The following is a 230,686-nucleotide window of genomic DNA, read 5'->3' as shown; positions in this document are numbered from 1 at the left end:
GTGTCAAAACAGGTGTATATTTAACCTCTTACGATTAATTCCTAATACGCACTGGATAACCAATAATAATGTCGATGACAACTTACGAGATGGCGCGAGTTCTAGAGCAGCTAGAAGAAGCACCAGAAAAAATCATGTTTGGTAAGATTCTTAACGAGATGGGAAACCAAAGTGGTGAGCGTATTCGTAGTGCGGCTAAGCAGGTTCCTATCGATGTACTAAAAGATATCGTTTTTCAATTCCAACAGGTTATAGAATCAAGAAAAGGCGAGCAGGTAGAGACCTTGGCAAAACAGCTTGCCGAGCAAGGCATTTCTGCTGAAGAATTAAAAGCGTATTTGGCTCGTTAACCGTGTTAGTCAGTCAATGCATCCATCGAAATGGCCTCACTCCGCAGTGAGGCCATTTTTAATTCTATAGCGTATTTGGAACGCCGAATAACAAGTCATTACGGATTCACATTGCGATTAATGGGGTTTTGTAGAGAAATCAGTGTCTCTGTCGACTGAACTTCATCAATGGCTTGTAGCTTATCGATCAGAACATACTGTAGCTCTTCAATGGATTTACACATAAGTTTGACAAAAATATTGTAAGCGCCAGTCGTGTAATAAGCTTCGACAACCTCTTCAAGCGCATTGAGCTTAGCAATCGCAGAATGGTAATCTCTTGCCGCATTCAAGTTTATTCCAATAAAGCAGCAAACGTCATAGCCGAGTTTCTTGGTGTTCACGATTACTTCTGTTCCTTGAATGATATCGGCAGACTTCATCTTTTCAATTCTAACGTGAATCGTAGCAGGGCTGACATCGAAGCTTTTCGCCATTTCTGCGTAAGGTTTACGAGCGTCTTCCATCAAAGTTTTAAGTATGGCCCGGTCTAGATCATCGAGCTTGGCTTGTTGCATTTAATCACCGCGATTGTGAGGAACAAAAAGAGAAACGCACTCAGTATATTTTATCAACAGCGATGTTACTATTATCAATTGAGGGCACTCTCTAATGACATACCGATGCTCGGTTTTCATCTTTCCGCGAGTCATGACTTCGTTTCATTATTTAGCTGGGTGGTCTGATATTGCCAGGACATCAAAATGCAGCTTGGAATCGATCTAAATTATGACTAATGCAATGGTCATAGAAACCCAAGAAAGCGCCGAGAAAAACAGGTAGACTTCTGCCGTTCAATTTTATGTATTCACTGACTGACATCTGGAGCCAACTTTGCAGTTACAACTGATTTGCGAAGACGCATCACAACAAGATAATTTAGATGGCTTAGCCAAGCGCTGGGGGCTGAAACACTATAGCTCGAGTATGTTTGCTTTGGTGCTAACCGATGAGCATTTAGAATTACGTAAATTAGACGAACCCAAACTGGGGGCTATTTTTGTCGATCTCGTTGGTGGTGCAGTTGGTCATCGTCGTAAGTTTGGTGGTGGAAAAGGACAAGCAATAGCCAAAGCAGCAGGGCTTAATAAAGGAGCGACACCTACGGTTCTTGATGCAACGGCGGGGTTAGGGCGCGATGCCTTTGTGTTAGCGTCTTTAGGCTGCCAGGTTCAAATGGTCGAACGTCACCCGGTTGTTGCCGCACTGCTTGATGACGGGCTCTCGAGAGCAAAACAAGACAGAGAAATTGGACATTGGGTAACGGAAAGAATGTCACTCATACACGCCTCTAGCCATGATGCTTTAACATCACTAATTGAAGACAAAAGCTTTGTTCAACCGGATATTGTTTATCTTGATCCTATGTATCCACATCCAGAGAACAAGAAAAAATCGGCACTTGTCAAAAAAGAGATGCGTGTTTTTCAGTCGCTAGTTGGGGCTGATAATGATGCCGATGATTTATTAACTCCCGCTTTGGCCCTTGCCACTAAGCGTGTGGTGGTCAAACGCCCTGACTATGCTCCATGGCTTGGCGATAGAAAACCCGCCATGGCGATAGAAACTAAGAAGAACCGCTTTGATGTTTATGTAAAGGCATCGATGAGTTAATACAGTCACTGACTAGAGAAATCAGCGACTAAAAATAACAAGCTTAAAAGCCGTTACGACACGTTACCCAATAAAAACGCTCACTAAATTAGTGAGCGTTTTGAGTTTCTGGCTTTTAGATAAGACTCTAGATACGGTGTCTAGCGAAAGTCTTCAAGAGAGTAATGACTCAGTATTTTCCCCAAACAACCATTATGGATCTAAGCCTGTTGTTCAACCCGCTTTTTTACCCATGTTTCATTGACCCACAGTGAGAGAAGAATAATTAGGCCACCAATAGATAAACTCACAAGGTCTACATCTCGATTCCAAATGACAATGTTTACTATAAGCCCAGCTGGAACAAGGAGGTTATTCATCACGGCGAGAGCGCCGGCATTCACAAGGCACGCCCCTTTATTCCATAGAAAGTAGCCCGCACCAGAAGCGATCACACCCAGATAAATCAACACACCCCACTGCAATGACGTGGTCGGTAATTTATCGATATTGCCCATCAGAGCAAATGCGATGGTCGCAACACACAGGGCACCAAAATAAAAGTAGCCAAAAATAGAATGGTGAGGAAGTTCTGTGGTTTCTTGTTCCATCACATACTTATAGCTGACCTGTCCTATGGCAAAGCAAAGGTTAGCCCCTTGCACCACAAAGAATCCAAGTAAGAAGTGGTCATTTACGCCGGAAAATTTAATGAAAGCTGCCCCAGATACCGCTATTGCAGCGGTGACTAAGTACCAGGGCGAAAAACGTTGTTTAAGCAGGTCATAAATCAGAGTCACATAGATGGGTGTGAAAACGGTGAACAACAGGACTTCAGGAACAGAAAGCAACAAGAACGATTGGTAATAGAAGCAGTACATGAGGCCAAGTTGTATGCCACCAATACACATCAGTTTCAATTTCAATGTATTAGCAACACCACGGAACTGGGTAAAAGGAATGAACACAAGGCTTGCTAAAGCAACGCGTATCCAGACCGAGAACCAAGAATCAACCTGACCGGCTAGATAAACACCGATCAAACTAAACGAAAATGCCCAAAGTAGGGTAACGGCAGAAAGATAAAACATAAATAAGATTCATTATCAAAAAGATAGCTGCAGTTTACCCTAATTGGTATTGGTTATAAATAGAACGCTCTACCTCGCTAATATCGATTAATCAGTCAAGGGTACAACCAGCATATCGACGGGAGAGCAATTGATAAGTTGGCGAGTCGATGAGAGTAACTTGCTCCAAAAATCTTGGTGGTGCCCGCACACGACTAAATCAAAGTGGTGTTCGTTGATGGTATCGCATAACTCATTGCTGAGATCTCCGCTGCCAACGAGTGTGCTATTGATCGGGTAATGAGCGTGATCGGCTAACTCTTTGAGTTTTGCCTTGGAAGTTTCTAAGGCTTGGTATTGAGTTTCAGCCAGGTTGATGTCGATAAGCCCTGTATATAACTCAGCATAGTTGACATCGATATGAATAAAAGAAAGCTTAGCGTTCAGAGGTTTGGCGAGCGCTGCGGCCTTATCAACCAGTAGTTTACTGTCTTCAGAAAGGTCGACTGCGACTAAGATATGTTGATAGCTCATTTGGATCTCTCCTATTTTATTGGGATAGGATTACTCTAGCATCAGTGAATAAGGATTATTGCTGTTGTGATCTCATATCCACATTGAGTAATGAACATGTTATTGTTTGATTAATAGATTTAGTCAATGCAGTTAGATAGTTGAAATAGGGGAAAAAAATGTTACCAAAAGCCATGGTCGAGCAATTGAATGAGCAAATAAACCTAGAATTTTTCTCATCCAACCTATACTTACAAATGAGTGCTTGGTGTGAAGACAAAGGATTTGAAGGTGCGGCTGAGTTTTTACGAGGTCATGCCGTTGAAGAAATGCAGCATATGCAGCGTCTTTTTACCTACGTAAGTGAGACGGGTGCAATGCCGATACTTGGTGTCATTGAAGCGCCACAACATGAATTTGAAAGTTTAGGAGCAGTGTTTCGTTTGACTTATGAACATGAGCAAATGATCACTGAAAAAATTAACAAACTTGCTCATGTGGCTTTCACTAATCAAGACTACTCAACGTTTAACTTCTTGCAGTGGTACGTTGCTGAACAGCACGAGGAAGAGAAGTTGTTTAAAGGGATATTAGATAAGCTAGAGTTAGTGGGTGAAGATGGTAAAGCACTGTTCTTTATTGACAAAGATCTAGCGTTACTAGCTAAAGAAGGTTCATCTTCTATTATGGATGCTGCTGCTGAGTAACATCAGCAAGAAGACAATTCACTGAGTCGTCTTTTCTTTTCAAGCATTGATAGAAGATGTAGGGAGGAGAAGATGATCAGTGGAGACACTATTTTATTAGCATTGCTATTAGTGACCGGGCTCAATATGGTTCGATACTTAACGGCGCTGCGTTCATTAATCTATATTATGCGAGAAGCTCATCCCTTGCTTTATCAGCAAGTCGATGGTGGCGGTTTTTTTACCACCCATGGCAATATGACCAAGCAAGTTCGCCTTTATAGCTACTTAAAAACCAAAGAGTATCATCATCATCATGACCCAGTGTTTACTGGCAAGTGTGACCGAGTAAGAGAACTCTTTATTCTTTCTTGTGGTTTATTGAGTGTGACGCTGCTGATCGCTTTTATGGTTTGATTCGTTATTGAATCAATCAAGACTTCAAATTGGCATTCCGTTTATTTGGAGTTAGAATACGATACCATCGTAAGGATGTGCTTTTGCACATCCTTTTTTATTTGTAGAGCCATTACAGAAGAGCAATAACATGAGTAACCAATTTGATGTCGTTATTATTGGCGCGGGCGCAGCGGGATTAATGTGTGCTGCTGAAGCGGGCAAGAGAGGACGAACGGTTCTATTGGTTGATCATGCAAAAAAGCCAGGTCGAAAAATTCTGATTTCGGGTGGTGGTCGCTGTAACTTTACCAACTATGATGTTTCCGCTAATAACTTCTTGTGTAAAAATCCACACTTCGTTAAGTCGGCGCTTTCCCAATATACCAACTGGGATTTCATTTCCTTGGTCAGCAAACATGGGATTGAGTTTGAAGAGCGTGAGCACGGGCAGCTGTTTTGTGTCGATTCCGCGAAACAAATTGTTCGCATGTTACTCGATGAGTGCCAACTCAATAGCATCACTCAGCGTTACCAAGCCAATATCACTCGTGTTGAACAAAATGAAACGGGCTTCACTCTTGATATCGACAGTGATGTGATTGAATGTCAGTCATTAGTGGTGGCAACTGGTGGGCTCTCAATGCCCAAATTAGGCGCAACCCCATACGGTTACAAGATTGCTGAACAGTTCGGTTTGCCTGTGATGCCGACTACTGCAGGCCTTGTTCCATTTACCCTACACAATAAAGACAAAGACGATTTGGCCGGCCTATCAGGTATTGCGCTTCCTACTGAGGTGACCACGCAAGACGGCACACTCTTTAAAGAGGCGTTGCTGTTTACTCATCGTGGGTTGTCTGGCCCATCGATATTGCAAGTGTCATCATTTTGGAAAGCAGGACAAAGCGTGTCGATTAACTTAGTCCCTAATGATGATGTTGGGCTGTTACTCACGGAATCCAGGGAGAAACACCCTAATCAAAGTTTGAAGAACACCTTGGCAAAAGTCCTTCCTAAACGGTTAGTTGAAGTGCTTATTGAGCGTAAAGAATTCATTGATAAGCCTTTAAAGCAGTTTACCCCTAAAGAACAGGAAGCGATTGTTTCCTTGCTTGAAAATTGGAAAGTTGCACCCAATGGCACTGAAGGCTATAGAACGGCTGAAGTGACTTTGGGTGGTGTCGATACCGATTACATATCATCGAAAACGATGGAGTGTAAGAGCGTTTCTGGGCTCTACTTTATTGGCGAAGTGATGGATGTTTCTGGTTGGCTCGGTGGCTATAATTTCCAATGGGCTTGGTCAAGTGGCTTTGTCGCAGGGCAATGGGTTTAGTGAATTTAACCACTTAGACTCCCCTGAGTTGTGTGAGAGTCACTTAGGCCGTCACTAAGGTAGCGGCCATGACTTCATCAATCCCATTTATTCTATCCGGCATTCACAATTCAGCTCATTAGCTCATTAGCTCATTAGCTCATCAATCCATCAGCCCATCAACAGGGCAGGTAAACAGCTCAACAAGATCCCTTTGGCTATCAGGCTCATTAGGATTGAGTGGTTTTCTAAGATGGAAACCTTGGCCTATGGTGCAACCGAGGGCCAAAAGCTGATCTTGCTGCTGCTGATTTTCAATGCCTTCTGCAATCACCTTGAGAGATAAGCTCTTCGCCATGGCAATGATGGCGCTAACAATGGCAACACTGTCTTCATCGTGCGGTATGTCATTAATAAATGATCGGTCGACCTTAATTTTGTCGATTGGTAATCCCTTCAGGTAAGAGAGCGATGAGTACCCGGTACCAAAGTCATCGAGAGAAACCTCAACGCCCAATGCTTTCAGTTGATTTAAGTCGTGAGTCGCGAGGGCAAGATCACGCATTAGGAACCCTTCAGTGATTTCTACTTCAAGGTGATGAGCTGGAAATTGAGTGCTTTCCAAAATAGCCTGAAGGGTGCTTGAAAAGTGAGGCTGTTGTAGCTGATTTGCGGACACATTTACCGCAATCTTTGAAAATTGGTAGCCGTTATCTAGCCATTGCTTACCTTGCTTACACGCGGTTTCTAGTACCCATGTTCCAAGCTCATTAATCAGCCCTGTTTTTTCCGCAATAGGAATAAATTGGTCAGGGGAAATAATACCTAAGGCGGGATTGTGCCAACGCAAGAGTGCTTCTAGGCCACTGATGCGGCCTGTGGTTAAATCAAACTGAGGCTGATAAACCAAATGAAACTCTTCATTCTTAATGGCTTGATGCAGTGCAGAGTGAAAGCGAACATGAGATTTGGATTGATCGGTTAACTCAGGCGAATAAAAAGCGTAGCCATTTCGACCATTTTTCTTAGCAAGGTACATCGCGGTATCGGCATTTTTTAGCAATGTATCTGTATCCGCACCATCTTGAGGGTATAAAGAGACCCCAATGCTGGTGGATAGGTGCAACGGTTGGCTGTCGTTAGGATAAAAAGGCGCACTAAATAGCCCCAGAGCACTGCTGATCATGCTAATTAAATAACCAGGATCATCAAGGTCATCAATCACGATCACAAACTCATCCCCGCCAATTCTTGCGATATGATTGGACCGTAAGGTTGACGATTTGAGCCGATCTGCCAGTTCAATGAGAACTTGATCGCCCGTGTGGTGGCCTAGGCTGTCATTGATGTGCTTAAAATGATCGATGTCGAGAAACAGTGTTGCGAAAGGTTGATCGGTTTTGATGTGCTCTGCTAACAGTTGGATAAGGTGGGTTCTATTAGGTAAATCGGTGAGCGGATCATAAAACGCCATTTTACGAAGCTTTTGTTCATGTGCTTTTCGGGTCGTAATGTCCTCAAAGACACATAAGTAATTGAGCGCTTGATTATTTTTGTCCAGAACAGCGGTGATGGTCGACTTTTGAGGGTATATCGTTCCGTCTTTACGCATGTTCGAGAGCTCACCTTTCCATTGCCCTGTGTTTTCTAAGCTTTGCCACATTTGTTTATAGAAAGCCGCATCCTGTAATCCCGATTTCAATAATCTTGGATTTCTTCCTCGAACTTCATCGGGGTGGTAGCCAGTAATGTCTGAAAATGCTTTGTTGACTTCAATGAGGTTACCGAGGTGATCGGTGACCATCATACCTTCATAGGAGTTATTAAATATTTTCGCGGTGACTTTCAGTTGATTCTCTACGGTCTTACGTCGAGTCACATTACGAGTCATACCCAGAACCCCAAGTAATTTCCCCTTGACGATCTTTAACCGGTGACTTTATGGTTTCTAACCAAATATTCTCGTTATTTTCATCGGTGCTCGAGCACTCTTCGACAATGTATTGACTGTCATTGTCGACAACATGCTGATCAGCGCGGACAAACTTATTGGCTATTTCCTCATCAAACAAAGCGTGATCTTTTGAGCCAATAATTGTTTCTGAAGCGTAACCCCAGGCGCGTTCAACTGCGCTATTACAAACCACATACTCACCGCGGTTGTTCTTTATCCAGACATGATCATCTAAACCGTCAATAAACTCTTGTAACGATGGTAGTTGCTTTCCATGTTGATATTGCAAGCTAGCTAAATCAAAACTGATTTTACCCGATACCATTGAGAGCCAAGAGGTGAAGGCGTCTGATGGAGTGGCGCTATTGGTTTTATTAGTACTCTCGGCTTTATTAAAACTTTCGGTTTTATTAGTGCTTTCGGCTTCGGTTGTACTGCTGGTTAAAGCGGAGACGATAAAGCCAAATAAAGAGCCGTTTGGATACCAGATCGGGGAGATCCAGTAGGGTTGTTGACCACTGACGTCGATTAGACTTTCTGTATCAGGGTAATGGACACTACGGTGCATTTCATCCAGTCGTTTAAGATGAAAATTGGCGTTCTCAGCCTGAGTCTTAAGTACGACGCTTGGTGTGCCATTATCATCCAAAAGCGCTCGCCATTCATGCTTTGCCGAGTATTGATATATCTGGTGTTTACTTTGAAATGCATGACTGAGTTGCTCGATAAGAGCTTGCCACTGCTTTAAATGTAATGAGGGTAAGGCAATGCGAAACATAATAATTCTCAAGTGTTTATCATTTTTCACGACTCAAATGGAATTAATTATTGTTGATATGAGCGTGAGTGTTCGACCTATTGTACCACTATTGATGAATATATAACCTGTGCTTATTTGATGTATGAACTTGGTTTTGGTCAAGGTTAGGCGATTTTAGACGGTAAACTTATCAGGGAAAGGCACGCTGGGTATCGGATTTTGACCTATATTAAATGAAGATAAATGTCGTTTAAGGAGTGACTTCATGAGTCAACACGCATTGATTTCTCGTATTAATGAACTTCCTCGTATTGAAAGTGTGCTGCAAGAATTGCTTGATATGGTCAACCGAGAAACCATTGATTTCGGAGAGTTATCCCGAAAGATGTCGATGGATCAAGTCCTCAGTGCTCGAGTGCTAAGGATGGCCAATTCAGCGCACTTTGGCGGTGTGAAAGGGGTATCGACCATTAATGATGCCATCGTCCGCGTGGGTGCTGGTGCCATTAGAACGCTTATCTCCTCTTCTATTCTCTCGTCCACTTTTCCTAAGTTAGAAACGTTGAATCTGAAAGATTATTGGGCAAACACCTTTGAAGTGTCGATTATTGCGAGCACGATTGCAAAAACTGTCAAATTGGATGCCAATGAAACCTTTACCACCGGGGTTCTACACAATATTGGTGAGTTGATGATCCACTCTCTTGTGCCTGAACAAGCCATCGAAATTACCGCTAGGGTTGAGGCGGGGGAAAATATCGTTAAAGTGCAGCAAGAAGTACTGGGTACCGATTCCCAGCAATTAGGCGCTGAGCTTGCAAAAGCGTGGCAGTTTCCATCAGAAATGATTGATGCCATCGCCAATGTAAATCAACCAGGAAAAGCCGTGGAGTCGAAGAAACTTGCGTGTGTCCTTTATCTTGCTCGCGATATTCACTTCAAGTGGGATTCCATGCTAGGGGCGGATGAAAAACAAACGTATCTTACTCACCATCCTGTGGCGAAAGCCTTATCAATCGATATCAGTATGATTGATAAGGTCGATGCCGTGCGTGGCCAAGGCAGTGAAATGGCGTATCAGATGTTTTAGTGAGAATCGAGTCCATGTCTAAAGGCACGGCTAGATCATGTCGGATGGATCAGACCTGAGGTGCCTTTTTCCATTTTACCTGTTGAATGACCAAACCAGTGATGATCAGGACAAGCCCGATCAGCGTTGCTGGGTGAATGTTCTCACCAATGATGGTGGCAAGCAGCATCAGAGAAATGAAAGGTGAAGCAAAAATCAGATTGCTGATTCGGGCGGTATTTTGCGTCAGCTTCAATGCGCTTAGCCAAAGCACAAACGTAATGCCCATTTCAAACAGCCCCACATAGGTTACTGCGAGCCAGCCTTGAGTTGTAATCGCATCCCAGCTTTCACCCTCATAAATGCTTAAGCCCGTTGCGAAAGGGATCGCGACGAGAAAACCAAGCAGCACACCAATAACCGGATCGGCTTTATTTTTGGCGTTGAGAATCCAGTATCCTGCCCAGAGAAGAGTAGAGAGTAGAGCTAATGAAACCCCCAGTGGGCTTTCAAAATTTAAGCCTAAGAGATCGCCTTTGGTGGCGATAACGATGACGCCAAGATAACTAAACCCACAAGCGATCCAATCTTTGCCACGAATTTTTTGGCCTAAGAACACGGCGGCCATTAAAGTAAGCGTGATGGCCCAACTGTAGTTGATCGCCTGGGCTTGTGAAGCCGGGAGAAGATCGTACGCTTTAAATAAGATCAGATAGTAAGCAAGCGGGTTAATCAGCCCAAGTAGTAAGTAATACCATGGGTTTGAGATAAACGTGGTTGAAAGTTGACCGAGCTTGCCTTGATAACCACAGATACCCACGAGCGCAATGGCTGAGACAACACTGGCAACGGTTAACATTTGGATCGGGGTAAACTCGGCCAAAGTGAGCTTAAAGGCCGTAGCGACCGTTGACCAGAGTAAAACAGCGGCTAGACCAAAACCCAGTGCGCGACGTTCGTTCATAGATTACTCAATGTGATGGTGAATGATTTATAGGGGCGTTCGATATAAATACTTTCAATGGTTTAGGTGCCTAGTCTAACGGGGGATTGGAATAGCAACAAACTGGACATTTATCCAGTATGGAAATACCATAAACTTCATCGTTAGAAATGAGTTAATGCCTTTTATGCAATGGATTCTTGAACATCAAACACTAGTCACCAGCTCAATCGCGAGCGCCGTTATGGCAGGGCTGGCCGCGGGTTGGTGGGTAAAACAAAAAATGCAATTGACGGCTCAGCGCCTAGAGCAGCAGCTTGTCTCAAACGAGCAGCTTCATCTTGCCCAGAAAGAGCAATTGACCAGCGCGTTAAGACAGGCGCAAAAAGAGCTGGATGAGCTTGATGTTGCCAGAGACCAGTCGGCTCATGAACTCAAACAGTCGCATGGAAAACTGATGGCGGTATTGGAAAAGCTGCGCCATTTCGACGCAGTCAAACAAGAGCGTCAGCAATTTTCCCAGCAGTTACTGGAAGTGCGTGAGGCTAAATCGCAGCTAGAAGCCCAGTTGCGAGAGCAAGAAGCTCGCCATGAACAGCAACATATTGCCAATGCAGAAAAGCTGCAAATCCTAGAGCAAGCAGAAGAGCGATTAAAGCAGCAGTTTGAGCATTTGGCCAATCAACTGTTTGAAGCTAAAACCGCTAAAGTTGACGAGCAAAACAAACAAAGTCTCCAAGGGCTACTTTCTCCATTGAAAGAGCAGCTGGAAGGGTTTAAAAAACAGGTTAATGACAGTTTTAGCCAAGAAGCAAAAGAGCGCCACACCCTAGTGCATGAACTAAAAAGCCTGCAACGACTCAACGAACAAATGACTCGAGAAGCCGTTAATCTGACTCAAGCATTAAAAGGTGATAACAAACAGCAAGGTAACTGGGGTGAGGTGGTCCTTGCGCGAGTACTGGCAGAATCAGGTTTGCGTGAAGGGCATGAGTATGAAACTCAAGTGAATTTGCAAAACGAAGCGGGCAAGCGTTTTCAGCCCGATGTGATTGTTCACTTACCCCATGAAAAACAGGTCGTGGTCGATTCAAAAATGGCCCTGGTGGCGTTTGAGCGATATTTCAATGCAGACAACGACCAAGACAAAGCGCAAGCGTTAAGTAACCACTTACTGGCCCTTCGCGCGCATATCAAAGGGCTCAGTCAAAAAGACTATCATCAGCTTAAAGGCATACAGAGCCTAGACTACGTATTGATGTTCATCCCCGTTGAGCCTGCGTTTCAAATCGCTATTCAAGCGGATCCTAATCTGGTGAAAGAAGCGATGGAGCAGAATATTATCATCGTCAGTCCAACGACTTTGCTGGTGGCGCTGCGCACCATTGATAACTTATGGCGAAACGATCGTCAGACTCAAAATTCGCAATTGATCGCAGAAAGAGCCAGTAAGCTTTACGACAAGTTACGTCTGTTTGTTGATGACATGGAAGGGTTAGGGGGCGCATTAGACAAAGCCAATCAGAGCTATCAAGGAGCAATGAACAAACTCGCAACGGGTCGAGGTAACGTGATTAGGCAAGCAGAAAGCTTTAAGTCACTCGGTGTTGAGGTTAAAAAACCAATCTCTAGTAACTTGGTGGAAGTCGCACAAAATGATTCCTTAGTAGAAAGACATCCGCTAGAGGATAAAGTAAACTAATCGGCCGCGGTGCTCGATTTAACAGCACTGTAGAAGAGGAATGACAATGACGGACATCAGCGTGCAATCAAATACAGCTTTAGAATCAAATAACTCATCACAAGACCCAGAAACAACGCATTTTGGCTTTGAAACCGTGGCAAAAGAAGAAAAAGTGGCAAAAGTCGCTGAAGTTTTTCACTCTGTTGCTGCGAAGTACGACATTATGAACGACCTAATGTCCGGTGGCGTTCATCGTTTGTGGAAACGCTTTACGATTGATTGCAGTGGTGTACGACCTGGTCAACGTATTCTTGATTTGGGTGGGGGTACCGGTGACCTAACGGCAAAATTTTCGCGAATTGTGGGCGACAAGGGCCACGTCATCTTAGCAGACATCAATAACTCGATGCTCAATGTTGGTCGTGATAAGTTGCGTGATAGTGGTATCGTTGGCAATGTTCATTATGTGCAAGCTAACGCTGAAGAACTGCCTTTTCCAGATGATTATTTTGATTGTATTACCATCAGCTTTTGCCTTCGTAACGTGACGGACAAAGATAAAGCGCTGCGTTCCATGTTTCGAGTATTAAAACCGGGTGGCCGTTTGTTGGTGTTAGAGTTTTCTAAGCCCGTTCTTGAGCCATTATCTAAGGTTTATGATGCCTATTCATTTCATCTATTGCCGAAGATGGGTGAGCTTATTGCGAACGATGCGGATAGCTATCGTTACCTTGCAGAATCGATACGAATGCACCCGGATCAAGAGACACTGCAAGGGATGATGGAAAGCGCAGGGTTTGAGAAAACCAATTACTACAATTTAACCGGTGGTATTGTTGCATTACACCGCGGCTATAAGTTTTAACTCTGACGGTTAAAGCGGACATTTTAAAGGACAGTTATGCCATTTGATCCCTTAGTCACCGCGGTGGTGGAAACCTCTCTCAATCGACTGATTCAAGATGATCCTGAGCTTGAAAGGCGTTTACTGCGCCTAAAAGGTCAGGTCATTCAAGTGCATCTAAAAGAGCTTGGTAAAACATTAACCTTTGTTTTTAGTCAACAGATTGATGTGTTGGCGGATTATGAAGGTGAGCCAGATTGCTATTTATCGTTAAATCTTTCGGTATTGCCTGAGCTACGTGAACAGACCAATATTACGGATCTTATTAAACAAGATAAGCTCAACTTACGCGGTGATGTGCAATTGGCTCAAAAGTTTGCGCAGCTGATGAAAGATTGTAAGCCTGACATCGAAGAATGGTTGTCGCGTATTACTGGCGATGTTGTGGCGCACAGTGTGGTGCAGGGCACTAAAAACCTCTCAAGTTTTATTCAGCAGAAAGCCACCAAGCAGCAGTCTCATTTTGCTCAAGTTCTGACTGAAGAATGGCGCGTGGCTCCACCGCCATTAGAAGTGGCGTATTTTTGTGATCAAGTGGATGTGTTGGCCTCTGAGGCGGCACGGGTTGAACAGCAGCTGAACCAGTTGTTGGAGAAAGCATGAAGCCAGCAGAATTAAAGCGTTTATACCGTATTATAAAAGTGCAATTAGAATATGGTCTTGATGAGTTATTGCCAGAGCATGACCTCACCAAAACGCCCTTACTGGCGAGAAAAGCACTGTTTTGGGTTAAGAATAAACACCCAGATAAAGAGTTAGGTGAACGTTTAAGATTGGCACTGCAAGAACTTGGCCCAGTATGGATAAAGTTTGGGCAAATGATGTCAACGCGACGCGATCTGTTTCCTCCGTTTATTGCGGATCAACTTGCGTTATTGCAAGACCAAGTTGCCCCCTTTGATGGTGCGCTGGCAAAGCAGCAAATGGAAGCGTCATTGGGTGGACCTATCGAAAATTGGTTTACAGATTTTGATATTACTCCACTGGCGTCCGCTTCTATTGCTCAAGTGCATACAGCAAAGTTGAAAGAATCAGGACGCGAAATCGTTTTGAAAGTGATTCGCCCAGATATTCATGCCGTGATTGAAGCGGATATCAAGCTCATGTATCGCATGGCTCGAATTGTTGCCAAGGCGCTACCTGATGCCCGTCGCCTAAAGCCGGTTGAAGTGGTCCGCGAGTATGAAAAAACCATCATCGATGAGTTGGACTTACGTCGAGAAGCCGCGAATGCGATTCAACTGCGACGTAACTTCGAAGGCAGCGAGGAGCTCTATGTTCCTGAAGTGATTCCGGAGTTTAGTAGCGAAGGTCTCATGGTCTCTGAGCGAATTTATGGCATCCAGGTGTCTGATATCGAAACACTAAAAGCCAATGGAACCAACATGAAGTTGTTGGCCGAACGTGGTGTGAGCGTCTTCTTTACTCAGGTTTTCCGAGACAGCTTCTTTCATGCCGATATGCACCCGGGTAACGTCTTTGTCCAGCATGCTCACCCTGAAAATCCACAATGGATAGGGTTAGATTGCGGTATCGTGGGGACACTTAATAGTGAAGACAAGCGATATCTTGCAGAAAATTTACTGGCATTTTTCCATCGAGACTATCGACGTGTGGCAGAATTGCATGTGGATTCAGGCTGGGTTCCACGTGAAACCAATATTGATGAATTTGAATTTGCGATTCGTATTGTATGTGAGCCTATTTTCGCCAAGCCGCTTGGTGAGATCTCTTTTGGTCATGTACTGTTAAACTTATTCAATACGGCACGTCGCTTCGATATGGAAGTGCAGCCTCAACTGGTCTTATTGCAAAAGACTTTGCTTTATATTGAAGGGCTTGGGCGTCAGCTTTATCCTCAATTGGATTTATGGGAAACAGCAAAACCGTTTCTTGAAAAGTGGATGATGCAGCAAGTTGGCCCACAGGCCGTAATTAATGCAGTCAAAGACCGCGCACCATTCTGGGCTGAGAAACTACCAGAATTACCAGAGCTGCTTTATGACAGCTTAAAGCAGGGCAAGAACATAAATCAAAAAATGGAAACCTTCTATCAAGGCTATCGTCAGAGTAAACGACAGCAAGCCACGGGGCGGTTTTTATTTGGTGTTGGTGCGACATTAATTGTATGCTCATCGATACTATTAAGCAGTGCGTACGAACAACTCTCTTTAGCGAGTGGCCTAGGTGGTTTCACCTTTTGGTTGCTAAGTTGGCGAGCTTACCGTCAATAGGCGGTAGACTCATAATAATTTTGTAGATAATGACCCGAGGTAAATAGAATGGGTGGAATTAGTATTTGGCAGCTTCTTATTATTGCTGTGATCGTTGTATTGCTATTTGGAACCAAGAAACTGCGTGGCATTGGTGGTGATTTAGGTGGCGCGGTGAAGGGCTTCAAAAAAGCCATGAGCGAAGATGAATCAGCAAAGAAAGACGCAGATTTTGAACAAAAAAACATTGAGCAGAACAAAGCCGAATCGGTCAATGCTGACGCTCAAGCTTCGGAAACGAAGAAAGACAAAGAGCAGGTTTAATCAGTGTTTGATATCGGTTTTTGGGAGCTGGTATTAATATCGGTCGTTGGTCTTGTCGTGCTTGGCCCTGAGCGTTTACCTCATGCTATTCGCAGTGTTACCAAGTTTATTGGTGCAGCGAAAAGCATGGCAAACAATGTGAAAGATGAGCTGAATCACGAATTGAAAATTCAAGAGTTACAAGACAACTTACGAAAGGCTGAAAAGATGGGAATGGAAGACCTGTCTCCTGAGCTCAAATCTTCAGTGGAAGAATTGAAGCAAGCCGCGCAAGATGTTCAACGACCATACGCCAACCATGCTGAGCCAGAGAATCCTGATTCAGCGACCGCTGAAACCGCAACGAAAGAGACTATTGCGGCGGAATCCGTGGCGGGTGTACAAGATACCACGGCAGATAAAAAAGCCGAATAGTTTCGCATTTGAGGAGCTGCTGATAGGCGGCTCTTTTTCGATCTTTTAATAACTCCACTGTTTTAGCATAGAGGTTCGACATGGCTTCTGTTGAGCAAACTCAACCTTTGATCAGTCATTTACTGGAACTACGAAACCGATTATTGAGAGCCATGCTCGCGATACTGGTTATTTTCTTAGGGCTGATCTATTTTTCCAATCATATCTACGAGTTTGTTTCTGCTCCTTTAGTAGATCGCCTTCCCGAAGGTGCAACCATGATTGCAACGGACGTCGCATCTCCGTTTTTTACGCCTCTAAAGCTCACGCTGATTGCGTCGGTCTTTATCGCCGTTCCGTTTATTTTGTATCAAGTATGGGCATTCGTGGCTCCGGGTTTGTACAAACATGAACGCCGCTTGGTGATGCCACTGCTGTTTTCAAGCTCCCTACTGTTCTATTGTGGTGTTGCTTTCGCTTACTTTGTGGTGTTCCCCTTAGTCTTTAGTTTCTTCACTGCGATATCATTGGGTGGTGTTGAATTTGCTACAGACATATCGAGTTATCTCGATTTTGTATTGGCGCTGTTCTTTGCGTTTGGTATCGCGTTTGAGGTGCCAGTTGCCATCATATTATTGTGCTGGACAGGAGCGACAACGCCTCAGTCATTATCGGAAAAGCGCCCGTATATTGTTGTGGGAGCATTCGTTGTTGGAATGATGCTGACCCCACCAGACCTCATTTCACAGACATTACTGGCAATACCAATGTGTCTATTGTTTGAAGTAGGGCTCTTCTTTGCCCGTTTCTATACAAAGAAAGATCGCGATGAGGAACAAAGCGATCAGGCTGAGTCTTAAACTGAAGTCGCTAAACTGGCTCTTGAACATTCAGGCCAGACCCTAAAAATGAGATCTAGATACTCGACATGCGGACGAGATACTAAGCATTCAACGAAGAAGGTTGGCTAATACGCCAACCTTTTTTATCGCTATCACCCAGACACCTCAGCAGGTGCTCCAGGGTTTTAATAAGACTCAGTCTAAATTGAATAGGCGCTTTGCATTGAAAGTGGTGAGCGTGTCTACTTCGCTTATAGTGAGTTCACGGAGAGTGGCCACTCTGTCTGCGATAAGAGATACGTAAGAAGGTTCATTTCGTTTACCGCGATGTGGCACCGGTGCTAGATAAGGACAGTCCGTTTCTAGAATCACGTAATCCATATCAAGGTGAGGTATGACTTTATCCATTCCTCCATTTTTAAAGGTTGAAACCCCACCCAAACCAAGGTGGAAGCCAAGATCGTTAATTGCTTTCGCCTCTTCTACTGAACCGCCAAAGCAATGGAATACGCCACGTAATGATCCATCCTGCTCTTTGCGAAGGAGCGCGAGTGTCTCTTCAATGGAATCGCGAGTGTGGATGACGACGGGCAGATCTTTCTCTTTTGCCCAGTTAAGCTGAGTAATAAACGCCATCTCTTGCTCTGCTTTATAGGTTTTGTCCCAGTAAAGGTCGATACCGATTTCACCAACCGCAATAAAATTGTGTTTATCAAACCAAGAGTGAACAGTCGCTAGAGTCTGTTTGACGTTAGCATCGACATAACAGGGGTGTAGTCCCATCATTGAGCGACAAACGCTTGGGTAAGCGGCTTCTGTTTTTAGCATCGGTTCAATTGAATCTAGATCGATGTTAGGTAAGAGAATGTGAGTAATACCCTGATGTAAGGCTCGTTTGACGACCTCATCTCGGTCACTATCAAACTCAGTGGCGTAAATATGGGCGTGGCTATCGATCATGGTTTTCTCTTCTGATTATGTCATTCTCTATTGTCCCCAGTATACGGCAGTGTGAGCCTTTGGTCATTTTTAGGAATTTTATTCATTGATGCTAGCGCCAGTCACAAGGAGTGATATGATTTTGCTTTGCGTTTTCATCAGACAAGGAGAATCGGGTGTCTGTATCTATCCAAGGTCAATTTCCTGGCCGCCGTATGCGCCGTATGCGTAAACATGAGTTTAGCCGTCGTTTAATGGCAGAAAACCAAGTATCTGTGAGTGATTTGATTTACCCAATGTTCATCCTGATGGGAAAAGACCGACGTGAGAGTGTTGAGTCAATGCCTGGGGTTGAACGTCTTTCTATCGACTTGATGCTGGAAGAAGCGCAGTACCTTGCGAACCTTGGTGTGCCTGCGATCGCGCTTTTTCCAGTGGTGAATCAAGATGCGAAAAGCTTATGTGCGACTGAAGCGTATAGTTCCGATGGCCTTGTACAGCGAGCTGTTCGCCTATTGAAAGAGCATATTCCACAGATTGGCGTCATAACGGATGTTGCGTTGGATCCGTTCACCACCCATGGTCAGGATGGCATCATTGATGAAGATGGCTATGTCCTGAATGATGAAACCACCGAAGTATTGATTAAGCAGGCTTTATCGCATGCCGAGTCTGGTGCTGATGTTATCGCCCCGTCAGATATGATGGATGGACGTATCGGTAAAATTCGCGAAGCGTTAGAAGCAGCAGGATATATACACACTCAGATAATGGCGTATTCGGCTAAGTATGCGTCGAGCTATTACGGGCCATTTAGAGACGCTGTGGGTTCTTCATCGAACCTAAAAGGTGGCAATAAAAAGAACTACCAGATGGATCCGGCAAACAGTGACGAAGCGTTGCAAGAAGTGGCGATGGACATTAATGAAGGTGCGGACATGGTGATGGTGAAACCTGGGATGCCTTACCTTGATGTGGTGCGTCGTGTTAAATCAGAACTGCAAGTCCCGACCTTTGCTTATCAGGTGTCAGGAGAATACGCGATGCACAAAGCGGCGATTCTAAATGGCTGGCTAAACGAGCGAGAAACGGTCTTAGAGTCATTGCTGTGCTTTAAACGAGCAGGCGCTGATGGCATTCTCACTTATTTCGCTAAAGACGTAGCGGAGTGGCTGGCGGCAGATAATGCAAAAGCTGCAGAGCACCTTATTCGAGAGTAATACTCGATTGAGTAACCGATTAGGCTAGCATTTGCTGGCCTTTTTTGTGAGCCAATAAAATTAAATGAGAATTTTTATCATTTAGCTCTTGATTATTAAATGAGAATCATTATTATTAACTTTGTCTTAGGGAATGAGAGAAAGTTCATAAGGACATGACGTTACCAGAATCAAATTTGCTGAAGGTGATGGCATTGAACTCGACGAACTTACACGCGTTCTTTTTGACACGACATTGCTCACATTGCTTCCAGTGTAATTTATAGCTTTCTGGTTAAGCTGCGCAGAATACTCTGATTCAGCTTAATCTTGTTTTGCTAGGCGACATCTTTTAGATGTCGCTTTTTTTTGATCAAATTTTAGTGAATAAAATCACATCAACTATCTTTTCCACAGGTGAGGATCGTTATTTGATCGTGGTGGTATTATTGGATCTAATAATAAAAATAATAATATCAGTACCTTAAATTTAATTTTTGTGTTTTATCTCATGGGTTGTTGAAGTCGGTAAATATTATATAAACAGACTTATCCACAATTGTGATTGCTTGGTTCCAAATAATTTGTAAAATCATTGCGCTTGGTCGAGGAGTTAAAATGGATCCGTATTACTAGTCATGGCATCCTAAGCAGATCTTATTAAAAGTAATTTTTTGGATACAAAAGACTATGGCTCGCATTCCGGACAATCCACTCATTCTTATTGATGGTTCTTCTTATCTTTATCGTGCATTTCACGCTTATCCTGACTCGATGACCAATGGAGAGATTCCAACGAATGCCATCTATGGTGTCGTGAATATGTTGCGCAGTATGATGCGCCAGTTTTCTTCAGAGCGTATTGCCGTGATCTTTGATGCGAAAGGTAAGACGTTTCGAGACGATATGTATCCAGAATACAAAGCCAATCGACCATCAATGCCTGATGATCTTCGCTGCCAAATCGAGCCACTACACAATATGATCCGAGCGATGGGATTACCTTTGATCTCGATCCCTGGCGTAGAAGCGGATGATGTTATCGGTACGTTGTCCTCTCAAGCATCAAAAATGGGCATACCAGTGCTAATCAGTACTGGAGATAAAGATATGGCCCAGCTTGTTAACGAGCATGTCACCTTGATCAATACCATGACCAATGTCGTGATGGATAGAGAAGGTGTGATTGAGAAGTTTGGTATTCCACCGGAACTTATCATCGATTACTTGGCGTTAATGGGCGATAAAGTTGACAATATTCCTGGTGTACCAGGGGTTGGGGATAAAACAGCGACCGCACTCTTGCAAGGTATTGGTAGCCTTGAAAAGATTTATGAAAATCTTGATGATATTGCGGCACTTGGGTTCCGTGGTTCGAAAACCATGGCGAAAAAGCTGATTGATAATAAAGAGAATGCAGATATGTCGTATCAGCTTGCGACAATAAAGCTCGATGTGGCATTGGAAGAGACACCAGAATCGTTGTTGAAATCCACCCCTGATGTCGATGCGTTGATTAAGTTATACGGAAAGATGGTCTTTAAGTCCTGGCTAAATGAGTTACTTGAAGGCGGAACGGGAGTTGTGCAAGCGGACGAAAAATCAGGTGCTGTGCGATCTGCGCCAAGTCAGGAAGTGGAACTCGACAATCCTGCAGTGACCATTGATCGCAGTCGCTATGAAACGATTCTAGATAAAGATACTTTCGCAATATGGTTACAAAAGCTGAAAGATGCAGAGCTGTTTGCGTTTGATACCGAAACGGACAGTCTCGATTATATGGTGGCTAACTTAGTCGGTGTGTCATTCGCAACAGAAGAAGGGGTGGCCGCGTATGTGCCCGTCGCCCATGATTACTTAGATGCCCCTGAGCAGCTGGATCGTGATTGGGTGTTAGAGCAGTTAAAGCCGATTCTGGAAGATGATAACCAAGCGAAAGTGGGGCAAAACCTCAAATACGATGCCAGCGTGTTGGCGCGCTACGATATCGATATGAAAGGCATTAAACACGATACAATGCTCGCATCTTACGTACTCAATAGCGTGGGTGGCAAACACGATATGGACAGCTTGGCGCTGCGCTTCTTACAGCACAGCTGCATTTCATTTGAACAGATAGCAGGTAAGGGTAAAAAGCAACTTACCTTCAATCAGATTGAGCTTGAACAGGCGGCACCGTACGCAGCGGAAGATGCTGATGTGACTCTGCGTTTACACAATCGAATCATGTCACATTTAGACAAAGACGAAAAATTGAAAGCTATCTATGAAGAGATAGAGATGCCTCTCGTGCCTGCAATATCTCGCATTGAACGAACTGGGGTTTTCGTTGACGACATGATGCTTGGTGCACAATCCCAAGAAATTGCCGCTCGTCTGGATGAGCTTGAACAAAAAGCCTACGAAATCGCAGAGCAAGAATTCAACTTAGGCTCACCGAAACAGCTTCAAGCGATCTTATTTGAAAAAATGGGGCTTCCTGTCATTAAGAAAACGCCGTCCGGTGCCCCTTCTACGAATGAAGAAGTATTGCAAGAACTGGCTCTGGATTACCCTTTACCCAAAATCTTGATTGAATATCGCGGCTTAGCAAAACTTAAATCTACGTATACCGATAAATTACCAAAAATGATTAACGCAGAAACGGGACGCGTGCACACGTCTTACCATCAAGCGGTTACGGCGACAGGGCGTTTATCATCAACCGATCCAAACCTGCAAAATATCCCAATTCGAAATGAAGAAGGCCGCCGTATTCGTCAAGCGTTTGTTGCACCGCATGGGCATAAGATTCTTGCGGTCGATTACTCTCAAATTGAATTACGCATCATGGCGCATTTATCCGGTGATAAAGCCTTGCTAGAAGCGTTCCAGCAGGGCAAAGATATCCATGCGGCAACCGCTGCTGAGATTATTGGCGTTCCTATTGAGGAAGTGAGCAGTGAACAGCGTCGACAAGCTAAAGCCGTTAACTTTGGTCTTATTTATGGTATGAGCGCATTTGGTTTGGCCAAACAACTTGGTATTGCTCGCGGTGAAGCTCAGCGATACATGGACACATACTTTGAGCGTTACCCTGGTGTGATGCAATACATGGAAGACACACGCAGCGCTGCTTCTGAGCAAGGTTATGTTGAAACTATCTTTGGGCGACGTTTACACCTCCCTGAAATAAAGTCGCGTAATGGCATGCGTCGTAAGGCCGCAGAACGTGCTGCGATTAATGCCCCTATGCAAGGAACCGCCGCTGACATTATCAAAAAAGCGATGCTCTTGGTTGATGAATGGATCGAGTCTCATGGAGAAGGCCGGGTGAAATTGCTGATGCAAGTGCACGATGAACTTGTTCTTGAAGTAGAAGAGTTAGTATTGAGCGAAATTGAAAGTAAAGTACAGGAATTGATGGAGTCTGCAGCAACGTTAGATGTTCCATTGATCGCTGAAGCAGGCCACGGTGACAACTGGGATCAGGCGCATTAGACACTTTTGGAGTCAATAAGCATTAATAATATGAGCCAGCGCACAAACGCTGGCTTTTTTGTGCGGGTAAATAAAGACGCTACCTAAAAAGATTGTTTGTATGTAAAACAAAACTTGCTGAAAAAAAACTACAAAAAAAGTTTTCATTTATGACCAATTGTTGTACATTGTCTGGGTAGGGTACAGAGGTAAGATGTTCTATCTTTCAGACCTTTTGTTTCACGTTATTGGATTAGGCTGATTCAGCCGCCCCAGTCAGCATTTGACTGGGGCGTTTTTTCTTGTGGCAGAGAAAAACTTTTCTAGGCCAGATCTCAGCACCACTTTCTACAATCCTCCCCTTTTTAGTCCCTCAATCGTTATCTTAAACGATGGTTTTTTCTGACTCCCCTGTAATTTTATACCGCTCACATTTTTGTTATTTTACTAAATTAAATAAGCTGAATTTTCCTGTTGTGGTTTATTCTTCTTTATTTAAATCAGTCATTTATGGTTTTATCTTGCCGGTTTTTTACTTTCTTTTGGCAACGAATAAGCAGTTGTAAATTACAGGGCGATAGAGGATGCTAATAGCATAATAATAAATACTATTTCTCTCCCGTTGCCCCACCAGGATGGTGGGGATTTTTATGCCTGTCATTGAGAGGCACTCAAGCGTCTTACCTAAAGCCACTTAAATGAATGGGTCGCCAAACGATATTGTAGGTAATAAAAAAGCCTTACTCTCGTAAGGCTTAAAAAATAGGCATTAACTTATCCGGTTTCTAGCTATTATCTGACCGGTTACCTGGTTCACTATTTTCAGCATCGATAGTGTCGACGAGTTCTTTATCGGTTACTTCAAATGCAGGGGCGTACCAACTATCGAGCTTGCTGCGCAACGTATCGACACCAATGCCTTTTAATGAAGAAAATGCATCAACGGCTACGTCACCACCAAAGCCTATGGAAGATTCGCGTATTTTTAATACCTGGGCATTTCTCGCGCCGCTTTTTAGCTTATCAGCCTTGGTCAGCAGGACTTGAACAGGAATGCCACTTTCTACCGCCCAGAAGATAAGCTGTTGATCGAGGTCTTTCATCGGGTGACGAATATCCATTAATACCACGAGCCCTTTTAACGATTCGCGTTTTTGTAGGTACTCACCCAGTGATTTTTGCCACTTTTCTTTCAGTTTTAAAGGTACTTGTGCAAAACCGTACCCAGGTAGATCGACAATATGACAGCCTTCATCTACTTTAAATAAGTTAATAAGCTGAGTACGTCCTGGAGTTTTACTGGTTTTAGCTAAACCTCTTTGGTTGGTTAAGCGGTTGAGAGAACTTGATTTACCCGCATTAGAGCGACCGGCAAACGCAATTTCGATCCCTTCGTCTTCTGGTAAATGACGAATATCTGGCGCACTGGTAATAAAATGCGTGTTTTGGTAATGAATTTTTACGCTCACTGTTAACTCCATCTCGACTTTGTGTAGTCGATTGATTACTTTTTTGTGAAATTGTGTAAAATAACTGTGCTCGACATATGATCGCCTATTATACCATGAGTGGCAACACTGAGTGGTACTGGAAGCTTTATAATTATAATGGAATGTCATGAAGAAATTAGCGCTAATCTTGAGTCTTTTAGCCAGCTGCTCTGTATGGGCTCAAGGCAGCATCGAAGCTGGTAAAACCAAATCAATAACCTGCGGCGCCTGTCATGGTGCTGATGGAAACAGCCAACTTACCATGTACCCTAGTTTAGCGGGACAACACGGTAAATACCTAGAGAAGCAGTTGAAAGATCTAAGGTTGGGTATGACCAGTGGTGGTAAGCAAGGTCGTATGGACCCTGTGATGAGTGGAATGGCAATGGGCTTGAGCGATCAAGATATTGCTGATTTGTCCGCTTATTATGCCTCACTGCCTATTGCTGCTAAATCAACCCCTGAAAATGTGGTTGAACAGGGTAAGGCCTTGTACGCAGCAGGTGATGCTGAAAGAGGGATTACCGCTTGTATCGCCTGTCACGGCCCTCGTGGTAATGGTACAGAACTTTCTGGTTTCCCGAAAATATCGGGCCAGCATGCAGAATACATTAAATCGCAGTTGATGAAGTTCCGTGACGGAACCCGTAACAACGATATGAATGAGATGATGCGTGATATCGCCAAGAAACTAACGGATGATGATATTGATACATTATCCCAATATGTAGGCGGTTTGCATTAATTAAGCCTCTGTTCGAGCAACGTTTGTAAGAAAAAGCCTTAGCCTTTTGCTAGGGCTTTTTCATATCTAGCGAGTGGATAAAACGGCTTTGCATCGGATTTGGAGTTGCTCAATTAACCGATAGGCCTGTAAGAGATTCGCTATGTTCGGACAAGATATTTCTGATCAGGCTAAGCTAAGTAATTGAAGATAATAACGATTGTTTTTTATTTTTCATAGGGGCTAAAAACTTTGAAGCCACGCGGTTGTTTGAACCGATAATCAAGGTAAATTACGTTTATCAGCAAGGAGCTGAATCAGGACACTAGACCAAGGTGGTCTCCAAGGATGCAAGCTAGGAATGCTTGATGGTTGGACGAAGGACAGTAGCGAGCTTGGAGCTGGCTAGATAAGGATGATCGACTGGTTTCAGGATGAGACAAAGAAATGGATCAGGCTAATGGATAGCCCAGAGTCAGGATGTCGAACGGAATATTAAAATTCATCAGGACGATGAAAAACAAAACTCCGCAGGGAAAGCACCAATAACAAATGGATACTTGAGCACCATTTGAGTGCAGACAAATTTTGCCAAATCTTGGCACTTTGAAAGCGATAGGGAAACCTATCGCTTTTTTATCATCTTAAAAGCAATTATTTCGCTATTCTGGTGTTTAATTGCACAATTTAACTCCACTCTGATCCCACTTTCTGGTATGTTTCGCATCCCTGTTTGAGGATGAAAGAATGCACAACTGTCCTTTATGCCACAATCAAGATACTCACTATTACCATGAAGATAAGCGACGAAGCTATTTTCAATGCAGTGAATGTCATTTGGTATTTGTTGACCCAGTTCAGCGCTTAGATGCAAAAGCAGAAAAAGCTCACTATGATCTTCATGAGAATGATCCTAGTGATGAAGGGTATCGTAGATTTCTATCACGTATTGCTGATCCAATAATAGAACGAATCACATCTAACGCTCATGGGTTAGATTTTGGCTGTGGTCCTGGTCCAACATTGTCTATCATGTTGCAAGAGAAAGGCCACAGTGTTGAATTGTATGATGTTTACTATCACCCTAATAAAGAAGTGTTAGCACAGACGTATGATTTTATGACTGCGACAGAAGTGATCGAGCATGTTTATCAGCCCGATCTCGTGTGGCAGCAATGGTTAAATTTAGTTAAGCCGGGTGGCTGGATTGGTCTCATGACCAAGATGGTCATCGATCTTGAAGCGTTTCAACATTGGCACTATAAGAATGATGTTACTCATGTCATTTTCTTTAGCCGTAAAACCTTTGAGTATCTGGCAGAGCGAGATAAGCTCGAACTTGAATTTGTTGGTAATGATGTAATTTTACTGAGGAAACCCAGTAATGAGTCGTAGTAAAAAATCTAGAAAACCGGGTGCGTTAGGCGCACCAGAGCAAAATGTCACGCGTAACCGTAGCGAATCCGATGTACAAGGCCGCCTACGTAAGCGTGTTAAAAATCGCAAAGGGTTAAAAACCGGCAATCGTAACTCTGAAGTTGAAGAAATAAAGCAACGCCAAGAGAAGCAAAAACGCGATCCTCGTTTAGGCAGCAAAAAGAAGATTGCTTTGGTTGTTGAAGAGAAGAAAAAACCGAATAAGCAAGAGCGTCGAGTTTCAGCAGAGCAAGAACTTGAGATGCTAGAAACAGATACTCAATTGAACGTCTTGCTTGATCGCCTAGAAAGTGGTGAAAACTTGGGTGCAGGCTTACAAAAGTATGTCGATCAAAAGTTGAATCGTATTGAAGTACTCATGAAGCAGCTTGGCTTGTTCGATGAAGAAATCGAAGAGGAAGGCGAAGAGTTGGAAGATGAAATCAACTTTGTGCCTAAGACGATTAAGAAAAGCAGTAAGCCATCATCAGATGAAGAGCTTTTAGCTCAGTTTGAAGGGCTTGATCTGAAAGATTTTAAAGAGTAATTAAATCATGAACGTAACCTTACTAGCCTCGATAGGAGCCCTTATCATCGCTGGGCTAGCATGTTATGCAGGTTACCTTCTGCTCCAAGTAAAGAAGCAAAAGGATTTGCAGCAGCAACAGCAAAAATTGGCGATAGAGAAGCGCAATGCGAATATCTATGACAACGTGAATACACTGTGCATGGCCGGGATTCAGGGCCAGTGCGATTTGTCTGAAATTAGTATCCGTGTGTACAGCATCATGGATTACGTTCAAGGTGACGACCGCATTGATTTTGACCAGACTTATCCTGCTATCTCTGAGCTATATCATGTGGTCAAAGACATGGCGCGAGGCGAAGATCGTCAGGCGTTAGCAAAAAAAGAGAAAATGGAACAAAATTTACTGCGACACAAAGCGGAAGTGAAATTGGCCGAAGCGATTATTGAAGAGCTGAAAGATCTCAAAAAACGCAATCAGCCGCTGAATAACCAAATAAACGTTCAAATGATCTAATCAACGTCGGTCACTCATTGGGCAGAGTGAGTGATCGAGTTGGCAATTCTGAAACTTTCTTACAAAAATGTGTTTTGCTTTCCTACGTAAGGTCGAGTCGTGTGGCAAAATACCCAGTCAACATAAAATCTACGCCGCTCACAGTTAGAAATGGAAATAATTACCATGTCGCAACCCGTTGTATCCGGTCAGCAAATCGTTTGGGATCAAGCTATCCTAGACAAATACAATTATTCAGGACCACGTTACACCTCATACCCGACAGCGTTGGAGTTTCATGAGGCATTCACGGTTGCAGATTATGATATGGCGTGCACTCAATACCCAGAGCGCCCACTCTCTCTCTATATCCATATTCCGTTTTGTCACAAGCTTTGTTACTACTGTGGCTGCAATAAAGTCATTACTCGTCATTCTCACAAGGCTGATGAATACTTAGACGTCATTGAGCATGAGATTCGCCAACGAGCGTCATTACTGCATGATCGTAAAGTCACCCAGCTTCATTTTGGTGGCGGCACACCAACATTTCTAACAAAACAGCAAATAAGTCGTTTGATGGCGATTCTTCGTGGTGAATTTCAGTTTGTTGATGACGCAGAAATCAGTATCGAGGTCGACCCGCGTGAAATTGAGCTCAACATGCTGGATCATTTACGTGGAGAAGGGTTTAACCGTTTAAGTATTGGCGTACAAGATTTCAATAAAGAAGTTCAAAAACTGGTTAATCGTGAACAAGATGAAGATTTTATTATTGCAATGGTTGAGCGAGCGAAGAAACTCGGTTTCCGTTCGACCAATTTAGATCTGATTTATGGTTTGCCTAAGCAGACCAAAGCGTCTTTCGCTAAAACGTTGGCTCAAGTGCTAGAAATGCAACCAGGCCGTCTCTCTGTTTTCAACTATGCTCACATGCCGCAGCTGTTTGCCGCGCAACGCAAAATTAAAGAAGAGGACTTGCCAGAAGCCAGTGAAAGAATGGGCATTCTTCAAGAGAGCATTTCGACCTTAACGGGAGCAGGGTACCAATTTATTGGCATGGATCACTTTGCACTGCCTGATGATGAGTTAGCGGTTGCTCAGCGAGAAGGGGTCTTGCATAGAAACTTCCAGGGTTACACCACTCAAGGTGAAGCCGATTTAGTGGGCTTTGGTGTTTCAGCGATTTCGATGATCGGTGACGCGTACGCTCAGAATCAAAAAGAGCTGAAAAAATATTACGCTCAAGTTGATGAATTACGTCATGCTTTATGGAAAGGGGTTGTGCTCGATAGTGATGACTTACTTAGACGTGAAGTCATTAAGCAGCTGATTTGTAATTTCAAACTTGATAAGTCGATGATTGAATCCACTTTTTCTGTGCGTTTTGAACAATACTTCAAAGAAGACTTACAACTACTGCAAACCTTTATCAATGATGAGCTGGTGGAAGTGGATGAGAGTGAAATACGGGTGACTTTGCGTGGTCGCTTATTGATTCGTAATATCTGTATGTGCTTTGATAAATACTTACGGGATAGAGCCCGTCAGCAACAATTTTCTCGGGTAATATAGCCGCGAGATAGTTGAAAGAAAACCTTCAAAACCACGCTAGCTAGCGTGGTTTTTCTATTTGAGGAGTTTATGGAGTAATGATTTTCCGAGAGGCCACATCCCAAAGAGCTTTGACCAGAGGGTTATCAAGCTGTGAACGTTTACAGCATACCCCGAGTTTAAACGGTACTACGGGCTTTACTTTTAGGCGCTGAATCTTCTCTCTGACTGGGCTGTTGTTAATGACAATGTCAGGGGCAATGCCAACCCCACATCCCAATGCAACCATACTGACAATGGCTTCATGCCCTGAGACTTGAGCGTAAATGTTGGGTTTTATTCGCATACTTTTAAACCAGGCGTTAGCGCGGTCGCGAGCCGTTCCCGCTTCGGGCACAATAAATGGAATGTTTGACCAGTCTGGCTTCTCTTGTTGCAATAGGTCGGCAAAGCTACTGATGCCTGATGGCGCAACAACCGACAGTGGGATCTCGCTAATGGTTTCAAACTCAATGCGAGCGGGAAGCTGATCGGGTTTGGCGGAAATGGCAATGTCTACTTCACCTTTCAGGACCTTATCAATCGCTTGAGCCGGATCGCCCGTGGATAACTTGTATTCGATAAACGGATGCTGCAACCTAAATTCAGAAAGCAGCTCCGGTAGGTGACTATAGCTAGCGGTAACCGAGCAAAAAAGGCGGATTTCCCCCTTTAGTTCCATTTCATTACCTTTAATTTGAGCGTTGTACTGCTGCCATTCGGCCAAAATTCTCATGGCAACAGGCAACAGCTGTTTTCCCGCAGGCGTCAGCTCAACACTGCGGTTATCACGTAAGAATAGAGTCTGATTGGTTTGTTGCTCTAGCTTTTGAATTTGACGACTAAGAGCCGAAGGACTGATATGCATCGCGGAGGCTGTTTTACTAAAGCTGTTGCTGTCACACAAATGTATGAACATTTTCAAGTTCTTAATATCCATAAAGACTTACCTTGGTAAATTATCTAACGTTGCATTTCTTGCAATCACTAATTGTGAATATATCACTTTGAGCAATTGATTGCCTGCTTTAGTATGAGGTTATTCGGCGATAACGCGCCGACCATAACGGAAGAATCAACAAGGAGCGCCCATCATGGCTAACTATTTCAATACTTTAAATCTACGTGAGCAATTAGACCAGCTAGGTCGTTGTCGTTTTATGGACCGCAGTGAGTTTGCTACTGAAGCAGACTATCTGAAAGGTAAGAAAATTGTCATTGTAGGTTGTGGTGCTCAAGGCCTAAATCAAGGTCTAAACATGCGTGATTCAGGCCTAGATGTGTCTTACGCTCTACGCCAAGCGGCGATCGACGAGCAACGTCAATCGTTCAAAAACGCAAAAGAGAATGGCTTTGTAGTCGATAGCTACGAAAATCTAATTCCAACCGCTGATCTAGTGGTAAACCTAACACCAGACAAGCAACACACGAACGTTGTTGAAACCGTTATGCCTCTAATGAAAGAGGGTTCTGCACTCGGTTACTCACACGGTTTCAACGTTGTTGAAGAGGGCATGCCAATCCGTAAAGACCTAACGGTTGTTATGGTTGCGCCTAAATCTCCAGGTACGGAAGTACGTGAAGAGTACAAGCGTGGTTTTGGTGTTCCAACGCTTATCGCTGTTCACCCAGAAAATGACCCTAAGGGCGAAGGTTGGGATATCGCTAAAGCTTGGGCGGCAGGTACTGGTGGTCACCGCGCTGGTTGTCTAGAGTCTTCTTTCGTTGCGGAAGTTAAATCAGACCTAATGGGTGAGCAAACTATTCTATGTGGCATGCTGCAAGCGGGTTCTATCGTATCTTACGAGAAAATGATTGCTGACGGCATTGAACCAGGCTACGCAGGTAAACTTCTACAGTACGGCTGGGAAACCATCACTGAAGCGCTTAAGTTTGGTGGCATCACTCACATGATGGATCGTCTATCAAACCCAGCGAAAATTAAAGCATTCGATCTTTCTGAAGAGTTGAAAGACCTAATGCGCCCACTGTACAACAAGCACATGGATGACATCATCCAAGGTGAATTCTCTCGCACCATGATGGCTGACTGGGCGAACGACGATGTGAACCTATTCGGTTGGCGTGAAGAGACCGGCCAAACGGCTTTTGAAAACTACCCAGCGTCTAACGTTGAGATTGCTGAGCAAGAGTATTTTGATAACGGTATCCTAATGGTTGCCATGGTACGTGCAGGGGTAGAACTTGCATTTGAAGCCATGACAGCATCTGGCATCATCGATGAGTCTGCTTACTACGAGTCTCTACACGAACTACCACTGATCGCAAACACGGTGGCTCGTAAGCGTCTATACGAAATGAACGTAGTCATCTCAGATACCGCTGAATATGGTAACTACCTATTCGCTAACGTGGCAACACCGCTTCTACGTGAGAAGTTTATGCCTTCAGTAGCGACAGACGTAATCGGTCGTGGTTTAGGTGAAACATCGAACCAGGTAGATAACGGTAAGCTAATCGAAGTGAACGATGCAATTCGTAACCACCCAGTTGAGTATATTGGTGAAGAGTTACGTGGATATATGACGGATATGAAGAACATCGCAGTAGGCGGCTAAATACTTGGCCTAGAGTCTAATTTCTGTGTCGAAGGTGCTCATTTACTCTCGTAAACTCCGCGCCTTCTTCTTGAAATTAAACTCTACTCCGACGTATTTGCTTTGACTTTGTAAAGCGAATATAGAAATACAAAGGGCTTGGTCAGTGATGACCAAGCCCTTTCTTATGGCTACTATTTATCGGATAAAGTAAGTGATTACTTATCCGCTAGCTTCTCTTCAAGCTGAGCAAGCTTTTGCTCCATTTCTGTCAGCTTCTGGCGTGTACGCAACAGTACTTGAGTCTGAACATCAAACTCTTCACGGCTAACCACGTCCAGTTTGTTCAGTTGCCCTTGGATAACTTGGCGAACTTTCTGGTCAACATCCGCACCAAGCTCTTTAACAGGGGTTGGCATAGAGTCATGAATTTGCTTCGCGATTTGTTCTAATTTCTTTGGATCAAACATGTGGGCTGAAACTCCTATTCATTTATGTCTCCATTCTATTTAAAGCGAGCATAAAAGTCGCTAGTTGGTGGAAAAAATGTGCAGTGATGATAGGTGACAGTTAAGGGTGAGACAGAAAAAAGGCCACCGAAGTGGCCTCGTAATGCATATTTACGGTTAGCTTGGGTGAGATATTTCTCGTTGAGCGGCTTTTGCTTCATCAATACGCGCGAGCTTCTCTAGATCTTTATCTTCAACAAACACAGGCAGTGGCTTGTGCTTCTCTGCAAGATAGCTGTAGATAACCGGCAGTACGAACAGAGTAAAGAGAGTACCAATAGCAAGGCCAGCAACGATAACAATACCGATACTAAAGCGTTGAGCGGCACCCGCGCCAGTTGCGTACATGAGCGGGATAAGGCCAGCGATCATCGCGGCGGTTGTCATGAGAATCGGGCGAAGACGAACTTTTGCCGCTTCCATAACTGCGTCGATACGATTTTTCTTATTATGGAGTTGCTCTTCTTTCGCCACTTCACAAATCAAAATACCGTGCTTGGTAATAAGGCCAACCAGCGTGATCAAACCTACCTGAGAGTAGATGTTCATCGTTGCTGCACCCCATGCCAGAGCGATCAAGGCACCACAAATAGCCAGTGGTACGGACACCATGATGACAAGTGGATCTTTAATCGATTCAAACTGAATAGCCAAGACTAGGAAGATGATCGCCAGTGCTAAACCAAAGGTTGCATAAAGCGCACTTCCTTCGGTGACGTATTGGCGTGATTCACCCATGTAGTCGTGGTTGTAACCGCTAGGCAGCTTATCGGTTGCAATACCTTCAAACCAATTGACCGCATCACCCATTGCCGTGCCTGGAGCAGGTACTGCGCCGACTGTGGCAGAATTGAGCTGGTTGAAGTGAGGCAAAGAACGAGGCTCAGCAATCACATCAATTTGAATTAGACTGCCCAATGGAACGGCTTTTCCGTCAGCGGCTCGAACGTAGTAGTTATTCATTGATTCTGGGTTTAAACGGAATTTACGTTCAACCTGTGGAATCACTTCATACGAGCGACCATTGAGGTCAATACGGTTGACATAACCATCCGCCATCATGGTGCTCAGCGTGATGCCAATGTCTTGCATCGTCACTCCGTACGCGCCTGCTTTGTCTTTATCGATGTTAATCTTCATCGTTGCTGAGTCAAAGTTAAGGTCTAAGTCAGAATAAACGAACATAGGGTTTGCGGTCACTTCGCTCAGTATATCTGACGCTACGGTAAATAAGCTCTCAAAGCTGTTTGGCGTGGTAATAACAAACTGAATTGGCAAGCCAGATCCCGCACCAGGAAGTTCTGGCATTTGGAAAGCAGTCACCGCCATACCTGGTACGTTTGTCACTAAATTACCCACGCGTTTTGCCACTTCGGCTTGGCTTGCTTCACGCTCACTCCAAGGCACCATTGAGGCGATACCAAAGGCCTGGTTTGCATTTGGCACCCCAGTAAATACCTGAGCAAAAGAGACTTCAGGTTGATCCGATAGAATCTCATTCACATCGTTCATGGTGTTTTGCATGTAATCCAGGTTAGCGGTTGAAGGCGCTGTACCCATTAACATGATTACCCCTTTATCTTCCGAAGGGGCCAGTTCACTTGGAATGAAGGAAAACAGCACCGGTAATACAGCGAAAACAATCACCGAGAAGCCAATCACTACTGGGCGGTGGGCCATGACCGCCTTTAACATACGTGAATAGCGGTTGGTCATGCCATCGAGCACGTGATGGACTGTCTTCTCAAATTTACCAGGCTCTTCATTAGCTTTAAGCATTTTCGAGCACATCATTGGTGACAGCGTTAATGCGACAATACCTGACACAAAAACCGCACCAGCCAACGTTAATGCAAACTCTTTAAATAGTGAGCCTGTTATACCGCCCATCATTGCGATTGGGGCGTAAACTGCACCGAGTGTTAACGTCATGGCAATAACGGGAACTGCAATTTCGCGGGTACCAATAATGGCCGCTCTAAATGGAGATTCACCGAGCTTTAAGTGCCTATCGACATTTTCCAGAACAACGATGGCATCATCCACCACCAAGCCGATCGCTAATACCATCGCGAGCAGGGTCATTAAGTTCCAAGAAAAGCCCATGACCTGCATCACCATCGCCACACCAATAAGGGAGAGTGGAATAGTGACGATAGGAATGATAACCGCTCGGAAGGATCCCAAGAACAGGGTGATCACAATCAGTACAATTACGGCTGCTTCAAGGATAGTTTTGATGACTTCATTGATCGACTCATTGATTGCAATCGTTGAATCGTACATAACGTTCATCGAGATATTGCTTGGAAGGTTCTTCTCTAAACTAGGAAGAAGTTCAAGCACATCGGCAGCAATGTTGATTGGGTTAGCACTTGGCGCAGCATTGATCGCGGCAACGACCGCTTCTTGACCATTAGCACTGGCACGATAAACATCATGACTCTTTTCTAAGCTCACTTTGGCAATATCAGCCAAACGAATCACTTCGCCTTCGGTTCCCTTTACGACCAAATTTTCTAGCTCGGAAACATTGGATACTTGCGTGTCCGCACTGCCGTTAAAAATAACGAACTCACCGGTGACTTGCCCGGTTGCTGACTGATAGTTATTGGCATTCAAAATACCCATTACATCAGAAGCCGTGAGATTAAGTGCCGCCATTTTTGATGGGTCAAGCCATACACGAAGAGCGTATTTCATCCCACCATAGAGGTCGATTTTTGAAACCCCATTAACGGTAAACAGCTGAGGGTTAACGACACGTTCTAAGTAATCGGTGATTTGACTTGATGCCAGTTCATCACTGGTAAAACCAATATAGAGCACCGCAGTAGTAGAGCCCGTCGACATGGTTACTGTCGGGTCTTCAGCTTCGCCAGGAAGCTGAGAGCGGACTGAGTTGGTTTTAGCCAATATATCGGAAAGCGCCGAGTTAGGATCGGTGTTAAGCTTCATCGTCACGGTTATGGTCGACTGGCCATTTACTGACTGGGAAGTCATATAATCGATATTATCGGCTTGAGCAACGGCTTGTTCTAATGGCTGGGTAATAAAGCCTTGAATCAAGTCGGCACTGGCTCCGTAGTAGCTGGTAGTGACCGTGACTACGGTGTTCGTCATTTCTGGGTATTCGCGAACCTGCATTTTGAAAATAGCTTGCATACCAAGCAAAGCAATCAAAAAGCTGATCGATACTGCCAGAACTGGACGTTTTATGAAAACATCAGTAAAGCGCATAATTTCTCCAGTTACAGCATTGGTGTTTCAGCAGGAGTGGTGGTTGCATCACTTTCAACGATGCGTACTTTGGCGTCGTTACTTAAGCGAACCTGACCTGTTGTCACAACCATATCACCGTCTTTGATACCTTCTAGAACGTGTGCGATGTCAGCACTGCGCTCACCAATTTTTACCACGTGTTGTTTAACTCTCTGAACCCCATCTTCTTCTGAGACGATATAAACGTTATCCCCGTACAGGGTATAAGTGATCGCCGTTTGCGGAATAACGATTTGATTTTCGAGTGTGGGTAGAATGATATTCGCACGAGCAAACATACCGCTTCGAAGCTGCCCATCGTTATTTGGAATATCAGCTTGAACTTGAATCAGGCCACTTTGAACGCTGACTGCGGGTTCAATGGCACTGATCGAACCTTTGAAGGTTTTTTCAGGGTATGCATCGACAAAGATATCAACCGTTTGATTGAGGCCGATACGAGAAATATCCGCTTGAGGAACAGTAAAACGTAAGCGCATAATACTGGTGTCTTCTAAGCGAACAATGTCTGTACCTGCTTGAAGGTATTGGCCTAAGTAGACATTACGAATACCGACAACGCCGGAGAAAGGGGCTTTAATTTCACGGCGGTCAATGGACGCTTTTAAACTCTCAAGATCGGCCGATAGAGAATAGTAATTCGCTTCAGCATCATCGTACGCTTCTTTTGAAATAGAGCCTTTCTTATACAAACCTTGGTAACGCTTGTATTTAGCTTCAGCCGCTGGCAAGCGTGCTTTTGTGCTTTTAAAATTGGCGATTTCAACCTCAGAGTCGAGTAGCACCAAAGATTGGCCCTCTTCTACCTGTGTGCCTGAGTCGAAGGTGATTTTATCGATGACACCGTTGGTTTCATTAGCAATGGTCACACCTTGGTTTGGTTCAATAAAGCCGATTGCTTCAATCACAGGAACCCAGTCTACCGATTTGATTTCTACGGCAGTGACTGGAAATTCTGGTTCAGGTCGATTAGCAAGGTATTCAGCTATTTTCTGCTGTTTAAATAGATTAAAACCTATCACACTGCCAAATAGGACAATGGCGATAAGTAGCATAAAGAAAGTCCACTTTTTCATTCTGCGTATAACTCCGAAGTTAGTGGTTAATTATGGCATCCCAACTTGCATTGATCGCCGCTTCTATGGCGTCGTCGCTGAGTTGGTATTGTCCAAAAGTGTGCTTACGAGCCAGTGTCACGCTTGTTTCCAAGCTCAATGCTGAAAGCAGTTCATTATCAAGTTGTTTAAAAATGCCTTGCTCTTTACCTTGAGCAAAGAAAGCAAAGACTTCATTAAACATACCGCGCTCCTCATCTTGAGAGGTACTACAATTTGCTATAGGAGTTGAATCGTATTGGATGCGGTTTTTTAGCATCGCAATATCAGAGCCAACTAGATTCCAAATATTGAGCCACATCTGTCTATAACGGGCTTTGAGTGGCATAGATTCATTAACATCTTTTTGCACGACGTCAGCAATGCTTTGTGCTACGTGTAACCTCAGCTCTTTAATCAGGTGATCTTTATCGTCAAAATAGCGATAAATTGTACCCGCAGCGACTCCGGCTTTTTTGGCTAATTTTTGCATTGAAAGACCTTGCAAGCCTACATCAGCAACAACCGCACCTGCTGCGAGTAATATCTTTTGACGTTTATCATCTATCAGTTTGCTAGTCATAAGACACCAGTAATGAATGAACGTTCATTCATTATAGCTTAATATGTGCAATAGAATGCAAGCATGAAATGAATAATGGTTAAAAATTCTTATTAACGGGACGATAGCATTCGTGTCATTGCAGGATTATTATAGCCAACATTAAGAGTACAAAGTTGAGAACACCATGAAGCTGAACCCACAACAAGATGAAGCCGTAAAGTTTGTATCAGGACCATGCCTGGTGCTTGCTGGAGCGGGTTCAGGAAAAACTCGGGTAATTACCAATAAAATTGCTTATTTGGTTCAGCAATGTGGTTATAAGGCACGAAATATCGCGGCGGTGACGTTTACTAATAAAGCGGCGCGCGAAATGAAAGAGCGTGTTGGGCAAACTTTAGGAAAAGCGGAATCCAAAGGGTTGATGGTTTCTACTTTCCATACTTTGGGTCTGAATATTATTCGTCGTGAATATAAAGTGCTGGGTTTAAAGGCGGGTTTCTCGTTGTTCGATGACCAAGACCAAATGGCACTATTAAAAGAGCTGACAGAAAAACAGCTGGATGGTGATAAAGATCTTCTGCGCCTGTTGATGAGTAGTATTTCAAATTGGAAAAATGACATGCTCACAACCGACCAAGTGAAAGCACGGGCGCTAGGAGAGCAAGATCAGCTGTTTGCTTTTTGCTATGAAATGTATCAAAAGCAGATGAAAGCGTATAACGCACTCGACTTTGATGACCTTATTTCGTTACCAGTTCTGTTATTGCGCACCAATGAAGAGGTACGTAAGCGTTGGCAAAACCGTATTCGTTACCTGCTGGTGGATGAATACCAAGATACCAATACCAGCCAATATGAATTGGTGAAGTTAATCGTGGGTGAACGAGAGCGTCTCACTGTGGTGGGAGATGATGATCAATCGATTTATTCATGGCGTGGTGCGAAACCTCAAAACCTGGTATTGCTTGGTCAAGATTACCCAAATTTACGTTTGATTAAGTTAGAGCAAAATTATCGCTCTACGTGTCGAATCTTGCGTGCAGCGAATATTTTGATCGCTAACAATCCTCACGTGTATGAGAAAACCTTGTTTTCTGAAATCCCCGAAGGTGAAAAACTTAAGGTGTTGTTGGCAAAAAATGAAGACCACGAAGCCGAACGGGTGACGGGAGAAATCATTGCCCACCGGTTTCTAAACCGCACACACTATAAAGATTACGCGATTTTGTATCGTGGTAATCACCAGTCGCGTTTAATCGAAAAATCCTTAGTACAAAATAAAGTGCCGTACAAATTATCGGGTGGAACGTCGTTTTTCTCTCGAGCAGAAATTAAAGACATCATGGCTTATCTACGAGTGTTGGTTAACCCAGATGATGACAACGCATTCTTGAGAATCGTCAACACGCCGCGCCGTGAGATCGGTCCTGTGACGCTAGAAAAGCTGGGCAGTTACGCCAACATGCGTGGTAAAAGCTTGTTTGCTGCCAGTTTTGAAATGGGCCTAGAGCAACATTTAAAAGGTCGAGGTCTCGAGAATCTGCAGCGATTCACCCAGTGGATAGTTGCGATTGCCGATAATGCCGAGAGAGGTAATACCGTTGAGGCGGTTCGATCACTGGTTCGCGATATCAACTATGAAGATTGGTTGTATGAAACCTCTGCGAGTGCCAAAGCGGCGGAAATGAGAATGAAAAATGTCTCGGACCTGTACTCTTGGATCGTGGCGGATTTAGAAGGCGACAATTATGATCAAGAAGAGAAGACACTTAAAGAAGTGGTATTGAAGCTGACGTTGCGCGATATGATGGAGCGCGGAGAAGACGATGAAGACAGTGATGCGGTTCAGTTGATGACCTTACACGCATCAAAAGGCTTAGAATTTCCTTATGTTTATTTACTTGGCTCTGAAGAGGGCATTTTGCCACACCAAACCAGTATTGATGAAGATAACGTGGAAGAAGAACGTCGTCTTATGTATGTCGGCATCACTCGGGCTCAAAAAGAGTTAACTTTTACAATGTGCAAAGAACGTCGCCAGTACGGTGAACTGATAAAGCCATCTCAAAGTCGCTTTCTTGATGAGTTACCCTTTGATGATGTGGAATGGGAATCGACCAAAAAGCCTGTTTCCGCAGAAGAGCGAATGGAAAAAGGGCAGGCCCACATCGCCAATCTCCGCTCGATGTTTAAAAAATAGCAAATCGGTTTAAACGCAGGGAATCAGCACTTTCGCTAGAGCATATGAGAGCGGATACAAAAAAGGCTTGATGACAAAACCAAGCCTTTTTTATCTGACATTTTATATCTAACAATTGACCAAACTAACAACTGACCAAGGAAAAGAGGACGTTGTTAAATACCTTCGATCATGTGCTCAATAGCAGCAATGATTTCATCGTCTGAACAGTCCATACAAGCACCTCTTGCAGGCATAGCGTTGAAGCCATTGATAGCGTGATCGGCAAGAACGTCTTTACCTTGAGCAATTCGTGGAGCCCAGTCACCCGCATCACCAGTTTTAGGTGCGCCACTCACACCAATGCTATGACAAGCGGTACAGAACATGCCGTAAACAGCTTTGCCATCGCGAGGGCCGCTGGCTTCAGCAACCACTGGCTCACTGCCAGCTAAGTAAACGTCACCAACAGGTTTGATGCGTTCCGCGATAGCCTCATACTCTTCTGGGCTAACACTACTTGCGTACGCTGCTGTAGAACATAACAAAGCTGCGAACAATACACTTAAGATTCGTTGAGACATATCCATTAAACTCACTTTATATTCCTAAGGTAAGTACATGCTTACCAATTATATAGTTAATTGTTTTTATCCCGATCTAACCACTCGAAAGTCTGTTAAATCAATGTAAACAGTGGGTGATTATATCCTGATAACTTGTTGCATTAAACAACAAGTTATCGCCGATCGAATGATTATTCTTTATGAAATAGGTCTTTGTCACACTTTAATTGCCCAAAAAGGCGCCAAACGATAAAAAAAGTTGAAAAAGTACTAGACGACATAGTGTGAACTACGTATTATTCCACTCCGCCGATAGGGCATGCGCCCGTAGCTCAGCTGGATAGAGCGTTGGCCTCCGGAGCCAAAGGTCGAAGGTTCGAATCCTTTCGGGCGCGCCATCCGGATGCTTACACAAGTAAGTGGCATATTGGCAAAACATAGTGGTGGCTATAGCTCAGTTGGTAGAGCCCTGGATTGTGATTCCGGTGGTCGCGAGTTCGAATCTCGTTAGCCACCCCATTATTTAGGTAGTTTAGTTTACTGAGTAAATAAAAGCTTCCTGTTTTGATTCAAGTCACATCCCAAGAATCAAAACGAAATTGTCAGTGAATAGCGTTTTTTAGCGCATCACGGCTCTTGGAATAAGCGGACCAGAGAGTTTTCTCGGGAAGCAAACCAAGTAAAAAAATACATGTCGGTGAATAGCGCAGCTTGGTAGCGCATCTGGTTTGGGACCAGAGGGTCGGGGGTTCGAATCCCTCTTCACCGACCACTATTTCAATAATCGCTTTAGCGGTTATATAAAAAATTAGTGGTGGCTATAGCTCAGTTGGTAGAGCCCTGGATTGTGATTCCGGTGGTCGCGAGTTCGAATCTCGTTAGCCACCCCATTAATTTTGGTAACGTAAGTTTCCTTTTTCGTTCAATCGAAATAAAACCTTGTCGGTGAATAGCGCAGCTTGGTAGCGCATCTGGTTTGGGACCAGAGGGTCGGGGGTTCGAATCCCTCTTCACCGACCACTATAAGAAAGCCTCGTCAGAAATGACGAGGCTTTTTTCATTTTCAGTCTTGCATTATTTGAACCCAGAGAGGGGTTCGTCTGATGTTCAAAGAATGTCTCTTCACCAACGACCATCAGAAAGGGGCTGCTCAGAAATGACGAGGCTTTTTTCATTTTCAGTCTTGTATTATTTGAACCCAGAGAGGGGTTCGTCTGATGTTCAAAGAATGTCTCTTCACCGACGACCATCAGAAAGGCTGATCAGAAATGACGAGGCTTCTTCGCTTCCAATTTGGTATTTTTACGCGCCTATTTTCTTCTGAATATCTCTCTATTTTTGACGTTAATCACACCATAAATTGCTGCGTTAACTAACCTATATTGTTCCTTAAACAAGGATGGCCTACTTAATTATCACCCTCACTTTGGTTGGCTTGTTGTTTTTTAATGTGACCTAAATCTGGTTATTTCACCTACCTTAATTGCATTATCTGGTTGATGTTTCTGTTTTGTTAATTTTAAATCGTATATTGTTCTTGGTGAATTATTCAGTGTCGTGTTTTTATTATCTACGGATTTGATATGAGCTTTTAGTGTATAGTGCTGATATGTTCAACGCTGGTGCGGTATGCACTAAATTGGTATTACCAATATTAAATGCAATGTATCCGCATAACTATCTACACACATTGCTTCTTATCTGTTCAATATCGACTTTTTATCCTCTATTTGTTGCTTTTCTGTGAGTTTTTTGCCAAATTGATGCCCTTGTTAATTGTCAGAATAATATACTGACAAGAATGGATTCAATTTGTATCAGTATGTTTGCGCGTAATACTGGTATCAGACAGGGCAGAAAACTGTCAAAGCAGTAGAGGTCTGATAAATGTCGCTATTAGAAGTTAAAAACCTTCGTATTGAGTACCCGTCTCGTCATGGGGTGCACGCTGCGGTTAAATCACTTTCGTTCAGTATTGAGCGAGGTGAGATTGTGGGTGTTGTTGGTGAATCTGGAGCCGGTAAATCAACCGTAGGTAATGCCGTTATTGATCTGCTTAGCCCTCCAGGCTTGATCGCCGATGGAGAGGTGTTTTTAGATGGAGAAAAGGTTTCAGGCCTGACTCCCGAGGAGATGCGAAAAGTTCGCGGGTCGAAGATTGGTTTCATCTTCCAAGATCCTATGACCTCACTCAATCCTTTGTTTACGGTTGAGCATCAGCTAACCGAAACCATTCATGCCAATATGAAAGTAACGGATGAAGAAGCGTATCAACGTGCTTTGTCTCTTATGAATCAAGTGGGTATTCCGCAACCGGAAAACCGCTTGAAGCAATATCCTCACCAATTCTCTGGTGGTATGCGTCAGCGTGTGGTGATAGCGATCGCTCTAGCGGGTGAGCCGGATTTAATCATTGCCGATGAGCCGACAACGGCACTGGATGTTTCCATTCAAGATCAGATTCTCACTCTTATTCGCGATCTTTGTATTGAGAAAAACGTAGGTTGTATGTTGGTAACGCACGACATGGGCGTGGTTTCTAACGTGACGGATCGTGTTGCGGTTATGTACCGGGGTGACTTGGTTGAGTTTGGCCCAACGGACAAAGTGCTGGGTAATCCTGATCACTCGTATACGCGAAGCCTTATTTCTGCCGTTCCTCGTTCAGATAGAAAGCTCGATCGCTTCCCGCTGGTGAGTTACATCGAAGAAGCCCATGAAATGGCGCCGCTTGATGTGAAAAACCACTGGTTGGGTCAAAGCCAGGATCACCGTGACTACACGGGCTCATTATTGAGCGTTGAAAACGTTAACTTACGCTTTGTGACGAAAGATTCGTTATTTGAAAGTCGTCGTGAGTTTGTACAGGCATCAAACAACGTGAGCTTTGATGTTATAGAGGGTGAAACCTTTGGATTGGTGGGCGAGTCTGGTTCAGGTAAGTCGACAATTGCACGTGTTATTGCTGGTCTATACGCACCAAACTCAGGCAAGGTATCGTTTGAAGGCATAGACTTAACCGGGCTGAAATCTGAGAAAGAGCGTCGTCCTCTTCGTCGCCAAATGCAGATGGTGTTCCAAAATCCATACACCTCAATGAACCCACGTATGAGGGTGTTTGATATCATAGCAGAGCCCATCCGTTTCCATAAATTGACTCGTAACGAAGCCGAAACTCGTCAGATCGTTCATGATCTCCTTGATCATGTTGGTTTAGGCCAGATGGCGGGTGTGAAGTATCCACATGAATTTTCGGGCGGTCAGCGTCAGCGTATTTCTATCGCTCGTGCACTGGCGACACGTCCTCGCTTACTTATCTGTGATGAACCTACTTCCGCATTGGATGTGTCTGTTCAAGCTCAAATTCTAAACCTACTGAAAGACCTGCAAGATGAGTTAAATCTCACCATGCTGTTTATCAGCCATGATTTACCGGTAATTCGCCAGATGTGTGATCGCGTTGGTGTGATGCAAATGGGTAAATTATTAGAAGTGGCGCCAACAGAGCAGCTGTTTAACAGCCCTCAGCACGAATACAGTAAGCACCTTATTTCCTTAATGCCTGAATTTACAGGTTTAAGAGAAGACGCTAAAACGGCATAAGTCGTTTCGAATGCCTTTTGAGTGGATACACATCACTCATTGGCATCGAAAAACCAAGTTTGTTTGAACATACAAGCTTACTTGGACACAAATAGCAGATGCAAACACAACAACAGGGAATGTGATTCCCGCATAAGGAGTTATGCAATGAAAACCATGAAAAGCAAACTAGTCGTCGCAATGATGGCTGCTGGTCTTAGCCTTAGCGCTATGGCTGCAGATATTACAGTTGCGTATGACGCCGATCCAGTATCATTGGATCCGCAAGAGCAACTGTCTGGCGGTACAATGCAACTGTCTCACATGGTGTTTGATCCACTAGTACGCTTTAACCAAAATATGGAATTTGAGCCACGTTTGGCAGAGTCTTGGGATCGTGTTGATAACGAAACCATGCGCTTCAACCTTCGTAAAGGTGTGAAATTTCACTCGGGTAACGATCTGACGGCTGATGACGTAGTTTGGACATTCCAACGCCTTAAAGCTTCTCCAGACTTTAAAGGTATCTTTGCACCACTTCTATCGGTGACAAAAGTAGACGATTTCACTGTTGAAGTGAAAACAGATGGTACTTACCCTCTGATTGAAAACGTTGCAACTTACATCTTCCCAATGGACAGCAAGTTCTACACGGGTACCACAGCTGACGGTAAAGACAAAGCTGAGCTTGTGAAGCACGGCAGTTCATTTGCATCGACTAACCTTTCTGGTACTGGCCCATTTGTTGTAAAAACACGTGAGCAAGGCGTACAAGTTGAATTTGAACGTTTTGACGGCTACTGGGATACACAATCTCCAGGTAATGTAGATAACATTAAACTTGTTCCTATCAAAGAAGACGCGACTCGTGTTGCTGCTTTATTGTCGGGCGGTGTTGATATGATTGCTCCTGTTGCGCCAAATGATTACAAGCGAATTCAAGATGCGGATAACGTTGAACTGTTCACTATGCCTGGTACGCGTGTTATCACGTTCCAAATGAACCAGAACAGTAACCCTGCATTGAAAGACGTTCGTGTTCGTCAAGCGATTGTGTATGCGACTAACAATGAAGGTATTGCTAAGAAAGTCATGAAAGGCGCTGCGACGGCTGCAGGTCAGCAAAGCCCTGTGGGTTTCTCTGGCCACAATGAAGCACTTGTGCCTCGTTATGACCTTAAGAAAGCAAAAGCTCTGATGAAAGAAGCAGGTTACGAAAATGGTTTCTCATTATCAATGATGGCACCAAACAACCGTTACGTGAACGACGACAAGATTGCTCAAGCAACAGCGGCAATGCTGTCTAAAATCGGCATCAAAGTGGATTTGAAAACCATGCCTAAAGCGCAATACTGGCCTGAGTTTGATAAGTGTGCAGCAGACATGATGATGATCGGCTGGCACCCAGATACAGAAGATTCAGGTAACTTTACTGAATTCTTGGCAATGACGCGTAACGCTGATACAGGTAAAGGCCAGTATAACTGTGGTCATTACTCAAATGCAGAAGTTGATGCATTGGTAGAAGCTTCAAACAAAGAAACTGATTTAGCAAAACGTGGCGTTATGCTAAAGAAAGTGGAAGAAATATTGTACAACGAAGCAGCGTTCGTTCCTCTACACTGGCAAGATCCATCATGGGCTGCTCAGAAAAATGTAGAAATTGGTCCTATCATCAACGGCATGAACTTCCCTTACTTTGGCGACCTAGTTGTTAAGTAATTGAAGATGTCAGCACCCAATCTGTGTCGATAAAGACACCGATTGGGCGCTGATTATTATTTTGGGTGCTTAACTTTGTTTCAGTCGAGTTAGGTGCCGTTTTTCAGGCTGAAATCTTTCATTTTTTGAAAGTCATGGAAAGTTATTAAAGGGGCAAGGGATGTTTACGTTTCTGGTCAAGCGCCTGTTTCAGGCACTGATAGTGATGTTTGTGATCAGTTTAGTGGCGTTTGCCATCCAAGATAATTTGGGTGATCCGTTACGCGAACTTGTTGGGCAGTCGGTTTCCGAAGCTGAACGTCAAGTTATGCGAGACGAGCTAGGTCTGAATGATCCCTTCATTACAAAATATACGCGCTTTATTGGCGCCGCCTTACAAGGCGATTTAGGTACATCTTACTTCTTCAAACGACCAGCTGTTGATGTCATTTTAGATAAGCTGGTCGCCACATTAGAGCTCGTTTTTGGTGCGTCTCTAATCATTGTCTTCTGTTCGATTCCTTTGGGTGTGTATTCGGCCATTCACCCGAAAAGTGTCTTCACGAAAGCGGTCATGGCATTCAGTAGTATTGGTATATCCGTTCCTGTTTTCCTTACTGCGATCATGCTGATGTATGTCTTTTCGATTGAACTTGGTTGGTTACCTTCCTACGGTCGAGGCGAAACCGCGAATGTACTAGGTTGGGAATCGGGTTTCTTTACCGTTGATGGCCTTCGCCATCTCGTGCTGCCATGTATTTCTCTTGCATCGATCATGCTGCCATTGTTCATTCGATTAGTTCGCTCTGAAATGCTTGAAGTGCTGAGCTCTGAATACATTAAGTTTGGTAAAGCTAAAGGCTTAGCCCTGAATAAAATTTACTACCAGCACGCGTTGAAAAACACCATGTTACCAGTATTGACCGTAGGTGGTGTTCAGATCGGTACCATGGTGGCTTACACCATTTTGACTGAAACCGTATTCCAATGGCCAGGAACAGGCTTTTTGTTCTTGGAAGCCATCAACCGTGTTGATACACCACTTATTACCGCTTACGTTATTTTCGTTGGGCTAATATTTGTTGTGACTAATACAATTGTAGACTTGCTCTATGGTGTGATTAACCCAACTGTAAACTTAACGGGCAAGGGGTCTTAAAGATGAATGAAGTAACCGCAGCTCCGAGTCGTTGGGAGCGTTTTAAAAATTCAGACATTGTTTACTATTTCTTGCGTGACAAAGTTGCCATGACGAGCTTTAGTATTTTCATGGTGTTTTTGGTGCTCGCGTTGGCCGCACCAATTCTATCGCCTACCGATCCTTATGATCTCTCTTCCATCGACATTATGGATTCAGAACTTCCACCTTCTTGGATGGAAGATGGGGATGAGCGCTTTGCACTTGGCACCGATGAGCAAGGCCGTGATATTTTATCGACCATTCTATACGGTTCACGTCTATCGTTGACCATTGGCTTTTTAGCCGTGGGCTTACAACTGACGTTAGGCATCATTATTGGTTTGTCAGCGGGTTACTTTGGTGGCCGGATTGATAACTTTTTGATGCGTTTTGCTGATGTTCAGCTCTCTTTTTCAACCATGATGGTTGCCATCATTGTCTCCGCCATTTTCAAAGCAAGCTTTGGTAGTGACTTCTACAGTCAATATGCGGTAGTGATGCTGGTGGTGATTATTGGTGTGGCTGAGTGGCCACAGTATGCCCGTACCATTCGTGCATCAGTATTAGCGGAAAAGAAGAAAGAGTATGTCGAAGCCGCACGCGTAATGGGCTTTAAAGCGCCACGCATCATGTTCCGTCATATCTTGCCGAACTGTTTGTCACCGATTTTAGTTATATCAACGGTTCAAATAGCGAATGCCATTATGTCTGAGGCGGCACTGTCGTTCCTAGGGCTTGGTCTTCCTGTCGATCAGCCGTCACTTGGTGCATTAATCAGTATCGGTTTTAACTACATCTTCTCGGGTGCTTGGTGGATTACGGCTTTCCCTGGTTTAGTCCTTATTACGCTTGTGTTGGTGATTAACCTATTGGGTGACTGGTTACGTGATGTATTCAACCCTAAAATCTACAAAGGGTGATCAGAGCCGATTGATTTTTTTCTGAAAATCTAACTAAACTAGAGCCGTAAACTATTACGGCTCTTTTTTTGCATTCAATTTAAGCTATTCCAGCCCCAACGAGCCAATCAAGGCACGACGATTTAAGGTTAATAGAAGTATGGATACGACGTTAGTAATCAAACCTAGAATGTTCGGATTGAAACTCCTAAGCATGGCCGTCATGGCGTTACCACTGGCATCACAGTCCGTGTCTGCAGAAGAATTTTTATGTGATGCGACGCAAGCCTCGACTAATGAACTGCCCGTCTTGGATAAGAGTTGCCCTATTGGAAAAGGGTTATGGGGCAATCAAAAACCGAAAGGGGCACAATCGAGCTATTGGATTCAGTGTGGTGTGCTATCAAAACCTCTTTCATTAGCGAAAGCCAAAAGTATTTATCAACATATCTCAACCGATGTTTGGTCAAAGCCTGAAGATAAAGGATATCGGTGTCTTATCGGGCCTTATGATGACTTTTCAAACGCGCGTGCAGAGCTTGCGAAAGTGAAGACGGAGCCAGCGTACAAAGAAGCGTTTATTCGCGAGGTGATCAAATCTAAGCAAGCAAGTAACCCTAAGCAAGCAAGCAACACTAAGCCAAGTAAAGACACACAAAACAAACCCGCACCCAAAAAAGAACGTACCGTAGCCGCTAAGCCATCAGCGACAGTGGCCGCTCCGGTTATCGCGTCAGTCGTCGCAGAAAACTCGACACTTCAAGAGACCCGGGACACTGAAAAGGTCGTGACTCGCTTAACCGCTACTATCGATGGACTAGAGTATCGAGTCCCTTACACCAATGACCAAGACGGTCAATTTTATATGGAGCATGGTTTGCCTTGGAACCGCTTGGATTACATCGCGGCGACCGAAGTGTGTGATGCCATGAGTATGCGTTTACCGTTAGAAAAGGAATGGGAAACGTTACTGGCAGCCGAAATCATGCTTGATAACAATTGGCCGATGCACTTGCCTTATTGGGGATACGAGAAAAAAGGGCTATTCACCAGCGGAAAGGTCAGCCAGTTAAAAGGAACCTCTCTTTTGAATATTGTGTGTGTAAAATAATAAGGTAAGGAGCTACGACGGTTTATCGCTACCCACCTCTTTGGCTAATTGAAGGTATTTGCTTTCAACAAAGTCTTTCTCTTTGCTGAGGCGTTGCATCTGCTGTTGGGTTTCTTCTAGCTCTTGTTTCATCGCATCGACATTGTCATTACTGCCGCCTTGTTCAGCCTGCTGTTTGTATTCTTCAATCGTGTTAAGCAATTGCTCTTTTTCGGTTTGATACTGAATGGCGAGATCCTGGAACCCTCCTGCTTCACTAATCTGAATATATTCTTGTTCAAGTTTCTCAAAATCTTTTTCGAGAAGGGCATTTTGTTCACGCAAACCTTCGACCGTATCGGTTTGTGAAAATAACTTTTTCTTCGTGATTTGTAATCCTTTGACGCTTTTATTCAAATCTCCTTTGAGCTTTCGAATGAGCTTATGGGATTTATTCAGCTTAAGATTTAAATCATCAATGGAAGCTTGCTCCTCTGCACTCACATGCTGGGCGGTAGAGCTTCGCAGCAGTGCCATTTGGCTTTCCAATGCCTGTTGCAGTTGAATCAAGTCAGTGAGTGTGTCGTTGTTCTCTGAAGCATAATTAAGGGCGTTGTCGACGGATTGTTGGCACAGATGCAGAGTATTGTCATCGATGCCTTTGCTTGTGCTTGGTTTGTTGAACCCGTGCGCAAATTTTCGAAACTCTCGAATGATGAGGAGCAGAATAATGAACCAACCACTCAGAATCACCAAGCCAAGATCAATGGCGAGCATCCCGAGTATTTCTTCAGTCAGTAAATCCGTTATCGACATATTATTCACTTATTGCAGTGGCTTGCTTAACAGGTAAGTTTAGTCGTTATAAAAATTTGTGCCTATACTTTGAACAGGTTACATCGAGGAAGATGAAAGTTTGTGAAGGTTCTAATTGTTGATGACAGTAAAGCGACGTTGGAAATTGTCCGGCGGTCACTTGAAAAATACCCGTATATGCGCTTATCGATCAATAAAGCCGATAGTGGTGCGGACGCGTTGGTGCTGGTGGAAGAGTGGAAGCCCGATATCCTCTTGACCGATTGGTACATGCCAGGGATGACGGGGCTAGAGTTGATTGAAATCGTCACCGAACGCAATCCAGATATCAAGACCGCGATGATAACCATGGTTGATGATGAGCAGCTGATTGTTAAAGCCCAGAATGCAGGCGCGTTATTTGTACAGTCGAAACCGTTTGAGGATGAGGACTTACATCATCACCTTCGCCCTTTAACCACGACGATAGGCGACAAAGGCATGTTGGGCGAACCAACGGAGTATCAAGGCGACCTTGCCCTTCCACAGTCTCTCAGCTTGAAAAGCACATGCAGCGTATCGTCTCCGATGATATGACGCTGTATATGATCCACCCTCAAGAGTTTGATGAGACTAAACTGCCATGCTTGATGGCAATGTATGTGGATAGTGAAACTCAAAAACCCAAAACTATCGCTTTACTGGATCTGCAAGCCATCTGCTTATTTGCCAAAGGGAATAAAAAACTGACAGAAAAAGACTTTCAGCATGCCCTTGAGAGTCGGGTTGTCAGTAAAGAGATATTAGACTCGTGCCATAAAACCCTCACCGATACAGCCTTAGCCTTTTTAGATAACCGGACCAAAAAAAGCTTACGTTTAAAAAGTGTCAGTTTGTTGCCTCACACATTTGAAAAACTCGAAAAATTGTTTGCAAAGGGTCCCGAAGAGAGAGTGGATTTTTCGTGTGAAATAGGAGGCTCCGAGCAAGGAAAAGTGACATTAGTCGGGTATTAGTCGCGTTAAGTTGTTAATGTGAAATTGCTGATGATAAATAAGAAAAGGGTCAATGGATTCGTCTTTGAACCTTTCACTTATTGTCACGTCTTAGCTCAGTGAGCAGTGAGCGTTCTTCGGTATCGAGTTCCCTTTTCTATACACTATTGTAAAGGTAGATAATGCAAATTCCTGACGTCGTATATGGTTTCTATTTTGACCAAAATGGAGACACCCAAAAGATTGCACCCGACTCAATAGTGAGTATTGATAGACCACACTGGCTTCATTTTGATTACACCTCGGAAGCGACCATCGAATGGCTCAGAGAGCACAGTCAACTTAACTCGATTGTGATTGATGCGCTTCTCAACGAAGAGACGCGCCCAAGGACAACGGTGCTGGGTGAGGGGTTATTGATATCACTGAGGGGGGTAAATTTGGCGGCAGGCAGTAACCCAGAAGATATGGTCTCTATTCGTTTATGGGTAACAAAAGACAAAGTAATCAGTACCCGTCGCCGTAAGTTGCTTTCAACGCTAGATATTGCCAATGAGTTTGAACGAGGGAATGGGCCCACTTCACCACCGAAGTTCGTTATCGATTTGACCGAGAAGCTTATATCAAGAATGAGTGAAACCATTAATGAGATAGAAGAAAAAGTGGCGGATATTGAAGAAAATATCATCACATCGACCAATTATAGTTTGCGTAATGATCTCTCTGTTTTACGTCGGCAAATTATCTCTTTAAGGCGGTATTTAGCGCCACAAAAAGAAGCGATGCTGCAACTGCTCAGTGAAAAAGTCACTCTGTTTTCTGCGGAAGAAAAAATTCAACTACGGGAAACGCTCGATCATTTGGTTCGCTATATTGAAGATTTAGATTCGATAAAAGACCGAGCCGCGGTGAGTCAAGAAGAGCTGAGTAATCGCCTTGCTGAGCAGATGAACAATCGTATGTATGTGTTATCAATTGTAGCTGCGATTTTCTTACCCTTGGGCTTTCTGACTGGGCTGTTAGGGATCAATGTTGGTGGTATCCCCGGCGCAGAAAATAGTGCTTCTTTTGCTATCTTCACATTACTGTTGGTGGGTGTCGTCGCCATTCAAGTTTGGATTTTCAAAAAGAAAAATTGGTTCTAACCAAAAGCTAGATCTCGACACCTGGAAATAAATGCAGGGCCTGCTCTATCAGGTCTACTTTATGGCTTTTTGCGAGATAAATGGCATAAATTTCACGAGAATAGATAGGCGCATCTTCAACAATAAACAATCGATCGTTTGAGACATATTCAAACGCCATTTGTTTAGGCAAGTAGGCACTTCCCCCTGCATCCAAAATAAAGTTTAACGCCACCCTAGGTTGATTGATGTGGTGTTTTGCTGCCCCAACATCTTTAAAGGCCCGTGTATGCTGGCTATTCACGGATTCACCATAATCGACCACGATGTAATCATCGAGCAGTAAATCTTGGTACTGGGTATTTTGGTGTGTGGTGACTAAGTACAAAGGGACCGTTGCTACCTTTTCAGTTTTCATATCGTCAATAAACGGAGGTTCGAATAGAAACGCCACATCCATCAAGCGATTCAACACATTTTTCCGAAGCTCGGTAGGTGAATAGGTACTTGTGTACAAGCTCACGTCATCAATATTGCGATGGATTTTCTTTAGCCACCCTTGAAGTACGATATCCCAAATGGACATCACTGAGCCGATCACCAATTGATGAGCGTCATTTTCGGCTATACCCACATCTTGCTTGGTTTTATTCCACATGAAAATCATGTCGTTGGCGTGCTTAATCATGCGATGACCTTCTGCGGTCATTTTTAAGTTCTTTTGGCTGCGGTCAAAGAGCAATACCCCCAACTCTTCCTCAAGTAATTTGATTCTTGCACTCACCGCTGACTGGGTTAAATATAAGTTTTCGGATGCGACTCTAAAATGCAGCGTACGCGCTACTTCCAAAAAGGTCGTCAATAGTTCGATTTTCATACATAAATCCCTCGTCTAATCGATTTTTTTGATTAAACCGATAATTATTTATCGTTTTATTGTTCTCTGTGCCCACTATACACTCCCTGAAAATCAAATCACTAGCCAACTATACGCAGACTAAAAAGGCACATTCCATGAAAATAGCCATTCTTTCAAGAAACCCAAACCTCTACTCAACTCGCCGACTAAAAGAAGCGGGCGAAGCCATAGGACATGAAGTTGATATTATCGACACCTTGCATTGCTATATGGATATTACGAGCAGCCGCCCAACCGTACGATACCACGGTGAAGAATTGCCGATGTACGATGCGATTATTCCTCGTATCGGCGCGTCTGTGACTTTTTACGGAACCGCGGTTGCGCGACAGTTTGAAATGATGGGCACATTTAATGTTAACGAATCGGTGGCAATCAGCCGCTCTCGTGACAAGTTGCGTTCATTGCAATTGTTATCTCGTAAAGGCATTGGTTTGCCAAGAACGGGTTTTGCCAGTAAGCCCGACAACATTAAAGACTTAATCAAGAACGTGGGTGGCGCTCCGGTCGTGATTAAGCTTTTAGAGGGAACTCAAGGTATTGGGGTGGTATTGGCCGATACAGCAAAAGCGGCAGAAGCCATCATTGAAGCGTTCATGGGGCTGAAAGCGAATATCTTAGTGCAAGAGTTCGTTAAAGAGGCGGGTGGTGCTGATATTCGTTGCCTCGTTGTTGGTGGCCGAGTGGTTGCAGCAATGAAACGTCAGGGCGCAGAAGGCGAATTCCGCTCAAACTTACATCGAGGCGGCTCAGCTGAGGTGGTTAAACTCACCAAAGCGGAGCGCGAAACCGCTGTTAATGCAGCCAAAGTGATGGGGTTGAATTTCTGTGGTGTCGACTTACTTCGTTCTCAAAGTGGCCCAATGGTTATGGAAGTGAACTCTTCACCAGGGCTTGAGGGCATCGAAACCGCCACAGGAAAAGACGTGGCGGGCATGGTCTTTAGCTTTATTGAGAAAAGCGCGAAACCGCACCACAATAAAACACGCGGCAAAGGTTAAACACTCACAGAAAAAGGTTAAGAGCTTGGTCATTAAACTACCGGCTCTTTAACCCTATGCGGTCATTAAGTTTCTATCGTCATGGTTACACGGATATTGAGAACATTATGCACACACTAAGAATTGGTGAATTTGAAATACTGCCCGGTGAACAGCGTAAAATTGAGTTACCTGTTGCGAAACTCTATACCGATGCCAATGTGTCATTACCTATTTATATCATTCGCGCTAAAAAGCCTGGCCCGACTATTTTTATTAGTGCTGCGGTTCATGGTGACGAGCTCAATGGTATTGAAATAATACGGCGCCTAATCAGCCAGAGAAAGTTCAAATTGACTCGTGGCACAGTGATCGCCGTGCCAATGGTGAACGTGTACGGTGTGGTCAATCAAAGCCGGTATATGCCTGATAGACGTGACCTTAACCGATGCTTTCCTGGTTCAGCTAAAGGCTCTCTCGCTGGTCGAGTCGCGCATATTTTCCTCAATGAGATCGTTAAGCATTGTGATTATGGTATCGATTTGCATACGGGAGCGATAAACCGTTCTAATCTACCGCAAATTAGAGCGAATTTGTCTGATCCAGAAACCAAAGAGCTCGCGCTAGAGTTTGGTGTACCGGTAGTATTGAACTCGAATATTATCGACGGATCTTTGCGTGAATCTGCGGTGAAGAATCAAACCAAAGTTCTGCTTTATGAAGCAGGAGAAGCGCTGCGATTTGATGAATTTTCAATTCGAGCGGGTATGAAAGGGATCGTGAATGTACTCAAGCATCTAGGCATGCTTAGAAAATCCCCGAGTTCAAAAAAACTCAGAAAAGAGCCCTTTATTGCTAACGGCAGTCAATGGCTGAGAGCGAATGCCAGTGGTATTGTGAATCATAAGGTTGATCTTGGTGAACAAGTAGTAAAAGGCGATGTGTTGGCCGAAATTGGCAGCCCTTATGGCGATATTATCGACAAAGTGATTGCCAGTCGTTCCGGCATTATTATTGGCCAGCAAAATATCCCCTTAGTACAAGAGGGTGAAGCGATGTTCCATATCGCGTATTTTTCAGAAGACGATGAAGATATTGCAGAGCATATCGAAAACGTTTTAGATAATTTACTCCCAAGCAAAGAGGCTTAATACACCATGCCAAAAACAAAAAAAATCGTTATCGGTCGATTGGAGTCGATTGCGCTTCCTGACTTGTCGATAGAAAACATGCACGTTCGTGTTGATACTGGTGCAAAAACCTCGTCATTGCATGTTGATAATATTGTGAAGATAAAAAAGAACGGTAAACCGCACGTAAGCTTTGATATCCACCCTGACGCTCATAATGTTGATACAGTCGTGAGTTGTGTTGCAGCGATTAATGACATTAGAAATGTAAAATCGTCAAATGGTGAAGTTGAAGAGCGTTACGTCATAAAGACATCCATGGTGTTAGGCGAGCATACTTGGCCGATTGAAATTACCTTAACGGATCGTTCTGATATGAGTTATTTGATGCTCTTTGGGCGTGAAGCAATGGGCGAACGTTGTTTGGTCGATCCTTCTAAAGTGTTTATCGGTTCGTAACCTCAGTGGTGAAGGAGTCGTCGGTGTTTGAAGAGATAAAAAGCGTATTAGCACATAATGTTGTAACGGTATCAGGCGAGCCCGTGTCTCTGGGTGACATTTTGCTGATTCCGGCGGTATTGATCATCGGGTTTGTCGTGACTAAATACGCAATACGAGCCATTACAAGACGATTGACCAGCAAAAAAACAGACCCTAATGTCATACATTTATTGCAACGTGTTTTGTATGTCATTGCAATTGGCATACTCATCATTACAACGTTGGACTTTATAAATGTGCCAATCACGGCCTTTGCTTTTCTTTCCGGAGCAATAGCGATTGGTTTTGGTTTTGGCGCTCAAAACATCATTAACAACTTCATTAGCGGTTGGATACTCATGTGGGAAAGGCCGATACGTATTGGTGATTTTCTTGAAGTTGAAAATGCCAAGGGAGTTGTGGAGCAGATAAATACGCGCTCTACACGTATTCGTCGTGTGGATGGTGTCCACTTACTGATCCCCAATAGCAAACTGCTAGAGAATACCGTGGTGAACTGGACGTTAGTGGACAGGCTGGTTAGAACGTCGGTTCGTATTGGGGTTGCCTATGGTTCACCAGCGAAAAAGGTCGCGGATTTAATTTTACAAGCCACGACTGAGCAGAAAGAGGTATTAACGAACCTGCCCCATTTGTCTCTTTTGAAGACTTTGGTGATAATGCACTTATCTTTGAAGTGATTTATTGGATAGATTCACAGGTTGAAGGTGGCTTGCGCCGCAGTCGAAGTCAGATCCGATTTAGATTGGATGAGCTATTAGAGCAAGAGGGTATTGTCATCGCATTCCCTCAGCGAGATGTACACATCGACGGCTCGATAAAGTTAATCCAGTAAACGGTTCATGGTTGAATGATAAAAAAGGGCTTAAGTGAAAACTTAAGCCCTTTTGCATTGAATCGTTGAGCGTTGTTCGATCAGCGCATCGTCACAAATTCTTCGCTACCCGTTGGGTGAATCGCCACGACCGCATCAAAGTCGGCTTTGGTTGCGCCCATCTTCATAGCAACAGCAAAACCTTGGATCATTTCGTCTACCGTAAAACCAATACCGTGTAGGCCCACGACTTTTTCATCTTCCCCTGCGCAGACAAGTTTCATCTTACAAGGTTGACGATGCTTTGTTACCGCGGTGTACATCGCGGTAAAGCCAGAGGTGTAGACTTTTACGTTCTCTTTGCCGTATTGTTCTTCCGCTTCTTGAGTCGTGAGACCAATGGTGCCGATAGGTGGGTGGCTAAAGACAACCGTTGGAACAAGATCGTAATCCATTTTGGCGTTGGTTTGGCCATTAAACAGTCTTTCAGACAGGGTACGACCGGCTTTCACCGCAATAGGAGTCAGCTCGATACCGCCTTCCATGATGTCGCCAACACAGTAGATACCTTTCACATTGGTCTCTTGGTACTCATCAACTTTGATGTAACCGCGATCGTTCGTTGCAACGCCTGTCGCTTCAAGATTGATAGCATCAGTCGCTGGGTGACGGCCAATAGCCCAAATCACTTCATCGACATTTTGGCTGTTGCCGTTCTCTAGGTGAAGGGTCAGGCTGCCATCGGCTTCTTTAGTCACTTCTTTTGGAACAGAGTTGGTGTGAAGCGTTGGGCCTTCGGTATTCATCACTTCAACCAATGTTTCAATGATCATTGGGTCAAAGCTGCGAATAGGGGTTTCTTTACGGCAGAATAAGTGCGTTTCTGTTCCTAGTGCGTGCAGTACGCCTGCAATTTCAACAGCGATGTAGCCGGCACCAATCACCGCGACGCGTTTAGGCTGAGCATCAAGTTCAAAGAAGCCGTTAGAATCGATTCCGTATTCAGCACCTGGGATGTTTGGAATGGTTGGACGGCCACCGACAGCGATCAGAATATGATCGGCTGTGTAGTGTTCACCGTTCACTTCAACCGTTTTGGCGTCGACACCTTCTTCAGTAACAAAACGCGCAAAACCTTTGATCACATGAACTTTATTGTTACCCAGAACGCGATCGTAAGACTGGTGAATGCGGCCAATGTACGCTTGACGGCTCTCGACCATCTTATTCCATTTAAACTCTTTCAGTTCTACATCAAAGCCGTAATCTTCCGCATACAAGTTAATGGCTTCAGCAACTTGAGCGCCATGCCACATGACCTTTTTAGGAACACAACCAACGTTTACACAAGTTCCGCCAAGATCTTGAGCTTCGATAAGTGCGACTTTGGCACCGTGCATAGCGGCGCGATTCGCAGAGGCAATACCGCCAGAACCGCCGCCGATACAGATATAATCAAAATGAGTTGCCATTATTCTTCCTTTCTCTAATTTATTATAAGTCTTTATGTTCGAGTGAATGATTTCATACCAATTACTCTGGCACAATCCAATCGACTTTAACGTGTCCTGTTGCTGGTGCTATCGCCTCTTTTAAGAAAGGTAGAATTTCTTTCATTTGGCTTTCCAGCTTCCATGGAGGGTTGATGACAATCATACCCGATGCGGTCATTCCACGCTCATTGGTATCCGGTGAAACCCCTAATTCAATTTGTAAAATATTGCGAATGCCAAGCCCTTCCAGCCCTTCAATCATATCTTCAATATCACAGCGATTCACCACAGGATACCAGATCGCGTAAATCCCTGTCGCCCAACGCTTGTGGCTTTGAGCAATGGCCGTGACCACATCTCGATACTCTTTAGCAAGTTCGTAAGGAGGATCAATTAAGACTAAACCGCGACGCTCTTTGGGCGGTAGACTGCCTTTTAGGCGTTGAAATCCATCTTCTTTATAAATTCGCACCTGGCGATCACGATGAAACTCTTGCTCCAGCAGGGGATAGTCGCTCGGGTGCAGTTCGGTCAGTACCATGCGGTCTTGAGGGCGTAGGTGAGCACGGGCAACACAAGGCGAACCAGGGTAATAACGCAGCGTGTCACCCTCATTCAATTGTTTGATGGCGTCGAGGTAGCTTTGGATATCTTCAGGGATATTTTCTTGTGCCCAAAGACGCGCAATACCTTGTTTGTACTCGCTGGTTTTCTCTGACCATTCGTGAGTCAGGTCATAACGGCCGACACCAGAATGCGTGTCGTGATAGACAAATGGCTTCTCTTTTTGTTGTAAGGCGTTCAGTATTAAGCTCTGAACGATGTGCTTAACAACATCGGCATGGTTGCCGGCATGAAAACTGTGGCGATAACTTAGCAAATTAGACTCTCAAACACTCATCGGTAAAGTGCGCATAATTGAAATATACTGTTAAGAGGATTATACGCCACTATTGAAATTTCCATAACCTACCTATATTTAGTATTTACTATAAATAACAAATTTCGAGATCAGCACACTTGCTTTGTCTCTTACTAATTAGCTTCACCGTCAAAAGGATTGCTTATGTCGAACCCGCTATTAACTTTCACTGATTTACCTCCCTTTTCTCAGATCAAGCCTGAGCATGTAAAGCCAGCCGTTGAACAATTGATTGCTGATTGCCGTGAGAAAATTGAACAAGTCTTACAAGACAATAGCAACCCTAGTTGGCAAAATCTGATTGCACCGATTGAAGAAGCCGACGATAAGTTGGGTCGTGCATGGTCGCCAGTGAGCCATTTAAACTCGGTAATGAACAGCGAAGCGCTTCGGGAAGCGTATGAAAGTTGCTTACCGATTTTATCAGAATACGGCACATGGGTCGGTCAGCACAAAGGGCTGTTTGAAGCGTACCAGCGTATTCAGGCGAGCGATGAGTTTGACACCCTGACGCAAGCGCAGAAAAAGTGCATCACCAATTCATTGCGCGACTTTGAGCTTTCTGGCATTGGTTTGCCAGCGGATGAACAGCACCGCTACGGTGAAATTAGTAAGCGCATGTCAGAGCTGGGCTCCCAGTTCTCGAATAATGTCCTAGACGCAACAATGGGCTGGAGCAAGTTGATTGCCGATGAGAGCGAGCTTGCGGGCATGCCAGAATCTGCCATTGCAGCAGCGAAAGCCGCGGCAGAAGCGAAAGAGCTTGAAGGGTACTTGCTGACGCTAGATATACCGTCGTATCTTCCGGTCATGACGTATTGTGATAACCAGGCGTTGCGTGAAGAGCTTTACCAAGCTTACGTGACTCGCGCGTCTGACCGTGGCCCGAATGCGGGTCAATGGGATAACACTGATCTGATTGCCGAGCAGCTGAAATTGCGCCACGAAATTGCTCGTATGCTCGGGTTTAATACCTTCAGCGAAAAATCATTGGCGACTAAAATGGCAGAAACGCCAGAACAGGTGCTTGGTTTTTTGAACGACCTAGCGGTTAAAGCCAAACCACAAGCGATGCGAGAAGTGGAAGAGTTGCGTCAGTTTGCGGCAAAAGAGTTCGGCGTCACAGAGCTGAACTTGTGGGATATCGCTTACTACAGCGAAAAGCAGAAGCAGCATTTGTTTGAAATTTCAGATGAAGATCTTCGCCCATATTTCCCTGAATCGAAAGCAGTCAGTGGTTTATTTGAAGTGCTTAACCGTGTGTTTGGCATGACAGTAAAAGAGCGCCAAGGTGTCGATACATGGCACGAATCGGTTCGCTTCTTCGATATTTTTGACGCTAACGAACAGCTTCGCGGCAGTTTTTATCTTGACCTGTATGCACGTGAGCACAAGCGTGGCGGGGCATGGATGGATGATTGTCGAGGACGTCGCATGACTGAAAGTGGTGAGCTGCAAAGCCCAGTTGCCTATCTAACGTGTAACTTCAATAAACCGGTTGGTGATAAGCCTGCGCTGTTCACCCACGATGAAGTCGTTACCTTGTTTCATGAGTTCGGCCATGGCATTCATCATATGCTCACTCAGGTGGATGCGGGCGACGTGTCGGGTATTAACGGTGTGCCTTGGGATGCGGTTGAACTACCAAGTCAGTTCTTAGAAAACTGGTGCTGGGAAGAAGAGGCGTTAGCGTTTATTTCAGGTCACTATCAAACCGGTGAAGCGTTGCCAAAAGCGATGTTGGATAAAATGATGGCAGCCAAGAACTTCCAATCGGCCATGTTTATCATGCGTCAGCTTGAGTTCGGCCTATTTGACTTCACACTCCACACGGAATTTGATCCTGAGGTTGGTCCACGCGTTTTAGAAACCTTGGTCGAAGTGAAATCAAAAGTAGGTGTATTACCAAGCCTTGAGTGGAATCGTTTCTCTCATAGCTTTAGTCATATCTTTGCGGGTGGCTATAGCGCCGGTTACTACAGCTATTTATGGGCGGAAGTGTTGTCATCGGATGCATTTTCTCGTTTTGAAGAAGAAGGCATCTTTAACAAAGAAACAGGAAAAAGCTTCCTGAATAATATTTTAGAAATGGGTGGCAGTGACGAACCTATGACGCTGTTTAAGCAGTTCAGAGGACGTGAGCCTCAGATCGATGCCATGCTAAGACATGCGGGTATTGAAGCTTAATGCCGATATTTTAAAACTTAGGCTGATTGCTCACTAAATAAAGAGCGCAGTCTGAAATGAGACAATAGACCGAAAAAGCCACTCTTTGAACATCAGAAAGAGTGGCTTTTTAGTGTTAACAACAGTGGACGTCTTGGCGCTGTATCAGCGGCGTCATTAAGGCGATCAATCGGCGAGTTTTTGTTTCAACCATTTGTCGATAGAAAGTGGCCCCGCTCCCCAAACCACCACAATAAGAATCATCAGTCCCCATAACTGGTGGTCATAGAACCCACGTTCCCACAGTAAGGGGTAAGAGACAACGGCGACGATATTAAACACAAATAATACCGCGGCCATCGGTCTTGTGAATAAGCCTAGTGCGAAGAAAATAGGAAGAATGAGTTCAGCCGCAGTCCCTGTGTAGGCAGCCAGTTCCCATGGCAATAGCGGGACCACATATTCGTATTCAAACAGATACAAGGTACTTTCCCACGATGCTATTTTCACCAAACCTGAATTGAAAAAGACCCAAGCAACCCAGAGTCGGCAAAACAGCAGCAGTAATGGAATAAACACGCTTTGTAGCCTAGCGATAAGCGCATGGTACTGGTCAATAATGGTGGTTATTTGATTACTCATGGTGCTGCTCCTTAGGGCTGGCAATAGTAAAGCCCGCCACTAGATTTAGGCGTATCAGTTGTTCAAGGTGAGTCAATAGGGACGTGTCAATTTCCGCTAGCGTTGTCTTTTTTTGTAAGAGCGCCAGCAGTTGATAAGGTTCATTATTGAGTTTAGTGCTCCAAGCTGCTCCATCAGGATGACAGGCGATCACCCCAACTTCTGGTGTGTGGATATCTAGGTCTTCGAACTGTTCTGTTTGTATGGCGACATTCAATGAGAACACGGCAACGTTCGAAGTAAAATGGGTCACGCCAGGGGCAAGGTGAAACCTGAGTTGGCTGTGCTCATCACTCGATAGTTGAACAAGGTTTGCTAAAGGCTGTAGTGAACGAGAGTCTTGGTGCCGCGAAAAGCATTGCTGTGCAGTATCTAAGCTCCATTCAAAACGAGCGACCTCAGTCAGGTAGGGCGCGGCTTCGATGACTGTTGGAAACTGCTCAATGGTTTGAGCGAACCCTTCACCATAAAACGTCACATCGCCTGACATTAGCGGTTGAGTGAGTACGTGTTGTCGTGCCATTTGCGTAAAGCATTCTTCTCCCACTAACCCTAGAATGTTGGGATAGGTGGCTTTTAGTATTTCGCTAAGGCCAATAATGAAATTATTTCGATAGATTTGCATGCGTTCATCAGCGCTGAAGTGATCGCCTGCAACCAGGCATTCATCTCCGCTCGCTTGATAATGCAACGCTTTCGCAAACTGTTGTTGTACGTGAGCCAGTGACGTGTTCATGAGACCTCCTTGCAAGGAACAGCAGACAACAGGATCTGGTTCGCTTTTTCCGCTTCTTGGAGCAGTCTTTCTGGCGATGGCAAATCGAGGTCCCATTCAATCAATGTATGACGACTGCCGTTTTTTTTGACCCACTGCCGATAAAGCGCCCAAACTTCGTCGCTGACGGGTTGGCTGTGTGTGTCGATCCAAATCTCGCCTTTGTCTAACGGTTTAACCGTAAAGCCTGCCAGGTGGATTTCGTCGACCACATCCGCGTTAATGGCATTTAGGTAGGTTTGGCTGTTAAAACCATGATTAAAGGCGGAGACATGAACATTGTTTAAATCGAGCAGCAATCGGCAATCGGTACGTTTTTGTACCTCGGTGAGAAAGTCCCACTCGGTTAGAGTAGAGTGAGTAAATTTGAGATAGCTTGATGGGTTTTCGATAAGAATTGGCCGCTTGAGTGTATCTTGGACCTCTTGTACGTTTCGACAAAACACCGCCAAGGCTTCTTCGGTATAAGGCAGTGGCAATAGGTCGTTAAAATAGTGCCCCCCGTTTTCGCTCCAGCTTAAATGCTCAGAAACCATGATGGGATTGATTTCATTAACCAGTTGTTTGAGTTGTGCTAAGTGCTGAGTATTCACTCGTTCGACACTACCCAGCGACAGGCCGATGCCATGGCAACTGATCTGATAATCATTCATTAAGCGACGTAAGCTTTGACGAGAGGCTGAATGCGGTTGAAAGTAGTTTTCGCTATGGATTTCAAGCCAATTTAATTCGGGCTTTTGAGCTTGAAAGTAGGTGATGTGCGGGCTTCTTAATCCCACTCCGATGTGATCGTGATAGGTTGTCAAAACGAATCCCTTCCTACTTTTTAATATGTTGGATATAGCGGTTAAATGTTGACGTCGATTATGGCTAGGTCTATCTGTTGAGCAAATAGACCTAGCAACACGAGACTATTGAGCTTTTATGCTGACTCGGTGCTACCACCAGCAAGTTTGCCACACAAGCCTTTCGGCACAACGACGAAGGCATCTTTTTGATTGTCAGCTTTAGCCGTACCCGCACATGAGCTGGTTTTGGTCGCGCAATCATTTTTACCCATTTTAGAAACGCCGTAGCATTTCTCTTTCTCAGCAGCCATCGCAGGTGCAGCCGTAAGCATAGTGCCACCTAAAGCAATAAGACCAGTCACAGCAGCAGTAACAGCAAGATTTGATTTTTTCATTATTATTTCCTCAGACTTTATTGTTAGTTTGGGTCGCAAGCTGTGTTAGCTTGCTTAAGTGAGAAGATAGGTATTCGACACAGAAACTTTCAATTTATTTACTATTTGTTAACGTTTTTTATTTCTTCCATATTTATCCCTTTGATTTAAAGGTTAAAAAACAAACAATTAAATTGTTGGTTTTTGTCTCATCTGACGGTGTTGTTTAGGTTATAATCTCTTTTTATGTATAAATAACCAGTGGCGTAGCGTGATGGACCCTTCCTTACTACTTGATGGCCTTAATGATAAACAACGTGAAGCGGTTGCCGCTCCGCTAGAAAACCTTCTTATTCTTGCGGGGGCGGGCAGTGGTAAAACACGAGTGCTTGTTCACCGAATAGCCTGGCTGATGTCGGTAGAGCAAGCGTCTCCGTTTTCGATCATGTCGGTGACCTTTACCAATAAAGCCGCGGCAGAGATGCGTGGGCGTATCGACGAGTTGATGATGGGCAGTTCATCTGGAATGTGGAATGGAACGTTCCACGGGATCTGTCACCGAATCCTACGTGCTCACTATTTGGATGCAAAGTTGCCAGAAGATTTCCAGATTATTGATTCAGATGATCAGTTACGGTTGCTTCGCCGTTTAATTAAGGCGCAAAATCTCGATGAAAAGCAATGGCCTGCGAAACAAGCATCCTGGTGGATCAATGGCAAAAAAGATGAAGGATTACGCCCTCATCACGTTGATGCCTACCATGATCCCATTGCTAAAACTTACCTGAAAATATACGCAGCCTATCAAGAGGCGTGTGATCGCGCTGGGCTGGTGGATTTTGCTGAAATCTTACTGCGTGCTCATGAATTACTGCGCGACAATAAGTTTATCCGAGAGCACTACCAAGCCCGCTTTAAACACATTCTTGTCGATGAATTCCAAGACACCAATAACATTCAGTATGCATGGCTTCGCATGATGGCAGGGCCTGATAGCCACGTAATGATTGTGGGCGATGATGACCAGTCAATCTATGGTTGGCGTGGCGCCAAAATAGAAAACCTTGAAAAATTCACCCATGAGTTCCCTAGTGTGAACACCGTTCGCCTGGAGCAAAATTACCGCTCCACAAAAACCATTCTGGAAGCCTCAAATGCATTGATCTCCAACAATACCGAGCGAATGGGCAAAGAACTCTGGACAGATGGCGTTGAGGGCGAACTCATCTCGGTGTATTCCGCATATAACGAACTCGATGAAGCCCGCTTTACCGTGAGCAAAATAAAAGAGTGGCAAGAAAAAGGTGGCGCGTTGAATGATGCCGCAATGCTGTATCGAAACAATGCCCAGTCACGTGTACTGGAAGAAGCACTGTTACAAGCGGGTTTGCCCTACCGAATTTATGGCGGCATGCGATTCTTCGAGCGTCAAGAAATCAGAGACGCTTTAAGTTACTTACGTTTGATTTCGAATCGCAATAATGATGCGGCGTTCGAGCGAGTTGTGAATACGCCAACTCGTGGCATTGGCGATAAAACATTAGAAACCATTCGATTCGCGGCGCGTGATCGTGGTGCAACCATGTGGGAAACCTGTGTTGCCTTGCTTGATGAGAAAGTCTTAGCGGGTCGTGCTGCCAGTGCTTTGAGTCGTTTTGTTGAACTGATTGTGGCACTTGAAGATGACACGATCGAGATGCCTTTGCATGAGCAAACAGACCACGTTATTAAGTCATCCGGCTTGTTTGCGATGTATGAACAAGAGAAAGGTGAAAAATCGAAAGCTCGAATTGAGAACTTAGAAGAGCTGGTGACCGCAACACGTCAGTTTGAAAAGCCGGAAGAAGCGGAAGAAATGACCCTGCTAACGGCATTTTTGACGCACGCGGCATTGGAGTCTGGAGAAGGGCAGGCCGATGAGTTTGATGATGCGGTTCAGTTAATGACACTCCATAGTGCGAAAGGTCTCGAATTTCCGATGGTATTTATGGTGGGGGTAGAAGAAGGCATGTTCCCAAGCCAGATGTCGGCTGAAGAAGCTGGACGCTTAGAAGAAGAGCGTCGTCTATGCTACGTAGGTATGACTCGTGCTATGGAAAAACTGTACATCACTTATGCCGAAATGCGCCGCCTGTATGGGCAGGATAAATACCATAAACCATCTCGCTTTATTAAAGAGTTGCCTGAAACGTGTCTCGATGAAGTTAGAATGAAAGCGCAAGTCAGCAGACCAACCAGTGCTGGGCGCTTTAGTCAAACGGTAGTGAAAGAAAGCTTTAATGAGACTGGATTTAGTTTAGGCTCTAGGGTTAAGCACCCTAAATTTGGTGAAGGGACCATCATTAACTTTGAAGGCAGTGGCCCTCAGGGGCGGGTTCAAGTGGCCTTTAACGGTGAAGGTATCAAATGGTTGGTGACGGCTTACGCAAGATTAGAAAAGCTGTAAAACTCCCAATGCATTCTCTTCACATAGTCCCTTGCAATAGGGGGGCTGTAGACAAGCCGACAATTAAACAAGTCCTATAGCATAAACCATATGTTATGGGGCGAGTTGATGAGGTGAGTGGCAAGTAGAAGCAGCCTAGTGTTCAAACTTGCAGTCTAGAGTTGAAATGGGAAGAGAAAAAGATAAAGAAAAACCCCGAGAGCTTGCGCTCGTCGGGGTCTATAGTCTTACTCGCAGCAATCCGGCTACTATAGGTGCTCCATGCATCTAATCCTTGATAGTGTGCTGTAATCCTTCAGCGTATTCCTTTCGTCGCCATCCTAGCGGTGTCCATGACCTTATCCTGGTCTGCCAACAATCCTCGTTAGCGCGCTTCACTTATTCCTTGAGCGGTGTCCCTTACATCATCCTGATGTTCAGTCCTTGCCTCATCCAGAGGTGTCCATTGTCTTTCCATAGTAGTAACCATCCTAGTTACTATTGCGTCCATTCAATGTCCATTTCGCTATCCTTGCCGACTATTCATCCTGAATAATCGAATCTTCATCCTGAAGATAACCTAGTCCTTGGAGTATCCTGTTCCGTGTCAGAATCCTTCCGACAGGGTTAATACTACGCTTTCTCTGATTCTCATCAACGTGGCGATCAGAGATTTATCCCTAGAAGTTCTGGCTAAAAAAAGTACGTATCATTAATAATCAGTGGCTTATCTATGTTCGGGTGATTATCTCTCGCTGATAAAGCGATATTGACTTACCTTGTTGTAAGAGATCTCTTACAAGCGGGATGGGTGATGGCTGCAAAACCAAAATTGAATTTTAATTCACTTAAAAAGCATACCTAGTTGTTTTGACAGGTTGCGGCACTGACCGCTATGAAGATTACCTCATAACCCCATTCAAACTAGACGACCAAATTGAGGGGCAAAGAGGCGGTTAAACAGATGGTTAAGCTGATGGCTAGGTTGCTAGGTTGTTAGGTGCTAGGTTGCTAAGTGCTGTAACCGAGCCTACAGCGCTGAGAAAAAGAGAAGTCACACCAATACGGTCACTTCTCTTATTTCGATATGTGCTTATATTGTTGCTTGCTGCTTTCTTTTTTGGTTAAAGCGATAGGCGTCAAACGTGAATATCAACAATGCCCCCCAAATAAAGGCGAAGGTGACCACTTTATCTTGGGTGAATTCTTCCCCATAAATAAGCACGGCCAGCAACAGCATTAAGCTTGGCCCGATGTATTGGAAAAAACCTAAAGTAGACAGTTTGAGGCGAGTCGCTGCGCCTGTAAAACAAAGCAATGGTAAGGTCGTGACGATACCGGCCGACAGAAGCAATAGATTGAGGTTGATATCGTTGTTGCTGAAATTCGATGTAGGAGAGTCAGCAATAAACATCAAATAGATCAATGCTAGGGGAATGAGTAACAGTGTCTCAATAAACAAACCGGTTTGGGCATCGACGCTGACTTTTTTGCGCATTAGCCCGTAGAGGCCGAAACTGATGGCAAGGCTGATGGCAATAATGGGAACCGATCCAAAGGCGATCAGTTGAACAATAACGGCACAGGCTGCAAACGCGACCGCGAACCACTGCAATTTACGCAGTCTTTCACCAAGAAAAAGCATGCCAAAAAGAACATTAATCAATGGGTTAATGTAATAGCCTAAACTGGCATCGAGCATTTTATTGGCGTTAACCGCCCAGATAAAGATAAGCCAATTCAACCCAATAACAATCGACGTAGAGAGCAGGTACATCATCTTTTTCTTTGATCTCATGACATCGCGTACATCACGCCAGCGTCGGCCAACGTGCAGCAAACCGGCTAACAAGAAAAATGACCAAATCACACGGTGGCTCAGAATTTCCATCGCCGCGACACCGTCCAATAACTTGAAGTAAATCGGTGCGATGCCCCACATGGTGTAGGCACCAATGGCGAAGATAACGCCTTGCCGGGTTCTTTGCTGTTCTTCTATCGTCATGAACGGTCGCTTATTTATTTTGTGAGCTAGGGAAGATCAGCAGTATACGAGTTGGCTAGGTATTAGCCTAACTAATATTGCGGTTTAATTCCTCAGCGTTCCCCACTACAATGTCGGTCCAAAAGCCAAACCTCGCGGCTTGATTCGACCCATATTTGAGATATTTAATGACCTCGACCTTGCTTGCACAACAATCTGAAGCATCGCCACAAACTATCCTAGAAGATGTGTTTGGCTACCAACACTTTCGTCAAGGGCAGTTAGAAGTAATCGACGCTTCTTTGTCTGGCCAAGATAGCGTGGTCATTATGCCGACAGGTGGTGGCAAGTCGCTCTGTTATCAAATACCGGCACTGGTTCACACTGGATTGACTTTGGTGATATCGCCACTGATCTCACTAATGAAAGATCAGGTCGATCAGCTTAAGGCCGATGGTGTTGCGGCTGAATGTGTTAACTCTACTATGTCGAGAGAAGCACTCATTAGTGTTTATAATCGCATGCACAGTGGTGACCTTAAATTGGTCTATGTGTCACCTGAGCGTGTCTTGATGCATGATTTCATTGAACGCTTACAAAATATCAATCTCTCCATGATTGCCGTCGATGAAGCGCACTGTATTTCTCAATGGGGTCATGATTTCCGCCCTGAATACGCGGCGATAGGGCAGTTAAAAAACTACTTTCCTCACGTCCCTTTTATGGCGTTAACCGCAACCGCCGATGACGCCACGCGCGGTGATATTATCCATCGCCTGAATTTGGTTAACCCGCACGATTACCTCGGCAGTTTTGACAGACCGAATATCCACTACAATTTGGTGGAAAAGCACAAGCCTGTTTCTCAGGTGATCCGATACGTACAAACCAATAAAGGTCAGTGCGGCATTATCTATTGTGGTAGTCGCAAGAAAGTCGAGATGGTGACGGAAAAACTGTGCAATAACCACATCCGAGCGGCCGGCTATCATGCGGGAATGGATGTCGATGAACGTGCTTATGTGCAAGAAGCGTTTCAGCGAGACGACATTCAAATTGTGGTTGCGACGGTTGCGTTTGGTATGGGGATTAATAAACCGAACGTTCGATTTGTCGTGCATTTTGATATTCCACGTAATATTGAATCTTATTACCAGGAAACAGGCCGAGCCGGTCGAGATGGGTTACCAGCAGAAGCAATGATGTTGTATGACCCTGCGGATATCGGTTGGTTACGACGAATGCTCGATGAAAAAGACGAGGGGCCGCAAAAGCAAGTGGAAAGCCATAAGCTCAATGCCATGGTCGCGTTTGCGGAAGCACAAACTTGCCGTCGTCAGGTCTTGCTCAATTATTTTGGCGAGTATCGGGAAAAACCTTGCGGTAACTGCGATATTTGCGTTGATCCTCCCAAGCGTTTCGATGCGACCCAAGAGGCGCAAAAAGCGTTGTCATGTGTCTATCGTGTTAATCAAGGTTTTGGTATTGGCTATGTTGTGGAAGTACTGCGCGGCATGCAAAATATCCGCGTCAGGGAAAATGGGCATGACAAATTATCCACTTATGGGATTGGCCGCGATCACAGCCATGATTATTGGGTCAGTGTTTTTCGTCAGTTAATACATAAAGGGCTGCTTTCTCAAAATATCACCCGTAATTCAACCTTACAGCTGACTGAAGAAGCAAGGCCCTTGTTGCGCGGTGAAATGAAGTTAGAGCTGGCAGTTCCTCGATTAGATACCGCAGCGCGCAGTGCAAAATCGGACAAACTATCGAGCAAAAACTACGATAAAAAGTTGTTTGCCAAGTTGCGTAAGTTGAGAAAAAGCATTGCTGATGAAGATGGGTTGCCACCTTATGTGGTCTTCAGTGACGCGACACTGATTGATATGGCTGAAATTTTACCCACGTCTTATGGTGAAATGTTGGCGGTTAATGGTGTTGGTCAGCGTAAACTCGACAAGTATGCAGACGCATTTTTAGACTTGATACAGGAACACATAACCACACATGGATGATAAACAGATGTCGATTTGTAAAGTTCAGCCTTACACAGAGCAGCCCCGCAGCGATCGGTCTAGTAAGGCTCAGTTTAATTTAGATACCTATCTTAGCGATCAAGGCCGAATTTTGATCGACGCTCCAAGGTTTGATTTTGATAGTTTTCCATCCTTAGGGGAAAAACTCGTTGCGTTGTTGTCTGCCGAAGTTCTTGAGAAGCAATGTGATGCGGATATTCACTCTTGGCTAATTGATTTTGAAGGGTGTCACCTTTTTCTCAAAGCCGAGCATTATAGTGAATCATTGTGGTTAGAAGCATTGGCTCCTCAACAGTCAAAAGAAGAACTTGATTATCTTTGTCAGCTATTTCGCAAGGGTTTTTAAGGTTAATCGTTTGCGGTGATGTTGTTTTAAATCGCCCTCTTGCAGCATCAATTGGTTAATGTATAATCCCTCGCCGCTCGATTGAGCAAAATTATTTGTCACAAACTATTTATCATTGGTAAGGGCACAGAGGACTAATGTCATTCTGATGCTCGATTAGGGTTCCCTCGCCCCCTAACGAAACTAAAAAGGTCACGCATGAATCACTTTACTTCTGCGCAGCAGCGCAACGCCCTCTTTTTTCTGGTCTTGTTCCATCTGATCATTATCGCATCGAGCAACTATTTGGTGCAGCTTCCCTTTACGGTCTTTGGTTTACACACCACTTGGGGTGCGTTTACTTTCCCATTTATTTTCCTAGCAACGGATTTGACGGTTCGTGTCTTTGGTGCGCAATTGGCACGTAGAATCATTTTCTTAGTGATGCTACCGGCACTTGCGGTATCTTATCTACTGTCTGTTATCTTTTATGAAGGCCAGTTTCAAGGCTTATCCCAGTTGTCGGAATTCAACCTGTTTGTCGCCCGTATCGCCGTTGCGAGCTTTATGGCTTATTTACTGGGTCAGATATTAGATGTGCACGTTTTTAATCGCCTACGACAGCTAAAGCAGTGGTGGGTTGCGCCTACGTGTTCAACACTGTTTGGTAATGCGTTGGATACATTGGCCTTCTTTGCTATCGCTTTTTATCAAAGTCCCGATGCTTTCATGGCAGAGCATTGGGTTGAAATTGCGTTGGTGGATTATGGTTTTAAACTGATCATCAGTTTAGGGCTGTTTGTTCCCATGTATGGTGTGCTACTGAACTATTTGATTAAAAAGCTGACCACGGTAAACCCTGACTTTAAGCCGGTAGGTAGCGTTCAATAGCAACCGTTGCTTCATTAATCTAGGTAATCCTAGAGCTAGAAAAAGAGAAAGCCCAAGTTGAATTCACTTGGGCTTTTTCATTTTCATGGGTTTGTCATTTATCACAATGAGGCCGATTAGCGTTCGCTGATGGTTATGGGCCATCCTGCATCGTTTTGGCGACTCACCTCAATCTCTAATTCGGCGGCGGTCAATGGGTTTTCTGATAGCCATTGGTGACACACGGTTATGTCAAGAGCATCGCTATTCGCCTTAAGGGCTATATTTGGCTGCTTAGTATCATCACGTCGGTGAGTAAGCAGTACCGCTAAGCGCAGTAGGCGTAAGATCCGTTGCCCACTTAATGAGCTGACGGCTTGCTGTTCCGGCATGGCGGTGAGTTGTTCTCGATAGCGGCGGGTAATCTCAGCAAGGCAATGTTTTTGAGCCCGTGTATAACCCGGTAAATCAAGGTGTTGAAGCAAATAGGCGTTGTGTTTTCCCGCTTGTTTGAAGTCTATGGTTAAACCAATTTCATGCAACTGACAGGCGGCGTTGAGAAGCGCTTCACCTTGTGGTTCGGGTATCCATTTCTTATCGGGTAGTTCTGCGTTGCATTGTGTCAGGAGATCATTTGCTGTGTCCGCGACTTGTTGTGCGTAGCGACGATCCATCTGGTAGCGTTGCTGTATGCTGATGATGGTTCGAGAGCGAATATCACTTTGTCTTAGCTCTGGCACCATTTCATAGGCCATACCTTCGCGTAAAGCCCCGCCTGATAATGTCATCGATTCTATGTCTAAAAGCTCAAAAATAGCGATTAAAATAGAAAGACCACTTGGGAAAACAAGCGCTCGTTCTAACGTTAACCCCTCTATTTCTAATTCTTCAAGCTGGTCGGTGAGCATGGCTTGCTTTTGTAATCGCTGTAATTTAGCGAGTGTAATAACTTCATCCATCCCTTGTGCAAGCATAATCTCTTGCAAAGCTTGAACGGTTCCGCTTGCTCCCACGCACACATCCCAACCAAGGTGAGTGTATTGCTCAAGTATTGGAGCAATAGTTTGTTTGGCGGCTTGGATTGCGGAATCGAAGTTTTCTTTACTTAATTGACGATCTTGAAAGTACTTATCTAACCAAGTGACACAGCCCATTTTTAGACTCGTGAGCGCCTTAGCTTCAAAACCTTTACCAATAATGAGTTCAGTACTGGCTCCACCGATGTCGACCACTAAGCGTCGTCCAGAACCTCCAGATGTATGGGCAACACCTTGATAGATCATGGCCGCTTCTTGTTCGCCAGAAATGACGTTGATGTCATGCCCCAGTATTTTATTGGCTTGTTTAAGGAAAATATCCACATTGGTGGCGGTACGCAATGTTGCCGTGCCGACAATGCGAATATTTTCTACGGGTATATCTTGAAGTCGTTCTGCGAATAGACTCAAACAATCCCAACCACGCTGCATAGCTTCATGACTCAGTGCATTGTTGCTATCTAGCCCGGAAGCCAAACGAACTTTGCGCTTTATCTTGGCCATAGTTTGAACGCTGCCATTGATATGACGCACAACGAGCATATGGAAACTGTTCGACCCTAGGTCGACGACAGCGTAAAGCGCAGGTGAGACTGATGGTTTCATAGTCGACGTAATATTCCCTATTTACTGTGGACGTGACTGTCGTGGTCGACGGTTATGCGGACGACGATTTCCTGAGCGTGGTCCACCCGAATTTGAGCGACGTTGTTGTGGATTACGTGTACGCAAACGAATCGGTGCAGGTAGATCTTCAATCAATGCTGAAGCATCGTAATCTGATACCGGAATTGAGTGTTCGATGTACTCTTCGATTGGCGGAAGATTGATTGCGTAGTCTTCACAGGCAAAGCTGATCGAAAAGCCACTTTCGCCAGCACGGCCTGTACGACCAATACGGTGAACGTAATCTTCGCAGTCGTCTGGAAGGTCAAAGTTAAATACGTGAGTAACCTGAGGAATATGCAGACCACGAGCCGCAACGTCGGTTGCAACAAGAATGTCGACTTCACCTTTAGTAAATTGCTCTAGAATTTTTTCACGCTTCTTCTGTGGTACATCGCCAGTCAGAAGACCAACACGGTGTCCGTCTGCCGCTAGGTGGCCCCAAACGGAATCACATTTGTATTTGGTATTGGCAAATACGATAGCGCGATCCGGCCACTCTTCTTCAATGATCGTTTGAAGTAGTGACATTTTATGTTCGTTAGAAGGGTAGAACAGCTCTTCTTGAATACGGTGTCCTGTCTTTTGATCAGGTTCAACCACCACATGCTCAGGGTTGTGCATGTGTTCAAAAGCCAGCTCTTGAACTCGGTATGATAATGTAGCCGAGAACAGCATATTCAAACGTTCGTTTGGTGCTGGCATGCGTCTAAACAAGAAACGAATGTCTTTAATAAAGCCTAAATCGAACATACGATCCGCTTCATCAAGCACAACCGCTTGAATATGGTTAAGGTTAAATACCTTCTGTTTATAGAAGTCGATAATACGGCCTGTGGTGCCGATAAGGATATCGACGCCAGCTTCTAGCTTGGTCACTTGCTTATCGTAGCTTTCGCCACCATAAGCTAGGCCCGCTTTAAGCCCCGTGCTTGCAACCAGTAATTCAGCATCGTTATAGATTTGAATCGCGAGTTCACGCGTGGGTGCCATAATGATCGCTCTAGGCTGGTTTGCCTTGCGACCTTCATGTGCAGGTGTTGTCAGTAGGTGGTTAAAAGTAGCAGTGAGAAACGCGAGGGTTTTACCAGTGCCCGTTTGGGCCTGGCCTGCAATGTCTTGGCCGGTGAGCAGTACCGGCAACGCCAAGGCTTGAATGGGAGTACAATACTCGAACCCACTTTTATTCAATCCTTCAATGACTTGGGTGTTTAAATCCAAGTCGGCGAACTTTTGCTCTGTGATATGCGTCTTTTTCATCACTATAGAATATCAGCTTAAGCTTGCAATACGAAAGTAAATACATTCCAATAGGGCATCTATTTACTGGTTATCGTATAATCAGTTGAGAAAAATACATTGGAGTGGAAGATGAGTGACAAGATTTTGCAGCTAACAGATGATGGTTTTGATAACGATGTAATCAATGCTGCAGGCCCGGTTCTTGTGGATTTTTGGGCAGAATGGTGTGGTCCTTGTAAGATGATTGCCCCTATCCTTGATGAAATCGCAACGGAATACGAAGGCAAGCTCACTATCGGTAAATTAAATATCGACCAAAACGCGGGTATTCCGCCAAAGTTTGGTATTCGTGGAATCCCAACCTTACTTTTATTTAAGGATGGCGCAGTCGCAGCAACTAAGGTTGGCGCACTGTCGAAAACTCAGTTAAAAGAGTTTTTAGACGCCAACTTATAAAGCAACATAAAAAAGACCGTGCAGATTCAATAAATGCACGGTTTTGTTTTTGATAGACAACAAAATCTAGACTACGCTAGTATTTAGTGATAATTTATTGCACGTAATTTGTACAAGTGTTCACTTCTTGGTCGTTCCTGAGACCAAATCCATCTTAACTTAAAAAACAGATCCTATTTTGACTAAACAAGTATCAACTACAATGAATCTAACAGAACTGAAGAGCAGACCCGTGTCTGAGCTTGTAAAACTCAGCGAAAGCCTTGGCTTAGAAAACCTAGCTCGCTTGAGAAAACAAGACATCATCTTCTCCATCCTAAAAGCACACGCGAAAAGTGGTGAAGATATTTTTGGCGATGGGGTTCTGGAAATACTTCAAGACGGTTTTGGATTCTTACGCAGCGCCGATTGTTCATACCTAGCCGGGCCTGATGATATCTATGTATCTCCAAGCCAGATTAGACGTTTTAATTTACGTACAGGCGACTCTATCGCCGGGAAAATTCGCCCACCTAAAGATGGCGAGCGCTACTTTGCACTATTGAAAGTCAGCACGGTTAACCACGATCGACCAGATAACGCACGTAACAAAATCCTATTTGAAAACCTAACACCACTTCACGCGAATGAGCGTATGGTGATGGAAGCCGGTAACGGCGCTACGGAAGACATTACGGCACGAATTTTAGATCTCGCTTCACCTATCGGTAAAGGTCAGCGTGGTCTTATTGTTGCTCCGCCAAAAGCGGGTAAAACAATGCTGTTACAGAACATTGCTCAGAGTGTTGCTCGCAACCACCCTGAATGTGAGTTGATGGTATTGCTGATTGATGAACGTCCTGAAGAAGTAACCGAGATGCAACGCCTAGTGAAAGGTGAAGTTATTGCGTCCACGTTTGATGAGCCAGCCTCTCGTCACGTACAGGTTGCCGAGATGGTAATCGAAAAAGCAAAACGTCTTGTTGAGCACAAAAAAGATGTTGTCATCTTATTGGATTCGATTACGCGTTTAGCACGCGCATATAACACGGTTGTTCCTTCATCGGGTAAAGTCTTGACTGGTGGTGTTGATGCAAATGCTCTACATCGTCCTAAGCGTTTCTTTGGTGCAGCTCGTAATGTTGAAGAAGGTGGTAGTTTAACGATTATCGCGACAGCATTGGTTGATACTGGGTCGAAGATGGATGAAGTTATCTACGAAGAGTTTAAAGGTACGGGTAACATGGAACTGCACCTGAACCGTAAGATTGCAGAAAAACGAGTCTTCCCAGCTATTGACTTTAACCGTTCAGGTACTCGTCGCGAAGAGCTACTGACTAAGAAAGATGAACTACAGAAAATGTGGATTCTGCGTAAAATCGTTCACCCGATGGGCGAGATCGATGCAATGGAATTCCTCATTGATAAGCTTGCAATGACCAAGACAAATAATGAATTCTTTGACGCTATGCGCCGACAAAAATAATTCAAATGATGTTTAAAAAACGCCACCGATAGCTCGGTGGCGTTTTTGTTTGCATTCTCTTTGTAAAGTGACACAATGACTACAAATGTTACAAGGAGGTTAATATGCGACAAGGACTGTTGTTATCTGTTCTCCTGGTTTTGATGCTTGTGTTGAGTCCATTCACGGTCAGTGCTGTTCAGATGGACTCTGACACGGTTCAGAAGTGGTTGAAAGATGAGCATCTCCATCGAAAGGTGGAACAATTCATGATTTATGTGGAAGACGAAGACTTTGATTCACTCACTTTTGCATTAGAGCGATTAGCGCTGCCTCAGCAAGAAGTTGCCCGGTTCATTCTGCTTGATGCTATTGAAAATCAAGAGAAGGTGTTAAGCCCCAAGTTTGCCGTGTTTTTGCAAAGCCAACTCGACTATGCTCCTATCTACAAAGTGTTGGAACGAGGCGATGGGTACGAGTTTGTAGTGCCTGCGTTTAATTACCCAGCTACAGCAAGCCGTCTGTTAAAGCAGCGGATGAAAGAACAGGATCGCATTGAATTTACCCAAGCTGTTGAGAGCCAATCGTTAGACTTGAAGCAATGGTTATCGGGCAGTGGCTATCAAGTACAAACACGCGAAACCCTCCTTATTAATGAACTTGATAATATCTCGCCGCAAGCTATTGCCGCGTTGACGAATCAACTCACTTCTCAGCCCGTCATTAGTTGGCTTCCTGCTGCCAGAGTTATGGTGCAGCTAGCGAAAACGAGCCAAGATCCAGATGTTTATCACTTATTGTGGAAAATGAAAAAGAATATCCACAGTGAGTCTGAGCTTACTCGTCTATCGACATTGAACGATGCATTCTCACTGTCACAGGTGATGCAGGCTTCCACCAATCCGGCATTAAAGCATCAAGCAATCACCGCTTTGACTCAAATAAAGCCAATGAAGGATGAAGTAAAACAGTTTTTATTGGCAAAGATGCGTTTAGCCGAAGATGCGACTTTGGTGGCCCATGAATTGGAAAAGCAAGGGTATAGAAGTTGGCTAGAAGAACTGTTAAGTACCCCAAACAAGTTAGACACCAAGGCGATTTTGCAAGTCTTATCAAATTAATCAATAACGGTAGGTGTATTCATAGGTAAAGAGGGATCGTGAGATCCTTTTTTTGATATACTGCTTGCCGTTTAACCAAATGATAGAAGTTCTATGAGTTTTAAGGATCTACGCGAATTTATTGAGCACCTTGAGAATAAAGGGCTATTAAAACGTATTACTCACCCTGTTGACCCTCATTACGAGATGACTGAAATCAGTGATCGTACTCTACGAGCCGCTGGGCCAGCATTATTGTTTGAAAATCCAATTGGCTATGACATGCCGGTGTTGACCAATTTATTTGGAACGCCAGAACGCGTGGCTATTGGCATGGGGCGAGAGAATGTCAAAGAGTTGCGCGAAGTTGGAAGGTTACTGGCCTATTTAAAAGAACCAGAGCCACCTAAAGGCTTCAAGGACGCGATAGATAAAATTCCAGTCTTCAAGCAAGTGTTAAATATGCCAGTAAAGCGCTTGCGTAGAGCTTCTTGCCAAGATGTGGTTTGGCAAGGCGATGAAGTTGATCTTGATAAAGTACCCGTGATGAGTTGTTGGCAGGGTGATGTTGCTCCGCTATTGACTTGGGGTTTGACCGTCACTAAAGGTCCAAATAAGAAACGTCAGAACTTGGGAATATATCGTCAACAGAAGTTGAGCAAGAATAAAGTCATTATGAGGTGGTTAGCTCACCGAGGTGGCGCCTTAGACCTTAGAGATTGGATAGAAACACACCCAGGAAAACCGTTTCCTATTTCGGTCGCCTTTGGTGCCGACCCCGCTACGATACTCGGCGCAGTAACCCCCGTTCCTGATACTCTGTCAGAATATGCTTTTGCTGGATTATTGCGTGGCAGCAAAACAGAAGTAGTGAAATCGGTCAGCAATGATTTAGAAGTGCCTGCAAGTGCAGAGATTGTGCTGGAAGGGTATATAGATCCGACAGAGTACGCAGATGAAGGCCCTTACGGCGATCACACCGGTTACTATAACGAAAAAGAAAAGCATCATGTGTTTACCGTCACGCATATGACAATGCGTTCTAACCCTATTTACCACAGTACTTATACGGGTCGCCCGCCAGATGAACCTGCTGTTTTGGGGGTAGCGCTAAATGAAGTCTTTGTCCCCATATTACAAAAACAATTTCCAGAAATAGAAGACTTTTACCTGCCGCCAGAAGGGTGCTCGTATCGAATGGCCGTTGTGACAATGAAGAAACAATACCCTGGACACGCTAAGCGAGTCATGATGGGAGTGTGGTCATTTTTGCGTCAGTTTATGTACACTAAGTTTGTGATTGTTTGCGATGAAACCGTTAATGCACGAGATTGGCAGCAGGTGAGTGATGCAATGACGTTAAACATGGAGCCTTCTTTTGACACAACAATGATCGAAAGTACTCCCATCGATTCATTAGATTTTGCCTCCCCAGTTGTCGGCCTCGGATCAAAAATGGGGTTGGATGCGACGAAAAAATGGTCAGCAGAAATCGAACTGTCAGGGTGCGCTCATTCAGAAGACAAGGATTCAACTGTTTTGCTATTGCAAAGGGATGTTGACGTTCTTCTTGCACAATTAACGGCAGAGTGCCCAGAGATTCTCGAGGTTTACTTACCTCAAGGCACCCGACAAGAAGGCATGGCGATAATTTCTGTAAATAAAGAGAAAGCTGGACAAGGTCCCTTATTAATTGAACGGGCGTTAGCGGTATTGAATAAAAAGATGGCGATCAAGTTTGTCGTTGTATGTGACGGTGATGTTAACGTCACTGACTGGAACGATATTATTTGGGCGATTACCACTCGAATGGACCCATCACGCGATTCACTGACTGTCACAGCTGAAAATGCAGATGGAAGGAAAAGTTCGGCCATTGGGTTAGATGCAACGAATAAGAATCAGGAAGAGGTACGCCGAGAGTGGGGTGTTCCTATCCAAAAAGATCCACAGCTTGTTGGGAAAATCGATAAGATTTGGGATGAACTCGCTATATTATGAGTTATTTCGTTACTGTGCTGCCAAATGAAATAACATTTGAAGTACAAGAAAAACAAACTATTTTGGAAGCTGCGCTCGACAATAACATCCATCTTCCAAATAGATGTCAGGTCGGCGCGTGCGCCATGTGCATGTGTAAAAAAATAACAGGCGAAGTAAGTTATCACCTTGAGCCAATACTCACAGAGAATGAGAAGAATCAAGGCTGGATATTTCCTTGCCAAGCTTTTGCGGAAAGTAATTTAGTACTTACTATTTCAGAGTAAGTAAGAGGAAGAACATGAGCATCAAATGTACAGTAAAGTCAATTAACCCATTAGCGTGCAACACGTACCAAATCCTGTTGCACCCAGAAACGCCAGTGTCATTTAAAGCTGGTCAATATTTAATGGTGGAAATGGGTGAGGGTGATAAACGTCCTTTCTCAATCGCAAGCAGCCCTTGTCGCCATGAAGGTGAACTAGAATTGCATATCGGAGCCGCTGAACATAATGCTTACGCTATTGAAGTGGTAGAGCGTATGAAAAAAGCCCTGGATGATTGTCTAACGATTAATATAGATGCTCCCCATGGGACGGCCTGGATCAAAGAACAAAGTGAGCGCCCACTACTGCTTATTGCTGGTGGTACCGGTTTTAGTTATGTACGTTCTATTCTTGATCACTGCGTGAGTATTGGTAAGGAATCGCCAATCTACTTGTATTGGGGAGCGAAAACGAGTGATCAATTATATGCGAAAGATGAAATTGCCCAGATAGCGAATGAAAATAGCAATGTACACTTTGTACCCGTTATAGAAGAAGCGGATACAAATTGGGCTGGTAAAGTGGGTAATGTGCTTCAGGCGATCAATGCTGACTTCGATTCACTAGCGGAGTACGACATTTATATAGCGGGTCGTTTTGAGATGGCAGGTGCCGCAAGAGAACAATTCACTCAGAATAAGCATGCTAAGAGTGATCAGATGTACGCTGATGCCTACGCATTTATCTAAAAAGTTAGCGAAATGTAATGAAAAAGAGAGCAGTAAGCTCTCTTTTTTTAGGTTTTGATTAATATGTAGGCGAAAGAGCGTTTTTTTTGGTTTTTTTAATTAAATCCCTTGCGTCTTGGTTGAGTCTGTCTATAATGCGCAACCACTGAGACGGCAGACGCCACAAGGCTTCAAGAGTCATCAGTAAGACGAAAATTCAAAAAGAATTAAATTTCAAAAAGTGTTTGACACTGAAACTTAAATCGCTAGAATGGCCGTCCGCTTAGAGAGCTTCTTCTTAAAAAGAATGTCTCGACAAGCAACGCTCTTTAACAATTTAAACCTATCAATCTGTGTGGGCACTCGTTGATGATAATCCAATATGTTTTTACCTGGGTAAAAACAGTTTCTTCGGAAACAACTTTGGTTTCAATGAACTGAGTGACCAATTCAATTTGGTACAGCCTTGAGCTGTTTGATTTCACTTTTAAAGTAAAAACCAAAAAGAGCACAGTCAATTCATTATCATTCTGTTGGAATGGTAATAGCTTTAGAATTACAGGTTTATCTTCGGATAAATCCTAGTTTTGAAGTCAGTATTCGTTGAGCCGACCCCTATTTATTTAGGGAATCAAAATCTTAAATTGAAGAGTTTGATCATGGCTCAGATTGAACGCTGGCGGCAGGCCTAACACATGCAAGTCGAGCGGTAACAGAAAGAAAGCTTGCTTTCTTTGCTGACGAGCGGCGGACGGGTGAGTAATGCCTAGGAAGTTGCCCAGTAGAGGGGGATAACCATTGGAAACGATGGCTAATACCGCATAATCTCTTTGGAGCAAAGCAGGGGACCTTCGGGCCTTGTGCTATTGGATACGCCTAGGTGGGATTAGCTAGTTGGTGAGGTAATGGCTCACCAAGGCGACGATCCCTAGCTGGTCTGAGAGGATGATCAGCCACACTGGAACTGAGACACGGTCCAGACTCCTACGGGAGGCAGCAGTGGGGAATATTGCACAATGGGCGAAAGCCTGATGCAGCCATGCCGCGTGTATGAAGAAGGCCTTCGGGTTGTAAAGTACTTTCAGTCGTGAGGAAGGGGGTAAGTTTAATACGCTTATCTCTTGACGTTAGCGACAGAAGAAGCACCGGCTAACTCCGTGCCAGCAGCCGCGGTAATACGGAGGGTGCGAGCGTTAATCGGAATTACTGGGCGTAAAGCGCATGCAGGTGGTTCAATAAGTCAGATGTGAAAGCCCGGGGCTCAACCTCGGAACTGCATTTGAAACTGTTGGACTAGAGTACTGTAGAGGGGGGTAGAATTTCAGGTGTAGCGGTGAAATGCGTAGAGATCTGAAGGAATACCAGTGGCGAAGGCGGCCCCCTGGACAGATACTGACACTCAGATGCGAAAGCGTGGGGAGCAAACAGGATTAGATACCCTGGTAGTCCACGCCGTAAACGATGTCTACTTGGAGGTTGTGGCCTTGAGCCGTGGCTTTCGGAGCTAACGCGTTAAGTAGACCGCCTGGGGAGTACGGTCGCAAGATTAAAACTCAAATGAATTGACGGGGGCCCGCACAAGCGGTGGAGCATGTGGTTTAATTCGATGCAACGCGAAGAACCTTACCTACTCTTGACATCTAGAGAAGCCAGCGGAGACGCAGGTGTGCCTTCGGGAGCTCTAAGACAGGTGCTGCATGGCTGTCGTCAGCTCGTGTTGTGAAATGTTGGGTTAAGTCCCGCAACGAGCGCAACCCTTATCCTTGTTTGCCAGCACGTAATGGTGGGAACTCCAGGGAGACTGCCGGTGATAAACCGGAGGAAGGTGGGGACGACGTCAAGTCATCATGGCCCTTACGAGTAGGGCTACACACGTGCTACAATGGCGCATACAGAGGGCAGCAAGCTAGCGATAGTGAGCGAATCCCAAAAAGTGCGTCGTAGTCCGGATTGGAGTCTGCAACTCGACTCCATGAAGTCGGAATCGCTAGTAATCGTGAATCAGAATGTCACGGTGAATACGTTCCCGGGCCTTGTACACACCGCCCGTCACACCATGGGAGTGGGCTGCAAAAGAAGTGGGTAGTTTAACCTTTCGGGGAGGACGCTCACCACTTTGTGGTTCATGACTGGGGTGAAGTCGTAACAAGGTAGCCCTAGGGGAACCTGGGGCTGGATCACCTCCTTATACGATGATTTTCACGATGAGTACCCACACAGATTGATATGTTTAATACGTTAAGAGTTTAATGCTGGGTCTGTAGCTCAGCTGGTTAGAGCGCTCGCCTGATAAGCGGGAGGTCGGTGGTTCAAGTCCACTCAGACCCACCAATTCTTTTCCCAAAAAGGGTTGGCTTTAAAGCATTAAGTTTTTGGGGCTATAGCTCAGCTGGGAGAGCGCCTGCCTTGCACGCAGGAGGTCTGCGGTTCGATCCCGCATAGCTCCACCATCTTTAAGTGCATTTACTTTGAAAAAAGTTGAGTGTTTTTAAAAATGGTTTTTTTCTTTCATAAGAAATGAATCTGCTCTTTAACAATTTGGAAAGCTGACGAACAACAACTTGATTGGTTGTTGTTCAAATAAAAGTTCTCAAATCCTATTCTCTTTTAGAGACTAGGTACCAACACACATTCAAGTGTTCTTGGAAACAACATGACTCGTCATGATTGTTTATATTTGAGTCCGGCAAAATCGAAATGTTGTCTCGCTCATTCAAATAATGAGACAACGAGTTTACACCTTGGTTGTTTGCCATACATAAGACCTCTTGGGGTTGTATGGTTAAGTGACTAAGCGTACACGGTGGATGCCTTGGCAGTCAGAGGCGATGAAAGACGTAATAACTTGCGATAAGCCCAGATTAGGTAGTAATAACCGTTTGAGTCTGGGATTTCTGAATGGGGAAACCCACGTGCATAAGCACGTATCGTTGTGTGAATACATAGCACAACGAGGCAAACCCGGGGAACTGAAACATCTAAGTACCCGGAGGAGTAGAAATCAACCGAGATTCCGAAAGTAGCGGCGAGCGAAATTGGAGTAGCCCTTAAGCTTTTAATGATGCAGGTGAAGAGTCTGGAAAGTCTCGCGATACAGGGTGATAGCCCCGTAACCGACACATCATAATCAGTGAAATCGAGTAGGGCGGGACACGTGATATCCTGTCTGAATATGGGGGGACCATCCTCCAAGGCTAAATACTACTGACTGACCGATAGTGAACCAGTACCGTGAGGGAAAGGCGAAAAGAACCCCTGTGAGGGGAGTGAAATAGAACCTGAAACCGTGTACGTACAAGCAGTAGGAGCCCACTTGTTGGGTGACTGCGTACCTTTTGTATAATGGGTCAGCGACTTAATTTTAGTAGCAAGGTTAACCGTTTAGGGGAGCCGTAGGGAAACCGAGTCTTAACTGGGCGTACAGTTGCTAGGATTAGACCCGAAACCAGGTGATCTAGCCATGGGCAGGTTGAAGGTTGAGTAACATCAACTGGAGGACCGAACCGACTAATGTTGAAAAATTAGCGGATGACTTGTGGCTAGGGGTGAAAGGCCAATCAAACCTGGAGATAGCTGGTTCTCCCCGAAAGCTATTTAGGTAGCGCCTCGGACGAATACTACTGGGGGTAGAGCACTGTTAAGGCTAGGGGGTCATCCCGACTTACCAACCCTTTGCAAACTCCGAATACCAGTAAGTACTATCCGGGAGACACACGGCGGGTGCTAACGTCCGTCGTGGAGAGGGAAACAACCCAGACCGCCAGCTAAGGTCCCAAAGTATAGCTAAGTGGGAAACGATGTGGGAAGGCTTAGACAGCTAGGATGTTGGCTTAGAAGCAGCCATCATTTAAAGAAAGCGTAATAGCTCACTAGTCGAGTCGGCCTGCGCGGAAGATGTAACGGGGCTAAGCTATACACCGAAGCTGCGGCTGCATACTTTGTATGCGGGGTAGGGGAGCGTTCTGTAAGCGGTTGAAGGTGGTCTGTAAGGGCTGCTGGACGTATCAGAAGTGCGAATGCTGACATGAGTAACGATAAAGGGGGTGAAAAACCCCCTCGCCGGAAGACCAAGGGTTCCTGTCCAACGTTAATCGGGGCAGGGTAAGTCGACCCCTAAGGCGAGGCCGAAAGGCGTAGTCGATGGGAAACGGGTTAATATTCCCGTACTTCTTATAATTGCGATGGGGGGACGGAGAAGGCTAGGTGGGCCTGGCGACGGTTGTCCAGGTTCAAGTACGTAGGCGGAAAGTTTAGGTAAATCCGGACTTTCTTAACGCTGAGATACGATGTCGAGCCACTACGGTGGTGAAGTCATTGATGCCATGCTTCCAGGAAAAGCCTCTAAGCTTCAGATTATAAGAAATCGTACCCCAAACCGACACAGGTGGTCGGGTAGAGAATACCAAGGCGCTTGAGAGAACTCGGGTGAAGGAACTAGGCAAAATGGTACCGTAACTTCGGGAGAAGGTACGCTCTTGGCGGTGAAGTCCCTTGCGGATGGAGCTACTAGGAGTCGCAGATACCAGGTGGCTGCAACTGTTTATTAAAAACACAGCACTGTGCAAAATCGTAAGATGACGTATACGGTGTGACGCCTGCCCGGTGCCGGAAGGTTAATTGATGGGGTTAGACTTCGGTCGAAGCTCTTGATCGAAGCCCCGGTAAACGGCGGCCGTAACTATAACGGTCCTAAGGTAGCGAAATTCCTTGTCGGGTAAGTTCCGACCTGCACGAATGGCGTAATGATGGCCACGCTGTCTCCACCCGAGACTCAGTGAAATTGAAATCGCTGTGAAGATGCAGTGTACCCGCGGCTAGACGGAAAGACCCCGTGAACCTTTACTACAGCTTGGCACTGAACATTGAACCTACATGTGTAGGATAGGTGGGAGACTTTGAAACTTCGTCGCTAGATGGAGTGGAGTCAACCTTGAAATACCACCCTTGTACGTTTGATGTTCTAACGTTGGTCCCTTATCGGGATTGCGGACAGTGCCTGGTGGGTAGTTTGACTGGGGCGGTCTCCTCCCAAAGAGTAACGGAGGAGCACGAAGGTGGGCTAAACACGGTTGGACATCGTGTGGTTAGTGCAATGGCATAAGCCCGCTTGACTGCGAGAATGACAATTCGAGCAGGTGCGAAAGCAGGTCATAGTGATCCGGTGGTTCTGAATGGAAGGGCCATCGCTCAACGGATAAAAGGTACTCCGGGGATAACAGGCTGATACCGCCCAAGAGTTCATATCGACGGCGGTGTTTGGCACCTCGATGTCGGCTCATCACATCCTGGGGCTGAAGTCGGTCCCAAGGGTATGGCTGTTCGCCATTTAAAGTGGTACGCGAGCTGGGTTTAGAACGTCGTGAGACAGTTCGGTCCCTATCTGCCGTGGGCGTTGGAAGATTGAAGGGGGCTGCTCCTAGTACGAGAGGACCGGAGTGGACGAACCTCTGGTGTTCGGGTTGTCACGCCAGTGGCATTGCCCGGTAGCTAAGTTCGGAATCGATAAGCGCTGAAAGCATCTAAGCGCGAAGCGAGCCCTGAGATGAGTCTTCCCTGGCACTTTAAGTGCCCTAAAGGGTTGTTCAAGACTAGAACGTTGATAGGCAGGGTGTGTAAGTGCTGTGAGGCATTGAGCTAACCTGTACTAATTGCCCGTGAGGCTTAACCATACAACACCCAAGGGGTTTTGATGGACTCAAATAGAACATTGAATGTGTGATTGAACTTTTATAATCAGTTTTCCGAATTTAAGAATTTGCTTGGCGACCATAGCGTTGCGGACCCACCTGATCCCATGCCGAACTCAGAAGTGAAACGCAGTAGCGCCGATGGTAGTGTGGGGTTTCCCCATGTGAGAGTAGGACATCGCCAGGCTTTAATTCCGACTTGTCTCGATGAGACGAGTCAACATAGTTTTTTAAGTAATAACTTAGAATATTATGTTGACTTACAGAGTCAAAAGCGTATTATACGCATCCGCTTGAGAGGTTAAGGCCTTGAAAAGCAACGCTCTTTAACAATTTAAACCTATCAATCTGTGTGGGCACTCGTTGATGAAAATCCAATATGTTTTTACCTAGGTAAAAACAGTTTCTTCGGAAACAACTTTGGTTTCAATGAACTGAGTGACCAATTCAATTTGGTACAGCTTTGAGCTGTTTGATTTCACTTTTTAAAGTGAAAACCAAAAAGAGCACAGTCAATTCATTACTATTCTGTTGGAATGGTAATAGCTTTAGAATTACAGGTTTATCTTCGGATAAATCCTAGTTTTGAAGTCAGTATTCGTTGAGCCGAGCCCTATTTATTTAGGGAATCAAAACTTTAAATTGAAGAGTTTGATCATGGCTCAGATTGAACGCTGGCGGCAGGCCTAACACATGCAAGTCGAGCGGTAACAGAAAGAAAGCTTGCTTTCTTTGCTGACGAGCGGCGGACGGGTGAGTAATGCCTAGGAAGTTGCCCAGTAGAGGGGGATAACCATTGGAAACGATGGCTAATACCGCATAATCTCTTTGGAGCAAAGCAGGGGACCTTCGGGCCTTGTGCTATTGGATACGCCTAGGTGGGATTAGCTAGTTGGTGAGGTAATGGCTCACCAAGGCGACGATCCCTAGCTGGTCTGAGAGGATGATCAGCCACACTGGAACTGAGACACGGTCCAGACTCCTACGGGAGGCAGCAGTGGGGAATATTGCACAATGGGCGAAAGCCTGATGCAGCCATGCCGCGTGTATGAAGAAGGCCTTCGGGTTGTAAAGTACTTTCAGTCGTGAGGAAGGGGGTAAGTTTAATACGCTTATCTCTTGACGTTAGCGACAGAAGAAGCACCGGCTAACTCCGTGCCAGCAGCCGCGGTAATACGGAGGGTGCGAGCGTTAATCGGAATTACTGGGCGTAAAGCGCATGCAGGTGGTTCAATAAGTCAGATGTGAAAGCCCGGGGCTCAACCTCGGAACTGCATTTGAAACTGTTGGACTAGAGTACTGTAGAGGGGGGTAGAATTTCAGGTGTAGCGGTGAAATGCGTAGAGATCTGAAGGAATACCAGTGGCGAAGGCGGCCCCCTGGACAGATACTGACACTCAGATGCGAAAGCGTGGGGAGCAAACAGGATTAGATACCCTGGTAGTCCACGCCGTAAACGATGTCTACTTGGAGGTTGTGGCCTTGAGCCGTGGCTTTCGGAGCTAACGCGTTAAGTAGACCGCCTGGGGAGTACGGTCGCAAGATTAAAACTCAAATGAATTGACGGGGGCCCGCACAAGCGGTGGAGCATGTGGTTTAATTCGATGCAACGCGAAGAACCTTACCTACTCTTGACATCTAGAGAAGCCAGCGGAGACGCAGGTGTGCCTTCGGGAGCTCTAAGACAGGTGCTGCATGGCTGTCGTCAGCTCGTGTTGTGAAATGTTGGGTTAAGTCCCGCAACGAGCGCAACCCTTATCCTTGTTTGCCAGCACGTAATGGTGGGAACTCCAGGGAGACTGCCGGTGATAAACCGGAGGAAGGTGGGGACGACGTCAAGTCATCATGGCCCTTACGAGTAGGGCTACACACGTGCTACAATGGCGCATACAGAGGGCAGCAAGCTAGCGATAGTGAGCGAATCCCAAAAAGTGCGTCGTAGTCCGGATTGGAGTCTGCAACTCGACTCCATGAAGTCGGAATCGCTAGTAATCGTGAATCAGAATGTCACGGTGAATACGTTCCCGGGCCTTGTACACACCGCCCGTCACACCATGGGAGTGGGCTGCAAAAGAAGTGGGTAGTTTAACCTTTCGGGGAGGACGCTCACCACTTTGTGGTTCATGACTGGGGTGAAGTCGTAACAAGGTAGCCCTAGGGGAACCTGGGGCTGGATCACCTCCTTATACGATGATTTTCACGATGAGTACCCACACAGATTGATATGTTTAATACGTTAAGAGTTTAATGCTGGGTCTGTAGCTCAGCTGGTTAGAGCGCTCGCCTGATAAGCGGGAGGTCGGTGGTTCAAGTCCACTCAGACCCACCAATTCTTTTCCCAAAAAGGGTTGGCTTTAAAGCATTAAGTTTTTGGGGCTATAGCTCAGCTGGGAGAGCGCCTGCCTTGCACGCAGGAGGTCTGCGGTTCGATCCCGCATAGCTCCACCATCTTTAAGTGCATTTACTTTGAAAAAAGTTGAGTGTTTTTAAAAATGGTTTTTTTCTTTCATAAGAAATGAATCTGCTCTTTAACAATTTGGAAAGCTGACGAACAACAACTTGATTGGTTGTTGTTCAAATAAAAGTTCTCAAATCCTATTCTCTTTTAGAGACTAGGTACCAACACACATTCAAGTGTTCTTGGAAACAACATGACTTGTCATGTTCGTTTATATTTGAGTCCGGCAAAATCGCAGTTTGATGTCACTTTTTAAAGTGAGACAAACTGATGTCTCTCGCTCATTCAAATAATGAGAGACAAATTACACCTTGGTTGTTTACCATACATAAGACCTCTTGGGGTTGTATGGTTAAGTGACTAAGCGTACACGGTGGATGCCTTGGCAGTCAGAGGCGATGAAAGACGTAATAACTTGCGATAAGCCCAGATTAGGTAGTAATAACCGTTTGAGTCTGGGATTTCTGAATGGGGAAACCCACGTGCATAAGCACGTATCGTTGTGTGAATACATAGCACAACGAGGCAAACCCGGGGAACTGAAACATCTAAGTACCCGGAGGAGTAGAAATCAACCGAGATTCCGAAAGTAGCGGCGAGCGAAATTGGAGTAGCCCTTAAGCTTTTAATGATGCAGGTGAAGAGTCTGGAAAGTCTCGCGATACAGGGTGATAGCCCCGTAACCGACACATCATAATCAGTGAAATCGAGTAGGGCGGGACACGTGATATCCTGTCTGAATATGGGGGGACCATCCTCCAAGGCTAAATACTACTGACTGACCGATAGTGAACCAGTACCGTGAGGGAAAGGCGAAAAGAACCCCTGTGAGGGGAGTGAAATAGAACCTGAAACCGTGTACGTACAAGCAGTAGGAGCCCACTTGTTGGGTGACTGCGTACCTTTTGTATAATGGGTCAGCGACTTAATTTTAGTAGCAAGGTTAACCGTTTAGGGGAGCCGTAGGGAAACCGAGTCTTAACTGGGCGTACAGTTGCTAGGATTAGACCCGAAACCAGGTGATCTAGCCATGGGCAGGTTGAAGGTTGAGTAACATCAACTGGAGGACCGAACCGACTAATGTTGAAAAATTAGCGGATGACTTGTGGCTAGGGGTGAAAGGCCAATCAAACCTGGAGATAGCTGGTTCTCCCCGAAAGCTATTTAGGTAGCGCCTCGGACGAATACTACTGGGGGTAGAGCACTGTTAAGGCTAGGGGGTCATCCCGACTTACCAACCCTTTGCAAACTCCGAATACCAGTAAGTACTATCCGGGAGACACACGGCGGGTGCTAACGTCCGTCGTGGAGAGGGAAACAACCCAGACCGCCAGCTAAGGTCCCAAAGTATAGCTAAGTGGGAAACGATGTGGGAAGGCTTAGACAGCTAGGATGTTGGCTTAGAAGCAGCCATCATTTAAAGAAAGCGTAATAGCTCACTAGTCGAGTCGGCCTGCGCGGAAGATGTAACGGGGCTAAGCTATACACCGAAGCTGCGGCTGCATACTTTGTATGCGGGGTAGGGGAGCGTTCTGTAAGCGGTTGAAGGTGGTCTGTAAGGGCTGCTGGACGTATCAGAAGTGCGAATGCTGACATGAGTAACGATAAAGGGGGTGAAAAACCCCCTCGCCGGAAGACCAAGGGTTCCTGTCCAACGTTAATCGGGGCAGGGTAAGTCGACCCCTAAGGCGAGGCCGAAAGGCGTAGTCGATGGGAAACGGGTTAATATTCCCGTACTTCTTATAATTGCGATGGGGGGACGGAGAAGGCTAGGTGGGCCTGGCGACGGTTGTCCAGGTTCAAGTACGTAGGCGGAAAGTTTAGGTAAATCCGGACTTTCTTAACGCTGAGATACGATGTCGAGCCACTACGGTGGTGAAGTCATTGATGCCATGCTTCCAGGAAAAGCCTCTAAGCTTCAGATTATAAGAAATCGTACCCCAAACCGACACAGGTGGTCGGGTAGAGAATACCAAGGCGCTTGAGAGAACTCGGGTGAAGGAACTAGGCAAAATGGTACCGTAACTTCGGGAGAAGGTACGCTCTTGGCGGTGAAGTCCCTTGCGGATGGAGCTACTAGGAGTCGCAGATACCAGGTGGCTGCAACTGTTTATTAAAAACACAGCACTGTGCAAAATCGTAAGATGACGTATACGGTGTGACGCCTGCCCGGTGCCGGAAGGTTAATTGATGGGGTTAGACTTCGGTCGAAGCTCTTGATCGAAGCCCCGGTAAACGGCGGCCGTAACTATAACGGTCCTAAGGTAGCGAAATTCCTTGTCGGGTAAGTTCCGACCTGCACGAATGGCGTAATGATGGCCACGCTGTCTCCACCCGAGACTCAGTGAAATTGAAATCGCTGTGAAGATGCAGTGTACCCGCGGCTAGACGGAAAGACCCCGTGAACCTTTACTACAGCTTGGCACTGAACATTGAACCTACATGTGTAGGATAGGTGGGAGACTTTGAAACTTCGTCGCTAGATGGAGTGGAGTCAACCTTGAAATACCACCCTTGTACGTTTGATGTTCTAACGTTGGTCCCTTATCGGGATTGCGGACAGTGCCTGGTGGGTAGTTTGACTGGGGCGGTCTCCTCCCAAAGAGTAACGGAGGAGCACGAAGGTGGGCTAAACACGGTTGGACATCGTGTGGTTAGTGCAATGGCATAAGCCCGCTTGACTGCGAGAATGACAATTCGAGCAGGTGCGAAAGCAGGTCATAGTGATCCGGTGGTTCTGAATGGAAGGGCCATCGCTCAACGGATAAAAGGTACTCCGGGGATAACAGGCTGATACCGCCCAAGAGTTCATATCGACGGCGGTGTTTGGCACCTCGATGTCGGCTCATCACATCCTGGGGCTGAAGTCGGTCCCAAGGGTATGGCTGTTCGCCATTTAAAGTGGTACGCGAGCTGGGTTTAGAACGTCGTGAGACAGTTCGGTCCCTATCTGCCGTGGGCGTTGGAAGATTGAAGGGGGCTGCTCCTAGTACGAGAGGACCGGAGTGGACGAACCTCTGGTGTTCGGGTTGTCACGCCAGTGGCATTGCCCGGTAGCTAAGTTCGGAATCGATAAGCGCTGAAAGCATCTAAGCGCGAAGCGAGCCCTGAGATGAGTCTTCCCTGGCACTTTAAGTGCCCTAAAGGGTTGTTCAAGACTAGAACGTTGATAGGCAGGGTGTGTAAGTGCTGCGAGGCATTGAGCTAACCTGTACTAATTGCCCGTGAGGCTTAACCATACAACACCCAAGGGGTTTTGTGGGCTCAAATAGAACATTGAATGTGTGATTGAACTTTTATAATCAGTTTTCCGAATTAAGAATTTGCTTGGCGACCATAGCGTTGCGGACCCACCTGATCCCATGCCGAACTCAGAAGTGAAACGCAGTAGCGCCGATGGTAGTGTGGGGCTTCCCCATGTGAGAGTAGGACATCGCCAGGCTTTAATTTCGTTTCTAGACAGCGTTTAGAAACAGATGGACACTTGCTTAGCAAGTTGCCACTGCGGAGTGGTAGTTCAGTTGGTTAGAATACCGGCCTGTCACGCCGGGGGTCGCGGGTTCGAGTCCCGTCCACTCCGCCATTATATTGAGAAAGCCCAAGTCGAAAGACTTGGGCTTTTTTACGTTTGAATCATACTAACCAGAAAATCAACTGATCAGACATATATCAACTTTTTTGTAACCTGTTCCAGGCCCGCTCTCTGGGCTCATGAAACGCCCCTCAAGTGTGACTGACCTTGGAAACAATACCGTTATAATTATAAGGTTTTGCCTCTCTGGATAGTATTACCACAACCAACGTCAAACTTGTTCTATAGGCTCGAGTTCAAGTGAGTACTGTGGACCTTTGATGGCATGCGCTCGCATTACCGTCGCCATTTCAGCTAGAAGCATCAATTTCAACTCACGTATGATTGCCTTTCTCGCTCGCTCTAGATATCTGATCAAAGAGATTTATAGTACTGGACCAAGGGGTGTTTTACAGATGGTTTTTCAAAGCCTACAACCAGGTATTTTGGGTAAAAGAATGCCGACATATCAGTCGGCATACGGTTACAAATAAATTCTTTGTCGCTACGAATTATTCACTAGCATCAATGCTTTCTTTGATACCTCATGGGCGGCTTTAGACATATCTTGTTTCTCCAATGCATCAGCAAGATAAGCGTAGTCTGAAATATTAGATCGTAGGGATAATGCAGCTTCTAAATGCGTTTGAGCTTCTCGCCAGTTCGCTTCTCTGAGATAGAACTGAGCTAAGGCACTATGTGCGCTAGCATTGCTGGAATCTTTTTTAAGGGTTCCCAATAGTAATTGAATTGGAGGATGCGAGTCTGACAAGTTGATGTCGGGTAGCAACGCATAAAGATCGGGTGTAGGTTGTTTCTTTAACGCTTCTTTCAATATGGTATAAGCTTGATTATCGGCTTTTCGGACAATAAGTTGCTTAATAAGACAACCGATAAGATGAGTATCTGCTTTGGATTTCTTAGGTAACTTATCCCAATGATAAATTAACCCTTCACTGCCTTTTTGTGCGGCGATATCACTGAGCAATCCGCATTGTGCTTTCTGTTCAATCTGCTTTTGTTCTTCAGTATCAAGCAGTTTGTTTTTAGACAGCTTTGGGAGAAGTTCAAGCAGCGGTTGCCATAGCTTAAGTTCTAAGTAGACGGTCTTAAGCAGATTGAGGATGATGGTATTGTTTGGATAATCCGCTTTAAGGTTTGAAAGTGTATTAAAGGCCAGTTCGTATTCTGATTCTCTTACTTGCTGCTTGGCTTTCGTCAGTTCAACCGCCAAATGGGCGTTTTCTTGTTCACTGGCTAGAGCCAAGTAATGATCGCGCTTTGTTTTATCTCCTAGCCCTTGTGCGGCTTCCGACGCGACCAAATAGCAGAGTAACGGCATATCATGATGATTGGCCCATCGAGTCACCTTCTTCTCAGCACTTTTCCAATCACCTTCTAGTAATTTAATGATGCCTTCGTTGGTCAAGCGCCTTGAGCGTTTTAGCTTTCTCACACTGAACCAGTTCCAGGTTGTTGAGCTTGCTCTTAGTGCTTTTTTAATCAAAAATTCTAAAAAGAACAGCGCCGCTAGAGTTACGATGACGAAAATAACCAGTGTAGTAACGCTCATCTCAATGGTTTTATCCGCAATAGATATCAGTACGTAACCTTGTTGTCCTGAATACTGAGTTCCAATAAACAGGCCTATGCCTAAGGTTACGAATAGGAAAATCGAACGAAACATTATTTATCCTCCGTAACGAGAGGGGCGACTTCACGTCGTAAACGCTCTGTAATGACATCGGACAGAATATTTTGTGTGGCTAGCTTCCCTGGATAATCTACCTGAATGTTTTGCTTTGATAAATGCTCGAGGGCTGCGTTGAACTCTTTAACCGTGTTATCGTTGGCGTTGAAAAAAGCACTCGACCATTGATGAGCGGTGATTAATGCGGTGTTATAGACCTCTTCTTGTTCTGCGTAGGTGGCCTTAATCGCAGTTTCCAACTTAGCTTTTATATTTTCTCTTAAATAAAAATCTTGCTGTGGTGATAGCAAAGGAATGATGTTGCCATCTCTAGTTCTGAACGTTATGAAATTCTCAGAAAAATCTTTAAGTGACGTCATTAGATTGTCTTGCCACTCGTAGATATCTTTTGAGACAACGGGTGCCTTTTGAACTTCCGCTTCAGGAAGAATGGCATTGGCAAGAGGTAATGTGTCCGCTTGTTTTTGTAATGAGGTTAGGCGAAGAACAAGACCATCACGATCCACTATCGGTATCGACTTTAGGTGGGTAATGTCAGTGGCTATCGCCTTTCGTAGCGGAACTAAACTTGGATCATTCAGAGAGGCGATACTTTGATCGGCACTTTCCATTAGATGAGTTGCACTGACGGCGTCTTTCTCTAGAAACAATTTGCGCCCTGCCAGTTTGACCAAGTAATCGGCTTCCGCTAGCAACCAATCATTTGGTCGACGACCTTTCATGTCGGCAAGAGCCATTTGTAAACTCTCAATGCTTTTTTGCTGCTGATTCAATAAGACTTCAGCTTTATTCGTTATTTGAGAAGCTTGATTGATAGTTTCTTTTTGGGCTGCTGCCACTTGTTGTGAGAACTCTGATTTCGATTGTGCTAATTGGTTCTTTAATGCGTCAATTTGAGCGAGATTGGATTCGTTCTGCTGTTGAATCTTAAAGGAAAGCACTCCACCAATTAGCAGGGATAATATGATGGCAGCTATGCTTAGCTTACGGGCGTTTTTCACTGGTGGCTGATCCGTTGGTTTCGCTTTTTGACTGGTTTGAGTGCGCTTGATTGCGTCTGACTTACTATCACTCTTTTCAACGCTCTTCTCGGAACTTGATGCCCCTTGATGTGTTTGAGGCTCTGGCGGTTTTTCTGAAGCTTCAATAGCCTGTTTTGTATTCTTCAGACTGGTATCACTAGTGTCTGATTTTGTTTGTTTTTCAGGTTCAATATGCTCATTATTTTTTTTGCTTGTCATTGCTTATAGTCCTGTTTTTTAAGCTGTAGAGCAGCCACTAAATCGCGGTTTGAAGCACTACCGGTATTCGTGACTGAGTTAAACCCTAATCGTTGTGCGTCGCTTGCTATTCGTTCACTTGGTACCAGCAGCTGAAGTTGGTACAACCAACCGCGATAGGCTGGATCTATTTGAGAAGCGAAGAAATTCAATTGCCCAGAGCTTGTAATCACTAAGGTATCAATAGATTGTTTCTGCCAATTAGAAACACAAGTATCGGATTGAAAATCAATGTAATTCCGCTGATAGACCTCTCGGTATTCCACTTGGGCTAAACGTGTTTTTAATGTGTCGTAAATGAGCTCACGTCCACCGTCACCGCGCAGAATAACAATACGTTTGCTCTGAATAGATTGGAGAGGCGGTAGCGCCAATAAATGTTCACTATCACCAACCTTCGGGTAGTGTACTTTTTGTTGGGCGAGTTTGCTTAAAATCTGTGCTGTTTTTTGACCGACAGCAATATAGGTCGGATGAGTGGGCCAAGATTTTGAGTTGTTGAGTAAAGCTTGATGAGTTATGTCTACCGCGTGCTGACTGACAGCGATGACAATATCAAAGCTATCTAGGTGCTTTATTTGGTCAAAAATCTGTGGGACAGGGATGATAGTAATCAGTGGATGGTGGAGCGCTGAAATCCCCACCTCCGATAGCTGCTGGCATAGCTGAAGCCCTTGAGGTTCAGGGCGAGTGACCAATACCGCCATAAATTATTCGTGCTCAGCGTACAGTTTTGAAAGGATTTCTTTTGCGCCATTATCGAGCAATTGATGGGCTAATTGAACACCTAACTGCTCTGCTTGTGCTCTTGGGCCTCGGATCTCTCCACGTACCATTTTTGAACCATCAGGTTCGCCAACAAGGGCACGCAACCAAATATTGTCGCCTTCAAGCAGTGAATAGCTACCAATTGGGACCTGACAGCCACCTTCAAGCGTTAGATTCATTGCGCGCTCACATAGAACTCGATCTGCCGTGTCTACGTGATTAAGAGGCTCCAACAGTTTAATCAGTCGCTCATCATCCAAGCGACATTCAATTCCAACCGCACCTTGCCCTACCGCAGGTAACGATTGCTCTGGTTCAATGAAACTGCGAATACGCTCTTCAAGATTCAAGCGTTTTAATCCTGCTGCTGCAAGAACGATGGCATCGTAATCACCGGCATCTAATTTCCCCAATCGCGTTCCAACATTTCCGCGCAGTTCTTTGATCACAAGATCAGGTCGAGCTTCAAGTAGTTGGCATTGACGGCGTAGACTGCAGGTACCGACAACCGCACCTTGTGGGAGTTCTTCAATACTCGCGTAGTGATGGGAGACAAACGCATCTCTTGGATCTTCACGTTCACAAATAGTGACAAGACCCAGGCCGTCCGGAAAATCAACAGGCACATCTTTCATTGAGTGTACCGCGAGGTCAGCACGCCCTTCTAGCATCGCGACTTCAAGTTCTTTCACAAATAACCCTTTGCCCCCCACTTTGGCCAATGGTGTATCAAGGATAATATCGCCTTTGGTCACCATGGTAACGAGCTCGACTTCAAGGCCGGGATGAGCACACTGAAGAGCGTCTTTAACGAAATAGGCTTGCCAAAGTGCAAGAGGGCTTTTTCGAGTGGCGATACGAATCGGGGTGTTATGGGTCATAGGTGTCTTCGTCGATTGATATTTTTCTTAATCCTACCACTCCCATTCTGAAAGTATTACTACTAGATCACTTGGTTATAAAATTGGGGATGAGATGGTACAATTAGCTGAAAATTATGTGAGATATCTCGCATTTGTGATGTGACCTATTGTTAGGAATGCGAGTTAACTACGACACTAGGTAAAAATTAGAAATCGAAGATGCAGAAATGGCTTTTTTGTTTGAACTCGGTTCAATTCTTTACCAAATCAATAAAAAGTGTTAGATTGATCACGTTTTGTTATTGTGGTTTGCTCGAAAGATGAACGAAACACAACACTATAATTCAATCAAGGAAACACCCTTGCAGGCTTATACACAGACTTTAATCCAACGATTAGACCGCTTGAACCAGCAACGCATTGAGCGTGCGCTGGCGCTAATGGATCTGCAAGGTCAGCGTGTATTTAACCTTATCCCGCTTCTTTTTCATTTTGACCACCCTATTATTCCAGGTTATTCAGGCGGTGAAGCGCCACACGGCATTCTCTCTTTTGAAGCCTCGGATAGTCAACGTCAATACATTGAAGACACTGAAAAGACAGTTAATCACTCATTAAAAACCTCTAATGCGCCTGCTATTTTGGGTTTGTATACCATGGGCAGCACATCTTCTATTGGCCAGAGCACGTCGAGTGATTTAGATATATGGGTGTGTATTTCACCCAATATGACAGCCGAGCATAGAGCAACCCTGACGAATAAGTGTTTAAGTATTACCGATTGGGCTAAAACTCAGGGTATTGAAGCTAACTTCTTTTTGATGGATGAAACACGGTTTAAGCATAACCACTCTGAAGAGATGACCGGTGACAACTGTGGCTCCTCTCAACATTTACTTCTTCTTGATGAATTTTATCGTTCAGCTGTTCGTCTCGCGGGGCAGCGATTGTTGTGGCAAATCGTTCCTCCTGAAATGGAAGAGTGCTACGACGATTATGTAAAACAGCTTTGTGCTCGCGGTGGTATTGACTGCAGTGAGTGGATCAACTTTGGCAAACTTAATCGCATTCCGGCAGAAGAGTATTTTGGCTCAAACTTGTGGCAGTTATATAAAAGTATTGATTCTCCCTATAAGTCGGTACTTAAAGCGATATTGCTTGAAGCATATTCATGGGAATACCCAAATACGCAATTATTAAGTCTCGATACTAAGCGACGTTTCTTTGCTGATGAGCCCGATTTGTATGGGATGGATGCTTATTATTTGATGCTTGAGAAAGTGACGCGCTACCTAGAGCGAATCGGCGATGAATCGCGGTTGGATCTGGTACGACGTTGCTTTTATTTAAAAACACATGAAAAGCTCTCTAGAGAAGCTGGTGTCGGTTCTGTAGCGTGGCGTCGTGAAGCTCTCGCTGACATGACGAAGCATTGGAATTGGGGTTCGGACGTGATTACTGAACTCGATGATCGTCGCCATTGGAAAGTAGAGCAGATCAAGGTTGTGCATCATGCCTTGCTTGATGCTCTAATGCTCAGCTATCGAAACCTGATTCAGTTCGCTCGAAAAAATGACATTACCTCAGCCATTAGCCCTCAAGATATTAGTATCTTGGCTCGTAAGCTCTACGCCGCATTCGAAGTGCTTCCAGGTAAGGTGACATTACTTAATCCGCAGATTTCTCCTGATTTACATGAACCGGATTTAACCTTCATTGAAGTTCAAAACAGTCATTCCAATTTACCCGGTTGGTATTTGTATAAGCAGCCATTAATACCGCATCGTATTATAGGTCAGCCAAACCTCGAGCATCATGAATACCTCAGTAAGTTAGTGGCATGGGCATTCTTTAATGGAATGATTACCGAATCGACCCGTTTGCACTCGGTTGTTCGTAAAGCTCAGTTAGACATTGATAAGTTCTATCAGATGGTGAGTGATCTGCGCAATACCTTCTCTTTGCGTAAACGTCGCCCAACGATGCAAGCGTTGGCAAGCCCATGTGAAATTAGCCAGTTGGCTATGTTTATCAATTTTGAAAGTGATCCCACGGCGGACATCAACACCAAGACTATGCGTGTTGATATGAAAGATATTGATATTTTCAGCTTTGATAAAGAGCAGAAGAGCTTAATTGGCAGCGTGGATTTGGTTTATCGTAATTCATGGCATGAAGTACGAACTCTGCATTTTCAGGGCGAAACGGCGATTTTAGATGCACTGAAAACCGTGTTAGGAAAAATGCATCAAGATGCGATACCACCGGAATCTGTCGATGTTTTCTGTTACGCCAAAAATTTTCGTGGTGTGATTCGAAATACCGTATACCAATTGCTTGCTGAGTGTATCGATTTACGTTTGAAGCCGATTGAAAAAGAAAAACGCCGCCGATTCAAAGCGATGCGTATTGGGCAGCAGATGTATGGATTGTTTTTTGAGAGACGAGGTGTCTCCGTTCAGAAATTAGAGAATTCTATCGATTTCTATCGGAGTATTTCCACCAATAAGCTCAATGGCTCTCCACTATTGATGATCGACAAAGAGCAAGATTGTGAGCTGCCCGTTGTCATTGATGGCTTTGCGAGTGAAGGCTTAGTGCAATTTTTCTTTGAAGATACCGATCAGGGCTTCAATATTTATGTGTTAGACGAAAATAACTTGAGCGAAGTTTACCATCAGTTTAGTGGTGAAAAAGATGACATGATTACAAGCGTCAATACTTTTTATACTTCCGCTAAAGATGAAACCTTAGCGTCCTGTGACGCCATTAATTTCAATTTGCCTCAGTACTATCAAATCGTGCATCCAGAGGAAGGGGATTGTTATGTTGTCCCTTATAGAAATGATAATACGGCTTATTCCAAGCCATCGAGAGTAGCTAATGCATAAATAAAAAGAGTACATTACGTACTCTTTTTATTGCTTTAAAGCCTGAGAATTGTCTCTAAGGCCAATCGATGCTTTCATTCGCGTGCTTTTCACATTCCTGTTTTACCATAGTGAAAAGTTCCATTCCGGTCTTTGAGCAAATCCATTGTTGATCGATAAACTTGAAGTGAAACCCCCCTGATTTCGATGCTAACCATATTTCATGCATCGGTTCTTGGCGGTTTATGATGATTTGACTTCTATCATCAAACTCTAAGGTCAGCACATTTCCAGACGCTTCAAAATCAATATCTGCACCTGATTCATCAATCGCATCTTCAATGCTCTGTATTTGTAAATCGACCTGTTGATGAAATTCCATATCGTTCATCGTTGTTATCCTATTGCTTTTCTAGACTGTGGTGCGATTATAGGGGGCATTGAATCAATAATCACGAGATGCAAAATGAAAAAATCGATTGTAGCACTTTTTATGCTCTCTATTTTTACCATTGCAGGGTGTGGGCAAACTGGCGGACTGTACATGCCAGAAGAAGCGCCACAAAATGAACAAGCTCAATAAAATAAAACAAACACAATAAATAAGAAAGATCAGTCTAATTTAGAAAGGAAAACACTTTGGATTATTTCAACTACCAGGATGATGGCCAGTTATGGGCTGAAGATACAGCGCTAACGAGCTTAGTTGAGCAATATGGCTCGCCTTTATATGTTTACTCACGAGCAACGCTTGAACGCCATTGGAACGCATTTGATAAATCTGTTGGTGATCACCCGCATCTTGTCTGTTATGCCGTAAAAGCAAACTCCAACCTAGGCGTGTTGAACGCATTGGCTCGTATTGGTTCAGGGTTTGATATTGTTTCGGCGGGTGAACTTGAACGCGTTATCGCTGCTGGTGGCGATCCAAAGAAAGTAGTTTTTTCGGGTGTTGGTAAAACTGAAGCGGAAATGAAGCGTGCATTAGAGCTTGAGATCAAGTGTTTTAATGTTGAATCGGAGTCAGAGCTAGAGCGTTTAAATAAAGTGGCTCAGTCGCTTGGAGTGATTGCTCCGATTTCGTTACGTATTAATCCCGATGTGGATGCCAATACTCACCCTTATATTTCTACAGGTTTGCGCGACAACAAATTTGGCATCGCGTTTGATAGAGCGCCTGCGGTGTACAAATTTGCTCAAAGTCTTGAGAACCTCAATATCCAAGGCATTGATTGCCACATTGGGTCGCAATTGACGGATCTTGAACCTTTCATCGATGCAACGGATCGATTACTCACGTTAATTGATCAATTGAAAGCCGATGGCATCGATATTGTCCACCTTGATGTGGGTGGTGGTTTAGGTGTTGTGTACCGAGATGAACAACCGCCACAGCCGACGGATTACGCGAAAGCGCTTCTGTCTCGTTTAGGCAATCATCCTGATCTCGAGCTGATTTTTGAACCAGGCCGAGCCATCGCTGCGAACGCTGGTGTGTTATTGACCAAAGTTGAGTTTGTGAAACATACCGAGCATAAGAATTTCGCCATTATTGATGCAGCAATGAACGACTTAATGCGCCCTGCGCTTTACCAAGCATGGCAAGATATTGTGCCAGTGGTTCCAAGACAAGGTGAAGCGAAGACGTATGATATTGTCGGCCCGATTTGTGAAACGGGCGACTTTTTAGGTAAAGACCGTAGCTTGGTGCTTGCTGAAGGCGATTTACTGGCGATTCGTTCCGCGGGAGCCTATGGATTTGTTATGTCATCAAACTACAACACACGTGCTCGTGTTGCAGAAGTCATGGTTGACGGTGATAAAACGCACTTAGTTCGTCAGCGTGAAGAGCTGTCTAGTCTTTGGGCTTTAGAGAACATCTTACCGGAGTAACAGTAGTACTATGCATTTCCATTTTTCTAAAATGCACGGATTGGGTAATGACTTTATGGTTGTTGATTGCATTACCCAAAATATTTTCTTCTCGCCAGATTTGATTCGTCGCTTGGCGAATCGACATACTGGTGTTGGTTTTGACCAGTTGTTGGTGGTTGAAGCCCCTTATGATCCGGAAACTGATTTCCATTACCGTATTTTTAACGCGGATGGCAGTGAAGTTGAGCAGTGCGGAAACGGTGCTCGCTGCTTCGCTAGATTTGTGCGGATGAAAGGTCTCACTAATAAATTTACGGTGAATGTGAGTACCAAGAAAGGCAAGATGACACTGGCGATTGAAGAGGATGATCAGGTCACGGCAAATATGGGTGAACCTGTATTTGAACCGAGCAAAATTCCTTTTAAAGCCAAGCAAACCGAGAAGACATACATCTTACGTACGGATGAAGATACTCTCTTCTGTGGCGCTGTTAGCATGGGTAATCCTCATGTGGTTACTGTCGTCGATGACCTCGACACGACCGATGTCGACAGGTTAGGGCCATTGTTGGAATCCCACGAGCGCTTTCCTGAGCGAGTTAATGCAGGCTTTATGCAAGTCATTAGCCGTGATGAAGTTCGATTACGTGTCTATGAGCGCGGAGCTGGTGAAACCCAAGCATGTGGCAGTGGTGCTTGCGGAGCGGTTGCGGTAGGGATTGTTCAGGGGTTGCTCGATAGCTCAGTCACGGTCCATTTACCTGGTGGCTCTTTGTATATTGAGTGGCAAGGCCCAGGCCATCCTCTGTATATGACAGGCCCAGCGACCCATGTTTTTGATGGTCAGCTTTCTTGTTAATTCAGTTTTGTTGGCTCACTTTTGTTAACGCCTTCTTACTCATTAACTAAGCATTACTTAGCTCATAACAGCTAATTAAGGAATGATTTTGTCTCATATAGAAGCGGATACGTTAACCGCTGAAGTGGTTGCCGAGTATCTCAAAGACAACCCCGATTTCTTTTTGCAACGTAAAGCATTGGTTGATCGCCTTTCATTGCCTCATCAAGAACAAGGGGCGGTGTCTCTGGTTCATGTGCAGCTCAATAGGCAGCGCCAACGCATTGAAGAGCTTGAAGAAGAAATCACCACGCTGATGTCACTAGCGGCTAAAAATGACCATACGTTCCATGAGTTTATGGATCTTCAAGAGCAAGTGCTGAAATGCCAAGATCTGAATAGCGTTTTTGCTGCGATTGAAACGAAAGCCAAGGCACTGTCTTTAAAAGCGTATGTTCGATTGACTGATGCCCAAGCGGCCAAGTACATGACGAGCCAAGAAAAAATCCAACGTTTTTCTTTGAATCACCTCAACGGTAAGCCCGCTTATTTAGGACGTTTACGTAAGGTTGATCGGCTAGAGTTGTTAGGGGAACATTCGCGCGCTCCTGAGCTGGGTTCTTATGTCGTGCTTCCGTTAGGAAAAGACAAAACCCTTGGCGTTCTGGTTTTCTCTAGCGATGATGGTGGGCATTTTCAGCCTCATATGGATACCTTGTTTTTGCGCCACCTAGGCTTGGTAGTCTCACATTTAATCAGCACTCTTCCTTGGCAAGTGATCGATAATGAACGAGCCTACAGCAACACTTCCTCATAGTTTACAACGGCCCTTAGAACGCTTTTATGAATATCTTAGAAGCGAGAAAGGGCTAAGCCTGCATACTCAACGAAACTATAAACAGCAGTTAGAAACCATGGCGATGCAGCTGAGCGCGATGAATCTTACTGAGTGGCGCGATGTCGATGCCGCTTGGGTAAGGCAGCTTGCTAGTAAAGGCATGAGAGATGGAATGAAAGCGAGCAGTTTAGCGACTCGTCTTTCGTGCTTAAGAAGCTTTTTCGATTTTCTCATTCTTCGCGGTGAGCTCAGTGCCAATCCTGCGAAAGGGGTATCCGCACCTCGTAAGCAACGACCTTTACCCAAAAATCTTGATGTTGATGAAGTCGGGCAGTTGCTTGACGTCGACAGTGGCGATGATCCGCTTTCAGTTCGCGATCGTGCCATGATGGAGTTGATGTACGGTGCAGGGCTTCGCTTAGCGGAGTTAGTCAGCATTAACATCAAAGATATTCGTGCCAGTGCGGGTGAAATTCGAGTTATCGGTAAGGGAGACAAAGAGCGTAAAGTCCCCTTTTCTGGTGAAGCTAAGATATGGGTTGCTCAATGGCTTAAATACCGTTCAAGCATGGCAAATAACGATGAAAAAGCGCTGTTTGTTTCCAAGACTGGCGTGCGAATTTCCCATCGTAATGTGCAAAAGCGCATGGCAGAGTGGGGGCAAAAACAAGGCATAGCGAGTCATATCAGCCCGCATAAATTACGCCACTCGTTTGCGACTCATGTTCTTGAATCCAGTAATAACTTGCGTGCAGTGCAGGAATTATTGGGCCATGAAAATATTTCGACGACCCAGATCTATACGCACTTAGATTTTCAGCATCTTGCACAGGCTTACGATCAAGCCCATCCAAGAGCCAAGAAAAAGGACAAAAAATAGATGCGCTTTTATCGCCGTATATTGCCTATTCAAGCCATGACGTTTGACCTTGACGATACCTTATATGATAACCGTCCGGTGATTTTGCGTGTTGAGAGAAAAATCACGCAATGGCTGCATCAGAATCATCCTATCAGTGCTCAGCGATCATTAGCGTGGTGGCAACAGGTTAAAAAGGATGTAATGATCAACGATCCGATGCTGAAACATGACGTGACACGTTGGCGTTTTACTCAAATCAGTCAGGGGCTCAAGTTACTTGGTTATAGCGACGAACAAGCGGATCTGGCAGCGACAGAGACCATTGACAAAGTATTGGAGCTGCGCAGTCAGTTTCAAGTTCCGGATGAAACCCATCGAGTTTTGACTCTGTTAAGTCAGCGTTACCCGCTGGTGGCGATCACCAATGGGAATGTTGATGTTCACAAGATTGCACTCGATCCGTATTTTTCTTTGGTATTGAAAGCGGGTCCAGATGGAAAGGCGAAACCGGCAGACGACCTGTTTGTTAAAGCCTCAGAATTTTTGAAGGTTGCCCCAAAGCACATTTTGCATGTGGGTGATCATCTGATTACAGATGTAGTCGGTGCCAAACATAGTGGTTTTCAGGCGTGTTGGTTTAATGATCAAGATACCGACTTAATGCGCCACCAGCGAAGCCGACTCCTGCCCGATGTTGAAATAAACCGACTGGATTCCTTACTCGACTTATAACCGATGGCTAACACGGGTTAGTCTTCGCTCTTATATTGATGACCGCATTTGTCAGCGTGATAAACCTTCATATAGTGCTGAAAAAAATCAGTGAGCTGAGAAGAGGCTTGATCAGCGCCTGCCAGTCGAAGCAGCTCTGCGCCGACTTCTAACGTACATAAATGCCCTTCGGCTTGATTACGCCTTAATTGATAATTCGAACGTGTACTGGGAGACAAATGTACGGTTTGGCATTGTGCAAGCCAAGGTGACTTGTTCGCCATCTTTTTCGCTTCTTGCCAAGTGCCATCCAAAATAATAAACAGTGGTGTTTTGTTGTTATTCTCTTGATTCCAATGAGGCCTAGTCTGTGAAACGCAGCGGCTTGAGTCATTGGGAAATAAGAGCATCGGCTCGATACCCGGTTGGTTCATTAATTCAAGCAACGACTCGCTGGGCGTGTTACGCCGCCAAGTGTGCTGAGTACACTTGGTTAAGCTTGCCAATAACCACTGACCGCTGTTGGTCTCTCGCTTGAGTTCATTCTCGTGCATCAACAACGCAATATGGATGGGCGATTCAATCGTTGGAATCAAATCACAGACACAGTGCAGCGACAAGTGACAATGTGTACATGCGCATGGTTGGCATGCGGATACTTTGTTATTCATCGATATCATGGTTTGTTAGGCGACTCATCTATTGGCCCATGCTATCGACAGAAAACAGCGTTAATCCGCCATTGGCAATAGGGTAGAGGACATCGCCGACTCTCTCTTGAGTCGCAGTCAACTGATTTCCTTCTCGGGTAAATATACGCTCAGAGCGGAGAAATTGGCGTTGATGATGAGTCATGACTACCTGGACTTGATTGTCGTTAAGTTGCTGCCAATAGCCTTTCTCAACAATCGCTGGCTCACCGTTATTATAATCGTATTGGGTGATTGCCGTATGATCAGGGAATAACTCTACTTGAACATTGAAACCACTATTATCCGTCGATTTAGCGTTATAAATACCGCTCCAACCTGCTGTTGCGTCTTGGTTAGAAAGTGTGGCGCAACCCTTGTATGTCTCATTCGCTAGGGTTACCTGGGCTTGCCAACCAAATAAGCTATCACTCATACCATCGCTGCAGTTCTTGGCTTCTAACTGGAGTTCTCCGTCTTCTAATATGTAGTGACGTTGGTCACTTGAGATTTGACTGTTTGTGATCGTCAGCGCCAGAGCGTCAAAACCCATACGTTGGAAGATAAGCTCGCTGCCTTGAAATCTGGCTGACCAATTGGGTTCAGTGCCATACATACCCGTTGCTTTTGTTGGCAGGTGACATCGATTGGGATTTTCAGCGGTTAACAGATTGATTTGATCCACAATAAAGCGCGCTTCAAAATCAGAATCAAAGCCATGATGGCTTGGCGTCACAAGATGGCCTATCACTTCTCCATAGAGAGGCTGGTAGGGCGTTTTAACTAAATGTTGTGCAGGTGAGAGTGGCAAAGAATCGAGCGCCAACCAGAACTGTTTATTACTTCCACACGGGGTAATACTGCTTACCTCATGGCCGATGACGACTTCTCCACGAAGCACAAACGTTTGGGGTTGAACGGTTTCAGGTTTATCGAGGCTTGCTTTGATTGGTTTAACAGCGGTTGTTGAGGCGGTGTGGGTGGAACAAGCTTGCAGTGCAGCCAGTGTTGCCAGTAAAGCAGAACGTTTTAATACCTTCATACGAGAGTCACTTTTAACGAAGTCAATGAATGCATTATGGCATAGTGGCGACGAAAATTAGAAACAAGATAAAAGGGCAAGTGGCTGCCCTTTCTTTGGTCTAGAGTGTTGATGTCTAGGGTCATGATGTCGGGGGTCATGATGTCGGGGGTATTGCAGAGTGCCTCAATGATTAAATGAGGTGTTCCTTCAAATAGTGAGCAACGGCATCGTCGGCATTACTACCAATCACCGGGTTGTTCGGAAGCGCTGCCATGACTTTGTGGTGAGACGTGCCCATGACCAAGCCAAGTCCAGCCATACTCAACATTTCCACATCGTTCATTCCATCACCAAATGCGATGCAGTTTTCGAGTTGCTGGCCAATAGAGTGGGCAACCGCTTTAATCGCTTCGCCTTTTGATACATCGGCTGCCATGACTTCTAGACACCAAGGAGTAGAGAAGGCGATATTCGTTCGTTCACCGAACAGCTCGTTGAGTTTATCTTCATACTGGACGAGATAATCATGATCGTGATTAGGGTGAGTAAAGAATATTTTAGCGACACCATCGACAGGGGCGTTATCGATATCAAACACTTTGTACGTGAAACCGGATTCGTCATGGAAGTTTTTCAGTACACTGTCTTCTTTGTTTAGCAGCCATTCATCGTTTTGATAAATATGAATCATGATATCAGGATCTTGTTTGATGACGTCGATCACCGGTTGAATCAAATCTTCTGGTACGTTTTGGCTGTACATCAGCTGGTCGTTCTGATCGTGAACGCGTGCTCCATTGGACGTAATCATATAAGCAGGAATGCCCACCTGTTCACGAATGCCTGCCACATCAACATGATGGCGGCCAGTAGCGAAAACAAACGTCAATCCTTTCTCGTGCAGCTCTTTTAGAGTACGTTTTGTGAAGTCGCTAAGTTTATGATTTGGAGCGAGTAACGTACCGTCAAGGTCGGAGGCAACAATATGAAAGTTAGAATGTTTATCGGCAGTAGTCATAATATCCTCATGAGGATGAAAGTGGGTCAATGGATCGTTTTATGCGCCCAGTTTACGCTAATAATGAGGAAAAAAAGAGGGTAAGTTAAGCTTTCTATTTTTCCTCATTTAGTGTGAGGTTAAGGGCTAAAGTATGTCATGGTTAAGACGCTTTGGTCTGCGCTAAGTGATATTTAATGTTGAGCAAAAAACTGGAGCGTGCAATCCAGAGCATTGTTTCGATAGTCATCTTTTTCAAACAGTAACTCGTGTCTTGATCCATACACTATTTTTAAGGCGCATTGAGCGTTGGTTTTCGCCAGTTTTTTAATAAAGCGAATCTGGTCTCTGTTGTCGACGATGACATCTTCACTGGCTTGCATGAGAAGAAGCGGCACCTCAATACGTCTCGTTTGCTGAACGCATTGCTTCGCCGCCATTAGACCTTGCCACACCCAACGGTGAGTTGGCCCGCCCAATTTAAGTTGTGGTTTGTCTTCATAGAGCTGTCGAAACCAGTCATAGCGAATAGAGCTTTGGGTCAGGGGGTTTATCTCAAAGGGTTTCGCGTAATACCCTTTTTGGTCCGGTGCGTAACGAGGTGACGTCGTCATCATGCTCATTAGTTGGGTCATTGGCAGTGCGATAGACCGATTTAACCGAGACATAGCAATGCCAAACATCGGTGCGCTGAGCGAAACAGCATCGAAAGGGTGGTTTGGATTGGTCTGTAAATATCGAGTGGCTACGGCTCCACCCATAGAGTGCGCAAGTAAGTAGCGTTTCTCATAATGCTCAAGAGAAAATGAAGTCACCAACTGAACCATATCGTTGATGTAATCATCAAATTCTTCAATATAACCCATCTCGGTGTCATCGATCAGGCGATCAGACATTCCTTGCCCACGATGATCGAACGAATAGATGTCATAGCCTTGGTGAAAGAGATCATGGAAAAGTTCCTGATACTTCCAGGCCGATTCAACGCGTCCGTTAACAATAACAATCGCTTTCGTGTGTTTTGGGTCGGTGACTTTACACCAATACAGTTTCTTTCTATCTTTGGTCGTCAAATAACCTTCGGTTCTCAACTGCCAAAGTTGGGAAATATTTGAACTGATGGCTTGCTCAAAACATGACTCTTGAGTATAAGATGAGTGAATGGAGCTCGATTGATTCATAATATCCTTGGTCAATATTCGAGTGATACTTAAGAGTAAATTATGTTGGGCTAAGCCCATTTAGTCGAGGGAAATTCTATGGATATGCATGTTTGGTTAGCCTACGTTGTGACCGCGATTGTATTTAGCCTCGCCCCTGGGTCTGGTACCGTCAACTCGATCAGTAATGGCCTCAATTATGGAACTAAAAAATCCCTCTCAGCGATCGCTGGATTACAGTTGGGGTTGGCGTTTCATATTGTGTTAGTGGGCGCTGGCATTGGTGCCCTAGTCGCTCAATCGGCGTTGGCCTTTAGTGTTATCAAGTGGGTAGGCGTGGTTTACCTTGTTTGGCTGGGTGTGCAAAAGTGGCGAGATCAATCCAGCTTAGAAGCGAGTGCGGATCACTCTGCCCTGTCGAGCTGGGTGCTGATGCGCAACGCGTTACTCATCAATTTAACCAACCCCAAGTCTATTGTGTTTTTGGTGGCGTTATTTCCTCAATTTATTAATCCTCATCAAGATCACCTAACTCAGCTGCTTATCTTAGGTGTGACTACGGTGGTCATTGATAGCCTTGTGATGTTGGGTTATACCTCATTGTCCGCTAAATTAGGTCGTTTCATTCGTTCCGAAAGCGTGATGGGAAAGGTGAATAGAGTTTTTGGTTCAATGTTTATGGGATGTGGCGCGCTACTCGCGAGCTCAAAAATATGATTAAATGCATTCAAATCATATGGATAGTTGTGCCATGAAAGATATTTACGTTGCTCGTCAGCCCATTTTAAACGCTAAGCGCCAGACATTAGGCTATGAACTTCTATTTCGAGACGGAGAAAATAATGCATTTCCTGCTCATATAGAATCTAATCGAGCAACGTACCGTCTTATTGTTGAAAATTTTTTGGCGATCGGTACGAACCCTTCGATTGACTCCTCTCGTTGCTTTATTAACTTTCCTTACCAAAGCTTAATTCGTCGATTACCCCTTATGTTGCCCAAAGATAAGGTGGTTATTGAGGTCCTTGAAACCTGTAGACCAACGGAAGAGTTGCTCACTGCGATCAAAGATCTCCACCAACAAGGGTATTTGATTGCGTTGGATGACTTTGTCTATCACAACGAATGGCGTTCATTTCTACCCTACGTTCAGATCGTGAAAATTGACATCATGGCGGTCGGGATGGCGAACGCCTGCATCATGCTGAAAGACCTCAAGGCGAGAAACAGTCGTCTACGATTTTTGGCCGAGAGAGTGGAAACTCGAGAAGAGTTTATGACAACGCGGTCGGCGGGGTTTACTCTGTTCCAAGGTTATTTCTTTAGTAAACCTGAGTTGGTCAAACAGCGTTACATTAGCCCTGATCAAGTGGTTGCCATGCAACTATTTCAAGAGGTGTGCAAGCAAGACGTCGATTTCGACAAGGTGGAGCGTATCATTGCCCAAGATGCCCAATTATCGTATAAGTTACTCAAGTTTGTTAACTCAATGTCGGATCGGTTAAGCGTACCAATTTCTTCTTTTCGTCAGGCGCTTTTGTATCTTGGCCAAGATAAGTTGAAGTCGTTTGTTTCGTTAACCGTGGCCTCGTTTATTTCGCGTAATAAGCCTCAAGAATTATCAAAGCTATCTCTGCAACGGGCTCAGTTCTGCCTGCTTATGTCACCCAACCCCATTTTTTCAACCCACCGTGACCAAGCTTTTCTCATCGGGCTATTTTCATTGTTGGATGCATTGCTGGATCTATCGTTAGGTGACTTGATGGAGCAACTCCCGCTGAGTGATTCTATTAAATCGATCTTACTTGAAAGAAGTGGACCATTTGGATCTTTACTTCAGTTAGAAGAGTGCTTTGAACGGGCGGACTGGCAAGGCCTGCAAAGCTTCTGCAATGCATTGGATCTTAATCTTCAAGAGGTTGTCTCTGCACTCTCTTCTGCACAAAAATGGAGTCAGCAAGTCAATCAGATCGCTTAGTACTTAGCGTCTTTATTGTTAACGTCTGCTTTGTTTTTTTCTATTTTTAATCGCTATCTCCTATCTCCTATCTCCTATCTCCTATCTCCTATCTCCTTCTAGTCGTCATTCTCCTCTCATCACTATGAACTTTTTATTGCAATCCCGAGTAGGCTATTGACATTCGATAGCGCAAATTTAAGATATATGGATATGCGTATATGTGAGGTTTGAAATGTTACCGCACCAGTTTTTTAAAATGCTTTCTGATGAAACCCGTATGCGGTGTTTGCTTTTAATTGCCAGAGAGGGGCGATTATGTGTGTGTGAGCTCACCAGCGCTTTAGATGAAAGTCAGCCTAAAATATCACGGCATCTCGCTCAACTTCGTCAATCAGGCGTGTTGGTGGATGAACGCGAAGGACAGTGGGTTTACTACCATGTATCACACACATTACCCGGTTGGTTACGTAAGGTCATCGCGGGCTTAAAAGAGTCCAATTGTCTACAGGAACAATATCAATTGGATGTTCAGCGTTTACAAGCAATGGCTGCACGTCCTTGCACTTAATATGAAGAATAGAGATCAATACAATGACGATTAAAGTTGGAATCAATGGATTTGGCCGAATTGGCCGTTTGGCACTGCGCGCTGCTTTTGATTGGCCTGAATTGGAATTCGTGCTTATCAATGATGCAGCAGGAGACACAACGACACTGGCGCACCTGCTGGAGTTTGATTCGGTTCAAGGGCGTTGGCATCACAGCGTGACCCACGAACAGAATGACATTATTGTTAATCAGCACCGCATTCGTACTACACAAGAGCGAGAGATAGGCGCTGTTGATTGGTCTGGTTGTGATGTGGTGATTGAAGCAACAGGCGTACACCGTAAAACGTCTATTTTGAATCAATACTTAGAGCAGGGTGTGAAGCGTGTGGTTGTGAGCGCACCGGTAAAAGAGGAAGGCATTGCCAACATTGTGGTCGGCGTGAATGATGCCATTTTTGATGCCGATAAGCATCGCATTGTTACCGCCGCGTCTTGCACCACGAACTGTATTGCGCCGGTGGTGAAAGTGATTCATGAAAAACTGGGCATTGAGCAATCTTCATTTACTACGATTCATGATTTAACTAACACTCAAACGATTTTGGATGCACCGCATAAAGATCTCCGTCGCGCGCGCGCTTGTGGCATGAGTTTGATTCCGACCTCAACAGGGTCAGCGACGGCGATTGTTGAAATTTTCCCAGAGCTTAAGGGCAAGATTAACGGCCATGCCGTGCGTGTTCCATTGGCGAACGCATCACTGACGGATATTGTGTTTGATGTGAAGCGTGATACCACGGCGGAAGAAGTGAACGCGTTACTCAAAGAAGCGTCACAAGGAGAGCTTCAGGGCATTCTTGGTTTTGAAGATCGTCCATTAGTATCGATTGATTATCGAGGCGATCAACGTTCAACGATTGTTGATGCTCAATCAACCATGGTTGTGGGTACCCGTATGGTGAAAATCTACGCTTGGTATGACAATGAGATGGGTTACGCAACGCGCACCGCGGAACTGGTTCGTACTGTTGGCTTAGCATAGGGAAATGATGATGACACATCCAACTTGGGAACTTGCCGTTGAAGAGGGCGCGTTAATCTTGACGCCTTGCCCGGGTACGAAAGGCACCGATTTGTCGGCTTCTTTAGAACAGCTCAAAGCACAAGGCGTGAAAGCAATTGTGACGGCAATTAATGCTGAAGAGATGGCCTCTAAAGGGGTTGAAGCGCTAGGAGAAGTGACTAACCAGTTAGGTATGGAATGGCACCACATTGTCATTGAAGACGACTGCGCGCCAGATGAAACGTTCGCTCAGCAATGGGCAAGCGCTTCTCCTCAGCTGCACAAGATTATCTCTGACGGTCATAAAGTGGCGCTTCATTGTATGGGGGGATCTGGACGAACTGGATTATTTGCAGCGCACCTTTTACTAGAGCGAGAGTGGCCATTAGAGCGCATTGTCAAAGATGTTCAGGCGCTTCGTCCTGGGGCGTTTACCAAGCCTATTCAGATTGAATATATTAGTGGCGTAGCGACTCAGTAACCCTTAGCAATCATTAGAAATTAGCAATCATTAGAAATTAGTCACCATTAGAAAATAGTGATTACTCAGTGGCTAATATTATTAAAGAGCTTTTGGGACACCATGATCCAAAAGCTCTTTTTACTTGAACCGATGACGGTTTGACATTGTGAGAGCCCGTATGTTTTCAAATTTAAGCAAAAGTGTTCGCCAATATATGTTGGTGACCTTTAACTACTGGAACTTCACCATTACCGATGGTGCGCTCCGTATGCTAGTGGTTCTGTATTTTTATGACCTTGGGTATAGCTCGTTAGAGATCGCTTCGCTGTTTCTTTTTTATGAATTCTTTGGTGTGGTGACCAACTTAATTGGTGGCTGGCTTGGGGCTCGCCTTGGTTTGAACAAGACCATGAATATTGGGTTGGGGATGCAGGTGATAGCACTGGGGATGTTGGCGGTACCTAGTGCCATGTTAACGATTCCTTGGGTGATGGCCGCACAGGCACTGTCTGGTATAGCCAAAGATCTCAATAAGATGAGTGCAAAAAGCTCAATCAAAACGCTGGTACCAGACAAGCAGCAAGGGGCGTTGTATCAATGGATAGCGGTTCTGACGGGTTCTAAGAACGCGCTCAAGGGAGCCGGCTTCTTTATCGGCGGTCTCTTGCTTTCAACCATAGGTTTCCAATATGCGGTGCTGGTGATGGCAGCCGTGCTTACGTTAGTGTTCATTGGCAGCGTGGTGAGTTTAGACGCGGATATGGGCAAAGCGAAAACTAAGCCTAAGTTTAATCAGATTTTTTCTAAGTCTGAGTCCATTAATATTCTCTCAGCAGCGCGCATGTTCTTATTCGGGGCTCGTGATGTATGGTTTGTGATTGCTTTACCCATTTATCTTGGCAGCGTGTTTGGCTGGGATCACGCCTGGGTGGGCGGTTTTCTCGCGACTTGGACCATTGCGTATGGGGTTGTTCAAAGCATTGCACCAAGAATAACCGGTAAGGCTCAAGGTCAAGTTCCCGACGGTCACGCAGCGTTTCTCTGGGCCTTGGCATTGACTGCGGTCACCGCAGGTATTGCCTATGCTGTACAAGTGGGGTGGCAGCCAGAGCTTGTTATTATTGGTGGTTTGATGGTGTTCGGCGCTATTTTTGCTGTTAATTCATCACTTCACTCGTACCTGATTGTGAGTTATGCCAAAGGCGATGGCGTGTCACTGGACGTTGGTTTTTATTATATGGCCAATGCGATGGGGCGTTTAATCGGCACGATTCTATCCGGTTGGGTATTTCAAATGGGAGGCCTTGCGGCTTGCTTATGGGTATCCTGTTCGTTTTTGCTGTTGACGACATTCATCTCGATAAAACTGCCAAGGCTTAACCAAGCGGCAGTGTAAATTAGCCAGAATCTGGACTCAATGGAACAACATGTTTTAACCAAAATCTGACAAGGATGTTACATCATCGGATTTATTGTTGCTATATTCGATCTGTTCATGATGGGAGTTAGGAGTGTTTGGTGAGAGAGCGCGTTCAATTTTTTGATTTATTACGCTGCGTTGCTGCGGTTGCTGTTATCGCGATTCATGTGCTGGCGCCTTATCGTCATGAGTTAGGCTCCATTCCTTTTGACCAATGGCTAACGGCGGTGAGTGTCAATGGGGTATCCCGCTGGGCCGTCCCTGTTTTTATCTTGATATCAGGCGCCCTGATGCTTAGTGATCAGCGACCGTTCGATGCCAAGTACTATGTCAAACGTCGACTTGGTAAGGTGTTATTGCCTTTTATTATCTGGTCTTTGTTCTATGCGTATTTATCAGGTTGGACTCTCGCGGGGTACGATCTCGGGGTAACAAAGCAGGTACTGTCTGACAGTTTTACCCACTCCACGTACTACCATTTAGGCTTTTTCTACTACTTCATTCCGCTCTATTTAGTGATTCCGTTACTGCAAATATTTGTGCGTCGAACGACCGATGAAGCGATCTATGCGTTGGTGGCGGTTTGGCTGTTTACGACGGTACTTTACTTGTTCAAGGTAGATGGGCCATGGAGCAATCAGTTTTGGTTATACTCTGGCTACTTACCATTAGGGTATGTGTTATTTAAGAAAGTACCGCTTAATAAAACCAGTGTTGGGATCGTTACCTGTCTTGGTGTCATAGCACTCGTTGCCACAGTGGTATCGGTTGTGAATTTAAGTGTGACGGCAGACGCCTACACTGTGGGCCGTTGGCTATCCTATAAAACACTTAACGTTATATTGGCTGCGAGTATGGTATTTATGCTGTGCCGTTATTTTGGTGAGGGTTTATCAGAGAACACGCGTAAGGTTGTTGGGGTGATAAGTAAAAATAGTTTAGGGATCTATATCCTACACCCGATTTTTCTGTGGCCGATGAAAGAGTTTGGTTGGTATCAGGGACACCCTGCATGGGTTATCCCAGTATGGATTGTGGTCAGTGGTGCAGGGGCGCTGTTATTGAGTGTCTTGTTTTCTTATTCAGCAAAGACACGTTGGTTGCTGCCATAGTCCTCAAATAACCGATACCTTTTTAAGTTAGCGTTTCATCGCGAAGTGAAGAAATTTGTCCCCTTGGTAGGTGAGTGTTCCTTTATCACCAGGGTTTAGTGCGTGGTAATAATGGACACCTATTTGAAATTCTCGCTTAGGACCGACAGCTCCGCGCTGTACATAGATCCAAAACTCTTCTTCTTCACCGGGTGGGGCATCAGGAACCTGGATGGTTTGTTTATCTAAAATGGTGACGTTAACCGACTGCTCAGGCGCATTTTCTCCTTGGATGTGCTTTCGATAAAAACCAAGGAAGACCCAAGCTGCGCCTAGCGCTAACAGGGCTACCGCAATAAAAAGTGAAACAGGCATGACGCTCTCCGTAATATTGACAAGTTATTGTAGCCTCGACTGTCATTGAATTTTCTGTTTGTGATCATGAATCGTGACCGATGTATTAATCTATTCATCAATTAGTTTAGATTAGCTTACTTTCAATGGGTTACAGATCGAGGTTTATCAATTATTTTTGGAAAATACTCGAAAAAGTGATGTGCATATAGAAGAATGGAAGTATGTCTGTCTACAATAATAGCCATGGAGGATTGCAATGTCTGATATTGAAAAAGTCGTTTTACGCACCCGTAAACTCGAAGCATTACTCCGCGGGCACTATCACGCGGATGGAAAAGGCTTGCATCAGTTAATCAGTAGCTGTGAAGAGCGACTTCCTCATGATGTGATTGGAAAACTGAGATATATCGCGACAATTCGCAATAAAATCGTTCATGAAGATGACTATGAGCTAGAAGATAGGCGGTCTTTTCTTTCTACCTGTGATGAATGTGAGCATGAGCTAACACCGAGAAGCGGACGTTTTATTTGGCGAGTCGCTATTGCTCTAATGATGTTTATCACTTTAATAGCGCTAGGGTTTTACTACGTACATTGGGATGAATTATCGAGACATTTATAATTGAGATGAATCAGTAATGTCGATGGGTAAGTCTAAATGATTTCTCTATGAGCTACAAAAACAAAAGGGACGCAAATGCGTCCCTTTTGTTTTTTGTGATTTTAGTAATACATCACGGGCAGGGTCATTAAGCCAACTACCACGGCGATCATTACAAGTCCTTGTTTTTGTGAAGAAGTAATCATAACTCTGCTCCTCTGTTTAGATGTTTGATACTGTGCTAATAACAATAGCACTAATTTAGTGGTTTGATCAAGTATTTGTTTGGATAACCTGCAAAACACTAACTTTACTCTTGGTTAATTGACGTAAAACATAGCTTTAGTTGCCTGGTTTTGTTCTGTTTTTATTTTGAGCTAATTGTATTCATTTTTGTCTATCTTGTTTTAACCTATTGTTTTTAATTTAAATTTAATAGTTCACTTAGTGTTCGTTGTTTGTATTTTTGTTGTTTTGGGTGGTTGGTTGTCTGTGTGGTTTCTATCTTTGTAAAGTTGGGGTAAGTTTGATTTATCTGTAGAGGAATTGAAGATTAATGCTATAACCTCTGTTTAATTGACTATAAAGTCATTTATTTTCCTCGTATAAATGGCTTAGCGATCTCCTGAGTTTTTAAGTTGTTGTTTTTCCTTTTTTTGAATTTATGTCTTTGTATTAATTGGTTTTTGTTAATATTTTATGGATTTATTTTTTATCTTATTAGGCATATTTCTGTTTTGAAGTGGTGGTTTTAGTCTCTTGGCGCACAAAATATCGATAAGTCACTATACTGAAATAACCACTGAATCAGGTTAATGGTAGATAGTGGCCACCGTAAAAACGCGTTACAAAGGAATCACAATCGAGATCCAATTTTTGTCATACACTCCTAGACATCACCTGTTACACGCCTAAACTGGCGGCGTAATAAAAAGAGGTGGTGGTATGTGGAGTTGGATGTCTGTCGCTTTGGCGGGCTTTGTGAGTATTTCAGCAAATGAAAATAGTAAAAATACGCAAGCGATAGCTTTTCGTGCGGTGAGTTTTCTCTTTTTATTGATCATTTTGTTTCAAAAGAACGCGGAATTGACTCCAGTTCAGCTTTGGATCTCTCTTGGGCTTGGCATTTCAATGCTAGGGGATTCCTTGTATCTGCTTAAGCGTTATCACCGAGTCTGCTTTACCTGCTTTCTGGTTGCACAAATATGTTTAAGTAAGTCGTTTTGGGTTCAATTATCGGGTGGCATCGAGTGGTGGTTGCCGGCCTTTTTGTTGGCCAGTGGCTTGTTGGCTTTTTTCCTGTTACTTCCTCAGATAGATCGCTTGATTTTCCCTGTGACACTGATGGGGTTGGTACTTGTTCAATTAGCTTGGGCAGCAGGGGCTGTTTGGTTATTGCAGTCATCAATGTTGAGTTTATTCGGCTTTATTGGTTCTTTAGTTCTTATTCTATCGGCAGGTCTTTTGGCTATTCATGATTATCGACGTCCTATTTTAGGAGGGAGATATGTGGTTTCTGGTGCTTATTTACTTGCGTACTCTCTGATTACCGCTTCTGCTATTGTATAATGTGTCATTCACTTAACGGTTATGTAGGTAGCTCCAATGTCTAACGAAATCCATGCGCATGCTGTGCTTAATATGCTCCGTGAAAATGCAATGACGGAAGAGGCGTTACGAGAAGCGGTTGCTAAGGAGTACGGAATTGATGTTACGTTTCGTACTTGTAGCCAGAATGGTTTTGAACTTGATGCGCTGTTGGAATTCTTTTTGCTAAAAGAAAAAGTATGGGTAAAAGATGGCGTATGGTCGCTGAATGCCGAGCGTATTTGTAGCCACTAATTTTTCGACATAACGTCTGCCTATTATTGTTATCTAAATCCGGTTTCTTAAGGGCGTTGAAGTCGTTATACTGCGCCAACTCTTTTTAACCGGATTGCTTGTTATGGAAATCTTATCTGCCGCGACCATGTTGTTTTTGATCATGGATCCATTAGGCAATCTTCCTATCGTTCTCTCTATACTCAAACACTTAGACCCTAAACGACGTCGTAAAGTGTTATTCAGAGAGTTGATGTTTGCTCTCGTGATTTTGATGACCTTCTTATTTGCAGGTCAAAGCATTATGAACTTCTTGCAGGTTGAACCGGAAACGCTCAGCATTTCAGGCGGAATCATATTGTTTATTATCGCCATTAAGATGATATTCCCAAGTGCAGGAAGTATTACAGGCCTAGCCGCTGGTGAAGAGCCATTTATCGTTCCCATGGCTATTCCAATGATTGCGGGGCCCTCAGTCATTGCTGCGCTGCTTTTACTTTCCAGTCAGTACCCAGATAATCTATTAGAGCTTTCTGCCGCGGTTATGCTGGCGTGGGGGGCGACGTTCATTATCTTAATGTTCTATGGCTTCTTCCACCGAATCCTTGGTGAACGAGGGCTAAAAGCGATTGAGCGATTGATGGGGTTATTGCTGGTCATGATTTCAACTCAAATGTTCTTGAATGGAATCAAAGGTTACATGGCTGTCGCTGGATAACGCTTGTTTGAATCATTGTATTTATGACAATAAAAAAGCCGCTCATCAGTTGAAGCGGCTTTTTATTGGGCATGTGTTTCATCTTGAAATGTGTTGGTGTAGTAAAGGCTTATTCATTTCAAATAACACAGACTAAGTCCATCAATATTCAACTCAAAAATTTAAGTCAATCAATATCAAGGCTGTGGGTTTTGGCTGTCTGGTAACATACGTTTATTGCGGATGTCGATTAACGCGCATACCCCAAAAACCAGGATTGAACACTTATCTCCCCAGCTCAAACTGAGTTGTTTTGAAAACGCGGCAGAGAAAATCACCGTTTGTAGAATATGGGTAAAAAATAGAAAACCCATGATGATATGGAGCACCAAATTTAACGGATAATGAAAAGGCACAAAGACATTGTATGCCAATACTCCCCATACCATTGCAATAACCGCCTTGGCGATGATGATTCCACCATTCATAACGTACTCCTTTTCATTATTCTTCGACTTATTCACGATTGATTGGCATGACCACTGGTTACCGCTCTTGTCTAGTAAACAGCCTATAGCTGACTTGTCCGGTTGTCTTTTCTCTGTGGGTGTGCCAATGCTCAGGTATCCCTTCCAAAGTCAGTTCTTTTTCTGTTTCAACATAAATGAGTGCGTCATCGCTGAGCCAGTTGTTCTGTTCAAGTAACACAATCGCTTCTGCTAATAGCCCTTTTCTAAAAGGCGGATCAATGAAAACGATGTCAAACGGTGTTCCCGCTTGTTTCAAGTAGACCAAACTATCGCTGTTAATAACCTCAATGTTATCCGCTTTGAGCAGCTCTGCATTGGTTTTCAGCTGTTTGTATGCCTGATTGTTCAGTTCAATCAGCGTTACTGAGCCCGCTTGACGAGAGGCGGCTTCAAAGCCTAGCCCACCAGATCCTGCGAAGAGATCGAGACACTTAGCTTGTGGCACATCTTGGGCAAGCCAATTAAAAACCGTTTCTTTTACTCTGTCTGTTGTTGGTCTTAGCCCTTCCAGGTCATGAACAGGTAATTTTCTGCCTCTCCATAGGCCTGTGATAATACGAACAAAGCCCCCGGAAGGCTTTTTTTGTGATGTGTTTTGCTGACGACGTCTTACCATAGATTTTTTGACCGCTAATTAAGTGTTACTATACACCGCTACTCTAAATATATCGTTAGGGTGTGATCTGAATTTTATAATGACAGAGTGTATCAATCTAATGAAAGATTTTTCACTGCTTTGTCATTTTCTTTTCTGTAGCAAGGATAATTCTACAGAAAAGTGTTGTTGTTAGTTTAGTAGATCTAGGATATCCCCAGATGACGGAAAAAAAGAAACGCGGCTTACTCTCTTGGCTTGGCTTCGGTGATGAAGAGCAAACAAAAGATACACCAAAATCAGAACAGCAAGATGAGACTAGATCGGTACAAGAGTCCCCAGCTGAAACAGACATAACAGCTGAAACTGACATTGCTGTTGAATCTGAAGCTCCAGAACATACCGAACTTGTAGAACAAGAGACATCGATACAAGACACGTCATTAAATGAAGTGCAAGATATTGAATCGGCAGTAGAGGTTGATTCTCCTGTTCTAGCAGAAGCAGAAGCAGAAGCAAGAATAGAAGAACAAGAAAAGCCGACAGAAAGTTTTTTCGCTCGTTTGAAGCGCAGCTTAAGCCGAACCAAAGCCAATATTGGTGCAGGTTTTTTCGGTTTATTCAAAGGCAAACAAATTGATGATGAGTTGTTTGAAGAGTTAGAAGAACAGCTCTTGATCGCCGATGTGGGTATGACAACGACGGTTAAAATCATTGATAGCTTAACGGAAAAGGCCTCCCGTCAGGATTTAAAAGACGGTGAAGCACTTTACGGACTACTTAAAGAAGAGATGTCAGAGATTTTATCAACGGTGGATAAACCATTAGAAGTCGATACGACCAAAACGCCTTATGTCATATTAATGGTCGGCGTGAATGGGGTAGGTAAAACAACGACGATAGGTAAGCTGGCTAAACAGTTCCAAAATGAAGGCAAGAAAGTCATGCTGGCTGCTGGGGATACGTTCCGTGCCGCCGCGGTTGAACAGTTGCAAGTTTGGGGCGAGCGTAACAGCGTTCCTGTCATTGCTCAGCATACGGGCGCTGATAGTGCTTCTGTGATTTATGATGCGATTGAAGCGGCAAAAGCGCGTGGTGTTGATGTGGTTATCGCTGACACGGCTGGCCGTTTGCAAAACAAAGCGAACTTGATGGAAGAGCTGCGTAAAATTGTGCGAGTGATGAAAAAGATCGATGATTCCGCTCCTCATGAAATTATGCTGACGCTGGACGCTGGTACGGGGCAAAATGCCATTAGCCAAGCGAAACTGTTCAGTGATGTCGCACCCGTGACAGGCATTACGTTAACTAAATTAGACGGTACGGCAAAAGGCGGGGTTATCTTTGCGATAGCCGATCAGTTCCAAATTCCAATTCGTTACATTGGCGTTGGCGAAGGCATCGATGATCTTCGTCCATTTAAAACCGAAGAATTTGTTGAAGCACTGTTTAGTCGAGAAGAGTAGTCGTTGTTTATTATCGTCATGGACTTCAGAAAGTAAGAGGAAGAGTAGGTGATCAGTTTTCAGCAAGTTAGCAAAGCGTATCGAGGCGGCCGTCAAGCTCTACAGAAAGTAGACTTTCACCTAAAAAGAGGTGAAATGGCCTTTTTGGGTGGGCATTCAGGTGCGGGAAAAAGTACCTTGCTGAAACTCATTTGTGCGATTGAACGACCGACAGATGGAAAAGTCAGTTTCAATGGTCACGATATCACTCGTATCCCAAATAAGGATATTCCTTTTTTACGCCGTAATATTGGCATCGTTTTCCAAGATCACCGGCTACTCATGGACAGAAGTGTGTTTGATAACGTAGCACTTCCTATGCGCATTGAATCGATCTCAGAGCATGACATTAAACGTCGAGTAAGTGCAGCATTAGATAAAACAGACCTTCTAGATAAAGCCCGTTGCTTACCAAGTCAGCTATCTGGTGGTGAGCAGCAGCGTGTTGGCATTGCGCGTGCTGTTGTGAATCGTCCTACTTTATTATTGGCCGATGAGCCCACCGGTAACCTCGATCCTGAATTATCGAATCGTGTATTGAGATTATTGGAAGAGTTTAACCGAGCGGGTGTGACGATATTACTGGCGACTCATGATATTGGCTTAGTGAATACTCGCCCTCAATATCGGCATTTAGAGCTGAATCAAGGCTTTTTAAGTGAGGTCTCAGACTATGGGCGGTAATGTTCGCAATAAAAAATCGGCAAAAAAACGAGTCCAAAGCCCTTTTAAAACCATCGGCTTTTTCCAGTCTCATTTAAATCAAGCCAAGCGCTCATTTGCTGAGTTGTGGGTACGCCCTCTTGGGAATTTCCTCACCTTGGCGGTCATTTCAATGGCACTGGCGATGCCTTCGTGTTTGTATCTGTTAGGCAAAAACATAGCTGCTGTAGCGGATACGGCGGTAAGCCCTTCCCAGATAAGCGCATACCTTGCTGAGCAGACCCCTGAAGCTCGGATTATGGTGCTAAAAGATGAAATAGAAAGTCGTGATAATGTGGCGAAGGTCGATTACATCTCTTCTCAGCAGGGGCTTGATGATCTCAGCCAGTACGCTGGGTTTGAACAAGCGATAAGCCTATTGGATGACTATTCGCTACCAAGTGTGTTGATTATTACCCCGAGTGAGGATGATAACGATCTCATTAAAGCTCTTGTTGGTAGCCTTAAAGCCCAACAAGAAATAACGGATATTCGACTAGATGAAGACTGGTTGGTTCGTTTGGATGCGATTCAGGCGCTCATCAGTGTTATTGTGATAGCGTTGTCATTACTTATGCTTTCTTCGGTTTTTCTTATTGTTGGCAATACATTGCGTTTCAATGTGTTGGCTAATAAAGATGAAATTCAAACGATGAAGTTAATTGGTGCAACCAACCGCTTTATTTTACGTCCGTATGTGTATTCGGGGATGTGGTTTGGCTTATTAGGGGCGTTATGCGCGTGGATTCTCACAGCGCTCATTACCATTTTACTTAATGGTACCGTTGAAGATTTGGCCATGCTGTATGATAGCCACTTTAGATTAATCGGACTTAGCTGGGACGAATCTCTATTGCTCATTATACTTGGTCTCATTCTGGGTTGCGCTGCAGCAAAAGTATCGGCACAGCGTCATTTAAAAGAAATTGAACCAGTTTAGGCGGCAAGTGTCGTAACCTAGGTAGAAATGAAAGTGTGTGCTATTTTGGCTTGTAACACTTATTCGTTTGTGCATAATAATTATCCCCTGCTTGAAAGCTGTTCATCTTCGGTTCAAGTCAGTTGGGGTAAAACCATAATCCAGATCAGAGATTGATGAGGAATTGAATGACAACTAAAACGTATTCGATGGCAGTCGTATCGCAAGATAGCTTAGACAGTTATATTCGTTCAGCACACAGCTACCCAATGCTGACTGCGGAAGAAGAGCGCGAACTCGCTGAAAGATTACACTACAAAGGTGAACTTGAGGCCGCAAAAGGTCTTATATTGTCGCACCTGAGATTTGTTGTTCACGTTGCTCGTGGATACTCCGGTTATGGCTTGCCAATGGCCGATCTTGTTCAAGAAGGCAATATTGGCTTGATGAAAGCCGTAAAACGTTTTAATCCTGAAGTGGGTGTTCGTCTGGTATCTTTTGCCGTGCATTGGATTAAAGCTGAGATTCATGAGTACGTACTGCGTAACTGGCGTATTGTTAAGATTGCAACGACCAAAGCGCAACGTAAATTGTTTTTCAATTTGCGTAAATCGAAAAAGCGTTTAGGTTGGTTTAATAACGGTGAAGTCGAAACGGTTGCTCGTGAGTTAGGTGTTGAGCCTTCAGAAGTACGAGAGATGGAATCCCGCCTGGCTGCACAAGATTCAACGTTTGAAATGCCAAATGATGATGATGAAAGTGGCCACTCTTATACTGCGCCTGTTCTCTATTTAGAAGACCAGTCCTCAGACCTAGCGGATAATGTTGAAGCCGACAATTGGGAAGCTCATACTAATAATCGACTAGGTTTAGCATTAGCGACTTTAGATGAGCGTAGTCAGCATATTGTTCGTTCCCGTTGGTTAGACGACAACAAAACCACATTGCAAGAATTGGCGGAAGTGTATAGCGTTTCTGCGGAGCGAATTCGTCAGCTAGAAAAGAATGCGATGAAAAAGCTGAAAGCTGCAGTGGGTGAGTTTTAATCTCTAGATAAAACGAACAGCCAGTTAGACGATTGAATTAAAAAAAGCCGAGATCAAACGATCTCGGCTTTTTTGTGTCTATGATCCCTAAATGAGCTTCACGCAAAGCATTGCCTGTGGGTAACTCTGTGCAAAGATTATTTAACACCTGTCAGAAAGCGGGGTAAACAAAGGCTTCATGAGTAAAAATATGATGGGGATACTTTTCTATTTATTCACATATAAATAAAGATCAACACTATATATAGTGGATCGAAAGATCCAAAACCACGTTATCAACGCAATCCACAGACTTATGCACAATCTTGAACCTATTCGTACCGAGTGGATAACCATACAGCTTGTTGGTACTTATCAGGCTATGGATAGGTTACAATTACCCTTCATGAAACTAAGATAAAAAGGGTATCAAGTTGGACGTATTTCAAACGATTAATATCGAACAAGCACAAGCGTATTTAGAGCAATCAAGTGCCATTCTTGTTGATACTCGCGACAGCCAGTCATTTGCTCAAGGTCATGTAGCTGGAGCATTCTCTTTAAGTAACGATACGATTGTTGAATTTATGAATGAGGTTGAGTTTGAGCAACCGATCATGGTGATGTGTTACCACGGCATTAGCAGCCAGGGTGTTGCTCAGTACTTGATTAACCAAGGCTTTACGGATGTGTATAGCATTGATGGTGGAATAGAAGCGTGGCGTAGAGCCGGTTTACCGACAACTCAATAGAACTCGCACCAGACAACAGGGTATGAATCAACACCAATATGAATTAATGGTCATATTATTAGTGGCAACCTTGTGTGAGTGCAAAGTCATCGGTACGTGAAAGGGTTAGATTATTCATTTTTTAGCAAGTGGTAGGTAGTGCATGGTCCGATTATTGACAATAAGTAATCCAAGAGCGGCTCAAGCTTTTATTGACTATTTGGCTTCAAGGCAAATAGAAGTTCGCATGATGCCGGAAGGGGAAGGTCAATTCGCATTGTGGTTGCTTGATGAGCAGCATCAGGTGGAAGTCGAAGCTGAGCTTCAGCACTTCTTGAGTGATCCAACCGATAAAAAGTATCAGGCCGCATCTTGGACGATGGCAGAAACTCGCACCAGTGTATTCTCTTACAATACGCCCAGTTTTATTGGCATGATTAAGGCCAAAGCGGGTCCTGTGACCTTAATTGGGATGAGTGCCTGCATTGTGGTGTTTATCCTACTTCAGTTTGGATTACAAAATCGTCTTTTTTCTTTATTGCATTTCCCTGCTGAAGCGAGTCAACAGGTCCAGGTCTGGCGTTGGTTCACTCATGCCATTCTTCATTTTTCAGCCATGCACATTGTGTTTAATGTTTTGTGGTGGTGGCAACTCGGTGGGGATATTGAAAAACGGTTAGGATCTGGCAAGTTATTGCAGATCTTTGCTATTTCGGCCGCGCTTTCTGGCGCAGGGCAGTACTTTGTTGAGGGAGCGAACTTTGGCGGTCTGTCTGGTGTGGTTTATGCTCTCGTCGGGTATTTATGGGTGGTCGGGACAAAAATCCCTCAGCTTGGGTTAGGTATGCCTAAGCCGCTGATCGGCTTTATGCTGGTTTGGCTTGTGCTCGGGTTTGTTCAGCCTTATATGGCGATTGCCAACACGGCGCACTTAGTGGGTTTACTGTCCGGTGTGCTTATTGGGTTACTTGATGCCAGTAATAAGAAGTTCCGCAATATGCAGTAAAGTTTTGGTTTGGTTGGAAAAAAGGCTTTCGCTATGCGCGTAAGCCTTTTATTTTGTTGGGATGGTTTTTATTGATACGGCTTTTGTTGATACCGCCTCTATTGATACAGGTATTTGGTGAATAAGAGATCAGCAATGATGGTTCGCCCTGTCTCCGGAAGTAAAATCGCATTCAGCTTCTCTACCAGTACTTTTCTTAAATCTTCTCTTCCGGCTAACGATTTTACTGTATCTTCAGATTGCTGCCCGAGCAGCTCGATAACTGCGTCGCGGATCAAAGGTTGGTGTAGCTCTACGATCGGTAGATCTGCGGCACTGGCGACCATAATATCGATACGAACTTGGATATAGCCAAGGTTTTTACCTTTGGTATAAAAATTAGTGGTGAGATCCGGCTCGAGTGTGAAATAAGCCAGCTGCGGTGCTTTTTCTTCTTCTGCATAACTTGGTAACGAAATGAGAAGAGTAAAAATAGTAAATATTTGGGCTAGGTAACGTTTAAGCATATTAATGACTTTTCTTTCTTATAATGATGATACTCGTAACAACAGAGTCTTGTTACAATAGAGTATCTATATGTAATGAAATGCATTTTGCATTTCTCGGTTGGTTTTACCAATCTTTGCCGCTTTATTCTACGATGTTAAAGCTAATAATTGAATACTAGTATGAATCTATCAACTTCGCTCTATCTATCTGCTTTACTTGAAGTAAATTGGCAGGATCCCACAGGTTTTGACTTTCCGTCTCAACAGTCTCAAGATTGGCTGCTGGAACTCGGGTCATTGTCTCGCCTGCTTGAACGCCATTGTGACGACTTAAGTGTAGACTTATTGCACAACCGTATAGTGAAAGCAGAGCGATTAAATCAGCAAGAAATCGATCTTTTATCTCAAGATCCGTGTTTATTGCGTAAGGTGGTCCTAAAAGGGGATGGCGTACCTTGGGTTCTTGGCCGAACCTTGGTACCGAGTACTTCGATTGCTAAGCAACAATATGACTTAACCGAGCAAGGTGAAATACCGCTTGGGTTGACCGTATTCAGTACTCATGATGTAAAACGAGACGCTTTACAAGTAGGCTGGGCCGATACTGAACAGGGACGTTTTCTAGCTAGGCGCTCTCGATTATGGATGAACAATAAACCGATGTTGGTGGCGGAGTTATTTTTACCCGCTTCTCCGGTTTATTTTGAAGAGAACAACAAATGAGTTCGGTAAATATTAAAGTAAAATCGTATTGGCAGCTAATGCGAATGGACCGACCGATAGGTTCATTGCTGTTGCTTTGGCCAACGCTATGGTCTTTGATTGTTGCGGCTGAAGGCCTCCCTCGCTGGGATGTGGCTGTGGTGTTTACTTTAGGTGTGGTGCTCATGCGTTCTGCGGGATGTGTGATCAATGACTTTGCCGATCGCCATGTTGATGGCCATGTGGAGCGTACTCAATATCGTCCATTACCGGCGGGTGATGTGTCGAGCAAAGAGGCGATTGGGCTATTCGTTGTTTTGGCGGTAGTCTCTTTTCTTCTGGTGCTAACCATGAATCCTCTTACTGTGAAACTGTCCTTTGTCGGCATTCTTCTCGCTTTCATTTATCCATTTATGAAGCGTTATACTCACCTTCCTCAATTGTTTCTTGGGCTCGCCTTTAGCTGGGCCATACCTATGGCGTGGGCAGCGCAAACCAATGAATTACCGCTGATGGTTTGGTATCTATTTACGATTAACGCGGTTTGGACTATTGCCTATGACACTCAATATGCAATGGTTGACCGAGATGATGATGTAAACATTGGTATTAAGTCGACCGCTATCCTCTTTGACCGCTTTGATAAAATGATCATTGGTGCTTTGCAATTGTGTACGCTCATTATGTTGATGCTATTGGGTGATAAATATGCGCTGAGTAGTGGTTTTTACTGGAGCTTGCTCATTGTTGGTGCGTTGTTTGTCTTTCAGCAGCACTTGATTCGCCATCGCTCAAGGCCGCATTGCTTTAAAGCATTCCTGAATAATAATTACGTTGGTATGGTCATCACCATTGGGCTATTACTCGGATTTTTAATCAAGTAAGTACCTAATTAAGTAAGTGCCCAATCCCGTCATCATTCAGACCACATCGATTAATACATTGCGTTTATATAGACTGTCTTGTTCAGCAAACAGAAAAGGCATCCAATCGGATGCCTTTTTAGTCTGAGCTAAACAAACTGACCCAAGGTAGGCCTGGCCTTTAATGGTTGGCTTGGTAGACGCTCTCTTTAATGGTCAATTCAACCTCAGGATAAAGCATGGTGTAGAGCAGTTGGGCCAACTCTTTGCTTTTTTCTTGGTCACATTCGCCATTTTTATCTAGGTAAGCTTGCTGTTTAAGTGTGTTAAACATGCTTGCAAACACCCCTTTATCAAAAAACTCAGGGGCATTAATACCGTGTAATCGTCCCAGTCGTTGGGCGATGTCTTGGCTTTTCTTTTCTAGATCGGCTTTACCCAGTTCAGGATCTTCCGAGAGCAAGTTTAAGGCAATGGCATAACGTTGTAAGGTTTCGGCAATTGTTTGACCAAGCAGCACCAGTACTTGAGTGTTTGCTTGGTTGATGGCAACGTTATCTCCCTCAATGCAAATGTGACCTTGACGCGATAACTCTTCAATGTAGTTATTCACCACATCCGCCAGATTGTCATCTTCAATGCTCAAAAAGAGTTCTTGTTTTAAGAATGGGTAGATTTGCGCGACTTTGCTTTGAATGCTTGCGACAGACAGCTGCTGATTACGGACCAGTAGCTGTGCAATCAGTGACGGAATCGCAAATAGGTGAATGATATTGTTACGGTAGTAAGTCATTAACACCGACTGATGGCGATCGAGTGACACGATACTGCCCATGCTGTCGCTATCAATGACAAACTTATCCAACGATTCCGCATGGCTCACTAACTCTTCTGCGCTTTCTGAAGGCATTGTGAACGTTGAAGAATAAGGAACGTTCTTTAAAAGAGATAGGTAACTGTCTATTTGGTTGATCAAACTGTCTCGAGATAATGCTCTTTGACGCGATGCCAACAATGCAGTCGCGCAAAGCGTGAGCGCATTCGCTGCCGCAGCGTCATTGATGTTCGTCATCATCTTATTTGCAAGCTTACCCACCACTGGGTTTATCCACTGGGGCTTACTTCCACCGAGTGGATCAATATCTTGTGTCCACTCAGGGGCATGTTCGTTAAGGTATTGATTCAGAGGTATCGGCTCACCAAAGTTAACGTAGCCTTTACCAAAATTTCGCAACTTACGAATAGTGCGCAGCACTTGGCCTGCGTTTTCTTTCTCTTTGTCTTTGCCTCGAAGCTCTTTAGCGTAAGTGCTGACTTCCATAACGTGTTCATAACCGATGTAAACAGGCACTAGCGTTACTGGGCGGTTTAAGCCACGAAGCATCGCTTGAATCGTCATCGCAAGCATACCGGTTTTCGCTTGCAGCAAACGACCAGTGCGTGAACGCCCACCTTCACTGAAGTACTCAACGGAATAGCCTTTACTAAACAGCTCTGCGAGATACTCTCGGAAAACGGTAGAGTACAGTTTATTGCCTTTAAAACTACGGCGAATAAAGAAAGCACCACCGCGTCTGAAAATTGGCCCAGCAGGGAAGAAATTGAGGTTAATACCCGCAGCAATATGAGGTGGCACCATGCCTTCATTATACAGCACATAAGAAAGCAGTAAGTAATCCATATGGCTACGGTGGCACGGGACGTAAACAATCTCATGGCCGTCTTGTGCCAGTTTTCTTATCGTCGAGGCATTGGAAATATTGAGCCCCTGGTAAATACGATTCCACAGCCAGCGCAGAGTGCGTTGACCTAACTTGATCAGAGAGTAAGAAAAATTCGCCGCGACTTCTTCCATAATCGCATGCGCTTCTTTGCGTGCTTTTTCGATTGGAATATTTTTGGCTTTGGCTTCTTCTTCAATCGCTTTTTCAATCGCTTGAGAGTTGAGCAAACGTTGAAACAGTGCCTGACGGTTAGGTAGATCGGGCCCTGAGGCTGCCAGTTTTTGGCGAGAGAAGTGAATACGCGCCACTCGCGCGAGTTTATGAGCAATGGATGCGTCTGTACCGTGAGAATCGGCCATGTAACGAAGCGACACGACAGGGCTGAAACGGACCAGACAGTCCCGGCCAGAAAGAATAACAGCCGCTGCTTTTTCTGGGCCATTTAACGCTTGAAGATACGGTTTTGTGTGCTCTTCTTTCCCCGGTTTTCTGCCCCACAATACGGTTGTAGGAATAATTTGAACATCGAGATTACTGTCAAATCGGTGGAGCTCAAGCAGTGACGAAAACAATGAGATCGACGTGTTGGGTACGTCTTGATTACGTTGAACTAATGTTGGGCGTGACGAGGTAAAAACATAGCGAGGGAATGATTGACCATTAATCATAACAGGGCTTAGTGGGTCGGGTAGCCCAAGCTCTAGAGCGTGTTTTTGCAAGGTCAGGAGATCGACACTGGAGCGAAATGGCAGCGCATAAACAATAGGCTTGTCGATATCAATATTATGATCGTCAATAGGGCTTGAAGGAATTGCCGTCCCTTTTACCAAAATAGATAAAGGTAACTTAAGTAATGTTCGTGCTAGCGATTGTCCTGAAGACATAAAGGTTCATAGCCTCTTGTGTTTCAAATAAGCATAAGCGAATTTCCAGTGATTTGTTATTGTAACGCGAAGTGGAAAGTCGCCTAAGCAGGTTACTTAAAAGAGCGGCAAGGATAACAGAAACTGGTCTAACCTTTTAATTATATTGTAGGTCGCGTGGTCATATTATTGCGAAATTTTGATGGATGAATGCTTTCAAAAGTGAACAGAAGCACAAGATAAAGCCGCTATGGATTGAGACGAAAACACGAAATATTTAAAAAACAGTCAATTATCTTTTCATTTTATGACTTACTGGATATACTCACAGTTAACTGTATAAAAAGACAGGTGACTTATGAAGCCGTTGACTGCACGCCAACAAGAAGTATTTGATCTCATCAAACGTAAAATTGATGATCATGGAATGCCACCGACTCGCGCTGAAATTGCGCGTGAATTGGGGTTCCGTTCTGCTAATGCCGCAGAAGAACATTTAAAAGCGCTCGCTCGTAAGCAAGCGATAGAAATTATCCCCGGAGCGTCGCGTGGTATACGCATTTTATTAGAAGCTGCGAATGAGGAAGAAGGTTTGCCACTTATCGGACAGGTAGCGGCTGGCGAACCGATTCTGGCTCAGGAACATGTCGAAACACACTATAAAGTCGATGCCAGCATGTTTAAACCACAAGCTGATTTTCTGCTTCGAGTTAATGGCGAAAGTATGAAAGATATTGGTATCATGGATGGTGATTTATTGGCAGTGCACAAAACTCAAGATGTGCGAGATGGCCAAGTTGTCGTGGCACGAGTGGATGATGATGTCACGGTTAAACGTTTAGAGCGCAAAGGCGCAACGGTTCTGCTTCATGCTGAAAATGAAGAATTTTCTCCGATTGAAGTGGATTTGACCGTGCAGCACTTAGCCATTGAGGGTATTGCCGTCGGAATCATTCGAAATACCGACTGGATGTAACCTCTCACGGAGCGGATCCCCGTATCCGATTTGAGAAATGGCCTGGCGATACTCTCAATAGCTTGTAAGTTTAAATGATATTCATTATCATCTTCTTTCTGGGTTCATAAGGAAGATGATAATGCCTCTTACATCCCCCTCTTCAAAACGACGCCATCAAATCCCCACCGATTTGTTCCAACCATTATGGCTGCGTAGCCGTGAAAGCTTTGTTGATGATGGCCTTATTTATGACCCCATTGCGGCTAATGCTTGTCGCTACTGCCAATTATCTCCTGAGTGTTTATCTGGTGATATTGATCAAAAGCAGCTGCTTCATGCAACTCTCACTCAACTATGTGACCTACAAGTCAATGCCTTTATTAAGCGTAGCCCTGATGCTTGGATCATTAATGTTGGAGCAGGCTTAGATACTCGATTTTATCGCGTTGATGATGGGCTTTGTCATTGGGTTGAGCTCGATATTACCGAGAACTTGCTGTGGAGAGAGAAGCTTTTTCACAAGAGCGAACGCTATTTGCATCATTGTGGCAGTGTCGACGATTTGCAGTGGCTTGATCAACTGCCGATTCCTAACCACGCTAATGTGATGATTGTCTGTGAGCACGCATTACTTGATCTTAGCCATTCCCATGTTGCCAAGTTTGTTCAAGCGTTAGGGCGTCATTTTGATAGCGCAACCGCATGCTTTGTAATTGCAGGGGATAAGACGTCGACGCATTTAGGAAAAAAGCTCGGGTCTGGTACGTATGCGCATGGGTATGATCACCCAGGTAAATCGATACTGAATTATTTACCGTGGGCACAGTCGGTAAACATCTTGTCGCCATTAGACAAAAACTGCAGCCGCTGGAAGTTTTGGCAGCGCTGGATCACGAAGCTCCCATCACTCAAGCAGAGATTAACCCCAGTAGTAGTTCAGCTTCGTTGGTGATCCAGTTACACTTCACTCTCTACAAGTGAGGTGACTGTGATTTCCCAATCGATTCAAACGTTAAGTACGCTCTATAAAAGCCTAAATAACCTGTCTCTTCACAAGAGAGTGTTGTTACTCGCCATTCCTATGGTGCTTTCTAATATTACCGTTCCTCTTCTTGGGTTAGTCGATGCCGCCGTTATTGGCCACTTAGAACAGGCTTGGTATCTAGGTGGTGTGGCATTGGGCGGCACCATGATCAGTGTGACGTTTTGGCTGCTCGGTTTTTTACGAATGTCCACCACTGGGCTTACCGCGCAATCTTATGGCGCGGATGATAAGCAGCAACTGGCGTTGGTGTTTATTCAAGGCGTTATGATGGCCTTTGGGTTTTCCGCCGTCTTTTTACTCGTGCACGGCAGTTTGGCGGACTTAATTTTTTCATTAAGCAGTGCTAGTGACGAGGTGAAACATTATGGTCAGCAGTATTTTTCTATTCGCGCTTGGAGTGCTCCGGCCGCTTTAGCTAATTTTGTGATTTTAGGTTGGCTACTGGGCACTCAAAATGCCAAAGCGCCAATGTGGATGGTGATCATTGCTAACGTCACGAATATCTTACTCGATGTCTTATTTGTCATAGGCTTTGATTGGAAAGTCGAAGGCGCGGCTCTCGCTTCTGTTATTGCGGACTACATGGGGCTGGCTTTCGGTCTATGGTGTGTTTATCGCACTTGGTGTGCTCGTCATTTACCGTCTCCTCGATCGATCCTGCCCAAGAGTGGCAATAACATTGGACGCTTTGTTAAGTTAAACAGAGATATTTTTCTACGTTCGCTGTGTCTTCAAGCGACATTCAGTTTTATGACTTTTCAAGGCGCAAGTTTTGGTGATGACGTTATTGCTGCGAATGCGGTGCTCATGAGTTTCTTGATGATGATCTCTTACGGGATGGATGGCTTTGCTTACGCCATGGAAGCCATGGTGGGGAAAGCGATTGGTGCCAAAAATAAAAAAGAACTGAATCAGTCACTGATCGGGACTTTTTTTTGGAGCTTGATCATTTGCATAGCTTTGACCCTTGTTTTCTCTCTTTTTGGATCGGCTCTGATCAGTTTGATCACCGATATCCCAAGCGTCAAAGATAACGCTCATATCTACTTACCCTGGTTAATTGCGATGCCACTCACTTCTATGTGGTGCTTCTTGTTTGATGGCATCTTTATTGGTGCGACAAAAGGGAAGGAAATGCGTAACAGCATGTTCGTTGCGACGTGTTTTTTCTTTGCTGTGTTTTATTTAACCAGTGAGCTGGGTAACCATGCGTTGTGGTTAGCTATGTTGAGTTTTATGGCGATGAGGGGATTGGGTTTAGGGATGGTATTGATCGTTCAATGGCGTCATGGCGTGTTCTTAAATCAAAAAACCGCAGAGTAGGATCTGCGGTTTCGCTTTGTTTCTGTTTTTTGTTTCTGTTTTTAGTTTCTGCTATTCGCAACCGTCACTTGCTTTAGTGACGTGACATGTTTTGCGAGGTTAAGACGTAAGGCTAAAATAATCGATTCAACCCGTTAAGCGCAGCCACACGGTATGCTTCAGCCATAGTCGGATAATTGAATGTCGTATTGACGAAGTATTCAATGGTATTGGCAGGCCCTTTCTGTTCCATAATTGCTTGTCCAATGTGGATAATTTCAGCAGCACGTTCACCAAAACAATGAATACCCAGAATGGCTTTTGTCTCTCGGTGGAAGAGTATTTTTAAGCTACCGATATCTTTTCCTGCTATTTGAGCTCGAGCGAGGTGCTTGAACGAGGCTCTACCCACTTCATACGGTACTTTCGCTGCGGTGAGTTCTTGTTCGGTTTTACCTACTGAGCTGATTTCTGGAATGGTATAGATACCTGTTGGAATATCTTCAATTAAATATCCAGAGGCTTGCCCTTGAGTAATCGCTTGAGCCACAAATCGGCCCTGATCATAAGCCGCACTCGCTAGGCTTGGATAGCCAATAACATCCCCGACCGCATAGACATGGTTAATGCTGGTTTGGTAATTACTGTTCACCGAAACTTGACCACGAGAATCCGCCGCTAAGCCAACGGCGTCTAGGTTCAGTTTATCCGTGTTACCCGTTCGGCCATTGGCATACAGTAAACAATCGGCGCGCATTTTCTTTCCAGACTCAAGATGAACAATGACACCATCGTCGGTAGGCTCAATTTTTTCGAATGTCTCGTCATTTCGGATCACAACACCGCTATTCCAGAAGTGATATGAGAGGGCATCAGACGTTTCGTTGTCCAGAAAAGACAATAAGCGGTCACGAGTATTTATTAGATCGGTTTTGACGCCAAGCCCTCTAAATATCGAGGCATATTCACAACCAATAACGCCAGCACCGTAAATGATGATATGACGAGGGTCGTGCTCTAGGCTTAAAATTGAATCGCTGTCATAAATACGTTGATGGGTAAAGTCGACATCACTCGGTTGGTATGGGCGCGAGCCAGTCGCGATGACAAATTTATCGGCGGTGTATGTTTCAACGGTACCATCAGCTTGAGTCACATTGATGGAATGCTCACCTGAGAACTCTGCCGTGCCAAAAATCAAGGTACAATCATTTCTGTCGTAGAAGCCTTGCCTAAGCCGAGTTTGCTTATCGATCACGGACTTAGCATGGTTTAAAATGTTAGAGAAAGTCGAATGAATGCTGCTGTTGTTGTGGCAAAATAGTGGGTTACTATTGAACTCAATAATACGACTTACGGCATGTCGAAGGGCTTTCGATGGAATGGTTCCCCAGTGTGTACAACCGCCACCGACACTGCTCTCTTTTTCTATGATAGCGACATTGAGCCCCGCTTTAGTTAATCCCATAGCTGCACCTTCACCACCAGGGCCACTACCGATAACAATTACATCAAAGTGGTTGCTCTGCGTCATAGATCTCTTCCTTGTTATATTCTTTTACATTGCTGTAGCGAGATTTTAACGCATATTACAGATAGGTAAATATATTCGAGACGAGAGGGTCGAAGAGATCACGGACGTAGATCTAAAAACAGCATGAGAATGGCGTCGCTTATACACTTTATTTTATAAGATGCCCGACGAGGTTATTGATACTCAGAGGTTTATGAGTAAGGATACCTTTCCTGTCGACGTAAGATTTTAGTTGAATATTGGGTTTATGAGTAACGTCGCTTCGCGTTATAGTAGGGTGGATAAGATAATGACCAAAGTAGTCCAATCATGAAATCGCTAGGAATTCGCGCACAGCAAAAAGAGAAAACTCGCCGATCACTGATTGACGCGGCATTCAGTCAGTTGAGTGCTGATAGAAGTTTTTCTAATTTAAGTTTAAGAGAAGTCGCTCGAGAAGCCGGGATCGCGCCCACGTCTTTTTATCGTCATTTTAAAGATATGGATGAATTAGGCTTAACCATGGTCGATGAAGGCGGTTTATTGCTACGTCAGTTGATGCGGCAGGCTCGTCAGCGGATTGCAACCGAAGGAAGCGTGATTCGTACTTCGGTTGAAACATTTATGGAATTTATTGAAAGTAGCCCTAATGTTTTTCGTTTATTATTAAGAGAGCGTTCGGGAACGTCTTTTGATTTTCGTACTGCCGTCGCCAGAGAAATTGAACATTTTGCGGCAGAGTTAACCGAATATTTAACCAGTACCGGAATGAGCAAAGAAGAAGCACAGACTCAAGCGCAAGCATCGGTGACCTTGGTTTTTAGCTCCGGAGCTGAAGTGCTTGATTTGTCGGCTCGTGAACGAGATGAGCTTGCTGAACGTTTGATTATGCAGCTAAGAATGATTGCAAAAGGGGCATTCTGGTATCGCAAAGAGCGAGAGAGAAAGCGAACAAAAAGCAGGGAGGATTAATGTCAAATTCAGAAAATGGAATGGAGCCGGGTGTTCACTTAGACCGCGGCTCAGAACGAAAAACGTTAGTATTGGCGTTGGTTGCAGGTATGTGCGGTGATGCATTACTGTCTTGGATGACGATGAGTGAAGTGAGCTTTTCTATTTTTCCGATCATTGCGCTCGTATTATCGGTACAGGCACTATACCAAGAGTATCTGCGTCACCCGGTTTCAGAAGATATCCCATTGGTCGGTTTAGCCTGTTTCTTTGTGGGTGGGTTTGGTCACTCTGCCTTTGTGAAAGCACAGCACCCAGATGCAGGATCTAACTTGTTTGCCATTGTCGTGGTGATGTTACTCATGCTTTGGATAGGTAAAAAACTGGGCTTTATTGGTAAGCCAACATAAGTTGGTATACAGAGATGTGTAGACTGATACTTGAGAGTTATAAAAAACGAGCCAAACGGCTCGTTTTTTATATCAGGCTGAAACCCGCTGGGTCTATGGACTGAATCTATGCTTTGCGTTCCAGTAACACGCCCGCTTCCATGTGGTGGGTGTATGGAAGTTTGTGTCCAATAAGATTTATTACAGTCCATGTTTTTCACTTAAGTTACTGTTACTAAGGGGTTCTCTCTATTTGGTTGTCCAGTGGAGTTCTAGATAATACAATAGGAACTCACCTGTTCCCGTACCCTGAGCCGTACCCAGAAGCATAGGTTTAATATAATGACAAAGAGAATTAGCAGCAATGCCACATTGCAAGCGTTGAAGCCTCAAGATAAAGAGTACATGATCCCTGATAAAAAAGTTGAAGGATTAAATATCCGTGTTCGTCCCACGGGAACAATGACCTGGACCTTTCGCTTTCAAATAGGTAAAAAACACGAAAAGATTTCAATGGGTCGATACATAAAGTCGAAGCCTCAAACGGGTATGACTTTAGAGCAAGCTAGAGAAGAAGCGGGTCGTTATCGTAGTTGGTTAGAAAATAACAAAAATCCTAAACTTGAGCTAGTTAGAGAAAAGCGAGAACAAGAGGCAGCAAAAACTTTCCATGATGCATTTGTTAGTTTTGACGCTATACACTTATCGAAACAGTTACGAGGAGAGCAGGCTAGGACGATTTACTTACGAGATGTGAAACCGTTTATTGGTGACGTCAAATTAGATGATCTTAATATTATGGATCTAAATAGAGTATTTGACGCTAAAACTGATCAGTCTGGGCAGCGTATGGCCGGAGCTATAGGCGCATGTCATAAAGTGATGAACCAAATCATAAATCATGCGTTAGCTCTCAATATGCTTGAGGTGCACCCAGCCCCACAACTAAAAGCAAAAGATGTAGGAGGCGGTTCAAAAATAACTAAAAGAAATTTGAGTTTTAATGAATTAGAATTACTACAGTCGAGTTTAGAATCGTGGAAGACTAACACCTCTAATATTCGGCTAATTAGATTTTTACTTGGTTGTGGTCAGAGAATACGAGCTGTTTTAGAAATGAGATGGGAAGAAGTAGATTTGAAAAATAGAACTTGGATTCTTCCTGCAAGTTCAAAAGATAGGCATAGTAAGAGTCCAGAAAGTCGAAAAGTTCCATTGAGTGACTATTTGATTGAATTGCTTAAAGAGCAGCGAAAAGAAATTGCTAATAGTAGGAAGTTAGTTTGGCCTCAATTAAACTCAGATAAAGTACAAGAATCATCAGCTATTAGAATTATTATTAAAAGAAACCTCCCAGATGGAATAGAACCATTCTCACCTCATGACTTACGTCGAACCTTTATTAGCCGATGCAATGAAATGAAGCTTGATATAGTCGCAGTCGAAAAAGCTGTCGGGCATCAGTTACCTGGTATGTTACGAGTCTACAATCACTACGACTACTTTGATGAGCAATTGCTTGTAATGCAGGCGTGGGGAAGAAAGTTACAAGCTCTTGCCCCTAAGAAGAAAGAGACGATATCGCCGACAAAAGCAGCTTTTTTACGTCGACACTTTGGTCTTTAAACTGCTATTTTTGCTACGAATAGCAAAAATAGCAGTTTTACGGAGAAGCTATCGATGGAATTTTTTAGACTTGTAAATATAAAGAAAAACAACGATTGTAAAGAAGAGTTCATTAAGAGTTTATCAGTATGTGAAAAGCATGAGATACCACTTTATTACATATTACCAACTGGCTATCACCTATGGCAATTTATCAGCTGGAGTCAAGAGGATATTAAGGGGAAAAGTGGTGGACATAATCTAACTATTGAAAAAGGTGTTAGCGAACAAGCTAAGTATATAATAAAATTAAAAAAAGACGATATCGCTAATATATTAACCTGGGAAAGTGCTGCTTTCATTCATTGCTCTAAAGTTGCTATTTTAACAGGAAGAGATTTTGAAGTATTACCGAAAGAGTCAGCGTTTAATAAATGGATGAGGGCTGAGGATATTCGAGAGTATTTAAACACCCCTGGGTTGATAAAAAGCAAAAGACTACCTAAAGAAGAAGATTATCAAAATAAAAACCATCCGATAGAATATTTTTATTTTAAAAAGATAAGTTTAAAAAATAAATGTGAGAATTTTGAGCCTGAAATAATTGAATTTGAATTCAATAATATTCTGGTCTTAAATGAAGATATAAGTAAAGTTTCAAGCCTTCACCAAATACCACAACTTTCAGAAATTCCTGAAAACAGCCCTTACTATATACCAGATTATTATCGAAGTTATAACTCACTTTGTAAACTAGCAAGAATTGGTTTTGGTATTTTTGAGGTAAAGACGATACCAAAGCCTCCAACAGTACGTGACGGTGGATTTTTGTTAGAGGAATATGGGTTGTTCAGACGAAAAAACACCCCTCCAAAATCGCCTAAGAAGCCAAGTAAAAACGCTGAATCTGGATATGCTTTTATCAATGCAGAGTTCGGTAAAGGTCGTGGTAAAAGCAAACCCGAAAATCAAAGGGTTAACCCTCAGATACAACACCTCTTTCCTCCCTTAGAAAAAAGGGACAGTTACAGCGCTGTAAAGTCTCAAGTCCAAAGTTTGGAGCATAGTGAGGATATGGAAGCTTTTGCATTAGCTCTCATGAAAAATAAATTTTAATTTTTTAAGGTTTTTAAAGTCTTTGTTTTATAAGGTTTTAATTGAAAGTGGATTAATGGGGAGAAAGGCGGGGCATTCACTCCCCCTATTTTAATGCCGAGAATAACGATAGCTTTGTCCGTGAATTTTGAACTAAAACGGAGCTTGAAAATATGGCATTACCGCTATCTCAACAAAACCAAAATCAGATCTATCGTATTAATGACCTGACTCAGATCACGGGACTTTCTAGATCGTCTATCTATGACAAATTAAGCCAACAGTCCCCCCGCTATGATCCTATGTTCCCTAAATCGATACCGCTTGGTCCTAGAGCAGTTGGATGGTTATCATCCGAAGTTTATGCGTGGATAGACTCTAGAACTAGAGCGAGTCAGTCTGATGATGAGGGGGTCATTCAATGAGCAATGTGCTTCCTATAGGCCTTCATGGTACAGCTTGGTTTCCTTACCAATCCGTGCCGCCTTACTTCAGAAACGATTCTACTTTCTATAGAGCTTTAGACAACCTAGAACAGTTGACTCAAACCCCAAAGGCAATGAATTTGTCAGCAGCTCTATCCGCGGCCTCAACCTCCCTTCAGGGACTAGTGGATGTGGAGAATCCATTAACAGGCAAAGCAGGTCCAATTTCTTTGAACATATTGACTGTTGCGGGTTCTGGCGAGCGAAAATCGAGTCTTGAATCGAAAGTAATTAAAGGACTCAAGAGGTTCATGCTTGATGATACTAAGCGCTTAAAGCGAGCCTTAGTTAAGCATGCCCTAATCATAAGTGAATATCGAGAGGTAGAGAAGTATTTAATGCAAGAAATGCTTGATGCTTCTAATGAAGAGAAAGACGTTGCCATTGAAAGGCTTGTCGATCATCAATTGAACGAGCCGCAAGCGCCTAAGCCGAGAATTATCCGGTTTGAAGACGTCACACCACAGTCCTTACAAGCTGAACTGCAAGGTATGGGAGCTAATGCGTTACTTATTTCAAGTGAAGGAGCAAAAATCCTAAATTCTTTATTAATGAGGAACACTAGCTTCTTGAACGACATTTGGTCTGGTGAAGATACTAGAGTGAGCCGAAAATCAAGTGATGATATTACCATTGAAGATGCTCGCTTGACCGTAGCGATCATGACTCAAGTAAGTACCGTGAAAAAGTTTATCACAAAATCTACAGATGACGTTCGGGATAATGGCTTCTTCGCTCGTTTCTTACTCTGCTATCCGCCTTCAAACTGTGGCAACCGTCAATCGTACGGCATAAAGATTCCAACGGAAGCAATAGATGAATTCAATGAACGAGTCTACTCATTACTTCAGCTATTGCCACTAGAAATCGACGAGCGCGAACGAAGAGTTGTTTCCTTCTGTTATGACTCGAAAAAAGTGCTCACAGAGATATCAAATGAAATTGAAACCGGGATGAAGCCAGGTGGACGTTTTGAGTTTGCTAAAGATCACGCATCCAAATTGGTTGAAAACACAGTTCGTGTCGCTGCTATATTGCATTGTTTTGAAAACTACTCAGAGGATGAAGCTCTCTCAGAGATACCGCTCTCAACGCTCTGGAATGCCATCAACATTGTGGCCTATTATTCTTCTGAGTTTATGGGGCTGTTTTGTCCACCACCAACCCCTCCGCAGCATGTGCTTGATGCGGAGGTATTAGCCAATTGGTTAGTCCAAAGGTCAAATGCAGGAACTCGGTATATCAAAAACAACTACATACTCCAGTATGGTCCTAATTGTTTACGAAAGAGTAAAGCTCTAAAGGCAGCATTAGACTATTTGGGGCCTGATCCTCGGTTTTCACAGCTGTTAATCGGCAAAACGAAGGTCATCGATCTATATCCTACATATGCACAAGATTTAGCTAAGCAGCAGCTTGATTTATCAACGGTCGAGCTGCCACCTACACCACAATACTAAATTCTTAGGTTGGATAAAAACTCAGTATCTCAGGTTTATCCAGTAATTATTGGAAGCTGTATTATGGGGAACCCAGCAAGGCTAAAGAAGCCTACGGTTAGTAAAATAGACAAAGCAATAAAGTATAAAACTTTTAGTGTTTTCATGATTGTTCCTATTTAGGTTAAATGATTCATATTAATTAACTTCGGAGTGGTTTGTATTACTGCATTTGAAGATATTTTATAGGAATAATAAAGATTAACTTTAATTTATTGACTATATATTGGTTCGGTTATTGGTAATATATAAATAACGCTTAACAGTAATACATTACCAATACTTAGTAATAATATTATAACAATTAATAGTAGTAGTAATAACTGTAATACTTATAACCTTCAATAGAGTGTGATAATACGTAGTCGTGACTAATGAACAAGAATACATCAACAATATATTAAGGGGAATAATATTAATGGAGGGGGATATGAATAACATTGACTACCCTATATTTACTCAATACACACATAACAGGGCTTACTTATTATCAATACAAAGAGTATTTAATAAAGCAATAGCCAATAACAGTGCACGTGTTTTAGTGTTTCGAGTTGATTTACGCTTACCGTCAACCTGCTCTATTGATGGTTATGGTTTATATGATTTGAATCCGATGACGCTATTTATAGAGTCATTACGCAGTCAAATTGAAGCTGAACGTAAACGTAAGCAACGTTTCGGTCAAAAGGTACACGCATGTCCAGTGCGTTACATTTGGGCAAGAGAGCGTAAGAGTGCTGATAAAGATCATTATCACGTAATGATATTGGTCAGTAATGAGTACTACAGTGGCGTGGGCGATTATACGAGGCTTAATCCTGAGCATTTGAGCGGTAAAGTCTACACGGCTTGGGCCAGAGCCATGCAGAACATGGAGAGGCGGTTATTTCTATTGCCATTGTCAGATGACGTGGAAAATTACATGACGCTGGTGGAGTTTCCAGATAAAGCGGGATATGTGATCAGACGTAATCAGTGTGGTTGGCAAGACAAGTTATTCGATGCCTATGGGAGGGCAACCTACTTAGCCAAGCTATACACGAAGCACTATGGCGAAGGATATCGTTGTTTTGGAACAAGTAGTAATTAATAAGGGGGATTATTTTTAACAACTGCGTATCACGTACACATTTTTATTTCGGTCGAGTGTGTTTATTCAAGACTGTCAGCAATAGCGCTCAGTGAAAGAGAAATTGTATTTCCTTTAAGCACAGCCGTTCATAAACATTACGTAGACAATATAGGAGTTCTACAATGTCAACAAAATTAGACGCACTTACTAAACTTAATTTTCAACCCGATAACATTAACACGGCGCCCTTACCTACTTCGAGTAAGCTAACGGAGTACCTCGTCTCGATAGTCGCCTCTCATATAGAGGACAATGACGCCTTAGTCGATGCATTAAACCAGAATGATAATATTCTATTATTCTTTAAAGATTCCGATTACAGCCGTGAATTTGGGGGATGGAGTCCAATTGAAATTAGTATCGAAAGAGAAAGTGGTGGACCTTGGCATTATAAATATATATTTGAAGGCGGTTTTGTACCAATAATGTACGAGTTTTTAAAAGATGGATTTTGGGTGAACGGCATGGAATTCAATTGCCATGCCACGTTTGATAATTGGGAAGAATGCTTTTTTAGCAACGTTGAAATGGAAGTGTTCGATCAAGTTATAGTCGTTCATCACTGATGAGGTTTTACCAAAGCCTTTTTTGATAAAAAGGTACATTATGCTCCATAAGCAACCTATGAGCATGTGCGAAGATATCTGCCCATATGCTGGTAAAGACTATCAACCACAATCGAATGAGCAGCAAAGTGCCGTAGCTACTCTATTAGGGCAATAGTACGATAAATAAATTACTTAGATCTAGAGATAGGGTTCTGCTCATTGAACAGCAGAGCCCCATCTTTATTAAGAAGCATTACTTAACGTTAATCCACCACTTCCTTAGTAAACAAGTCGACAACGGGAGACAAGTATACTTTCTGCTCTTTGACTTTGAACTCCTTAACATCAGTTACCAATTTTTCATCGGGTTGAGTCGCACTAAAATCTCTTTCAAGCACGTTGGGAGCAGGTTTTCCTGATTCTCCTCGGTATGAACGATACTTTTTAACCCTGACCGTCGATTTAAAATTAAGCTGAGCCATAAGCTAAGCCTTTGAACCGTTTTGTGGTTAAGCATGATCCTGATTTCATCGAAAACAATGCTCTCGGGTATAGATACAGCTTACATGACGACAATGATATTTATGCGGGAAAAGTGCATTTGATACGGATAGAATCGCCTCTGGACATAAAGAATTTTGCCATTTGTCATAGTGAAAAGCCCCAAATTAACAGGTTAACTTGAGGCAATTGAACCCTAGTTCTTAATTATGATCGATTGCCCAAAATGGCAAATAATTCTTTGACCAACTTGATGTGCGAGGCTTGTGCTGCACGCAGAATGACTCTAGGGTCATAATACTTTTTGTTCGGCTTATTTTCACCTTCAGGGTTACCTATCTGACCTTGTAGGTAGTCAAAGTTCTCTGCAATGTACTGACGAGCGCCGTCCCACGTTGCCCACTGAGTATCCGTGTCAACGTTCATTTTAATCACGCCGTACTCAATCGCTTCTTTAATTTCCGCCTCAGTTGAGCCGCTACCACCGTGGAATACGAAATCCAATGTGTTCGCTTCAAGACCGAACTTCTCACAAACATACTCTTGAGAGTCACGAAGGATTGTCGGGGTTAGAACTACGTTACCTGGCTTATACACGCCATGTACGTTGCCAAATGATGCCGCAATCGTGAAACGCGGGCTAATTGCGCTCAGCGTTTCGTATGCGTAAGCCACGTCTTCAGGCGAGGTGTACAGCATGGATTGATCTAGATGAGAGTTATCAATGCCGTCCTCCTCACCGCCAGTGCAGCCAAGTTCAATTTCTAGTGACATCTCAATCTTGTTCATACGCGCTAAGTATTTCGCTGAGATTTCGATGTTTTCTTCTAGCGATTCTTCAGACAAATCAATCATGTGTGAAGAGAATAGTGGTTTGCCCGTTTGAGCAAAGAACGCTTCACCTGCATCAAGCAGACCATCAATCCACGGTAATAATACTTTTGAAGCATGGTCAGTGTGTAGGATCACTGGAATGCCGTAAGCGGCTGCCACATCGTGTACGTACTTAGCAGCAATGGTTGCGCCTAAAATTTGTGCTGTGTGCTCTGGTAGTTTCAGGCCTTTACCTGCAAAAAAACTTGCTCCGCCGTTAGACAGTTGAATAATTACAGGTGAACCAATTCCCGATGCCGCTTCTAGTACCGCGTTGATTGAGTCGGTGTTCACACAGTTGATAGCAGGAAGTGCATATTTGTGCTGCTTAGCCAGTTTGTAAATTTTTTGTACGTCTTCGCCAAAAATCACACCTGGTTTAATGCCTAGATCTTGCCATTGTTTTGCTGTTGTTTCTAACGTGGTCATGTTACTTCCTACTTATGCTTTTAGTACAGAGTGTGCAGTGGTTAATACGTTGTCTAGTGTGAAACCAAACATCCTGAATAGTTCACCTGCTGGTGCGGATTCACCGAATGTTGTCATACCGATAATTTTTCCGTTGAAGCCAACGTACTTGTACCAGAAGTCCGCAATACCGGCTTCGATAGCGATACGAGCCGTTACGTCTGACGGTAGAACCCCTTCACGGTAAGCAGCATCTTGCTTGTCGAATGCATCTGTCGATGGCATAGAAACAACGCGTACTCTCTTACCTTCTGCTGTTAGTTGTGCCGCAGCTTCTACTGCTAGCTCAACCTCAGAACCCGTTGCAATAAAGATTAGCTCTGGCTTGCCTTCACTATCTTTCAGGATGTAACCACCTTTAGCGATGTTGGCAACCTGCTCTGCGTTACGCTCTTGCTGAGCAAGGTTTTGACGAGAGAAGATTAGTGCTGTAGGCGCGTCTTTACGCTCGATAGCCAGTTTCCAAGCTACTGCTGATTCAACCTGGTCACATGGACGCCACGTGCTCATGTTCGGCGTTAGACGTAGCGAAGCCATTTGCTCAACAGGTTGGTGCGTTGGACCATCTTCCCCTAAGCCGATAGAGTCGTGCGTGTAAACTTGGATGTTCTGAACTTTCATCAGAGCCGCCATACGCATTGCGTTACGTGCGTACTCCATGAACATTAGGAATGTTGCGCCGTAAGGAACGAAACCGCCGTGCAGCGCGATACCATTCATGATCGCCGTCATACCGAACTCACGCACACCGTAGTGGATGTAGTTGCCAGAGAAGTCGCATGCTTCAAGAGACTTAGAACCAGACCACATGGTTAGGTTAGAAGGCGCAAGGTCAGCAGAGCCGCCCATGAATTCAGGTAGGATTGCACCAAACGCTTCTAGTGCATTTTGAGATGCTTTACGTGATGCGATGTTTGCTGGTTTAGCTTGCAGGTTTGCAATGATTTGAGATGCTTTCGCTTCCCACTCTGCTGGAAGATCGCCGTTGATACGACGCTTAAGCTCTGCCGCATCGGTTGGGTAAGCTGCCGCGTATGCTTCAAACTTCTCGTTCCAAGCAGCTTCTTTCGTTGCGCCTGCTTCCTTAGCATCCCACTGTGCGTAGATGTCAGCAGGAACTTCGAATGGACCGTGCGCCCAACCGAGTGCTTCTTTGGTTGCCGCGATTTCATCAAAGCCTAGTGGTGCGCCGTGACAGTCGTGAGAGCCCGATTTGTTTGGAGAACCAAAACCAATGATCGTTTTAGTGCAAATTAGTGTAGGGCGAGGATCTGCTTTCGCTGCCTCGATTGCTGCGTTGATAGCTTCTACATCGTGACCGTTTACCGTAGGAATTACATGCCAGCCGTAAGCTTCAAAGCGCTTAGGCGTATCGTCTGAGAACCAACCTTCAACTTCACCATCGATAGAGATGCCGTTGTCATCCCAGAATGCGATTAGCTTACCTAGGCCTAGTGTACCAGCAAGAGAGCATGCCTCGTGCGAAATACCTTCCATTAGACAGCCATCACCCATGAATACATAAGTGAAGTGATCAACGATGTCGTGGCCTTCTTTGTTAAACTGAGAAGCAAGTGCTTTCTCAGCCATTGCCATACCAACCGCGTTAGTAATACCTTGACCGAGAGGACCCGTCGTCGTCTCGATGCCTGGAGCGTAGCCGTACTCTGGGTGACCTGGCGTTTTAGAGTGAAGCTGACGGAAGTTTTTAAGGTCGTCAATGGATAGCTCGTAACCGCTTAGGTGAAGCAGAGAGTAAATAAGCATTGAGCCGTGGCCGTTTGATAGAATGAAACGGTCTCGGTCAGCCCACTCTGGGTTTTGTGGGTTGTGGTTTAGATGACCACGCCAAAGTACTTCGGCGATATCAGCCATACCCATAGGTGCACCTGGGTGACCAGAGTTAGCTTGTTGAACACCATCCATGCTCAGTGCACGGATGGCATTTGCTAGTTGATTCTTCGATTGGTTTTCTTGGCTTGTCATTATGTTACCTTCAATATAATTCAGAAAATTCTTCAATACGGCTTTTGCCACGAAGCAATAAAAAATTAAGGAATCGAGAAGTTGATGTGGTTATGATCTTTTCTTCGCCAACCTCGTGTTTTTCTAGAAGTGCTTTCGCTAGATCGAGGCGAGCGATCTCTTCACAGAAATGCGCATCAGAACCTGTAGAAAAGTAAACGCCAATTCGCTTACCAAGCTCGACAATTTTTGAGCATCGCACATCACTTCCTTTTCGGCTCTTACCTGTCAGTGATGTGTTGTTCACTTCAATCGCGACATTGTGATCCTTTGCACACAGCAGAACCGCTTCCATATCAAACTGATAGTTTGGGTTCCCTAAGTGCCCCAACACATCAACTTTGCCGCTCTTAATAACATTCATTAACGCCTGTGTGTGTTCTTGTTCCGTCGAGGGCTTGAATACTGGTTCATGTAAGCTTGCAATAACCCAGTCTAAATGTTGGTAAGAAGATGGAGCAAGATCCAACTCACCTGCAATGTTAAGCGTGTTAGCTTCCACACCGCGCAAAATACCAACATCATGAAGAAAGCGGGGCAAAATCCTTTGGTTGTTGAAAAACCAGTAGTGGGGGGCTCCCGGCATTTCAGGAGCATGATCCGTTGTACAAAGGAGTTTTAGCCCCTTATTTTTTGATGCTAGAGCATTCTCAATAATGGTGCTATAGGCATGGCCACTTGCCAATGTATGGGTATGGCTGTCGACAACAATCTCCATCATGACCTCCTAACTTGTTTAATTAATTTCAAACGAACCGTCTTGGTTCATATACAGAGTCAGATCAGCCTTAATCGAATGGTTTAATACTTTAGCCACGTTCTTGGAATCCGACTTTTCGTAAAAATCTTGTGCCGCTTCCGGAGTTGAGCCGCCACGAATTTTTCGGTTAACAAGGCGCTCTTCCAGAAACTTGGGATCGGTATCGATAAAGATAGTGAAATCCGCCAACTCATGTAACCCATTCCAAACAGGCTCATCTAGCAACAACCAATTGCCCTCAATCACCACGATCTCTTCATTGACGGCTATCGCATTATCTACTGGGTCATGAAGGTTGCGGTCATAATATGGCCACATTGGGTCTTTGATCTTAAGCTGTTTAAGTTTTTCAATCAGTGACGTTAAATTAAAGGTTTCGTAAGCCCCTTTAATGGTGCGAAGTTTAATTTTTTCATCTCCTCGAACGATATAGTTTGAATCCAATATTTCGTTGGGATAATGAAAGCCATCAAATGGCAAAACTTGAAGTGGCTGACAATTCGCTTCTGTCTGTGACAAATGCTCCCAAAACGCGGCTAACGTCGATTTGCCACTACCAGGAGGCGCAGCTAAGAAGATGACCGTTCGATCTTTTTTCTGTGTGTAGAGCGAGGTAAATTTTTCAACCAGCGGTTTATGAATAAGCTCAATGTCGCGATCGGGAAAAACTGCTTCTGTTTCAAAGCCACTGACGTTTAATGACACTTGCATGCTAACAACCTTAATTTAGTATTTCTTTCTCAACAGTTTCTAACAGGCTTTCACAAGATAGTTTGAGAACCGTCTTGATAAGCGACTCGTAGCGAGCTTTAGAAAATGCATCGAATGACGAAAATTTCAATTGATTAATAGAGTCTAAATAGATGTTGTTTTCAGCTTTGGAGAATATTGACTGATTACAAATAAAGTCGTAAATCATGTCATCATCAAATTGAATCGCGTGAGGTTGCTTGGTAACAAACCCATGCATTTGTTCGAACAATCCAATATCGGCATAAGTTTCCAACGATATTTTTCCCATGGCGAACATCAATTTTGACACCACATCAATCTCGACCAAAGGGCCATTTTCTTTAAGGAGAGGCGTCACCGCATACTCTATAACCAACGGATCTTGCACAAACACCCTTGGGAGCAGTTGCTTTAGCTTTGAGTTGATCAGTTTATGAGATGCTTTAATGGAACAAGTCGCATTGGCGCACTCTTCTAGAGTATCTAATAATTCTTCTTGGACTGTAATATCTAACTTCCTCATGCATTGTGGTAGCAGGCTAGCTACCACAATATCAATTGTCGATTAAGCCGTTAAATTCACGTCGTAGAACTCAAGCAGGGCTTTTTCTGCCTGTTCATTCCATACGTAATTGTTAACTTTAACAATAGCGTCAAGTTCGTTAAAAAACGGATCAACATCCGCTAAGGTATGGAACTCATCTATCGCTGTTAGTGGCATATCTATATGAGGGTAAATCAATTTCTTGCCACCTGGAAGATCCAGCTGATTCAAAATGGTATGTGGCGCGGCTTCAAGGCCACCGATGTGCGTTAACATGAACGATGGGTTGATCTTGCCTGCTTCTGACAGCTCTACTGACTCAATCAAATCACCTGTTGAACCACCAGAGGTACCGACGATATGCGTTGATTCGTAGTGAACGTTGTAGAAATTAAACGGTACTTTGAATTGTTTATCCGTAGGACCAGCAAAGAAGTTTAAACAGCCATCATTACCAAGTAGCTCATCGGCTTGCTCTAGCACCTGTGCAACTGCAGCGTATACCATGACATCGTCATAGCCTTTATCTTTATTCAAACTTTTTAGGTAGGTAACCGGGTCATCAACTTTAGCAGTATTCACATAATGTAATTCAATACTGTTTTCCGCAGCTTTTGATACTGGAATAAGGCTTTCAGCGCGCGCTAGACGTGCTTCATCAATGTCAGTCACTACAATCAAGCTTGGTTTCACAGGTCCATTAATCGCATAATCAATCGCGCCGATGCCCATAGGGCCAGCACACGCAAGTAAAGCGAGTGAACCACCTTCTTTAATACCCATTTGATGCTCATAGACATATTGCGTTGTATGGTAGCTCGCATGGAATGCACCAATAATGCAAGACATTGGCTCTGCTAACGATGCATTTGCGTAATATGGGCTTTTGTATGGGAGGACACAATCAAGGTCAATCGCCACTTTCGGGATAATCGAGTAAGTCGCATTCCCGCCAAAGGTTTCGTAGCTATAGCCTGCTGAGTAGCCAGTTGGTAGACCCATTGCAGGTTGCAGTACAAATGGTTCGCCCGGCTTGAAGCGATCTTTTAGATTAGCGCCAACTTCAACAATCACACCCGCATATTCGTGGCCTGTCATCACTGGCACTTCAGAGATGTTGTCAGGAACTCGCTTATGATTGCTACCTAGCAGTGCTGCTTTGTAAGTTGAGAGGCAAATACTATTAGAAATATTTTTTACTAGCAGTTCATCATCCGAAATCTTTGGTAGTTCAAAGGTTCTAAGTTGAACGTCTTTCTCACCACAAATAACTGCTGCAGTTGTTTGAACCATGATTTTATCTCCGAAAGGTGGGGCCATGACCTGGCCCCAAAATTTAAAATTTAAGCTTGTTGACCGATTGTATCCATTAGCGTGTCTAACGCTGGATCGTGAAGGAAGTTCTTAATTGTTACTACTGGTAGCCCTGTAGCTTTGATTGCACGACTCTCTAGACTTTCGTGAGTAACCACCACATCGGCATGACTCGGCACTTTCTCAATCGCGTAGTTTTTCACTTCAACTTCGTAGCCTGCTTTTTCGAGCTTGCGTTTGAACGTTGAAGCGCCCATGGCACTTGAACCCATCCCTGCATCGCATGCAAAAGCTACAAATTTGATATCTTTCGCTTCAGTTTTCGCTGCTGAAACAGGAGTTTTAGCCACTGAACCTTCTGCTTTCATGTCTTTCATGTCAGTCATCGATTGTTCGAACTCATCTTCAGTCTCTTCCTTCTTGCTCACTTTTAGGATTGCACTTGCCACTAGGAAAGACACTATCGTTGCTGTTGCTACACCCACGATGGTTGCGAAGAAGCTGCCTTTTGGTGTTAGAGCTAAGTAAGAGAAGATTGAGCCAGGGCTCGGGCCAGCAACCAGACCACCATCAAGCAGGTTGAATGTTGCGATGCCTGTCGCTGCACCCGCAATCATCGCGAGAATCATGATTGGCTTCATTAAAACGTATGGGAAGTACAACTCATGGATACCACCAAAGAAGTGAATGATGATTGCACTTGGTGCTGACTTCTTACTTAAACCTTGACCGAACTTAGCGTAAGCCAGAAGCATACCTAGACCAGGACCAGGGTTAGACGCCACCATAAAGAAGATAGATTTGCCCGTTTCCGCCGCAGCTTGCAGGCCTAATGGATAGTAGATACCTTGATCAATAGCGTTGTTCAGGAACAGAACTTTTGCTGGCTCGTTAATAATCGCAAGTAACGGTAGAAAACCAGTTTCCACAAGCGCTTCTATACCCGATTTAACGAATAGGTTCGCTGCAGTCACAGCAGGGCCAACAATCGCGTAAGCAAACAGACACATCAACATGCCGAAGATACCTAGCGAGAAATTATTTACCACCATCTCGAAGCCTGAAGGGATCTTGTCTTGTAGACGTTTATCGATTTGAACGATTACCCAGCCACTCAATGGGCCCATAATCATCGCACCTACAAACATTGGAATCTCGGCGCCAGCGATAACCCCCATGGTACCGATAGCACCCGCTACCGCCCCACGCTTATCACCTACAATTTGACCACCGGTGTAACCGATAAGTAGTGGCAGTAAGTAAGTTATCATTGGGCCGACTAACTCACCGAAATATTCGTTAGGCATCCAACCCGTTGGAATAAATAATGCAGTAATAAAGCCCCACGCAATGAAGGCTCCGATATTTGGCAAAACCATCGCGGTCAGATGACCACCGAAGGCTTGTATTCTAGCTCGTAAATTTGTAGACACGTTATATTCCTTATACTAGGTTATTATTAGTAACTCTTGATTATTTCAAGTACGTCTTGTTTTGATGAAGAAGCGGCCAGTTTGGCAATATTTTCCTCATCACAAAGCATTTCGCTTAATGCTTGAATCACTTCAATGTGAGTATCTGAATCTTGTGCTGCTAGGGTCAGTAATACATGAGCAGGTCCCATATCTGAACCGAAGTCGACTGGGCTAGAGAACACATGGATACCAAGACCTGTTTTTAGGACCCCAGCCTCTGGACGAGCATGAGGCATTGCAATACCTGGACAAAGCACGTAATAAGGTCCATTATCATGCGTTGACTGAATGATCGCATCCGCATAATTATCGGTTACATATCCTTTATCCTGCAAATAACGCGTCGTTTCTTTAACTGCGTCTTCCCACTGATATTCTGAGTGGTTAATAACGTCAATTAAGTCATGGTCAATAAGGTCATAAAGCATAATAAATCCCAGTTATTCGTGTTCGTGGTTATTAGGATTATTATCAATGGAAATATTTAGTTAAGAAAGTAGCCAGGAAGTGTGATGCGGATCGCTAGTTATCCCTAGTCAAGTGGTTTTAATGTGCAAAGTTCACGCATTTAACCTGAAATAAAATTACAAAATATATTTTAATGACAAGTCAATAGCCATTACTTGAAGTTGGTCTCATTATGAATAATATATTGAAATGCCATTAATGTGATGAAGGGCATGTTATTGATATTGAATTAATCACCAGTGTGATAAAAGTGTCATTGATTTCGCATTCAATCAGTGAGTTTTTCGACGAAATAAGTGATATCGATCTTGTGTGTAACTTGCACAATGCTATTTTGTAAGTGAGTTTCAGAATTCGCTGCCAATAAATCTATAAACCATCCACTTTTCATCATTTTTCAGAGAATATAAATAAAGGGCTGACGACTCACATTGGACTTTTCGCGGAAATGCCCCCCCCTAAAAGGGAATCCTCGCCTGTGCCGTTTGATTAATAGCTCGTTACATTGTGTGAGCCTACCTTGAAAAGGACAGGGAAGGCCGCCATACACACACCACCAAGACAATGTAGATGCCATTACAAATACTACCAATGCTTGACGGTGACGAATGCTTTGCTCCATTTTCGTTTCCAGACAGCGTCGACAGAGCGCTATGTGCCAGCATCAAGTTGGGGATATCATTGAAATTCAAACCATTACGAATAAAGGCATAGCGTCAGCTAAAACAGCGTCAATTGTTTATTGTTCATGGCTAAAGATAAACTTATTTACCTTGATTCATCTAAAATTTGTCAAAGCACTCTCAAGGGTATCCAATTGGTGCCTATTACAGCATTGATGTTGTAATAGGAACCTTGCTAAAAAGCATTACTTAACGTTTATCGTGCTCCCAATAAGCAATCGCTTAGGGTTCGATATCTGCGGGTTAAGTTGTGTTAAAGCATCGATTGTCATTTGGTACTCTTTCGCAATGCTATATAACGTATCGTTTTCTTTTATGACGTAACGCTTACTCTTCTGCTCTTTCTCTTTTGCTTGGTCAGTCAGGAGTTTATTGGTTTGCTGGTTCGCCATTTGAATAGCGCGCTCTTGCTTTTGCGTCTTTTGCTCAACTCTTTCGATTTGAGATTCAAGTTGAGTAATTTGTTGCTGTTGTTTTTCTTGTGCTGCGATTAGTTCATCATTAGACGCACAACCACTCATGGCAAGTGCTGATAACGTTGTCATTGATAAAGCGATAGACTTTAAGTTCATACGGTAACCTTTAGTTATTTAATTGAATGCTTATTATCTAAAAGCCATAACGCAATGCAAACAAGATCGACTACGCTTCCAAGGGCTGGGCTAAATGTATCAAATTGACTTGCCTTGACGTAATGATGATTGATTCTAATTTGTTTTTTGTGTAGAGAAAGAGAGTTACCATATTGCGATGGTTCTTCGTTGGGATATAACAACTACCATTTAATAGTTTGTGTGGAGCAATTAACTATCAAGGTAGAATTTCGAATTATCATGGCGCTAATTGAGCGCTATCGAATTAAAGCATTGAGTTATATCTCCACACTTTTCCACCCTGCGAAGGATACCCTCTTTAATAATTCAGGCCTCGTTGAATAGATAAAATGAATACAAACCTTAAACACTACCAAGCCCTTGATGAGCTTGTAACCAATGCACTCCTCGCGCTGTATTGCACCATGAGTCAACAAGGCGGATTTTGGACAGTAAAAAGAAGAAATGAACAGTTAGTGAAATTCATCAAACCCAAAGTAAAACAACCTCAGTTCTCAACCTGTAAAAATGAACTCAAAACGATGCTCAGCATTGGTCGTAGTCCAACTGGTAACCTTGAACATAAACTGTGGGATGTGAATCGACTCAATCTTGAGTATCAATCCAAATTCTCACAAGCTGATGAGCTCTATATCATGTTAACGGGATTATTTGAGCGACATCAATTCCCATCGATGTTGGAAGCACCAGAAAAAGAATTAGAACAGGACACTATTTACCTGAAAGAAAAAAACGTAGAGCAAGGCTTTGATGACGATAACAATCAAATTAAGCCATTAGCGATGACCGTAAAAACCCATCGATTGGAAGTGTTAACCGAAGCACTGCAAGCCAATGGCATTTATCGTGTTGACATTAACGGTATGGATGAAGATGGAGCCACTCACCTTTTACTGTATAGAAAAGAAATGAATGGTAGAGACTGAATTCATTAAGCGTCAGACGGTTACTCTTTTTTACCTTGGGTATATCGATGTGCCACTAAGTAGCCCTCTTCAACCTTAATCGAAAGCTTTCCTATATGGCAACGGACTCCAAAGCTTGTGTGGCCCAATAAATCATAAAGGGATTGAGCTTTCTCTATACGCAATTCAGGCTTACGCATGAATTTTTTGAAGTTGGCGTTCACGAGGCTAGGTTTTGACATGGTCTCTTTGAAAATATCGTGAAGATGAATAAAAGTTATCAGCTTAGCTTTTTAGTTATCAATGCACCAACCCTTTCATACCAGACGAATCATGCATTAACAGCACATATCGCTGGCAAGAACATCTATCAATAAGCATCGCCCACAGTCTTACGCTCACAAGTGATTTGCCATGCAGAAGTCAAACACCGTCCACATGACAAATTTGAGATTATGGATTCAGTGCATCTTTCAGGGCTTTACCCGCTTTAAAGGTGGGTGACTTACTGGCTGAAATTTGAATTGGCTCACCCGTTCTTGGATTGCGCCCAGTACGAGCTGCACGCTCTGTAATTTTAAAGGAACCAAAACCAAGAAGCGCCACCTCTTCACCTTGCGCTAGAGACTGTTCAATCCCACTGGTAATAGCATCCAGTGCATCGTGCGCTTGCTTTTTGGTGATGTCGGCTTGCTCTGAGATAACATCGATAAGTTGGGTTTTATTCATTTGAATGTCCTATGGTTGTTTTAATCGTTTAAAGCTCGAACTGTTTATCAAATTCTTGTTGCTCTTGCCACTGTTCAATTTTCTTACGTGTCTCATGGGCTGTGACATCACTCTTTACACGCTTTAGCTTTGGTACGCTCTCTACGTCTTTCTTAATCTTAGTTTTCTTTGTCATGACATTTCCCTCCGCCAACAAACGGCATTAATGTTTCCACACTCTAGGGTTCGGCCCAAAGCGGTTGTGATAAGGCTCCCCTTTCTTTAAAAGACCATAAAGCAAGAATAACGTTCCAAGTACCGGAACCAGCCCCATGAATAGCCACCTAAAAGAATACTCAGAATCATGAAGGCGTCGACAAGAAGAGGTGATGAGAGCTGGATAAGTCATTACGACATAACCTAAAAGAGCCGCTTCGCTGAACCAATAGGAAACCACGCCATAAGCCAAGAATAAAGTGATGAGCACATGAATGATGAGAAAGTACCAGAAGCTTCGACGAGTTAATCGTCCATTAAGCCGAAAACTGTGTCTTAGTACTTTTAGATACTCCACCACCTTCCCCTCTTAAAAATTCCCATAAAAATCAACTTGCTTTAGATAGAATAGCACCATGGCATCATGTTGCATTGATTAAAGTGACAGGGCGACTGGCTGTGACAGCTCTGTCACTTAGTTCATCTTAAACCGTTAGCTAATGGGAGTGAGCAATGGTAAATGTGATGTCTATTCAATCAATTTAATATATCAACCATGGATGAGCCGACAAGATATGGGATAATATTACTCTCATTACCTTATTTCTCAGCCAGGACGGACTTTGGGCTACAAAACGGTTGAACTCATTCACTTGATGACACACGAATTTCAACAAGTCGAAGGTGACTTTGAATCCTTATCTGAGCGTGAGTTAAAAGGTGTCATCCCCTCTGCGATGGGCTATCGCCCATTCATCGAGCAATTAAAACAAGGTCACCTGCTGCTTCTTAATGACTCTCCACAGGCTCCGTTGCTAATGAAGGATAATAACGCATTAGGCAGCGCGACTTGGGGGTTTAATCCCCATGTCAGTAATAACATTGAACCAGCCGCTCAAAAAGCGTTACTGGCACGTACACAAATGAGTGGTGGCACGTCAAGTGGCACTCAAAGCAAAAGCCTTCATCCTCCTTTACCGATGCCCACTTACATCCCTGAGCGGCCTCGCCCAGATTATTCAGACGAGCCGCCTTCGCTAAAATACGAATACAATATTGATATCGCTTGCTCTCACGATGCCTTTCATCGCAATGTTGGCTGCTCCTTTGCTCTGGCTAAAACAAAAAAAGAAGCCATGCTCGGTCGCTGGAATGAAAGCAAAATAGAGGAAGGGACTCGTTACACTTTGCTGACGGCATTTGATGAGCCTAAAAAGCTGGTGGGACAAGTCGCTTCAATCTCAATGGGTATTTCTCCTAACCAACCCGTAAAAATGAGAACGATAGGAAGCGGTGTCGCCTTAGAGGGCTTTATTCCTGTCACACCCGCCGTGCAATTGGGCGAGCGTTTAGGTTACCCAACAGAAGGTTTTTATTATCACATTCATGACGGCAAACTGATTCAAGAGTACCGAATCCTTGGGGATAAAAAGTGGAGTTTTTATGCCACTCGCTCTATGCACCATCGTCTTGACTCCGAGAGAGGCTATAACATTGACCAAACCGCTATCTTGGTCTTTTGGAAGCTCAAGGGGAAAGTGATTGAGAATCAACACCTGATTTATCTCGATAGGCAAATCACTCGGGATGAGCTTGATAGTTTAAATGATGAATGGCTTGATGAGCATGGTATTCTATTAGACATCCCTGAGTTACTTACTGCGACGAAAAAGCCTATCCAGACACGCAATGACTTTATGGCAACGAAAGAAGAAACCCAGCCTCTCCCTCACCACATTGTTCAAACAGACCCAGAAACAGGGCAGCGTGAAACGTGGATGAGCATTGCACAAAAGTATGCATTAATGCCTAAGACGCTACTGACACTCAATCCACAGTATGATGCTGACCCCATGTCATTGGCCGTTGGTCATTCACTCAACGTCACTCACAATACGGAAGACCCGAAAGCAAAACCCTCGTTTTTCGCTAGTCCACCAGCAAAACCAGAAAAAGTGAATCAGCCATCAAATGCGTATTATGAATTCACGGAATCTTACCTTGCTGACACGCACGTTAAAGCGATTAACCATGAACACTTGATTGAAAAAGACATCCCAATCGTCAACTTGAAAGAAGTGACACCGAGTAAGGTGTTTGCGAAATCTTGCCAACTACCGCAAGGTTGTATTGACGCAGGCGTTATAGAAGAGCCCATTCAAAACTTTGGGCCTTGGTCATTCTTTTTTGGACAAGCGCAAGCTCATCCATTGGCTATCCCTGCTATTCAGGCCACACAGGCTCAAATGGCGATGGGGGCGACCGCCTCTATGGCAGGACAACCTAAAACGAGTGCATCAGACTCTACAGCCACTGAACTCGAAAAGCTGGCGGGCACTTTGAAAGATAAGCTGGTGGAGAGCTACCGCTGGAAAGTCGATGGGATCAGTGCGTTATTTGCTATGCAGCAGTCTTTGTTAGGGGATGGTACGCAGTATAGTGATAAGGAATTAAGGCAGCTCAGCACGGTGCAAAGTCGACTTCGTGTTCACATTACAGAGCCGAATAAAGATGAATACTACCCGAATGTGAAAGCCTACCATGTTGATGATACGCGCATTCCAGTGAAGTACGTCGCGCAAGATGATAATAATCAGCTCTCCGTTCAGCTAGAAAACGAGGGACCCATTATTTATTGGACGCCAGCAGACAGTGGCGACCCAAATTGGCAGAGCACACCCAGTCAAGATGATGGTTTTGAACTGGAAGATATACGAGTCACGCCGATTCATTCTGATGAAACGCCAGTCACCGTCACTCCAATGCCAGAAGAGAAAGATTGGCGTGATGCGATTTTGGTGTTTCCTGAGAGTTCTGGGATTACACCACTTTATGTAGTTTATAAAGAGAGCCCAAGAGACAAACCGGGAACAGTCACAGGACATGGTGAAGATATTGACGGGATATGGCTGGAAAAAGCGAGCGAAGGGCTAGGCTCACCGATTCCATCTCAGGTTGCCGATAAGCTAAGAGGGCGAGAGTTCAGTAACTTTGACGCATTCAGGAAAGCTTTCTGGATAGAAGTTTCTAAGGATACTATTCTAAGTATCCAATTTAACTCACAAAACCAAGTGCGAATTGGTCTAGGGTATGCCCCCAAAACAAGAAGCAAAGATAAAGTAGGCAAGAGAAAGTCATTTGAATTGCATCATCTAGATGAAATTCAAAATGGTGGTAAAGTCTACGATTTAAACAACTTAAAAGTGACTACCCCTAAAAATCACATTGCAATCCATAAAGGTATAAAGTGAAAAAAAAGATGATAACAGACTATAGTGAGACAGAATTCCTAAATTTTGTTGAAGATATTTTCAAATCAAATGCTTCAGATTCTGATGATATTCTTGATGAACGGTTAGAGCTATTTGAAGAAATAACAGAGCACCCTGATGGAACTGACTTAATTTACTACCCCAAAAACCTTGGAGATGACACTCCAGAGAATATCGTAAAAATAGTTAAAGAGTGGCGGTTAGCACAAGGGCTTCCTTGTTTTAAGGACTCTTAATTAGCAGTAACAAACGATAGATGTATTTCATGCAAATCAAAAAAGACGGTAAAGGTCAATTGTATATAGAATGGCAACAAGCCGCTGGTGGCTATAAGCGTGCTTGGGTTCAGCACAGAGAGCCGGATAGAGATTGGGCCAACACGCCAAAAGGGCGTTACTTAAATGTGGTTCGTATTGCTGAATTAGGTGCAGGCCCAGCAGGCAATGCTACGGATTTTCCTATTTTTAGCTCTCTTTCTGATGAACAGATCCTCATTGCTTTTGTTACCTCTGTTTCTGCGATTACTGGTTGTGCTCTCAAGGATGAATGACTCTTATGCTACTGAGCATGATTTAGTAGGCATTTGGAACTACACAGTTAGAGCATTCGGAGCTGATTTGAACCATGAATTACGGTCTTGCTTCGACATATCCCGAACATCTGTTTAGCCACGCAGTCTAGATAGTGGGTCGTCTCCTCCGTTTCAGATTGATCAATTTGATAAAATCATCGACTGACAGAGACAACCTTCACAAGCATCATTGTCTACCAGACAATTTTCCCATATTCTCTCACCACTAAAACCATCAGTAGAATTGGCGAGCGAAGAAAGACTTCCTAGTTTCAAAGTCGGTGGATTTTGGTGTTTAAGAGTGAAGCTCTTGAAGCCTGATACCAGAGCAAGAAGCTCAGGTTTAACTGAGTCTCTAAACACAATATTACTTACATGTGCCGACTTTTTTCTCGATGTCGGTCAATAGTTGAAATGAATTGAGCAGAATATGAATAAGCAACAATTAGCGGCAAAAATCTGGGAATCAGCGAACCAGATGCGTTCAAAGATCAAAGCAAACGAATACAAAGACTACATCTTAGGTTTCATCTTTTATAAGTACCTCAGCGATCAACAGGTGCAGTTTGTCACCAAAGAAGGGATGACGTCTGATGAAATCAAAGTGCTAACAGAAGAAGACGCTGAAACAGTCAAATACATTCAAGATAACCTTGGCTATTTTATTGCTTACGACAATCTGTTTTCAACGTGGGTTGATCAAACGTATCCCTATGAACGGTCAGCAAGGCTATGACGTTCTGGGTTACATCTACGAGTACCTGATTGAAAAGTTTGCGGCTAATGCGGGTAAAAAAGCCGGAGAGTTTTATACGCCTCATGAGGTCTCGGTTCTCATGTCGCACATCATTGCTCATGAACTCAAAAATAAAGACACCATTGAGAAGCCTGTCATAAAAATCTTAGACAAGCTATGACGTGGAGCCACTAGTATATATGACAGAATCGCTTGGTGATCACACCTGTAAGTCACTTTTGGACATTTTTGAGTTAAGACTTTTGGGGCACTCTAACTTTTCGGATTACTTCAAGTATTGCAAGTATGCGGCCAGCCTACGTGCAACTAGCCAAGTTTCCTTATCCACTGTAGTGGTTACGCTCTTAGTTATGCCAGCGATTCACTAGCAGGAGTCCAAGCAAACCATCAAATAAATGGGCAGCTCATCATGGGTTGCCCATCTGATCTAAGCCTCTATTTTGGGCTTGGTTCATGGAGAAAGTGGTAGATATACGTTAGATTATAATGAATCGCCAAACACTAAGCGCTCCATGAAAAAGTACCAAGAACTTGTTCAAGATATAATCAGTAAGATTTGCCAAAATATTATTGATGTAAAATTACCCTCAGAAAGAGAATTAGCTGAAAAGTACGATATTTCCCGCTTCTCGGTGAGAAAGGCAATGTCTAAACTTGAAGCAATTGGTATGGTTAAATCAAAAGCAGGCTCGGGGTATTATGTAAATACGTCGAGTGTAGATTCACCATTAATATACAACTCAGTAACTGAGAATAAATTTGGTGAAATTTCTTATAAGAAAATAAAATTGAATAAGAGATTACCGACCATACATGAAATGCAAGCATTCTCGATTGAAGAAGATGAATATATTTGGAATGTGAAACGCTTAAGGTTAATTCAAGGCAAAGTCACCCAGATTGAAGAGGCGAGGCTACCCGTGAAATTATTCCCAGTGGTGAACGATACTATTATCGAAAGCTCTCTTCAGAAGCATGCACTTTCATTAGGGTTGGAAATCGATAGCTACCTCACGACCTACCAAGCGATCAGTGTTTCAAAGGACGACGCAGACTTGTTGGGATGCAAGCGTTCGAGTTCAGCAATGAACATCACCAACCGTGGTTTCCTCACTTCTGGTGAAGTGTTTGTCGTCAGTGACATTATTGATATCAACTACCAGTGTACCTACCACACCAAGTTTAATCCTGAGAGTTTGAATTACCGAGATCAAAACGACCGCGATTAGCGGTCGTTTTTCTATTTAGGTAGAGTGGGTCGATCGTTATGGCGTATGAATAGTACCATCAGGCAGTCGGCTCTGAGTCCACTCATGTGGGCGATAAGTGACAGGGAAGTCTTGTGCAGCCTCTTGGTTCATTTCAACCCCGTTCCCCGGCAGCTCTGATGCGTACAAATAACCATTAATAGGCTCGGCAGCATTAGGGAATACCGCTTGTGTATTAGCATTATATTCAACGTGCTCTTGAATCGCAGCGTTATGCAGGTGCACGTTTAAGTGAGTATTCACTGCTGCGCCAATTGGTGTCATATCTGGTGGGCAGTGCCATGCAATGCGCACTCCAAAGCTTTGGCATAGGTGACCCAGTTTCAATGCCGGAGTAATCCCCCCAATCTGAGATACATGGCATCGAATGAAGTCGATACGGCGATTAATGATCAGTTGTTTCCACTCTTCAGGGTTGTTAAATAACTCCCCTAACGCTAGCGAAACACTGGTTTGACTGCGAAGATTATCCAGCCACTCAGTTTGGTTTGGTGGCAATATATCTTCAATAAAATATGGCGTGTACTGTTCTACTCGTTTGGCAAATTGAATTGCTTGATTTGGGAACAGGCGTTCATGGACATCGTGAAGAATGTGGAATTGATTTCCATACTTTTCACGCAAGCATTTGAACATCTCAACCGTGTTTTCCATATACTGGTCTTGGTCGTAGTAAGACCCTTCGGTTGGGTTATTTGCCGTGTGGATATTTTCTAGCACACCACCATAAAAACCTAACTGGCAGCGAATATGTTTGTAGCCCTGCGCTAGGTATTTTTCAACCTGCTCATACAGCCCTTCCATTGTATCGCTTGTTGCATGGGTATAGACCTGAATAGCATCACGAGCTTTACCACCAAATAATTGATGCAGCGGCATGTTGGCTAATTTCGCTTTAATATCCCACAGCGCCATATCAACGCCTGAAATAGCATTATTGATTACTGGTCCATTACGCCAATAAGCGTTAACCATCATCATTTGCCATAGGTCTTCAATATTATTAGCGTCTTTACCAATTAATAACGGTTTGAGATATTCATCAACCATTGCTTTTACCGCCAATGGTCGTTGCTGGAAAGTCGCACAACCAAAACCTTTCATCCCTGATTCCGTTTCCACAATAACGGTAATCAGGTTGTGTCGGTCAGGTTTGGTTATCACACACTCAATATTTGAAATGATATTTTTATTCACTTTAAAACTAGCTCGGTCAACAGGATTTATTTTATATAAGCGTGAAAAAATGCAGATTTCAAGTGGTAAATTATACTAAAAATTAAGTGGTTCGATCCTGTTTCGAATTAGGATAAAAAAACGAACCAATTGCTAAAAAACGGCCAAAATTAATTTTTTAGCTGTTTTAATGTGAGTTTTATCACTGTTTTGTCGATTGGATAAAAACGCTCAATCGCTAAGATTATCGCAATAAATGAGCAGACCAACACATAGGAATGTATGATGCAATTGACAGAAACTAACATGGCTATAGGCGATAATGCGCCAGGGAAAGCAGACAGCTTTAGCATGAAATTACAAGAATTGGTTGCAGCCCTTGGCGGTAACGAAAACATCGCAAACATCATTCACTGTATGACTCGACTGCGTTTTAAATTGGTCGATGAGTCAAAAGCGAATAAAGAAAAACTCGAAGCCATTCAAGGCGTGAAAGGTGTGGTTCTCGCACAAGGTCAAACTCAGGTGATCATCGGCGTTGAAGTCGAGAAATGGTACCTAGCGCTATCCGGTGCAAGTGCAGCGCCAGAAGACGCAGAGATTGAACAAGAAAAAGGTAAACTGTTCCAAAACGCAATGCGTATCGTCGCGGGCATCTTTGGTCCGGTCGTTCCTGCCATTGCCGGTGCAGGTATGTTGATGGGCCTATTATCAGGGCTTATTGCGACCAATGTGATTTCGGAATCTTCCGATACCGTGTTCTTCTATCGCTCTATCTCTGTGGCTGTGTTCTTCTTTTTGCCTATGCTGGTTTCGTTCTCAGCAGCCAAAGTGTTCAAAGTGAATGAGTACATTGCATTGGCGGTTGCAGCGGCAATGATGTCTCCAAAGCTAGTAGAAAAGGCTGCCTTACTGTCTGATGCAGGCAGCAAACCCGAGCTTAACGTGTTTGGAGTGGTGCCGATTGAGCTAATGAACTACGGTGGAGCGATTGTGCCAGCGATCCTTGCGGTCTGGGTGCTATCTAAGATCACTCCGATGGTGGATAAGCTGGTTCCGAGCTCAGCTAAACCGGTATTTACGCCACTGCTAGCCTTTACCGTCACATCAACTGTTGTCCTTTCACTGGTTGCGCCTGCTGGCATGTGGGTAAGTAATGGTGCTGGCTGGGTGGTTAGCTCTCTACTAGAAATCTCACCAACTTTGACTGGTTTTGTGTTCGGCTTAACTCGTCCAATTACGATTGTGTTTGGTATTCACCACAGCATGACGCCAATCAGCCTAAATAACTTTGCGCTTTACGGAAAAGACCTGTTAATGCCAATCATGTGTCTGGGTAACCTAGCAATTGCAGGTGCAACGATGGCGATTTGGTACAAGCAGCGTAACAGTGTGTCTAAAGAGCAGTCTTCAATGACGGTAGGTTCTGGCGTGACAGCGATTCTAGGTATTACTGAGCCAGCACTGTTCGGTACGCTGACTAAATACACCAAAGCGCTGTTCATGGCGAGCTTGGCTACCGGTATTATGGGCGCTATCTCAGTAACTATCGATACGCACCTAACAAGTTACATTCTATCGTCAGTATTCAGTCTTCCTGCGTACTTAGCGAGCGGTACACAGAACTTTGTTCAAGCTGTGATGGGTGTGATTGGTGTGTTTACTCTGTCATTTATCCTGACCATGATGTTTGTTCGCTTAGACAACAAATAATCCTTCAATAAAACATCAGGCCTGTTCAGCTTAGGTTGGCAGGCATGACTTGCTTAAAGAAATAGTGCGATGAGGACAATTGCCATCATTGGGGAATGCATGATTGAACTGAACGGAAAACCGTTTGGGGAGATGCAGCAGACGTTCGGTGGAGACACCTTAAACGCCGCGATTTATCTATGCTGAAGTCAGCGACACTCAACCTCTGAACTGTCGGTGAAGTATGTCACGGCTATGGGAAGTGAAGCTCTTAGCCAAGAAATGGCGGCTCGCTGGAAGCAAGAGGGCGTTGATACCAGCTTAGTTCTTATCGATACCAAGCGTTCACCGGGTCTGTACATGATTCAGCTCGACGTGCATGGTGAAAGAACCTTCTTGTATTGGCGAGACTTACGCCATGATCAAAGCACTGAACAAACTTACAGGGCTTGGTATGCCTGAAACTCAGTGTGTTGTTTAAGAATTGACTAACATGGGGCTATAATGCCTTCTCACTGAATTAAGCAACAAAGCCCCAACACGCGTCTACAACCTTTTTTAGCGATATGAGGTTAGTGAATTCGTCTCACTGTATGCAAGTTAACCAATGAATTTGTATTAGCTGAGATTATCCGATTTTTTTCGTATTATGAACACTTGTAACACTGTTTTGTCCAAAACGTTACAGTTGGCATTTTCTAAATCGAAAATGCCCCAAAACGTTTTAGTTAAAAGTATCAATAACGCCTTATAATTGCCTAAAAGCTTTACAGACACACGTTTATCCCTACAAAAAATTTTTACAAATACGGAAGCTTGCATTAGGCTAAATTGTAGGGTGCTACAATCTCTCGATTACAACGACTGAGTTCATTTCTGACAAAGATTTCTATGTTACAACCTACTGTGTATAATTGCGGTAGTTACTCAATTTAAGGCAAACACTGTAGTAAAATGTTACCTAAAAAACAGGATGCTCCCCGTGATATGCAAGTGGGGATGAACTTCGATACAACTAAGCACGGACTTGTAACAGTAATTGACTATTACAATACCCATACTGTAGTTGTTGCATTTGAGAATACTGGCAATATCAGAGCAACGACCGCTGCAAAACTTCGCAGAGGTGATGTTGTTGACCGCAATGTACCTGCACAATCTTCAATGGTTGGCAGCAAAATCATGTCATCTAGCCATGGCGAATTAACCATCATCAAGGTTGAAGCAAGTAATATTGTTGTGCTTCAGAGTGAAGATGGCGAAGAAATAAGAATGCTGATGGCGAAAGTAAAGAAATTCCAAGAAACATACGCACAATTGCATAATGAAGCATCGGATGATTCTGAAAATAAGCCAAAGTCACTCGATTCCCTGGTGAAAAGAAGCAAGAAAACAAAAGATGTAAATAAAATACTCAACAATATACTTAAAAATTATGGGGAGTAAATACTCCCTTTTCTATTTAATATATTCGCCCTCCTCTTTATTTCCTAAATAACTCTCCAAATAATTAATAATTCTTGCGTGATCAGCGTCAAAGTTTTATTTTTCGCTTAAATTAATGTGATAGCGCTCACAAGGTAAAAGTGCTTTTGTGAGATTAGTCTCTATTGATTTTTGTATTCTTCGTTATTATTGCCCTCATCAACAACGGAGATAAAGCATCTCAATAAATAACCCTAGCGAGAAGTAGATTATGAAAAAAATTATGGTTGTATGTGGTAACGGTCTTGGTACTTCACTAATGATGGAGATGGCGGTTAAAGAAGTTGCCGCTAAGATTGGCCTTGAAGCAGAAGTAGATCATGAAGATCTATCGTCAGCGGCATCAAGCTCTGCGGACATCTGGGTTGCAGCAACAGACGTAGCGAACCACCTGGCTGAAGCTGGTAAAGAAAACATCGTTAGCCTTGCAAATATCTTCGATAAAAACTCAATCGAAGAGCAACTTAAAAAACTTTCTTAATAGAAAGCTCTTAATTTAATAATTATTAAAACCAATGCCATTAAAATAGTTTAATGGTACTAGATTCTTACAATCTATATTTACTGATCCATTTATAAAGTTGGAAAAAATAATGACTAACTTCTTTGAATTTATGCTTGGCTTATTAAAAGAGCCAGCGATCATGGTAGGCTTAATTGCATTTATCGGCCTTGTTGCACAAAAAGCAGATATTTCTACCATCCTTAAAGGCACCATTAAAACCGTAATGGGTTTCCTAATCCTAGGTTTTGGTGCAGGTGCACTGGTTGGCGCACTTAACCACTTCTCTGTTGTGTTTACCGAAGCGTTTGGCGTAAGCGGTGTTATTCCTAACAACGAAGCAATTGTTGCACTAGCACAAGAAGTATTCGGTTACGAAATGGCACTGATCATGTTCTTCTCATTCGTTGTGAACATCGTACTGGCTCGTATTACTCCGCTTAAGTTCATTTTCTTAACGGGCCACCACACTATGTTCATGTCTATGCTAGTGGCGGTCATCCTGTCGACAGCCAACATCACTGGTACTGCACTTGTAGCAATTGGCTCAGTGATCGTTGGTTCACTAATGGTTATCATGCCGGCTATCTCTCAGAAGTACACTGAGAAAGTAATGGGCACAGACCAACTAGCAATGGGTCACTTCTCAACATTCTCTTACCTAGTTGCAGGTTTCATCGGTGAAAAATTCGGTGACAAATCTAAATCGACAGAAGACATCAATGTTCCTAAGAGCCTAATGTTCCTGCGTGACACACCAGTAGCAGTAGCAACCACAATGGCACTGTTCTTTATGATGGCTTCTATCATCGCTGGTGGTGACTTTGTAGAAACAGTATCAGGCGGTCAAAACTGGGTAGTATTCACATTCATGCAGTCGCTAACGTTTGCAGGTGGTGTATACATCGTCCTACAAGGTGTGAAGATGCTTATCGCTGAAATCGTACCAGCATTTAAGGGGATTTCTGACAAGCTAGTACCAGGTGCACGTCCTGCTCTTGACTGTCCAATGGTATTCCCTGTGGCACCAAACGCAGTTCTAATCGGTTTCCTTTCTTCATTCGCAGCAGGTCTAGTTGCAATGGGTATTCAAGGTATGTTCGATTGGACAATCATCGTAGCTGGCGTAGTTCCTCACTTCTTCGTAGGTGGTGCGGCAGGCGTATACGGTAACGCAATGGGTGGTCTACGTGGTGCAGTACTTGGTGCTTTCGTACAAGGTCTGTGTATCTCGTTCCTACCAATGCTTCTTCTTCCTGTACTAGGTGGTCTTGGTCTTGAAGCAACAACGTTTGCTGACTTTGACTTCGGTGTTGTTGGTCTAATTCTAGGTTGGATTGTATCGTGAGTATTATGAATCTAATTGGCGATAACATCGTTATCGCAAATGACAAAAATCTTTCAGTAAACGATGCTCTAGACATCACATGCTCTAAGCTGATTGAACAAGGTAAAGTTGAAACGTCTTACTTAGACGCTATTAAAGCAAAGCATAACGAAATTGGCGCTTACTACGTGCTAGCACCAAAAATCGCAATGCCACATGCTCGCCCAGAAGATGGGGTTAACGAAGCGGCTCTGCAAATCACAGTGTTCAAGAACGGTGTTGATTTAGAGTCAGAAGACAACGGTGACGTATTCTTCTCAGTAACGCTGGCAGCAATGGACTCAGATAGCCACATTCAAACGATTGTTGCCTTGTCTGAACTGTTCCAAAACGATGACGACATTGATGCAATCATCGCAGCAGAAACTGAATCGGATATTCGAGCAATCCTCGAAAAATACTAGCCCAAGCTACTTCCCCCGTAGGTAGCAAAGCCCTCGGCTCCGAGGGCTTTTTTTAGCCCTAAATTTCAACATTTGGCTAAATATTGAACCCAAATCTAAATAATTTGAGCCTCCATGAAGCTCAAATAACAAGAATAAGTGAAGCGAACGATGACCAACAAACTAGAACAACTACGCAAATTTACGACAGTGGTAGCGGATACAGGTGAGTTTGCTCTTTCATTGTGTAACGCCCCTTCGGTTACGCCCATCCCCTCGAGATCGGTATTACCACTAAAAGCTCTAGGAGTTTAATTTTCCGAGTAAGGGTGGAGAGCCCACTTTAGACGTTTCGCTGAAATGCTCCCCTTAGACGAGAGAATGAACTTTTCGGTAAATTTGCGCAACACTCCTTCAACCCTCACATTACATTGATGTAAGCAATTCTGTCGCACTTCACACCTCGGAAACTGGTTTGTCAGCACCTGTTTTATTTGAATCATTTATCTGGTTAGCTAAGTGTGTGCCCTTTTTAACGTCACTACCAGAGGAAATAAGATTGCCACGCAAAACCCTCTTTACGTTATCGGAACGTGAAACATTAACTGCATTTCCTCAAGAGCACCATGATCTTGTCCGAGATAATCAAGTGGGCTTTATGACTGAGTTGAACGTCGCCATACAACCACTCAGCGCAATGAGCATCAGAGGCCGCGATGATACAAGATAGACATCCACACTCATATCACATAGTGAGCGACGAGCCTTGCGAGCAAGAAGTTGCCCAGCCTGAGCAAGAAGTTGCCCGAATCGAGCAAGAAGTTGCCCAGCAAACCAAGCCCTCCTGTAAGTTGTTGATTATATTGAAATCTAATTTTGGCATACGTTATGCATTAACACGTCGTCAACTCAGTAAATAAATAAAGGAAATACACTATGCCAACGCCATGTTATATCTCTATTCAAGGTGAAATTCAGGGACTCATCACATCAGGGGCGTGCACCTCTGATTCTATCGGCGACTCTTACGTTGAAGGGCACGAAGACGAAATGCTGGTTCAAAAGTTCGAGCATGTCATTTCGGTTCCAACGGACCCACAATCTGGTCAACCTTCTGGTCAGCGTGTGCATAAGCCGTTTAAATTCACCGTGTCTTTAAACAAATCGGTGCCACTGCTTTACAATGCCCTCTCTTCAGGCGAGAAAATGAAAGAGGTCGAGCTAAAATGGTATCGCACATCCATTGAAGGTAAACAAGAGAACTTCTTTACCACCAAGCTTGAAAACGCCTCTATTGTCGACATCGAATGTGAAATGCCACACTGCCAAGACCCATCCATGTCCGATTTCACTCAGAACCTGACCGTGTCAATGTCTTACCGCAAAATCACGTGGGACCACATTAACGCAGGCACATCAGGCTCTGATGATTGGCGTAAACCTATCGAAGCCTAATTTAGGCCTCTCCCTCAGGTGCCACCTCTTCGGTGAGCATCTGAGACTGTTAGCCTTACATGACTGAACGCTCAGTCATGTAAGGCTAAGGTTTTTATTTTTCAAGAAGACAAGGAGGCCATATGGCCACATTGGCGTACACGATAACCGTAGAGGGACTGAGCGATGACGCCTTTAAGGTCACTCAATTTAGCGGGCAAGAGTCTTTATCGGCCAGCCAGTTTAACGACCGGCCTTGCTATGGCTTTTGTTATGACATCAACCTCGCCAGTCGCCTCTCCACCCTCACTGCGGACGATGTCGTTGACCGACGTGTTGAATTAAAGATGTACCGCAACCAGCAATTGGTTCAACGCGTTCACGGTATTGCGCGTGCTTTTACTCAAAAAGAGACGGGGCATCACCACACCTTCTATGCGCTGACCTTGGTGCCGGCGCTTGAGCGTTTATCCCTGCGCCATAATAGTCGTATTTTTCAACACCAAACGGCTCCTGATATCATCGCTACTTTGTTACAGGAAATGGGGATTGACGACTACACGTTTTCACTCACGCAAGCCTCGCTTGAGCGTGAGTTCTGTGTTCAGTACCGAGAAAGTGATTTGGATTTTCTGCACCGCCTCGCCGCAGAAGAAGGCATCGTCTACAGCTTTGCTCACGAAGCGGGCATGCACACCTTAATCTTCAGTGACTCCAGCGCACTGCTGACCCAAATAGAGCCGCCAATACCTTACAACGCTCTCGGCGGTAGCGTGAGTGATACACCTTACATCCAAAGTTTTCACTATCAGTCTGAGTCTCACATCAGTCAGGTTGAGCTAAAAGACACCAGCTTCAAAAAGCCCGCCTACTCGTTTAGCCAAACCGCTCAAGCGGCGGACATCGAATACCAACAACCGGACTACGTGCATTTTGATGCGCCAGGCCGTTATAAAAAAGACGATAATGGCGCTAAATTCACTCAAGCTCGTCTTGAGTCTTTAAGACGCAAAGCGCAAGTCGCGACGGGTAAAAGTAACGAGCCTTTATTACGCGCTGGGTATCGATTTAATATGGATGGGCATCTCGATAACGTCTTCAATCGAGATTGGGTGCTGGTAACAATCAATCGCCAAGGCGAGCAACCTCAAGCGCTGGAAGAAGAGGCTGGGCATGGGGCCACCACCTACAATAATCAATGGGAGGCTATCCCTGCCCACCTCAACTGGCAAGCTGCTCCCCAAGTAAGACCGACCGTCGATGGCCCGATGATAGCCACGGTCGTTGGCCCTGAAGGTGAAGAGATTTTCTGCGACGAATACGGACGAGTTAAAATTCGTTTTCATTGGGATAGAGATGAGATTGACGATGAGCAGCGCTCTTGCTGGGTGAGAGTCTCACAAAGTTGGGCGGGCGGGCAATACGGCGCGATGGCTCTCCCTCGTATAGGACATGAAGTCATTGTCTCGTTTTTAAATGGCGACCCAGACCAACCCATCATCACTGGTCGCACTTACCACGCGACGAACACGCCCCCCTATGCTCTGCCAGAGAATAAAACCAAAACCGTGCTTCGCAGTCAAACTCATCAAGGGGAAGGGTTTAACGAATTAAGCTTTGAAGACCAAGCGGAGAAAGAGCAAATCTATCTCCATGCTCAAAAAGACTTTGATGCTCAAGTGTTAAACGACATGACGCAGCACATTAAGCATGACCAACACACGACGGTCGACAATGACCATTTCTCCCAAATCAAGAATAACCATCATCTGACGGTTGAAGGTGAGCGCCGCTCTCTTACCCAAAAAGACGCCACGGAGATTATAAAAGGAAGCCTGCATCAGAAAGTGGGCGATATTTACGTGATTGAATCGGCCAATGAGATTCACCTTAAAGCAGGGACAAAAGTGGTGATAGAAGCGGGCGCAGAGCTGACGTTAAAAGCGGGCGGCAGTTTTGTGAAAGTGGACGCATCTGGCGTGAGCCTTGTCGGGGCGGGGATTAACCTGAACTCGGGAGGCAGCGCGGGCAGCGGCAGTGGGTTTGCAGGGAAAATGGCAGAGCGGCCTAAAAGCATCAAGACCACAGAAACCAGCAAGGCCCCATCACCAGAAAAAGCAATAGCACAATCAGAGCCAGTGACGTTACCTGCACGCACGCCCACAACACCACCAAACGCACTCCTCAAACCTTGCGAACAAAAGGCAACATAATGATGTCAGTGAACGTTACTCAATGGCTCAATGAACAAAAAGAGTCAGATAAAAACCTGTACATTATCGTTGACCCTAAGTCAGCACATCAACCTCATGTCGTTTTTTACCAATGTGACGGGATAGATGGCGGACCATTGATGAGTCCAGAGGCTTTGACCAATCCAGAGGATGGGCCGTGGTTATTACCTGTTACTGTTAATGCGCGGTTTTTAGATTGGTGGCAACAGAGTGAACACGCTAATAGTGGCATTCTCATTGCTACCGATTCCAGCTATAAAGCGCTGCGTGAATACTTCGCTGGTTTATTTCAGGCCATCATCCAAGGTGAAAAAGTCTTCTTCCCTTTTTATAAACCGGATGACCTTGCAACTATGTTGCCGCGTTTAGATCCCGAAGAGGTCACTCTTCTTCTTAAAAACCATCGCGTATTAATTCGACACGATGAGCAATGGCTACATTGGCAATCTAAGCGCCCAAGTAATCAAAATCAATCGAAGAGCCAAATACAAAATGAACCTTGGTGGGTAATCAAAACGCATCATTTGGATGGCGCACCTAACCTTCCGCTATTGAGCCGTAACGTTGAAACCTGGCTGTGGCAACATCAATCTCACTTAATGCAATCAAGAATAGAGCAAGGTTTACCTGATTTTAATGCGCTCTTCCAAACCCATTTCACTGCATTAGAATCCATACCAAACACTCAGGCTCAAGCGCTTACTGTGCAAGAAAAAACGTTGACGGCCAGCGTGCTGACTCTCTATGGACAAGCCACACTAATACAACCTTCGATTCAAGACGACATTGCCAAACTTAAAGATGACGAGTTGTTATTTGGTCTAACAAATCTATTCAGTCAATTACAAGGAAAAGCCTAATGGCGATTGAAATGTACAACCACTGCGTCTTGTGTAATCCAGAGGTTAACTGGTTAGAAGTGGAGTTTCGCAGTGAAAACGATGAGCCAATTAACAACTTAATCGTGACTATTACTAACCCAAGCACGCTGCAAACCCACACGATGACCGCTTATCAGGGATATTGTGTGTTTGGTCATATTGCCGCTGGAGAATGGGTAATCAGTGTCGAAACCGAAAACCTCCTAACCACGGTTGAACAATACAAAAGTCGCAAGGAGGGAGAGCCATCCCCTGTAAAAGCAAGAGCAGAAAAGGAACTCGGCGCGGCTCATAAAAATGACAAAAAATACCATTTGGTTAGTGTCGGGGATTTATGGGAGACGCCCCCCGAAGACACCTTTCTGACGGAGCATCACAGCGCAATCATGAGTAATGTGCGTGCAGAGCTGAATGGGGTTCGAGGGTGGCACAACGCGACCGTTGTACTAGAGATAAAGGCACTACGCAGCTACATGCCGATGATTGTGGATACCGATGAGTTTAACCTCATCAATAGTTATACTTTTGCTTTGTTGTCAAAGCTGGCTTATGCGACAGATAAACTCAGTGTTGATGATGGAGAATCAACAAATACTAACGGCGCTATTGATACTGTGACAACACAATTAAGAGAGCGAAAAACGCCTGCCTATTGCAGCAATTTAGCAGCAAAATGGGTCGTGAAAGAAATCCCATACAGTCAAGCGCTAAAGTACAGTTATTATGCTGATGACACTGTGGGTGCCGAAGGGTATATTCTGTTCAATGATGATATTGCTATAATTGGCGTGCGAGGCTCAGAGCCTTACTTTGAAGACAGAAACAGCACAAAAGACACTCAGTTACTAAAAATTGTAAAAGCCGCTTCTGGAATACAAGCTCTAGTAGTAGATAAACTAGGAAACATAATCCAATCTCCAGGCATGCAAGACTTCGTGAAAACAAATCTAGATGCAGCTCAAATTGCACCGCCTGAGTTTGGTGGAGCTTATGTCCATCGAGGGTTCTATCAATATGCGATGGCTTTATGGGAAAAAATACAGCTAAATGTAAACGATTTTGAAAATAAAAGAATACACATATGCGGACACAGCTTAGGTGGAGCTGGTGCACTAATTTTAAGTAGCCTCATTAACGATAAAGTTAATTTTGAAAAGTTGCGTTTATATACTTACGGTATGCCACGTACAGGAACGCGCAGCTTTGTGCAACGTTACCAAGATATTTTGCACTATCGACATGTGAATAACCATGACTTGGTTCCCCAAGTCCCTATGATTTGGGTAAATACAAGCGCAACTGAAAAATTTGAACTGTCCGATATTTTTAGTAGCGGTGTGACACTGGCTAAGAAGATGATCTCCGATAACGATGGTGACAATTATTTACATCATGGACAATTATCCCAACTGATCACTTACGCCAAACCCAATCAGGTTCTACTGTCACCAAGACAAACTCAAATCACGATGCTTGATATAGCAAAAATGGCTAAAAATGATTCCGTCGCACTGGTGGACGGCTTGACTGATGCCTCAATAGCCGATCACGGTATGGAGTTTTATATCCCTAACCTATTGGCTCAATTACAAAATCTAAGTAAAGAGAGTCTATATAATCATTACCAAGGCATTATTGCTTATTTAGCTGACACCATTAACGACCAACAACGTGGTTATTTGAAGACAAAGAATAGTTTAGCCGAAGCGTTAGGCAACCCCTACTCCCCTGTCAACCAAGCCTACATCACCCGGCTCAAACAAGAGCTATCAATCAGTGAGGCGCAGTTAGACAATCAGCACCAAGTAAAACAAGAGTTGACCAGTATCATGAACAACCCGGAGCGCTTGCCACTTAGTTTACTGTTGTTGTCAAATCAATCTTTATCTGAAGAAATCAAGGAGCAGTTAAAATGACCCTATCAGCTAAAAAAAAGTGTTGGGGGGTGAGCATCGCACTGAGTCTATGTCTTGCGGTTATCGTTTGGAGTCTGCACTCAACACAGAATGCTCATCCACAAAAAAACATTCGAGTTTCCGGCTCAAAACCCATCGATGCAACAGTAAAAGTATGGGCCAACTATTGGGTTCATGGTGAGAGTTGTGAGTCCTACTCTTACGATATGTTTGGACGAAAAGCTCACCAAGGAGGGAAAATCACCACATTCTTTACTCCCAATGATATTGAAAGTAATGAGCTTTATGAATTTGAAGTACCTTACTCTACTTATACCAACAGTAAAAACTGCGTAGTTGAACTACGAGATATCAAAGTTGAAGCCTATAACGCTTTTGATACGGTGGGATTTGCGCAATTACGTATTTATCAAGCGGGCAATAACTACAACAACAAACCGATAGACTTAGGTTCAAAAATTGAAGCGAGAGATTGCAATACTTTTATTCATCAATGGAAAGATAAAACTACGTCTGGTGGTCTAGGGTGTAACTTTTACGTTGATAATAAAAAAAGCACAACGGCTACGGAATTTAATGCTTATACCGTTCACTTCGATTTCTCTCAATTCAATGAGGATACGGTGATCCATTACGACATTTTAGCTGGTGATAATTACCGCAGCACTCCATTAGATTCACAAACAGGAAAATAATCATGGCAAAAGGCGCACTTGTTGGAGATATTGGCTCTGGGCATGATGGGTTTCCACCTACGCCCATTATATCAGGCTCATCAACGGTTAAGATTGATGGCCGAGCAGTGGCAAGGCAAGGCGATCCACTAGAGCCTCACGATAAGCCCAAGCACCCTAAACACCCAAGAGCCATCAAAGAAGGTTCAAAAACAGTCATAATTGATGGTAAGCCTGCTGCACGTGTCGGTGATGCTATCTCATGTGGTGGCATCATTGTTGGTGGCTCTTCAGTGAATATAGGTTAGGAGCCCCTCTCCCCGAACTTACTAAAAATATACTCTCAAAGAAGCCTTGGTTCTGCGTAGTGAATGTGTACCATATTGCGTTTTATCGAGTCCTATATCCGTTACCCAGCGGTTAACCATTGTGGTGTAGTAATGGTAAGAAATGGGTTGACCTTCACGGCGTGGACTTGGAAATAGATAGTCTGTTGGTAACAACGAGTTTTGAATGATCCACTGTGACAGAGTTTGTTGAGTCTTGGGCGTGATCTCGAAGTGCACTTCTTGTTGAGTCTTCTGCTGTTTCACGATAGTTCGCGACATTACACAGCCGCTGCGGCTGACATCTTGAACTTTCAAATTACGTAAATCACAAGACCTCAACTTGCAGTCGAGGGCTAAATTGAACAACGCCAATTCGAGCAAGCGTTCTTTTAGTTCAAGCCGAATACGGATGCGCCATATGTCTTCCAACCGAAACGCTTTCTTTTGTCCGATGTGCTTCCCTTTATTCCAAGCTTCCATAATGTGCTCCTTACTTCTTAAAAATGCTCTTTAAGTAAGGCATAAATCAAAGACAATGCTGCATCCAGTGGTATGATTGACGGAATATTTCTCTAACAAGAAAACTTCTAATGAATCAAACAGAACAACAGTATTTGAAAGAGCTTGAAGGCAAGCTTTGGAACGCCGCAGACAAGCTACGCTCAACGCTAGACGCCGCGCAGTACAAACACGCAGTGCTAGGTTTAATCTTCGTTAAATACGTCTCTGATGCGTTTAAGCTGCGTCAGGATGAGATCAAAGCTGACATTGCCAACCCTGAGCATGAATACTATTTGGATCCTGCTGATTACTCTGAAGAAGAGCTAGCGGCAGAGATTGCTATTGAGCTTGAACAGCGTGACTTCTACACAGAGAAAAACGTGTTCTGGCTACCAACTGAGTCGCGTTGGCAGTTCCTGCAAGATAACGGCCCATTGGTTATTGGTGGTGCTGAGCTGGATATCAATGGTAAAGCTAAGAAGATCACTTCTGTTGGCCATTTAATTGATAACGCACTTGAAGGCATTGAACGTGAAAATCCTAAGAAACTTAAAGGTGCTCTCAATAAGTCATATTCTTCATTAAAGATTGACCAAGCTAAGCTCAATGAGCTTATCAACCTGATTGCGACAATCCCGTTTGTTCATGCTGATCTAAACAGTAAAGACATCCTAGGTCATGTATACGAATACATGCTTGGTCAATTTGCACTGGCTGAGGGTAAGCGAGGCGGGGCTTTTTATACGCCAGCCTCTATCGTAACGCTGATCGTTGAAATGATTGAACCGTTTGAAGGCCGTGTCTATGACCCTGCAATGGGTTCTGGTGGTTTCTTTGTTCAATCAGAGAAGTTCATTGAACGTCATGCGAATGAGAAGAAAGTCGACGCACTAACGCAGAAACAGAAGATCTCTATTTACGGTCAAGAGTACAACCATACAACGTGGCAGCTAGCGGCGATGAACATGGCGATCCGTGGTCTTGATTATGACTTCGGTAAAGAGCCTGCAAGTACCTACACCAACGTACAGCACCCTGATCTTCGTGCTGACTTCATCATGGCTAACCCTCCATTCAACATGAAAGAGTGGAACACAGGTGTTGATGATAACGATCCGCGCTTCAAATACGGCCAACCTCCATCAGGTAATGCGAACTTCGCGTGGATGCAGCACATGCTTCACCATCTAGCACCTGAAGGCTCTCAGGCGCTTCTATTGGCAAACGGTTCTATGAGTTCAACAACCAACAACGAAGGCACCATTCGTCAGGCGTTAATTGAGAATGACTTAATTGAATGTATGGTGGCACTACCGGGTCAATTGTTCACCAATACTCAAATCCCAGCGTGTATCTGGTTCTTAACTAAGAACAAGAGCCCTCGCGTTGATAAAGCGGGTCGTAAGCTACGTGGACGTAAAGGTGAAGTGTTGTTTATCGATGCGCGTAACCTTGGTTTCATGAAAGATCGTGTATTACGTGATTTCAGCTTTGATGACATTAAGAAAGTAGCCGATTTATTTCATGCTTGGAAAACAGGTGAAGAAGTTCATGGCTTAGCTTATGAAGATCAGGCAGGTTTCTGTAAATCAGCAACGCTAGAAGAAATTATTAAACATGACTTCGTATTGACTCCGGGTCGTTATGTTGGTGCTGCTGAAGAAGAAGACGATGGTATTCCATTTGGTGAAAAGATGGTGGCGCTGACTTCAAAGCTAAGTGAGCAGTTTGCAGAATCAGCAACGCTAGAAGCTGAAATCAAGAAGAACCTAGCGGGGTTAGGTTATGAGCTTTGAACTTCACATTCCTGAAGGGTGGTCTCAAGTAAAACTCAGCGATCTTGGTGAGGTTAATAGAGGGCGTTCACGTCATCGTCCACGAGATGCGGCTCATTTGTATGGTGGGCCTTACCCATTTGTTCAAACTGGTGATGTAAAAGCTTCTAAAGGTCGCGTTACTCAGCACTCTCAGACGTATAGCGAAGAGGGTTTAGCTCAGAGTCGATTGTGGCCAAAGGGGACTATGTGTATCACTATAGCCGCTAACATTGCAGAAACCGGAATACTAACTTACCCAGCATGTTTCCCCGACAGTGTTATTGGCTTTATTGCTGATGAATCAAAATGTAATGTTTACTTCATAGAGTACGTATTTCGATTATTAAGAAAGCGCATTCAGGCACAAGCTACTGGTAGTGTACAAGACAATATAAACCTTCAAACTCTTGAACGTTTGTTGTTTCCGATTCCTGCTCTAGAAGAGCAAAATCGTATTGCTGCGGTTTTAGGCGAGCTGGATGACAAGATTCACCTTAACTATGAGATTAACCAAACCCTAGAACATATGGCGCAAGCCATCTTCAAGTCATGGTTTGTCGATTTCGAACCAGTAAAAGCCAAGATGAATGGAGAGCAAACAGAGGGTATGGATGCGGCCACGGCCTCGCTCTTCCCAGAAAAGCTAGATAGTGAAACTGGTATCCCTGTCGGCTGGAGTCAGGGAATAATTGCAGATATCGCCAAACTCAATGCGAAATCATGGACAAAGAAAAACCAACCCGAACAAGTTCACTACGTTGACCTAGCAAACACAAAAAATGGTGTGATTGAAACTGTCACAACGTTTGACTTCGATGAAGCGCCCTCACGAGCTAGAAGAGTTTTGAACTCTGGGGATACCATTGTTGGCACGGTGCGTCCGGGAAATCGATCTTTTGCATTCATCGGTGAGACAGAGCAACCACTTACAGGCAGTACAGGTTTCGCCGTGTTATCGCCAAAGGAAGAGTTTTGGACGTCATTCGTTTACCTAGCTACTACCAATGATGACACTATTGATGAATATGCCCGTCTAGCAGATGGTGGTGCGTACCCTGCGATTAAGCCTGTAGTTGTTGCCGATACACCATGTGTAATCCCTACAACGGATATTGCTCAAAAATTCTGGCAGCTTACAGGTTCAATGTTGAAGAAAGCTCATCAAAATCGCCTTGAGAATGAAGAACTGGCTAAGCTACGCGACACGCTACTTCCTAAATTGCTTTCCGGCGAAATCGACTTAGACAAAGCTCAAAACGATACCTAATTAACTCAACTGCAAAGGACTGCTGCTATGAATAACAGCCTACTGGTCAACGTAAGTAAATATGCATCGAGCGATAAAACGTCTCCTACCGAAAATTTCATAACAGAAGCATTTGCTTGGTTATTGCGAAACGATGCTGAAGTTAGAAGAGCAATCGATAAGTACTTAAGAAAAGTAGGCGAAGAAAAAAGTTTAAATATTCTGCCTGTTGGCGATTCAAGGCATATTGATACCCAAGTTAATTTTAATGGTACGTTTCCAGATATGTGCTGGGACTCTTCAGATAGAACATTCAGCATTATTTTTGAACATAAAGTTTGGACTAAACTTTCTGATAAGCAGCTTGATAATTATCGTAAATACGCTGAAGAAAAATTAGGGAAAGCATTTGTAATCGTGCTGATTACAGGACATGTAGGCCAACATAAGCAGAACCCAGATTTAGCCTTATGTTGGTATCAAATTGCAGAAATAATTGAAAGCGTAGAGGGTGGTAATGACAAAGATTTATGGATACGTGAAGAGTTTATTCATTTATTAAAAGTGAATCGTTTAGTTGACATAACTCCAATTAACCCTCTTTCTATTGCATATTATAATGATGCAAAAAAAATTGACGAACAGCTCAATAATATAGCTAAAAGAGCCATACATAAAAAGTGGCCCATTCAACAATTAGAAGGCGATGTTTCATACAATAAAGAGGTTTACCAACGCAAGGTAGGTGTGAGTGAACGATGCGGAAAATATGACACTTGGGGACGCATTGGATTAGAGTTTAACAATGTAACTCAAGAGTATGATGAAGGGGGCTGGGCTCCCGGTCTATTCTGTGGTTTTTTAATAGACAGTGCAGATCATTGTGTTGAAGATATAATGCCTAATGAACCATTAGCAGCTCTCATAGTTGATATAGATGACCCACTGCATTCTAAGTTAAATTCTAGAGGGCTATATGAAAAGCTAGTTAATGAAATCTGTTTGCCAAATGGTTGGAAATTAAGTGACAGAGTCACTCAGAATAATAACGAGAACCCGTGGCACCCACTCATCATTTATCGCAGCCTTTCTGATTTTATTGGTCATGCATCAACGCCTGAACAGCAGAGCGAAACGTTTTTTACACAAATGAAAGAGCTTCAGAAAGCATTAATCAACACGAATTCTTTTGTGGCTTTTTGCAAAGAGATGCACCATATCTATGAGGAGTCTTTATGATTACTGAAGACCAGTTAGAGCAACAGTGTATTAATTGGTTTACTGATCAAGGTTACCTCTATAAAAGTGGCTACGACATCGCGCCTGATGGTGACTCTCCAGAGCGTGACGATTACCACCAAGTCGTTTTAAAGCAGCGCCTATTAAATCAGTTAGAAATTATTAACCCCGAGCTGCCTATTGAAGCTCTGAATGATGTGGTTAATACGGTATCTTCCCCCGACACGCCCATTCTTATTAAAAACAACCGAGGCTTCCACAAGTTTGTGATTGAAGGGGTGCCTGTTGAATACACGGCTGTTGAAGATGGTGAATCGAAAACGAAGCATACTCATGCTCAGCTAATGGATTTTACAACGCCTGATAACAATGAATTCCTTATCGTGAATCAGTTTACGATTACAGGTACTAAAGGCAATCGTCGACCTGATGTTGTTGTGTTCATTAACGGGCTACCAATCTCAGTCATCGAGCTAAAAAACCCAGCAGATGAACATGCCGATATTTGGAATGCGTTTAATCAGCTTCAAACCTACAAAGACGAAATCTCAGATCTGTTTGTTTTCAATGAAGCGTTAATTGTCAGCGATGGTTGGACGGCACGCGTTGGTTCATTAACGGCAAATAAGGAGCGATTCTTACCTTGGAAAACCGTCGCCACAGAAGACGATAGACCGCTGTTAGAGTTTCAATTAGAAACCATGGTTCGTGGCTTTTTCAAGCAAGATTTATTGCTCGATTACATTCGTTATTTTGTGTTGTTTGAAACCGACAACGACAAAATTATCAAGAAGATTGCGGGCTATCACCAGTTCCACGCGGTGAGAGCGGCGGTTGAGGCGACGGTTCGTGCTGCTAATACCTCAGGTAACTTCCTAGAGAGTACAATTCCAGCGCTAGAAAAGATCAAGCAAGGCAGTGGTAAGGCAGGGGTTGTTTGGCATACGCAAGGGAGTGGTAAAAGTATCTCTATGGTTTGCTACGCGAGTAAGTTGTTACAGCAAGCCTCAATGAATAATCCGACAATCGTGGTGGTCACTGACCGAAATGATCTCGACGGTCAGCTTTACAACACCTTTGGGATGGCACAAGAAACGTTAAAGCAAATACCTCAACAAGCGGATGACCGTGATGCATTACGTGAACTGCTTTTCAATCGCCAATCTGGCGGCATCATATTCACGACGATTCAAAAGTTCGCTTTATTAGATGAAGAGACAGAGCATCCTCGACTATCTGAGCGAAGTAATATCGTGGTGGTTTCTGATGAAGCCCACCGTAGCCAGTATGGCAATAAATCGAAGATGGTTGAAGTGAAGGACAAAAACGGCACTGTAACGGGTCACAAGTACGTCTATGGATATTCCAAGTATATGCGTGACGCATTGCCTAATGCTTCGTTCATTGGCTTTACAGGCACGCCTATCGCAATGGATGACAAAGACACCCGTGGTGTTTTTGGTGAGTACGTCTCTATCTACGATATTCAAGATGCCGTTGATGATGGTGCCACGGTGCCTATCTACTACGAATCTCGCCTCGCTAAGCTTGATATTAACCAAGATGAAATTGAGCAGCTTAACGATAAAGTTGAAGATGAAATCGGTGAAGATGAAGAAACGGCAGATCGTGAAAAAGTAAAATCAGAATGGGCAACATTAGAAAAGTTGGTAGGCGCTGAGCCTCGCATTGAACAAGTTGCAAAAGATCTGGTTGAGCACTTCACTACTCGAACATCGACATTTCCCGGTAAAGCCATGATTGTAGCGATGAGCCGAGAAATCTGTGTCGATCTCTACAATGCTATTGTGGCGATTAAGCCTGATTGGCATCACCCAGATACCGATAAAGGTGCAATTAAAATTGTGATGACTGGCTCTGCATCAGACAAAGAGAAGATGCAGCCTCATATTCACGATAAGAAAACCAAAAAACTATTCGAGAAGCGCTACAAAGATACTGACGATGAGCTTCAACTCGTTATCGTTCGAGATATGTGGCTAACAGGATTCGATGCACCTTGTTGCCATACCATGTACATCGATAAACCAATGAAAGGGCACAACCTGATGCAGGCGATTGCTCGTGTTAACCGTGTATTTAAAGACAAGCCCGGTGGTTTGGTTGTCGATTATATAGGTATCGCTAATGAACTTAAAAATGCACTAAAGACCTATACCAACAGTCAAGGTAAGGGGCAGCCAACAGTCGATACAGCAGAAGCATTTGCAGTATTGATGGAGAAGGTTGATATTATTCGAGGGATGTTTGCTACGCCGGTAGATGGCTATGTCTTTAACTATCGCCCTGATTTTGAAACAGACGCACTACGATTACTTCCAGGCGCCGCAGGTCACTTATCCGGGTTGTCACATACCGATAGCAATGGCAAAGAGGTTCGTGATGGTAAGCGCCGTTTTCTTGATGTTATGGCTGCATTAGGTAAAGCTTATTCGTTGTGTAATACCATGGATGAGACTCGCGGCTATAAAAATGAAATAGCATTTTACTCGGCGATTAAAGCTGCATTTCTTAAGCACACGACAGTTGACAAAAAACGCTCAGATGAAGAGCGAAACTCCGCTCTAAAACACATTCTCGATAACGCGGTCATCGCGGATGGCGTTGATGATATTTTTTCAATGGTTGGTCTAGATAAACCTAACATTGGTTTGCTTTCTGAAGAGTTCTTAGAAGATGTTAAGAGCATGAAGGAAAAGAACTTAGCTGTTGAACTTCTTGAAAAGCTGCTTCGTGATGAGGTTAAATCTCGCATGAAGAACGACGTCGTACAGGAGAAGAAATACTCTGAACGTATTATGTCGACGCTGCAAAAATACCATAACCGCAGTATTGAAACAGCTCAGGTTATTGAAGAGTTGATCCAGTGGGCAAAGGAAATGCAAGAGGATTCAGAGCTTCTGGATAAGTTAAAGCTTTCCGTTGATGAAATCGCTTTCTACCGTGCTCTGGTTGAAAACGAGTCTTCAGTTCGTGAGCTTGGTGATGATGCTTTACGTAATTTGGCAATTGAACTAACCAAACAACTTCGTAAGTCAGCCACAGTTGACTGGCAGAAGCGAGAAAGCGTACGAGCGCGTATGCGAAACCTTGTGCGTCGACTGCTGCGTCGATGGAAGTATCCACCCGATGCGGCAGAAGAGGCGATTAAGCTTGTTCTTGAACAAGCTGAGGTACTCGCAGACGGATGGTATAAATAATGAGAAAGGCAAGGCTCCCCCCCCCTTGCTTTTTGAATATATATTCAAAAATGGTTTTTATACAGAATCGAATAGTCATGCCTTCGAGGTAAAAAATCATCCAAAATGAACAAATTTGAGTTTGTACTCTTACCAATGATTGTCCAAAAATCATTGGTAACGTCTTGCTGCTAGAGGTAAGCATCAAGCGACTCTGTCGTAGATAACTGCGAGCAAAAAAATCATACTACCTAAAGAGAGGCGAATTGATCGCCTCTCTTTTTTATTCAGGTATCGCCAGCTCACCTAATGGCACGTATCGCGCCTTGTTTTCTGTTCGATAAAAGCTGATTTTCTTTATCTTCCAGCCATAGCGTAAATACTTAGTGTCGGTCAGATAGTAGCCTTCTCCCATTGAAAACCGCTCTCGATGCTCCACACTTTTCTCTTTGTCATTCAGAAAGGCCGTCTCTGGATGATTGAGGCTCGCTTTACGCATTTCCGAAAACAGATGTCTGTTGTGCTTCGACCATGCCAGTATGATGGTCTTTAACGTTTTGGTATGAAACTCACCCGCATACGGCTCACTGATTTCTGCATCATAGTCGGTGAGTGTCGCCACAATCACACCTTTAGCCCATATCGGTACTTCCAGAGCCTCTTGGAACGCCTCCTCCGCTTGTTGGTGCTCGCGCCATGCTTCTTCCCGCTCCTGTTGTTTGGCTGCTTCTTTTGCTGCCTCCTGTGCTTTGGCTTGCGCTTCAATCTGCTTAATCTGCATTCGACCCAAATCAACGTTTGTACAGTCCAATGCGTACGTCCTAATGAATCGGATGAGCTGCTGGTGGTGCTTGTCATGCAGCCACCGCTTATCGGCTTCTTCTTTGTGTATATGGTAGTAATTGAGCGTGCTTAAACAGTGCTCTGCAAATCCTTGGTCATTACCCCCACAGCCTAAATCTAAGCGGCATTCGTGTTGGTGCTCATTATCAAAGGTGACCGTCACTTTGGTTTTATCGTACCCGCCTAATGGATTGGTCTTGGCCACTTCTAACGCTTTGGCTTCAAAATCTGCAAAATCATACTCGGTGTCAGAATCAAAGGCTCTGGATTCTGACCAATGAACATAAACGGTGATGGGAAAAATAGGGGCTGAGACCTCAGCTCTTTCATCTTGAGGTTGGTGCTGTTGTGGGCTTACTGGTGTTTCAATGTTTTGACTGTTCATGGTGGATGCTCCTTTTTCGTTATAAAGCGGTAGCAGACAGCACACCGAGCATCGGTGTCTGTTTGAGTTGTTGGTTATCGAGATAGAACAAGCTCAAGCCTTGAGTACTTAGGCGTAGCTTGGTGGGGATAGCGTTAAGGCACTGGCCTACGAGGGTGAAACGCAGCGTCTGTTTCTGGATGAATGCTTGCTTGATGGTCGCAAGGTGTGGGAAGTAATTCATGTGCTCTGTAGGCAAGTCCACCTCAATGCACCTTAGCCACTGTCGATACGTACCACTCTCTTGGGTATCCATCTCACTCTGTTCAAACAGGGATTGATATTGCTGTTTGGTGCGTTCAGGCAACAGGCAAGCAAAGTAGCGAGTGGTGAGCGTTAAAATGAGGCTGTCGTATTGCGCAGTCACCCAAGGCAGGGGCGTGGTGCGTTTAAAACTGTCTTTGCCCTCCAGGCGCGTTTTTTCTGCATAACCTAAATCCGCGAGGATGTTTAACCATCGTCGAATCGTATCAGGGGACTTTCCTATTCCTAACGCCTCTGAGACATCACACACACTCTCTAAAGATTTGGGGTAACGAGTAGGAAGCTGAGCAAGCAGTAAAAAGACCGCTTCGATATTGGATGGTGGCATGGCTGTGCTCCTATAGAATGAAAAAAGCCACAACCGATTAGGCTGTGGCTTGAACTAACATTAAGAATGAATTGAGGCGCTTACTCCTCGTTGTAGCGCTCGTGAGTGATGAGCGGATGGTCATGAGTTGGACAGTCAGGTAACTCTGGTCTGTCTTCTTCCAACGCTTTATCTATCAGTGCGGCAGATGTGCCAATCGCAGTCGACACCGCAAAACCGGCTGCACTGATGGTGCCAATGGCCCCAAAAACAGGGGCGGCGGTAATGACGCCCGCGACACTGGCTGTGGCTGCGACAGCTTTACCAACGGTTACATACCAAGACATGGTGGTCTCCTTTTTTTGTTGAGTGAAAGTAAAAAGGCCATCTCAAAATGAGATGGCCTTATCGGGTGTTGCTATGATTAGAGTGGTTATTGTTAGGGTGAGTACGCTTTATCATTGAGGCCCCACCGTAATAAGGTCATAGGCGTCCATCGCCATGTACGCCAGAAAGTTATGCTCCCAAAGCTGATACAGCTCTTTTGCTGCACTGTCCTCTTTAATGGGTGCCCAGCCTTGCTGGTGGTGGGCAAACCATTCTCCTCGGCTGAAATCAAAATCGAGTCCTCGCTCTAATTCAGGGTAGTGATGACCGATATAAGCAAAGTCCGTGATGTAGCTGTAATGCCATGCGCCATCACTGTGTTTATTGAGACAAATTTCAACCGGATGAAAGCCGCCCTTTTCAGCGCTGTAACTGGCATCTCGAAAGTTGAAGATAATACCGTCAGCATCAATTAGTGAATCAGCAAGCTCATCATCTAACGTAAGCTGGTGTGCTAGCGTTGTCACAATAGAGTGTATCAGAGCATCAGAGACAGGGAGCAATGACGCTTTGATGTTGGTGGAAAGAAACCCTATTTGGCTTCGGATTAACAGTTGTTTAGACATAATGCGCCCTCCTACAGGCAGTAAGATAAGGTAATTTAAAATAGAACGGTTGAGTTCGAGCCAGAACGACTCATGATAAAGCGGTCATTGACCGAGGTGACTTAAGGGCTAGATGGCGTGCTTTTTCACTGCGCGGTAAGGCGGTGCAGAGCCATTGAGCCAGCACTTGCCTTGATAGCGAGTCACTAACTGTTGAAAGAGCCACATCTCAAACGCAGAGCTTGGCGCAATGGAGACATCAAAACCGTCTTCATCACCACGTGTTCGGTCTTGCCAAGTGGCCTTAAAATCCGACAGGTGCGTGTTCAACACACGATACGACTCTTGCTCCTTTTCATTTTGAGGGACACGTAACCAAACAGAAAGGCGCTGACAATGCGGCATCACTCGATAATCACGAGCCTGGTCTAATGTCTGACGTACAGCACGTATCCACCCTTCGGCTTTGGTATCACGTCCATTGAGTTTTAATCCACCCGATTCCGCTTGCGCGGACCAATCACAGCCGTATTTAACCAGCAGGCTATGTTGCGTATCGACGCCACAAAACTGCCAATCACGACACCGCTTATTGGTGTCTGGATCAAATAGATTACTGCAACCTATCAACATGTGAAGCATAATAAGGTCATCGCTTCTCAATAAGCATTGGTAACGCTCATACAGACGTTTCTTAAGCTGATGGTCACTCATGGCTGTCACGTCTTGATTCAAGCGCTCAGTAAAGAGCTGACGCACCTGCTGCTCGATGTCTTTCTCTGGCACGCGCAGTGCCAGTTGTTCATACACAATGTCATAAGACATGATGAATACTCTCCCTTTCAAAATAACAAAAACGGCCCATCAGAATGACAGGCCGTCTCAATAAAAACGATATCTTCCGCGTCATGTTTTCACCTTGGTAAACCTCACATCATCAAAATGTTCATCCATTAACTGACGACAAAACATCCGAGACCAACTGAGCAAGACATCCATGACTTCAGGCCTAGCGAGCTCACAGCCTTTGATGTCTGGCTGATAAAACCAGCCGCGTTTGAAGTTAAAGTACAACTCTGGTGTCACACTGCGGTGCGTGTCATCGGGATAAGCAAAGCTGGCGATAAACACCACACGCCACTGCTGGTCATGACGCTCTAAACGCACTTCAACAGGATGAGTGCCACGACGAGTTTGATAGTAAGGCGTATGACGAAAGCTCACGGAGAGCTTATCGACATTGATAGGTCTTGGGGCACTGTCCAGCGCCGCACTTAAACACTCAACCAATGAAGGTAATAAAGTCACCTCATTGTCATAGCAAGACACAACAGTATTCATCACAACCACCCTCGCTCGGCAAAAGAGACGCTTTCTTTGCCAATCACAATATGGTCCAGCACACGAACGTCAATTAACGCTAAGGCATCGACGAGACGGCGGGTAATCTTTCTATCAGCTTGAGATGGCTCAGCGACACCAGATGGGTGATTGTGTGAAAAGATAACCGCTGATGCATTATGCTTAAGCGCGGCTTTCACGACTTCACGGGGGTACACGGAGGCGGCATCCACCGTACCTTGAAACAGCTCATCAAAGGCTATCAGTTGATGTTGGTTATCCAGAAACATCACGGCAAACACTTCACGCTCATAATGCGCGAGTTTACAACCGAGAAACTGTTTAACGTTACTGGGGTTTGTGTAGGCATCACCGACTTCAAAGCTTTGAGCTAAGATATCGGCGGCTTTTTCGAGTACTTGCATGGCCGTAACAGGCGCAGGAAACTCATAGGTTGCAATGGGTAAGTGGGTAGGCATAGGTCAATCCTCTTAGGTTACAGGCACAAAAAAGCCCGCAGCGCATAAGAGCGTTACGGGCGATTAAGAATAGAGATACACCTAGGTAATATAGACCTGTTATTTTTTGATATGGTGCTTTATTTTTGAGTGATAACCGTTAGGCTGTAGTCTTGGAACCCATCCACCTGAATTCTAAAAACCCCCTCTCCCTTTGAGTCTTTAATTATCGTCTCGATTTCACCCCCATGATCTAAAAATTCTTCAAATGCCAATTCAAGTTCACGATAAGCACGGAAGTTTCTAAACTTAGGACCAAGCACGCGTTCGATAGTATCATCTAAGCTACTTTCAACTTGATCTATATCTGAAAGTAACATGCGTTTGGGTAACGGAAAGGTAAAAGCGTTTGTCAATTTTGAGCCGTTGATATCCACTGTTGCGCCCATCTGCTTGTACATTGCACCTAACTCTTGAGCAACGGAAATCGTTTGTTGTTTTTCTTCGTCAGTAACATAAAATTCATGCCATAGAGTGACAGAAGCGATAATTAAGGCCACGCATAAACTGAATGTTCTTCCGTGACTTTTCCCATAGATGACTCCAAGAACCGAAAAAAAGAGCAGCCCCACATCCAAGTATCTTGTATGAAATATCCTACCGAAAATACAACGTATATCAAAAAGTCAAAAGCTGCGGTTAGCAACATGAATATGACAAGAACAATAATAGCTAAGTAATTCATAATCGTCTGATTCCCTCTCTGTTAATTAGAAGTAGAAAAATATTCATTACCAAGATTGGTATGAACCTTTACTTCTAATACGTCCTCAATTGAGCATCGAAACCTGTAGTGGCATAGTGAATTTGGTCACTTAGTTAGAGGTGATATCATCACCTCATAAGTTAACAGGTGACACTATGACAAAACGTACAAGACGACTATTTAGCGCAGAATTTAAGTTAGAAGCAGCGCAGTTAGTCCTAGATCAAAATTACTCAGTGCATGAAGCAGCCCAAGCCATGAATGTGGGTAAATCCACGATGGATAAATGGGTTCGCCAACTTAGAGGAGAGCGCCAAGGGAAAACACCGAAAGCCTCTCCTATGACCCCTGAGCAAATAGAAATTCGGGAATTGAAAAAGAAGTTGGCTCGCCTTGAAGAGCATAATGAAATACTAAAAAAAGCCACAGCTCTGTTGATGTCGGACTCACTGAACAATTCTTGATCATCAAGAAACTCAAGCAGAGCTACAGCGTAAAAACATTATGCGAAGTCTTCAATGTTCATCGAAGCAGTTTTAACTATTGGCTTAAACGCCCAACGGTAATTAATGTTGAAATAGTAAAACTTCGCAGCTTGGTTAGTGAGGCGCACACTGCAAGCAATGGCTCTGCGGGAGCAAGAACCATTGCAGATATAGTTACAACCCAGGGCGTAAAGCTGAGTCGTTACCGAGCGACAAAACTGATGAGAACTCTTGGTTTAGTGAGTTGCCAAGAGCCAAAGCATCGTTACAGAAAGGCTTCACAAGAGCATATTGAAGTTCCAAATCACTTAGGTCGTCAGTTTGCTGTTACCGCCCCAAATGAAGTCTGGGTTGGCGATGTTACGTATATTTGGACGGGTAATCGGTGGATGTATTTAGCGGTCGTTATCGATCTTTTTGCTCGTAGAGTGATTGGTTGGTCGATGTCTTTATCACCTGATAGTCGGTTAACAGGCAAAGCTTTGTCGATGGCTTATGAGTCTCGCGGCAAGCCAAAAGGTGTCATGTTCCATAGCGATCAAGGTAGTCACTATACAAGTCGTAAATACCGCCAATTACTGTGGCGCTTTCAAATAAAACAGAGTTTATCTCGCCGAGGAAACTGCTGGGATAATGCGCCAATGGAGCGCTTCTTTAGAAGCCTGAAAACGGAATGGGTGCCAACAGTGGGTTATCGTAGCTTTTTTGAGGCTCAACAAGAGATCACTCGCTACATTATCGGATATTACTGCCAACTCAGGCCACATCAGTATAACGGTGGTCTGACTCCCAATGAATCAGAACGATTATATTGGGAAAGCTCTAAAACCGTGGCCAATTTTAGTTGACCACTACAACCCCACTGCTTTCTTTTGGCCAAATTGCAGTGAGCTAGGGAAGAAGCTAAGTGGCCTACCATCCAGTGTTTTACTCATTGTTGGACAGTGTCCTCTATTGATAGTGACTCCTTGCAAAGTAACGGAATCAGTCACAGCTTGAATAATCAGAGTCGGGATTGGAACTTGGCGAAGAGTAATATCTCTTGCATAAGTCGTTTTTAGAGAGATTGAAACTAAACCTGTATTGCGATACGTAGTATCCGCTTCAGAAGTGTGAGTTTGTTGGTTGTCCGTTGCTTTAGGCTCTTGAGGGGAACGATTTTTATTCGCTACTGAGAGAAAGTTGTCGCTGCATTGTGTAAACTCCCCTTGATATTCAAATAGAGCAATATCAAGGTCATATTTTCCTACTTGGCAATACTGCCCATTAATCTTTGAATAAATGTCATAAATACATCCTTGACTACCGCAAAAGTACGAACTGTAAGCTGCGTAATCTAAGACGCCGTCATCGTTAAAATCAGCCGCTTGTATCGTTACTTTTATGCTTTCATCATTAACGACTTCATTAGCTACTCGCCACTGCTGCTCAATATCACTCTTAATTGATGCGTTTGCGGTTGGTAGGATAAATAAAGATAAAGTTATCCATAAACCTGACCTTTTCATTGGAACCTCTTACACCTAAATTAAAAGTAAGCAGGCTACATATTGGCTTTGCACTATTTGCAAACACTGACGTTAAAGGTTTAAGTTGTGATTAACATCACGATTAATCATCTCATCCGTCGTAAAAAACCAACTTTGCATAATGTGCAAAGTCAGTCATTACTCTGGGAAGCCATCTTTGAAATAGAAAATGGCACTTCTTTGGCTGATAAACACCCAATCAAAACGATGGAGCTATTACTGACTCTTTGTGATGTCATTCCCAAGCACACATCTCAACCATTAGGCTACCAAGCTCTTGCTGATGCTGTCATCTCTCGTGGTACATCTGCGAGTTATCACTCCGTTAGGCGGATCTTAAAGAATAGGCGTTTACAAGAGTTACTGGGTATTGAGGTTCTGACGGTGGGAACCTCTCATGCTGTGCGATATCGTGCTAATTATCTAGAAGGCTTTCCCCATGCGGCTCTTATTGCACATCTATCCTCGAACATGCTTCTTCATTATTTACCAGACAAAGTAAGAAGTCGTTTCCTTGAAGCGATTTCTCCTTATCTTGATCAGTTTGAAAAGCTGCATGATGGGAATCGAGATAAGCGTTGGTTAAATAAACTACCCGTCGATCAGAAAAGTGCTCACCATTGGTCCAAGCAGGCAATGACGCCAGAGCTTGATAGTATTCTTGGTGCTTTATATACCGAGCAATGGTTAGAAATTACTTATCAGACAGAAACGAACAGCACTCCTTTGACAGAAGTCATTTGGCCTATTCACTTAAACCTTGATGAGCCAGAGGGTGTAAAGCTCTGTTATTCTCGTAATCAAGCACAGAAAGCAACGACGAGCATCCCTCTTGCTCTGATATCTCACGCTAAGCGTCAATATTACTCGTAAAGTTCTTGTTGGCTATATGTGGCAGTATGCTAGCCGTCTAGCTAAACGTTAATCGGTTCTACTCATAAACCTAGTTGCTAACTAAGTCGGAGTAATCAATGTATAATCAGGGTTCTGACTCAATAACAAATAGAAAAGCTATGTGTACTGATACTAAGTGGAGAATGACTCCCAATATACCTCTTGCAAAGCAGCTAGCAAAACGTGATGTCCCTTCTTTGGTGTATAACGCTGTTAATCTCGAAGGCGTTGCTATGACGTTACCGGAAGTGCAAACCATACTTGATGGGGTAACGGTTGGTGGACATAGGATCAGCGATCAAAACATGGCTCAAAATCAAGCCAAGACTTGGCAGTGTATTTTCGAGTTAGTTAATAATGGCAGTTTTTCGTTTACCAAAGAAACTGCTTTGTCGCTTCATTCTATTGCAGCGGAAGAGGAGGCGTTGGAATGGGGTAAATTTCGTACAGGGTATGTATCTATTACAGGCTCAGAGTATGAACCACCAGCTCCAAGTGAGTTAGATGAAAAATGGTTAGAAATAGAAGCTAATGTTTCCGAACAACTCGATGTTTACGATAGAGCTATCACGGCTTTCTTACAAATGGCTAGAAACCAATTCTTTTGGGATGTGAATAAGCGAACGGGGCGCTTTATGATGAATGGAATTTTATTAAGCAAAGGCTATCCGATCATTAACGTCCCAGCTAAAAGGCAACAAGAGTTCAACACATTGATGTTGGACTTCTACACAACGAACAATATGCAACCTATGAATCAGTTTTTACGTAGTTGCATTGATGAAAAGCTGATGAAGAATTTTCAGGTGGGTAAGCTCTAGTCTCAGCAGTGTAGTGATGAAAATTTTTGTTCCCGTACCCAGAGCCGTACCCAGTAGAGTTATTTACCTTATCTGATGGCATATAACTCATTGATCTTTAAGTTCCAATAGGGCTCCTGCTTCCATGTGGTGGGTGTAAGGAAACTGGTCGAACAGAGCAAAACGCGTCACGTTATGTGTTTGGCTAAGAATATCGAGATTTTCTTTTAAGGTGTCTGGGTTGCATGAGATATAAAGAATTCGCTCGTAGCCTTGCACCATTTTACACGTATCAACATCCATCCCTGAACGAGGCGGATCAACGAAAATCGTGTTGCAGTTATAGCTGCTGAGATCGACATTGGCTTGTTTCAAACGACGAAATTCACGTTTACCTTGCATAGCTTCTGTAAAATCTTCGGCTGACATGCGAATGATTTGCACATTATCGATGTCATTTGCAGCAATGTTGTATTGAGCAGAGACAACCGAAGGCATAGCAAGCTCGGTTGCAAGAACACGCTCAAAGTTTTTAGCAAGAGCCAGTGAGAAGTTACCGTTACCACAATAAAGCTCGAGAAGATCGCCATGACTGTCTTGGGTGCAGTCTGTCGCCCATTCCAACATTTTCTCAGCGACCTTTCCGTTAGGTTGAGTGAAGCTGTTTTCAACCTGTTGGTAGATATAACTTTGGCCGTTCACATCGAGTTTCTCGATAACATAATCGCGATCCAGTACGATTTTCATTTTCCGGGCACGACCGATTAAATTGAGATTGAACCCTTCATCATTTAAACGTTGCTTTAGTGCTTTTGCTTGCTCTGTCCAAGCATCATCGAGTTGACGGTGGTAGAGCAGTGAAACCAAAATTTCACCGCTGAGTGTTGAAAGAAAGTCCACCTGAAATAATTTATGACGAAGCGCTTCATTCCCTTTCATGGCATCAATAAGCAAAGGCATTAAATCATTGATTAAGCGACTGGCTGCGGGAAATTGATCAACGCGATATTTTTCCTTGGTTTCTTGATTGAACATCACGTAGTACATGTCTTCACCTTGGTGCCAAACACGAAACTCTGCGCGCATACGGTAGTGTTGATCCGGTGATTCAAACACTTCCAGATCAGGCACATTATACGGTGCAAACATTTGGGTAAGACGCTCTGTCTTTTCGGCCAATTGTTGTTGATAGTGCTCAGGGTTTACATCAAGACTCGCCATGGTATTGCCTTTATCGGTACGGTGCATTCTAAGAAAGAGCGCAGATTTTATTCAATCTAAACCACTTGTCCAGTGATGAATGAACCTTGTGGTGTTTATAGTCTATAAAACTATAGCTTATGGTTATCTTTATCTAGACAAAACTCAGATAGACGCATAATATCCTCACCGAACTGGTGCCATTTAGATGTATAGATGGCTGAAAAGGGAATCTGGTGTAAATCCAGAACTGACGCGCAGCGGTAAAAGAGAACGAAGACTCATAGGACACTGTACTAGAAAGTATGGGAAGTCGAGTACTAGGCGGTGAAAACCATGCTCTTAAGTCCGAATACCTGCCAGTAGCCGAGAAGTACATTCGATAATGATATCAATGCTCGGTAGGATTTTCGCGATTTAGGACAAACAACATAATGAACAAATCAATTCTAGCGATCGCTGTAGCATCGCTAACCACGCACGCCTCTTTTTCTTACGCAGAACAACAAGTCGATGAGACCATGGTTGTGACAGCAAACCGTTTTGAGCAGCCACTAAGCGATGTTATCGCATCGACAACCGTGATTTCGAAACAAGAAATTGAAGTCACTCAAGCTAAATCCTTAGTCGATGTTCTTAAAAGAGTGCCAGGGATTGAGGTTTCTCAAAATGGTGGACGTGGCCATAATGCCTCAGTCTTTATGAGAGGTTACAACAGTGACCAGGTTCTTTTTCTCATCGATGGTGTTCGAATCGATTCCGCTGCTGGTGGCATTAGTTTTAATCATATCCCTGTAGGAATTATCGAAAGGGTTGAAGTTATTCGCGGTTCTGGTGGAGCGCTTTATGGGTCAGACGCTATTGCTGGTGTGATTAACGTTATTACCGCTTCGGGTGATACTTCGGAATCGACAACAGTTTCTATTGGTGCAGGCAGTGACGCTCAAAAAGAAGCGAACTTTGCTACCACCAGAACGTTTGCTCATGGCGGTACATTAAAGTTAGCAGGTGGCTTTGAAGAAACGGATGGTTATGACATTAAGGATCCAGCAACCGATTTGAATTATGGCTATGAAAGCCAAAATTTGTTCGCTGCTTATTCTCAAGATATTAATGCACAATTAACCGGAACAGCATCGGTACGTTGGTACGACAGTCTAGCTGAGTATGACGCATTCGGTAAAAAGTATGGCTACACTGAAAATTTGAGCATGACTGGTGAGTTAGCGTATGTAGGCCACAGCTTAAATTCAACACTAAGAGCAAATCAGCAATCTATTGAAAGTCTGGATTATTCTCAAACTGAGGGGAAAGATAATGCGAGTAGTAAAAAGACAATAGATCTCACTAATCTACAATTTTTAAATCAATACGTTTTTTCTGAAAATATTTCAGTAGGCGCTGGTGCTGATTGGCGAAGAGAAAAGTTAAATGATGATGCTTTATCCTACGGTTCACCAGATAAACTAGCGGGAGAATCTAGGGATACAACGGGCGCTTATGCTTCTACTGATATCAATTTTGGTGATCTCCACCTAGCAGGTAGCGTTCGTAATGATAAACATGACACCTATGACAATCACACCACTTGGTCAATCGGAGCGCGTTACCATTTAACGTCTGCTCATTCTGTTAGGGCGACGGCTGGTACATCATTCAAAGCCCCGAGTTACTCTGATTTGACAACGAACCCTGATTTGAAACCGGAAGAAGCGAATAATCGAGAAATTGGATACACAGGCGACTTCGATATCTTCAGCCTAGACGTAACAGCATACGATAATGAAGTCGATAATCTTATTATTTGGTATCAAGGTAGTCCTTGGTACCCACAAAATGTGGATGCTGAATTACAAGGCCTAGAGATTACCGGTCGCTTTAAAACATGGTTCGTTAATCATACTGTAACCGCGGAATTTAAAGACCATAAAGATTCAAAAGGTAATAAATTGGCAAAGCGTGCTGATCAAAATTACAAGTGGTTGATGGACGCTTCTTACCAAGATTTCGATGTGAATTTAACTTATACCTATACAGGCGATAGGTTGGGTAACCCTAATGAAACGTATAGCCCAGAAAATATTTTACCGTCCGTCAGTCTATGGGATGTATCACTAGGGTATTGGATTTCATCAGAGCTAGTGATCCGTGGTCGTATTGATAACTTAACAAATGAGAAGTACCAAACTAGTTTGGGTTACAATGCCCCAGAACGCAGATACTTCGCAAACTTAACGTATCAATTCTAAATGCTTAAGCCGCCTTCGGGCGGTTTTTTACTTCTGGATAACCTCATATGAAAAAGAATGTAGTCATAAGCTGGTCGAGCGGTAAGGATTCAACACTCACCTTATTGCGCCTACTAGAAAATCCTGAGTATCAAGTTGTTGCTTTGTATACTACCCATGTAAACAATGACGTTCCGTTCCAAGCAACACCTCTAGAAGTTGTCCAAATGCAGGCGGACTTAATCGGTTTGCCATTAATTACTATCGAGCTTCCTTGTGTATTTCCTAGCAACGACATTTACCAAAGCACGGTGATTGATGGCCTAAAAGAATCCAAACTATCGTTCGAGGCCGTCGCCTTCGGTGATATGTTCTGTAATGGGATTGCGGAATACCGAAGAAGCTATATGGAACCAACTGGTTGGGAGTGTGTATTCCCATTAATGGGGGAATCATCTCAATCACTGGCTCAAGAAATTATCCAAAGAAACATAGTAACGTCGTTAATCATGATTGATGGTGAGCGTCTATCTCGAGATTTTTGTGGGCGAATTTATAACGAAACGTTTTTGGAAGATTTACCTCAAGGCATCGATCCCTGCGGTGAAAATGGTGAGTTCCATACATTAGTCACAGAGGCGCCCTGCTTTAGCGGAAGAATTGAGCTCGAATTGCAACACATTGATCACGATGAGCGATTCAGTTATCAAAGGTATAACGCAATCGCATTGCCAAATCAGAAAGAGCAGGTATGATCATCTGGTTCGAATCTAGGAATCTATCGTGTGTTGAATCAAAACCATCCTGCAGTCCTTATTTTTGATTCCGGTGTTGGCGGGCTATCTGTCTATCAAGAAATCAAAACTCTCTTGCCGCAAGTAAATTGTACGTATCTTTTTGACAATGAGGCTTATCCCTATGGGGAACTCACTCAAGAGGTACTCATTGAGAGAGTCGACACGCTGATATCGAACTTTGTAGAAAACCACCATGTCGATGCGGTTGTTATCGCTTGCAACACTGCAAGCACCATCGTCCTACCCGCATTAAGACAAAAATTAGTAATTCCCGTCGTTGGCGTAGTTCCGGCCATTAAACCAGCCTCCTTATTGGCGAAAAAAGCAGTAGGGCTTATTGCTACACCTGCAACCATTACTCGCGAATATACAAAGGATCTTGTTCGAAGCTTTTCAAGTGACACTCGTGTTGAGATGTTAGGTTCCACGTTACTGGTGGAAATGGCAGAAACAAAACTCAGAGGAAAAGAAATCAATTTAGAGGCGCTGGCGCAAATCATTGCCCCACTCATTGGGCATATCGATGTGGCTGTTCTAGGCTGCACTCACTTTCCTCTGATTAAGCAGGAAATAGCCCAAGTGCTAGGCAATAGCGTTATCTTAGTGGATTCAGGAGAAGCCATCGCTAGAAGGTTAAAGTCACTGTTGAATGTAGAAACTGGACATAGCTATGAAGGTGAGCAAGAGGTTTGGAGTAGTGCGCCGCCATTAGATGAAAGCGCACTAAATACTGCATTAAAAGAACTAGGGTTTAGTCCTGTCCAATGTCTTCGTTTTCAGGGTGTTTAGGATCGTTTGCTACTCTGACTTTCAAAGTACGTTGCATGTAGTCTTGGTCGTTGAGTGCGTCGATAGTTGAATTAACATCGCTTGATGCCACAACCACAAAACCAAACCCTCGGCGTTTACCCGTGCGCTTGTCTTTCATTAGGCGTACAGCAAAAACCTCACCATGCTTAGAAAAAAGTTCCCTAACATGTGCTTCATTTGCTTTATAAGGTAAGTTGCCTACATAAAGAGTTTGTGTTGAAGGAGAAGAAGTTTCAGAAGTTTCCGTGCCAGTGTTAGAAGGTTTAAAGATAAGAGCAGAAGCACAAACACCGATAAGGAAGGCGAATATAGATGGAATATCTACTAGATAAAGGATGACAGAGCCAATAACTGCAACGGCGACTACCATTAAGATCGATTTATTAGAGTTCATATTGAATACTACATTTCAATTAATAAGAGAGAGTTACGTCTATCGTTAACAAAATAGACACATGAATCTTACGTACATGTGCTGAGTTTTACCAATATAATGATGTGACATGACTCAAATGTTGAAATTTTATTCAATATTAGTGAGGTTGGTGGCTTTTTAGGCGAACGGAATTTATTTTATAAAAAAGCCTTGTCATAAAGTTAATCCTCTCTATAATGCCGCCTCACTGACACGGAATGAGAGAAACATCACATTGCGTGTTCGGTAGAAATAAAGAGTTCGAAATTAACTCTTGACTCCAAAAGTTTAAAGCGTATTATACGCACCCCTAGCAACGAACGGTAACGAACGAAAGCTAGGCGCTCTTTAACAATTTAAACCTATCAATCTGTGTGGGCACTCGTTGATGATAATCCAATATGTTTTTACCTAGGTAAAAACAGTTTCTTCGGAAACAACTTTGGTTTCAATGAACTGAGTGACCAATTCAATTTGGTACAGCCTTGAGCTGTTTGATTTCACTTTTTAAAGTGAAAACCAAAAAGAGCACAGTCAATTCATTATCTTTCTGTTGGAAAGATAATAGCTTTAGAATTACAGGTTTATCTTCGGATAAATCCTAGTTTTGAAGTCAGTATTCGTTGAGCCGAGCCCTATTTATTTAGGGAATCAAAATCTTAAATTGAAGAGTTTGATCATGGCTCAGATTGAACGCTGGCGGCAGGCCTAACACATGCAAGTCGAGCGGTAACAGAAAGAAAGCTTGCTTTCTTTGCTGACGAGCGGCGGACGGGTGAGTAATGCCTAGGAAGTTGCCCAGTAGAGGGGGATAACCATTGGAAACGATGGCTAATACCGCATAATCTCTTTGGAGCAAAGCAGGGGACCTTCGGGCCTTGTGCTATTGGATACGCCTAGGTGGGATTAGCTAGTTGGTGAGGTAATGGCTCACCAAGGCGACGATCCCTAGCTGGTCTGAGAGGATGATCAGCCACACTGGAACTGAGACACGGTCCAGACTCCTACGGGAGGCAGCAGTGGGGAATATTGCACAATGGGCGAAAGCCTGATGCAGCCATGCCGCGTGTATGAAGAAGGCCTTCGGGTTGTAAAGTACTTTCAGTCGTGAGGAAGGGGGTAAGTTTAATACGCTTATCTCTTGACGTTAGCGACAGAAGAAGCACCGGCTAACTCCGTGCCAGCAGCCGCGGTAATACGGAGGGTGCGAGCGTTAATCGGAATTACTGGGCGTAAAGCGCATGCAGGTGGTTCAATAAGTCAGATGTGAAAGCCCGGGGCTCAACCTCGGAACTGCATTTGAAACTGTTGGACTAGAGTACTGTAGAGGGGGGTAGAATTTCAGGTGTAGCGGTGAAATGCGTAGAGATCTGAAGGAATACCAGTGGCGAAGGCGGCCCCCTGGACAGATACTGACACTCAGATGCGAAAGCGTGGGGAGCAAACAGGATTAGATACCCTGGTAGTCCACGCCGTAAACGATGTCTACTTGGAGGTTGTGGCCTTGAGCCGTGGCTTTCGGAGCTAACGCGTTAAGTAGACCGCCTGGGGAGTACGGTCGCAAGATTAAAACTCAAATGAATTGACGGGGGCCCGCACAAGCGGTGGAGCATGTGGTTTAATTCGATGCAACGCGAAGAACCTTACCTACTCTTGACATCTAGAGAAGCCAGCGGAGACGCAGGTGTGCCTTCGGGAGCTCTAAGACAGGTGCTGCATGGCTGTCGTCAGCTCGTGTTGTGAAATGTTGGGTTAAGTCCCGCAACGAGCGCAACCCTTATCCTTGTTTGCCAGCACGTAATGGTGGGAACTCCAGGGAGACTGCCGGTGATAAACCGGAGGAAGGTGGGGACGACGTCAAGTCATCATGGCCCTTACGAGTAGGGCTACACACGTGCTACAATGGCGCATACAGAGGGCAGCAAGCTAGCGATAGTGAGCGAATCCCAAAAAGTGCGTCGTAGTCCGGATTGGAGTCTGCAACTCGACTCCATGAAGTCGGAATCGCTAGTAATCGTGAATCAGAATGTCACGGTGAATACGTTCCCGGGCCTTGTACACACCGCCCGTCACACCATGGGAGTGGGCTGCAAAAGAAGTGGGTAGTTTAACCTTTCGGGGAGGACGCTCACCACTTTGTGGTTCATGACTGGGGTGAAGTCGTAACAAGGTAGCCCTAGGGGAACCTGGGGCTGGATCACCTCCTTATACGATGATTTTCACGATGAGTACCCACACAGATTGATATGTTTAATACGTTAAGAGTTTAATGCTGGGTCTGTAGCTCAGCTGGTTAGAGCGCTCGCCTGATAAGCGGGAGGTCGGTGGTTCAAGTCCACTCAGACCCACCAATTCTTTTCCCAAAAAGGGTTGGCTTTAAAGCATTAAGTTTTTGGGGCTATAGCTCAGCTGGGAGAGCGCCTGCCTTGCACGCAGGAGGTCTGCGGTTCGATCCCGCATAGCTCCACCATCTTTAAGTGCATTTACTTTGAAAAAAGTTGAGTGTTTTTAAAAATGGTTTTTTTCTTTCATAAGAAATGAATCTGCTCTTTAACAATTTGGAAAGCTGACGAACAACAACTTGATTGGTTGTTGTTCAAATAAAAGTTCTCAAATCCTATTCTCTTTTAGAGACTAGGTACCAACACACATTCAAGTGTTCTTGGAAACAACCATGACTCGTCATGATTGTTTATATTTGAGTCCGGCAAAATCGCAGTTTGATGTCACTTTTTAAAGTGAGACAAACTGATGTCTCTCGCTCATTCAAATAATGAGAGACAAATTACACCTTGGTTGTTTGCCATACATAAGACCTCTTGGGGTTGTATGGTTAAGTGACTAAGCGTACACGGTGGATGCCTTGGCAGTCAGAGGCGATGAAAGACGTAATAACTTGCGATAAGCCCAGATTAGGTAGTAATAACCGTTTGAGTCTGGGATTTCTGAATGGGGAAACCCACGTGCATAAGCACGTATCGTTGTGTGAATACATAGCACAACGAGGCAAACCCGGGGAACTGAAACATCTAAGTACCCGGAGGAGTAGAAATCAACCGAGATTCCGAAAGTAGCGGCGAGCGAAATTGGAGTAGCCCTTAAGCTTTTAATGATGCAGGTGAAGAGTCTGGAAAGTCTCGCGATACAGGGTGATAGCCCCGTAACCGACACATCATAATCAGTGAAATCGAGTAGGGCGGGACACGTGATATCCTGTCTGAATATGGGGGGACCATCCTCCAAGGCTAAATACTACTGACTGACCGATAGTGAACCAGTACCGTGAGGGAAAGGCGAAAAGAACCCCTGTGAGGGGAGTGAAATAGAACCTGAAACCGTGTACGTACAAGCAGTAGGAGCCCACTTGTTGGGTGACTGCGTACCTTTTGTATAATGGGTCAGCGACTTAATTTTAGTAGCAAGGTTAACCGTTTAGGGGAGCCGTAGGGAAACCGAGTCTTAACTGGGCGTACAGTTGCTAGGATTAGACCCGAAACCAGGTGATCTAGCCATGGGCAGGTTGAAGGTTGAGTAACATCAACTGGAGGACCGAACCGACTAATGTTGAAAAATTAGCGGATGACTTGTGGCTAGGGGTGAAAGGCCAATCAAACCTGGAGATAGCTGGTTCTCCCCGAAAGCTATTTAGGTAGCGCCTCGGACGAATACTACTGGGGGTAGAGCACTGTTAAGGCTAGGGGGTCATCCCGACTTACCAACCCTTTGCAAACTCCGAATACCAGTAAGTACTATCCGGGAGACACACGGCGGGTGCTAACGTCCGTCGTGGAGAGGGAAACAACCCAGACCGCCAGCTAAGGTCCCAAAGTATAGCTAAGTGGGAAACGATGTGGGAAGGCTTAGACAGCTAGGATGTTGGCTTAGAAGCAGCCATCATTTAAAGAAAGCGTAATAGCTCACTAGTCGAGTCGGCCTGCGCGGAAGATGTAACGGGGCTAAGCTATACACCGAAGCTGCGGCTGCATACTTTGTATGCGGGGTAGGGGAGCGTTCTGTAAGCGGTTGAAGGTGGTCTGTAAGGGCTGCTGGACGTATCAGAAGTGCGAATGCTGACATGAGTAACGATAAAGGGGGTGAAAAACCCCCTCGCCGGAAGACCAAGGGTTCCTGTCCAACGTTAATCGGGGCAGGGTAAGTCGACCCCTAAGGCGAGGCCGAAAGGCGTAGTCGATGGGAAACGGGTTAATATTCCCGTACTTCTTATAATTGCGATGGGGGGACGGAGAAGGCTAGGTGGGCCTGGCGACGGTTGTCCAGGTTCAAGTACGTAGGCGGAAAGTTTAGGTAAATCCGGACTTTCTTAACGCTGAGATACGATGTCGAGCCACTACGGTGGTGAAGTCATTGATGCCATGCTTCCAGGAAAAGCCTCTAAGCTTCAGATTATAAGAAATCGTACCCCAAACCGACACAGGTGGTCGGGTAGAGAATACCAAGGCGCTTGAGAGAACTCGGGTGAAGGAACTAGGCAAAATGGTACCGTAACTTCGGGAGAAGGTACGCTCTTGGCGGTGAAGTCCCTTGCGGATGGAGCTACTAGGAGTCGCAGATACCAGGTGGCTGCAACTGTTTATTAAAAACACAGCACTGTGCAAAATCGTAAGATGACGTATACGGTGTGACGCCTGCCCGGTGCCGGAAGGTTAATTGATGGGGTTAGACTTCGGTCGAAGCTCTTGATCGAAGCCCCGGTAAACGGCGGCCGTAACTATAACGGTCCTAAGGTAGCGAAATTCCTTGTCGGGTAAGTTCCGACCTGCACGAATGGCGTAATGATGGCCACGCTGTCTCCACCCGAGACTCAGTGAAATTGAAATCGCTGTGAAGATGCAGTGTACCCGCGGCTAGACGGAAAGACCCCGTGAACCTTTACTACAGCTTGGCACTGAACATTGAACCTACATGTGTAGGATAGGTGGGAGACTTTGAAACTTCGTCGCTAGATGGAGTGGAGTCAACCTTGAAATACCACCCTTGTACGTTTGATGTTCTAACGTTGGTCCCTTATCGGGATTGCGGACAGTGCCTGGTGGGTAGTTTGACTGGGGCGGTCTCCTCCCAAAGAGTAACGGAGGAGCACGAAGGTGGGCTAAACACGGTTGGACATCGTGTGGTTAGTGCAATGGCATAAGCCCGCTTGACTGCGAGAATGACAATTCGAGCAGGTGCGAAAGCAGGTCATAGTGATCCGGTGGTTCTGAATGGAAGGGCCATCGCTCAACGGATAAAAGGTACTCCGGGGATAACAGGCTGATACCGCCCAAGAGTTCATATCGACGGCGGTGTTTGGCACCTCGATGTCGGCTCATCACATCCTGGGGCTGAAGTCGGTCCCAAGGGTATGGCTGTTCGCCATTTAAAGTGGTACGCGAGCTGGGTTTAGAACGTCGTGAGACAGTTCGGTCCCTATCTGCCGTGGGCGTTGGAAGATTGAAGGGGGCTGCTCCTAGTACGAGAGGACCGGAGTGGACGAACCTCTGGTGTTCGGGTTGTCACGCCAGTGGCATTGCCCGGTAGCTAAGTTCGGAATCGATAAGCGCTGAAAGCATCTAAGCGCGAAGCGAGCCCTGAGATGAGTCTTCCCTGGCACTTTAAGTGCCCTAAAGGGTTGTTCAAGACTAGAACGTTGATAGGCAGGGTGTGTAAGTGCTGTGAGGCATTGAGCTAACCTGTACTAATTGCCCGTGAGGCTTAACCATACAACACCCAAGGGGTTTTGTGGACTCAAATAGAACATTGAATGTGTGAGTGAACTTTTATAATCAGTTTTCCGAATTAAGAATTTGCTTGGCGACCATAGCGTTGCGGACCCACCTGATCCCATGCCGAACTCAGAAGTGAAACGCAGTAGCGCCGATGGTAGTGTGGGGCTTCCCCATGTGAGAGTAGGACATCGCCAGGCTTGTTTCCTTGTTTTTAGATTTTTAAAAATCTAAAGGCAAAACTAAATAAAGCGACCAACGCTAAGACTTTATTTAGTTAAAGATACCACTGCGGAGTGGTAGTTCAGTTGGTTAGAATACCGGCCTGTCACGCCGGGGGTCGCGGGTTCGAGTCCCGTCCACTCCGCCAAACCATTGAAGAAAGACGTCTTAGGACGTCTTTTTTTTTGCCTGAAATCCCGTGTTATCTAGCTCTGTGCGTCGCTTTATGACGAATGGCATTGCTGGGTCACGTGGTTTGGACGGTACACTATTGGGTACATTGTCACTGTGTTCAATTTAACGGTGTACCATCATGGCAAAACAAGTTAAACCTCTGACAGAAACTCAAATCAAAAATGTAAAACCGAAAGGCAAGGAATACATCTTGTCTGACGGTAACGGTTTACGCCTTCGTGTCAAAACGAACGGCACTAAGACCTGGCTTCTCAACTATACCCACCCTGTACTCGCTAAGCGTATCAACCTGACGCTGGGTACTTACCCAAACACATCCTTAAAAATAGCGCGAGAAAGAACGCGTGAGGCTCGCTCATTGATAGAGCAGGGCAAAGACCCTAAGTCTCATCGAGATCAACAATCTGCACAAGAGCAATTACGTTTAAACTCAACGCTTGAGAAAGTGGCTAAGGAATGGCTATTGGTGAAACAAGGGAGTATTTCTCAAAAGCATTCTCACGATATTCTGCGCTCTTTAGAGCTGCATATTTTCCCTTCTCTAGGCCAAGTGCCTGTCTCCGAGCTTTCTCCACAACTGGCTATCCAAACCTTAAGGCCTTTAGAACGCAAAGGCAACCTAGAAGCTTTGCGACGTTTATGTCAAAAATTAAATGAAATCATGAAGTTTGCTCGTAACAGTGGATGGATTGAATTCAATCGATTAACGGATATTAAGGAAGCCTTCAGAAAGCCACAATCTGAGAATATGAAGACGTTACCGCCTGAAATGTTACCCGAGTTTATGAAGAGTCTTTCTCGCGCTCGTATTCACTTTACCACGCGCTGTTTGATTGAGTGGCAGCTTCACACCATGGTTCGACCTAGTGAGGCCGCTGGGGCGCGTTGGGAGGAGATTGATTGGATAAACAAGACTTGGTCTATCCCTGCGATAAGAATGAAGAAAAAACGCGATCATATTGTGCCGTTGACGACACAAACCTTAGCATTGTTAGAAGAGATGAAAAGCATTACAGGACACGGCGTAAGCGAGTATGTCTTTGCTTCTTATAAAGATACGAGTCGTCACTGTTGCAGTGAGACAGCTAACATGGCCATTAAGCGTATGGGGTTCAAAGGACAGTTGGTGTCGCATGGGCTTAGAGCGTTAGCCAGTACAACATTGAACGAACAACCTCAATTTAATGGAGATTTGGTGGAAGCGGCATTAGCGCATGCGGACAAGGATAAAGTGAGAGCGGCGTACAACCGCAGTCAATACGTAGAGCAACGACGAGATATGATGCAGTGGTGGAGCGATCATATCGACTGTTCAGCCAATATATCTTGTATTTTGCTTACTTAACAACATCATGAGTCATCAGGTGATCTTGATGACTCTATTCATCAATATCATCAAAAAATACGTTAACACCGACGTCAAGTATTTCAGCGAGATCTCTTAGCATCTCATCGGTTATTCTAATCATTCCAGCTTCGGCCTTCGCTAGTTTACTTCTTGTCATCTCTATTCCTTTTAAACTACACATACGATCAACGTCTTGTTGAGATAAGTGTTTACTCAGTCGTACATATCGAATTTTCCGACCGGTTATGTTTTTAAATATTATTTTGCTCATAAATGATACTGCACCTGTTGCGGTGCAACTAAGATACAAGTAATATAGCGCAGCATGTGCACCCACACGGGTGCTCTTGTGCTAATTAGGAGAGTGAAGCTGTGAAAAATATTGTGTTCATATTCTGCACTACCATCTTGATAGGGTGCAGTGATGATAAAGCAAGCGAAGTTGGTCCTGTACTTCCAACTGAGAGCGTTATCGATGTATGTGAAAACCAAGGTTGTACATTAGATACGCCGATTAGCACTGTAAGCTTAACGGTCTCTAATGCGCCAATCATTCTAACCACTAATGCGTCTATTACTTTGGAGTAATCAATGAAATCAACCTTAATCCCCACCTTGTTATTAAGTTTTGTTGCTTGGTCTAGTCAAGCTAACGTTGTTTTGAAATCAAGCGAAGCTGGAAAACTATTGGTTAACGAACAAGAAGTTCAAATTAAGCAGCATGTTTACGAAGCAAACGATACATTGATCTCAAACCTTACTGTTTTAGAACAAGATGGCTCAGAAATGACGGCTTTAGTTTCTTTTGATGGGCTGGGTGGCTTATTTCAAATTCGCGCTTATGGGTATCATCAAAGTGAAGGCCCTGGCTATGGTGCGAGCTATATTGTTGATGGATCTTGTAATGTGATCGGTATTCAAGAGGGCACTTTTTTTGAACTCGGTTATATAGCGAATAAAAATTTTAATGAAGAGAATGCATTATATACCGCTTATCTCGTTGAAAAAACGCCAGTCAATGGGTATGAGGGTTCACCTTTTTCAGAAGAAACCGATTGCACTGGTAATGCTCCATTAAGTGGCTTGAAAATTGAGCATGACTCTAATTTGTCATTACAAGTTAACGATTTTTTCAATGAGTTAGTTTTCCCGATCAAGATCCGGTAATTGACTATAGGAGTTTAATATGGCTTATCGATATGATGCTGATTTGAGTTTTTTTTCAGAAGTCAGCTCTGAAGATTTTGACGATCTTGTGTTCTGTTTAACACATGACAAGGATGGGGCACCACGTTTAACCGAAGAGCTTACTCAGACAGAGTCTTATAAGAACCACTTTCCCCAGCACTCAATGTATTGGCAAGAGGTAGCAGCAGAGCTTCAATGTTTTGGTGCACATACCATAGCTACATTTTTCCGTGGTGGTAAGGGGGTTGTATATAAAGAAGTTTTAATTGATGTTTGTGGGAAATTAAAAGTTAATTTTAATCCAAACTCAAGTGCAGAAAGGATAGAGCAACAACTTTTAATGAAGATTCTCGAAGATTCTTTAGAGGCAATGTCACCGGATGAGCTAAAGGAGCTAGCTGAGTCTATTGGTATGGACCATGCTAAGGACATAACCAGTTATAGCAAAGAAATGCTTCTGGGTGGGTTTCAAGCAATTTTTAGAGCCGGTGGCTTTAAATCTTACCAACTCACTTTAATTATAGCTAATACAGTATTAAAGGCTTTAATTGGGCGTGGTCTATCTCTGGCTGCTAATGCAACTTTAGTTAGAGCGATGGCAATTTTAAGCGGTCCTATTGGGTGGGCCATTACCGGGTTATGGACAATGGTTGATGTTGGTGGAGCGGCCTATAGAGTGACTGTGCCAGCTGTTATTCAAGTTGCAGTCTTGCGACAACAGTTAATGCATAATAAACAAGTGGAAGAAAAAGGCTCCCAAGAAACGATGAGCTGATATCAAAAAATAACAGGGCTATATTACCTAGGTGTATCTCTATTCTTAATCGCCCGTAACGCTCTTATGCGCTGCGGGCTTTTTTGTGCCTGTAACCTAAGAGGATTGACCTATGCCTACCCATTTACCCATTGCAACCTATGAGTTTCCTGCGCCTGTTACGGCCATGCAAGTACTCGAAAAAGCCGCCGATATCTTAGCTCAAAGCTTTGAAGTCGGTGATGCCTACACAAACCCCAGTAACGTTAAACAGTTTCTCGGTTGTAAACTCGCGCATTATGAGCGTGAAGTGTTTGCCGTGATGTTTCTGGATAACCAACATCAACTGATAGCCTTTGATGAGCTGTTTCAAGGTACGGTGGATGCCGCCTCCGTGTACCCCCGTGAAGTCGTGAAAGCCGCGCTTAAGCATAATGCATCAGCGGTTATCTTTTCACACAATCACCCATCTGGTGTCGCTGAGCCATCTCAAGCTGATAGAAAGATTACCCGCCGTCTCGTCGATGCCTTAGCGTTAATTGACGTTCGTGTGCTGGACCATATTGTGATTGGCAAAGAAAGCGTCTCTTTTGCCGAGCGAGGGTGGTTGTGATGAATACTGTTGTGTCTTGCTATGACAATGAGGTGACTTTATTACCTTCATTGGTTGAGTGTTTAAGTGCGGCGCTGGACAGTGCCCCAAGACCTATCAATGTCGATAAGCTCTCCGTGAGCTTTCGTCATACGCCTTACTATCAAACTCGTCGTGGCACTCATCCTGTTGAAGTGCGTTTAGAGCGTCATGACCAGCAGTGGCGTGTGGTGTTTATCGCCAGCTTTGCTTATCCCGATGACACGCACCGCAGTGTGACACCAGAGTTGTACTTTAACTTCAAACGCGGCTGGTTTTATCAGCCAGACATCAAAGGCTGTGAGCTCGCTAGGCCTGAAGTCATGGATGTCTTGCTCAGTTGGTCTCGGATGTTTTGTCGTCAGTTAATGGATGAACATTTTGATGATGTGAGGTTTACCAAGGTGAAAACATGACGCGGAAGATATCGTTTTTATTGAGACGGCCTGTCATTCTGATGGGCCGTTTTTGTTATTTTGAAAGGGAGAGTATTCATCATGTCTTATGACATTGTGTATGAACAACTGGCACTGCGCGTGCCAGAGAAAGACATCGAGCAGCAGGTGCGTCAGCTCTTTACTGAGCGCTTGAATCAAGACGTGACAGCCATGAGTGACCATCAGCTTAAGAAACGTCTGTATGAGCGTTACCAATGCTTATTGAGAAGCGATGACCTTATTATGCTTCACATGTTGATAGGTTGCAGTAATCTATTTGATCCAGACACCAATAAGCGGTGTCGTGATTGGCAGTTTTGTGGCGTCGATACGCAACATAGCCTGCTGGTTAAATACGGCTGTGATTGGTCCGCGCAAGCGGAATCGGGTGGATTAAAACTCAATGGACGTGATACCAAAGCCGAAGGGTGGATACGTGCTGTACGTCAGACATTAGACCAGGCTCGTGATTATCGAGTGATGCCGCATTGTCAGCGCCTTTCTGTTTGGTTACGTGTCCCTCAAAATGAAAAGGAGCAAGAGTCGTATCGTGTGTTGAACACGCACCTGTCGGATTTTAAGGCCACTTGGCAAGACCGAACACGTGGTGATGAAGACGGTTTTGATGTCTCCATTGCGCCAAGCTCTGCGTTTGAGATGTGGCTCTTTCAACAGTTAGTGACTCGCTATCAAGGCAAGTGCTGGCTCAATGGCTCTGCACCGCCTTACCGCGCAGTGAAAAAGCACGCCATCTAGCCCTTAAGTCACCTCGGTCAATGACCGCTTTATCATGAGTCGTTCTGGCTCGAACTCAACCGTTCTATTTTAAATTACCTTATCTTACTGCCTGTAGGAGGGCGCATTATGTCTAAACAACTGTTAATCCGAAGCCAAATAGGGTTTCTTTCCACCAACATCAAAGCGTCATTGCTCCCTGTCTCTGATGCTCTGATACACTCTATTGTGACAACGCTAGCACACCAGCTTACGTTAGATGATGAGCTTGCTGATTCACTAATTGATGCTGACGGTATTATCTTCAACTTTCGAGATGCCAGTTACAGCGCTGAAAAGGGCGGCTTTCATCCGGTTGAAATTTGTCTCAATAAACACAGTGATGGCGCATGGCATTACAGCTACATCACGGACTTTGCTTATATCGGTCATCACTACCCTGAATTAGAGCGAGGACTCGATTTTGATTTCAGCCGAGGAGAATGGTTTGCCCACCACCAGCAAGGCTGGGCACCCATTAAAGAGGACAGTGCAGCAAAAGAGCTGTATCAGCTTTGGGAGCATAACTTTCTGGCGTACATGGCGATGGACGCCTATGACCTTATTACGGTGGGGCCTCAATGATAAAGCGTACTCACCCTAACAATAACCACTCTAATCATAGCAACACCCGATAAGGCCATCTCATTTTGAGATGGCCTTTTTACTTTCACTCAACAAAAAAAGGAGACCACCATGTCTTGGTATGTAACCGTTGGTAAAGCTGTCGCAGCCACAGCCAGTGTCGCGGGCGTCATTACCGCCGCCCCTGTTTTTGGGGCCATTGGCACCATCAGTGCAGCCGGTTTTGCGGTGTCGACTGCGATTGGCACATCTGCCGCACTGATAGATAAAGCGTTGGAAGAAGACAGACCAGAGTTACCTGACTGTCCAACTCATGACCATCCGCTCATCACTCACGAGCGCTACAACGAGGAGTAAGCGCCTCAATTCATTCTTAATGTTAGTTCAAGCCACAGCCTAATCGGTTGTGGCTTTTTTCATTCTATAGGAGCACAGCCATGCCACCATCCAATATCGAAGCGGTCTTTTTACTGCTTGCTCAGCTTCCTACTCGTTACCCCAAATCTTTAGAGAGTGTGTGTGATGTCTCAGAGGCGTTAGGAATAGGAAAGTCCCCTGATACGATTCGACGATGGTTAAACATCCTCGCGGATTTAGGTTATGCAGAAAAAACGCGCCTGGAGGGCAAAGACAGTTTTAAACGCACCACGCCCCTGCCTTGGGTGACTGCGCAATACGACAGCCTCATTTTAACGCTCACCACTCGCTACTTTGCTTGCCTGTTGCCTGAACGCACCAAACAGCAATATCAATCCCTGTTTGAACAGAGTGAGATGGATACCCAAGAGAGTGGTACGTATCGACAGTGGCTAAGGTGCATTGAGGTGGACTTGCCTACAGAGCACATGAATTACTTCCCACACCTTGCGACCATCAAGCAAGCATTCATCCAGAAACAGACGCTGCGTTTCACCCTCGTAGGCCAGTGCCTTAACGCTATCCCCACCAAGCTACGCCTAAGTACTCAAGGCTTGAGCTTGTTCTATCTCGATAACCAACAACTCAAACAGACACCGATGCTCGGTGTGCTGTCTGCTACCGCTTTATAACGAAAAAGGAGCATCCACCATGAACAGTCAAAACATTGAAACACCAGTAAGCCCACAACAGCACCAACCTCAAGATGAAAGAGCTGAGGTCTCAGCCCCTATTTTTCCCATCACCGTTTATGTTCATTGGTCAGAATCCAGAGCCTTTGATTCTGACACCGAGTATGATTTTGCAGATTTTGAAGCCAAAGCGTTAGAAGTGGCCAAGACCAATCCATTAGGCGGGTACGATAAAACCAAAGTGACGGTCACCTTTGATAATGAGCACCAACACGAATGCCGCTTAGATTTAGGCTGTGGGGGTAATGACCAAGGATTTGCAGAGCACTGTTTAAGCACGCTCAATTACTACCATATACACAAAGAAGAAGCCGATAAGCGGTGGCTGCATGACAAGCACCACCAGCAGCTCATCCGATTCATTAGGACGTACGCATTGGACTGTACAAACGTTGATTTGGGTCGAATGCAGATTAAGCAGATTGAAGCGCAAGCCAAAGCACAGGAGGCAGCAAAAGAAGCAGCCAAACAACAGGAGCGGGAAGAAGCATGGCGCGAGCACCAACAAGCGGAGGAGGCGTTCCAAGAGGCTCTGGAAGTACCGATATGGGCTAAAGGTGTGATTGTGGCGACACTCACCGACTATGATGCAGAAATCAGTGAGCCGTATGCGGGTGAGTTTCATACCAAAACGTTAAAGACCATCATACTGGCATGGTCGAAGCACAACAGACATCTGTTTTCGGAAATGCGTAAAGCGAGCCTCAATCATCCAGAGACGGCCTTTCTGAATGACAAAGAGAAAAGTGTGGAGCATCGAGAGCGGTTTTCAATGGGAGAAGGCTACTATCTGACCGACACTAAGTATTTACGCTATGGCTGGAAGATAAAGAAAATCAGCTTTTATCGAACAGAAAACAAGGCGCGATACGTGCCATTAGGTGAGCTGGCGATACCTGAATAAAAAAGAGAGGCGATCAATTCGCCTCTCTTTAGGTAGTATGATTTTTTTGCTCGCAGTTATCTACGACAGAGTCGCTTGATGCTTACCTCTAGCAGCAAGACGTTACCAATGATTTTTGGACAATCATTGGTAAGAGTACAAACTCAAATTTGTTCATTTTGGATGATTTTTTACCTCGAAGGCATGACTATTCGATTCTGTATAAAAACCATTTTTGAATATATATTCAAAAAGCAAGGGGGGGGGAGCCTTGCCTTTCTCATTATTTATACCATCCGTCTGCGAGTACCTCAGCTTGTTCAAGAACAAGCTTAATCGCCTCTTCTGCCGCATCGGGTGGATACTTCCATCGACGCAGCAGTCGACGCACAAGGTTTCGCATACGCGCTCGTACGCTTTCTCGCTTCTGCCAGTCAACTGTGGCTGACTTACGAAGTTGTTTGGTTAGTTCAATTGCCAAATTACGTAAAGCATCATCACCAAGCTCACGAACTGAAGACTCGTTTTCAACCAGAGCACGGTAGAAAGCGATTTCATCAACGGAAAGCTTTAACTTATCCAGAAGCTCTGAATCCTCTTGCATTTCCTTTGCCCACTGGATCAACTCTTCAATAACCTGAGCTGTTTCAATACTGCGGTTATGGTATTTTTGCAGCGTCGACATAATACGTTCAGAGTATTTCTTCTCCTGTACGACGTCGTTCTTCATGCGAGATTTAACCTCATCACGAAGCAGCTTTTCTAACAGCTCTACCGCAAGGTTCTTCTCTTTCATGCTCTTAACGTCTTCTAGGAACTCTTCCGAGAGAAGCTCGATATTCGGCTTATCAAGCCCAACCATAGTAAAAATGTCATCAACACCATCGGCTACCACAGCATTATTTAAAATTTGCTTCAATGCTGTATTGCGCTCCTCATCGGTGCGTTTCTTGTCTACCGTTGAGTACTTGATAAAAGCTGTCTTGATCGCAGAGTAAAAAGCAATTTCATTCTTATAACCATGAGTTTCATCCATGGTGCTACACAGTGAATATGCTTTAGCCAAAGCCGCCATCACATCTAAAAATCGTCTCTTTCCGTCTCTGACTTCTTTACCGTTAGCGTCGGTGTGAGACAAACCCGACAAATGGTTTACCGCTCCCGGCAATAACCGCAATGCATCTGTTTCAAAATCAGGGCGGTAATTAAATACCGTCGCATCAACGGGTGTTGCAAACATCCCTCGAATGATATCAACCTTCTCCATCAATACTGCAAATGCTTCTGCTGTATCGACTGTTGGCTGCCCCTTACCTTGACTGTTGGTATAGGTCTTTAGTGCATTTTTAAGTTCATTAGCGATACCTATATAATCGACAACCAAACCACCGGGCTTGTCTTTAAATACACGGTTAACACGAGCAATCGCCTGCATCAGGTTGTGCCCTTTCATTGGTTTATCGATGTACATGGTATGGCAACAAGGTGCATCGAATCCTGTTAGCCACATATCTCGAACGATAACGAGTTGAAGCTCATCGTCAGTATCTTTGTAGCGCTTCTCGAATAGTTTTTTGGTTTTCTTATCGTGAATATGAGGCTGCATCTTCTCTTTGTCTGATGCAGAGCCAGTCATCACAATTTTAATTGCACCTTTATCGGTATCTGGGTGATGCCAATCAGGCTTAATCGCCACAATAGCATTGTAGAGATCGACACAGATTTCTCGGCTCATCGCTACAATCATGGCTTTACCGGGAAATGTCGATGTTCGAGTAGTGAAGTGCTCAACCAGATCTTTTGCAACTTGTTCAATGCGAGGCTCAGCGCCTACCAACTTTTCTAATGTTGCCCATTCTGATTTTACTTTTTCACGATCTGCCGTTTCTTCATCTTCACCAATTTCATCTTCAACTTTATCGTTAAGCTGCTCAATTTCATCTTGGTTAATATCAAGCTTAGCGAGGCGAGATTCGTAGTAGATAGGCACAGTGGCACCATCATCAACGGCATCTTGAATATCGTAGATAGAGACGTACTCACCAAAAACACCACGGGTGTCTTTGTCATCCATTGCGATAGGCGTGCCTGTAAAACCAATAAATGAGGCGTTTGGTAATGCATCGCGCATGTATTTAGAGTAACCGTAGACGTACTTTTGAGAAGTCACGTTTCCTTCTGCATCTTTTACATCAACCAGTTTAGACTTATTACCATACTGGCTGCGGTGTGCTTCATCTGAGACTACGACAATATTGGCTCGCGTCGAGAGCACGGGATGGTCCGTCTCTTCTGCCACTAAGGCAAATTTTTGGATAGTAGTGAAGATGATACCGCCAGATTGGCGACTCAATAGCAGTTCACGCAGCTTATTTCGACCATTAGCTTGTAAGGGGAGTTGCTTGAGCGTCTCTTGCGCCATACCAAAAGTGTTAAAAAGTTGACCATCAAGATCATTTCGATCTGTAACCACCACTATTGTTGGGTTATTCATTGCTGGTTGTTGCAGTAGTTTACTGGCGTAGCAAACCATCGAAATGCTTTTACCGCTCCCTTGTGTATGCCAAACTACCCCCGCCTTACCGCTGCCTGGTTTAATCTTATCTAAACCTTTTGTTGCTTGTACTTGGTATTGCTCCATACGTTCAGCAACCATAGGTAATTCACCCTCTGCTTGTTTAGCACGAACGGTCGCCTCTACCGCGGCTCGTACAGCATGGAACTGGTGATAACCTGCAATCTTCTTGATTATGTTGTCGTTATCTGTTTCAAATAAAACAAAATAACGTATGTAATCTAACAGTAGGTCAGGTTTAAAGAAGCCCTTAACCATGGTTTCAAGTTGGTATTCCCAAAGTGGCTTGTCATCTTCACTCGATACGGTTTTCCAAGGTAAAAAGCGCTCTTTATTGGCGGTTAGTGAACCAATACGAGCCGTCCAACCATCACTAACCACTAAAGATTCATTGAAGGCAAAGAGGTCCGGAATTTCATCTTTGTAAGTTTGAAGTTGGTTGTAGGCGTGCCAAATATCGGCATGCTCATCGGCGGGATTTTTCAGTTCGATGACAGCAATAGGTAACCCATTGATAAATAACAATACATCTGGGCGCCGGTTTCCTTTCTTACCTGTAATCGTGAACTGATTTACCACCAGAAACTCGTTGTTATCTGGATTGGTAAAATCCATTAAGCGAGCATGGGTGTGCTTAGTTTTGGTTTCACCGTCTTCATACACGGTATATTCAACAGGCGCACCTTCAATCACAAACTTGTGGAAGGCACGGTTGTTTTTAATAAGAATGGGCGTATCGGGGGAAGATACCGTGTTAACCACATCATTCAGAGCCTCTATCGGAAGCTCTGGATTGATGATTGCTAATTGATTTAATAGCCGTTGTTTTAAAACAACTTGATGATAATCATCACGCTCTGGAGAATCTCCATCAGGTGCGATGTCATAGCCATTTTTATAGAGGTAACCTTGGTCGGTGAACCATCTAATACATTCTTGCTCTAACTGGTCTTCAGTGATCATTAAGCCTTACCCTTGTTATTTTTATTTATTCCATGCCCTCTGAATCAATCGTCCAGTTTGGTTATAAATTCCGACTTGCTCGATATAATGATGAAAGTCACTATTCTCAGTCACAATCCGATTTGCAGACTGCCAGTCAACGTTACTTTTTTCCTGAGCGGGAATCAGGATCTGGCTATCAAATAATGATTCAGTATCGAGGATGACAACCCCAATACCATGCAAACTTGATAACATTTGCAGCTCGCCTTCAACATCACTGTTCAAGCCCGTCACAACTAAGTAACCAAAATTAGCCCAGCTAGAGTTCGAGACGGCTTGAAAGAAAGACTTCCTAACGTTGCCTTTTGTTAGGTGTTTCTTCACTTCAAAAGACCAAAGTCTCACCGAACTGTGATTACCACTTCGAACACAGCTTCGGACAATTTCATCCCAACCTTGATCAAGAGGCTCTAAAGCGACAATATCAGGATGAAGCCAATGGTTACCGCCGTTACCATGTGAGTTTTTCGACTTTCGCTCGTCAATGCGCTGGCAGTACAGGCCAAGATCTTTACTCAAGTATTTAACGAGCATAGGGTAGAGGTCGTGCTCACTGTAACTATGCGATGCTAATGGAGTATCGACCTCTTCTTGTTCATTTTCGTTTTCGTCCGTTACTATGACTCGTGACGGCTCTTTTACTGGATTAGCTTCCCAGTAATAAACCCGTGGCCTTGGTTTATCCCTTGTGATCACGTTGGGGCAAACGTTCTTCGCTCTTTCTGTTCTCTCCCCACCGATTTCAGCCGCTAATTGCGCAATCAACTTTTCCTCAGTGTTATAACGAGGGTTGGTTTGCTTTTCTGCAATTTCTTGTGGGTATCGAAGTACGAACTCTTTGGCTAAATCCCGAGCAGTAAACTTTTTCTCTGGATGCGCTTTAAGCGTCTCGATGATCATTTCCACTCGGGTCGCCATTAGTTTACCTCTACCAATTCTTCGGTTGCCTCTAGCTCGATTTCGCCGGAAAGCAATTTAGGAAGTAGCGTGTCGCGTAGCTTAGCCAGTTCAATATTGGACTTATGATTTTCTTCAATCATCGCCTTCATTGGTTTAACTAGTTCGCTATATTTTTCTGCTAAAGTTCGAGGAGGTACAACAAACTCTGGCATTTCCATACCTGCAACGGGAAGCATGTTTACGGTGGTTCCGTTAGTGAAACCTTGAACCTGCTTTACAAAGCGACCTTTACCAAAAAGACGTTCAATGAACTCCGGTGTAACGTTTGAGTCGCTTTTAGGCCTTACTCTGTATGTATGGTGGCTGCAAAAACCAAAGGCTAAATGCTTTGGAATCATGGCTCCATAGCCAATTAAAAGATGGTTATGACCCTGCTCTGTGTTGGCTACAAGCACATCACCTTCTTGGACTAAGAATTTGTCTTTAAATTCGTCAGAGTAAAACTTAAGCCCTTTATATTTATAACCGCCGCCCTCCAAAACAGAGTTAAGGTTGTGCATGGGCACACCTTGATCCAAGGAAGTAACTAAGCCTTTACCTTTGTAGCTGAACCCACGAAGAACATCTAATTGACTCTTCGCGCTTTCAACGCTCCAGCCTTCAGGAATCAAACCCAACTCAGACTCAACTAGCTTTTCAGGGAATAGCGAGGCAGTGGCCGCATCCATACCCTCAGGTTGCTCACCATTCATCTTGGCTTTAACTGGCTCGAAATCAACAAACCATGATTTGAAGATGGCTTGCGCCATTTCTTCTAGGGTTTGGTTGGTTTTAGTATTACAAACTAATTTGTTGCTTAAAGACTTTAAAACTTGAGATATTTTGTGCTGCTCAAGCAATGGAGGTATAGGCAAGATAACCTTTCTAAGCTCACTTTGTTTAATGCCTTTAACAGTAGAGCCTGATGCGCGAGACTCTAATTGGTGTTGAACGAAATCACTCTGTAGAGCACACAGAAGGAAGTCACTATCCAATAAGCCCTTTTTACCTCTAAGGGTCACAATACGCTGAGCTAGTGCTACATTAGCACTTGTTAATTGTGCTGTTTCCCCTAAAGGAGCTTCCGTTGTCAAAACCACATCACCAACTTGTGGTAACCCTCGAACCATCCATGAGTCATAGTTGTCTTCTGCAATAAACTCAAAAGGCTCAAGGACATACCCACCCTTCACAATTTTAGCTGTGATAAGAGGTATACCTGATTCTGTTTTCTTTGGTGTTTTCCCTCGATAGTCAATAATCGCATCCATAGCATCTTCGAGAGGAATTAACTGCCAATCGCGAGGTAGGTTATCAAAGCTCATAACCTAACCCCGCTAGGTTCTTCTTGATTTCAGCTTCTAGCGTTGCTGATTCTGCAAACTGTTCACTTAACTTTGAAGTCAGTGTCGCCATCTTATCTGCAAAAGGAACACCGTCATCCTCTTCCTCAGCAGCGCCAACATAACGACCCGGAGTAAGCACGAAGTCATGCTTAGTGATTTCTTCTAGCGTTGCGGATTTACAGAAACCGGCCTGATCTTCATAAGCTAAGCCATGAACTTCTTCACCTGTTTTCCAAGCATGAAATAAATCGGCTACTTTCTTAATGTCATCAAAGCTGAAATCACGTAATACACGATCTTTCATGAAACCAAGGTTACGCGCATCGATAAACAACACTTCACCTTTACGTCCACGTAGCTTACGACCCGCTTTATCAACGCGAGGGCTCTTGTTCTTAGTTAAGAACCAGATACACGCTGGGATTTGAGTATTGGTGAACAATTGACCCGGTAGTGCCACCATACATTCAATTAAGTCATTCTCAATTAACGCCTGACGAATGGTGCCTTCGTTGTTGGTTGTTGAACTCATAGAACCGTTTGCCAATAGAAGCGCCTGAGAGCCTTCAGGTGCTAGATGGTGAAGCATGTGCTGCATCCACGCGAAGTTCGCATTACCTGATGGAGGTTGGCCGTATTTGAAGCGCGGATCGTTATCATCAACACCTGTGTTCCACTCTTTCATGTTGAATGGAGGGTTAGCCATGATGAAGTCAGCACGAAGATCAGGGTGCTGTACGTTGGTGTAGGTACTTGCAGGCTCTTTACCGAAGTCATAATCAAGACCACGGATCGCCATGTTCATCGCCGCTAGCTGCCACGTTGTATGGTTGTACTCTTGACCGTAAATAGAGATCTTCTGTTTCTGCGTTAGTGCGTCGACTTTCTTCTCATTCGCATGACGTTCAATGAACTTCTCTGATTGAACAAAGAAACCACCAGAACCCATTGCTGGGTCATATACACGCCCTTCAAAAGGTTCAATCATCTCAACGATAAGCGTTACGATTGATGCTGGCGTGTAGAACTGACCACCTTTTTTACCTTCAGCCAGTGCGAACTGACCAAGCATGTATTCGTATACATGACCTAAGATGTCTTTACTGTTTAAATCGGCATGAACAAACGGGATGGTCGCAATTAGGTTGATAAGCTCGTTCAGCTTCGCTTGATCAATCTTCAATGAAGAGTATGATTTGTTAAGCACACCTTTCAGTTTCGGGTTATCACGCTCAATACCTTCAAGTGCGTTATCAATTAAATGGCCAACAGAAGTGATTTTTTTCGTTTTGCCGTCCACCTCCAGATCTGCACCACCAATCACCACAGGGCCGTTATCTTGCAGGAATTGCCAACGAGACTCGGTTGGTAGCCAAAACACGTTTTTCTCTGTATAGAAGTCGCGTTGTTCTAGTTCAATCGAAATCTCTTCTGCTAGTTCTTCTTCCGAGAAGTCAGCAGGATCTAAGTAGTATTCGTGCTCAGGGTTAGCAATGTCGGCTTTGATCTCATCTTGACGCAGCTTAAACGCATCAGAGACGTATTTAACGAAGATTAAGCCAAGTACCGCGTGTTTGTATTGTGCGGCGTCTAGCGTTGAGCGTAGCTTGTCTGCGGCGTTCCAAAGCTTGCCTTCAAGCTCTTTCAAAAATTGTTGTTCGGTTTGTTTCATGAACGGTTTTCTTTTTTATAGAAATATGGCGTCAATCATATCATCAAAGATAGTGATGTCTTTGATTTAACGCTTAACAATGGAGCCTCCTTGATTGCGACAAAAATGCCATCAAGGCAATGACAAAATACTCCCAAGAGTACGCTTACTCAGCGCTATAAAGTTGTTCCTTAAGGGACTCGATGTCTTGTTTACTATTCATTCGTCGATTCTCACCTCAATGATACGAGTGGCAAATTCTTTCGGTGCAGGCTCTACAGTTAAGTCACCTTGGCGACTACCGTCGCCACATAGCCAAGTCGCTGCTCCTCATCTGCTCGCCAGTTAAACGGCATACTAACCAGCACCGTAATGGCGTCTCCAATGCTGCCACGCAATCTGATGAACTTGTGAGAAAACGATAGCGTTACTCCGTAGCCGTCTCTTCATCTTGCTGATAAACAGGGTGTTTATATTGGTCATTAAGTCTTTTGATTTTGATAACCTCAAGCTCATGGAAGAGTGAGTGCAAATGATTTAACAACGCTTGCTTTTCTTCAAGAGTCGAGGTGAATATCAATCCCTTGTATTGCATTTGACCTTTTTCAGGAATAGTAAAAGAAAGTACGTTATCGTTGATTAGACTGAAAAGGATACTTCGTTCATCAATTAACAGACAGCACTTATCAACGGTTGGTTGAAAATTGGTCATCCCAAATGACATCAGCGCAAATGCCCCCGCACCGACGAGTGCCAAGGGACCCAGTAAAAAGACGGCAATAATACACACTACAATCCCCACCCAAGCAAAGCCGCGAACGATTTTATAGGCCACCTCTGGGATCATATCTTGCTCTGTGTAGTGAATACCCAGTGAGGTTAGGTGATAACAACGATGTTTATCGGGTAAATACAGATACCTTGAGGCCAGCATCATCATTGTTGTGAAGGCAAAAAGTCCCCAAAAAGCAATTGATTCCACTGTTAGATCATCGAGAACAAACCAAAACAAGCCGAATAATGAATAGCAAATTAATATTGATGTTCCCCAGTTTATTAGATGACCGTGTTTGCCAATTATCGATGAACCTTTTTGCTCCCAATAATAGTTTGTCTCGGCGCTATAAAGTGGCTCTTTAAGGGGTGCTCCGCTCTCTTTACTATTCATTTATCTAATCTCACTTCAATAATACGAGTAGCAAATTCTTTCGGTGCAGGCTCTACGGTTAAATCACCCTGGCGACTACCCGACGCCACATAGCCAAGCTGTTGGTGCTCATCCGCTTGCCAGTTAAACGGCATGCTAACTAGCACCGTAATGGTATCATCCGTGGTGCCGCCCAAGTCTAATCGATAGATGACAGGGCTACCTTCTTCTTTATCTTGACGCCATGTGCCGTTCTGCTCATTCATCATCACCGCTGATTGCTCCTCAGTAGAACCATAGCTGTAGGTTTTCTCTTTAGGTTTGCGAGTGATTTGTAAACCAATGGACTGACCTTTGGTAAACGCAGGGAGCGTTATTTCTAATTGCCATTGGTTGGTGCCTGAGTCCATCCACTGGGCAGGGGTACGGTTAGGAATTGAGTTAAGTTGAACCTGAGGCTTATGAATAATCCTCTCTAAGTGAGTTAACTCCTCAATAGCATTCCACTGTTTTGACTCTTTCCCCCATGTGGAGTGAAGCAGCCATTTGTCAAGTTCGGAGCGCTTAAAGACATTAATGATGACAACGCCAATAAGATACACAATACCTGCAACCATCAGCGTAGTTAGCATCCAAGGGGCGATTGTAGCTCCGATACTGGTAGTGCCAAATCGACTCAGTATATTTGCTCTAAATTGGAGTAGAAAGGCTACAGATTGAGCTGCGGTTGCTCCCCCTTTCAAACCATAACCCAACCGTTCCATTGGAGAGTGACTAGAATCCCAAGCTTTTTCGCCACTTTCCCATGTCTCTAATCCTGTGGCAATTAAGCCAAACAAAGACACCGCCGCCGTGGTTTTCGCAAAGGTTTTGAGTGCTGCTGCTTTTGAAGTTCCTTCTTCTTTTATCGCTATGTTAAGGCTTTTTTTAAGTAATTCTGAATCCTTAGCAAGGATGTCCCACTTGGCATCTCGCCACACTGCGGCAACAGCAGAGACCGCATAACCTGTCGCATAGGTCGCTTCTCTAATCGCTGGATTGGTCCACAAATCACTTTCCGGGTGTTGTGCAGTTTTAAGGCGAATGTTTTGCAGAACAACCGACATATTCCAAAGGTTAAGGATGGCGACCACACCGCCCATTTTACCCAACTTTTCCCAGGATGCTTGGGTGAACTGCTTACCTTGTTGCCAACTCCGTTCAATTGCATCATTGAGCATTTGCTTGGCGGTATTATTGACCGCTTCATGCTTAAGCATCACCATCATCGGCAACTCACTACTCAACAACTTCTGCATTTTCTGCTGAGCACTGCGCATAGTTTGTATCTGGTGATTCTTTGGCGTTACGCTCCCTGATGGAAGCTGGTTGATACGACGGATGGTTGCCATTTCTGTGTTTAACTTTCGCTGCCATGCTGCTAACTGTGCTGGATAGTCCGGGTTATGCACTACAATAGCTTCTGGATTCACGATGGCCTCTAAGGTAACCAATCGTAAATTGCTGATTAATCCTTCTATTGTATCGGTAGTATTCATCTGACTAGGGAACAGAAAGTTAGAGATGGCACGCCAACTGTCATGGGCTTGCCCTGAAACGGCGTTTTGTAGCGCAGTGAAACTTAACTGAACTGGCTCTGTTAGCGCTTTAAACCACGCTTTTTCGTGCATGCGCACGTCACCGGTGAACCCGCCCCAGTTGGCAATTGCCCCCGATACGGTGACCATGTCACTGGAGTTATCCATTGAGAGCAGAGTGTTGCCAAGTTCATCTACGTAGGCGTTCAGTGCCTGCCAGTTTTCCAACTTAAACCCGAGTGAAGCTAGGGCGAAAAGCGTCTTGGGTGAATCCAGAGAAAGCGACTGCTTCAACTGTTCATTCGCTTGTTCGGTCGTCACCGCTTGTTTAACCACCGCTAGGTACTGGCTGGTTAAGCTAAGTAGATAAGCTAGGTGAGCCTCGTCTTGATTATCCAACCCAAGGGGGAGCGGGTCAGTACCCAGTTGCTCAAATGCAGTCATAAAGTCTTGATAAAGGACGTCGATACGCTCATCTAGACCTTTAACCTGAGTGTAATACTGAGTAAGGAAAGCATCGAGTTCATCCCAGTTCACTTCGTCACTAAAAACAGTATTACGTTGCCAATGTTCTTGTTGTTTATCAGTAGGAGTAAAGCGATAAGTCTCTTGTAGCTCAGAAAGCTTCTCAAGCGCTTCTTCTTGAAGCAGAGTCAATGGGGCGTTGCCCACATTTGGATTCGCTTCAAGGGCTGTGCGCTCTTTATCTGCTAGATATTGAGTGGCTAAATAATCGGTAAGCTGACGCTCAAACGCCATGCCCTTTGTGGGGTCACCTTTCACTTGCTCTGGTAAGTCATCATCTTCGACTCTCACGCGCCCCAATGTTCGAGTGAGTTCAGCCATTTGCAGCTTGTGAAGGTTATCTTCATCTTGATGAACTGTGTTGCGCAACGTAACCTCCTCTGCAAGAGGCAAAAACAAGTCGGTCACATCCGCTAGAGGGTCATCGAGCGCAATAAACATCCCGCAGTCTTGAGCCGGCAAGTCAGCTCGGTAATCTAAATCCCAACACCCCGCCTTGTCTGCCACATGTTTAAAGTCGTCAATGCCGCCTTCAACCGGTGTTAATGGTGTACAAGTACCATCAAAAATGTCGGTGGGGGCGCTTCCTATACCGATATCTGCAACATACTGACCCAGCTCCGTGGAAGGGCCTGCGTGAGGATGACTGAGTGTCGATTGAAACTGTTTTAAATTCACTTTCCGCATCCAGGTCGAACGATGGGATGCATGAGAGCGCATGTGCTCACACAGTCGCCATGTCCAGCGTTGATGAGCAAACGTCATAGAGAGAGTGTTTTTCGCAGGGTAGACCAAGCAGCTTTTCGTTTCACCTTCGCTGCCACGCTCATTAGCGGGTTTATCTGCTTCATCGGCTGACCAATCAAATTTGGTAAACTCGTACCCTTTCACCTGATATTCATGAAAGGTTTTATCTGTCTCGTCATACACATACAACCAACCATCACGTAACTGCCTTAACGTATACTGACGCTGCTTTGGGGCAAGTCGACCTTGCCATTGCGTATCGGTCTCAGGCAGTGGGTGAAGGGGGTGTCCTTGCTCATTCATATCATCAAAGGCATATCGGACAGGGATGATACCGATTTCATTCGATTGAAATGGACAAAAGGCTGAGCTACTTTTCGCATTGTGTGTCGATGCACACTTAGCAACTTTGTTCGGGGTGCTCACGCTCGATTCTCCTTTGTTTTATTGGCGATTTGCTCAGCTAAGTTTGCGGCCTGAGCTATCCGTTGTGATGGTGTTTGTAGTGACGGGGTATCCATTAACTGTGTCAGGTTCGGATGGGTATTCTCCAGTAGCACTTCCTCACCCAAATAACCGAGAATATTGAAGTAACACAGTAAATCTTGCTCTGTTTCAAAGCCTTTCACATAAGCGGTTTCCATATGAATGCAAACCCAACGGTTTAAGTCATCAATAGGGCGGCAGAACTCTGGAAACCATTCGAGCATATGGGCTTCGAGTGTCTTCGGTAGCGCACTTTGCCATGCGAGGTGTTGGAACCTTTGCCATTGTTCATCTGTGATTTTTATCGGGGACTTACCTACCACTGGCGGTACTTTAAAGGGGGTATCCAGTCTTTGCCACTCTCCGGACTGATGGAGCCAAACCTTACTCATTGGTTGCCACAACATGGTGCATTGGGTGTCCAATAAAATATAAGCTACGTTACTGCCAAAGAAACGCAAAAAAACCATCTCGTTTTCAGGGGTTTGCGCCATAATGAGACGTCGCAGAGACTTAGCGACGTCGCTCAATGTTAAATGAGAAGAGAAGAAATAACCGTGTTGGTATTGGTTGAGCTCAATAAACCACTGTTGAACTTCGGGGGTGGCTTTTATCAATATGGGAGATACGCTCAGTAGCGTTTGATAAGGCGGATGTAAAAAAAGAGGCTCTTGCTCAAGTAACCCTGGGAGCTGATATAATTGCTTGGTTAAATGAGGGATAGAACCTTCAACAAGAAGGTACAGTTCTTCTGATTGAGAGCGTTCAAGTGTGGGGTTCATTGTTCATTACCTTGGTTGGTCGCCTCTTCACATGCTTGGCAAATGGCGACGTCATTCTTCGCTGCGCTCAGCAGTGCTTGTTTTTGCTGTATTCCACTGAAGCTGGGAATAGCGGCCGAGGCAAAGTTTTCAGCCTTGCTAGAGTATGCTGAATCGGTCTCTAGTGTCGTTATGCTACTTGGCAATTCTGCCATTTTCCCTGCAAACCCACTGCCGCTGCCCGCGCTGCCTCCCGAGTTCAGATTAATGCCCGGCCCGACAAGGCTCACGCCAGATGCGTCCACTTTCACAAAACTGCCGCCCGCTTTTAACGTCAGCTCTGCGCCCGCTTCTATCACCACTTTTGTCCCTGCTTTAAGGTGAATCTCATTGGCCGATTCAATCACGTAAATATCGCCCACTTTCTGATGCAGGCTTCCTTTTATAATCTCCGTGGCGTCTTTTTGGGTAAGAGAGCGGCGCTCACCTTCAACCGTCAGATGATGGTTATTCTTGATTTGGGAGAAATGGTCATTGTCGACCGTCGTGTGTTGGTCATGCTTAATGTGCTGCGTCATGTCGTTTAACACTTGAGCATCAAAGTCTTTTTGAGCATGGAGATAGATTTGCTCTTTCTCCGCTTGGTCTTCAAAGCTTAATTCGTTAAACCCTTCCCCTTGATGAGTTTGACTGCGAAGCACGGTTTTGGTTTTATTCTCTGGCAGAGCATAGGGGGGCGTGTTCGTCGCGTGGTAAGTGCGACCAGTGATGATGGGTTGGTCTGGGTCGCCATTTAAAAACGAGACAATGACTTCATGTCCTATACGAGGGAGAGCCATCGCGCCGTATTGCCCGCCCGCCCAACTTTGTGAGACTCTCACCCAGCAAGAGCGCTGCTCATCGTCAATCTCATCTCTATCCCAATGAAAACGAATTTTAACTCGTCCGTATTCGTCGCAGAAAATCTCTTCACCTTCAGGGCCAACGACCGTGGCTATCATCGGGCCATCGACGGTCGGTCTTACTTGGGGAGCAGCTTGCCAGTTGAGGTGGGCAGGGATAGCCTCCCATTGATTATTGTAGGTGGTGGCCCCATGCCCAGCCTCTTCTTCCAGCGCTTGAGGTTGCTCGCCTTGGCGATTGATTGTTACCAGCACCCAATCTCGATTGAAGACGTTATCGAGATGCCCATCCATATTAAATCGATACCCAGCGCGTAATAAAGGCTCGTTACTTTTACCCGTCGCGACTTGCGCTTTGCGTCTTAAAGACTCAAGACGAGCTTGAGTGAATTTAGCGCCATTATCGTCTTTTTTATAACGGCCTGGCGCATCAAAATGCACGTAGTCCGGTTGTTGGTATTCGATGTCCGCCGCTTGAGCGGTTTGGCTAAACGAGTAGGCGGGCTTTTTGAAGCTGGTGTCTTTTAGCTCAACCTGACTGATGTGAGACTCAGACTGATAGTGAAAACTTTGGATGTAAGGTGTATCACTCACGCTACCGCCGAGAGCGTTGTAAGGTATTGGCGGCTCTATTTGGGTCAGCAGTGCGCTGGAGTCACTGAAGATTAAGGTGTGCATGCCCGCTTCGTGAGCAAAGCTGTAGACGATGCCTTCTTCTGCGGCGAGGCGGTGCAGAAAATCCAAATCACTTTCTCGGTACTGAACACAGAACTCACGCTCAAGCGAGGCTTGCGTGAGTGAAAACGTGTAGTCGTCAATCCCCATTTCCTGTAACAAAGTAGCGATGATATCAGGAGCCGTTTGGTGTTGAAAAATACGACTATTATGGCGCAGGGATAAACGCTCAAGCGCCGGCACCAAGGTCAGCGCATAGAAGGTGTGGTGATGCCCCGTCTCTTTTTGAGTAAAAGCACGCGCAATACCGTGAACGCGTTGAACCAATTGCTGGTTGCGGTACATCTTTAATTCAACACGTCGGTCAACGACATCGTCCGCAGTGAGGGTGGAGAGGCGACTGGCGAGGTTGATGTCATAACAAAAGCCATAGCAAGGCCGGTCGTTAAACTGGCTGGCCGATAAAGACTCTTGCCCGCTAAATTGAGTGACCTTAAAGGCGTCATCGCTCAGTCCCTCTACGGTTATCGTGTACGCCAATGTGGCCATATGGCCTCCTTGTCTTCTTGAAAAATAAAAACCTAAATTAGGCTTCGATAGGTTTACGCCAATCATCAGAGCCTGATGTGCCTGCGTTAATGTGGTCCCACGTGATTTTGCGGTAAGACATTGACACGGTCAGGTTCTGAGTGAAATCGGACATGGATGGGTCTTGGCAGTGTGGCATTTCACATTCGATGTCGACAATAGAGGCGTTTTCAAGCTTGGTGGTAAAGAAGTTCTCTTGTTTACCTTCAATGGATGTGCGATACCATTTTAGCTCGACCTCTTTCATTTTCTCGCCTGAAGAGAGGGCATTGTAAAGCAGTGGCACCGATTTGTTTAAAGACACGGTGAATTTAAACGGCTTATGCACACGCTGACCAGAAGGTTGACCAGATTGTGGGTCCGTTGGAACCGAAATGACATGCTCGAACTTTTGAACCAGCATTTCGTCTTCGTGCCCTTCAACGTAAGAGTCGCCGATAGAATCAGAGGTGCACGCCCCTGATGTGATGAGTCCCTGAATTTCACCTTGAATAGAGATATAACATGGCGTTGGCATAGTGTATTTCCTTTATTTATTTACTGAGTTGACGACGTGTTAATGCATAACGTATGCCAAAATTCGATTTCAATATAATCAACAACTTACAGGAGGGCTTGGTTTGCTGGGCAACTTCTTGCTCGATTCGGGCAACTTCTTGCTCAGGCTGGGCAACTTCTTGCTCGCAAGGCTCGTCGCTCACCATGTGATATGAGTGTGGATGTCTATCTTGTATCATCGCGGCCTCTGATGCTCATTGCGCTGAGTGGTTGTATGGCGACGTTCAACTCAGTCATAAAGCCCACTTGATTATCTTGCATTGGAGACTCCCTCTATCTTTGATAGATTGTGAGTCTCTGCAATTACAGCTAAGGCGCGCTCTTTAATGTATAAACGAATTTCTGATATTTTCTCTAAATGTAATCGTAAGCCTGATATCAATACTCGGTCACAGACGGAATACCAACTTCAACTCATCGCGAGGGACATCACAACGATTAAGTTTATGGTGACAGGCTTGTATCTGTGGTTACTGACTGAACATCTGCTCTTTCCTTTGATGGAAGCATTTGGTACTAACCCGTATTAATCACTCAGTGAGGGCGCAAGGCCTTCGCTATGGCCGGGTTTGACTTCAGGTTTAAATACGCCACAGCCGAGTGAGTATCCAGTGACGACAGGTTTATCTAGCATCAAATGGTTGATTATCTGTTTGTAAACATGGTTTAGCTGTTTCTGTACCAGTAGAAACCCTTGTCGTTGATTAATCGATACCGCTTCGGCTTTGAGTGTGGATACAAGGCTGGAGGCAGGGTAGCTGTCGTGAGAAGGTAACAGGCCTAATGTCGACCGCCAGCTATCTTGAATGCGTGCTCTGAAACAAGAATAGCTGTCTGGATGAGATTGCATCCAGGTCTGATTGAGAAGTAAGCATAACTTGTACCTGATAGGCCTGGTGGTGATATTGGCCTCCCACACGCCAACGATTTGTCCTTTTTCATGATACCCGTCAACAGAATCGTTAATGCGCTGTTGTAATGAAGTCATTAAGTGATGTAGGTGAGACTCTCCGGTGTCTTCATTGCAGTAGATGTTAAGCCCTGCCGGTACGATTAACGAAACGGGTAGGATAACCAGTTGCTGGTAACGTCCCATGGCATCGGTGAGTGCCGATTGAATATTCAACAAGGTGTGTTTGGTGTCCGGTGTTTGATTAAGGTTGGCTGGTGTAGGGTAAAGATATCGGCTCATGTTAGATAGGCTCCATGTTGCGTGGTAAACATAAACGTGGGCTTGTTTGTTTGATAATGGTGTCGGTTGATAGACAAGGAGGACACTCCTTGTCTCACTCCTAGCGCTCTGTGAGCGGGGTAAATATCAGCGTATTGCGGCTTGTGTCGCCAGTTTGTCGGCCTTTTCATTCCCTTCAATGCCCGCATGAGCTTTTACTTTAACGACATGCACAAACTTCACTGAGCGCAGTGAGTCCACTAGTTGCCAAAGCTCACGATTGGCAATGGGTTTATTATTGGCTTTACGCCAGCCTTTGGCTTTCCAACCGTCCAGCCATTCATTGTAACCCTTTACGCAATACTCATTGTCTGAATAGACCGTATCGCCATCATTAGCGAATTCTAACCCTTCCACCAGCGCGATAAGCTCTAATTCAGCGTTATCAGTAGGTCTATTGATGGTCGTCGAGTCGGTATGAATCAATTGCTGCTCTGAGTTGTAAATCGCTATGCCAATCCCACCTTTTAGGCAGCCGTGTTGATTATTGGGCGCAGCGCCGTCAACGTAGATGGCGCATGGAGTAATCGTGTTTGTATAAGACATGATAATGATTTCCTTTAAGTTTGGATTAAGATGAGACACACATGGAGCGCAGTGAAATTTCTCAGCATGTGTATTGAAAATGATGTCAATGGATGGTTAGGTTACAACGCTTAGTACAAAGCGCTTTTACCCCAGCAGCGTTGTCCTGGTATCTTGCCCTCTCTCTTGGCTAAGTAGCTGAGCATCCTTACCGCTTCATTCCATTGCGCTTGATAATCTTTGCCTGCATACGTGCAGATGGTTTTGATACCACAACCATAGAACTTGAGTTAGCGTTTGAATGGATGTCAAAACCAACTTAATCGTTGTATTGGGATAACCTTTCTAGCCCTAAGGTAGCTCACGTCAGGTGTGATGAGCATTACCCTACCTTCCTTGGACTTAATGTTTGTTTCTGTTTAATGAGAGAGAACAGACGTACGCTAGCGATTGCTACGACCAAATTGATGTTGATGGTGCGTAAAATGCTTTGTCTCTGCTTTGCACAAGTAGCTGACTCTATACAGCAAGGCTGCGATTTCACCATTGTCATGGAGAGCATTGAGCTTGTAAGTTCCGTTAGTACAAAAATGGATTAGAGTTCCCATATTTTGAATGTCTTTTTCAGCATCATAATTCAGTGCTCTTAACCACGCTTTTTTGATTCGAGCAGCCATGTTGCCATTCGTTGATTTTGGGTGTCCTAATGTGTCAAAGGCATCAGCGTTAAACAGCAGTACAACATGGTAGTGCGGTGTACTTCCTATACCTTGCTCTTTACACCAGATATAGCGAACACACGATTGGTGAGCGTATGGATTGCGCTTTGTGGCTTGTCTTCGGTTGTGGGCGATCTGCTCTTTAAGAGATGTTAAGAATCGATTGATAACGTGATTGTTGTACTGGATTAGTGTATCAGGTAAATGTAAATCGACTCTGATAGCAAACGTTCTTGGGTAGTGTTGTAAGGAGGAATATACCGTCTCAAATGAGCGCTCTAGGTATTGCTGGATTAATGGCCCTCTCTTTGTGTAAACGGGATAACCTTTAAATGTCGATTCAGTGTGAAGAGAGAAGTGTTTGCATTGCATGATATGGCCCTGCCGATAATGGATTTCATATAAGGCAGGGTGGTTGTATTTGATTAATGGATTTCGAATTAGGGAACGATAACAATCCAACGATTCAGATAAGCGAGCGCAGTCTCACCTCTAAAGAGAGCCTACAGTTACAAGTTAAACATTAAAGGATTAAACCCTAAGTCTCATCGTCTCCAAAATCTCATCGCAATACCAACCGGTAAGAGAACGCATCGCTTCAACAATACCACTTAAGTGCTGTGGATGCCTTTCTGTGTGATATTTAACACATCACTTAGCGATACTAGGCACCGCTGATATCTGCTTGGCATGAAGACTTCAATCCAAGTAAGAGGGCTCGCATAAGCCCATTCATCTTTTTAGGTGATTATCACATTGAGCACCATAAAATGAGCTCAAGCATGGCACTACCTGGCAGTGCTAGGTTATCAAGCAAAACAATGTACTAGGGATAGCAAGTTAACCGCTTGGTTGTATTTAAGTCGTTTACAAGGAAGGTCACTCTTTGATAATGACCATTCTGTGTATCTTAAAGTAGATGGGTTATCTACCTCTACTGACTGTGTCAGTGTGGTTATTGGATTTGATAAGGTTAGATTGATTGTTAGTTTAAGTAATATTAATAAGTCTCTTATTAATATTACCATTCCCGAAGAACATTACCCTAGACGAGTCAATACGGGTAAGGACCAGAGCCCTTCTAGTCTAAGTAAACACTAACCTTCCATCGCTCGCCAAAAAGTAGGAAGGAAGCCGGAGTTGTCTGATTGAGTTTAGCTAGATAGGTCAAGAGGATTATTCTATCCCCAAAAACAACCGTATTGGTCTTTTTTTACAGCTTCTAGCGCTTGCTCTAAATGGTAAAATGCGTCGTACTTTTTCCATTTACCATTAGCTCTCATCCAATAGAGGCGCCAGCTCTGCTGTGTGCGAACGTAGGTGACTTTCGCGACGGACCTATACTGCTTTTCTGTCGAACGGTCCCAGCTAGCGAGGCTCTCTCTGATTTCGATAGTTTGATTGGTGAGTTCGCCTTCTATATCTAATTCATGTCGAATATTGGCTTGTGGACGGAGCTCTTCAATGAAGGCATTCAATATCTTGCTGTACCGAGCGTGTTCAAATTCAGAAAAAGCCATGTAAGAACCCTATGTTATTAAAATAGGCACGCATTGTACTGTACTGCTATTCCCAAATGATACAGTGCCAGGGATAACATGGTGAGGGAGTCGCGCGAAGGAAGGCGTGTGCCAGTGGCACACACCTTAGAATTGGTTAAGCAGAAGGGGCTCTGTTGTAAGGTCATTACTTCGCCTCGCACAGACTAGGTTCTAAAGCATACGTTCTACTTGAGTATTTCAACGTAAGCTCTCGCTCTGATGTGCATTCGATATAGTTATATTTTATTAAATTCTCTCTTGTATTGTTATCTAGCCATGCTCCATATGCTGCGTAAGTTAATACCAATGTTCCAACGATGTATCGACCGAGCTTTGTTGCAAATGGAGCTTTAAATAATAATTCTATTGCTGGGTGTAGCATAGCTACAGGCAATATTGATACAAAGCCAAATATAAGAACCGCAATGAAAGGAGACACATTGTTGGCTACACCTGATAGCTTAACCTTTTGGATAATCCCTAGTGAATCATTCAGGCTTGTTAATTCTGTAATTGAATCGTAAGACAGCCAAGCCATAACAACCATAAAAGGCCAACCTGCCATAACTTTCAACCAACGCTTTATCTTTAATTTCCGGTTGAATTTTGAATTAGAAACTATCAATAGCTTTCTCTACTTTCTTTTTCATTGGCTCTGTATATTTATATTTTTCATCTAATTTGGATACTTGAGTTCCAATGATGAATGCACTAACTGTAAAAATACCAAGGGTTAAAGCTGTCGGGACTACAAATACAGCGCTTAGTGCTGTCACACCTAAAACAGCTGCTCCTTGAGCGATCACGCCAGCCACTACCCCTTTAGCCACATCCGCAGTAAATTGCCCCACCACTTCGCCTAGCGTCTTCTCATTGTGCAGCATGTAGTCAACGGAGTTCACTGCACCACTAAACACTATTTCTACAAAGACGTTCCCTCTCAAAAAACTAACATTACCTTGAACGGTATTCAGAGCGTGACCAATTTTCAGCATTTGAGGCGTGGCTTCTTGCCAACGAATATCAAGGTCTAAATATCGAGGCTTGTAGTTTTCAACCACAATATTCATTACGC

203 protein-coding genes, 13 tRNA genes, 9 rRNA genes, 5 pseudogenes and 1 riboswitch (1 of these 231 only partly in view) are annotated in these 230,686 nt (G+C 44.3%); of the genes and pseudogenes, 146 read left to right on the top strand and 84 right to left on the bottom strand.

The features are described from left to right. The first annotated feature begins 68 nt into the window (after window positions 1-68). On the top strand, window positions 69-350 hold the full coding sequence (locus tag QF117_RS21045; RefSeq protein WP_282388052.1) for a hypothetical protein: 282 nt from the start codon (window positions 69-71) through the stop codon (window positions 348-350). Window positions 351-448: 98 nt separating this feature from the next. Here the strand turns inward: QF117_RS21045 and asnC are convergent, their stop codons facing one another. Beyond that, window positions 449-907: a transcriptional regulator AsnC gene (gene asnC / locus QF117_RS21040; RefSeq protein WP_017034634.1), complete on the bottom strand. Its 459-nt coding sequence runs from the start codon at window positions 905-907 to the stop codon at window positions 449-451. A 316-nt stretch (window positions 908-1,223) separates the two neighbouring features. Here asnC and QF117_RS21035 point away from each other — a divergent pair, with 316 nt between their 5' ends. Further along, window positions 1,224-2,003 carry a class I SAM-dependent methyltransferase gene (locus tag QF117_RS21035; protein ID WP_282388051.1) on the top strand — a complete coding sequence of 260 codons (780 nt, stop codon included), beginning with the start codon at window positions 1,224-1,226 and terminating at the stop codon, window positions 2,001-2,003. Window positions 2,004-2,203: 200 nt separating this feature from the next. Here QF117_RS21035 and QF117_RS21030 read toward each other — a convergent pair whose 3' ends face one another. Next, window positions 2,204-3,073, bottom strand: coding sequence for a carboxylate/amino acid/amine transporter (locus QF117_RS21030; protein ID WP_282388050.1), 870 nt, complete (start codon window positions 3,071-3,073; stop codon window positions 2,204-2,206). 87 nt (window positions 3,074-3,160) lie between these two features. Further along, on the bottom strand, window positions 3,161-3,586 hold the full coding sequence (gene uspA / locus QF117_RS21025; RefSeq protein ID WP_282388049.1) for a universal stress protein UspA: 426 nt from the start codon (window positions 3,584-3,586) through the stop codon (window positions 3,161-3,163). Between the two features lie 158 nt (window positions 3,587-3,744). Between uspA and ftnA the strand changes: the two genes are divergently transcribed. The 3 genes from ftnA (at window position 3,745) to QF117_RS21010 (ending at window position 5,986) form a co-directional block, all read left to right on the top strand. Further along, window positions 3,745-4,272, top strand: coding sequence for a non-heme ferritin (gene ftnA, locus QF117_RS21020; RefSeq protein ID WP_282388048.1), 528 nt, complete (start codon window positions 3,745-3,747; stop codon window positions 4,270-4,272). Between the two features lie 72 nt (window positions 4,273-4,344). Beyond that, window positions 4,345-4,668, top strand: coding sequence for a universal stress protein UspB (gene uspB / locus QF117_RS21015; RefSeq protein ID WP_282388047.1), 324 nt, complete (start codon window positions 4,345-4,347; stop codon window positions 4,666-4,668). Window positions 4,669-4,798: 130 nt separating this feature from the next. Then, the gene (locus QF117_RS21010; protein WP_282388046.1) at window positions 4,799-5,986 is read left to right on the top strand and encodes an NAD(P)/FAD-dependent oxidoreductase; all 1,188 of its coding nucleotides are present in this window, start codon (window positions 4,799-4,801) and stop codon (window positions 5,984-5,986) included. A gap of 142 nt (window positions 5,987-6,128) precedes the next feature. Here the strand turns inward: QF117_RS21010 and QF117_RS21005 are convergent, their stop codons facing one another. Together QF117_RS21005 and QF117_RS21000 are read right to left on the bottom strand one after the other, a co-directional pair. Next, window positions 6,129-7,856, bottom strand: coding sequence for a bifunctional diguanylate cyclase/phosphodiesterase (locus tag QF117_RS21005; protein ID WP_282388045.1), 1,728 nt, complete (start codon window positions 7,854-7,856; stop codon window positions 6,129-6,131). Next, complete coding sequence (locus tag QF117_RS21000) at window positions 7,846-8,697, bottom strand: PAS domain-containing protein (protein ID WP_282388044.1); 852 nt, start codon at window positions 8,695-8,697, stop codon at window positions 7,846-7,848. Before QF117_RS21000 ends, QF117_RS21005 begins: the two co-directional genes overlap by 11 nt. Window positions 8,698-8,944: 247 nt before the next feature. On the opposite strand from QF117_RS21000, the gene QF117_RS20995 reads away from it, so the two are divergent. Beyond that, window positions 8,945-9,769 (top strand): HDOD domain-containing protein, encoded by an 825-nt coding sequence (locus QF117_RS20995; RefSeq protein WP_282388043.1) that lies wholly within the window; start codon window positions 8,945-8,947, stop codon window positions 9,767-9,769. A gap of 49 nt (window positions 9,770-9,818) precedes the next feature. Here the strand turns inward: QF117_RS20995 and QF117_RS20990 are convergent, their stop codons facing one another. Further along, complete coding sequence (locus QF117_RS20990) at window positions 9,819-10,712, bottom strand: DMT family transporter (protein WP_282388042.1); 894 nt, start codon at window positions 10,710-10,712, stop codon at window positions 9,819-9,821. A gap of 166 nt (window positions 10,713-10,878) precedes the next feature. Between QF117_RS20990 and rmuC the strand changes: the two genes are divergently transcribed. From rmuC to tatC, 7 genes are all read left to right on the top strand, one after another. Continuing rightward, a complete protein-coding gene (rmuC, locus tag QF117_RS20985) occupies window positions 10,879-12,393 on the top strand; it encodes a DNA recombination protein RmuC (protein WP_282389536.1) in 1,515 nt (504 codons plus the stop codon). A gap of 46 nt (window positions 12,394-12,439) precedes the next feature. Next, window positions 12,440-13,240 (top strand): bifunctional demethylmenaquinone methyltransferase/2-methoxy-6-polyprenyl-1,4-benzoquinol methylase UbiE, encoded by an 801-nt coding sequence (gene ubiE / locus QF117_RS20980; protein ID WP_282388041.1) that lies wholly within the window; start codon window positions 12,440-12,442, stop codon window positions 13,238-13,240. Between the two features lie 36 nt (window positions 13,241-13,276). Further along, window positions 13,277-13,882, top strand: a complete 606-nt coding sequence (locus tag QF117_RS20975; protein ID WP_282388040.1) for an SCP2 domain-containing protein — start codon at window positions 13,277-13,279, stop codon at window positions 13,880-13,882. Then, entirely contained in the window at window positions 13,879-15,513 is a 1,635-nt protein-coding gene (gene ubiB, locus QF117_RS20970; RefSeq protein WP_282388039.1) for a ubiquinone biosynthesis regulatory protein kinase UbiB, read from the top strand. The genes QF117_RS20975 and ubiB overlap by 4 nt, the downstream gene beginning before the upstream one ends. 48 nt (window positions 15,514-15,561) lie before the next feature. Beyond that, on the top strand, window positions 15,562-15,816 hold the full coding sequence (gene tatA / locus QF117_RS20965) for a Sec-independent protein translocase subunit TatA (protein WP_017034620.1): 255 nt from the start codon (window positions 15,562-15,564) through the stop codon (window positions 15,814-15,816). A 3-nt stretch (window positions 15,817-15,819) separates the two neighbouring features. After that, complete coding sequence (gene tatB, locus QF117_RS20960; RefSeq protein WP_282388038.1) at window positions 15,820-16,230, top strand: Sec-independent protein translocase protein TatB; 411 nt, start codon at window positions 15,820-15,822, stop codon at window positions 16,228-16,230. Between the two features lie 80 nt (window positions 16,231-16,310). Then, complete coding sequence (gene tatC / locus QF117_RS20955; protein ID WP_017034618.1) at window positions 16,311-17,069, top strand: twin-arginine translocase subunit TatC; 759 nt, start codon at window positions 16,311-16,313, stop codon at window positions 17,067-17,069. Between the two features lie 177 nt (window positions 17,070-17,246). Here tatC and QF117_RS20950 read toward each other — a convergent pair whose 3' ends face one another. Continuing rightward, a complete protein-coding gene (locus tag QF117_RS20950; protein WP_282388036.1) occupies window positions 17,247-18,011 on the bottom strand; it encodes a TatD family hydrolase in 765 nt (254 codons plus the stop codon). 155 nt (window positions 18,012-18,166) lie between these two features. Between QF117_RS20950 and hemB the strand changes: the two genes are divergently transcribed. Both hemB and polA read left to right on the top strand, forming a co-directional pair. Next, window positions 18,167-19,210, top strand: a complete 1,044-nt coding sequence (gene hemB, locus QF117_RS20945) for a porphobilinogen synthase (protein ID WP_282388035.1) — start codon at window positions 18,167-18,169, stop codon at window positions 19,208-19,210. Window positions 19,211-19,879: 669 nt separating this feature from the next. Next, window positions 19,880-22,669, top strand: a complete 2,790-nt coding sequence (polA, locus tag QF117_RS20940; protein WP_282388034.1) for a DNA polymerase I — start codon at window positions 19,880-19,882, stop codon at window positions 22,667-22,669. Between the two features lie 764 nt (window positions 22,670-23,433). Here polA and yihA read toward each other — a convergent pair. Next, the gene (gene yihA / locus QF117_RS20935) at window positions 23,434-24,117 is read right to left on the bottom strand and encodes a ribosome biogenesis GTP-binding protein YihA/YsxC (RefSeq protein ID WP_282388033.1); all 684 of its coding nucleotides are present in this window, start codon (window positions 24,115-24,117) and stop codon (window positions 23,434-23,436) included. 148 nt (window positions 24,118-24,265) lie between these two features. Here yihA and QF117_RS20930 point away from each other — a divergent pair, with 148 nt between their 5' ends. From QF117_RS20930 to hemN, 5 genes are all read left to right on the top strand, one after another. Further along, on the top strand, window positions 24,266-24,883 hold the full coding sequence (locus tag QF117_RS20930; protein WP_017034613.1) for a c-type cytochrome: 618 nt from the start codon (window positions 24,266-24,268) through the stop codon (window positions 24,881-24,883). 726 nt (window positions 24,884-25,609) lie between these two features. Further along, window positions 25,610-26,257: a class I SAM-dependent methyltransferase gene (locus QF117_RS20925; RefSeq protein WP_282388032.1), complete on the top strand. Its 648-nt coding sequence runs from the start codon at window positions 25,610-25,612 to the stop codon at window positions 26,255-26,257. Then, a complete protein-coding gene (gene yihI / locus QF117_RS20920; protein ID WP_282388031.1) occupies window positions 26,247-26,825 on the top strand; it encodes a Der GTPase-activating protein YihI in 579 nt (192 codons plus the stop codon). Before QF117_RS20925 ends, yihI begins: the two co-directional genes overlap by 11 nt. Before the next feature lie 7 nt (window positions 26,826-26,832). Further along, window positions 26,833-27,321: a DUF2489 domain-containing protein gene (locus QF117_RS20915; RefSeq protein WP_017034610.1), complete on the top strand. Its 489-nt coding sequence runs from the start codon at window positions 26,833-26,835 to the stop codon at window positions 27,319-27,321. Window positions 27,322-27,486: 165 nt separating this feature from the next. Then, the gene (hemN, locus tag QF117_RS20910) at window positions 27,487-28,875 is read left to right on the top strand and encodes an oxygen-independent coproporphyrinogen III oxidase (protein WP_017034609.1); all 1,389 of its coding nucleotides are present in this window, start codon (window positions 27,487-27,489) and stop codon (window positions 28,873-28,875) included. 67 nt (window positions 28,876-28,942) lie between these two features. On the opposite strand, the gene ilvY is transcribed toward hemN, so the two are convergent. Further along, window positions 28,943-29,833 carry an HTH-type transcriptional activator IlvY gene (ilvY, locus tag QF117_RS20905; protein ID WP_017034608.1) on the bottom strand — a complete coding sequence of 297 codons (891 nt, stop codon included), beginning with the start codon at window positions 29,831-29,833 and terminating at the stop codon, window positions 28,943-28,945. A gap of 154 nt (window positions 29,834-29,987) precedes the next feature. Between ilvY and ilvC the strand changes: the two genes are divergently transcribed. Next, entirely contained in the window at window positions 29,988-31,472 is a 1,485-nt protein-coding gene (gene ilvC / locus QF117_RS20900) for a ketol-acid reductoisomerase (RefSeq protein WP_282388029.1), read from the top strand. A 197-nt stretch (window positions 31,473-31,669) separates the two neighbouring features. On the opposite strand, the gene QF117_RS20895 is transcribed toward ilvC, so the two are convergent. From QF117_RS20895 to QF117_RS20880, 4 genes are all read right to left on the bottom strand, one after another. Further along, the gene (locus tag QF117_RS20895; RefSeq protein WP_017034606.1) at window positions 31,670-31,921 is read right to left on the bottom strand and encodes an accessory factor UbiK family protein; all 252 of its coding nucleotides are present in this window, start codon (window positions 31,919-31,921) and stop codon (window positions 31,670-31,672) included. 156 nt (window positions 31,922-32,077) lie between these two features. Next, on the bottom strand, window positions 32,078-35,200 hold the full coding sequence (locus tag QF117_RS20890; protein ID WP_282388028.1) for a multidrug efflux RND transporter permease subunit: 3,123 nt from the start codon (window positions 35,198-35,200) through the stop codon (window positions 32,078-32,080). An 11-nt stretch (window positions 35,201-35,211) separates the two neighbouring features. Further along, complete coding sequence (locus QF117_RS20885) at window positions 35,212-36,318, bottom strand: efflux RND transporter periplasmic adaptor subunit (RefSeq protein WP_282388027.1); 1,107 nt, start codon at window positions 36,316-36,318, stop codon at window positions 35,212-35,214. A 19-nt stretch (window positions 36,319-36,337) separates the two neighbouring features. Then, window positions 36,338-36,919 carry a TetR/AcrR family transcriptional regulator gene (locus QF117_RS20880; RefSeq protein ID WP_282388026.1) on the bottom strand — a complete coding sequence of 194 codons (582 nt, stop codon included), beginning with the start codon at window positions 36,917-36,919 and terminating at the stop codon, window positions 36,338-36,340. Window positions 36,920-37,085: 166 nt separating this feature from the next. On the opposite strand from QF117_RS20880, the gene rep reads away from it, so the two are divergent. Then, the gene (gene rep / locus QF117_RS20875) at window positions 37,086-39,101 is read left to right on the top strand and encodes a DNA helicase Rep (protein WP_282388025.1); all 2,016 of its coding nucleotides are present in this window, start codon (window positions 37,086-37,088) and stop codon (window positions 39,099-39,101) included. A gap of 155 nt (window positions 39,102-39,256) precedes the next feature. Here the strand turns inward: rep and QF117_RS20870 are convergent, their stop codons facing one another. Beyond that, window positions 39,257-39,670, bottom strand: a complete 414-nt coding sequence (locus QF117_RS20870; RefSeq protein WP_282388024.1) for a cytochrome c5 family protein — start codon at window positions 39,668-39,670, stop codon at window positions 39,257-39,259. A 297-nt stretch (window positions 39,671-39,967) separates the two neighbouring features. Between QF117_RS20870 and QF117_RS20865 the strand changes: the two genes are divergently transcribed. The 10 genes from QF117_RS20865 to QF117_RS20820 all read left to right on the top strand — a co-directional run bounded on the left by QF117_RS20865 (window position 39,968) and on the right by QF117_RS20820 (window position 48,119). Further along, window positions 39,968-40,044: transfer RNA gene (locus QF117_RS20865), tRNA-Arg, on the top strand. A 45-nt stretch (window positions 40,045-40,089) separates the two neighbouring features. Then, window positions 40,090-40,165, top strand: a tRNA-His gene (locus tag QF117_RS20860). 176 nt (window positions 40,166-40,341) lie between these two features. After that, window positions 40,342-40,418, top strand: a tRNA-Pro gene (locus tag QF117_RS20855). Between the two features lie 42 nt (window positions 40,419-40,460). Beyond that, a tRNA-His gene (locus tag QF117_RS20850) sits at window positions 40,461-40,536 on the top strand. Between the two features lie 53 nt (window positions 40,537-40,589). After that, a tRNA-Pro gene (locus QF117_RS20845) sits at window positions 40,590-40,666 on the top strand. Window positions 40,667-41,533: 867 nt separating this feature from the next. Next, a complete protein-coding gene (locus QF117_RS20840) occupies window positions 41,534-43,249 on the top strand; it encodes an ABC transporter ATP-binding protein (RefSeq protein WP_282388023.1) in 1,716 nt (571 codons plus the stop codon). Window positions 43,250-43,396: 147 nt separating this feature from the next. Continuing rightward, the gene (locus tag QF117_RS20835; protein WP_017033151.1) at window positions 43,397-44,950 is read left to right on the top strand and encodes an ABC transporter substrate-binding protein; all 1,554 of its coding nucleotides are present in this window, start codon (window positions 43,397-43,399) and stop codon (window positions 44,948-44,950) included. Between the two features lie 160 nt (window positions 44,951-45,110). Further along, window positions 45,111-46,088, top strand: coding sequence for an ABC transporter permease (locus tag QF117_RS20830; protein ID WP_282388022.1), 978 nt, complete (start codon window positions 45,111-45,113; stop codon window positions 46,086-46,088). A gap of 2 nt (window positions 46,089-46,090) precedes the next feature. Continuing rightward, a complete protein-coding gene (locus tag QF117_RS20825; protein ID WP_282388021.1) occupies window positions 46,091-47,029 on the top strand; it encodes an ABC transporter permease in 939 nt (312 codons plus the stop codon). Between the two features lie 139 nt (window positions 47,030-47,168). Continuing rightward, window positions 47,169-48,119 (top strand): SPOR domain-containing protein, encoded by a 951-nt coding sequence (locus QF117_RS20820; RefSeq protein ID WP_282388020.1) that lies wholly within the window; start codon window positions 47,169-47,171, stop codon window positions 48,117-48,119. Window positions 48,120-48,131: 12 nt separating this feature from the next. Here QF117_RS20820 and QF117_RS20815 read toward each other — a convergent pair whose 3' ends face one another. After that, entirely contained in the window at window positions 48,132-48,914 is a 783-nt protein-coding gene (locus QF117_RS20815; RefSeq protein WP_282388019.1) for a chromosome partitioning protein ParA, read from the bottom strand. Between the two features lie 102 nt (window positions 48,915-49,016). Here QF117_RS20815 and QF117_RS20810 point away from each other — a divergent pair. Both QF117_RS20810 and zntB read left to right on the top strand, forming a co-directional pair. Next, window positions 49,017-49,909 (top strand): annotated as a pseudogene (locus tag QF117_RS20810) (response regulator). A gap of 161 nt (window positions 49,910-50,070) precedes the next feature. Next, window positions 50,071-51,033, top strand: coding sequence for a zinc transporter ZntB (gene zntB / locus QF117_RS20805; RefSeq protein ID WP_282388018.1), 963 nt, complete (start codon window positions 50,071-50,073; stop codon window positions 51,031-51,033). A 7-nt stretch (window positions 51,034-51,040) separates the two neighbouring features. Here zntB and QF117_RS20800 read toward each other — a convergent pair whose 3' ends face one another. After that, window positions 51,041-51,889: a LysR family transcriptional regulator gene (locus QF117_RS20800; RefSeq protein ID WP_282388017.1), complete on the bottom strand. Its 849-nt coding sequence runs from the start codon at window positions 51,887-51,889 to the stop codon at window positions 51,041-51,043. Between the two features lie 137 nt (window positions 51,890-52,026). Between QF117_RS20800 and rimK the strand changes: the two genes are divergently transcribed. From rimK to QF117_RS20775, 5 genes are all read left to right on the top strand, one after another. After that, window positions 52,027-52,932 carry a 30S ribosomal protein S6--L-glutamate ligase gene (rimK, locus tag QF117_RS20795; protein ID WP_282388016.1) on the top strand — a complete coding sequence of 302 codons (906 nt, stop codon included), beginning with the start codon at window positions 52,027-52,029 and terminating at the stop codon, window positions 52,930-52,932. Window positions 52,933-53,039: 107 nt separating this feature from the next. Continuing rightward, window positions 53,040-54,062, top strand: a complete 1,023-nt coding sequence (locus QF117_RS20790) for a succinylglutamate desuccinylase/aspartoacylase family protein (RefSeq protein ID WP_282388015.1) — start codon at window positions 53,040-53,042, stop codon at window positions 54,060-54,062. Between the two features lie 6 nt (window positions 54,063-54,068). After that, a complete protein-coding gene (locus QF117_RS20785; RefSeq protein ID WP_282388012.1) occupies window positions 54,069-54,500 on the top strand; it encodes a RimK/LysX family protein in 432 nt (143 codons plus the stop codon). Window positions 54,501-54,523: 23 nt separating this feature from the next. Further along, entirely contained in the window at window positions 54,524-55,222 is a 699-nt protein-coding gene (locus QF117_RS20780) for a mechanosensitive ion channel domain-containing protein (RefSeq protein WP_282388009.1), read from the top strand. After that, a complete protein-coding gene (locus tag QF117_RS20775) occupies window positions 55,219-55,377 on the top strand; it encodes a hypothetical protein (protein ID WP_282388007.1) in 159 nt (52 codons plus the stop codon). Before QF117_RS20780 ends, QF117_RS20775 begins: the two co-directional genes overlap by 4 nt. Window positions 55,378-55,457: 80 nt before the next feature. Here QF117_RS20775 and gorA read toward each other — a convergent pair whose 3' ends face one another. Beyond that, a complete protein-coding gene (gene gorA / locus QF117_RS20770) occupies window positions 55,458-56,828 on the bottom strand; it encodes a glutathione-disulfide reductase (protein ID WP_282388004.1) in 1,371 nt (456 codons plus the stop codon). Window positions 56,829-56,889: 61 nt separating this feature from the next. Beyond that, window positions 56,890-57,729, bottom strand: a complete 840-nt coding sequence (locus tag QF117_RS20765; protein WP_282388002.1) for a 23S rRNA (adenine(2030)-N(6))-methyltransferase RlmJ — start codon at window positions 57,727-57,729, stop codon at window positions 56,890-56,892. Window positions 57,730-57,915: 186 nt separating this feature from the next. Here QF117_RS20765 and prlC point away from each other — a divergent pair, with 186 nt between their 5' ends. After that, entirely contained in the window at window positions 57,916-59,958 is a 2,043-nt protein-coding gene (prlC, locus tag QF117_RS20760) for an oligopeptidase A (RefSeq protein ID WP_282388000.1), read from the top strand. Window positions 59,959-60,123: 165 nt separating this feature from the next. Here prlC and QF117_RS20755 read toward each other — a convergent pair whose 3' ends face one another. From QF117_RS20755 to QF117_RS20740, 4 genes are all read right to left on the bottom strand, one after another. Next, a complete protein-coding gene (locus tag QF117_RS20755; protein WP_282387998.1) occupies window positions 60,124-60,579 on the bottom strand; it encodes a DoxX family protein in 456 nt (151 codons plus the stop codon). Continuing rightward, window positions 60,572-61,354, bottom strand: a complete 783-nt coding sequence (locus QF117_RS20750) for a DNA-binding domain-containing protein (RefSeq protein ID WP_282387996.1) — start codon at window positions 61,352-61,354, stop codon at window positions 60,572-60,574. The genes QF117_RS20755 and QF117_RS20750 overlap by 8 nt, the downstream gene beginning before the upstream one ends. Further along, a complete protein-coding gene (locus QF117_RS20745) occupies window positions 61,351-62,199 on the bottom strand; it encodes a DUF692 domain-containing protein (RefSeq protein ID WP_282387994.1) in 849 nt (282 codons plus the stop codon). Before QF117_RS20745 ends, QF117_RS20750 begins: the two co-directional genes overlap by 4 nt. A 116-nt stretch (window positions 62,200-62,315) precedes the next feature. Further along, window positions 62,316-62,576: a DUF2282 domain-containing protein gene (locus QF117_RS20740; protein ID WP_282387993.1), complete on the bottom strand. Its 261-nt coding sequence runs from the start codon at window positions 62,574-62,576 to the stop codon at window positions 62,316-62,318. A 250-nt stretch (window positions 62,577-62,826) separates the two neighbouring features. On the opposite strand from QF117_RS20740, the gene uvrD reads away from it, so the two are divergent. Continuing rightward, entirely contained in the window at window positions 62,827-65,001 is a 2,175-nt protein-coding gene (gene uvrD, locus QF117_RS20735) for a DNA helicase II (protein ID WP_282387992.1), read from the top strand. Window positions 65,002-66,073: 1,072 nt separating this feature from the next. Here the strand turns inward: uvrD and rarD are convergent. Beyond that, window positions 66,074-66,985: an EamA family transporter RarD gene (gene rarD / locus QF117_RS20730; RefSeq protein WP_282387991.1), complete on the bottom strand. Its 912-nt coding sequence runs from the start codon at window positions 66,983-66,985 to the stop codon at window positions 66,074-66,076. A 167-nt stretch (window positions 66,986-67,152) separates the two neighbouring features. Between rarD and recQ the strand changes: the two genes are divergently transcribed. The 3 genes from recQ (at window position 67,153) to QF117_RS20715 (ending at window position 70,219) form a co-directional block, all read left to right on the top strand. Continuing rightward, window positions 67,153-68,982, top strand: a complete 1,830-nt coding sequence (gene recQ, locus QF117_RS20725) for an ATP-dependent DNA helicase RecQ (protein ID WP_282387990.1) — start codon at window positions 67,153-67,155, stop codon at window positions 68,980-68,982. 7 nt (window positions 68,983-68,989) lie between these two features. Then, window positions 68,990-69,349: a DUF3630 family protein gene (locus QF117_RS20720; RefSeq protein ID WP_282387989.1), complete on the top strand. Its 360-nt coding sequence runs from the start codon at window positions 68,990-68,992 to the stop codon at window positions 69,347-69,349. 198 nt (window positions 69,350-69,547) lie between these two features. Beyond that, window positions 69,548-70,219 carry a 7-cyano-7-deazaguanine/7-aminomethyl-7-deazaguanine transporter gene (locus tag QF117_RS20715; protein ID WP_282387988.1) on the top strand — a complete coding sequence of 224 codons (672 nt, stop codon included), beginning with the start codon at window positions 69,548-69,550 and terminating at the stop codon, window positions 70,217-70,219. Between the two features lie 116 nt (window positions 70,220-70,335). Here QF117_RS20715 and gppA read toward each other — a convergent pair whose 3' ends face one another. Together gppA and rhlB are read right to left on the bottom strand one after the other, a co-directional pair. Beyond that, window positions 70,336-71,841 carry a guanosine-5'-triphosphate,3'-diphosphate diphosphatase gene (gene gppA / locus QF117_RS20710; RefSeq protein ID WP_282387987.1) on the bottom strand — a complete coding sequence of 502 codons (1,506 nt, stop codon included), beginning with the start codon at window positions 71,839-71,841 and terminating at the stop codon, window positions 70,336-70,338. A 21-nt stretch (window positions 71,842-71,862) separates the two neighbouring features. Next, window positions 71,863-73,161 carry an ATP-dependent RNA helicase RhlB gene (gene rhlB, locus QF117_RS20705; protein WP_017036004.1) on the bottom strand — a complete coding sequence of 433 codons (1,299 nt, stop codon included), beginning with the start codon at window positions 73,159-73,161 and terminating at the stop codon, window positions 71,863-71,865. A 111-nt stretch (window positions 73,162-73,272) separates the two neighbouring features. On the opposite strand from rhlB, the gene trxA reads away from it, so the two are divergent. From trxA to QF117_RS20620, 17 genes are all read left to right on the top strand, one after another. Then, window positions 73,273-73,599 (top strand): thioredoxin TrxA, encoded by a 327-nt coding sequence (gene trxA, locus QF117_RS20700; protein ID WP_017036005.1) that lies wholly within the window; start codon window positions 73,273-73,275, stop codon window positions 73,597-73,599. 202 nt (window positions 73,600-73,801) lie between these two features. Then, window positions 73,802-75,064, top strand: a complete 1,263-nt coding sequence (gene rho, locus QF117_RS20695; protein ID WP_026026508.1) for a transcription termination factor Rho — start codon at window positions 73,802-73,804, stop codon at window positions 75,062-75,064. Window positions 75,065-75,168: 104 nt separating this feature from the next. Continuing rightward, window positions 75,169-76,164, top strand: a complete 996-nt coding sequence (locus QF117_RS20690; RefSeq protein ID WP_282387983.1) for a hypothetical protein — start codon at window positions 75,169-75,171, stop codon at window positions 76,162-76,164. A 93-nt stretch (window positions 76,165-76,257) separates the two neighbouring features. After that, entirely contained in the window at window positions 76,258-78,144 is a 1,887-nt protein-coding gene (gene ubiD / locus QF117_RS20685; protein WP_282387982.1) for a 4-hydroxy-3-polyprenylbenzoate decarboxylase, read from the top strand. After that, entirely contained in the window at window positions 78,141-78,410 is a 270-nt protein-coding gene (locus QF117_RS20680; RefSeq protein WP_282387980.1) for a 2Fe-2S iron-sulfur cluster-binding protein, read from the top strand. Before ubiD ends, QF117_RS20680 begins: the two co-directional genes overlap by 4 nt. 14 nt (window positions 78,411-78,424) lie before the next feature. Beyond that, entirely contained in the window at window positions 78,425-79,138 is a 714-nt protein-coding gene (fre, locus tag QF117_RS20675) for an NAD(P)H-flavin reductase (protein WP_282387978.1), read from the top strand. A 620-nt stretch (window positions 79,139-79,758) separates the two neighbouring features. Beyond that, window positions 79,759-81,305: ribosomal RNA gene (locus QF117_RS20670) — 16S ribosomal RNA — on the top strand. Window positions 81,306-81,371: 66 nt separating this feature from the next. Continuing rightward, a tRNA-Ile gene (locus QF117_RS20665) sits at window positions 81,372-81,448 on the top strand. Window positions 81,449-81,491: 43 nt separating this feature from the next. Beyond that, window positions 81,492-81,567 (top strand) — tRNA-Ala (locus tag QF117_RS20660). 330 nt (window positions 81,568-81,897) lie between these two features. After that, window positions 81,898-84,786: ribosomal RNA gene (locus tag QF117_RS20655) — 23S ribosomal RNA — on the top strand. A gap of 89 nt (window positions 84,787-84,875) precedes the next feature. After that, window positions 84,876-84,991: ribosomal RNA gene (gene rrf, locus QF117_RS20650) — 5S ribosomal RNA — on the top strand. A gap of 452 nt (window positions 84,992-85,443) precedes the next feature. Then, window positions 85,444-86,990: ribosomal RNA gene (locus tag QF117_RS20645) — 16S ribosomal RNA — on the top strand. Window positions 86,991-87,056: 66 nt separating this feature from the next. Further along, window positions 87,057-87,133: transfer RNA gene (locus QF117_RS20640), tRNA-Ile, on the top strand. A gap of 43 nt (window positions 87,134-87,176) precedes the next feature. Then, a tRNA-Ala gene (locus tag QF117_RS20635) sits at window positions 87,177-87,252 on the top strand. Between the two features lie 360 nt (window positions 87,253-87,612). Then, a 23S ribosomal RNA gene (locus QF117_RS20630) occupies window positions 87,613-90,501 on the top strand. A gap of 87 nt (window positions 90,502-90,588) precedes the next feature. Continuing rightward, window positions 90,589-90,704: ribosomal RNA gene (gene rrf / locus QF117_RS20625) — 5S ribosomal RNA — on the top strand. Together the 16S, 23S and 5S rRNA genes with 5 tRNA genes alongside form the textbook arrangement of a ribosomal RNA operon. A 64-nt stretch (window positions 90,705-90,768) precedes the next feature. Further along, window positions 90,769-90,845 (top strand) — tRNA-Asp (locus tag QF117_RS20620). Between the two features lie 493 nt (window positions 90,846-91,338). On the opposite strand, the gene QF117_RS20615 is transcribed toward QF117_RS20620, so the two are convergent. Genes QF117_RS20615 through hemC form a run of 4 tightly spaced genes read right to left on the bottom strand, consistent with a single transcriptional unit; the run spans window position 91,339 to window position 95,473 of the window. Further along, window positions 91,339-92,520, bottom strand: coding sequence for a heme biosynthesis HemY N-terminal domain-containing protein (locus QF117_RS20615; RefSeq protein ID WP_282387977.1), 1,182 nt, complete (start codon window positions 92,518-92,520; stop codon window positions 91,339-91,341). After that, window positions 92,520-93,785: a uroporphyrinogen-III C-methyltransferase gene (locus QF117_RS20610; protein ID WP_282387975.1), complete on the bottom strand. Its 1,266-nt coding sequence runs from the start codon at window positions 93,783-93,785 to the stop codon at window positions 92,520-92,522. The genes QF117_RS20615 and QF117_RS20610 overlap by 1 nt, the downstream gene beginning before the upstream one ends. Then, window positions 93,782-94,531, bottom strand: coding sequence for a uroporphyrinogen-III synthase (locus QF117_RS20605; protein ID WP_282387973.1), 750 nt, complete (start codon window positions 94,529-94,531; stop codon window positions 93,782-93,784). Before QF117_RS20605 ends, QF117_RS20610 begins: the two co-directional genes overlap by 4 nt. A 3-nt stretch (window positions 94,532-94,534) precedes the next feature. Further along, the gene (gene hemC / locus QF117_RS20600; protein WP_282387972.1) at window positions 94,535-95,473 is read right to left on the bottom strand and encodes a hydroxymethylbilane synthase; all 939 of its coding nucleotides are present in this window, start codon (window positions 95,471-95,473) and stop codon (window positions 94,535-94,537) included. A 344-nt stretch (window positions 95,474-95,817) separates the two neighbouring features. Between hemC and QF117_RS20595 the strand changes: the two genes are divergently transcribed. Then, complete coding sequence (locus tag QF117_RS20595) at window positions 95,818-98,346, top strand: class I adenylate cyclase (protein WP_282387971.1); 2,529 nt, start codon at window positions 95,818-95,820, stop codon at window positions 98,344-98,346. A gap of 55 nt (window positions 98,347-98,401) precedes the next feature. Here QF117_RS20595 and cyaY read toward each other — a convergent pair whose 3' ends face one another. Then, window positions 98,402-98,716, bottom strand: coding sequence for an iron donor protein CyaY (gene cyaY / locus QF117_RS20590; protein WP_282387969.1), 315 nt, complete (start codon window positions 98,714-98,716; stop codon window positions 98,402-98,404). Between cyaY and QF117_RS20585 the strand changes: the two genes are divergently transcribed. The 6 genes from QF117_RS20585 (at window position 98,696) to yigB (ending at window position 103,470) form a co-directional block, all read left to right on the top strand. Further along, a complete protein-coding gene (locus tag QF117_RS20585) occupies window positions 98,696-98,908 on the top strand; it encodes a lipoprotein (RefSeq protein ID WP_170746614.1) in 213 nt (70 codons plus the stop codon). The two genes, cyaY and QF117_RS20585, sit on opposite strands and share 21 nt — an antisense overlap. A 56-nt stretch (window positions 98,909-98,964) precedes the next feature. Next, window positions 98,965-100,218, top strand: a complete 1,254-nt coding sequence (gene lysA, locus QF117_RS20580) for a diaminopimelate decarboxylase (RefSeq protein WP_282387963.1) — start codon at window positions 98,965-98,967, stop codon at window positions 100,216-100,218. A gap of 10 nt (window positions 100,219-100,228) precedes the next feature. After that, window positions 100,229-101,059 carry a diaminopimelate epimerase gene (dapF, locus tag QF117_RS20575; protein ID WP_282387962.1) on the top strand — a complete coding sequence of 277 codons (831 nt, stop codon included), beginning with the start codon at window positions 100,229-100,231 and terminating at the stop codon, window positions 101,057-101,059. An 88-nt stretch (window positions 101,060-101,147) separates the two neighbouring features. Further along, window positions 101,148-101,855: a DUF484 family protein gene (locus QF117_RS20570; RefSeq protein WP_282387960.1), complete on the top strand. Its 708-nt coding sequence runs from the start codon at window positions 101,148-101,150 to the stop codon at window positions 101,853-101,855. After that, window positions 101,824-102,756, top strand: a complete 933-nt coding sequence (gene xerC / locus QF117_RS20565) for a tyrosine recombinase XerC (RefSeq protein ID WP_282387959.1) — start codon at window positions 101,824-101,826, stop codon at window positions 102,754-102,756. Before QF117_RS20570 ends, xerC begins: the two co-directional genes overlap by 32 nt. After that, complete coding sequence (gene yigB, locus QF117_RS20560; protein ID WP_282387958.1) at window positions 102,757-103,470, top strand: 5-amino-6-(5-phospho-D-ribitylamino)uracil phosphatase YigB; 714 nt, start codon at window positions 102,757-102,759, stop codon at window positions 103,468-103,470. Window positions 103,471-103,487: 17 nt separating this feature from the next. Here yigB and QF117_RS20555 read toward each other — a convergent pair whose 3' ends face one another. The 4 genes from QF117_RS20555 to QF117_RS20540 all read right to left on the bottom strand — a co-directional run bounded on the left by QF117_RS20555 (window position 103,488) and on the right by QF117_RS20540 (window position 107,340). Then, a complete protein-coding gene (locus QF117_RS20555; protein WP_282387957.1) occupies window positions 103,488-104,120 on the bottom strand; it encodes a DTW domain-containing protein in 633 nt (210 codons plus the stop codon). Window positions 104,121-104,148: 28 nt separating this feature from the next. Next, on the bottom strand, window positions 104,149-105,180 hold the full coding sequence (locus QF117_RS20550; RefSeq protein WP_282387956.1) for a hypothetical protein: 1,032 nt from the start codon (window positions 105,178-105,180) through the stop codon (window positions 104,149-104,151). 172 nt (window positions 105,181-105,352) lie between these two features. Further along, entirely contained in the window at window positions 105,353-106,180 is an 828-nt protein-coding gene (locus QF117_RS20545; RefSeq protein WP_282387955.1) for a Cof-type HAD-IIB family hydrolase, read from the bottom strand. Window positions 106,181-106,353: 173 nt separating this feature from the next. Beyond that, the gene (locus QF117_RS20540; protein ID WP_282387954.1) at window positions 106,354-107,340 is read right to left on the bottom strand and encodes an alpha/beta fold hydrolase; all 987 of its coding nucleotides are present in this window, start codon (window positions 107,338-107,340) and stop codon (window positions 106,354-106,356) included. A gap of 78 nt (window positions 107,341-107,418) precedes the next feature. On the opposite strand from QF117_RS20540, the gene rhtB reads away from it, so the two are divergent. The 7 genes from rhtB (at window position 107,419) to QF117_RS20505 (ending at window position 113,888) form a co-directional block, all read left to right on the top strand. Continuing rightward, entirely contained in the window at window positions 107,419-108,036 is a 618-nt protein-coding gene (rhtB, locus tag QF117_RS20535; RefSeq protein WP_282387953.1) for a homoserine/homoserine lactone efflux protein, read from the top strand. Between the two features lie 34 nt (window positions 108,037-108,070). Continuing rightward, the gene (locus QF117_RS20530; RefSeq protein WP_282387952.1) at window positions 108,071-109,297 is read left to right on the top strand and encodes an EAL domain-containing protein; all 1,227 of its coding nucleotides are present in this window, start codon (window positions 108,071-108,073) and stop codon (window positions 109,295-109,297) included. Window positions 109,298-109,511: 214 nt separating this feature from the next. Continuing rightward, window positions 109,512-109,847, top strand: coding sequence for a metalloregulator ArsR/SmtB family transcription factor (locus QF117_RS20525; protein WP_017036850.1), 336 nt, complete (start codon window positions 109,512-109,514; stop codon window positions 109,845-109,847). A gap of 23 nt (window positions 109,848-109,870) precedes the next feature. Then, a complete protein-coding gene (locus QF117_RS20520; RefSeq protein WP_282387951.1) occupies window positions 109,871-110,872 on the top strand; it encodes an ArsJ-associated glyceraldehyde-3-phosphate dehydrogenase in 1,002 nt (333 codons plus the stop codon). Window positions 110,873-110,882: 10 nt separating this feature from the next. Beyond that, entirely contained in the window at window positions 110,883-111,374 is a 492-nt protein-coding gene (locus QF117_RS20515; protein ID WP_282389535.1) for a cyclin-dependent kinase inhibitor 3 family protein, read from the top strand. Between the two features lie 160 nt (window positions 111,375-111,534). Next, window positions 111,535-112,752 carry an organoarsenical effux MFS transporter ArsJ gene (arsJ, locus tag QF117_RS20510; protein WP_282387950.1) on the top strand — a complete coding sequence of 406 codons (1,218 nt, stop codon included), beginning with the start codon at window positions 111,535-111,537 and terminating at the stop codon, window positions 112,750-112,752. Window positions 112,753-112,874: 122 nt separating this feature from the next. Beyond that, a complete protein-coding gene (locus QF117_RS20505; protein ID WP_282387948.1) occupies window positions 112,875-113,888 on the top strand; it encodes an acyltransferase in 1,014 nt (337 codons plus the stop codon). A 27-nt stretch (window positions 113,889-113,915) separates the two neighbouring features. Here the strand turns inward: QF117_RS20505 and QF117_RS20500 are convergent, their stop codons facing one another. Then, window positions 113,916-114,242, bottom strand: coding sequence for a DUF2500 domain-containing protein (locus tag QF117_RS20500; RefSeq protein ID WP_282387946.1), 327 nt, complete (start codon window positions 114,240-114,242; stop codon window positions 113,916-113,918). A gap of 238 nt (window positions 114,243-114,480) precedes the next feature. Here QF117_RS20500 and QF117_RS20495 point away from each other — a divergent pair, with 238 nt between their 5' ends. The 4 genes from QF117_RS20495 to QF117_RS20480 all read left to right on the top strand — a co-directional run bounded on the left by QF117_RS20495 (window position 114,481) and on the right by QF117_RS20480 (window position 117,364). Continuing rightward, on the top strand, window positions 114,481-114,846 hold the full coding sequence (locus tag QF117_RS20495; RefSeq protein ID WP_282387944.1) for a DUF4145 domain-containing protein: 366 nt from the start codon (window positions 114,481-114,483) through the stop codon (window positions 114,844-114,846). Between the two features lie 924 nt (window positions 114,847-115,770). Continuing rightward, window positions 115,771-116,394, top strand: coding sequence for a lysoplasmalogenase (locus tag QF117_RS20490; protein ID WP_017036857.1), 624 nt, complete (start codon window positions 115,771-115,773; stop codon window positions 116,392-116,394). A 36-nt stretch (window positions 116,395-116,430) separates the two neighbouring features. Further along, window positions 116,431-116,667 carry a YecH family metal-binding protein gene (locus QF117_RS20485; protein WP_282387942.1) on the top strand — a complete coding sequence of 79 codons (237 nt, stop codon included), beginning with the start codon at window positions 116,431-116,433 and terminating at the stop codon, window positions 116,665-116,667. A gap of 103 nt (window positions 116,668-116,770) precedes the next feature. Then, on the top strand, window positions 116,771-117,364 hold the full coding sequence (locus tag QF117_RS20480) for a YhgN family NAAT transporter (RefSeq protein ID WP_017036859.1): 594 nt from the start codon (window positions 116,771-116,773) through the stop codon (window positions 117,362-117,364). A 176-nt stretch (window positions 117,365-117,540) separates the two neighbouring features. Here the strand turns inward: QF117_RS20480 and QF117_RS20475 are convergent, their stop codons facing one another. Both QF117_RS20475 and rsmD read right to left on the bottom strand, forming a co-directional pair. Further along, window positions 117,541-117,831, bottom strand: coding sequence for a DUF1145 domain-containing protein (locus QF117_RS20475; protein WP_282387940.1), 291 nt, complete (start codon window positions 117,829-117,831; stop codon window positions 117,541-117,543). Between the two features lie 58 nt (window positions 117,832-117,889). Continuing rightward, entirely contained in the window at window positions 117,890-118,489 is a 600-nt protein-coding gene (rsmD, locus tag QF117_RS20470; RefSeq protein ID WP_282387938.1) for a 16S rRNA (guanine(966)-N(2))-methyltransferase RsmD, read from the bottom strand. 200 nt (window positions 118,490-118,689) lie between these two features. Here rsmD and ftsY point away from each other — a divergent pair, with 200 nt between their 5' ends. The 6 genes from ftsY to glpG all read left to right on the top strand — a co-directional run bounded on the left by ftsY (window position 118,690) and on the right by glpG (window position 124,356). Beyond that, a complete protein-coding gene (ftsY, locus tag QF117_RS20465; protein WP_282387936.1) occupies window positions 118,690-119,934 on the top strand; it encodes a signal recognition particle-docking protein FtsY in 1,245 nt (414 codons plus the stop codon). A 48-nt stretch (window positions 119,935-119,982) separates the two neighbouring features. Then, window positions 119,983-120,657 carry a cell division ATP-binding protein FtsE gene (ftsE, locus tag QF117_RS20460; protein WP_017036863.1) on the top strand — a complete coding sequence of 225 codons (675 nt, stop codon included), beginning with the start codon at window positions 119,983-119,985 and terminating at the stop codon, window positions 120,655-120,657. Next, the gene (ftsX, locus tag QF117_RS20455) at window positions 120,647-121,615 is read left to right on the top strand and encodes a permease-like cell division protein FtsX (protein WP_282387934.1); all 969 of its coding nucleotides are present in this window, start codon (window positions 120,647-120,649) and stop codon (window positions 121,613-121,615) included. The genes ftsE and ftsX overlap by 11 nt, the downstream gene beginning before the upstream one ends. 167 nt (window positions 121,616-121,782) lie before the next feature. Further along, the gene (gene rpoH, locus QF117_RS20450; RefSeq protein WP_017036865.1) at window positions 121,783-122,640 is read left to right on the top strand and encodes an RNA polymerase sigma factor RpoH; all 858 of its coding nucleotides are present in this window, start codon (window positions 121,783-121,785) and stop codon (window positions 122,638-122,640) included. 413 nt (window positions 122,641-123,053) lie between these two features. Then, window positions 123,054-123,371 (top strand): thiosulfate sulfurtransferase GlpE, encoded by a 318-nt coding sequence (gene glpE, locus QF117_RS20445; protein WP_282387930.1) that lies wholly within the window; start codon window positions 123,054-123,056, stop codon window positions 123,369-123,371. 142 nt (window positions 123,372-123,513) lie between these two features. Beyond that, a complete protein-coding gene (glpG, locus tag QF117_RS20440; RefSeq protein WP_282387928.1) occupies window positions 123,514-124,356 on the top strand; it encodes a rhomboid family intramembrane serine protease GlpG in 843 nt (280 codons plus the stop codon). A 98-nt stretch (window positions 124,357-124,454) separates the two neighbouring features. Here the strand turns inward: glpG and QF117_RS20435 are convergent, their stop codons facing one another. Further along, a complete protein-coding gene (locus tag QF117_RS20435; protein ID WP_017036868.1) occupies window positions 124,455-124,862 on the bottom strand; it encodes a flagellar basal body-associated protein FliL in 408 nt (135 codons plus the stop codon). A 162-nt stretch (window positions 124,863-125,024) separates the two neighbouring features. On the opposite strand from QF117_RS20435, the gene QF117_RS20430 reads away from it, so the two are divergent. Both QF117_RS20430 and ubiA read left to right on the top strand, forming a co-directional pair. Next, window positions 125,025-125,567 (top strand): chorismate lyase, encoded by a 543-nt coding sequence (locus QF117_RS20430; protein WP_282387926.1) that lies wholly within the window; start codon window positions 125,025-125,027, stop codon window positions 125,565-125,567. Beyond that, window positions 125,564-126,430: a 4-hydroxybenzoate octaprenyltransferase gene (gene ubiA / locus QF117_RS20425; protein WP_282387925.1), complete on the top strand. Its 867-nt coding sequence runs from the start codon at window positions 125,564-125,566 to the stop codon at window positions 126,428-126,430. Before QF117_RS20430 ends, ubiA begins: the two co-directional genes overlap by 4 nt. 160 nt (window positions 126,431-126,590) lie before the next feature. Here ubiA and plsB read toward each other — a convergent pair whose 3' ends face one another. Next, a complete protein-coding gene (plsB, locus tag QF117_RS20420; RefSeq protein ID WP_282387923.1) occupies window positions 126,591-129,017 on the bottom strand; it encodes a glycerol-3-phosphate 1-O-acyltransferase PlsB in 2,427 nt (808 codons plus the stop codon). Window positions 129,018-129,354: 337 nt separating this feature from the next. On the opposite strand from plsB, the gene lexA reads away from it, so the two are divergent. The 3 genes from lexA (at window position 129,355) to dinF (ending at window position 132,322) form a co-directional block, all read left to right on the top strand. Beyond that, window positions 129,355-129,972 (top strand): transcriptional repressor LexA, encoded by a 618-nt coding sequence (gene lexA / locus QF117_RS20415; RefSeq protein ID WP_282387922.1) that lies wholly within the window; start codon window positions 129,355-129,357, stop codon window positions 129,970-129,972. A gap of 121 nt (window positions 129,973-130,093) precedes the next feature. Next, window positions 130,094-130,906, top strand: a complete 813-nt coding sequence (locus tag QF117_RS20410) for a class I SAM-dependent methyltransferase (protein WP_282387921.1) — start codon at window positions 130,094-130,096, stop codon at window positions 130,904-130,906. 36 nt (window positions 130,907-130,942) lie between these two features. Beyond that, window positions 130,943-132,322 (top strand): MATE family efflux transporter DinF, encoded by a 1,380-nt coding sequence (gene dinF, locus QF117_RS20405; RefSeq protein WP_282387920.1) that lies wholly within the window; start codon window positions 130,943-130,945, stop codon window positions 132,320-132,322. Window positions 132,323-132,434: 112 nt separating this feature from the next. Here dinF and sthA read toward each other — a convergent pair whose 3' ends face one another. Then, complete coding sequence (gene sthA / locus QF117_RS20400) at window positions 132,435-133,835, bottom strand: Si-specific NAD(P)(+) transhydrogenase (protein ID WP_017038496.1); 1,401 nt, start codon at window positions 133,833-133,835, stop codon at window positions 132,435-132,437. A gap of 309 nt (window positions 133,836-134,144) precedes the next feature. On the opposite strand from sthA, the gene fabR reads away from it, so the two are divergent. From fabR to QF117_RS20360, 8 genes are all read left to right on the top strand, one after another. Beyond that, the gene (fabR, locus tag QF117_RS20395) at window positions 134,145-134,786 is read left to right on the top strand and encodes an HTH-type transcriptional repressor FabR (RefSeq protein WP_017036875.1); all 642 of its coding nucleotides are present in this window, start codon (window positions 134,145-134,147) and stop codon (window positions 134,784-134,786) included. Further along, a complete protein-coding gene (locus QF117_RS20390) occupies window positions 134,786-135,175 on the top strand; it encodes a YijD family membrane protein (RefSeq protein WP_017036876.1) in 390 nt (129 codons plus the stop codon). Before fabR ends, QF117_RS20390 begins: the two co-directional genes overlap by 1 nt. Window positions 135,176-135,496: 321 nt before the next feature. Then, window positions 135,497-136,780: a site-specific integrase gene (locus tag QF117_RS20385; protein ID WP_282387919.1), complete on the top strand. Its 1,284-nt coding sequence runs from the start codon at window positions 135,497-135,499 to the stop codon at window positions 136,778-136,780. A gap of 54 nt (window positions 136,781-136,834) precedes the next feature. Beyond that, the gene (locus QF117_RS20380; RefSeq protein WP_282387918.1) at window positions 136,835-137,875 is read left to right on the top strand and encodes a hypothetical protein; all 1,041 of its coding nucleotides are present in this window, start codon (window positions 136,835-136,837) and stop codon (window positions 137,873-137,875) included. Between the two features lie 152 nt (window positions 137,876-138,027). Next, window positions 138,028-138,279 carry an AlpA family phage regulatory protein gene (locus QF117_RS20375; RefSeq protein WP_282387917.1) on the top strand — a complete coding sequence of 84 codons (252 nt, stop codon included), beginning with the start codon at window positions 138,028-138,030 and terminating at the stop codon, window positions 138,277-138,279. Next, a complete protein-coding gene (locus tag QF117_RS20370) occupies window positions 138,276-139,799 on the top strand; it encodes a YfjI family protein (protein WP_282387916.1) in 1,524 nt (507 codons plus the stop codon). Before QF117_RS20375 ends, QF117_RS20370 begins: the two co-directional genes overlap by 4 nt. Before the next feature lie 469 nt (window positions 139,800-140,268). After that, window positions 140,269-140,931: an inovirus Gp2 family protein gene (locus QF117_RS20365; RefSeq protein WP_282387915.1), complete on the top strand. Its 663-nt coding sequence runs from the start codon at window positions 140,269-140,271 to the stop codon at window positions 140,929-140,931. A 164-nt stretch (window positions 140,932-141,095) separates the two neighbouring features. Next, the gene (locus QF117_RS20360) at window positions 141,096-141,539 is read left to right on the top strand and encodes a DUF2787 family protein (RefSeq protein WP_282387914.1); all 444 of its coding nucleotides are present in this window, start codon (window positions 141,096-141,098) and stop codon (window positions 141,537-141,539) included. 251 nt (window positions 141,540-141,790) lie between these two features. Here QF117_RS20360 and QF117_RS20355 read toward each other — a convergent pair. The 10 genes and pseudogenes from QF117_RS20355 to QF117_RS20310 form a co-directional block, all read right to left on the bottom strand. Continuing rightward, window positions 141,791-142,006 (bottom strand): annotated as a pseudogene (locus QF117_RS20355) (IS3 family transposase); the annotation flags it as partial. Between the two features lie 223 nt (window positions 142,007-142,229). Then, complete coding sequence (gene fbaA / locus QF117_RS20350) at window positions 142,230-143,324, bottom strand: class II fructose-bisphosphate aldolase (protein WP_282387913.1); 1,095 nt, start codon at window positions 143,322-143,324, stop codon at window positions 142,230-142,232. Window positions 143,325-143,336: 12 nt separating this feature from the next. After that, window positions 143,337-145,349 (bottom strand): transketolase, encoded by a 2,013-nt coding sequence (tkt, locus tag QF117_RS20345; protein ID WP_282387912.1) that lies wholly within the window; start codon window positions 145,347-145,349, stop codon window positions 143,337-143,339. A 10-nt stretch (window positions 145,350-145,359) separates the two neighbouring features. Further along, the gene (locus QF117_RS20340; protein ID WP_282389534.1) at window positions 145,360-146,106 is read right to left on the bottom strand and encodes a phosphatase; all 747 of its coding nucleotides are present in this window, start codon (window positions 146,104-146,106) and stop codon (window positions 145,360-145,362) included. An 18-nt stretch (window positions 146,107-146,124) separates the two neighbouring features. Then, entirely contained in the window at window positions 146,125-146,859 is a 735-nt protein-coding gene (locus QF117_RS20335) for a nucleoside/nucleotide kinase family protein (RefSeq protein ID WP_282387911.1), read from the bottom strand. Between the two features lie 10 nt (window positions 146,860-146,869). Next, complete coding sequence (locus QF117_RS20330) at window positions 146,870-147,388, bottom strand: MltR family transcriptional regulator (protein ID WP_282389533.1); 519 nt, start codon at window positions 147,386-147,388, stop codon at window positions 146,870-146,872. Between the two features lie 57 nt (window positions 147,389-147,445). Then, window positions 147,446-148,717, bottom strand: coding sequence for a zinc-binding dehydrogenase (locus QF117_RS20325; RefSeq protein ID WP_282387910.1), 1,272 nt, complete (start codon window positions 148,715-148,717; stop codon window positions 147,446-147,448). A 50-nt stretch (window positions 148,718-148,767) separates the two neighbouring features. Further along, complete coding sequence (locus QF117_RS20320) at window positions 148,768-150,171, bottom strand: PTS mannitol transporter subunit IICB (protein ID WP_282387909.1); 1,404 nt, start codon at window positions 150,169-150,171, stop codon at window positions 148,768-148,770. Window positions 150,172-150,197: 26 nt separating this feature from the next. Then, the gene (locus QF117_RS20315) at window positions 150,198-150,641 is read right to left on the bottom strand and encodes a PTS sugar transporter subunit IIA (RefSeq protein WP_282387907.1); all 444 of its coding nucleotides are present in this window, start codon (window positions 150,639-150,641) and stop codon (window positions 150,198-150,200) included. Between the two features lie 908 nt (window positions 150,642-151,549). Continuing rightward, entirely contained in the window at window positions 151,550-151,936 is a 387-nt protein-coding gene (locus QF117_RS20310) for a LysM peptidoglycan-binding domain-containing protein (protein WP_282387906.1), read from the bottom strand. A 371-nt stretch (window positions 151,937-152,307) separates the two neighbouring features. Between QF117_RS20310 and QF117_RS20305 the strand changes: the two genes are divergently transcribed. After that, window positions 152,308-152,904: a DUF2913 family protein gene (locus QF117_RS20305; RefSeq protein ID WP_282387905.1), complete on the top strand. Its 597-nt coding sequence runs from the start codon at window positions 152,308-152,310 to the stop codon at window positions 152,902-152,904. Window positions 152,905-152,924: 20 nt separating this feature from the next. Here the strand turns inward: QF117_RS20305 and QF117_RS20300 are convergent, their stop codons facing one another. The 4 genes from QF117_RS20300 to QF117_RS20285 all read right to left on the bottom strand — a co-directional run bounded on the left by QF117_RS20300 (window position 152,925) and on the right by QF117_RS20285 (window position 154,165). Then, window positions 152,925-153,125 carry a hypothetical protein gene (locus QF117_RS20300; protein ID WP_282387904.1) on the bottom strand — a complete coding sequence of 67 codons (201 nt, stop codon included), beginning with the start codon at window positions 153,123-153,125 and terminating at the stop codon, window positions 152,925-152,927. A 211-nt stretch (window positions 153,126-153,336) separates the two neighbouring features. Next, entirely contained in the window at window positions 153,337-153,612 is a 276-nt protein-coding gene (locus QF117_RS20295; RefSeq protein ID WP_282387903.1) for an HU family DNA-binding protein, read from the bottom strand. A gap of 28 nt (window positions 153,613-153,640) precedes the next feature. Further along, on the bottom strand, window positions 153,641-153,787 hold the full coding sequence (locus QF117_RS20290) for an adenosine deaminase (RefSeq protein ID WP_282387902.1): 147 nt from the start codon (window positions 153,785-153,787) through the stop codon (window positions 153,641-153,643). A 27-nt stretch (window positions 153,788-153,814) separates the two neighbouring features. After that, complete coding sequence (locus QF117_RS20285; protein WP_282387901.1) at window positions 153,815-154,165, bottom strand: DUF805 domain-containing protein; 351 nt, start codon at window positions 154,163-154,165, stop codon at window positions 153,815-153,817. 265 nt (window positions 154,166-154,430) lie between these two features. Between QF117_RS20285 and QF117_RS20280 the strand changes: the two genes are divergently transcribed. From QF117_RS20280 to QF117_RS20260, 5 genes and pseudogenes are all read left to right on the top strand, one after another. Continuing rightward, a complete protein-coding gene (locus tag QF117_RS20280) occupies window positions 154,431-157,058 on the top strand; it encodes an S-type pyocin domain-containing protein (protein ID WP_282387900.1) in 2,628 nt (875 codons plus the stop codon). After that, window positions 157,055-157,315, top strand: a complete 261-nt coding sequence (locus tag QF117_RS20275) for a bacteriocin immunity protein (protein ID WP_268665526.1) — start codon at window positions 157,055-157,057, stop codon at window positions 157,313-157,315. Before QF117_RS20280 ends, QF117_RS20275 begins: the two co-directional genes overlap by 4 nt. A 29-nt stretch (window positions 157,316-157,344) precedes the next feature. Further along, window positions 157,345-157,629 carry a hypothetical protein gene (locus tag QF117_RS20270; protein ID WP_282387897.1) on the top strand — a complete coding sequence of 95 codons (285 nt, stop codon included), beginning with the start codon at window positions 157,345-157,347 and terminating at the stop codon, window positions 157,627-157,629. 451 nt (window positions 157,630-158,080) lie between these two features. Further along, a pseudogene (locus QF117_RS20265) lies at window positions 158,081-158,534 on the top strand (type I restriction-modification system subunit M N-terminal domain-containing protein); the annotation flags it as partial. 385 nt (window positions 158,535-158,919) lie between these two features. Next, window positions 158,920-159,636, top strand: coding sequence for a GntR family transcriptional regulator (locus QF117_RS20260; protein ID WP_282387896.1), 717 nt, complete (start codon window positions 158,920-158,922; stop codon window positions 159,634-159,636). Between the two features lie 36 nt (window positions 159,637-159,672). Here QF117_RS20260 and QF117_RS20255 read toward each other — a convergent pair whose 3' ends face one another. Then, window positions 159,673-160,872 (bottom strand): enolase C-terminal domain-like protein, encoded by a 1,200-nt coding sequence (locus QF117_RS20255; RefSeq protein WP_282387895.1) that lies wholly within the window; start codon window positions 160,870-160,872, stop codon window positions 159,673-159,675. A 264-nt stretch (window positions 160,873-161,136) separates the two neighbouring features. On the opposite strand from QF117_RS20255, the gene QF117_RS20250 reads away from it, so the two are divergent. The 14 genes and pseudogenes from QF117_RS20250 to QF117_RS20185 all read left to right on the top strand — a co-directional run bounded on the left by QF117_RS20250 (window position 161,137) and on the right by QF117_RS20185 (window position 173,747). Then, window positions 161,137-162,564 carry a PTS transporter subunit EIIC gene (locus QF117_RS20250; protein ID WP_282389532.1) on the top strand — a complete coding sequence of 476 codons (1,428 nt, stop codon included), beginning with the start codon at window positions 161,137-161,139 and terminating at the stop codon, window positions 162,562-162,564. A 69-nt stretch (window positions 162,565-162,633) separates the two neighbouring features. Continuing rightward, window positions 162,634-162,954, top strand: a pseudogene (locus tag QF117_RS20245) (PfkB family carbohydrate kinase); the annotation flags it as partial. A gap of 543 nt (window positions 162,955-163,497) precedes the next feature. Further along, complete coding sequence (locus QF117_RS20240) at window positions 163,498-163,989, top strand: hypothetical protein (RefSeq protein WP_282387894.1); 492 nt, start codon at window positions 163,498-163,500, stop codon at window positions 163,987-163,989. Window positions 163,990-164,239: 250 nt separating this feature from the next. Continuing rightward, the gene (locus QF117_RS20235; protein ID WP_282387892.1) at window positions 164,240-164,509 is read left to right on the top strand and encodes a PTS sugar transporter subunit IIB; all 270 of its coding nucleotides are present in this window, start codon (window positions 164,240-164,242) and stop codon (window positions 164,507-164,509) included. A 112-nt stretch (window positions 164,510-164,621) separates the two neighbouring features. After that, a complete protein-coding gene (locus QF117_RS20230; protein ID WP_282387891.1) occupies window positions 164,622-165,878 on the top strand; it encodes a PTS ascorbate transporter subunit IIC in 1,257 nt (418 codons plus the stop codon). Beyond that, the gene (locus tag QF117_RS20225) at window positions 165,875-166,321 is read left to right on the top strand and encodes a PTS sugar transporter subunit IIA (protein WP_282387890.1); all 447 of its coding nucleotides are present in this window, start codon (window positions 165,875-165,877) and stop codon (window positions 166,319-166,321) included. The genes QF117_RS20230 and QF117_RS20225 overlap by 4 nt, the downstream gene beginning before the upstream one ends. 538 nt (window positions 166,322-166,859) lie before the next feature. Beyond that, window positions 166,860-167,030 carry a hypothetical protein gene (locus QF117_RS20220; RefSeq protein ID WP_282387889.1) on the top strand — a complete coding sequence of 57 codons (171 nt, stop codon included), beginning with the start codon at window positions 166,860-166,862 and terminating at the stop codon, window positions 167,028-167,030. Continuing rightward, a complete protein-coding gene (locus QF117_RS20215; RefSeq protein ID WP_282387888.1) occupies window positions 167,017-167,220 on the top strand; it encodes a hypothetical protein in 204 nt (67 codons plus the stop codon). The genes QF117_RS20220 and QF117_RS20215 overlap by 14 nt, the downstream gene beginning before the upstream one ends. A gap of 16 nt (window positions 167,221-167,236) precedes the next feature. Next, on the top strand, window positions 167,237-167,755 hold the full coding sequence (locus QF117_RS20210) for an Hcp family type VI secretion system effector (RefSeq protein ID WP_282387829.1): 519 nt from the start codon (window positions 167,237-167,239) through the stop codon (window positions 167,753-167,755). Window positions 167,756-167,877: 122 nt separating this feature from the next. After that, complete coding sequence (tssI, locus tag QF117_RS20205) at window positions 167,878-169,947, top strand: type VI secretion system tip protein TssI/VgrG (protein WP_282387886.1); 2,070 nt, start codon at window positions 167,878-167,880, stop codon at window positions 169,945-169,947. Continuing rightward, on the top strand, window positions 169,947-170,828 hold the full coding sequence (locus QF117_RS20200; RefSeq protein WP_282387883.1) for a DUF4123 domain-containing protein: 882 nt from the start codon (window positions 169,947-169,949) through the stop codon (window positions 170,826-170,828). The genes tssI (QF117_RS20205) and QF117_RS20200 overlap by 1 nt, the downstream gene beginning before the upstream one ends. Window positions 170,829-170,833: 5 nt before the next feature. Beyond that, a complete protein-coding gene (locus tag QF117_RS20195; protein ID WP_282389531.1) occupies window positions 170,834-172,765 on the top strand; it encodes a lipase in 1,932 nt (643 codons plus the stop codon). Continuing rightward, window positions 172,762-173,460: a hypothetical protein gene (locus QF117_RS20190; RefSeq protein ID WP_282387882.1), complete on the top strand. Its 699-nt coding sequence runs from the start codon at window positions 172,762-172,764 to the stop codon at window positions 173,458-173,460. The genes QF117_RS20195 and QF117_RS20190 overlap by 4 nt, the downstream gene beginning before the upstream one ends. 2 nt (window positions 173,461-173,462) lie before the next feature. After that, window positions 173,463-173,747 (top strand): type VI secretion system PAAR protein, encoded by a 285-nt coding sequence (locus QF117_RS20185; RefSeq protein ID WP_282387880.1) that lies wholly within the window; start codon window positions 173,463-173,465, stop codon window positions 173,745-173,747. Between the two features lie 36 nt (window positions 173,748-173,783). Here the strand turns inward: QF117_RS20185 and QF117_RS20180 are convergent. After that, a pseudogene (locus tag QF117_RS20180) lies at window positions 173,784-174,248 on the bottom strand (tyrosine-type recombinase/integrase); the annotation flags it as partial. A gap of 110 nt (window positions 174,249-174,358) precedes the next feature. On the opposite strand from QF117_RS20180, the gene QF117_RS20175 reads away from it, so the two are divergent. From QF117_RS20175 to QF117_RS20160, 4 genes are read left to right on the top strand one after another with little or no spacing between them, the layout of a single operon-like run. Next, window positions 174,359-176,065, top strand: a complete 1,707-nt coding sequence (locus QF117_RS20175) for a class I SAM-dependent DNA methyltransferase (protein ID WP_282387878.1) — start codon at window positions 174,359-174,361, stop codon at window positions 176,063-176,065. Next, window positions 176,055-177,353, top strand: a complete 1,299-nt coding sequence (locus QF117_RS20170) for a restriction endonuclease subunit S (protein ID WP_282387877.1) — start codon at window positions 176,055-176,057, stop codon at window positions 177,351-177,353. Before QF117_RS20175 ends, QF117_RS20170 begins: the two co-directional genes overlap by 11 nt. Window positions 177,354-177,380: 27 nt before the next feature. After that, window positions 177,381-178,571: a hypothetical protein gene (locus QF117_RS20165; RefSeq protein WP_282387875.1), complete on the top strand. Its 1,191-nt coding sequence runs from the start codon at window positions 177,381-177,383 to the stop codon at window positions 178,569-178,571. Further along, on the top strand, window positions 178,568-181,792 hold the full coding sequence (locus QF117_RS20160) for a type I restriction endonuclease subunit R (RefSeq protein ID WP_282387873.1): 3,225 nt from the start codon (window positions 178,568-178,570) through the stop codon (window positions 181,790-181,792). The genes QF117_RS20165 and QF117_RS20160 overlap by 4 nt, the downstream gene beginning before the upstream one ends. Window positions 181,793-182,054: 262 nt before the next feature. Here QF117_RS20160 and QF117_RS20155 read toward each other — a convergent pair whose 3' ends face one another. From QF117_RS20155 to QF117_RS20120, 8 genes are all read right to left on the bottom strand, one after another. Beyond that, window positions 182,055-182,999: an LPD25 domain-containing protein gene (locus tag QF117_RS20155; RefSeq protein ID WP_282387843.1), complete on the bottom strand. Its 945-nt coding sequence runs from the start codon at window positions 182,997-182,999 to the stop codon at window positions 182,055-182,057. A gap of 19 nt (window positions 183,000-183,018) precedes the next feature. Then, window positions 183,019-183,630, bottom strand: a complete 612-nt coding sequence (locus tag QF117_RS20150; RefSeq protein WP_282387845.1) for a hypothetical protein — start codon at window positions 183,628-183,630, stop codon at window positions 183,019-183,021. An 80-nt stretch (window positions 183,631-183,710) separates the two neighbouring features. Continuing rightward, on the bottom strand, window positions 183,711-183,956 hold the full coding sequence (locus QF117_RS20145; RefSeq protein WP_282387847.1) for a hypothetical protein: 246 nt from the start codon (window positions 183,954-183,956) through the stop codon (window positions 183,711-183,713). A 111-nt stretch (window positions 183,957-184,067) separates the two neighbouring features. Then, window positions 184,068-184,562: a DUF2787 domain-containing protein gene (locus QF117_RS20140; protein ID WP_282387848.1), complete on the bottom strand. Its 495-nt coding sequence runs from the start codon at window positions 184,560-184,562 to the stop codon at window positions 184,068-184,070. Between the two features lie 108 nt (window positions 184,563-184,670). After that, window positions 184,671-185,366 carry a hypothetical protein gene (locus QF117_RS20135; RefSeq protein ID WP_282387849.1) on the bottom strand — a complete coding sequence of 232 codons (696 nt, stop codon included), beginning with the start codon at window positions 185,364-185,366 and terminating at the stop codon, window positions 184,671-184,673. An 81-nt stretch (window positions 185,367-185,447) separates the two neighbouring features. Next, window positions 185,448-185,882, bottom strand: a complete 435-nt coding sequence (locus QF117_RS20130; protein ID WP_282387850.1) for a DUF2787 family protein — start codon at window positions 185,880-185,882, stop codon at window positions 185,448-185,450. After that, window positions 185,882-186,361 (bottom strand): DNA repair protein RadC, encoded by a 480-nt coding sequence (gene radC, locus QF117_RS20125; protein WP_282387852.1) that lies wholly within the window; start codon window positions 186,359-186,361, stop codon window positions 185,882-185,884. Before radC (QF117_RS20125) ends, QF117_RS20130 begins: the two co-directional genes overlap by 1 nt. Before the next feature lie 119 nt (window positions 186,362-186,480). Continuing rightward, window positions 186,481-186,900 (bottom strand): hypothetical protein, encoded by a 420-nt coding sequence (locus QF117_RS20120; protein WP_282387872.1) that lies wholly within the window; start codon window positions 186,898-186,900, stop codon window positions 186,481-186,483. A 361-nt stretch (window positions 186,901-187,261) separates the two neighbouring features. Between QF117_RS20120 and QF117_RS20115 the strand changes: the two genes are divergently transcribed. After that, a protein-coding gene (locus tag QF117_RS20115; RefSeq protein ID WP_282385346.1) for an IS3 family transposase occupies window positions 187,262-188,439 on the top strand; the annotation gives its coding sequence in 2 pieces (ribosomal slippage) (window positions 187,262-187,520 and window positions 187,520-188,439; 1,179 coding nt in all). A gap of 3 nt (window positions 188,440-188,442) precedes the next feature. On the opposite strand, the gene QF117_RS20110 is transcribed toward QF117_RS20115, so the two are convergent. Continuing rightward, entirely contained in the window at window positions 188,443-189,099 is a 657-nt protein-coding gene (locus tag QF117_RS20110) for a hypothetical protein (RefSeq protein WP_282387871.1), read from the bottom strand. 87 nt (window positions 189,100-189,186) lie between these two features. Between QF117_RS20110 and QF117_RS20105 the strand changes: the two genes are divergently transcribed. Together QF117_RS20105 and QF117_RS20100 are read left to right on the top strand one after the other, a co-directional pair. Continuing rightward, window positions 189,187-189,993, top strand: a complete 807-nt coding sequence (locus tag QF117_RS20105) for a hypothetical protein (RefSeq protein WP_282387870.1) — start codon at window positions 189,187-189,189, stop codon at window positions 189,991-189,993. A gap of 140 nt (window positions 189,994-190,133) precedes the next feature. Continuing rightward, entirely contained in the window at window positions 190,134-190,835 is a 702-nt protein-coding gene (locus tag QF117_RS20100) for a Fic family protein (RefSeq protein WP_282387868.1), read from the top strand. 87 nt (window positions 190,836-190,922) lie between these two features. On the opposite strand, the gene trmA is transcribed toward QF117_RS20100, so the two are convergent. Next, window positions 190,923-192,035, bottom strand: coding sequence for a tRNA (uridine(54)-C5)-methyltransferase TrmA (gene trmA / locus QF117_RS20095; RefSeq protein WP_282387867.1), 1,113 nt, complete (start codon window positions 192,033-192,035; stop codon window positions 190,923-190,925). 157 nt (window positions 192,036-192,192) lie between these two features. Next, a riboswitch (cobalamin riboswitch) is annotated at window positions 192,193-192,393 on the top strand. A gap of 55 nt (window positions 192,394-192,448) precedes the next feature. On the opposite strand from trmA, the gene QF117_RS20090 reads away from it, so the two are divergent. From QF117_RS20090 to murI, 3 genes are read left to right on the top strand one after another with little or no spacing between them, the layout of a single operon-like run. Beyond that, window positions 192,449-194,263 (top strand): TonB-dependent receptor, encoded by a 1,815-nt coding sequence (locus QF117_RS20090; RefSeq protein WP_282387866.1) that lies wholly within the window; start codon window positions 192,449-192,451, stop codon window positions 194,261-194,263. Window positions 194,264-194,310: 47 nt separating this feature from the next. Beyond that, on the top strand, window positions 194,311-194,997 hold the full coding sequence (locus QF117_RS20085) for an adenine nucleotide alpha hydrolase (RefSeq protein WP_282387865.1): 687 nt from the start codon (window positions 194,311-194,313) through the stop codon (window positions 194,995-194,997). 30 nt (window positions 194,998-195,027) lie between these two features. After that, entirely contained in the window at window positions 195,028-195,828 is an 801-nt protein-coding gene (gene murI / locus QF117_RS20080; protein ID WP_282387863.1) for a glutamate racemase, read from the top strand. On the opposite strand, the gene QF117_RS20075 is transcribed toward murI, so the two are convergent. Continuing rightward, window positions 195,791-196,243, bottom strand: coding sequence for an RNA-binding protein (locus QF117_RS20075; RefSeq protein WP_282387862.1), 453 nt, complete (start codon window positions 196,241-196,243; stop codon window positions 195,791-195,793). The two genes, murI and QF117_RS20075, sit on opposite strands and share 38 nt — an antisense overlap. Before the next feature lie 682 nt (window positions 196,244-196,925). Here QF117_RS20075 and QF117_RS20070 point away from each other — a divergent pair. From QF117_RS20070 to QF117_RS20040, 7 genes are all read left to right on the top strand, one after another. Beyond that, window positions 196,926-198,472, top strand: a 16S ribosomal RNA gene (locus QF117_RS20070). A 66-nt stretch (window positions 198,473-198,538) separates the two neighbouring features. Beyond that, a tRNA-Ile gene (locus QF117_RS20065) sits at window positions 198,539-198,615 on the top strand. A gap of 43 nt (window positions 198,616-198,658) precedes the next feature. Beyond that, window positions 198,659-198,734: transfer RNA gene (locus tag QF117_RS20060), tRNA-Ala, on the top strand. Window positions 198,735-199,095: 361 nt separating this feature from the next. Further along, window positions 199,096-201,984, top strand: a 23S ribosomal RNA gene (locus QF117_RS20055). An 87-nt stretch (window positions 201,985-202,071) separates the two neighbouring features. Further along, a 5S ribosomal RNA gene (gene rrf / locus QF117_RS20050) occupies window positions 202,072-202,187 on the top strand. Between the two features lie 93 nt (window positions 202,188-202,280). Further along, window positions 202,281-202,357 (top strand) — tRNA-Asp (locus tag QF117_RS20045). 165 nt (window positions 202,358-202,522) lie between these two features. Then, window positions 202,523-203,749, top strand: coding sequence for an integrase arm-type DNA-binding domain-containing protein (locus tag QF117_RS20040; protein ID WP_282387861.1), 1,227 nt, complete (start codon window positions 202,523-202,525; stop codon window positions 203,747-203,749). A gap of 34 nt (window positions 203,750-203,783) precedes the next feature. Here the strand turns inward: QF117_RS20040 and QF117_RS20035 are convergent, their stop codons facing one another. Further along, window positions 203,784-204,023, bottom strand: coding sequence for a helix-turn-helix transcriptional regulator (locus tag QF117_RS20035; RefSeq protein ID WP_282387860.1), 240 nt, complete (start codon window positions 204,021-204,023; stop codon window positions 203,784-203,786). Window positions 204,024-204,124: 101 nt separating this feature from the next. On the opposite strand from QF117_RS20035, the gene QF117_RS20030 reads away from it, so the two are divergent. The 10 genes from QF117_RS20030 to QF117_RS19985 all read left to right on the top strand — a co-directional run bounded on the left by QF117_RS20030 (window position 204,125) and on the right by QF117_RS19985 (window position 210,134). Beyond that, window positions 204,125-204,340, top strand: a complete 216-nt coding sequence (locus tag QF117_RS20030; protein WP_282387859.1) for a hypothetical protein — start codon at window positions 204,125-204,127, stop codon at window positions 204,338-204,340. Between the two features lie 3 nt (window positions 204,341-204,343). Further along, complete coding sequence (locus QF117_RS20025) at window positions 204,344-204,919, top strand: hypothetical protein (protein WP_282387857.1); 576 nt, start codon at window positions 204,344-204,346, stop codon at window positions 204,917-204,919. A gap of 19 nt (window positions 204,920-204,938) precedes the next feature. After that, complete coding sequence (locus QF117_RS20020) at window positions 204,939-205,715, top strand: DUF3944 domain-containing protein (protein ID WP_268665458.1); 777 nt, start codon at window positions 204,939-204,941, stop codon at window positions 205,713-205,715. A 112-nt stretch (window positions 205,716-205,827) separates the two neighbouring features. Further along, the gene (gene radC / locus QF117_RS20015; protein WP_282387852.1) at window positions 205,828-206,307 is read left to right on the top strand and encodes a DNA repair protein RadC; all 480 of its coding nucleotides are present in this window, start codon (window positions 205,828-205,830) and stop codon (window positions 206,305-206,307) included. Continuing rightward, window positions 206,307-206,741: a DUF2787 family protein gene (locus QF117_RS20010; RefSeq protein WP_282387850.1), complete on the top strand. Its 435-nt coding sequence runs from the start codon at window positions 206,307-206,309 to the stop codon at window positions 206,739-206,741. The genes radC (QF117_RS20015) and QF117_RS20010 overlap by 1 nt, the downstream gene beginning before the upstream one ends. 81 nt (window positions 206,742-206,822) lie before the next feature. Then, window positions 206,823-207,518, top strand: coding sequence for a hypothetical protein (locus QF117_RS20005; RefSeq protein ID WP_282387849.1), 696 nt, complete (start codon window positions 206,823-206,825; stop codon window positions 207,516-207,518). 108 nt (window positions 207,519-207,626) lie between these two features. Next, entirely contained in the window at window positions 207,627-208,121 is a 495-nt protein-coding gene (locus tag QF117_RS20000) for a DUF2787 domain-containing protein (RefSeq protein WP_282387848.1), read from the top strand. A 111-nt stretch (window positions 208,122-208,232) separates the two neighbouring features. Then, entirely contained in the window at window positions 208,233-208,478 is a 246-nt protein-coding gene (locus QF117_RS19995) for a hypothetical protein (protein ID WP_282387847.1), read from the top strand. Between the two features lie 80 nt (window positions 208,479-208,558). After that, window positions 208,559-209,170: a hypothetical protein gene (locus tag QF117_RS19990; RefSeq protein WP_282387845.1), complete on the top strand. Its 612-nt coding sequence runs from the start codon at window positions 208,559-208,561 to the stop codon at window positions 209,168-209,170. A gap of 19 nt (window positions 209,171-209,189) precedes the next feature. After that, entirely contained in the window at window positions 209,190-210,134 is a 945-nt protein-coding gene (locus QF117_RS19985; RefSeq protein ID WP_282387843.1) for an LPD25 domain-containing protein, read from the top strand. Window positions 210,135-210,396: 262 nt separating this feature from the next. Here QF117_RS19985 and QF117_RS19980 read toward each other — a convergent pair whose 3' ends face one another. The 10 genes from QF117_RS19980 to QF117_RS19935 form a co-directional block, all read right to left on the bottom strand. Further along, window positions 210,397-213,651 (bottom strand): type I restriction endonuclease subunit R, encoded by a 3,255-nt coding sequence (locus tag QF117_RS19980; RefSeq protein ID WP_282387841.1) that lies wholly within the window; start codon window positions 213,649-213,651, stop codon window positions 210,397-210,399. Between the two features lie 21 nt (window positions 213,652-213,672). Then, window positions 213,673-214,611 carry an HrgA protein gene (locus QF117_RS19975; RefSeq protein WP_282387840.1) on the bottom strand — a complete coding sequence of 313 codons (939 nt, stop codon included), beginning with the start codon at window positions 214,609-214,611 and terminating at the stop codon, window positions 213,673-213,675. Then, window positions 214,611-215,957, bottom strand: coding sequence for a restriction endonuclease subunit S (locus QF117_RS19970; protein ID WP_282387838.1), 1,347 nt, complete (start codon window positions 215,955-215,957; stop codon window positions 214,611-214,613). The genes QF117_RS19975 and QF117_RS19970 overlap by 1 nt, the downstream gene beginning before the upstream one ends. Next, on the bottom strand, window positions 215,947-217,650 hold the full coding sequence (locus QF117_RS19965) for a class I SAM-dependent DNA methyltransferase (RefSeq protein ID WP_282387836.1): 1,704 nt from the start codon (window positions 217,648-217,650) through the stop codon (window positions 215,947-215,949). Before QF117_RS19965 ends, QF117_RS19970 begins: the two co-directional genes overlap by 11 nt. Window positions 217,651-218,056: 406 nt before the next feature. Beyond that, window positions 218,057-218,797 (bottom strand): hypothetical protein, encoded by a 741-nt coding sequence (locus QF117_RS19960; RefSeq protein WP_282387835.1) that lies wholly within the window; start codon window positions 218,795-218,797, stop codon window positions 218,057-218,059. Then, window positions 218,794-222,051, bottom strand: coding sequence for a T6SS effector BTH_I2691 family protein (locus tag QF117_RS19955; RefSeq protein ID WP_282387833.1), 3,258 nt, complete (start codon window positions 222,049-222,051; stop codon window positions 218,794-218,796). Before QF117_RS19955 ends, QF117_RS19960 begins: the two co-directional genes overlap by 4 nt. After that, window positions 222,048-222,893 (bottom strand): DUF4123 domain-containing protein, encoded by an 846-nt coding sequence (locus tag QF117_RS19950; protein WP_282387832.1) that lies wholly within the window; start codon window positions 222,891-222,893, stop codon window positions 222,048-222,050. The genes QF117_RS19955 and QF117_RS19950 overlap by 4 nt, the downstream gene beginning before the upstream one ends. Beyond that, window positions 222,890-224,998: a type VI secretion system tip protein TssI/VgrG gene (gene tssI / locus QF117_RS19945; RefSeq protein WP_282387830.1), complete on the bottom strand. Its 2,109-nt coding sequence runs from the start codon at window positions 224,996-224,998 to the stop codon at window positions 222,890-222,892. The genes QF117_RS19950 and tssI (QF117_RS19945) overlap by 4 nt, the downstream gene beginning before the upstream one ends. 37 nt (window positions 224,999-225,035) lie before the next feature. Further along, a complete protein-coding gene (locus QF117_RS19940) occupies window positions 225,036-225,554 on the bottom strand; it encodes an Hcp family type VI secretion system effector (protein ID WP_282387829.1) in 519 nt (172 codons plus the stop codon). A 16-nt stretch (window positions 225,555-225,570) separates the two neighbouring features. Continuing rightward, window positions 225,571-225,774, bottom strand: a complete 204-nt coding sequence (locus QF117_RS19935; protein ID WP_282387828.1) for a hypothetical protein — start codon at window positions 225,772-225,774, stop codon at window positions 225,571-225,573. A 147-nt stretch (window positions 225,775-225,921) separates the two neighbouring features. Here QF117_RS19935 and QF117_RS19930 point away from each other — a divergent pair, with 147 nt between their 5' ends. Next, the gene (locus tag QF117_RS19930; protein ID WP_282387826.1) at window positions 225,922-226,125 is read left to right on the top strand and encodes a hypothetical protein; all 204 of its coding nucleotides are present in this window, start codon (window positions 225,922-225,924) and stop codon (window positions 226,123-226,125) included. Here the strand turns inward: QF117_RS19930 and QF117_RS19925 are convergent. The 6 genes from QF117_RS19925 to QF117_RS19900 all read right to left on the bottom strand — a co-directional run. Next, window positions 226,122-226,787 (bottom strand): hypothetical protein, encoded by a 666-nt coding sequence (locus QF117_RS19925; protein ID WP_282387825.1) that lies wholly within the window; start codon window positions 226,785-226,787, stop codon window positions 226,122-226,124. The genes QF117_RS19930 and QF117_RS19925 overlap by 4 nt on opposite strands. A gap of 126 nt (window positions 226,788-226,913) precedes the next feature. Continuing rightward, on the bottom strand, window positions 226,914-227,372 hold the full coding sequence (locus QF117_RS19920; protein ID WP_282387824.1) for an RNase H family protein: 459 nt from the start codon (window positions 227,370-227,372) through the stop codon (window positions 226,914-226,916). A gap of 422 nt (window positions 227,373-227,794) precedes the next feature. Continuing rightward, window positions 227,795-228,442, bottom strand: coding sequence for an inovirus Gp2 family protein (locus tag QF117_RS19915; RefSeq protein ID WP_282387822.1), 648 nt, complete (start codon window positions 228,440-228,442; stop codon window positions 227,795-227,797). A gap of 809 nt (window positions 228,443-229,251) precedes the next feature. Further along, on the bottom strand, window positions 229,252-229,590 hold the full coding sequence (locus tag QF117_RS19910; protein ID WP_282387821.1) for a DUF3024 domain-containing protein: 339 nt from the start codon (window positions 229,588-229,590) through the stop codon (window positions 229,252-229,254). A 166-nt stretch (window positions 229,591-229,756) separates the two neighbouring features. Beyond that, window positions 229,757-230,176: a hypothetical protein gene (locus QF117_RS19905; RefSeq protein WP_282387819.1), complete on the bottom strand. Its 420-nt coding sequence runs from the start codon at window positions 230,174-230,176 to the stop codon at window positions 229,757-229,759. 46 nt (window positions 230,177-230,222) lie between these two features. Continuing rightward, window positions 230,223-230,686, bottom strand: the final stretch of a protein-coding gene (locus QF117_RS19900) for a PAAR domain-containing protein (protein ID WP_282387818.1). It continues 706 nt past the right edge of the window; only the last 464 of its 1,170 coding nucleotides appear in the window; the start codon falls outside the window, past its right edge; the stop codon is at window positions 230,223-230,225.

This window comes from Vibrio sp. YMD68, from assembly GCF_029958905.1.
Lineage (GTDB): Bacteria > Pseudomonadota > Gammaproteobacteria > Enterobacterales > Vibrionaceae > Vibrio.
This window is presented reverse-complemented; position numbering and strand designations above follow the sequence as displayed.

What these genes read in the sequence shown, in the direction of transcription:
- tatA (WP_017034620.1), top strand. Translation starts at nt 15,562, where the DNA reads ATGGGTGGAATTAGTATTTGGCAGCTTCTTATTATTGCTGTGATCGTT.
- QF117_RS20410 (WP_282387921.1), top strand. Translation starts at nt 130,094, where the DNA reads ATGCCTCTTACATCCCCCTCTTCAAAACGACGCCATCAAATCCCCACC.
- QF117_RS20515 (WP_282389535.1), top strand. Translation starts at nt 110,883, where the DNA reads ATGACACATCCAACTTGGGAACTTGCCGTTGAAGAGGGCGCGTTAATC.
- QF117_RS19920 (WP_282387824.1), bottom strand. Translation starts at nt 227,372, where the DNA reads ATGTCTTATACAAACACGATTACTCCATGCGCCATCTACGTTGACGGC.
- QF117_RS20990 (WP_282388042.1), bottom strand. Translation starts at nt 10,712, where the DNA reads ATGAACGAACGTCGCGCACTGGGTTTTGGTCTAGCCGCTGTTTTACTC.
- QF117_RS20830 (WP_282388022.1), top strand. Translation starts at nt 45,111, where the DNA reads ATGTTTACGTTTCTGGTCAAGCGCCTGTTTCAGGCACTGATAGTGATG.
- ftnA (WP_282388048.1), top strand. Translation starts at nt 3,745, where the DNA reads ATGTTACCAAAAGCCATGGTCGAGCAATTGAATGAGCAAATAAACCTA.
- gorA (WP_282388004.1), bottom strand. Translation starts at nt 56,828, where the DNA reads ATGGCAACTCATTTTGATTATATCTGTATCGGCGGCGGTTCTGGCGGT.
- ubiB (WP_282388039.1), top strand. Translation starts at nt 13,879, where the DNA reads ATGAAGCCAGCAGAATTAAAGCGTTTATACCGTATTATAAAAGTGCAA.
- QF117_RS20175 (WP_282387878.1), top strand. Translation starts at nt 174,359, where the DNA reads ATGAATCAAACAGAACAACAGTATTTGAAAGAGCTTGAAGGCAAGCTT.
- QF117_RS20790 (WP_282388015.1), top strand. Translation starts at nt 53,040, where the DNA reads ATGCACACACTAAGAATTGGTGAATTTGAAATACTGCCCGGTGAACAG.
- QF117_RS20930 (WP_017034613.1), top strand. Translation starts at nt 24,266, where the DNA reads ATGAAGAAATTAGCGCTAATCTTGAGTCTTTTAGCCAGCTGCTCTGTA.
- dapF (WP_282387962.1), top strand. Translation starts at nt 100,229, where the DNA reads ATGCATTTCCATTTTTCTAAAATGCACGGATTGGGTAATGACTTTATG.
- QF117_RS20155 (WP_282387843.1), bottom strand. Translation starts at nt 182,999, where the DNA reads ATGAACAGTCAAAACATTGAAACACCAGTAAGCCCACAACAGCACCAA.
- yihI (WP_282388031.1), top strand. Translation starts at nt 26,247, where the DNA reads ATGAGTCGTAGTAAAAAATCTAGAAAACCGGGTGCGTTAGGCGCACCA.
- QF117_RS20615 (WP_282387977.1), bottom strand. Translation starts at nt 92,520, where the DNA reads ATGTTTCGTTCGATTTTCCTATTCGTAACCTTAGGCATAGGCCTGTTT.
- QF117_RS19915 (WP_282387822.1), bottom strand. Translation starts at nt 228,442, where the DNA reads ATGCAATGCAAACACTTCTCTCTTCACACTGAATCGACATTTAAAGGT.
- QF117_RS19990 (WP_282387845.1), top strand. Translation starts at nt 208,559, where the DNA reads ATGCCACCATCCAATATCGAAGCGGTCTTTTTACTGCTTGCTCAGCTT.
- tatC (WP_017034618.1), top strand. Translation starts at nt 16,311, where the DNA reads ATGGCTTCTGTTGAGCAAACTCAACCTTTGATCAGTCATTTACTGGAA.
- QF117_RS20605 (WP_282387973.1), bottom strand. Translation starts at nt 94,531, where the DNA reads ATGGCGGTATTGGTCACTCGCCCTGAACCTCAAGGGCTTCAGCTATGC.
- glpG (WP_282387928.1), top strand. Translation starts at nt 123,514, where the DNA reads ATGGTCCGATTATTGACAATAAGTAATCCAAGAGCGGCTCAAGCTTTT.
- QF117_RS20950 (WP_282388036.1), bottom strand. Translation starts at nt 18,011, where the DNA reads ATGATCGATAGCCACGCCCATATTTACGCCACTGAGTTTGATAGTGAC.
- uspA (WP_282388049.1), bottom strand. Translation starts at nt 3,586, where the DNA reads ATGAGCTATCAACATATCTTAGTCGCAGTCGACCTTTCTGAAGACAGT.
- QF117_RS20200 (WP_282387883.1), top strand. Translation starts at nt 169,947, where the DNA reads ATGATGTCAGTGAACGTTACTCAATGGCTCAATGAACAAAAAGAGTCA.
- QF117_RS20110 (WP_282387871.1), bottom strand. Translation starts at nt 189,099, where the DNA reads ATGAAAAGGTCAGGTTTATGGATAACTTTATCTTTATTTATCCTACCA.
- ilvC (WP_282388029.1), top strand. Translation starts at nt 29,988, where the DNA reads ATGGCTAACTATTTCAATACTTTAAATCTACGTGAGCAATTAGACCAG.
- QF117_RS20895 (WP_017034606.1), bottom strand. Translation starts at nt 31,921, where the DNA reads ATGTTTGATCCAAAGAAATTAGAACAAATCGCGAAGCAAATTCATGAC.
- QF117_RS19930 (WP_282387826.1), top strand. Translation starts at nt 225,922, where the DNA reads ATGTATAAACGAATTTCTGATATTTTCTCTAAATGTAATCGTAAGCCT.
- QF117_RS20550 (WP_282387956.1), bottom strand. Translation starts at nt 105,180, where the DNA reads ATGAAGGTATTAAAACGTTCTGCTTTACTGGCAACACTGGCTGCACTG.
- tssI (WP_282387830.1), bottom strand. Translation starts at nt 224,998, where the DNA reads ATGGCCACATTGGCGTACACGATAACCGTAGAGGGACTGAGCGATGAC.
- QF117_RS21045 (WP_282388052.1), top strand. Translation starts at nt 69, where the DNA reads ATGTCGATGACAACTTACGAGATGGCGCGAGTTCTAGAGCAGCTAGAA.
- QF117_RS20555 (WP_282387957.1), bottom strand. Translation starts at nt 104,120, where the DNA reads ATGAATAACAAAGTATCCGCATGCCAACCATGCGCATGTACACATTGT.
- gppA (WP_282387987.1), bottom strand. Translation starts at nt 71,841, where the DNA reads ATGAAACCATCAGTCTCACCTGCGCTTTACGCTGTCGTCGACCTAGGG.
- QF117_RS20140 (WP_282387848.1), bottom strand. Translation starts at nt 184,562, where the DNA reads ATGTCTAAACAACTGTTAATCCGAAGCCAAATAGGGTTTCTTTCCACC.
- rho (WP_026026508.1), top strand. Translation starts at nt 73,802, where the DNA reads ATGAATCTAACAGAACTGAAGAGCAGACCCGTGTCTGAGCTTGTAAAA.
- QF117_RS19905 (WP_282387819.1), bottom strand. Translation starts at nt 230,176, where the DNA reads ATGGCAGGTTGGCCTTTTATGGTTGTTATGGCTTGGCTGTCTTACGAT.
- QF117_RS21000 (WP_282388044.1), bottom strand. Translation starts at nt 8,697, where the DNA reads ATGTTTCGCATTGCCTTACCCTCATTACATTTAAAGCAGTGGCAAGCT.
- rmuC (WP_282389536.1), top strand. Translation starts at nt 10,879, where the DNA reads ATGCAATGGATTCTTGAACATCAAACACTAGTCACCAGCTCAATCGCG.
- QF117_RS20435 (WP_017036868.1), bottom strand. Translation starts at nt 124,862, where the DNA reads ATGCTTAAACGTTACCTAGCCCAAATATTTACTATTTTTACTCTTCTC.
- QF117_RS19965 (WP_282387836.1), bottom strand. Translation starts at nt 217,650, where the DNA reads ATGAAACAAACCGAACAACAATTTTTGAAAGAGCTTGAAGGCAAGCTT.
- QF117_RS21010 (WP_282388046.1), top strand. Translation starts at nt 4,799, where the DNA reads ATGAGTAACCAATTTGATGTCGTTATTATTGGCGCGGGCGCAGCGGGA.
- rsmD (WP_282387938.1), bottom strand. Translation starts at nt 118,489, where the DNA reads ATGGTAAGACGTCGTCAGCAAAACACATCACAAAAAAAGCCTTCCGGG.
- QF117_RS20360 (WP_282387914.1), top strand. Translation starts at nt 141,096, where the DNA reads ATGTCAACAAAATTAGACGCACTTACTAAACTTAATTTTCAACCCGAT.
- QF117_RS19975 (WP_282387840.1), bottom strand. Translation starts at nt 214,611, where the DNA reads ATGGCGACCCGAGTGGAAATGATCATCGAGACGCTTAAAGCGCATCCA.
- QF117_RS20335 (WP_282387911.1), bottom strand. Translation starts at nt 146,859, where the DNA reads ATGCAAGTGTCATTAAACGTCAGTGGCTTTGAAACAGAAGCAGTTTTT.
- QF117_RS20090 (WP_282387866.1), top strand. Translation starts at nt 192,449, where the DNA reads ATGAACAAATCAATTCTAGCGATCGCTGTAGCATCGCTAACCACGCAC.
- QF117_RS20270 (WP_282387897.1), top strand. Translation starts at nt 157,345, where the DNA reads ATGCAAATCAAAAAAGACGGTAAAGGTCAATTGTATATAGAATGGCAA.
- QF117_RS20680 (WP_282387980.1), top strand. Translation starts at nt 78,141, where the DNA reads ATGAGTTATTTCGTTACTGTGCTGCCAAATGAAATAACATTTGAAGTA.
- QF117_RS19910 (WP_282387821.1), bottom strand. Translation starts at nt 229,590, where the DNA reads ATGGCTTTTTCTGAATTTGAACACGCTCGGTACAGCAAGATATTGAAT.
- QF117_RS20020 (WP_268665458.1), top strand. Translation starts at nt 204,939, where the DNA reads ATGGCTTATCGATATGATGCTGATTTGAGTTTTTTTTCAGAAGTCAGC.
- trmA (WP_282387867.1), bottom strand. Translation starts at nt 192,035, where the DNA reads ATGGCGAGTCTTGATGTAAACCCTGAGCACTATCAACAACAATTGGCC.
- fre (WP_282387978.1), top strand. Translation starts at nt 78,425, where the DNA reads ATGAGCATCAAATGTACAGTAAAGTCAATTAACCCATTAGCGTGCAAC.
- yigB (WP_282387958.1), top strand. Translation starts at nt 102,757, where the DNA reads ATGCGCTTTTATCGCCGTATATTGCCTATTCAAGCCATGACGTTTGAC.
- QF117_RS21005 (WP_282388045.1), bottom strand. Translation starts at nt 7,856, where the DNA reads ATGACTCGTAATGTGACTCGACGTAAGACCGTAGAGAATCAACTGAAA.
- trxA (WP_017036005.1), top strand. Translation starts at nt 73,273, where the DNA reads ATGAGTGACAAGATTTTGCAGCTAACAGATGATGGTTTTGATAACGAT.
- QF117_RS19985 (WP_282387843.1), top strand. Translation starts at nt 209,190, where the DNA reads ATGAACAGTCAAAACATTGAAACACCAGTAAGCCCACAACAGCACCAA.
- QF117_RS20160 (WP_282387873.1), top strand. Translation starts at nt 178,568, where the DNA reads ATGATTACTGAAGACCAGTTAGAGCAACAGTGTATTAATTGGTTTACT.
- QF117_RS20295 (WP_282387903.1), bottom strand. Translation starts at nt 153,612, where the DNA reads ATGAATAAAACCCAACTTATCGATGTTATCTCAGAGCAAGCCGACATC.
- QF117_RS20340 (WP_282389534.1), bottom strand. Translation starts at nt 146,106, where the DNA reads ATGGAGATTGTTGTCGACAGCCATACCCATACATTGGCAAGTGGCCAT.
- QF117_RS20380 (WP_282387918.1), top strand. Translation starts at nt 136,835, where the DNA reads ATGGAATTTTTTAGACTTGTAAATATAAAGAAAAACAACGATTGTAAA.
- QF117_RS20885 (WP_282388027.1), bottom strand. Translation starts at nt 36,318, where the DNA reads ATGAAAAAGTGGACTTTCTTTATGCTACTTATCGCCATTGTCCTATTT.
- QF117_RS20720 (WP_282387989.1), top strand. Translation starts at nt 68,990, where the DNA reads ATGTCGATTTGTAAAGTTCAGCCTTACACAGAGCAGCCCCGCAGCGAT.
- QF117_RS19960 (WP_282387835.1), bottom strand. Translation starts at nt 218,797, where the DNA reads ATGAATAGTAAAGAGAGCGGAGCACCCCTTAAAGAGCCACTTTATAGC.
- QF117_RS20310 (WP_282387906.1), bottom strand. Translation starts at nt 151,936, where the DNA reads ATGAACTTAAAGTCTATCGCTTTATCAATGACAACGTTATCAGCACTT.
- QF117_RS20530 (WP_282387952.1), top strand. Translation starts at nt 108,071, where the DNA reads ATGAAAGATATTTACGTTGCTCGTCAGCCCATTTTAAACGCTAAGCGC.
- QF117_RS20385 (WP_282387919.1), top strand. Translation starts at nt 135,497, where the DNA reads ATGACAAAGAGAATTAGCAGCAATGCCACATTGCAAGCGTTGAAGCCT.
- QF117_RS20230 (WP_282387891.1), top strand. Translation starts at nt 164,622, where the DNA reads ATGACTAACTTCTTTGAATTTATGCTTGGCTTATTAAAAGAGCCAGCG.
- radC (WP_282387852.1), bottom strand. Translation starts at nt 186,361, where the DNA reads ATGCCTACCCACTTACCCATTGCAACCTATGAGTTTCCTGCGCCTGTT.
- QF117_RS20755 (WP_282387998.1), bottom strand. Translation starts at nt 60,579, where the DNA reads ATGAGTAATCAAATAACCACCATTATTGACCAGTACCATGCGCTTATC.
- QF117_RS20190 (WP_282387882.1), top strand. Translation starts at nt 172,762, where the DNA reads ATGACCCTATCAGCTAAAAAAAAGTGTTGGGGGGTGAGCATCGCACTG.
- prlC (WP_282388000.1), top strand. Translation starts at nt 57,916, where the DNA reads ATGTCGAACCCGCTATTAACTTTCACTGATTTACCTCCCTTTTCTCAG.
- QF117_RS20690 (WP_282387983.1), top strand. Translation starts at nt 75,169, where the DNA reads ATGCGACAAGGACTGTTGTTATCTGTTCTCCTGGTTTTGATGCTTGTG.
- QF117_RS20480 (WP_017036859.1), top strand. Translation starts at nt 116,771, where the DNA reads ATGGAAATCTTATCTGCCGCGACCATGTTGTTTTTGATCATGGATCCA.
- QF117_RS20305 (WP_282387905.1), top strand. Translation starts at nt 152,308, where the DNA reads ATGAATACAAACCTTAAACACTACCAAGCCCTTGATGAGCTTGTAACC.
- rep (WP_282388025.1), top strand. Translation starts at nt 37,086, where the DNA reads ATGAAGCTGAACCCACAACAAGATGAAGCCGTAAAGTTTGTATCAGGA.
- QF117_RS20010 (WP_282387850.1), top strand. Translation starts at nt 206,307, where the DNA reads ATGAATACTGTTGTGTCTTGCTATGACAATGAGGTGACTTTATTACCT.
- QF117_RS20490 (WP_017036857.1), top strand. Translation starts at nt 115,771, where the DNA reads ATGTGGAGTTGGATGTCTGTCGCTTTGGCGGGCTTTGTGAGTATTTCA.
- QF117_RS20495 (WP_282387944.1), top strand. Translation starts at nt 114,481, where the DNA reads ATGTCTGATATTGAAAAAGTCGTTTTACGCACCCGTAAACTCGAAGCA.
- QF117_RS19935 (WP_282387828.1), bottom strand. Translation starts at nt 225,774, where the DNA reads ATGATACAAGATAGACATCCACACTCATATCACATGGTGAGCGACGAG.
- QF117_RS20820 (WP_282388020.1), top strand. Translation starts at nt 47,169, where the DNA reads ATGGATACGACGTTAGTAATCAAACCTAGAATGTTCGGATTGAAACTC.
- QF117_RS20545 (WP_282387955.1), bottom strand. Translation starts at nt 106,180, where the DNA reads ATGACTACTGCCGATAAACATTCTAACTTTCATATTGTTGCCTCCGAC.
- fabR (WP_017036875.1), top strand. Translation starts at nt 134,145, where the DNA reads ATGAAATCGCTAGGAATTCGCGCACAGCAAAAAGAGAAAACTCGCCGA.
- rarD (WP_282387991.1), bottom strand. Translation starts at nt 66,985, where the DNA reads ATGACGATAGAAGAACAGCAAAGAACCCGGCAAGGCGTTATCTTCGCC.
- fbaA (WP_282387913.1), bottom strand. Translation starts at nt 143,324, where the DNA reads ATGACCACGTTAGAAACAACAGCAAAACAATGGCAAGATCTAGGCATT.
- polA (WP_282388034.1), top strand. Translation starts at nt 19,880, where the DNA reads ATGGCTCGCATTCCGGACAATCCACTCATTCTTATTGATGGTTCTTCT.
- QF117_RS20500 (WP_282387946.1), bottom strand. Translation starts at nt 114,242, where the DNA reads ATGCCTGTTTCACTTTTTATTGCGGTAGCCCTGTTAGCGCTAGGCGCA.
- QF117_RS20035 (WP_282387860.1), bottom strand. Translation starts at nt 204,023, where the DNA reads ATGAGCAAAATAATATTTAAAAACATAACCGGTCGGAAAATTCGATAT.
- QF117_RS20915 (WP_017034610.1), top strand. Translation starts at nt 26,833, where the DNA reads ATGAACGTAACCTTACTAGCCTCGATAGGAGCCCTTATCATCGCTGGG.
- ubiA (WP_282387925.1), top strand. Translation starts at nt 125,564, where the DNA reads ATGAGTTCGGTAAATATTAAAGTAAAATCGTATTGGCAGCTAATGCGA.
- QF117_RS20150 (WP_282387845.1), bottom strand. Translation starts at nt 183,630, where the DNA reads ATGCCACCATCCAATATCGAAGCGGTCTTTTTACTGCTTGCTCAGCTT.
- QF117_RS20315 (WP_282387907.1), bottom strand. Translation starts at nt 150,641, where the DNA reads ATGCTTTATGACCTTATTGACCATGACTTAATTGACGTTATTAACCAC.
- xerC (WP_282387959.1), top strand. Translation starts at nt 101,824, where the DNA reads ATGAACGAGCCTACAGCAACACTTCCTCATAGTTTACAACGGCCCTTA.
- QF117_RS20235 (WP_282387892.1), top strand. Translation starts at nt 164,240, where the DNA reads ATGAAAAAAATTATGGTTGTATGTGGTAACGGTCTTGGTACTTCACTA.
- rhlB (WP_017036004.1), bottom strand. Translation starts at nt 73,161, where the DNA reads ATGAAAAAGACGCATATCACAGAGCAAAAGTTCGCCGACTTGGATTTA.
- QF117_RS20210 (WP_282387829.1), top strand. Translation starts at nt 167,237, where the DNA reads ATGCCAACGCCATGTTATATCTCTATTCAAGGTGAAATTCAGGGACTC.
- QF117_RS20085 (WP_282387865.1), top strand. Translation starts at nt 194,311, where the DNA reads ATGAAAAAGAATGTAGTCATAAGCTGGTCGAGCGGTAAGGATTCAACA.
- QF117_RS20250 (WP_282389532.1), top strand. Translation starts at nt 161,137, where the DNA reads ATGCAATTGACAGAAACTAACATGGCTATAGGCGATAATGCGCCAGGG.
- QF117_RS20525 (WP_017036850.1), top strand. Translation starts at nt 109,512, where the DNA reads ATGTTACCGCACCAGTTTTTTAAAATGCTTTCTGATGAAACCCGTATG.
- hemN (WP_017034609.1), top strand. Translation starts at nt 27,487, where the DNA reads ATGTCGCAACCCGTTGTATCCGGTCAGCAAATCGTTTGGGATCAAGCT.
- sthA (WP_017038496.1), bottom strand. Translation starts at nt 133,835, where the DNA reads ATGACGCAGAGCAACCACTTTGATGTAATTGTTATCGGTAGTGGCCCT.
- cyaY (WP_282387969.1), bottom strand. Translation starts at nt 98,716, where the DNA reads ATGAACGATATGGAATTTCATCAACAGGTCGATTTACAAATACAGAGC.
- QF117_RS20260 (WP_282387896.1), top strand. Translation starts at nt 158,920, where the DNA reads ATGAAAAAGTACCAAGAACTTGTTCAAGATATAATCAGTAAGATTTGC.
- QF117_RS20430 (WP_282387926.1), top strand. Translation starts at nt 125,025, where the DNA reads ATGAATCTATCAACTTCGCTCTATCTATCTGCTTTACTTGAAGTAAAT.
- QF117_RS20130 (WP_282387850.1), bottom strand. Translation starts at nt 185,882, where the DNA reads ATGAATACTGTTGTGTCTTGCTATGACAATGAGGTGACTTTATTACCT.
- rimK (WP_282388016.1), top strand. Translation starts at nt 52,027, where the DNA reads ATGAAAATAGCCATTCTTTCAAGAAACCCAAACCTCTACTCAACTCGC.
- recQ (WP_282387990.1), top strand. Translation starts at nt 67,153, where the DNA reads ATGACCTCGACCTTGCTTGCACAACAATCTGAAGCATCGCCACAAACT.
- rhtB (WP_282387953.1), top strand. Translation starts at nt 107,419, where the DNA reads ATGGATATGCATGTTTGGTTAGCCTACGTTGTGACCGCGATTGTATTT.
- QF117_RS20840 (WP_282388023.1), top strand. Translation starts at nt 41,534, where the DNA reads ATGTCGCTATTAGAAGTTAAAAACCTTCGTATTGAGTACCCGTCTCGT.
- ftsX (WP_282387934.1), top strand. Translation starts at nt 120,647, where the DNA reads ATGGGCGGTAATGTTCGCAATAAAAAATCGGCAAAAAAACGAGTCCAA.
- QF117_RS20300 (WP_282387904.1), bottom strand. Translation starts at nt 153,125, where the DNA reads ATGTCAAAACCTAGCCTCGTGAACGCCAACTTCAAAAAATTCATGCGT.
- QF117_RS20540 (WP_282387954.1), bottom strand. Translation starts at nt 107,340, where the DNA reads ATGAATCAATCGAGCTCCATTCACTCATCTTATACTCAAGAGTCATGT.
- zntB (WP_282388018.1), top strand. Translation starts at nt 50,071, where the DNA reads ATGCAAATTCCTGACGTCGTATATGGTTTCTATTTTGACCAAAATGGA.
- QF117_RS20325 (WP_282387910.1), bottom strand. Translation starts at nt 148,717, where the DNA reads ATGGTTCAAACAACTGCAGCAGTTATTTGTGGTGAGAAAGACGTTCAA.
- QF117_RS19980 (WP_282387841.1), bottom strand. Translation starts at nt 213,651, where the DNA reads ATGATCACTGAAGACCAGTTAGAGCAAGAATGTATTAGATGGTTCACC.
- QF117_RS20825 (WP_282388021.1), top strand. Translation starts at nt 46,091, where the DNA reads ATGAATGAAGTAACCGCAGCTCCGAGTCGTTGGGAGCGTTTTAAAAAT.
- QF117_RS20375 (WP_282387917.1), top strand. Translation starts at nt 138,028, where the DNA reads ATGGCATTACCGCTATCTCAACAAAACCAAAATCAGATCTATCGTATT.
- QF117_RS20995 (WP_282388043.1), top strand. Translation starts at nt 8,945, where the DNA reads ATGAGTCAACACGCATTGATTTCTCGTATTAATGAACTTCCTCGTATT.
- QF117_RS21030 (WP_282388050.1), bottom strand. Translation starts at nt 3,073, where the DNA reads ATGTTTTATCTTTCTGCCGTTACCCTACTTTGGGCATTTTCGTTTAGT.
- QF117_RS20145 (WP_282387847.1), bottom strand. Translation starts at nt 183,956, where the DNA reads ATGTCTTGGTATGTAACCGTTGGTAAAGCTGTCGCAGCCACAGCCAGT.
- ubiD (WP_282387982.1), top strand. Translation starts at nt 76,258, where the DNA reads ATGAGTTTTAAGGATCTACGCGAATTTATTGAGCACCTTGAGAATAAA.
- uspB (WP_282388047.1), top strand. Translation starts at nt 4,345, where the DNA reads ATGATCAGTGGAGACACTATTTTATTAGCATTGCTATTAGTGACCGGG.
- QF117_RS20390 (WP_017036876.1), top strand. Translation starts at nt 134,786, where the DNA reads ATGTCAAATTCAGAAAATGGAATGGAGCCGGGTGTTCACTTAGACCGC.
- QF117_RS19970 (WP_282387838.1), bottom strand. Translation starts at nt 215,957, where the DNA reads ATGAGCTTTGATAACCTACCTCGCGATTGGCAGTTAATTCCTCTCGAA.
- QF117_RS20815 (WP_282388019.1), bottom strand. Translation starts at nt 48,914, where the DNA reads ATGTCGATAACGGATTTACTGACTGAAGAAATACTCGGGATGCTCGCC.
- QF117_RS20290 (WP_282387902.1), bottom strand. Translation starts at nt 153,787, where the DNA reads ATGACAAAGAAAACTAAGATTAAGAAAGACGTAGAGAGCGTACCAAAG.
- QF117_RS20925 (WP_282388032.1), top strand. Translation starts at nt 25,610, where the DNA reads ATGCACAACTGTCCTTTATGCCACAATCAAGATACTCACTATTACCAT.
- QF117_RS19995 (WP_282387847.1), top strand. Translation starts at nt 208,233, where the DNA reads ATGTCTTGGTATGTAACCGTTGGTAAAGCTGTCGCAGCCACAGCCAGT.
- arsJ (WP_282387950.1), top strand. Translation starts at nt 111,535, where the DNA reads ATGTTTTCAAATTTAAGCAAAAGTGTTCGCCAATATATGTTGGTGACC.
- QF117_RS20890 (WP_282388028.1), bottom strand. Translation starts at nt 35,200, where the DNA reads ATGCGCTTTACTGATGTTTTCATAAAACGTCCAGTTCTGGCAGTATCG.
- QF117_RS19940 (WP_282387829.1), bottom strand. Translation starts at nt 225,554, where the DNA reads ATGCCAACGCCATGTTATATCTCTATTCAAGGTGAAATTCAGGGACTC.
- QF117_RS20370 (WP_282387916.1), top strand. Translation starts at nt 138,276, where the DNA reads ATGAGCAATGTGCTTCCTATAGGCCTTCATGGTACAGCTTGGTTTCCT.
- QF117_RS20750 (WP_282387996.1), bottom strand. Translation starts at nt 61,354, where the DNA reads ATGAACACGTCACTGGCTCACGTACAACAACAGTTTGCGAAAGCGTTG.
- QF117_RS20610 (WP_282387975.1), bottom strand. Translation starts at nt 93,785, where the DNA reads ATGACAAGCAAAAAAAATAATGAGCATATTGAACCTGAAAAACAAACA.
- tkt (WP_282387912.1), bottom strand. Translation starts at nt 145,349, where the DNA reads ATGACAAGCCAAGAAAACCAATCGAAGAATCAACTAGCAAATGCCATC.
- QF117_RS20165 (WP_282387875.1), top strand. Translation starts at nt 177,381, where the DNA reads ATGAATAACAGCCTACTGGTCAACGTAAGTAAATATGCATCGAGCGAT.
- QF117_RS20870 (WP_282388024.1), bottom strand. Translation starts at nt 39,670, where the DNA reads ATGGATATGTCTCAACGAATCTTAAGTGTATTGTTCGCAGCTTTGTTA.
- QF117_RS20475 (WP_282387940.1), bottom strand. Translation starts at nt 117,831, where the DNA reads ATGAATGGTGGAATCATCATCGCCAAGGCGGTTATTGCAATGGTATGG.
- QF117_RS20075 (WP_282387862.1), bottom strand. Translation starts at nt 196,243, where the DNA reads ATGAACTCTAATAAATCGATCTTAATGGTAGTCGCCGTTGCAGTTATT.
- QF117_RS20800 (WP_282388017.1), bottom strand. Translation starts at nt 51,889, where the DNA reads ATGAAAATCGAACTATTGACGACCTTTTTGGAAGTAGCGCGTACGCTG.
- QF117_RS20135 (WP_282387849.1), bottom strand. Translation starts at nt 185,366, where the DNA reads ATGTCTTATGACATTGTGTATGAACAACTGGCACTGCGCGTGCCAGAG.
- hemC (WP_282387972.1), bottom strand. Translation starts at nt 95,473, where the DNA reads ATGACCCATAACACCCCGATTCGTATCGCCACTCGAAAAAGCCCTCTT.
- ilvY (WP_017034608.1), bottom strand. Translation starts at nt 29,833, where the DNA reads ATGGATATTAAGAACTTGAAAATGTTCATACATTTGTGTGACAGCAAC.
- QF117_RS20880 (WP_282388026.1), bottom strand. Translation starts at nt 36,919, where the DNA reads ATGACTAGCAAACTGATAGATGATAAACGTCAAAAGATATTACTCGCA.
- tssI (WP_282387886.1), top strand. Translation starts at nt 167,878, where the DNA reads ATGGCCACATTGGCGTACACGATAACCGTAGAGGGACTGAGCGATGAC.
- QF117_RS20835 (WP_017033151.1), top strand. Translation starts at nt 43,397, where the DNA reads ATGAAAACCATGAAAAGCAAACTAGTCGTCGCAATGATGGCTGCTGGT.
- QF117_RS19950 (WP_282387832.1), bottom strand. Translation starts at nt 222,893, where the DNA reads ATGAACCCCACACTTGAACGCTCTCAATCAGAAGAACTGTACCTTCTT.
- QF117_RS20240 (WP_282387894.1), top strand. Translation starts at nt 163,498, where the DNA reads ATGTTACCTAAAAAACAGGATGCTCCCCGTGATATGCAAGTGGGGATG.
- asnC (WP_017034634.1), bottom strand. Translation starts at nt 907, where the DNA reads ATGCAACAAGCCAAGCTCGATGATCTAGACCGGGCCATACTTAAAACT.
- QF117_RS20975 (WP_282388040.1), top strand. Translation starts at nt 13,277, where the DNA reads ATGCCATTTGATCCCTTAGTCACCGCGGTGGTGGAAACCTCTCTCAAT.
- ubiE (WP_282388041.1), top strand. Translation starts at nt 12,440, where the DNA reads ATGACGGACATCAGCGTGCAATCAAATACAGCTTTAGAATCAAATAAC.
- QF117_RS20785 (WP_282388012.1), top strand. Translation starts at nt 54,069, where the DNA reads ATGCCAAAAACAAAAAAAATCGTTATCGGTCGATTGGAGTCGATTGCG.
- QF117_RS20040 (WP_282387861.1), top strand. Translation starts at nt 202,523, where the DNA reads ATGGCAAAACAAGTTAAACCTCTGACAGAAACTCAAATCAAAAATGTA.
- plsB (WP_282387923.1), bottom strand. Translation starts at nt 129,017, where the DNA reads ATGTCTTCAGGACAATCGCTAGCACGAACATTACTTAAGTTACCTTTA.
- QF117_RS20520 (WP_282387951.1), top strand. Translation starts at nt 109,871, where the DNA reads ATGACGATTAAAGTTGGAATCAATGGATTTGGCCGAATTGGCCGTTTG.
- ftsY (WP_282387936.1), top strand. Translation starts at nt 118,690, where the DNA reads ATGACGGAAAAAAAGAAACGCGGCTTACTCTCTTGGCTTGGCTTCGGT.
- QF117_RS20005 (WP_282387849.1), top strand. Translation starts at nt 206,823, where the DNA reads ATGTCTTATGACATTGTGTATGAACAACTGGCACTGCGCGTGCCAGAG.
- QF117_RS20185 (WP_282387880.1), top strand. Translation starts at nt 173,463, where the DNA reads ATGGCAAAAGGCGCACTTGTTGGAGATATTGGCTCTGGGCATGATGGG.
- QF117_RS20215 (WP_282387888.1), top strand. Translation starts at nt 167,017, where the DNA reads ATGATACAAGATAGACATCCACACTCATATCACATAGTGAGCGACGAG.
- QF117_RS20365 (WP_282387915.1), top strand. Translation starts at nt 140,269, where the DNA reads ATGAATAACATTGACTACCCTATATTTACTCAATACACACATAACAGG.
- QF117_RS20740 (WP_282387993.1), bottom strand. Translation starts at nt 62,576, where the DNA reads ATGAAAAAATCAAATCTTGCTGTTACTGCTGCTGTGACTGGTCTTATT.
- QF117_RS20170 (WP_282387877.1), top strand. Translation starts at nt 176,055, where the DNA reads ATGAGCTTTGAACTTCACATTCCTGAAGGGTGGTCTCAAGTAAAACTC.
- rpoH (WP_017036865.1), top strand. Translation starts at nt 121,783, where the DNA reads ATGACAACTAAAACGTATTCGATGGCAGTCGTATCGCAAGATAGCTTA.
- QF117_RS20025 (WP_282387857.1), top strand. Translation starts at nt 204,344, where the DNA reads ATGAAATCAACCTTAATCCCCACCTTGTTATTAAGTTTTGTTGCTTGG.
- QF117_RS20485 (WP_282387942.1), top strand. Translation starts at nt 116,431, where the DNA reads ATGTCTAACGAAATCCATGCGCATGCTGTGCTTAATATGCTCCGTGAA.
- QF117_RS20585 (WP_170746614.1), top strand. Translation starts at nt 98,696, where the DNA reads ATGAAATTCCATATCGTTCATCGTTGTTATCCTATTGCTTTTCTAGAC.
- QF117_RS20715 (WP_282387988.1), top strand. Translation starts at nt 69,548, where the DNA reads ATGAATCACTTTACTTCTGCGCAGCAGCGCAACGCCCTCTTTTTTCTG.
- QF117_RS20000 (WP_282387848.1), top strand. Translation starts at nt 207,627, where the DNA reads ATGTCTAAACAACTGTTAATCCGAAGCCAAATAGGGTTTCTTTCCACC.
- lexA (WP_282387922.1), top strand. Translation starts at nt 129,355, where the DNA reads ATGAAGCCGTTGACTGCACGCCAACAAGAAGTATTTGATCTCATCAAA.
- radC (WP_282387852.1), top strand. Translation starts at nt 205,828, where the DNA reads ATGCCTACCCATTTACCCATTGCAACCTATGAGTTTCCTGCGCCTGTT.
- QF117_RS19925 (WP_282387825.1), bottom strand. Translation starts at nt 226,787, where the DNA reads ATGAGCCGATATCTTTACCCTACACCAGCCAACCTTAATCAAACACCG.
- QF117_RS20100 (WP_282387868.1), top strand. Translation starts at nt 190,134, where the DNA reads ATGTGTACTGATACTAAGTGGAGAATGACTCCCAATATACCTCTTGCA.